At 59.1% G+C, this 227561-nt stretch carries 208 protein-coding genes, 1 tRNA gene, 12 pseudogenes and 1 riboswitch (2 of these 222 cut by a window edge); of the genes and pseudogenes, 121 read left to right on the top strand and 100 right to left on the bottom strand.

Annotated elements, in window-relative coordinates; genetic code table 11:
* The 3 genes from EOK75_RS05100 to EOK75_RS05090 form a co-directional block, all read left to right on the top strand.
* Positions 1-442 carry the final stretch of a YcjF family protein gene (locus tag EOK75_RS05100; protein ID WP_137192895.1) on the top strand. It extends 566 nt beyond the left edge of the window, so 442 of the gene's 1008 nt are visible here — the last part of the coding sequence; the start codon falls outside the window, past its left edge; it ends in the stop codon at positions 440-442.
* 211 nt (positions 443-653) lie between these two features.
* On the top strand, positions 654-3542 hold the full coding sequence (gene ileS, locus EOK75_RS05095; protein ID WP_137192894.1) for an isoleucine--tRNA ligase: 2889 nt from the start codon (positions 654-656) through the stop codon (positions 3540-3542).
* 57 nt (positions 3543-3599) lie between these two features.
* The gene (locus tag EOK75_RS05090; RefSeq protein WP_137192893.1) at positions 3600-4049 is read left to right on the top strand and encodes a methylated-DNA--[protein]-cysteine S-methyltransferase; all 450 of its coding nucleotides are present in this window, start codon (positions 3600-3602) and stop codon (positions 4047-4049) included.
* Here EOK75_RS05090 and EOK75_RS05085 read toward each other — a convergent pair.
* From EOK75_RS05085 to fsa, 4 genes are all read right to left on the bottom strand, one after another.
* Positions 4046-4738: a CDP-alcohol phosphatidyltransferase family protein gene (locus EOK75_RS05085; protein ID WP_137192892.1), complete on the bottom strand. Its 693-nt coding sequence runs from the start codon at positions 4736-4738 to the stop codon at positions 4046-4048. The two genes, EOK75_RS05090 and EOK75_RS05085, sit on opposite strands and share 4 nt — an antisense overlap.
* 29 nt (positions 4739-4767) lie before the next feature.
* Positions 4768-5691 (bottom strand): tyrosine recombinase XerC, encoded by a 924-nt coding sequence (locus tag EOK75_RS05080; RefSeq protein WP_137192891.1) that lies wholly within the window; start codon positions 5689-5691, stop codon positions 4768-4770.
* Positions 5688-6380 carry a DUF484 family protein gene (locus EOK75_RS05075; protein ID WP_137192890.1) on the bottom strand — a complete coding sequence of 231 codons (693 nt, stop codon included), beginning with the start codon at positions 6378-6380 and terminating at the stop codon, positions 5688-5690. The genes EOK75_RS05080 and EOK75_RS05075 overlap by 4 nt, the downstream gene beginning before the upstream one ends.
* 159 nt (positions 6381-6539) lie before the next feature.
* On the bottom strand, positions 6540-7193 hold the full coding sequence (gene fsa / locus EOK75_RS05070) for a fructose-6-phosphate aldolase (RefSeq protein WP_137192889.1): 654 nt from the start codon (positions 7191-7193) through the stop codon (positions 6540-6542).
* Positions 7194-7294: 101 nt separating this feature from the next.
* On the opposite strand from fsa, the gene EOK75_RS05065 reads away from it, so the two are divergent.
* Positions 7295-9466, top strand: a complete 2172-nt coding sequence (locus EOK75_RS05065; protein ID WP_420821925.1) for a primosomal protein N' — start codon at positions 7295-7297, stop codon at positions 9464-9466.
* A 3-nt stretch (positions 9467-9469) separates the two neighbouring features.
* On the opposite strand, the gene EOK75_RS05060 is transcribed toward EOK75_RS05065, so the two are convergent.
* From EOK75_RS05060 to EOK75_RS05050, 3 genes are all read right to left on the bottom strand, one after another.
* On the bottom strand, positions 9470-10396 hold the full coding sequence (locus EOK75_RS05060; RefSeq protein ID WP_168199150.1) for a glycosyltransferase family 8 protein: 927 nt from the start codon (positions 10394-10396) through the stop codon (positions 9470-9472).
* Positions 10393-11649 carry a D-amino acid dehydrogenase gene (locus EOK75_RS05055; RefSeq protein WP_137192887.1) on the bottom strand — a complete coding sequence of 419 codons (1257 nt, stop codon included), beginning with the start codon at positions 11647-11649 and terminating at the stop codon, positions 10393-10395. The genes EOK75_RS05060 and EOK75_RS05055 overlap by 4 nt, the downstream gene beginning before the upstream one ends.
* 71 nt (positions 11650-11720) lie before the next feature.
* On the bottom strand, positions 11721-12782 hold the full coding sequence (locus EOK75_RS05050) for a YeeE/YedE family protein (protein WP_137192886.1): 1062 nt from the start codon (positions 12780-12782) through the stop codon (positions 11721-11723).
* Positions 12783-12907: 125 nt separating this feature from the next.
* Here EOK75_RS05050 and EOK75_RS05045 point away from each other — a divergent pair, with 125 nt between their 5' ends.
* From EOK75_RS05045 to EOK75_RS05035, 3 genes are all read left to right on the top strand, one after another.
* Positions 12908-14155: an MFS transporter gene (locus EOK75_RS05045; protein WP_137192885.1), complete on the top strand. Its 1248-nt coding sequence runs from the start codon at positions 12908-12910 to the stop codon at positions 14153-14155.
* 52 nt (positions 14156-14207) lie between these two features.
* Complete coding sequence (locus EOK75_RS05040; protein ID WP_137192884.1) at positions 14208-15086, top strand: 50S ribosomal protein L11 methyltransferase; 879 nt, start codon at positions 14208-14210, stop codon at positions 15084-15086.
* A 108-nt stretch (positions 15087-15194) separates the two neighbouring features.
* Positions 15195-15539 (top strand): hypothetical protein, encoded by a 345-nt coding sequence (locus EOK75_RS05035; RefSeq protein WP_137192883.1) that lies wholly within the window; start codon positions 15195-15197, stop codon positions 15537-15539.
* 111 nt (positions 15540-15650) lie between these two features.
* On the opposite strand, the gene EOK75_RS05030 is transcribed toward EOK75_RS05035, so the two are convergent.
* Positions 15651-15866, bottom strand: coding sequence for a DUF1127 domain-containing protein (locus tag EOK75_RS05030; RefSeq protein ID WP_137192882.1), 216 nt, complete (start codon positions 15864-15866; stop codon positions 15651-15653).
* Between the two features lie 311 nt (positions 15867-16177).
* Here EOK75_RS05030 and ruvC point away from each other — a divergent pair, with 311 nt between their 5' ends.
* From ruvC to folD, 16 genes are all read left to right on the top strand, one after another.
* On the top strand, positions 16178-16696 hold the full coding sequence (ruvC, locus tag EOK75_RS05025; RefSeq protein ID WP_137192881.1) for a crossover junction endodeoxyribonuclease RuvC: 519 nt from the start codon (positions 16178-16180) through the stop codon (positions 16694-16696).
* On the top strand, positions 16693-17373 hold the full coding sequence (gene ruvA, locus EOK75_RS05020; protein WP_137192880.1) for a Holliday junction branch migration protein RuvA: 681 nt from the start codon (positions 16693-16695) through the stop codon (positions 17371-17373). The genes ruvC and ruvA overlap by 4 nt, the downstream gene beginning before the upstream one ends.
* A gap of 3 nt (positions 17374-17376) precedes the next feature.
* A complete protein-coding gene (gene ruvB / locus EOK75_RS05015) occupies positions 17377-18405 on the top strand; it encodes a Holliday junction branch migration DNA helicase RuvB (RefSeq protein WP_137192879.1) in 1029 nt (342 codons plus the stop codon).
* Positions 18406-18431: 26 nt separating this feature from the next.
* Entirely contained in the window at positions 18432-19067 is a 636-nt protein-coding gene (locus tag EOK75_RS05010) for a hypothetical protein (RefSeq protein ID WP_137194299.1), read from the top strand.
* Positions 19060-19452, top strand: a complete 393-nt coding sequence (gene ybgC / locus EOK75_RS05005) for a tol-pal system-associated acyl-CoA thioesterase (protein ID WP_137192878.1) — start codon at positions 19060-19062, stop codon at positions 19450-19452. The genes EOK75_RS05010 and ybgC overlap by 8 nt, the downstream gene beginning before the upstream one ends.
* A 121-nt stretch (positions 19453-19573) precedes the next feature.
* Positions 19574-20269 carry a protein TolQ gene (gene tolQ / locus EOK75_RS05000; RefSeq protein ID WP_137192877.1) on the top strand — a complete coding sequence of 232 codons (696 nt, stop codon included), beginning with the start codon at positions 19574-19576 and terminating at the stop codon, positions 20267-20269.
* A 3-nt stretch (positions 20270-20272) separates the two neighbouring features.
* Positions 20273-20740 carry a protein TolR gene (tolR, locus tag EOK75_RS04995; RefSeq protein WP_137192876.1) on the top strand — a complete coding sequence of 156 codons (468 nt, stop codon included), beginning with the start codon at positions 20273-20275 and terminating at the stop codon, positions 20738-20740.
* Between the two features lie 9 nt (positions 20741-20749).
* Positions 20750-21787: a cell envelope biogenesis protein TolA gene (locus EOK75_RS04990; protein ID WP_137192875.1), complete on the top strand. Its 1038-nt coding sequence runs from the start codon at positions 20750-20752 to the stop codon at positions 21785-21787.
* On the top strand, positions 21784-23115 hold the full coding sequence (tolB, locus tag EOK75_RS04985) for a Tol-Pal system beta propeller repeat protein TolB (RefSeq protein ID WP_137192874.1): 1332 nt from the start codon (positions 21784-21786) through the stop codon (positions 23113-23115). The genes EOK75_RS04990 and tolB overlap by 4 nt, the downstream gene beginning before the upstream one ends.
* Before the next feature lie 83 nt (positions 23116-23198).
* The gene (gene pal / locus EOK75_RS04980; RefSeq protein ID WP_137192873.1) at positions 23199-23714 is read left to right on the top strand and encodes a peptidoglycan-associated lipoprotein Pal; all 516 of its coding nucleotides are present in this window, start codon (positions 23199-23201) and stop codon (positions 23712-23714) included.
* A gap of 5 nt (positions 23715-23719) precedes the next feature.
* On the top strand, positions 23720-24535 hold the full coding sequence (gene ybgF / locus EOK75_RS04975; RefSeq protein WP_137194298.1) for a tol-pal system protein YbgF: 816 nt from the start codon (positions 23720-23722) through the stop codon (positions 24533-24535).
* A complete protein-coding gene (gene tilS, locus EOK75_RS04970) occupies positions 24526-25764 on the top strand; it encodes a tRNA lysidine(34) synthetase TilS (RefSeq protein WP_137192872.1) in 1239 nt (412 codons plus the stop codon). Before ybgF ends, tilS begins: the two co-directional genes overlap by 10 nt.
* Before the next feature lie 74 nt (positions 25765-25838).
* Complete coding sequence (gene ftsH, locus EOK75_RS04965; RefSeq protein ID WP_137192871.1) at positions 25839-27746, top strand: ATP-dependent zinc metalloprotease FtsH; 1908 nt, start codon at positions 25839-25841, stop codon at positions 27744-27746.
* A gap of 396 nt (positions 27747-28142) precedes the next feature.
* Positions 28143-29819, top strand: a complete 1677-nt coding sequence (locus EOK75_RS04960; RefSeq protein ID WP_137192870.1) for a formate--tetrahydrofolate ligase — start codon at positions 28143-28145, stop codon at positions 29817-29819.
* A 62-nt stretch (positions 29820-29881) separates the two neighbouring features.
* Positions 29882-30196 (top strand): chorismate mutase, encoded by a 315-nt coding sequence (locus EOK75_RS04955; protein ID WP_137194297.1) that lies wholly within the window; start codon positions 29882-29884, stop codon positions 30194-30196.
* A gap of 3 nt (positions 30197-30199) precedes the next feature.
* On the top strand, positions 30200-31090 hold the full coding sequence (gene folD, locus EOK75_RS04950; RefSeq protein WP_137192869.1) for a bifunctional methylenetetrahydrofolate dehydrogenase/methenyltetrahydrofolate cyclohydrolase FolD: 891 nt from the start codon (positions 30200-30202) through the stop codon (positions 31088-31090).
* On the opposite strand, the gene EOK75_RS04945 is transcribed toward folD, so the two are convergent.
* On the bottom strand, positions 31087-31500 hold the full coding sequence (locus EOK75_RS04945) for a PaaI family thioesterase (RefSeq protein ID WP_137192868.1): 414 nt from the start codon (positions 31498-31500) through the stop codon (positions 31087-31089). The genes folD and EOK75_RS04945 overlap by 4 nt on opposite strands.
* Before the next feature lie 114 nt (positions 31501-31614).
* Between EOK75_RS04945 and EOK75_RS04940 the strand changes: the two genes are divergently transcribed.
* From EOK75_RS04940 to EOK75_RS04930, 3 genes are all read left to right on the top strand, one after another.
* A complete protein-coding gene (locus tag EOK75_RS04940) occupies positions 31615-32427 on the top strand; it encodes a TIGR00282 family metallophosphoesterase (protein WP_137194296.1) in 813 nt (270 codons plus the stop codon).
* A gap of 101 nt (positions 32428-32528) precedes the next feature.
* Positions 32529-34307 (top strand): SLC13 family permease, encoded by a 1779-nt coding sequence (locus EOK75_RS04935; protein ID WP_137192867.1) that lies wholly within the window; start codon positions 32529-32531, stop codon positions 34305-34307.
* 142 nt (positions 34308-34449) lie between these two features.
* The gene (locus tag EOK75_RS04930) at positions 34450-35196 is read left to right on the top strand and encodes a YebC/PmpR family DNA-binding transcriptional regulator (RefSeq protein WP_137192866.1); all 747 of its coding nucleotides are present in this window, start codon (positions 34450-34452) and stop codon (positions 35194-35196) included.
* A gap of 22 nt (positions 35197-35218) precedes the next feature.
* Here EOK75_RS04930 and galE read toward each other — a convergent pair whose 3' ends face one another.
* The gene (galE, locus tag EOK75_RS04925) at positions 35219-36205 is read right to left on the bottom strand and encodes a UDP-glucose 4-epimerase GalE (RefSeq protein ID WP_137192865.1); all 987 of its coding nucleotides are present in this window, start codon (positions 36203-36205) and stop codon (positions 35219-35221) included.
* A gap of 165 nt (positions 36206-36370) precedes the next feature.
* On the opposite strand from galE, the gene EOK75_RS04920 reads away from it, so the two are divergent.
* Both EOK75_RS04920 and EOK75_RS04915 read left to right on the top strand, forming a co-directional pair.
* A complete protein-coding gene (locus tag EOK75_RS04920) occupies positions 36371-37327 on the top strand; it encodes a KpsF/GutQ family sugar-phosphate isomerase (protein ID WP_137194295.1) in 957 nt (318 codons plus the stop codon).
* Positions 37328-37339: 12 nt separating this feature from the next.
* On the top strand, positions 37340-38122 hold the full coding sequence (locus tag EOK75_RS04915) for a 3-deoxy-manno-octulosonate cytidylyltransferase (protein ID WP_137192864.1): 783 nt from the start codon (positions 37340-37342) through the stop codon (positions 38120-38122).
* Between the two features lie 2 nt (positions 38123-38124).
* Here the strand turns inward: EOK75_RS04915 and EOK75_RS04910 are convergent, their stop codons facing one another.
* The gene (locus EOK75_RS04910) at positions 38125-39030 is read right to left on the bottom strand and encodes a DMT family transporter (RefSeq protein WP_240794025.1); all 906 of its coding nucleotides are present in this window, start codon (positions 39028-39030) and stop codon (positions 38125-38127) included.
* Positions 39031-39069: 39 nt separating this feature from the next.
* Positions 39070-39672, bottom strand: a complete 603-nt coding sequence (locus tag EOK75_RS04905) for a LysE/ArgO family amino acid transporter (RefSeq protein WP_137192863.1) — start codon at positions 39670-39672, stop codon at positions 39070-39072.
* 87 nt (positions 39673-39759) lie between these two features.
* On the opposite strand from EOK75_RS04905, the gene EOK75_RS04900 reads away from it, so the two are divergent.
* Together EOK75_RS04900 and EOK75_RS04895 are read left to right on the top strand one after the other, a co-directional pair.
* Positions 39760-40632, top strand: coding sequence for a LysR family transcriptional regulator ArgP (locus tag EOK75_RS04900; protein WP_137192862.1), 873 nt, complete (start codon positions 39760-39762; stop codon positions 40630-40632).
* Positions 40633-40854: 222 nt separating this feature from the next.
* Positions 40855-41871 (top strand): polysaccharide biosynthesis/export family protein, encoded by a 1017-nt coding sequence (locus tag EOK75_RS04895; RefSeq protein WP_338053348.1) that lies wholly within the window; start codon positions 40855-40857, stop codon positions 41869-41871.
* A 4-nt stretch (positions 41872-41875) separates the two neighbouring features.
* Here the strand turns inward: EOK75_RS04895 and polA are convergent, their stop codons facing one another.
* The 3 genes from polA to EOK75_RS04880 all read right to left on the bottom strand — a co-directional run bounded on the left by polA (position 41876) and on the right by EOK75_RS04880 (position 45580).
* A complete protein-coding gene (gene polA, locus EOK75_RS04890) occupies positions 41876-44656 on the bottom strand; it encodes a DNA polymerase I (RefSeq protein ID WP_137192860.1) in 2781 nt (926 codons plus the stop codon).
* Positions 44657-44717: 61 nt separating this feature from the next.
* On the bottom strand, positions 44718-44900 hold the full coding sequence (locus tag EOK75_RS04885; protein WP_137192859.1) for a zinc-finger domain-containing protein: 183 nt from the start codon (positions 44898-44900) through the stop codon (positions 44718-44720).
* A 101-nt stretch (positions 44901-45001) separates the two neighbouring features.
* The gene (locus EOK75_RS04880; protein WP_137192858.1) at positions 45002-45580 is read right to left on the bottom strand and encodes a DUF1285 domain-containing protein; all 579 of its coding nucleotides are present in this window, start codon (positions 45578-45580) and stop codon (positions 45002-45004) included.
* 85 nt (positions 45581-45665) lie between these two features.
* On the opposite strand from EOK75_RS04880, the gene EOK75_RS04875 reads away from it, so the two are divergent.
* The 9 genes from EOK75_RS04875 (at position 45666) to EOK75_RS04835 (ending at position 57856) form a co-directional block, all read left to right on the top strand.
* Entirely contained in the window at positions 45666-46688 is a 1023-nt protein-coding gene (locus EOK75_RS04875; RefSeq protein ID WP_137192857.1) for an AAA family ATPase, read from the top strand.
* Positions 46685-47557 carry a DUF58 domain-containing protein gene (locus tag EOK75_RS04870; RefSeq protein ID WP_137192856.1) on the top strand — a complete coding sequence of 291 codons (873 nt, stop codon included), beginning with the start codon at positions 46685-46687 and terminating at the stop codon, positions 47555-47557. Before EOK75_RS04875 ends, EOK75_RS04870 begins: the two co-directional genes overlap by 4 nt.
* Complete coding sequence (locus tag EOK75_RS04865; protein ID WP_137192855.1) at positions 47557-50322, top strand: DUF4159 domain-containing protein; 2766 nt, start codon at positions 47557-47559, stop codon at positions 50320-50322. Before EOK75_RS04870 ends, EOK75_RS04865 begins: the two co-directional genes overlap by 1 nt.
* Positions 50319-52391, top strand: coding sequence for a hypothetical protein (locus tag EOK75_RS04860; RefSeq protein ID WP_137192854.1), 2073 nt, complete (start codon positions 50319-50321; stop codon positions 52389-52391). The genes EOK75_RS04865 and EOK75_RS04860 overlap by 4 nt, the downstream gene beginning before the upstream one ends.
* Positions 52392-52446: 55 nt before the next feature.
* The gene (locus tag EOK75_RS04855) at positions 52447-53877 is read left to right on the top strand and encodes an FAD-linked oxidase C-terminal domain-containing protein (RefSeq protein WP_137192853.1); all 1431 of its coding nucleotides are present in this window, start codon (positions 52447-52449) and stop codon (positions 53875-53877) included.
* A 33-nt stretch (positions 53878-53910) separates the two neighbouring features.
* Entirely contained in the window at positions 53911-55023 is a 1113-nt protein-coding gene (gene glcE / locus EOK75_RS04850; protein WP_137192852.1) for a glycolate oxidase subunit GlcE, read from the top strand.
* A 27-nt stretch (positions 55024-55050) separates the two neighbouring features.
* The gene (glcF, locus tag EOK75_RS04845) at positions 55051-56340 is read left to right on the top strand and encodes a glycolate oxidase subunit GlcF (protein WP_137192851.1); all 1290 of its coding nucleotides are present in this window, start codon (positions 55051-55053) and stop codon (positions 56338-56340) included.
* Positions 56341-56413: 73 nt separating this feature from the next.
* Positions 56414-57238 carry a trypsin-like serine peptidase gene (locus tag EOK75_RS04840; protein WP_137192850.1) on the top strand — a complete coding sequence of 275 codons (825 nt, stop codon included), beginning with the start codon at positions 56414-56416 and terminating at the stop codon, positions 57236-57238.
* 138 nt (positions 57239-57376) lie between these two features.
* A complete protein-coding gene (locus tag EOK75_RS04835) occupies positions 57377-57856 on the top strand; it encodes an Hsp20 family protein (RefSeq protein ID WP_137192849.1) in 480 nt (159 codons plus the stop codon).
* A gap of 48 nt (positions 57857-57904) precedes the next feature.
* Here EOK75_RS04835 and EOK75_RS21805 read toward each other — a convergent pair whose 3' ends face one another.
* From EOK75_RS21805 to EOK75_RS04820, 3 genes are all read right to left on the bottom strand, one after another.
* Positions 57905-58150 (bottom strand): DUF6455 family protein, encoded by a 246-nt coding sequence (locus tag EOK75_RS21805; RefSeq protein ID WP_420821921.1) that lies wholly within the window; start codon positions 58148-58150, stop codon positions 57905-57907.
* A gap of 85 nt (positions 58151-58235) precedes the next feature.
* Positions 58236-59117, bottom strand: coding sequence for a cation diffusion facilitator family transporter (locus EOK75_RS04825; RefSeq protein ID WP_420821920.1), 882 nt, complete (start codon positions 59115-59117; stop codon positions 58236-58238).
* A gap of 41 nt (positions 59118-59158) precedes the next feature.
* The gene (locus EOK75_RS04820) at positions 59159-59617 is read right to left on the bottom strand and encodes an SH3 domain-containing protein (RefSeq protein WP_240794031.1); all 459 of its coding nucleotides are present in this window, start codon (positions 59615-59617) and stop codon (positions 59159-59161) included.
* A gap of 178 nt (positions 59618-59795) precedes the next feature.
* On the opposite strand from EOK75_RS04820, the gene EOK75_RS04815 reads away from it, so the two are divergent.
* Positions 59796-60782, top strand: a complete 987-nt coding sequence (locus tag EOK75_RS04815) for a 2-hydroxyacid dehydrogenase (RefSeq protein ID WP_137192846.1) — start codon at positions 59796-59798, stop codon at positions 60780-60782.
* A 119-nt stretch (positions 60783-60901) separates the two neighbouring features.
* Here the strand turns inward: EOK75_RS04815 and EOK75_RS04810 are convergent, their stop codons facing one another.
* The 9 genes from EOK75_RS04810 to EOK75_RS04770 all read right to left on the bottom strand — a co-directional run bounded on the left by EOK75_RS04810 (position 60902) and on the right by EOK75_RS04770 (position 72385).
* Positions 60902-62137: an NAD(P)/FAD-dependent oxidoreductase gene (locus EOK75_RS04810; protein ID WP_137192845.1), complete on the bottom strand. Its 1236-nt coding sequence runs from the start codon at positions 62135-62137 to the stop codon at positions 60902-60904.
* Between the two features lie 176 nt (positions 62138-62313).
* Positions 62314-63246, bottom strand: coding sequence for a 2-hydroxyacid dehydrogenase (locus EOK75_RS04805; protein WP_137192844.1), 933 nt, complete (start codon positions 63244-63246; stop codon positions 62314-62316).
* An 18-nt stretch (positions 63247-63264) separates the two neighbouring features.
* The gene (gene rodA / locus EOK75_RS04800) at positions 63265-64404 is read right to left on the bottom strand and encodes a rod shape-determining protein RodA (RefSeq protein ID WP_137192843.1); all 1140 of its coding nucleotides are present in this window, start codon (positions 64402-64404) and stop codon (positions 63265-63267) included.
* On the bottom strand, positions 64401-66341 hold the full coding sequence (gene mrdA, locus EOK75_RS04795) for a penicillin-binding protein 2 (protein ID WP_137192842.1): 1941 nt from the start codon (positions 66339-66341) through the stop codon (positions 64401-64403). The genes rodA and mrdA overlap by 4 nt, the downstream gene beginning before the upstream one ends.
* A complete protein-coding gene (locus EOK75_RS04790) occupies positions 66338-66877 on the bottom strand; it encodes a rod shape-determining protein MreD (RefSeq protein ID WP_137192841.1) in 540 nt (179 codons plus the stop codon). Before EOK75_RS04790 ends, mrdA begins: the two co-directional genes overlap by 4 nt.
* Before the next feature lies 1 nt (position 66878).
* A complete protein-coding gene (mreC, locus tag EOK75_RS04785; protein WP_137192840.1) occupies positions 66879-67790 on the bottom strand; it encodes a rod shape-determining protein MreC in 912 nt (303 codons plus the stop codon).
* Between the two features lie 43 nt (positions 67791-67833).
* Positions 67834-68871 carry a rod shape-determining protein gene (locus EOK75_RS04780; protein WP_137192839.1) on the bottom strand — a complete coding sequence of 346 codons (1038 nt, stop codon included), beginning with the start codon at positions 68869-68871 and terminating at the stop codon, positions 67834-67836.
* A gap of 257 nt (positions 68872-69128) precedes the next feature.
* Positions 69129-70706, bottom strand: coding sequence for a 2-isopropylmalate synthase (locus tag EOK75_RS04775; protein ID WP_137192838.1), 1578 nt, complete (start codon positions 70704-70706; stop codon positions 69129-69131).
* 227 nt (positions 70707-70933) lie between these two features.
* Complete coding sequence (locus tag EOK75_RS04770) at positions 70934-72385, bottom strand: MORN repeat-containing protein (protein WP_168199149.1); 1452 nt, start codon at positions 72383-72385, stop codon at positions 70934-70936.
* Between the two features lie 156 nt (positions 72386-72541).
* On the opposite strand from EOK75_RS04770, the gene EOK75_RS04765 reads away from it, so the two are divergent.
* Positions 72542-74200 (top strand): NAD+ synthase, encoded by a 1659-nt coding sequence (locus tag EOK75_RS04765; RefSeq protein ID WP_137194292.1) that lies wholly within the window; start codon positions 72542-72544, stop codon positions 74198-74200.
* Between the two features lie 75 nt (positions 74201-74275).
* Here the strand turns inward: EOK75_RS04765 and EOK75_RS21255 are convergent, their stop codons facing one another.
* The gene (locus tag EOK75_RS21255; RefSeq protein ID WP_137192836.1) at positions 74276-75343 is read right to left on the bottom strand and encodes a glycerophosphodiester phosphodiesterase family protein; all 1068 of its coding nucleotides are present in this window, start codon (positions 75341-75343) and stop codon (positions 74276-74278) included.
* Positions 75344-75641: 298 nt separating this feature from the next.
* Positions 75642-76601 (bottom strand): zinc ABC transporter substrate-binding protein, encoded by a 960-nt coding sequence (locus EOK75_RS04755; protein WP_137192835.1) that lies wholly within the window; start codon positions 76599-76601, stop codon positions 75642-75644.
* 55 nt (positions 76602-76656) lie between these two features.
* On the opposite strand from EOK75_RS04755, the gene EOK75_RS04750 reads away from it, so the two are divergent.
* Genes EOK75_RS04750 through EOK75_RS04740 form a run of 3 tightly spaced genes read left to right on the top strand, consistent with a single transcriptional unit; the run spans position 76657 to position 78715 of the window.
* The gene (locus tag EOK75_RS04750) at positions 76657-77169 is read left to right on the top strand and encodes a transcriptional repressor (protein ID WP_137192834.1); all 513 of its coding nucleotides are present in this window, start codon (positions 76657-76659) and stop codon (positions 77167-77169) included.
* Positions 77166-77918 carry an ATP-binding cassette domain-containing protein gene (locus tag EOK75_RS04745; RefSeq protein WP_137192833.1) on the top strand — a complete coding sequence of 251 codons (753 nt, stop codon included), beginning with the start codon at positions 77166-77168 and terminating at the stop codon, positions 77916-77918. Before EOK75_RS04750 ends, EOK75_RS04745 begins: the two co-directional genes overlap by 4 nt.
* Positions 77918-78715 carry a metal ABC transporter permease gene (locus EOK75_RS04740; RefSeq protein ID WP_137192832.1) on the top strand — a complete coding sequence of 266 codons (798 nt, stop codon included), beginning with the start codon at positions 77918-77920 and terminating at the stop codon, positions 78713-78715. Before EOK75_RS04745 ends, EOK75_RS04740 begins: the two co-directional genes overlap by 1 nt.
* Before the next feature lie 148 nt (positions 78716-78863).
* On the opposite strand, the gene EOK75_RS04735 is transcribed toward EOK75_RS04740, so the two are convergent.
* The gene (locus EOK75_RS04735) at positions 78864-80864 is read right to left on the bottom strand and encodes a hypothetical protein (protein ID WP_137192831.1); all 2001 of its coding nucleotides are present in this window, start codon (positions 80862-80864) and stop codon (positions 78864-78866) included.
* 222 nt (positions 80865-81086) lie between these two features.
* Here EOK75_RS04735 and EOK75_RS04730 point away from each other — a divergent pair, with 222 nt between their 5' ends.
* The gene (locus tag EOK75_RS04730; protein WP_240794023.1) at positions 81087-81773 is read left to right on the top strand and encodes a thiamine diphosphokinase; all 687 of its coding nucleotides are present in this window, start codon (positions 81087-81089) and stop codon (positions 81771-81773) included.
* A complete protein-coding gene (locus EOK75_RS04725) occupies positions 81767-82420 on the top strand; it encodes a sulfotransferase family protein (protein WP_137192830.1) in 654 nt (217 codons plus the stop codon). Before EOK75_RS04730 ends, EOK75_RS04725 begins: the two co-directional genes overlap by 7 nt.
* On the opposite strand, the gene EOK75_RS04720 is transcribed toward EOK75_RS04725, so the two are convergent.
* Complete coding sequence (locus tag EOK75_RS04720) at positions 82401-83780, bottom strand: L-serine ammonia-lyase (RefSeq protein WP_137192829.1); 1380 nt, start codon at positions 83778-83780, stop codon at positions 82401-82403. The two genes, EOK75_RS04725 and EOK75_RS04720, sit on opposite strands and share 20 nt — an antisense overlap.
* 283 nt (positions 83781-84063) lie before the next feature.
* Between EOK75_RS04720 and rpiA the strand changes: the two genes are divergently transcribed.
* The 5 genes from rpiA (at position 84064) to EOK75_RS04695 (ending at position 90104) form a co-directional block, all read left to right on the top strand.
* Positions 84064-84852, top strand: a complete 789-nt coding sequence (gene rpiA / locus EOK75_RS04715; RefSeq protein ID WP_137194290.1) for a ribose-5-phosphate isomerase RpiA — start codon at positions 84064-84066, stop codon at positions 84850-84852.
* 46 nt (positions 84853-84898) lie between these two features.
* Positions 84899-86257: a glutathione-disulfide reductase gene (gor, locus tag EOK75_RS04710; RefSeq protein WP_137192828.1), complete on the top strand. Its 1359-nt coding sequence runs from the start codon at positions 84899-84901 to the stop codon at positions 86255-86257.
* A 60-nt stretch (positions 86258-86317) separates the two neighbouring features.
* A complete protein-coding gene (gene hflK, locus EOK75_RS04705; protein WP_137192827.1) occupies positions 86318-87481 on the top strand; it encodes an FtsH protease activity modulator HflK in 1164 nt (387 codons plus the stop codon).
* Positions 87481-88362 (top strand): protease modulator HflC, encoded by an 882-nt coding sequence (hflC, locus tag EOK75_RS04700; protein WP_137192826.1) that lies wholly within the window; start codon positions 87481-87483, stop codon positions 88360-88362. The genes hflK and hflC overlap by 1 nt, the downstream gene beginning before the upstream one ends.
* 314 nt (positions 88363-88676) lie before the next feature.
* Complete coding sequence (locus tag EOK75_RS04695; RefSeq protein ID WP_420821924.1) at positions 88677-90104, top strand: Do family serine endopeptidase; 1428 nt, start codon at positions 88677-88679, stop codon at positions 90102-90104.
* A gap of 70 nt (positions 90105-90174) precedes the next feature.
* On the opposite strand, the gene EOK75_RS04690 is transcribed toward EOK75_RS04695, so the two are convergent.
* Positions 90175-90702, bottom strand: a complete 528-nt coding sequence (locus EOK75_RS04690) for a peptidoglycan-binding domain-containing protein (RefSeq protein ID WP_137192825.1) — start codon at positions 90700-90702, stop codon at positions 90175-90177.
* A 183-nt stretch (positions 90703-90885) separates the two neighbouring features.
* Between EOK75_RS04690 and EOK75_RS04685 the strand changes: the two genes are divergently transcribed.
* Positions 90886-91209 (top strand): 2Fe-2S iron-sulfur cluster-binding protein, encoded by a 324-nt coding sequence (locus EOK75_RS04685; protein WP_137192824.1) that lies wholly within the window; start codon positions 90886-90888, stop codon positions 91207-91209.
* Between the two features lie 90 nt (positions 91210-91299).
* Here EOK75_RS04685 and EOK75_RS04680 read toward each other — a convergent pair whose 3' ends face one another.
* The 6 genes from EOK75_RS04680 to EOK75_RS04655 form a co-directional block, all read right to left on the bottom strand.
* Entirely contained in the window at positions 91300-92325 is a 1026-nt protein-coding gene (locus EOK75_RS04680) for an extracellular solute-binding protein (protein WP_137192823.1), read from the bottom strand.
* Positions 92326-92343: 18 nt separating this feature from the next.
* The gene (locus tag EOK75_RS04675) at positions 92344-93150 is read right to left on the bottom strand and encodes an ABC transporter permease (protein ID WP_137192822.1); all 807 of its coding nucleotides are present in this window, start codon (positions 93148-93150) and stop codon (positions 92344-92346) included.
* On the bottom strand, positions 93143-94051 hold the full coding sequence (locus tag EOK75_RS04670) for an ABC transporter permease (RefSeq protein ID WP_137192821.1): 909 nt from the start codon (positions 94049-94051) through the stop codon (positions 93143-93145). Before EOK75_RS04670 ends, EOK75_RS04675 begins: the two co-directional genes overlap by 8 nt.
* A 1-nt stretch (position 94052) precedes the next feature.
* Positions 94053-95117: an ABC transporter ATP-binding protein gene (locus tag EOK75_RS04665; protein ID WP_137192820.1), complete on the bottom strand. Its 1065-nt coding sequence runs from the start codon at positions 95115-95117 to the stop codon at positions 94053-94055.
* Positions 95118-95235: 118 nt separating this feature from the next.
* Positions 95236-96984 carry a response regulator gene (locus EOK75_RS04660; RefSeq protein ID WP_137192819.1) on the bottom strand — a complete coding sequence of 583 codons (1749 nt, stop codon included), beginning with the start codon at positions 96982-96984 and terminating at the stop codon, positions 95236-95238.
* Positions 96985-97036: 52 nt separating this feature from the next.
* Positions 97037-97357 carry a DUF6476 family protein gene (locus EOK75_RS04655; protein WP_137192818.1) on the bottom strand — a complete coding sequence of 107 codons (321 nt, stop codon included), beginning with the start codon at positions 97355-97357 and terminating at the stop codon, positions 97037-97039.
* On the opposite strand from EOK75_RS04655, the gene EOK75_RS04650 reads away from it, so the two are divergent.
* Together EOK75_RS04650 and rpoH are read left to right on the top strand one after the other, a co-directional pair.
* The gene (locus tag EOK75_RS04650; protein WP_137192817.1) at positions 97356-98399 is read left to right on the top strand and encodes an RluA family pseudouridine synthase; all 1044 of its coding nucleotides are present in this window, start codon (positions 97356-97358) and stop codon (positions 98397-98399) included. The genes EOK75_RS04655 and EOK75_RS04650 overlap by 2 nt on opposite strands.
* A 155-nt stretch (positions 98400-98554) precedes the next feature.
* Positions 98555-99451, top strand: a complete 897-nt coding sequence (gene rpoH / locus EOK75_RS04645; RefSeq protein ID WP_137192816.1) for an RNA polymerase sigma factor RpoH — start codon at positions 98555-98557, stop codon at positions 99449-99451.
* On the opposite strand, the gene EOK75_RS04640 is transcribed toward rpoH, so the two are convergent.
* The 8 genes from EOK75_RS04640 to EOK75_RS04605 form a co-directional block, all read right to left on the bottom strand.
* Positions 99448-99792, bottom strand: a complete 345-nt coding sequence (locus EOK75_RS04640; RefSeq protein WP_137192815.1) for an MmcQ/YjbR family DNA-binding protein — start codon at positions 99790-99792, stop codon at positions 99448-99450. The two genes, rpoH and EOK75_RS04640, sit on opposite strands and share 4 nt — an antisense overlap.
* Before the next feature lie 76 nt (positions 99793-99868).
* Complete coding sequence (gene nrdF / locus EOK75_RS04635; RefSeq protein WP_137194288.1) at positions 99869-100834, bottom strand: class 1b ribonucleoside-diphosphate reductase subunit beta; 966 nt, start codon at positions 100832-100834, stop codon at positions 99869-99871.
* Positions 100835-100852: 18 nt separating this feature from the next.
* Positions 100853-102976 (bottom strand): class 1b ribonucleoside-diphosphate reductase subunit alpha, encoded by a 2124-nt coding sequence (gene nrdE / locus EOK75_RS04630; RefSeq protein ID WP_137192814.1) that lies wholly within the window; start codon positions 102974-102976, stop codon positions 100853-100855.
* A complete protein-coding gene (nrdI, locus tag EOK75_RS04625) occupies positions 102961-103374 on the bottom strand; it encodes a class Ib ribonucleoside-diphosphate reductase assembly flavoprotein NrdI (RefSeq protein WP_137192813.1) in 414 nt (137 codons plus the stop codon). Before nrdI ends, nrdE begins: the two co-directional genes overlap by 16 nt.
* A gap of 4 nt (positions 103375-103378) precedes the next feature.
* Positions 103379-103600 (bottom strand): glutaredoxin-like protein NrdH, encoded by a 222-nt coding sequence (gene nrdH / locus EOK75_RS04620; RefSeq protein ID WP_050528554.1) that lies wholly within the window; start codon positions 103598-103600, stop codon positions 103379-103381.
* Positions 103601-103703: 103 nt separating this feature from the next.
* Positions 103704-103903: riboswitch (cobalamin riboswitch) on the bottom strand.
* Positions 103904-104006: 103 nt separating this feature from the next.
* Positions 104007-104906 carry a NaeI family type II restriction endonuclease gene (locus tag EOK75_RS04615; RefSeq protein ID WP_137192812.1) on the bottom strand — a complete coding sequence of 300 codons (900 nt, stop codon included), beginning with the start codon at positions 104904-104906 and terminating at the stop codon, positions 104007-104009.
* A gap of 11 nt (positions 104907-104917) precedes the next feature.
* Positions 104918-105877, bottom strand: coding sequence for a DNA cytosine methyltransferase (locus tag EOK75_RS04610; protein ID WP_137192811.1), 960 nt, complete (start codon positions 105875-105877; stop codon positions 104918-104920).
* Positions 105878-106089: 212 nt separating this feature from the next.
* Positions 106090-106164: transfer RNA gene (locus tag EOK75_RS04605), tRNA-Gly, on the bottom strand.
* 219 nt (positions 106165-106383) lie between these two features.
* On the opposite strand from EOK75_RS04605, the gene EOK75_RS04600 reads away from it, so the two are divergent.
* Both EOK75_RS04600 and EOK75_RS04595 read left to right on the top strand, forming a co-directional pair.
* Positions 106384-106905: an alkylphosphonate utilization protein gene (locus EOK75_RS04600; protein WP_137192810.1), complete on the top strand. Its 522-nt coding sequence runs from the start codon at positions 106384-106386 to the stop codon at positions 106903-106905.
* A 118-nt stretch (positions 106906-107023) separates the two neighbouring features.
* A complete protein-coding gene (locus EOK75_RS04595) occupies positions 107024-107260 on the top strand; it encodes an EF-hand domain-containing protein (RefSeq protein WP_137192809.1) in 237 nt (78 codons plus the stop codon).
* A gap of 47 nt (positions 107261-107307) precedes the next feature.
* Here the strand turns inward: EOK75_RS04595 and EOK75_RS04590 are convergent, their stop codons facing one another.
* Entirely contained in the window at positions 107308-110769 is a 3462-nt protein-coding gene (locus EOK75_RS04590) for a pyruvate carboxylase (protein WP_137192808.1), read from the bottom strand.
* A gap of 217 nt (positions 110770-110986) precedes the next feature.
* On the opposite strand from EOK75_RS04590, the gene EOK75_RS04585 reads away from it, so the two are divergent.
* Positions 110987-113359, top strand: a complete 2373-nt coding sequence (locus tag EOK75_RS04585; protein WP_137192807.1) for an ATP-dependent helicase — start codon at positions 110987-110989, stop codon at positions 113357-113359.
* Positions 113360-113884: 525 nt separating this feature from the next.
* Here EOK75_RS04585 and EOK75_RS04580 read toward each other — a convergent pair.
* Positions 113885-114100 (bottom strand): DUF1127 domain-containing protein, encoded by a 216-nt coding sequence (locus EOK75_RS04580; RefSeq protein ID WP_205965483.1) that lies wholly within the window; start codon positions 114098-114100, stop codon positions 113885-113887.
* A gap of 256 nt (positions 114101-114356) precedes the next feature.
* Between EOK75_RS04580 and EOK75_RS04575 the strand changes: the two genes are divergently transcribed.
* The 21 genes from EOK75_RS04575 to recN all read left to right on the top strand — a co-directional run bounded on the left by EOK75_RS04575 (position 114357) and on the right by recN (position 139313).
* Positions 114357-115424, top strand: a complete 1068-nt coding sequence (locus EOK75_RS04575; RefSeq protein WP_137192805.1) for an Mrp/NBP35 family ATP-binding protein — start codon at positions 114357-114359, stop codon at positions 115422-115424.
* A 722-nt stretch (positions 115425-116146) separates the two neighbouring features.
* Positions 116147-116656 carry a division/cell wall cluster transcriptional repressor MraZ gene (locus EOK75_RS04570; protein WP_137192803.1) on the top strand — a complete coding sequence of 170 codons (510 nt, stop codon included), beginning with the start codon at positions 116147-116149 and terminating at the stop codon, positions 116654-116656.
* Between the two features lie 3 nt (positions 116657-116659).
* The gene (gene rsmH / locus EOK75_RS04565; RefSeq protein WP_137192801.1) at positions 116660-117694 is read left to right on the top strand and encodes a 16S rRNA (cytosine(1402)-N(4))-methyltransferase RsmH; all 1035 of its coding nucleotides are present in this window, start codon (positions 116660-116662) and stop codon (positions 117692-117694) included.
* Positions 117694-118059, top strand: a complete 366-nt coding sequence (ftsL, locus tag EOK75_RS04560) for a cell division protein FtsL (RefSeq protein WP_137192799.1) — start codon at positions 117694-117696, stop codon at positions 118057-118059. The genes rsmH and ftsL overlap by 1 nt, the downstream gene beginning before the upstream one ends.
* A complete protein-coding gene (locus EOK75_RS04555; protein WP_137192798.1) occupies positions 118056-119843 on the top strand; it encodes a peptidoglycan D,D-transpeptidase FtsI family protein in 1788 nt (595 codons plus the stop codon). Before ftsL ends, EOK75_RS04555 begins: the two co-directional genes overlap by 4 nt.
* 20 nt (positions 119844-119863) lie before the next feature.
* Positions 119864-121336: a UDP-N-acetylmuramoyl-L-alanyl-D-glutamate--2,6-diaminopimelate ligase gene (locus EOK75_RS04550; protein WP_137192796.1), complete on the top strand. Its 1473-nt coding sequence runs from the start codon at positions 119864-119866 to the stop codon at positions 121334-121336.
* Between the two features lie 67 nt (positions 121337-121403).
* Positions 121404-122846, top strand: coding sequence for a UDP-N-acetylmuramoyl-tripeptide--D-alanyl-D-alanine ligase (locus EOK75_RS04545; RefSeq protein ID WP_137192795.1), 1443 nt, complete (start codon positions 121404-121406; stop codon positions 122844-122846).
* Positions 122847-123929 carry a phospho-N-acetylmuramoyl-pentapeptide-transferase gene (gene mraY, locus EOK75_RS04540; protein ID WP_137192793.1) on the top strand — a complete coding sequence of 361 codons (1083 nt, stop codon included), beginning with the start codon at positions 122847-122849 and terminating at the stop codon, positions 123927-123929.
* 76 nt (positions 123930-124005) lie between these two features.
* Positions 124006-125409: a UDP-N-acetylmuramoyl-L-alanine--D-glutamate ligase gene (gene murD, locus EOK75_RS04535; protein WP_137192791.1), complete on the top strand. Its 1404-nt coding sequence runs from the start codon at positions 124006-124008 to the stop codon at positions 125407-125409.
* 195 nt (positions 125410-125604) lie between these two features.
* Positions 125605-126771: a peptidoglycan glycosyltransferase FtsW gene (locus EOK75_RS04530; RefSeq protein WP_137192790.1), complete on the top strand. Its 1167-nt coding sequence runs from the start codon at positions 125605-125607 to the stop codon at positions 126769-126771.
* Between the two features lie 13 nt (positions 126772-126784).
* Positions 126785-127879, top strand: a complete 1095-nt coding sequence (locus tag EOK75_RS04525; protein WP_137192788.1) for a UDP-N-acetylglucosamine--N-acetylmuramyl-(pentapeptide) pyrophosphoryl-undecaprenol N-acetylglucosamine transferase — start codon at positions 126785-126787, stop codon at positions 127877-127879.
* Positions 127876-129300, top strand: coding sequence for a UDP-N-acetylmuramate--L-alanine ligase (murC, locus tag EOK75_RS04520; RefSeq protein ID WP_137192787.1), 1425 nt, complete (start codon positions 127876-127878; stop codon positions 129298-129300). Before EOK75_RS04525 ends, murC begins: the two co-directional genes overlap by 4 nt.
* A 2-nt stretch (positions 129301-129302) precedes the next feature.
* Complete coding sequence (locus EOK75_RS04515; RefSeq protein ID WP_420821919.1) at positions 129303-129554, top strand: DUF2484 family protein; 252 nt, start codon at positions 129303-129305, stop codon at positions 129552-129554.
* A 36-nt stretch (positions 129555-129590) separates the two neighbouring features.
* The gene (gene murB / locus EOK75_RS04510; RefSeq protein WP_137194285.1) at positions 129591-130517 is read left to right on the top strand and encodes a UDP-N-acetylmuramate dehydrogenase; all 927 of its coding nucleotides are present in this window, start codon (positions 129591-129593) and stop codon (positions 130515-130517) included.
* Positions 130518-130597: 80 nt separating this feature from the next.
* On the top strand, positions 130598-131476 hold the full coding sequence (locus tag EOK75_RS04505; RefSeq protein ID WP_240794022.1) for a D-alanine--D-alanine ligase: 879 nt from the start codon (positions 130598-130600) through the stop codon (positions 131474-131476).
* Complete coding sequence (locus EOK75_RS04500; RefSeq protein ID WP_137192786.1) at positions 131464-132357, top strand: cell division protein FtsQ/DivIB; 894 nt, start codon at positions 131464-131466, stop codon at positions 132355-132357. Before EOK75_RS04505 ends, EOK75_RS04500 begins: the two co-directional genes overlap by 13 nt.
* On the top strand, positions 132354-133688 hold the full coding sequence (gene ftsA / locus EOK75_RS04495) for a cell division protein FtsA (protein ID WP_137192785.1): 1335 nt from the start codon (positions 132354-132356) through the stop codon (positions 133686-133688). Before EOK75_RS04500 ends, ftsA begins: the two co-directional genes overlap by 4 nt.
* Before the next feature lie 181 nt (positions 133689-133869).
* The gene (ftsZ, locus tag EOK75_RS04490; RefSeq protein ID WP_137192784.1) at positions 133870-135507 is read left to right on the top strand and encodes a cell division protein FtsZ; all 1638 of its coding nucleotides are present in this window, start codon (positions 133870-133872) and stop codon (positions 135505-135507) included.
* Positions 135508-135765: 258 nt separating this feature from the next.
* Positions 135766-136686: a UDP-3-O-acyl-N-acetylglucosamine deacetylase gene (lpxC, locus tag EOK75_RS04485; RefSeq protein ID WP_137192783.1), complete on the top strand. Its 921-nt coding sequence runs from the start codon at positions 135766-135768 to the stop codon at positions 136684-136686.
* Positions 136687-136796: 110 nt separating this feature from the next.
* Positions 136797-137639, top strand: coding sequence for an outer membrane protein assembly factor BamD (locus EOK75_RS04480; RefSeq protein WP_137192782.1), 843 nt, complete (start codon positions 136797-136799; stop codon positions 137637-137639).
* A 33-nt stretch (positions 137640-137672) separates the two neighbouring features.
* The gene (recN, locus tag EOK75_RS04475) at positions 137673-139313 is read left to right on the top strand and encodes a DNA repair protein RecN (protein ID WP_137192781.1); all 1641 of its coding nucleotides are present in this window, start codon (positions 137673-137675) and stop codon (positions 139311-139313) included.
* On the opposite strand, the gene EOK75_RS04470 is transcribed toward recN, so the two are convergent.
* The gene (locus EOK75_RS04470; RefSeq protein WP_240794021.1) at positions 139310-139738 is read right to left on the bottom strand and encodes a YybH family protein; all 429 of its coding nucleotides are present in this window, start codon (positions 139736-139738) and stop codon (positions 139310-139312) included. The two genes, recN and EOK75_RS04470, sit on opposite strands and share 4 nt — an antisense overlap.
* 165 nt (positions 139739-139903) lie before the next feature.
* Between EOK75_RS04470 and EOK75_RS20750 the strand changes: the two genes are divergently transcribed.
* Positions 139904-140044 (top strand): hypothetical protein, encoded by a 141-nt coding sequence (locus tag EOK75_RS20750; RefSeq protein ID WP_168199094.1) that lies wholly within the window; start codon positions 139904-139906, stop codon positions 140042-140044.
* Positions 140045-140446: 402 nt separating this feature from the next.
* Here EOK75_RS20750 and EOK75_RS21800 read toward each other — a convergent pair.
* Positions 140447-141330 (bottom strand): annotated as a pseudogene (locus EOK75_RS21800) (IS110 family RNA-guided transposase).
* 209 nt (positions 141331-141539) lie between these two features.
* On the opposite strand from EOK75_RS21800, the pseudogene EOK75_RS04460 reads away from it, so the two are divergent.
* Both EOK75_RS04460 and EOK75_RS04455 read left to right on the top strand, forming a co-directional pair.
* Positions 141540-141942 (top strand): annotated as a pseudogene (locus EOK75_RS04460) (transposase); the annotation flags it as partial.
* Between the two features lie 113 nt (positions 141943-142055).
* Positions 142056-143087, top strand: coding sequence for an IS110 family RNA-guided transposase (locus EOK75_RS04455; protein WP_137192047.1), 1032 nt, complete (start codon positions 142056-142058; stop codon positions 143085-143087).
* Positions 143088-143421: 334 nt separating this feature from the next.
* Here the strand turns inward: EOK75_RS04455 and EOK75_RS04450 are convergent, their stop codons facing one another.
* The 5 genes from EOK75_RS04450 to EOK75_RS04435 form a co-directional block, all read right to left on the bottom strand.
* Positions 143422-144066 carry a DUF1638 domain-containing protein gene (locus EOK75_RS04450; protein ID WP_137192780.1) on the bottom strand — a complete coding sequence of 215 codons (645 nt, stop codon included), beginning with the start codon at positions 144064-144066 and terminating at the stop codon, positions 143422-143424.
* Positions 144066-144209 carry a hypothetical protein gene (locus EOK75_RS20745; protein WP_168199147.1) on the bottom strand — a complete coding sequence of 48 codons (144 nt, stop codon included), beginning with the start codon at positions 144207-144209 and terminating at the stop codon, positions 144066-144068. The genes EOK75_RS04450 and EOK75_RS20745 overlap by 1 nt, the downstream gene beginning before the upstream one ends.
* Positions 144210-144281: 72 nt before the next feature.
* Positions 144282-144971, bottom strand: a complete 690-nt coding sequence (phoB, locus tag EOK75_RS04445) for a phosphate regulon transcriptional regulator PhoB (protein ID WP_137192779.1) — start codon at positions 144969-144971, stop codon at positions 144282-144284.
* A gap of 3 nt (positions 144972-144974) precedes the next feature.
* Entirely contained in the window at positions 144975-145682 is a 708-nt protein-coding gene (phoU, locus tag EOK75_RS04440; RefSeq protein ID WP_137192778.1) for a phosphate signaling complex protein PhoU, read from the bottom strand.
* A 147-nt stretch (positions 145683-145829) separates the two neighbouring features.
* Positions 145830-146894 carry a sensor histidine kinase gene (locus EOK75_RS04435; protein ID WP_240794020.1) on the bottom strand — a complete coding sequence of 355 codons (1065 nt, stop codon included), beginning with the start codon at positions 146892-146894 and terminating at the stop codon, positions 145830-145832.
* 227 nt (positions 146895-147121) lie between these two features.
* On the opposite strand from EOK75_RS04435, the gene EOK75_RS04430 reads away from it, so the two are divergent.
* The 10 genes from EOK75_RS04430 to EOK75_RS04385 all read left to right on the top strand — a co-directional run bounded on the left by EOK75_RS04430 (position 147122) and on the right by EOK75_RS04385 (position 156209).
* Positions 147122-148099 carry a PstS family phosphate ABC transporter substrate-binding protein gene (locus tag EOK75_RS04430; RefSeq protein ID WP_137192776.1) on the top strand — a complete coding sequence of 326 codons (978 nt, stop codon included), beginning with the start codon at positions 147122-147124 and terminating at the stop codon, positions 148097-148099.
* Between the two features lie 126 nt (positions 148100-148225).
* Positions 148226-149092 carry a phosphate ABC transporter permease subunit PstC gene (gene pstC / locus EOK75_RS04425; RefSeq protein ID WP_137192774.1) on the top strand — a complete coding sequence of 289 codons (867 nt, stop codon included), beginning with the start codon at positions 148226-148228 and terminating at the stop codon, positions 149090-149092.
* A gap of 1 nt (position 149093) precedes the next feature.
* Positions 149094-150047: a phosphate ABC transporter permease PstA gene (gene pstA, locus EOK75_RS04420; protein WP_137192772.1), complete on the top strand. Its 954-nt coding sequence runs from the start codon at positions 149094-149096 to the stop codon at positions 150045-150047.
* 3 nt (positions 150048-150050) lie between these two features.
* The gene (pstB, locus tag EOK75_RS04415; RefSeq protein ID WP_276612520.1) at positions 150051-150908 is read left to right on the top strand and encodes a phosphate ABC transporter ATP-binding protein PstB; all 858 of its coding nucleotides are present in this window, start codon (positions 150051-150053) and stop codon (positions 150906-150908) included.
* A gap of 300 nt (positions 150909-151208) precedes the next feature.
* Entirely contained in the window at positions 151209-152219 is a 1011-nt protein-coding gene (dctP, locus tag EOK75_RS04410) for a TRAP transporter substrate-binding protein DctP (protein WP_137192770.1), read from the top strand.
* 9 nt (positions 152220-152228) lie between these two features.
* A complete protein-coding gene (locus EOK75_RS04405) occupies positions 152229-152756 on the top strand; it encodes a TRAP transporter small permease (RefSeq protein ID WP_240794019.1) in 528 nt (175 codons plus the stop codon).
* Complete coding sequence (locus tag EOK75_RS04400; RefSeq protein WP_137192768.1) at positions 152753-154045, top strand: TRAP transporter large permease; 1293 nt, start codon at positions 152753-152755, stop codon at positions 154043-154045. The genes EOK75_RS04405 and EOK75_RS04400 overlap by 4 nt, the downstream gene beginning before the upstream one ends.
* Before the next feature lie 15 nt (positions 154046-154060).
* Positions 154061-154474, top strand: coding sequence for an OsmC family protein (locus tag EOK75_RS04395; protein ID WP_137192766.1), 414 nt, complete (start codon positions 154061-154063; stop codon positions 154472-154474).
* Positions 154467-155687 carry a cytochrome P450 gene (locus tag EOK75_RS04390; protein ID WP_137192764.1) on the top strand — a complete coding sequence of 407 codons (1221 nt, stop codon included), beginning with the start codon at positions 154467-154469 and terminating at the stop codon, positions 155685-155687. The genes EOK75_RS04395 and EOK75_RS04390 overlap by 8 nt, the downstream gene beginning before the upstream one ends.
* A gap of 75 nt (positions 155688-155762) precedes the next feature.
* The gene (locus tag EOK75_RS04385; protein ID WP_137192762.1) at positions 155763-156209 is read left to right on the top strand and encodes a DUF302 domain-containing protein; all 447 of its coding nucleotides are present in this window, start codon (positions 155763-155765) and stop codon (positions 156207-156209) included.
* Positions 156210-156241: 32 nt separating this feature from the next.
* Here the strand turns inward: EOK75_RS04385 and EOK75_RS04380 are convergent, their stop codons facing one another.
* The 6 genes and pseudogenes from EOK75_RS04380 to EOK75_RS04360 form a co-directional block, all read right to left on the bottom strand.
* Positions 156242-157333 (bottom strand): alpha/beta hydrolase, encoded by a 1092-nt coding sequence (locus EOK75_RS04380; RefSeq protein ID WP_137192760.1) that lies wholly within the window; start codon positions 157331-157333, stop codon positions 156242-156244.
* 336 nt (positions 157334-157669) lie between these two features.
* A complete protein-coding gene (locus tag EOK75_RS04375; RefSeq protein ID WP_338053347.1) occupies positions 157670-157801 on the bottom strand; it encodes a chlorhexidine efflux transporter in 132 nt (43 codons plus the stop codon).
* 39 nt (positions 157802-157840) lie between these two features.
* Positions 157841-157981 (bottom strand): annotated as a pseudogene (locus EOK75_RS21795) (IS5/IS1182 family transposase); the annotation flags it as partial.
* Between the two features lie 42 nt (positions 157982-158023).
* A pseudogene (locus tag EOK75_RS21790) lies at positions 158024-158245 on the bottom strand (hypothetical protein); the annotation flags it as partial.
* 601 nt (positions 158246-158846) lie between these two features.
* Positions 158847-160088 (bottom strand): cytochrome P450, encoded by a 1242-nt coding sequence (locus tag EOK75_RS04365; protein WP_137192756.1) that lies wholly within the window; start codon positions 160086-160088, stop codon positions 158847-158849.
* The gene (locus tag EOK75_RS04360) at positions 160085-161203 is read right to left on the bottom strand and encodes a sulfotransferase family protein (RefSeq protein WP_137192754.1); all 1119 of its coding nucleotides are present in this window, start codon (positions 161201-161203) and stop codon (positions 160085-160087) included. The genes EOK75_RS04365 and EOK75_RS04360 overlap by 4 nt, the downstream gene beginning before the upstream one ends.
* Before the next feature lie 79 nt (positions 161204-161282).
* Between EOK75_RS04360 and EOK75_RS04355 the strand changes: the two genes are divergently transcribed.
* The 7 genes from EOK75_RS04355 to EOK75_RS04325 are packed head-to-tail and all read left to right on the top strand — an operon-like array spanning position 161283 to position 170526.
* The gene (locus EOK75_RS04355; protein WP_137192752.1) at positions 161283-162548 is read left to right on the top strand and encodes a hydroxymethylglutaryl-CoA reductase; all 1266 of its coding nucleotides are present in this window, start codon (positions 161283-161285) and stop codon (positions 162546-162548) included.
* Positions 162545-163450: a UbiA family prenyltransferase gene (locus tag EOK75_RS04350; RefSeq protein WP_137192750.1), complete on the top strand. Its 906-nt coding sequence runs from the start codon at positions 162545-162547 to the stop codon at positions 163448-163450. Before EOK75_RS04355 ends, EOK75_RS04350 begins: the two co-directional genes overlap by 4 nt.
* Positions 163447-165873: a PEP/pyruvate-binding domain-containing protein gene (locus EOK75_RS04345; RefSeq protein WP_168199146.1), complete on the top strand. Its 2427-nt coding sequence runs from the start codon at positions 163447-163449 to the stop codon at positions 165871-165873. The genes EOK75_RS04350 and EOK75_RS04345 overlap by 4 nt, the downstream gene beginning before the upstream one ends.
* Positions 165860-166960: a BtaA family protein gene (locus tag EOK75_RS04340; RefSeq protein ID WP_137192747.1), complete on the top strand. Its 1101-nt coding sequence runs from the start codon at positions 165860-165862 to the stop codon at positions 166958-166960. Before EOK75_RS04345 ends, EOK75_RS04340 begins: the two co-directional genes overlap by 14 nt.
* On the top strand, positions 166957-168267 hold the full coding sequence (locus EOK75_RS04335) for a hypothetical protein (protein WP_137192746.1): 1311 nt from the start codon (positions 166957-166959) through the stop codon (positions 168265-168267). The genes EOK75_RS04340 and EOK75_RS04335 overlap by 4 nt, the downstream gene beginning before the upstream one ends.
* Positions 168264-169109 (top strand): hypothetical protein, encoded by an 846-nt coding sequence (locus tag EOK75_RS04330; protein WP_137192745.1) that lies wholly within the window; start codon positions 168264-168266, stop codon positions 169107-169109. Before EOK75_RS04335 ends, EOK75_RS04330 begins: the two co-directional genes overlap by 4 nt.
* Complete coding sequence (locus EOK75_RS04325; RefSeq protein WP_168199145.1) at positions 169102-170526, top strand: AMP-binding protein; 1425 nt, start codon at positions 169102-169104, stop codon at positions 170524-170526. Before EOK75_RS04330 ends, EOK75_RS04325 begins: the two co-directional genes overlap by 8 nt.
* On the opposite strand, the gene EOK75_RS04320 is transcribed toward EOK75_RS04325, so the two are convergent.
* The 8 genes and pseudogenes from EOK75_RS04320 to EOK75_RS21785 form a co-directional block, all read right to left on the bottom strand.
* The gene (locus EOK75_RS04320) at positions 170515-172167 is read right to left on the bottom strand and encodes a flavin monoamine oxidase family protein (RefSeq protein WP_240794018.1); all 1653 of its coding nucleotides are present in this window, start codon (positions 172165-172167) and stop codon (positions 170515-170517) included. The two genes, EOK75_RS04325 and EOK75_RS04320, sit on opposite strands and share 12 nt — an antisense overlap.
* Entirely contained in the window at positions 172157-172963 is an 807-nt protein-coding gene (locus EOK75_RS04315; RefSeq protein ID WP_137192741.1) for a carbon-nitrogen hydrolase family protein, read from the bottom strand. Before EOK75_RS04315 ends, EOK75_RS04320 begins: the two co-directional genes overlap by 11 nt.
* Before the next feature lie 78 nt (positions 172964-173041).
* Complete coding sequence (locus EOK75_RS04310) at positions 173042-173275, bottom strand: ribbon-helix-helix domain-containing protein (protein WP_137192740.1); 234 nt, start codon at positions 173273-173275, stop codon at positions 173042-173044.
* The gene (locus EOK75_RS04305; protein WP_137192739.1) at positions 173272-173463 is read right to left on the bottom strand and encodes a DUF4169 family protein; all 192 of its coding nucleotides are present in this window, start codon (positions 173461-173463) and stop codon (positions 173272-173274) included. Before EOK75_RS04305 ends, EOK75_RS04310 begins: the two co-directional genes overlap by 4 nt.
* 1 nt (position 173464) lies before the next feature.
* Positions 173465-174859, bottom strand: a complete 1395-nt coding sequence (gene fumC, locus EOK75_RS04300) for a class II fumarate hydratase (RefSeq protein ID WP_137192738.1) — start codon at positions 174857-174859, stop codon at positions 173465-173467.
* A gap of 75 nt (positions 174860-174934) precedes the next feature.
* Positions 174935-175399: a class I SAM-dependent methyltransferase gene (locus tag EOK75_RS04295; RefSeq protein ID WP_168199144.1), complete on the bottom strand. Its 465-nt coding sequence runs from the start codon at positions 175397-175399 to the stop codon at positions 174935-174937.
* Positions 175400-175516: 117 nt separating this feature from the next.
* Positions 175517-175969 (bottom strand): SspB family protein, encoded by a 453-nt coding sequence (locus EOK75_RS04290; protein ID WP_137192735.1) that lies wholly within the window; start codon positions 175967-175969, stop codon positions 175517-175519.
* Between the two features lie 282 nt (positions 175970-176251).
* Positions 176252-176401: pseudogene (locus tag EOK75_RS21785) on the bottom strand (IS5/IS1182 family transposase); the annotation flags it as partial.
* A gap of 270 nt (positions 176402-176671) precedes the next feature.
* Here EOK75_RS21785 and EOK75_RS04280 point away from each other — a divergent pair.
* The 3 genes from EOK75_RS04280 to EOK75_RS04270 are packed head-to-tail and all read left to right on the top strand — an operon-like array spanning position 176672 to position 180971.
* Positions 176672-177961 carry a helix-turn-helix domain-containing protein gene (locus EOK75_RS04280; protein WP_137192732.1) on the top strand — a complete coding sequence of 430 codons (1290 nt, stop codon included), beginning with the start codon at positions 176672-176674 and terminating at the stop codon, positions 177959-177961.
* Positions 177962-178021: 60 nt separating this feature from the next.
* Positions 178022-178279, top strand: a complete 258-nt coding sequence (locus EOK75_RS04275) for a hypothetical protein (RefSeq protein WP_137192730.1) — start codon at positions 178022-178024, stop codon at positions 178277-178279.
* Between the two features lies 1 nt (position 178280).
* A complete protein-coding gene (locus EOK75_RS04270) occupies positions 178281-180971 on the top strand; it encodes an ATP-binding protein (RefSeq protein ID WP_137192728.1) in 2691 nt (896 codons plus the stop codon).
* 33 nt (positions 180972-181004) lie between these two features.
* Here EOK75_RS04270 and EOK75_RS04265 read toward each other — a convergent pair whose 3' ends face one another.
* Complete coding sequence (locus tag EOK75_RS04265; protein WP_137192727.1) at positions 181005-181457, bottom strand: hypothetical protein; 453 nt, start codon at positions 181455-181457, stop codon at positions 181005-181007.
* Positions 181458-181592: 135 nt separating this feature from the next.
* On the opposite strand from EOK75_RS04265, the gene EOK75_RS04260 reads away from it, so the two are divergent.
* Positions 181593-182015: a SufE family protein gene (locus EOK75_RS04260; protein ID WP_137192725.1), complete on the top strand. Its 423-nt coding sequence runs from the start codon at positions 181593-181595 to the stop codon at positions 182013-182015.
* Here the strand turns inward: EOK75_RS04260 and EOK75_RS04255 are convergent.
* The 6 genes from EOK75_RS04255 to modA form a co-directional block, all read right to left on the bottom strand.
* Complete coding sequence (locus EOK75_RS04255) at positions 182012-183799, bottom strand: aminopeptidase P family protein (protein ID WP_137192724.1); 1788 nt, start codon at positions 183797-183799, stop codon at positions 182012-182014. The genes EOK75_RS04260 and EOK75_RS04255 overlap by 4 nt on opposite strands.
* Entirely contained in the window at positions 183796-185667 is a 1872-nt protein-coding gene (gene cobT, locus EOK75_RS04250; protein ID WP_137192722.1) for a cobaltochelatase subunit CobT, read from the bottom strand. Before cobT ends, EOK75_RS04255 begins: the two co-directional genes overlap by 4 nt.
* A gap of 70 nt (positions 185668-185737) precedes the next feature.
* A complete protein-coding gene (gene cobS / locus EOK75_RS04245) occupies positions 185738-186712 on the bottom strand; it encodes a cobaltochelatase subunit CobS (protein ID WP_137194278.1) in 975 nt (324 codons plus the stop codon).
* 116 nt (positions 186713-186828) lie between these two features.
* Positions 186829-187926, bottom strand: a complete 1098-nt coding sequence (gene modC / locus EOK75_RS04240; protein WP_137192721.1) for a molybdenum ABC transporter ATP-binding protein — start codon at positions 187924-187926, stop codon at positions 186829-186831.
* The gene (gene modB / locus EOK75_RS04235; protein ID WP_137192720.1) at positions 187926-188606 is read right to left on the bottom strand and encodes a molybdate ABC transporter permease subunit; all 681 of its coding nucleotides are present in this window, start codon (positions 188604-188606) and stop codon (positions 187926-187928) included. Before modB ends, modC begins: the two co-directional genes overlap by 1 nt.
* Positions 188603-189322: a molybdate ABC transporter substrate-binding protein gene (modA, locus tag EOK75_RS04230; protein WP_137192719.1), complete on the bottom strand. Its 720-nt coding sequence runs from the start codon at positions 189320-189322 to the stop codon at positions 188603-188605. Before modA ends, modB begins: the two co-directional genes overlap by 4 nt.
* A gap of 122 nt (positions 189323-189444) precedes the next feature.
* Between modA and tgt the strand changes: the two genes are divergently transcribed.
* From tgt to iolC, 8 genes and pseudogenes are all read left to right on the top strand, one after another.
* Positions 189445-190575 carry a tRNA guanosine(34) transglycosylase Tgt gene (tgt, locus tag EOK75_RS04225; RefSeq protein WP_137192718.1) on the top strand — a complete coding sequence of 377 codons (1131 nt, stop codon included), beginning with the start codon at positions 189445-189447 and terminating at the stop codon, positions 190573-190575.
* A gap of 15 nt (positions 190576-190590) precedes the next feature.
* Entirely contained in the window at positions 190591-191223 is a 633-nt protein-coding gene (ccmA, locus tag EOK75_RS04220) for a heme ABC exporter ATP-binding protein CcmA (protein ID WP_137192717.1), read from the top strand.
* Complete coding sequence (gene ccmB, locus EOK75_RS04215) at positions 191220-191876, top strand: heme exporter protein CcmB (protein ID WP_137192716.1); 657 nt, start codon at positions 191220-191222, stop codon at positions 191874-191876. Before ccmA ends, ccmB begins: the two co-directional genes overlap by 4 nt.
* Before the next feature lie 50 nt (positions 191877-191926).
* On the top strand, positions 191927-192655 hold the full coding sequence (locus EOK75_RS04210; RefSeq protein WP_168199143.1) for a heme ABC transporter permease: 729 nt from the start codon (positions 191927-191929) through the stop codon (positions 192653-192655).
* Positions 192652-192828 carry a heme exporter protein CcmD gene (ccmD, locus tag EOK75_RS04205; RefSeq protein ID WP_137192714.1) on the top strand — a complete coding sequence of 59 codons (177 nt, stop codon included), beginning with the start codon at positions 192652-192654 and terminating at the stop codon, positions 192826-192828. The genes EOK75_RS04210 and ccmD overlap by 4 nt, the downstream gene beginning before the upstream one ends.
* Complete coding sequence (locus EOK75_RS04200) at positions 192821-193348, top strand: DsbE family thiol:disulfide interchange protein (RefSeq protein WP_137192713.1); 528 nt, start codon at positions 192821-192823, stop codon at positions 193346-193348. Before ccmD ends, EOK75_RS04200 begins: the two co-directional genes overlap by 8 nt.
* Positions 193349-193857: 509 nt before the next feature.
* Complete coding sequence (locus EOK75_RS04195; RefSeq protein WP_338053346.1) at positions 193858-194133, top strand: Gfo/Idh/MocA family oxidoreductase; 276 nt, start codon at positions 193858-193860, stop codon at positions 194131-194133.
* A pseudogene (iolC, locus tag EOK75_RS04190) lies at positions 194115-195891 on the top strand (5-dehydro-2-deoxygluconokinase); the annotation flags it as partial. The gene EOK75_RS04195 and the pseudogene iolC, both read left to right, overlap by 19 nt.
* Here the strand turns inward: iolC and EOK75_RS04185 are convergent.
* The 10 genes and pseudogenes from EOK75_RS04185 to ugpB form a co-directional block, all read right to left on the bottom strand.
* Entirely contained in the window at positions 195800-196834 is a 1035-nt protein-coding gene (locus tag EOK75_RS04185) for a metallophosphoesterase family protein (RefSeq protein ID WP_168199142.1), read from the bottom strand. The pseudogene iolC and the gene EOK75_RS04185 sit on opposite strands and share 92 nt — an antisense overlap.
* A 36-nt stretch (positions 196835-196870) precedes the next feature.
* Positions 196871-197482, bottom strand: coding sequence for a dual specificity protein phosphatase family protein (locus tag EOK75_RS04180; protein ID WP_137192711.1), 612 nt, complete (start codon positions 197480-197482; stop codon positions 196871-196873).
* A 17-nt stretch (positions 197483-197499) separates the two neighbouring features.
* A complete protein-coding gene (locus EOK75_RS04175; protein WP_137192710.1) occupies positions 197500-198351 on the bottom strand; it encodes an inositol monophosphatase family protein in 852 nt (283 codons plus the stop codon).
* Positions 198352-198457: 106 nt separating this feature from the next.
* Positions 198458-199045: pseudogene (locus EOK75_RS04170) on the bottom strand (inositol monophosphatase family protein); the annotation flags it as partial.
* A 578-nt stretch (positions 199046-199623) separates the two neighbouring features.
* Positions 199624-200385, bottom strand: a complete 762-nt coding sequence (locus EOK75_RS04165) for a pseudouridine synthase (protein WP_137192708.1) — start codon at positions 200383-200385, stop codon at positions 199624-199626.
* Between the two features lie 743 nt (positions 200386-201128).
* The gene (locus EOK75_RS04160) at positions 201129-201314 is read right to left on the bottom strand and encodes a hypothetical protein (protein ID WP_137192707.1); all 186 of its coding nucleotides are present in this window, start codon (positions 201312-201314) and stop codon (positions 201129-201131) included.
* A gap of 28 nt (positions 201315-201342) precedes the next feature.
* Positions 201343-202383: a sn-glycerol-3-phosphate ABC transporter ATP-binding protein UgpC gene (ugpC, locus tag EOK75_RS04155; protein ID WP_137192706.1), complete on the bottom strand. Its 1041-nt coding sequence runs from the start codon at positions 202381-202383 to the stop codon at positions 201343-201345.
* A 1-nt stretch (position 202384) separates the two neighbouring features.
* Positions 202385-203221 (bottom strand): sn-glycerol-3-phosphate ABC transporter permease UgpE, encoded by an 837-nt coding sequence (gene ugpE / locus EOK75_RS04150; RefSeq protein WP_137194277.1) that lies wholly within the window; start codon positions 203219-203221, stop codon positions 202385-202387.
* Positions 203222-203241: 20 nt separating this feature from the next.
* Positions 203242-204123: a sn-glycerol-3-phosphate ABC transporter permease UgpA gene (ugpA, locus tag EOK75_RS04145; RefSeq protein WP_137192705.1), complete on the bottom strand. Its 882-nt coding sequence runs from the start codon at positions 204121-204123 to the stop codon at positions 203242-203244.
* A 57-nt stretch (positions 204124-204180) separates the two neighbouring features.
* Positions 204181-205494, bottom strand: coding sequence for a sn-glycerol-3-phosphate ABC transporter substrate-binding protein UgpB (ugpB, locus tag EOK75_RS04140; RefSeq protein ID WP_137192704.1), 1314 nt, complete (start codon positions 205492-205494; stop codon positions 204181-204183).
* Positions 205495-205685: 191 nt separating this feature from the next.
* On the opposite strand from ugpB, the gene EOK75_RS04135 reads away from it, so the two are divergent.
* Complete coding sequence (locus EOK75_RS04135) at positions 205686-206588, top strand: LysR substrate-binding domain-containing protein (RefSeq protein ID WP_137192703.1); 903 nt, start codon at positions 205686-205688, stop codon at positions 206586-206588.
* Between the two features lie 70 nt (positions 206589-206658).
* On the opposite strand, the gene EOK75_RS04130 is transcribed toward EOK75_RS04135, so the two are convergent.
* Both EOK75_RS04130 and EOK75_RS04125 read right to left on the bottom strand, forming a co-directional pair.
* Entirely contained in the window at positions 206659-207321 is a 663-nt protein-coding gene (locus tag EOK75_RS04130; RefSeq protein WP_240794016.1) for a glutathione S-transferase family protein, read from the bottom strand.
* 28 nt (positions 207322-207349) lie between these two features.
* A complete protein-coding gene (locus EOK75_RS04125; protein WP_137192702.1) occupies positions 207350-208126 on the bottom strand; it encodes a transporter substrate-binding domain-containing protein in 777 nt (258 codons plus the stop codon).
* A 126-nt stretch (positions 208127-208252) separates the two neighbouring features.
* Between EOK75_RS04125 and EOK75_RS04120 the strand changes: the two genes are divergently transcribed.
* The 3 genes from EOK75_RS04120 (at position 208253) to EOK75_RS21780 (ending at position 210000) form a co-directional block, all read left to right on the top strand.
* Positions 208253-208999 (top strand): amino acid ABC transporter ATP-binding protein, encoded by a 747-nt coding sequence (locus EOK75_RS04120; RefSeq protein WP_137192701.1) that lies wholly within the window; start codon positions 208253-208255, stop codon positions 208997-208999.
* 6 nt (positions 209000-209005) lie between these two features.
* On the top strand, positions 209006-209746 hold the full coding sequence (locus EOK75_RS04115) for an amino acid ABC transporter permease (protein ID WP_137192700.1): 741 nt from the start codon (positions 209006-209008) through the stop codon (positions 209744-209746).
* Between the two features lie 152 nt (positions 209747-209898).
* On the top strand, positions 209899-210000 hold the full coding sequence (locus tag EOK75_RS21780) for a hypothetical protein (protein ID WP_205965481.1): 102 nt from the start codon (positions 209899-209901) through the stop codon (positions 209998-210000).
* A gap of 371 nt (positions 210001-210371) precedes the next feature.
* Here the strand turns inward: EOK75_RS21780 and EOK75_RS04105 are convergent.
* The 7 genes and pseudogenes from EOK75_RS04105 to EOK75_RS04080 form a co-directional block, all read right to left on the bottom strand.
* Positions 210372-211459 (bottom strand): IS3 family transposase gene (locus EOK75_RS04105; protein WP_137192138.1). Its coding sequence is split into 2 segments (ribosomal slippage): positions 210372-211198 and positions 211198-211459, totalling 1089 coding nucleotides; the frame shifts between segments, so codons are not numbered across the junction.
* A 323-nt stretch (positions 211460-211782) separates the two neighbouring features.
* Positions 211783-212986: pseudogene (locus tag EOK75_RS04100) on the bottom strand (IS256 family transposase).
* Between the two features lie 36 nt (positions 212987-213022).
* Positions 213023-214152 (bottom strand): IS3 family transposase gene (locus tag EOK75_RS04095; RefSeq protein WP_420821918.1). Its coding sequence is split into 2 segments (ribosomal slippage): positions 213023-213879 and positions 213879-214152, totalling 1131 coding nucleotides; the frame shifts between segments, so codons are not numbered across the junction.
* 215 nt (positions 214153-214367) lie between these two features.
* Positions 214368-214705 (bottom strand): annotated as a pseudogene (locus tag EOK75_RS04090) (transposase); the annotation flags it as partial.
* 295 nt (positions 214706-215000) lie between these two features.
* Positions 215001-215141 carry a hypothetical protein gene (locus tag EOK75_RS20740; RefSeq protein WP_168199141.1) on the bottom strand — a complete coding sequence of 47 codons (141 nt, stop codon included), beginning with the start codon at positions 215139-215141 and terminating at the stop codon, positions 215001-215003.
* Between the two features lie 30 nt (positions 215142-215171).
* Positions 215172-216437, bottom strand: a complete 1266-nt coding sequence (locus EOK75_RS04085) for a type II toxin-antitoxin system HipA family toxin (RefSeq protein WP_137192698.1) — start codon at positions 216435-216437, stop codon at positions 215172-215174.
* An 80-nt stretch (positions 216438-216517) separates the two neighbouring features.
* Positions 216518-217252 (bottom strand): hypothetical protein, encoded by a 735-nt coding sequence (locus tag EOK75_RS04080; protein WP_137192697.1) that lies wholly within the window; start codon positions 217250-217252, stop codon positions 216518-216520.
* Positions 217253-217320: 68 nt separating this feature from the next.
* On the opposite strand from EOK75_RS04080, the gene EOK75_RS04075 reads away from it, so the two are divergent.
* Both EOK75_RS04075 and map read left to right on the top strand, forming a co-directional pair.
* Entirely contained in the window at positions 217321-217623 is a 303-nt protein-coding gene (locus tag EOK75_RS04075) for a helix-turn-helix domain-containing protein (protein WP_137192696.1), read from the top strand.
* 285 nt (positions 217624-217908) lie between these two features.
* The gene (gene map / locus EOK75_RS04070) at positions 217909-218658 is read left to right on the top strand and encodes a type I methionyl aminopeptidase (protein ID WP_137192695.1); all 750 of its coding nucleotides are present in this window, start codon (positions 217909-217911) and stop codon (positions 218656-218658) included.
* A 224-nt stretch (positions 218659-218882) separates the two neighbouring features.
* Here map and EOK75_RS04065 read toward each other — a convergent pair whose 3' ends face one another.
* On the bottom strand, positions 218883-219773 hold the full coding sequence (locus EOK75_RS04065; RefSeq protein WP_137192694.1) for a LysR family transcriptional regulator: 891 nt from the start codon (positions 219771-219773) through the stop codon (positions 218883-218885).
* A gap of 98 nt (positions 219774-219871) precedes the next feature.
* On the opposite strand from EOK75_RS04065, the gene EOK75_RS04060 reads away from it, so the two are divergent.
* The 3 genes and pseudogenes from EOK75_RS04060 to EOK75_RS21240 all read left to right on the top strand — a co-directional run.
* Positions 219872-220369: a lactoylglutathione lyase family protein gene (locus EOK75_RS04060; RefSeq protein ID WP_137192693.1), complete on the top strand. Its 498-nt coding sequence runs from the start codon at positions 219872-219874 to the stop codon at positions 220367-220369.
* Positions 220370-220856: 487 nt separating this feature from the next.
* A complete protein-coding gene (locus tag EOK75_RS04055) occupies positions 220857-221474 on the top strand; it encodes a VPLPA-CTERM sorting domain-containing protein (protein WP_137192692.1) in 618 nt (205 codons plus the stop codon).
* Positions 221475-221808: 334 nt separating this feature from the next.
* Positions 221809-222186, top strand: a pseudogene (locus EOK75_RS21240) (site-specific integrase); the annotation flags it as partial.
* A 319-nt stretch (positions 222187-222505) separates the two neighbouring features.
* Here EOK75_RS21240 and EOK75_RS21645 read toward each other — a convergent pair.
* The 3 genes and pseudogenes from EOK75_RS21645 to EOK75_RS04035 form a co-directional block, all read right to left on the bottom strand.
* Positions 222506-222673 (bottom strand): annotated as a pseudogene (locus tag EOK75_RS21645) (DUF6538 domain-containing protein); the annotation flags it as partial.
* A 481-nt stretch (positions 222674-223154) separates the two neighbouring features.
* Complete coding sequence (locus EOK75_RS04040; protein ID WP_137192690.1) at positions 223155-223511, bottom strand: hypothetical protein; 357 nt, start codon at positions 223509-223511, stop codon at positions 223155-223157.
* Between the two features lie 292 nt (positions 223512-223803).
* Positions 223804-224763, bottom strand: coding sequence for an IS481 family transposase (locus EOK75_RS04035; protein WP_137192689.1), 960 nt, complete (start codon positions 224761-224763; stop codon positions 223804-223806).
* Positions 224764-224819: 56 nt separating this feature from the next.
* On the opposite strand from EOK75_RS04035, the pseudogene EOK75_RS04030 reads away from it, so the two are divergent.
* Together EOK75_RS04030 and EOK75_RS04025 are read left to right on the top strand one after the other, a co-directional pair.
* Positions 224820-225295, top strand: a pseudogene (locus tag EOK75_RS04030) (IS5 family transposase); the annotation flags it as partial.
* Between the two features lie 103 nt (positions 225296-225398).
* Entirely contained in the window at positions 225399-226430 is a 1032-nt protein-coding gene (locus tag EOK75_RS04025) for an IS110 family RNA-guided transposase (RefSeq protein WP_137192688.1), read from the top strand.
* A gap of 427 nt (positions 226431-226857) precedes the next feature.
* Here EOK75_RS04025 and EOK75_RS04020 read toward each other — a convergent pair whose 3' ends face one another.
* Positions 226858-227561, bottom strand: the 3' portion of a protein-coding gene (locus EOK75_RS04020; RefSeq protein WP_168199140.1) for a formylglycine-generating enzyme family protein. The gene runs 304 nt beyond the window's last position; 704 of the gene's 1008 nt are visible here — the last part of the coding sequence; its start codon lies off the right edge, out of view — the gene reads right to left on this strand; it ends in the stop codon at positions 226858-226860.

The raw sequence follows: 227561 nt of genomic DNA, 5'->3' as shown, positions 1-227561 counted from the left end.
GATAGAGGCCGCCGCCCGCCGTGTGGCGACCGTGACGGCGCTGGTGCCCTTGGCGCTTGCGGATGTGGCGGTGGCGCTTTTTGCGAACCTGTCGATGATCCGCAAGATCGCGGTGATCTATGGCGGGCGCTCGGGTACTTTGGGCAGTTTCAAGCTGTTGCGCCGCGTGTTCTCGCACCTGCTGGCCACGGGCGCGTTGGCGCTTGGGGATGACCTGATTGGATCGGTCGCGGGGGGCGGGGTGCTAAGCAAACTCTCGCGCCGCTTTGGCGAGGGCGTGGTGAACGGCGCATTGACCGCCCGTGTCGGCGTCGCCGCGATGGAGCTGTGCCGCCCGATGGCCTTCCACGCCCTGCCGCGCCCCAAGGTCTCTAACCTGATGAGCCGCGCCTTGAGCGGTGTGTTTGACGGTGTTTCATCGGCCATGACCAAGCCCCGCTAGGGGCTGGGGCAAAATCCTTGCATTGCATGGCTGGACCAAGCGCTCAACCGGGCGTATAACCTCGGATATGCGACAGCTATATGTGAAAACAATACGAATTAGCGGCCCGGCGATCTGATCCGTTCAGCCGCCGGGATGCCCTTTGCCGCCAGCCTTTGCGCGGTCTCGTTTTCGCCTGTCCCCCATCATTTTGATCCGTAAGGAAACGCCCATGTGCGCCGCCACGCCTGACTATAAAGACAGTGTTTTTCTGCCCGAAACCGAATTCCCCATGCGCGCAGGCCTGCCCATGCGAGAGCCGGAATGGCTTGCCCATTGGGAGAAAATCGGCATCTATGACCGCCTGCGCGAAAAGACCGGCCGCAAGCCCTTTACGCTGCATGATGGCCCTCCCTATGCCAACGGGCATCTGCATATCGGCCACGCGCTGAACAAGACCATCAAGGATATGATCGTGCGTTCGCATCAGATGATGGGCTTTGATGCGCGCTATGTGCCGGGCTGGGATTGTCACGGCCTGCCGATCGAATGGAAGATCGAGGAGCAGTACCGCGAAAAGGGTCTTGACAAGGATGACGTTGATACCGTCGCCTTCCGTCAGGAATGCCGCAATTTTGCCGCCGGTTGGGTGGACATCCAACGCGAGGAATTCAAGCGTTTGGGCGTTGCTGGCAATTGGGCCGACCCCTATTTGACCATGGATTTCCACGCCGAACGGGTGATCGCCGAGGAGTTTATGAAATTCCTGATGAACGGCTCGCTTTACCAAGGCTCCAAACCCGTCATGTGGTCGCCGGTTGAGAAAACCGCACTGGCCGAGGCAGAGGTGGAATATCACGATCACACCAGCCACACGATCTGGGTGCGGTTCAAGGTGGTCGGTGAAGATAGCCTGACAGTGGTGATCTGGACCACGACCCCTTGGACCATTCCGCAAAACCGTGCGGTCTGCTTTGGCCCCGGCATCGCTTATGGGCTATATGAGGTAACGGACGCACCGGAGAATTCTCAGGCAAAGGTCGGGGAGAAGATCATCCTTGGCGATGCGCTTGCCGCTTCGGTCTTTGCTGCCGCCAAGCTGGAAGAGGGCATGGTCACGCGCCTGCGCGATGTGTCGCCGGACGAGTTGAAGGGGATGACCCTTGCCCACCCGTTCCGCGGTGTCGAAGGTGCCGAGGGCGAGTGGGATTACAATGTGCCCATATTGCCGGGCGATCACGTGACCGATGATGCGGGTACGGGCTTTGTGCATACCGCGCCCAGCCACGGGGATGACGACTATCAGGTCGGGCTGAAATTCGGCCTGCCGATGACCTATAATGTTGAACCGGACGGCTCTTACCGCAAGGATCTGCCGATCTTTGGCGGTCAATCCATCATCAACTCCGATGGCAAAGACGGCCCCGCCAATGTTGAGGTGATCAAGCAACTGGCCTATGCGGGCGGCTTGCTGGCCAAGGGCAAGGTGAAACACTCTTATCCGCATTCGTGGCGCTCCAAAGCGCCGGTGATTTATCGCAACACGCCGCAGTGGTTTGTCGCGATCGACAAGACGTTGGACGATGGCATGGGGCAGAACGGCGATACCATCCGTAGCCGCGCGTTGACCTCTATCGACAAGCTGGTGAAATGGACGCCGCAAACCGGGCGCAACCGGCTGTATTCGATGATCGAGGCGCGGCCTGATTGGGTGCTGTCGCGGCAACGTGCTTGGGGTGTGCCGCTGACGTGTTTCATCAAACGCGGGGCGAAACCGACCGATACGGACTTCTTGCTGCGTGATGATGCGGTGAACCAGCGGATCTTGGCGGCGTTTGAGGCCGACGGCGCGGATGTTTGGTATGTGCAAGGGTTCAAGGAAAAAATCCTTGATGGCCTGCATGATCCCGAGGCCTATGATCAGATTTTTGATGTTTTGGATGTGTGGTTTGACAGTGGCTCCACCCATGCTTTTGTGCTGCGCGACCGCGCGGATGGTACAGAAGACGGGATTGCCGATGTTTACATGGAGGGCACTGACCAGCACCGCGGCTGGTTCCATTCCTCCTTGCTTCAGGCTTGCGGCACACTTGGCCGCGCGCCGTACCGCAACGTGGTAACACACGGCTTTACGCTGGATGAAAAGGGCATGAAGATGTCCAAATCCGTCGGCAATACCGTGGTACCAGAGGAAATCATCAAGCAATACGGCGCGGATATTTTGCGGCTGTGGGTGGCGCAGGCCGATTACACCGTGGATCAGCGCATCGGCAAGGAAATCCTGAAAGGCACGGCTGACAGCTATCGCCGTTTGCGCAATACGATGCGCTTTATGCTGGGCAATCTGGCGGGCTTTACCGATGCCGAACGGGTTGATGTCAAGGACATGCCAGAGCTGGAGCAATGGGTGCTGCACCGTTTGGCAGAACTGGATGTCGAGGTGCGCAAGGGCTATGGTGCGTTTGATTTCCAAGGCGTGTTCCAAAAGCTGTTCACCTTTGCCACGACAGACCTTTCGGCGGTGTTCTTTGACGTGCGCAAGGATGCACTTTATTGCGATGCGGCTGACAGTTTGCGCCGCCGGTCCGCACGCACAGTGCTGGATTTGCTGTTCCACCGTTTGACCACTTGGCTTGCGCCGATCCTGGTCTTCACGATGGAAGATGTCTGGCTCTCGCGCTTTCCGGGTGAAGGTAGCTCTGTCCATTTGCAGGACATGCCCGAGACGCCGAGTGATTGGCTCAACCCCGAGCTGGCGGCGAAATGGGTCGGACTGCGTGCGGCGCGCCGTGCCACGATTGCCGCCCTTGAGGTGCAGCGCAGCGCCAAGGTGATCGGTGCCAGCCTTGAGGCGGCCCCCGTGGTGCATGTTGAGGATGCTGATCTGCTTGCGGCGATGAAATCGGTCAATTTTGCGGAACTGAGCATCACCTCGGGCGTAAGCCTGACCGGCGATCCTGCACCTGCCGAGGCGTTCCGCCTGCCCGAAGTGCCGGGCGTGGCCGTGGTGTTTGAGATGGCACCGGGTGAAAAATGTGTGCGCTGTTGGCAGATCTTGCCTGATGTTGGCACCCATAAGCACCCCGGTACGTGCGCGCGTTGCAACGCGGCACTGGGCTGATTTCGGGGGGCGTTCGCGCCCCCTTTTCGCATATTGGCTGCAGCGCAAGGACCAAAGATGAAACAAGCGGTGTACCATTCCCCCTACGGCCCCTTTGCCTTGGTCGAGGAGGGCGGGCTTATCACCCGCATCGACTGGACTGCGCGGCGATCAGATCCGACGGCCATGTTGCGCGAGGCTTGCCGCCAGCTGGACCAGTATTTCGCCAAAGAGCGGCAGAGCTTTGATCTGCCACTGGATTTCGGCAGTGGCTTTCAAGAGGCGATGCGGCGGGCTTTAGCTGCGATCCCTTACGGTGAAACCCGCACTTACGGCGATTTGGCCAAGGCTTTGGGCCGTCCGGCGCAGGCGATCGGGCAGGCGTGCGGCGCCAATCCGATCCCGATTTTAATCCCCTGCCACCGGGTGCTTGGCGCAGGCGGGCTTGGCGGCTTTTCCGCGCCGGGGGGCGTGGAAACCAAGATCGCCCTGCTGAAACTCGAAGGGGCTGGCGGTTTCCTGATCTAGCGCCGCTCGGGGATGATCTGTTGCGCGATGCCCGCAAATGTCAGGTAAAGCGAGGTGATGATCAAGCCCCAGATCGCCCAGCTTTCGGGATGGAAATCCACCCAAGTTGCCCAACCGGCAAAGAAGGTCCAGCCCAAGGCCATCGACAGTGAAAGCGCGAACCAGCGCTGTGTCCGTGTCGGGTGGATGAACTTGAGGTTGGTGAACATCGCAACCGTCAGCGCAATCACAAAGGCCAGAATAATCCAATACCCCGGTTGTAGCGCAAACATCACCAAGACAAACATATTCCAGCAACCCGGAAAGCCTGCAAAGGAGTTATCCTTTGTTTTCATGCGGCTATCAACGAAATAGATCACCGAACCATAGGTGATAACGATGATGATAAGCCAGCCTGTCCAATCGGGCAGCAACCCCGACCGAAAGAGCGCAAAGGCGGGAATAAACACATAAGTCAGATAGTCGATAATCAGGTCCAGCAACACCCCGTCATAGGTGGGGTAATTGGTTTTTACATCATAGCGCCGCGCCAAAGGCCCGTCGATCCCGTCCACCACCAAGGCAACCACTAGCCACCAGAACATCAGGCTCCAGTTTTCATCCACCGCCGCCAGCATCGCCAACATTGCCAGAACGGCACCGGTTGCAGTGAACAGGTGCACGAAAAGAGCTTTAATTTTCAGAGACATATATATAATTTTTCCGGTGTTTTCTTGTGTCAGGCGCGGGGGTGTGCTTTTGCGTATACTTCCATCAGGCGGGCAGTATCAACCGCAGTATAGGCTTGGGTCGTGGAAAGTGATGCGTGGCCAAGCAATTCCTGAATGGTGCGCAAATCCCCGCCAGCACTGAGCAGATGTGTCGCAAAAGAGTGGCGCAGCGCATGCGGTGTTGCCGTGGCGGGCAGGCCAAGCCTTGCGCGCACCCGCTCCATCGCGCCGGAAATCAGCCGCGGGTTCAAGGCCCCGCCGCGTGCGCCCCTGAACAGCGGCGCATTGGGTGTAAGGTCATAGGGGCAAAGGGCGGCATAGGCTGCAACGGCCTTTTGCGCGGCGGGCAGAACGGGCACAAGGCGTTCCTTGCCGCCCTTACCGGTAATGCGCAACACACCCGGCAGCGGGGAGGCGGCCCCCGTCAGGCCCAAAGCCTCGGATATCCGCAGCCCGCAGCCGTAAAGCAGGGTTACAACGGCGGTATCGCGCGCGGCGATCCACTCCTCACGTGCGTCGTTGCCGACGGTTGCCAGCACATCCATGGCCGCGGTTTCCGCCAAGGGGCGCGGCAGCTTGCGCCGGAATTTCGGCGCGCGGGTGGACAGGGCGGCGGTTGCGTCAAGGTTCTCACGATCCGCAACCCAAGCGGTAAACCCTTTGACCGAGGATAGCGCACGCGCCAAGGACCGCGCCCCAACGCCGCGCCCTCGCTCATGTGCCATCCAGGCGCGCATATCGGATTGGGGCAGGGTGACAAGACCGGCCAACCCTTCGGTCCCGCCGCGATGCTGCGCCATGAAGGCCAGAAAGCCGCTCACATCTGCCGCATAGGCCGTGATCGTGTTTTCCGCAGCCCCGTTAAGCGCGCGCAGATGGGCCAGCCACTCCGCCATGGCCGCGCGGGCGGCGGGCGAAATGGCAAGGCTCATGACAGCCAGCGCCGCATTGTCCGCTCAAACACCCCGGCGAAAAATGCCAGAAGGTCGGTGCCTTGTGTGGGTTTGAACTGATGCGGGTCCTCGGCGCCCAGCACCAACATCCCCGGCAAACGCCCCGCGCCAAAATCCAGCCGCATCAGCGCCTCGGAGCGGATGCTCTCGGCCTGTTCGCCGTAAAGCGTGTCGGAGGCAATCAGGACCGGGCGCAAGGTCACGGGCCGCAGCGAGACATTGCGCCCGCCCGAGATATATTCCGCGATAAAGCCCGGCTCGGCGACATAAAGCACCTCGCCCAGCTTACGCAGTGCCGGATCATCCTTGCCCTGCACCGATTCCAGTACCAAACGCACGCTATCGACCCGCAGGGTTTGCATGACATCGGTGCCAAGGCTTTGCAAAAACTCTTCAAACCCCAAGGGGTCCAGCATTTGCAGAATGGCGCGATGCACCTGATTGGTGCCGGCAAGGTTTTCATAGGCGGCGGCAATCACCGAACGGTGGGTGTCTTCCAGCCGGTCCAGCCGACCCTCCAAGCGTTCCATCGCAATGCCGCGCAGGTCCACGATGTTCGATCCCATCGCGCGCTCATTCGCGGCAATCAGGGCGCGCATCACATCCTGATCGTCTAATAGCGTTTCCGGCGCCGCGAGGATGCGGTCGCGCATGTCCTGTTCAATCATACTGCTGCCTTATTGTTTTGGCGCATGTTATCAGCGCTTGCGCGCGATTTCGCGTGTTTTTTTAACCGCAGGGGAATTCAACGGGCGATTGGGGCAAATCTGCAATGCAAAAAGGCCGTGCGCCTGATGCACCCGGCCTTTGTCTGCAATTGCGTTGGTTCAGATGATCTTCTGGCCGGTCTTGGCCCAGTCTTTCATGAACTGGTCCAAGCCCTTTTCGGTCAGCACATGGTTTGCCAGCGATTTGATCACGCTTGGCGGGGCGGTCATCACATCGGCACCGACCAGCGCGCATTGCGTCACGTGGTTGGCCGTACGGATAGAGGCCGCAAGGATCTGCGTCTCAAACCCGTAGTTGTCATAGATCGCGCGGATGTCGGAAATCAGGTCCATCCCGTCAAGGTTGATATCGTCCAGACGCCCGATAAAGGGGCTGATAAAGGTCGCGCCTGCTTTGGCCGCCAGCAGCGCTTGGTTGGCCGAGAAGCACAGGGTCACATTGACCATATGGCCTTCATCCGAAAGCACCTTACAGGTTTTCAGCCCGTCCCATGTCAGCGGAACCTTGACCGCGATATTGGGCGCGATTTCGGCCAGTTTGCGGCCCTCGGCGATCATCTCGTCGGCTTTGAGCGCAACAACCTCGGCCGAGACGGGGCCAGAGACAAAGCTGCAAATCTCTTTGGTGACTTCCAGAATGTCGCGGCCTGATTTGAGGATCAGCGAGGGGTTGGTGGTCACACCATCCACCATGCCCAGATCATTGAGTTCGCGGATTGCATCCACATCGGCGGTATCGACAAAGAATTTCATGGCAGGTGTCCTTTGGGTGTTACAGCTTGGCTTGTGGGTGTATTAGCGCAAAGCAAGAGCCGAAGAAAGGGCAAGGCGTGGAGTGGCAAGCAGGCGAAGTGATCGGCGTTGCCGTGACCGAGAATTTCGGTCGCGGTCTTGGCCCAGTGCTGGATTACCGCGCGCCCGAGGGCGGTTGCGCTTTGGGTGATTTTCTGGAGCTGCCGCTGGGCCCGCGCAAGATTTTGGGCGTGGTCTGGGGGGCGGGCATGGGGGGGATTGACCCCGCGAAATTGCGCGCCGCCTACCGCGTGCTGGATGTGCCGCCGATGCGCGATGAGATGCGCGCCTTTCTGACCCGCGCCGCCGATTACACGCTGACGCCCTTGTCGGCGATGCTGCGCCTTGCCACCCGCGCGCCGGGGCTGGACAGCCCGCCGTCCACCCACCGCGTCTACCGATTGGGTGTGGGCGAACCCGCCCGCGCCACCGATGCCCGCACCAAGGTGCTGGAGGTGCTGCGCGACTATGGCGGGCTGGCGTTCACGCTGAAGGAGTTGGCCGATCAGGCGGGGGTGACGCCTTCGGTCATCAAGGGTTTGGTGAAATCGGGGGTGGTGCTGGAAGAGGACGCCCCCCGCGATCTGCCCTATCCCCGCCTTGATCCCGACGCGATGGTGGTACGGCTGGCAGGTGATCAGATCACGGCGGGGGATGCTTTGGTCGCATCAGTGGCGATGGGGGGCTATTCCGCGACATTGCTTAAGGGCGTGACGGGATCGGGCAAGACAGAGGTCTATCTTGAGGCGGTTGCCGAATGTCTGCGCCAAGGGCGGCAGGCCTTGGTGTTGCTGCCGGAAATCGCGCTGACGTCGGAATTCATCAATCGGGTTGAGACCCGCTTTGGCGCGCGCCCTGCGGAATGGCATTCCGGCGTGACGATGACCGAACGGCGGCGGCTGTGGCGGATGACGGCCAATGGCGGGGCGCAATTTGTGGCGGGGGCGCGCTCGGCACTGTTCCTGCCGTTTCAGGATCTGGGCCTGATCGTGGTGGATGAGGAACACGACAGTTCCTACAAGCAAGAGGAGGGCGTGTTGTATAACGCCCGCGATATGGCCGTTTTGCGCGCGGCGATTGCGGGGGCTGCGATTGTGCTGGCCTCGGCCACGCCCTCGCTGGAATCATGGGTCAATGCGAAAACGGGCAAGTATGGACGGCTTGATCTGGGGGCGCGCTTTGGCGTGGCGGAGATGCCGGATATGCGGGCGATTGATATGCGCGCCGAAAAGCTGCCCTCGAACCGCTGGATTTCCCCGACGTTGGAGCGGGCGGTCAAAGCGCGGGTGGCGGCGGGGGAACAATCGCTGATTTTCCTCAACCGGCGCGGCTATGCCCCCGTGACCCTGTGCAGGGCATGTGGTGAGCAGGTCGGCTGCACCGATTGCGATGCGCGAATGGTAGAGCACCGGTTCCAGAACCGCTTGATGTGCCACCAATGCGGCGCGACACGCCCGATGCCTGATGTTTGCCCCTCCTGCCAAGTTGCCGGCAAGATGGCGCCGGTGGGGCCGGGGGTGGAACGTCTGGCCGAAGAGGTTATCGGCCTATTCCCCGAGGCGCGCGTGGCGGTGCTGTCATCTGATTTGTTCGGTTCCGCCCGCGCGCTGAAGGAGCAGATTGAGGCGATTGCCGCAGGGGCTGCCGATATCATCATCGGCACACAGATCGTGGCCAAGGGGCATAACTTTCCGCTGCTGACGCTGGTGGGGGTGATCGATGCCGATCTTGGGCTGACCGGATCGGATTTGCGCGCGGCAGAACGCACGTTCCAATTGATGCGGCAGGTCGCGGGGCGGGCAGGGCGTGCGGATAAACCCGGCGTTGCGATGATGCAGACCTTTCAGCCCGAACACCCCGTGATCCGCGCTATTCTGGGCGGCGATGAAGAGGCCTTCTGGGAGGCAGAGGCCGAAGAGCGCCGCGTGGCTGGTGTGCCCCCCTATGGGCGTATGGCGGGGATTATCCTGTCGGGGCCAGAGGTAGGGCCGGTGTTTGATGTCGGCGCGGATCTGGCACGCCGCGACGTGCCGTTGCGCAAGATCGGCGCGCAGGTGTTCGGCCCTGCGCCTGCGCCCATCGCCCGCGTGCGCGGACGGCATCGGGTGCGCTTGTTGGTCAAGGCTGAGAAAAACGCCCCCCTACAGGCCGCCATATCGGAGTGGATCGCGCAGGTACGCTTGCCCAATAACGTGCGGCTTGCGGTGGATATCGACCCGCAGAGCTTCCTATAGGGCCTATACCGGAATGCTGTGCTGCGGGCCGTCGAAACGCGCGTGATAGGCGTGGATCCGGCGCATGATCAGCAAATGTTCCAGCGTGTTGCGCAAGAACGATCCCCGCGTTGCGTTGTTTGGCGGGGCGATGGTGCCCAGCAGCCCGCAATCGGGGAAATACCGGTCAAGATAGGGGCGCAGCATTTCCAGATAGCGCGGCGGGCAAATGCCGTCGGGGTCAACCCAAGGCTTGGCCGCCCCCGCAAAATGGGAAATGCGCAGCGGGATCGTCAGCCCGAACAAAGGCCGCTTGCCCACCCATTGCCAGTTCCAGACGGGGCTTAACTCTGTCCACTTGCCATGAAGCGCGATGTTGAGCAGGGATTGGTCGTGGTGCACCACGGCGTCCGGCTGCGTTTCGGCAAGCTGCAGGCAGGTCTCCAACAGCTTGTCATCGCGGAATTTTGCCGTATTGAGCATCAACACCCCGCTGTTGAAATAGGGGGCGGGGGCAAGCCCTGCGCGCCGGAAATCGCGGATGTGTTTTGTGGGGCGCAGCCATTGTTGCATATCACGCACGGCGGCCACCGCACGGCCATGCATATCGACCGTAAAGAGATCGGTCAGATCGCCCCCCTCCAGCATCATATCGGAATCGAGATAGAGGATTTTGGCATAGGTATCGCCCAAAAGATCGGGCAACCACAGCCGCAAATAGGCACTGACAGGCAGGTGCCCAGATTTTTGCTTGGCAAGCGCCGGCCCCGTGTCCAGATGCAGGAACTTCACGCCCTTTGCCGCCAGATCGGCCGGTATCTCCAGCTCTTCCGAGGAACAGATGCAGATATCAAACGGCGCATGCGGGTTCTGGTTGGCAATCTGGTCCGCCAGAAAGCAACTGATCGGCAGGTAGTTCCTGTCACAGCACAGGGCGATGGCATTCCTCACGCGTAACGCTCCGCCGTCAGCCCGTCGAGCGAGATTTCGGGCGTTTTGCCCATGACCACATCGGCTACGGCGCGGCTTGATCCGCAGGCCATCGTCCAGCCCAAAGTCCCGTGCCCGGTATTGAGGAACAGATTGTCATATTTGCTTGCCCCCATCACAGGCGGGCCGTCGGGGGTCATGGGGCGCAGACCTGTCCAGCCTTCGGCCTTGGCCAAATCCCCGCCGTGCGGGAACAGGTCACTGATGACATGGCGCACGGTGTCGGTGGCATGGGGACCAAGACGGTTGGAATAGCCCGCGATCTCGGCGGTGCCTGCAACGCGGATACGGTCGCCCAAGCGGGTGATGGCGACCTTGTGGGTCTCGTCCATGATGGTCGATTGCGGGGCAAAGGCATCATCGGTGACGGGCAATGTGACGGAATACCCTTTGACCGGATAGACTGGCAGCTTGATGCCGATAGGGTTGAGAACCCCGGGGCCGTAGCTGCCAAGGGTGCAGACATAGGCATCCCCCGTAATCCGCCCCGCCAGCTCGACATCCACCCCCGCAACGCGCCCGTTCTCGATGGCGATGCCGCGGATATGCTGGCCATATTGGAAATCGACCCCCATCTCGACACATTTTTGCGCCAGCGCCGAGGTGAACATCTGGCAATCGCCGGTCCGGTCGGCCTTCAACTGCAAGCCGCCAACGAATTTTTGGCGCACCTCGGCCAGTGCCGGTTCCGCCTTAATGCAGGCATCGGGATCAAGCACCTCGAAGGGGCTGTCATATTCGGCAAGGATATCCTGATCGGCCTTGGAGTCCTTGAGCTGTTTTGCGGTACGAAAAAGCTGCAATGTGCCCTGTGCGCGGCCGTCGTACTGGATGCCGGTCTCGGCGATCAGATCGGGCATCACATCGCGCGAGTAGCTGGAGACGCGCACCATGCGGCTTTTGTTGATGCGGTAGCTTTCCTCGTTGCAGTTGCGCAGCATCGAGTAGCACCATTTCCACATCGTCGGGCTGATCAGCGGCCAGATGAACAGGGGGCGGCGCTTCATGAACAGCCATTTCACGGCTTTTACGGGGATGCCGGGCGCGGCCCAAGGGGAGCTCATGCCATAAGAAAGCTGACCTGCGTTGGCGAAACTTGTTTCCAGTGCCGGTCCGGTCTGGCGGTCCAGAATTGTGACCTCAGCGCCTTGTTTCGCAAGATAATACGCGGTGGTGACGCCGATTACGCCCGCACCCATCACGACGACTTTCATTTTGTTTTTCCCTGCTTACCCGATTCATTCAGGAAACCATGCACGCTTGCGCAGGGCAACTCAAGCGCCTCTCACGCCAAAGCGTGCCGACCTGACTGATCGATTACGAAATCGGTAAGCATCGCCCCGATCCACATGCAAAAAAGCGCGAGCCAGGCCGTTCCGGCCAGAATGGAGGTGCCGGTAACGCCCGCGCCAATCGCACAGCCCCCTGCAAGCATCGCGCCAAAGCCCATCAAGACCGCACCGATCATCGCACGGCGCATATTGCCTGCGGTGTCGAAGCCCTCGAATTTAAGCTCCCGCCCCCAAAGGGCGGCCAGAAAGGCCCCGATGAAAACGCCGGGGATGAGGCCGATGTCGAATTCCAGCACCGGATTCGGCATCAGGAAAAACATCAGCGTATTGGCCGACGGCCCCGAGAATGTGGCGGAGTTGATGGAGACCGGCTCAAACGCGACCTGCGCCAGCGAGAAAGTCAGCACCCAGCCAACCGCCACCGCAAACCCCACGCCCGAGGCAAAGACCAGCGTGCGGTAGGATATTTTGTTGCGCAAGGACACGACAAGCGCGAGGATCGCAAGGGCGATGCCCACGACCAGCCCGGCCTCATCGGGCAGGCGCAGCATCGCCGCAAGGTCCACATTGCGCCCGCCGGGTGTCACCCAAAGCCGCGCAAGGTAATCACGCAAAGGCGCAAGCCAGCCATGCAGGCTCATCTGCGCGACGACGGCAAAGATCAGGCCCGACACGATGGACCGCAGGTTGCCCGTGGCCGCCAACACCAAAAGCCGCCCCGAACAGCCGCGCGCCAGCACCATGCCCACGCCAAACAAAAGCCCGCCGATAATCGCCCCTGACCAAGTGCCGGGAACCGCCATCATCCGTGCATCGGCACTGTTGAACAGGCCCAGCCATTGCGCGCCTTGCACCCAGACCAGCGCCGTTGAAAACGTCAGCAACCAAACCGCCACACGGTCGCCCATCCGGCCGCGTGCAAATTCCACCGTTGCGGCGCGCAGGCAAAACCTGCTGCGCTGGGCCGCGACACCGAAAATCAGACCTGTAATCAGGCCAAAAAGCGCGGCGGTCGGCGCTTCTCCGATATGGTCGATCAGGGGGATGAGATCCATTCCACTCTCCATAGTGATGGGATCATATCGTGGTATCTGAATGCTTATACATTGATTCAGATCACATTGGTAGATTTTCGCAGTGGCTTTCAGCAATGGATTGTGGCTAATGCTGCGATATGTCGATGCGAATGATGCCCCTTGCCGATACCCTTGGCCTGCCATTCTGGCGGAGGCCTGTGTTTTTGCTCTGCCTGATGGCGGCGGCGATGCCGATTTCCTTTGCCACATGGTCCGCGCTGTTGAACAACTTTGTGATCGAGGCGGCTGGATTTACCGGGGTAGAGATCGGCTGGCTCCATACCGTGCGCGAAATCCCGGGGTTCTTGGCCGTGGGCGTGATCGCCGTGCTTTTGGTGATGCGCGAACAGGTTTTGGCGCTGGTGGCCTTGCTGCTTTTGGGGGTGGCGACGGCGATTACGGCATGGTTTCCCAGCTTTGGCGGCTTGCTGTTTGTCACCTTGCTGTCGTCAATCGGGTTTCACTATTTTGAGACGGTGAACCAAAGCCTGCAATTGCAATGGATTGACAAAAAACGCGCGCCGCAGGTTATCGGCTGGATTGTCGCGGTGGGGTCGGGGGCGTCATTGGTTGCCTACGGGCTGATCGTGTTGACGTGGAAGCTTTTTGACCTGTCTTATGATACGGTGTTCATGACCGCAGGCTTGGTGACAATCGCGATTGCGTTTTACGCGATCCTTGCCTTCCCGCAGTTTGAGGCACCGCACCCGCAAAACAAACGTATGGTGCTGCGCAGGCGCTATTGGCTGTATTATCTAATGCAGTTCATGTCGGGCGCGCGGCGGCAGATTTTCGTGGTTTTTGCCGCCTTCATGATGGTTGAACGTTTCGGCATGGATGTGCAGGCGCTGACGGCGCTGTTCTTGATCAATTACATGGCGAATATGGTGATCGCACCGCTGATCGGTCGCTGGATTGGCCGCTTTGGTGAGCGGCGGATGCTGATATTGGAATATGCGGGGCTGACGGCGGTATTCGTGGCCTACGGCTGCCTTTATGTCTTTGAGTGGGATTGGCATGTGGCCGCAACGCTTTATGTGATCAATCACCTGTTTTTCTCGATGGCCTTTGCGATCAAGACCTACTTCCAGAAAATCGCGGATCCGGCCGATATTGCGCCCACGGCGGCGGTCGCCTTTACCATCAACCATATCGCTGCGGTGTTCTTGCCGGCGGGGCTGGGGTACCTTTGGGTGATCTCGCCAAAGTCGGTCTTTGTGCTGGCGGCGGCGATGGCGCTTCTGTCGCTGTTGTTGTCATTACTGATCCCGCGCCACCCTGAGCCGGGGAATGAGACGATTTTTGCCGCGCGCCGCGTGGTTCCGGGGTCTGCGGGCAAGCTCTCGGCTTGACGCGGCGCGGTGCGGGGGCTAGGCCGCATCCATCAAAACATGAGGTTCCAGCATGCCCACCTATACCGCTTTGACTACCCTCGAAGGCCAGGATGCCGCCGAAGCGCTTGCCGAAGCGATGGAGCGGATGGAGCCGGAACCAACGGGCGTTGGCGTTTTCGAGATCGAAGACGACAGCGGGCTGTGGGAAGTGGGCGCCTATTTCCTTGAGGCCCCGAATGAGGTCACGCTGGAACTGCTTTCCGTGGCCTTTGACGCCAAGCCTTTCGCGCTTTCGGAACTGCCGGAAATTGACTGGGTCGCCCATGTCCGTCGCGAATTGGCCCCTGTTGAGGCTGGCCGGTTCTTTGTTTACGGCAGCCATGATGCGGATAAGGTCCCAACCGGGGCAAATCGCATTCCCCTGCAGATCGAGGCGACAGTGGCCTTTGGCACCGGCCACCACGGCACCACGCTGGGCTGTTTGCGCGCCTTTGACCGGCTGCTGGATCAGGGCTTTGCCCCTGCGCGTGTGGCGGATATCGGCTGTGGTACCGCCGTGCTGGCGCTGGCGGCGGCACGGGTTTTGCCTGATGCGCTGATCATCGCCTCTGATATTGATCAGGTTGCCGTGGATGTTGCCCGCGCCAATATGGAGATTAACGGGCTGGAAGGCCGCGTGGAGTGCTTTGAGGCCGCCGGTTTCGACCACCCCCGCCTGCGAGAGGCTGCTCCCTTCGATCTGGTTTTCGCCAATATCCTGAAGGGTCCGCTGGTGGAATTGGCGCCCGATATGGCCAAAAATATCGCGCAAGACGGGCTTTGCATCCTGTCGGGCTTGCTGGTGGTACAAGCCGAGTCGATTGAGGCGGCCTATCACGCGCAGGGCTTTGTTTCCGTTGCCCGCGAGGATCTTGGAGAATGGTCCGCATTGGTTCTGCGGCGTAGTTAATGCGCCGTTAAAAATACAGTTTAGGTTCAATTTTCTCTAAATTCGTCCCAGTTTTGCCTCAATATTCCGATTAACTGTCGGGATAGTAGGTTTAACTCGGGGTATGGTATGTATGATCCGAATATTCAGGATTTTTATGAGCGTGTTGGCCGCTTGAACAAGGCCCATGCGCGGGGTCTGGGCTTTGAAGCCGAAGGCCTGCGCGGGCGGTCGTATTACCGCCGGCCCAAACGCATCTCGGTTCTGCGGCCGCTCTTGTTGCTGGTGTTTCTGGCCGCTGTCGGGTTTGGCCTCAAAGGCACGGCCTATCACGTTCTGGGCCCGCATGCCTTTGCAGAACGGGTGGCAAGCCTGCAAGTGGATGAGGCGGTTTCCGGGAGGTTCCTATCGGCCGACCCTGTAACGCAATGGGTGGCAAGAGCCATTGAGCGGGCAATGACGCTGCGCGGATAAGGCCTGCGTTTTTCACGTTTCGCAATTAAAAAGGCCGCTCTCCAATTTGGGAGGCGGCCTTTTTGGTCTTATATGGTGTTGAGGTTGGGGGGCTTGCCCTCTCTCTCAAAATCAAAAGCTCGTCTGACGGGCGATTCCAGCAATATCGCCACGGGTCAGGCCGATATCGTCAAGTTCACGGTCCGAAAGCTTGTTCAACGAGTTGCGTGTGACGCGGGCGTCGTTCCAAGCGATGACGTTGGCAGAGATATTGCTGATGAAGCGAATAAAGCTGTAGGTCGAGATGGCGCCGAATGGGGCAGTGCGGGTCGTCTGATAAGCGGACATTGTTCAATTCCTTATTTATATTCTGCTGAATAAATCAGCGTGTGTTCCGATACGCTTCAAATAGGGGTGCTGCAGGCGCAAAGCAATGCGTCGAATTGGCATGGCCGTGATGCAATCCCTGCATGGCTGATTACCGCAGTTTTACCTTATTTATAAGGATCAAACCGAAATTGGTGTGTTCGGCCTGAAAAATGACTGCATACCGTGCACTTGCAGCATCCCTGCGGCAGATGTTTCGTCGTGGCGCAAAGCGCTTGGCGGGTGTTCCCTTTTCGTGCTATCCGCGTTTTAACGATAAAAGAGGGGCGTTTATGCGGGTAATGGGCATTGATCCGGGGTTGCGTAACCTTGGCTGGGGCGTGATCGACGTTGCGGGCTCACGGTTGAGCCATGTCGCAAACGGTATTTGTCACTCGGCGCCGGGCGAAGGGGTGGGCGATCTGGCCGCAAGGCTGCTGAGTTTGCACAGCCAGTTGACGGAGGTGATACGCCAATATGCGCCCGATGCGGCAGCGGTGGAAAATACCTTTGTGAACAAAGATGCGGTTGCCACGCTCAAGTTGGGGCAGGCGCGGGGGATTGCCCTTTTGGTGCCGGCGCAATTCGGGTTGGTGGTTGGCGAATACGCCCCCAATGCGGTAAAGAAGACCGTGGTCGGCGTGGGTCATGCCGCCAAGGCGCAGATCGACCATATGGTGCGCATCCATCTGCCGGGGGTAGAGATCAACGGGCCGGATGCTGCCGATGCTTTGGCGATTGCGATTTGTCATTCGCATCATGTGCAATCGGCGGGGCGGTTGAATGCGGCATTGAAAAGGGCAGCGGGATGATTGGCAAAATTGCAGGACGGCTGGAGTATCGCGGAACGGATCACGTTTTGGTCGATGTGCGCGGTGTTGGCTATATCGTCCATGTCTCGGACCGCACTTTGGCGTCGATGCCTGCGGTCGGGGGCGCTGTGGCGCTGTTCACAGAATTGCTGGTGCGCGAGGATCTGCTGCAACTGTTCGGCTTTCCGACCATGCTGGAAAAGGAATGGCATCGCCTTTTGGTGACGGTGCAAGGGGTGGGCGCCAAGGCGGCGATGGCGATCTTGGGCACCTTGGGACCAGAGGGCGTTGCCCGCGCGATTGCCTTGGGCGATGCCAAGGCCATTCAGGCCGCCCCCGGTGTCGGGCCAAAGATCGCGCAACGCGTGGTATTAGAGCTGAAATCCAAAGCGCCCGCAGTAATGGCGATGGGCGCGAACCCTGCAAGCACGGCCGGCGCGGTTGAAGATGATGTGATAGAGCCGACATCCGCCCCTAAAAAAGCCGCCAAGCCGGATAATTCCGCAGCTGCTGGCCGTGCGGCAGCGAATGCCGAGGCGCTTTCGGCCTTGATTAATCTGGGCTATGCACATGGCGATGCGGCGCAAGCGGTGGCGCAGGCGGCGGGTGAAAATCCCGATGCTGTGACGGGCACGTTGATCCGGGCCGCGCTCAAGCTGCTGGCCCCGAAAGGATAAGCGATGCAACCGGACCCGACCCTGCGCCCCGAGGGCTTGCCTGATGATGCCGACCGCGCGCTGCGTCCGCAGGTGCTGGAGGAATTCGTGGGCCAAGCCGAGGCCCGCGCCAACCTGCGTGTCTTTATTGAAAGCGCCAAGATCCGCGCCGAGGCGATGGACCACACGCTGTTCTACGGTCCCCCCGGCTTGGGTAAAACCACGCTGGCACAGATCATGGCGCGGGAATTGGGCGTGGGTTTTCGCATGACCTCGGGGCCGGTTTTGGCCAAGGCTGGCGATCTGGCGGCGATCCTGACCAATCTTGAACCCAATGATGTGCTGTTTATCGATGAGATTCATCGTCTCTCGCCTGTGGTCGAAGAGGTGCTCTACCCCGCGATGGAGGATTTCGCGCTTGATCTGGTGATCGGTGAAGGGCCTGCCGCGCGCACGGTGCGGATTGATCTGCAACCCTTCACGCTGGTGGGCGCGACCACGCGGCTTGGGCTGTTGACGACCCCTTTGCGCGATCGTTTCGGCATCCCGACGCGGCTGGTGTTTTATACCGAGGATGAGCTGGACCTGATCGTGACACGCGGTGCGCGCTTGATGGGTATCCCGTCAGACCCCGAGGGCACGCGCGAGATTGCCAAACGCGCGCGCGGCACGCCGCGTATTGCGGGGCGTTTGCTGCGCCGTGTGGTCGATTTTGTGCTGGTCGAGGGCGACGGCCGCCTGACGCGGGCTATTGCCGACCGTGCATTGACGCGGCTGGGGGTTGATCATATTGGCCTCGATGGCGCCGACCGCCGCTATATGATGCTGTTGGCCGAACATTACAGTGGCGGGCCGGTTGGGGTGGAAACCATCGCCGCCGCGCTATCGGAGGCGCGCGACGCGCTAGAAGAGGTGATCGAGCCGTTCTTGTTGCAACAGGGCCTTTTGCAGCGCACCCCGCGCGGGCGGATGCTGGCCCCGCGCGCATGGCGGCATCTGGGGTTGGAGGCCCCCCGCCCACCGGGGCAGGCCGATATGTTTGAGGAAAAGTAGCGGTGCAGGAAACACAAGGGCAAACCATGCAGGCCAGCGAGATCGAGGCAATGTTCACCCGAGGCACGGGCGATTATGTCTTTGCGCGCTGGGAACGGCCAATTGTGCCGGTGGTCTTTGGCGTCGATGATGCAACCCTGACCGTGGTCAAAGGCGCGGTAGAGGCGGTCGTGGCCCTTGCCGACCATAAGATGGCCGAGACCGACCCCGAGCTGGGCGCCAATCTGATGTTCTTCTTCTTTAGCGACTGGGCAGAGTTGCGCGCGGTGCCGCGCTTGGGGGAGATGATCCCCGATCTTGATGCCCTGACCCATCGGCTGGAGGCGGCGGGTGCGAACCAATACCGCGCCTTCCGGTTTGAGGCGAATGGCGCGATCAAGGCTGCCTTTGTTTTCCTGCGCATGGACGATGAGCTTTCCGCGCTGCCTGCCGAGGTGCTTGCGCTGAACCAGGCGGTTCAGGTGGTTTTGCTTTGGTCGGATAAGGCCTTTACGGCGCGCTCTCCCCTAGCGCGGGCGGGGGAGGCAGTGGTGCTGCGCCCGGATGTCGGGGATCTGATCCGCGCGGGCTATGATCGGGTGATGCCTGTTGCGGCAGGTGATCCCAGCCACGCCTTGCGTTTGGCCGCCCGGCTGGCGGTGAACGGGGGCGCGGGTGCATAGGTTTGATCTGCGTGTCTATTATGAGGATACCGACCTTGCGGGCATCGTCTATTATGCGAATTACCTGAAGTTCATCGAGCGGGCGCGTAGCGAATGGGTGCGCAGCCTCGGGGTGGATCAGGCCGCTTTACGCGCTAATGAGGGCATCGTCTTTGCCGTGCGCCATCTGACGGCGGAATACCTGCGCCCGGCGGTTTATGATGATCTGCTGGAGGTGCACACGACCATGACCGAGATCACCGGCGCGCGCATCCGCCTTGCGCAATCTGTCTGGCGCGGGGATGCGCTGTTGTTCGAGGCCGGGGTGACATTGGTCTGCCTGACGCTTGCAGGGCGGGCTGCGCGGATCCCGGCGGCGGCGCGGGAGGCGTTAACGGGAACGTGACGTAATACTGGCGGGATATTGCGCGGTTTTGCGATGATCTATTGGCATCTGTCGTCAAAGTCGGCTAGAATCAAAAAACATCAAGGGTCGGCAAACGGCCCATAAATAAAGAGCAGGCGATATGGAAACGGAAACCCTTGCGGCGGCGCAGGAGATCGACTTCTCGTTGATCGCGCTGTTTGCGCGCGCGACCCTCACAGTTAAACTTGTTATGATGATGCTGTTGTTCATGTCCTTTTGGTCATGGGCGATTGCCATTCGCAAACATATCGCCTTTCGCCTTGCGCGGCGCGAGGCCGGCATCTTTGATCAGGCGTTCTGGTCGGGTGAGCCTTTGGACGATCTGTTTGAAAAAGTCGGGCCAGAGCCTCAGGGCGCATCGGAGAAAATCTTTGCCGCGGGTATGCTGGAATGGCGGCGCAGCCACCGTGATGATGGCGGCTTGATTGCCGGCGCGCAGGCGCGGATCGATCGTAGCATGGATGTGGCGATTGCCAAGCAAAGTGAGCGGCTTAACCGTGGGTTGTCATTTTTGGCAACCACTGGCTCTACCGCGCCGTTTATCGGGCTGTTCGGCACGGTTTGGGGCATCAAGCACGCGTTTGAACAAATCGCAATCAGCCAGAACACCAACCTTGCTGTTGTGGCCCCCGGTATTGCCGAGGCGCTTTTGGCCACGGGGATCGGGCTTTTTGCCGCTATTCCGGCGGTGGTGTTTTACAACAAGCTGAATGCTGATAGCGAACATATCATTGGCGGCTATGAAGCTTTTGCGGATGAATTCGCCACCATCCTGTCGCGCCAGTTGGACGCCTGAACCATGGGTGCCGGCGTGCAGCAAAAAACCGGAGGGCGACGCGGGCGTCGGCGGGGCAAATCCGCCGCGATGTCCGAGATCAACGTCACTCCTTTCGTGGATGTGATGTTGGTGCTGCTAATCATCTTTATGGTGGCGGCACCCATGCTGACCGTGGGTGTGCCGATTGAGCTGCCGAAAACTGCAGCCAGCGCCTTGCCGACCGAGCAAGAGGAACCCTTGGCCGTGACGCTGACCGCCGATGGCCGCATTCTGATCCAGTCGCAAGAGGTCGCGGACGGTGAGCTGATCCCGAAACTGCGGGCTGTCGCGTCAGAGCGGACCAGCGACAAGATCTTTTTGCGGGCCGACGGCTCTATTCCTTATTCGCGCGTGGCGCAGGTGATGGGCGCGCTTAATTCCGGCGGCTTTCGCAATATCGGGCTGGTCACAGATACCGATGGTCCCTCCTTTGGCGCAAGCGGCGGCTAGGCTGACGTGATGGACAGAGGTGTTCTTTTTTCAGGTCTGGGGCATGTGGGCCTGATCGCGTGGGTGTTCATCGGCGGGTTCTTTATCCGGCATGACAACGCGCAAGAGGTCGCGATGACCGAAGTGTCGCTGATCACCAGCGCGGAATTTGATGCGATGCAGGCCGCGGCGCCGCAGGCCCCCGAACCTGCGGCACCAGCGCCCGACCCAATCCCGGAGCCCGAGGTGGAAGAGGTCGCCCCCGAGGCCGTGCCGCAATTGCCCGATGAGCAAACGCCCGGCCCGATTGATCTTGAGGAGCCGCCCGTTCTGGCGCCCACCATCAACGACCGTCCGCGCCCCAAGCCCGCACCGCGTGTGGCCCCCGTCCCAACTGAGGCGCCGGCCCCCGATGCGATCCCCGATCCGGTGGCAACCCCGGCGGTAACGCCCGAAGCTGCCCCCGAGGCGCAGGTGGTCGAAGAGGACGTGCCCGAAGCCGCCCCCGAAGAGGCCGGAACCGAGCTTGCAACCGAGGCCAATAAGGCCGAACCGCTTGCGCCTTCCCGCTCCTCCCGTCCGCGGCCAAAACCTGCGCGGCGCGCCGAAACCACGCCCGAGGAGGTGCCGGACGCCGCCCCGCAAACAACCCAAGCCACGCGTGATGCCATCGCCGAGGCGCTCGCCGCCGCGACGGCTGCAACCAGCACCGCTGGCGCATCCGATACCGCAGCGCCAAGCGGCCCGCCGATGACCTCGGGTGAAAAGGATGCGCTGCGGGTGGCCGTGCAAGCGTGTTGGAACGTCGGCTCTTTGTCGTCCGAGGCGTTGATGGTCACGGTGACGGTTGCCGTTAGTCTCGGTCCGGACGGCAAGCCGGATGCAGGCTCTGTCGCGATGACTGAATATGAAGGCGGATCGCAAACTGCTGCGCGTCAGGCCTTTGAGGCGGCGCGGCGCGCGGTAATCCGCTGCGGGGCCAATGGTTTTAACCTTCCCGCTGACAAATATGAAGAATGGCGTAATCTGGAACTGGTATTCAACCCGGAGAGAATGAGGATCAAATGACCTATCACCGCCCCTTCGGCCTGATCTTTGCGCTTGCCCTATGCGTGGGCTTTGCCGCCCCCGCCGTGGCGCAAAACGGCCCGCTTCGTCTTGAAATCACCGAGGGCGTGATTGAGCCTTTGCCTTTCGCCGTGCCTGACTTTGTCGCCGAAAACGGCGCGGCCGCTGATCACGCGAAAAACATCGCGCGGGTGGTTGCCTCTGATCTGGCGGGCACCGGTTTGTTCCGGGAAATTCCGGCCAGCGCGCATGTGGGTCGTGTCGACAGCTTTGATGCGCCGGTATCGTATCCTGATTGGAAGGCGATCAATGCGCAGGCCCTGATCACCGGGGCTATCAGCGCCAGCGGCGACCGGATTGTGGTGAAGTTCCGCCTGTTTGATATTTATTCCGGCCAGAAAATGGGCGAGGGTCTGCAATTTGCCGGCACCCCGCAAAGCTGGCGGCGGATGGCGCATAAGGTGGCCGATGCGGTTTACAGCCGGATTACGGGCGAAGGCGGCTACTTCGACAGCCGCGTTGTTTATGTCGCTGAATCCGGCCCCAAGAACGAGCGTGCCAAGCGATTGGCAGTGATGGATTATGATGGCGCGAATGTGCAATTCCTGACCGACAGTCGCTCTTTGGTGATTGCACCGCGCTTTAGCCCGACGGGTGACCGGATTTTGTACACTTCCTATCTCTCGGGTTTTCCAAAGATTTATCTGATGGATGTGGCATCGGTGCAGGCGCGTGTCTTGGGCGATCAACCCGGCACCATGACCTTTGCGCCGCGCTTTGCCCCTGACGGGCGGACGGTGGTTTATAGTCTGGAACAGGGCGGCAATAGCGACCTTTACACCGTGGATACGGCATCCGGTGCCTCCACGCGGTTGACCAATGCGCCTTCTATTGAAACGGCACCCGATTACAGCCCTGATGGCAGCCGCATTGTGTTTGAAAGCGACCGTTCCGGCACACAGCAGATCTATTTGATGCCTGCGGGCGGCGGCGAGGCACGGCGGATCTCTAACGGGCCGGGCCGCTATTCCACCCCGGTATGGAGCCCGCGCGGCGATATGATCGCCTTTACCAAACAGCATCAGGGCCGTTTCCATATTGGGGTGATGCGGGTGGACGGTTCCGAGGAACGCTTGCTGACGGCCTCTTTCCTGGACGAGGGTCCGACATGGTCGCCCAATGGCCGCGTGATCATGTTTTCGCGCGAAACCTCGGGGGCGGCGGGGCAATCGTCGCTTTATTCGGTGGATATTACGGGGCGGAACCTGCGGCCGGTGCCAATTAACGGCGCTGCATCGGACCCGTCATGGTCGCCCCTGCTGCCATAAAAATTTGAAGATTGCCCGATTCACAGGGCGGTTGAAACCTGTTACTCTGGCCCCAATCGGGCCAATAAACAAAGGACGAACAGATGTCTTATCTAACAAAAGCGGCACTTGTGGTCGCAGTTCTGGGCCTCGCGGCTTGTAACAATCCTGACCGTTTCGGGGCAGGTGCTGGCGGTATGGGCGGTGCAGGTGGCATCGACAGCCAAGGGCTTGGCGGGGTGAATGATCCAGCATCGGTTGCCTATTTCCAGCAAACACTGGGCGACCGGGTCTTCTTTGGCCTTGACCAAAACACCCTCTCGGATGAGGCGCGCACGACACTTGCCGGACAAGCGCAATGGTTGCAGTCCAACACCGATTACGCGGTTATCATTGAAGGTCACGCGGATGAGCTGGGCACGCGGCAGTACAACCTTGCCTTGGGCGCGCGCCGTGCCTCGGCTGCGCAGAATTTCCTGATCTCGCAGGGCATTTCCCCCAGCCGTTTGCGCACCGTCTCCTACGGCAAAGAGCGTCCGGTCGAAGTCTGTTCTACCGAAGATTGCTATAGCCGCAACCGCCGGGCCGTGACGGTTCTGTCGATGGGCGCAGGTAGCTGATTATGATGCGCGCGGGCTTTATGGCAATCGTTCTGGCGGTGGTGCCGCTGGCAGGGTTTGCGCAAGACCGCGCGCAAACCTTGGCCGATATCCGGCAGGAATTGACAGTTTTGAACACCACCGTTCTGGGATTGCGGCGAGAGCTTTCGACGACGGGCGGCGCGGCGGCCAGCGGTTTTGGCGGCTCTTTGCTGGAGCGGGTGGATACGATCGAGGCGGCCTTGGCACAGCTTACGGCCAAGACCGAATCACTGGAGTTCCGGATCAATCAGGTGGTCGCCGACGGAACCAACCGCATTGGCGATCTTGAGTTTCGTTTGGTAGAGCTGGAGGGCGGCGACCTTGGTGCGATCGGCCAAACCCCGCCTTTGGGTGGGGACACGGGCGCTGTTGTTGCCCCGACGCTGACGCCGCCTGTAACGGGCAGCACCTCTCTTGCGACCAATGAACAGGCGGATTTTGACCGGGCCAAGGGGGTGCTCGGTCAAGGTGACTTTCGCACCGCCGCGGACCTCTTTGCGACCTTTGCCCAGACCTATACGGGTGGGCCCCTGACCGCCGAGGCGCATTATTATCGCGGTGAGGCGCTCTCTAACCTTGGGGAAACATCTGATGCGGCGCGTGCTTGGCTGGAGGCATTCTCGGGCGATATGACGGGCGCGCGGGCGGCGGAATCGCTGCTGAAAGTCGGGCAGGCGTTGGCCGAACTGGGGCAGGGGCCCGAGGCGTGCGTGACCTTGCAAGAGGTGGGCGTGCGTTTTCCCGGTGATCCTGCTGCCGTGCAGGCATCAACGGCTGCTTTGGGGCTGGGGTGCCAGTAAAAGACTGGGCCGAATCTGATCTTATCGCGGAGGCATCGGCCGCTGTTGCGGCGGCACCCGATGCCCGTGTGGCCGTTGCCGTTTCGGGCGGCTCCGATTCGATGGCGAGCTTGCATCTGGCATGGCAGGCCTTTGGCGCGGTGCAGGCGGTAACGGTTGATCATGCCTTGCGCGCAGGCTCGGCCGAGGAAGCGCACGAGGTTTCACGTTTTTGTGAGGATCTTGGCGTTGGGCATCAAACCCTTGTCTGGCAGCATGGCACGGTGACGGGCAACCTGATGGAAGCGGCCCGTCAGGCGCGCTATGGCTTGATGGCAGATTGGGCTGAAAGCGCGGGGATAACCCATATTTTTCTAGGCCATACCGCAGATGATCAGGCCGAGACCTTTCTGATGGGCCTTGCGCGGGGCGCCGGAATTGACGGGCTTTCGGGCATGCGCGCCGAGTGGCAGCACGGCGCGGTCCGGTTTGTGCGCCCGTTTCTGGCGGTGCCGCGTGCCACGCTTCGCAGTTATCTGACGACCAAAGGCATTGCGTGGGTCGATGATCCGAGCAACGAGAATGAGCGGTTTACGCGGGTCAAAACGCGCAAGCTGCTGCCGCAATTGCAGCCTTTGGGGATTACGGTGGAACGGTTGGCGGGCGTGATATCCAACCTTGCGGCGACGCAAAGCGTGGTGCGCCAAGCCGTTGCCGATGCGGCGGTGGTAGTTTGCCATGAGGTGGCCGGAAGTCTGGAGTTTGATTTAACGGCTTGGTCGGAATGCAGTCCTGAAATACAGCGTCGCCTGTTGCTGGCCGGTATTTTATGGGTGTCTGGGGCGGAACATGCCCCGCGCGCCGCTGCAACCGCGCGGGTTTTGCAGGCCATTGCCGCACGCCGGGATGCCACGCTTTGGGGGGTGCGCCTGCGCATGGGGCCGCAAAGCTTTCGCCTCATGCGAGAGGCGCGGGCCGTAGGGGGCGCCTGTGGGCCGAATGCGCTATGGGATGGGCGTTGGCAGGTGACCGGGCCGTTTGCGGCAGGGCAGCAGCTGCAGGGCTTGGGCGCTGATGGTTTGCGGCAAGTGGAAGGCTGGCGCGAAACCGGCATCGCGCGTGATGTGCTGTTGGTTAGCCCCTCGGTATGGCAAGATGATGTGCTGGTTGCGGCCCCGCTGGCGGGGTTTTCACCCGATTTTCATGCGCGTATCGCCGCAGCTTTCAACCAATTTGTAGTATCGCATTGAACAGTTGAAACTTATGTCTATTTTAAGCGCAAAGCCGTTGTCTCTTTTTGGCCGGCACGTGAAGGAGAATCTTCGTGGGAAATGCACGAAATATCGCATTCTGGGTCGTCCTGTTGGTCTTGATCCTTGCTTTGTTTAACCTGTTCAGTGGCGGGCAGTCGGCGATGTCGTCGCGCAGCATGTCATATTCTGAATTTATTCAGCAGGTTGATTCAGGCGCAATCGACAGTGTAACGCTGGATGGCGAGGTCATTCAGGCCCGTGGCAAGGATGGCAAGGATTTTTCCGTCATCAAGCCGCAGGGTGAGGATGTGACCGACCGGCTTATGGCCAAAGAGATCGACGTGGTCGCCAAACCGCAGGAACAATCGGGATTCTTCAGCCTGTTGTCGCTGTGGTTGCCGTTCCTCGTGCTGATCGGCATCTGGATCTTCTTCATGAACCGCATGCAGGGCGGCGGTAAGGGCGGTGCCATGGGATTCGGTAAATCCAAGGCCAAGCTTTTGACCGAAAAGAACGGCCGCGTGACCTTTGACGATGTGGCCGGCATCGATGAGGCCAAGGAAGAGCTGGAAGAGATCGTTGAATTCCTGCGCAACCCGCAAAAATACAGCCGTTTGGGCGGCAAGATCCCCAAGGGCGCGTTGCTTGTTGGCCCCCCCGGTACGGGTAAAACACTGCTAGCGCGGGCGATTGCCGGCGAGGCGGGTGTGCCGTTCTTTACGATTTCGGGTTCTGACTTTGTGGAAATGTTTGTCGGTGTCGGCGCAAGCCGGGTCCGCGATATGTTCGAGCAGGCGAAAAAGAATGCGCCTTGTATCGTCTTTATCGATGAGATCGACGCAGTTGGCCGCGCCCGTGGCGTTGGCATGGGCGGCGGCAATGATGAGCGTGAGCAGACCTTGAACCAGCTTTTGGTGGAGATGGACGGCTTTGAGGCCAATGAAGGTGTGATCATCGTGGCGGCGACAAACCGCAAAGATGTGCTTGACCCCGCCTTGCTGCGCCCCGGTCGCTTTGACCGTCAGGTTCATGTGCCCAACCCCGACATCAGGGGCCGTGAAAAGATTTTGACCGTTCACGCCCGTAAGGTGCCGGTTGGCCCGGATGTGGATTTGCGGATCATTGCGCGCGGGACCCCCGGTTTCTCGGGTGCAGATCTTGCGAACCTTGTGAATGAGGCGGCCCTTATGGCGGCCCGTGTCGGTCGCCGCTTTGTGACCATGCATGACTTTGAACAAGCCAAGGACAAGGTCATGATGGGGGCAGAGCGCCGCTCTATGGTGCTGACCGCCGAGCAAAAAGAGCATACTGCCTATCATGAGGCGGGCCACGCGATTGTGGGCATGGCCCTGCCAAAATGCGATCCGGTCTATAAGGCGACGATCATCCCGCGCGGTGGTGCCTTGGGCATGGTGATGAGCTTGCCGGAAATGGACCAGCTGAACATGCACAAGGACCAGTGCAAGCAGCGAATCGCCATGACGATGGCCGGTAAAGCCGCCGAGATCATCAAATGGGGTGAAGAAGGCGTATCGAACGGGCCTTCCGGCGATATCATGCAGGCCAGCAGCTTGGCCCGTGCGATGGTCATGCGCTGGGGTATGTCTGACAAGATCGGCAATATCGATTATGCCGAGGCGCATCAGGGCTATCAGGGGCAAACGGGTGGTTTCTCGGTATCGGCTGAAACCAAGAACCTGATCGAGGAAGAGGTCAAAGGCCTTATCGACGAAGGTTACGATCTTGCCCGCAAGATCTTGCTGGAACAGTCCGATGAGTTTGAGCGTCTTGCGCAGGGTTTGTTGGAGTATGAAACCCTGACGGGCGACGAGATCAAGAAAGTTATCACGGGTGAAAAGCTTGGCGGTGATGATGATGAGGATAAGCCATCGGGTGGGGAGACATCCTCGGTGGTGGCGATCCCTAAGACCAAACCACGCGGGCCAAAGGGTGGGATGGAACCTGAACCCTCTGCCTGATATCGGCTAGAATGATAAAGCGCCGCGGGGGGATCTTCCGCGGCGCTTTGCTGTGCGGGGCTTCTCGGCTGGCCGCTAGAGCCAGGCTAACACCCCGGCAGAGATGGCCATGCCAATGCCAAGCGCCGCATTGAAGAGAATAGCAAAAGCAGCTTTCGGCATTTTGTTTTCCTTTTTAGGATATTTTTCCATTAACACCCCCAACTGGTTTACGCGCACTTAATTGTGCCCGTAAAATGTGGCATTTGTTGCGCAAAGCCCGTCCGTACCGATACAAAGCGAAGGACTGGTTAATTTGTCCCGAAATATGTCGTAAATGATCTTTCTTGCGGCGGGGGGCTTCGCTAGACCAAAGGAAGGCCGGATACGGACTATCCAAGCAGGGAGAGGGAAAAGATGGCGTATAAAACCGATATTGAGATTGCCCGCGAGGCGAAGAAACGTCCGATCATGGAGATCGGCGCAAAACTGGGCATCCCGTCGGAGCATCTTTTGCCTTACGGGCACGACAAGGCAAAGGTCAGCCAGCCGTTTATCGCGTCCCTTGCGGACCGCAAGAATGGCAAGCTGGTGCTTGTGACCGCCATCAACCCCACCCCTGCGGGCGAGGGTAAGACCACAACGACGGTGGGGCTGGGTGACGGGTTGAACCGTATCGGCAAGAATGCAGTGATCTGTATCCGCGAGGCATCTTTGGGGCCGAATTTCGGGATGAAGGGCGGGGCAGCGGGGGGCGGCTATGCGCAAGTGGTCCCGATGGAGGAGATGAACCTGCATTTCACCGGCGATTTCCATGCGATCACATCGGCGCACAACCTGCTGTCGGCGATGATCGACAACCATATCTATTGGGGTAATGAGCTGGATATCGACGCGCGCCGTGTGGTGTGGCGGCGGGTGATGGATATGAACGACCGCGCGCTGCGCGATGTGGTGGTCAACCTTGGCGGCGTTGCCAACGGCTTCCCGCGCCAAACCGGCTTTGACATCACGGTCGCATCCGAGGTGATGGCGATCTTGTGCCTGTCGAATGATCTGGAGGATTTGCAAAAACGGCTTGGCGATATTGTGGTGGCCTACCGGCGCGACAAATCCCCGATCTATTGTCGTGATATCAAGGCCGATGGCGCGATGACGGTGCTGCTCAAGGATGCGATGCAGCCGAATTTGGTGCAGACGCTGGAAAACAACCCCGCCTTTGTGCATGGCGGCCCCTTTGCCAATATCGCGCATGGCTGCAACTCGGTCATCGCCACGAAAACCGCGCTGAAGCTGGCGGATTATGTGGTGACCGAGGCGGGCTTTGGTGCCGATCTTGGTGCCGAGAAGTTTATGAACATCAAATGCCGTAAGGCCGGTCTTGCGCCGGATGCGGTGGTTTTGGTGGCCACGGTGCGCGCGATGAAGATGAATGGCGGCGTGGCCAAGGCCGATCTGGGCGCCGAAAACGTCGAGGCCGTGCAAAAAGGCTGTCCCAACCTTGGTCGTCATATCGGGAATGTCAAAAGTTTCGGCGTGCCGGTGGTTGTGGCGATCAACCATTTTGTCACCGACACCGATGCCGAGGTGCAGGCCGTCAAGGACTACGTGGCGTCCCAAGGCTCCGAGGCGATTTTGTGCAAGCATTGGGCGCATGGCTCGGCGGGGGTTGAGGAGCTTTCGCATAAGGTGGTGGAACTGGCCGAAAGCGGTGCGGCCAATTTCACACCAAGCTATCCTGATGACATGCCCTTGATGAAAAAGATCGAAACGATTGCCGCGAAGATCTATCATGCCGACGGGGTGATTGCCGATAATGCGGTGCATGCGCAGTTGCAGGCGTGGGAAGAGGCGGGCTATGGCCATCTGCCGGTCTGTATGGCGAAAACGCAATATTCCTTTAGCACGGACCCGAACCTGCGCGGCGCGCCGACAGGATTTTCGGTGCCCGTGCGTGAGGTGCGGCTTTCGGCGGGGGCGGGGTTCATCGTTGCGATCTGCGGTGAGATTATGACCATGCCGGGCCTGCCGCGGATGCCCTCGGCCGAGGTGATCCGCCTGAATGCCGATGGCGATGTCGAGGGGCTGTTCTAAAACATCGCCTTGACCCGCGCGTGGCTTCGGTCCATTCCGTTGCGCAACCGGAGGAGGCAATGATGAAACGCCCAGAGGATTGCGAAACCATGCCAGAAGTCCGCGCCGGAATTGACCGGCTGGATGTGGCCTTGGTGCGATTGCTGGTCCAGCGGGCGGGTTATATCGATGCGGCGGCGCGGGTGAAGGCGCGCGCTGGCCTGCCTGCCCTGATCGTTGACCGCGTAGAGCAGGTCGTACAAAACGTGCGTCAAACGTCAATGGCCGAAGGGTTGGACCCTGATTTGGCCGAGGCGCTTTGGCGGCAGTTGATTGATTGGTCTATCGCGCGTGAAGAGGCAGTTTTGGGCAAGTCCGACACGGCAAAAGGAGAGTGACGAATGACGGCGACAATCATCGACGGTAAGGCCTTTGCGGCCCGTGTACGCGGGCAGGTCGCCGAGCATGTCAGCCGCTTGGCCGAGGAAAACGGCATCCAGCCGGGGCTTGCCGTGGTTCTGGTCGGCGCGGACCCTGCATCGGAAGTCTATGTGAAATCCAAGGGCAAGATGACCGTTGAGGTCGGCATGCATTCGGTCGAACACCGGTTGGCGGATGATACCGCCGAGGGTGATTTGCTGGCATTGATCGCGACATTGAACGCCGACCCCAAGATCCACGGGATTTTGGTCCAGTTGCCATTGCCCGCGCATCTCAATTCGGAACTGGTGATCAACAGCATTGATCCGGCCAAGGATGTGGACGGGTTCCATATCTCTAATGTCGGGCTGCTGGGCACAGGGCAGAAAAGCATGGTGCCCTGCACGCCTTTGGGCTGCTTGATGATGCTGCGCGATCATCATGGCGATTTGTCGGGGATGAATGCGGTTGTGGTCGGGCGCAGCAATATCGTCGGCAAACCGATGGCGCAGCTTTTGCTGGGCGATAGCTGTACGGTCACGATTGCGCACAGCCGGACCAAAGACCTGAAGGCCGTGTGCCAAGGTGCGGATATTTTGGTGGCCGCCGTTGGCCGGGCTGAGATGATCACCGGCGATTACGTCAAGCCGGGCGCCACGGTGATTGACGTGGGTATCAACCGGATTGAGCGGGACGGCAAGAAAAAGCTGGTCGGCGATGCGGAATTTGCAAGCTGTGCCGCCGTGGCGGGTGCGATCACGCCGGTGCCGGGCGGTGTGGGGCCGATGACGATTGCTTGTCTGCTGGCCAACACCTTGACGGCCTGTTGCCGCGCGAATGGCTTGGCTGAGCCGCAGGGCCTGACGGTTTAGGCCGGATCAACCGGAATCATCGTGCCTTGGAGGATGGCGATGCAGGTTTCTGTGTCGCCTTTGATCGCGAAAACCTCTGCCTGAACCACAGTCAGGCGGCGGCCTGCGCGGATAACCTTGCCGCGCGCGATCAGAACCTCGCCGATCGCGGGGGCCATCAGGTTGATCTTGGCCTCGACCGTCATCACCTCGCGCCCCGCCTCCATCAATGTCAGCGCGGCATAGCCCGCGGCGGTATCGGCCAGCGCAAAGGTAAGCCCCGCATGGCCCGCGCCGTGTTGTTGGCTGGTGGCGGCTTGCAAGGGGGCGGATATATGGACCTCTCCGGCAGCGACGTGGCTTAGGGTTGCGCCCAATGTGGTCATCAGGCCCTGATTGGCAAAGCTGTCGCGGATGCGTTGGTCGGTCATATGCAGGGTCCTGTCACAAAGGGGCGGGTGGTGCCAAAGCTAGCGCACGACCGATCCTTGGTAAACGCCCTGTTTTTGCTTGCCCTTTCTTGCGCCGCCGCCTATTCAAATGGTATGAAATTACTCTTTTTAGGCGATGTGATGGGCCGGGCCGGGCGCGCTGCGATTACGCAGCGGTTGCCGGGATTGCGGACGGAATGGGGCTTGGATTTCGTCGTGGTGAACGGCGAAAATGCGAGCGGTGGTATGGGGCTGACAGGCGCGCATGCCAAGGGCATCTTGGACGCGGGGGCCGATTGCGTCACGCTGGGTGATCATTCCTTTGATCAAAAAGACATGCTCCAATATATCGAGACCGAGCCGCGGATCATCCGCCCACTGAATTATGCCAAGGGTGCGCCGGGCAAGGGCGCGCGGGTGTTTTCCGCGCAAAACGGGCGCAAGGTTTTGGTGGTTCAGGCCTTGGGTCAGGTGTTTATGAAACGCCCCTTTGATGATCCGTTCTCGGCCGTGGAGTCGGTGCTGAACGCGCATCCTTTGGGCGGTATGGTCAGCGCGGCCATCGTCGATATGCATTGTGAGGCCACATCCGAAAAAATGGCGATGGGGCATTGGTGCGACGGGCGCGCCTCGCTTTGTGTGGGTACACATACCCATGTGCCGACGGCGGATGCGCAGATATTGGCCAAGGGCTGTGCCTTTCAAACCGATGCAGGCATGTGTGGCGATTATGACAGCGTGATCGGCATGGAAAAGCTGGAGCCGATGCGCCGTTTCATCACCGGCATGCCCAAGGCGCGGTTCCAACCTGCCGCGGGTCCGGCCACCCTGTCAGGGGTTTATGTGGAAACCGATGATGCCACGGGGCGCGCCACCCGCGTGGCCATGATCCGTATCGGCGGAAGATTGCAAGAAGCGCACCCGTGATTTCGGCGGGTTAATGGCTGACGCCCGTATTTTGCGGGCGGGGCTTGCCCTTGCTTGGCGGCTCTATAAGAATGGCTAAGGCCGCATAAGGGGATACATCCGTGTTCGGAATTGATCTGAGCCAGACAATGCAGGCCTACTGCGCACTTGCGATTGTGGTGGGCATGTTGGCGCTATTTGTGCGCGAGGTCTTTCCGGTAGAGGTGACCGCGCTGGCTGGTGCCTCCTTGATGTTGATCCTTGGAATTTTGCCGCAAGATGATGCGATGGCCGTGCTGTCCAACCACGCCCCTTGGACGATTGCGGCGATGTTTGTGATCGTGGGGGCCTTGGTGCGCACAGGCGCGCTTGACTGGGTGACGGGGCTTGCGGTGCGCAACGTTGAGGCGCGGCCTGTGGTGACGCTTGCCGCGCTGACGGTGGCGATTATCGTGATGTCGGCGATTATGAACAACACGCCGATTGTGGTTGTGATGATTCCGGTGTTCATGCGCCTTGCCAAGCAGTTGAAGATGTCAGCCTCCAAGGTAATGATCCCGCTGTCTTATCTGGCAATTTTTGGCGGAACGATCACCTTGATCGGCACCTCGACCAACCTGTTGGTGGACGGTGTGGCGCGGCAAATGGGGATGGCACCTTTTGGAATTTTCGACATCACGCCCTTGGGGATTGTGATGTCGCTTATCGGGGTGACCTATCTGTTCTTGTTTGCCCGCAAGGCCTTGCCCGACCGTGACAGCATGGGAATGCTTTTGGGTGACCGCGCCAAGATGAAGTTTTTCACCGAGGTCGCCGTGCCAGAGGACTCGGGCCTGATTGGCCAGACGGTACTGGATGTTGATCTGTTCAAGCGCGATTCCATGCGTGTGGTCGATGTGCTGCGCGGGGATGCAAGTTTGCGCCGCGCGCTGGCAGGGGTGGAACTGGCCGCCGGTGACCGTGTGATTTTGCGCACGCCTATGTCCGAGGTGCTTGCCCTTAAGGACAGCAAGGATTTGCGTCAGGTGGACAAGCTGTCCTCGGTGCAGACCGAAACGGTTGAGGCGCTGATCACGCCGGGCTGTCAGATGGTTGGCCGCTCGCTTGGCTCTTTGCGACTGCGCAGGCGCTACGGGGTTTATACGATTGCGATGCACCGGCGGAACCAGAATATCGGGCGGCAGCTTGATGATGTTGTGGTTCAAGTGGGCGATACATTGCTGTTGGAGGGGGGCGCGGCCGATATCCAGCGGCTTGCCAAGGATATGGAACTGGTCGATATCGCCCAACCGTCAGAACGCGCCTTTCGTCGCCGCCATGCGCCGATTGTCATCGGGACACTGGTTGCGATTGTCGGGCTGGCGGCGATCAATGCCGCCCCGATTGTGATCCTTGCGTTGATCGGTGTGGCCGTGGTGCTGGTGACCCGCTGCATTGATGCCGATGAGGCCTTTGCCTTTATCGAGGGTCGCTTGCTTGCGTTGATCTTTGCGATGCTGGCGGTGGGTCTGGGGCTGGATCATTCGGGTGCCGTCACGCTGATCGTGGATGCGATTGCGCCCTACATGCTTGATTTGCCGCCCTATATGCTGGTGTTTGCGGTCTATGCGCTGGCGTCGATCCTGACCGAGATGGTCTCCAATAATGCGGTGGCGGTGATCCTGACGCCGATTGCCATCGGCCTTGGCACGACCATGGGCGTGGACCCGCGGCCCTTGGTGGTGGCGGTTATGTTTGGTGCCTCGGCCAGTTTTTCAACTCCGATCGGCTATCAGACCAACACGCTGGTCTACGGGCCGGGGGGGTATCGTTTCACCGATTTCCTGCGCATCGGCGTGCCCTTGAACCTGCTGATGATGGTGGTGATGAGCGCGCTTATCCCGTTTTTCTTTCCGTTCTGAGGTGGCGGCGGGTTTGCCGGGCTTTTTGTTGCTGGTATTGATGCATGGCACGAGTGGATGAGCGCACGGGGTTGCAAAAAAGCCCTGCGCGTGTGTATAGGGCAAGCAATAGATAAATTTTCAAACAGCGGAGACAGGGCTTATGGCAGGCCATTCAAAATGGGCGAATATCCAGCACCGTAAGGGGAAACAGGACAAGCTACGCTCCAAGATGTTTTCCAAGCTGTCCAAGGAAATCACCGTGGCAGCCAAAATGGGCGAGCCGGATGTGGACAAAAATCCGCGTTTGCGCCTTGCAGTAAAGGCGGCGAAATCGCTGTCGATGCCCAAGGATGTGATCGATCGCGCGATCAAGAAGTCGCAGACGGGCGATGCGGCGGATTATACCGAAATCCGCTATGAGGGTTACGGCCCCGGCGGGATTGCGATTATCGTTGAGGCGATGACCGATAACCTCAACCGCACCGCATCCAATGTGCGCAGCTATTTTTCCAAATGCGGCGGCAACATGGGGCAGACCGGATCGGTTAGCCACGGGTTTGACCGCGTGGGGGAGATTTCTTATCCGGTTGAGGCGGGCGACGGCGACACCGTGATGATGGCCGCGTTGGAGGCTGGTGCCGACGATGTGGAAAGCAATGAGGACGGCCACTGGATCTATTGCGCGATGGACGCGTTGAACGAGGTGTCCGAGGCTTTGGAAAAAGATCTGGGTGAGTCGAGTGAATCCAAGCTGATCTGGAAACCGCAGGTTGTCACCGAGGTTGATCTGGAAACCGCGCAAAAGCTGATGCGTCTGATCGACACTCTGGAAGAGGATGACGACGTGCAAGACGTCACCCATAACTTCGACATCCCCGAGGATGTGGCCGCACAGCTGGAAGAATGAAATGGGGGGCTTTGCGGCCCCCTTATTTATTGTAGTGGCCGGTTTCGTGCCAGCGCCACGCATCCGCGATCATCTGTTTCAAGGATGAGCGTTCGGGTGTCCAGCCCAATTCCTGCACCGCCCGTGCCGAACCTGATACAAGCTGGATCGCATCGCCGGGCCTGCGCGGGCCTTCGTTCATCGGCACGTCCTGGTTGGTGACGACGCGGGCCTCATTCACCACCTCACGCACCGAAAATCCGGTCCCGGTCCCAAGGCAGAACACGCGGCTGTCGCGCTGATCCTCCAGCCATTTCAACCCCAACACATGCGCATCCACAAGGTCCGAGACATGGACATAATCGCGGATGCAGGTGCCGTCCGGTGTCGGGTAATCGGTGCCATGCAGGGTCAGGGCGGCGCGCTTGCCGCTGACCACATCCAGCATAAGCGGGATCAAATGGGTTTCGGGCTGGTGGAATTCACCGACCTCGCCTTCGGGGTCCGCGCCTGCCACGTTGAAATAGCGGTAGATCACATGGCGCAACCCGTGGGCGACCTCGAAATCACGTAAAATCTCTTCGATCGCGCGTTTCGATGATCCGTAGGGGTTGCTCGGGCGCTGCTGCGTTGTTTCATCCAGAACCACACCGTCCTGGTCGCCGTAAGTCGCGCAGGTCGAGGAAAAGACGAAGTTCTGACAGCCGGCCGCCACCGCCGCCTCGATCAGGTTCAATGATCCACCGACATTGACGCGCCAGTAATGGCCGGGTTTGGCCACGGCCTCGCCCACCTGCGAGAGGGCTGCGAAATGCATCACCGCCACGGGGGACCATTTGGCAAAGACCTCATCCAGCCGCGCACGGTCCAGCAAATCACCCTGCTCAAACGGCCCGAATTTCACCGCCTCTTGCCAGCCGGTCGCCAGATTGTCGAAGGTGACCGGCACATAGCCCGCCGCTTTCAGCGCCTTACACGCATGCGATCCGATATAGCCCGCGCCGCCGGTGACCAAGATGTGTTTTTGCATTGAACCGCTTTCACTATTACTTCCACTGCTGGACTTATCTTCAATTCCCCCGAAGCGGCGGTCAAAGTCAAGGTAGGGCGGGGATTTACGGCGGCGCGCCGCTTGTGGCTTTTGATCGCAGGCATTCCGCTGTATGACGGGGGCAATGATACATCCGAGGTGCCCATGACCGATGCCCCCAACCCGCTTGATGCCGCCGCCCGCGTTTTGCGCATTGAAGGTGAGGCGCTTTTGACAATGGCCGCCGCCCTGCCGGATGATTTCGGCGCGGCGGTAGAGGCGATGCTGGCCTGCAAGGGGCGGGTGATCCTGTCGGGGATCGGCAAGTCGGGTCATATCGCGCGCAAGATCGCGGCCACGCTTTCGTCAACCGGGACGCCCGCCTATTTCGTGCATCCCGCCGAGGCGTCGCATGGCGATCTGGGTACCATCACCCCCGCCGATATTGTCCTTGCCCTGTCCAATTCAGGTGAGACGACCGAGCTGGGCGATATGATCGCCCACACCCGCCGTTTCTCGATCCCGTTGATTGCGCTGTGTTCCAAGGCGGGCAGCACCTTGTCACTGGCCGCTGATCTGCGCCTGATCTTGCCTCCCGCGCCCGAGGCCTGTCCTTTGGGCATGGCGCCGACGACCTCCACGACCATGGCGCTTGCCCTGGGGGATGCGCTGGCCGTGGCCTTGATGGAGCGCCGCGGGTTTGAGCCGGAACATTTCCGTACCTTCCACCCCGGTGGCCGCCTTGGGGCGCGACTGGCGCGTGTGGGGCAGTTGATGCGCTCTGATGACCTGCCGCTGGTGCCGATGGAGATGCCGATGGCCGAGACCTTGCTGGTGATGACGCAAAAGGGCTTTGGCACCGCAGGGGTGATGGACGGGCCGCATTTGGCCGGTGTGATCACCGATGGCGATTTGCGGCGCAATATGGTTGGCTTGATGGACAAGCAGGCGATTGATGTCGCCACGCGTAACCCTCTGACCGCGCCACCCGATATGCTTGCCGCCGAGGCCGTGGCCTTGATGAATGAACGCAAGATCACCATGCTCTTTGTCATTGACGCCGAGGCACACCCCCTTGGCATCCTCCATATCCATGACTGCCTGCGCGCGGGCGTACAATAAGGTTTGATGCTCATGAAAACGGTTATTATTATTCCCGCCCGCTATGCCTCTTCGCGTTATCCCGGCAAGCCTTTGGTTGGCTTGCGCGGGGCGGATGGTGTGACCAAACCCCTGATCCAGCGCAGCTGGGAGGCGGCAAAGGCGGCGCGCGGCATTGCCGAGGTCTATGTCGCCACCGATGATGACCGGATTGCCGATGCCGCGCGGGCGTTTGGGGCCGAGGTGATCATGACCTCCTCTGATGCGGAAAACGGCACCATGCGCTGTGCCGAGGCGGTGGCCAATGCGGGTCTTCAGGCGGATCTGTTCATCAACTTGCAAGGCGATGCGCCCCTGACCCCGCCGTGGTTTGTCGAGGCCTTGGCCAAGGCGATGGAGACATCATCCGCCGCCTGTGCGACCCCTGTGGTGCGCTGTGATGCGCAGACCGTCAGCCATTTCCGTGAGGACCGCCGCCATGGCCGCGTTGGCGGCACCACGGCGGTGTTCGATACCAATATGCGCGCGCTCTATTTCTCCAAGGAGGTGATCCCCTACACCCCCGAGGGCGACCATGACCCGATCCCGGTTTTTCACCATGTCGGCATCTATGCCTACCGGCCGGCGGCGCTTGCGGCCTATCAGGGCTGGAAAATGGGCACGTTGGAACGGATGGAGGGGCTGGAACAGCTTCGCTTTTTGGAAAACGGGATGGAGATGGCTTGCGTCGAGGTGGACGGCAGGGGCCGCGTGTTCTGGGAGCTGAACAACCCCGTTGACGTGGAACGGATCGAAAGTGTGCTGGCCAAGGGGTAACCCTAGTATTTCGCAGCCCCTATTCCCGGCGTGACCGCGCGGCGCTTTAGCTGTGCCTCGCGCCATGTGATATAGCTGACCGCCCCGATAATCACCGCGCCGCCAAGCAAGACGAAGGGATCTACGGTTTCGCCAAAGGCAAAATACCCCAACAGCGCCGCCCAGACGAGTTGCAGAAAAATCACCGGCTGCGTCACCGATAGCGGCGCCGTGGCAAAGGCCCGCGCCATGCAGTAATGCCCCGCCGTTGCCGCCAGCGCCACCACGGCCAGCCAGCCAAGCTGTTCCGTGCTGACCGGCACCCATACCAAAAATGCCACGGGTGCCAGCGCCAGCGTGACGGTGAGGGACATAAGCCCGACAATCGCGCCGGCAGGCATCTTGCCGCTTAGGCTTTTGGCAAAAAGATAGGAGACAGCAAAGCTGATGGCAGCGCCCAGCTGTGACCAATGGCCCGGCTCCACCTCTCGGATGCCGGGGCGCAGGACGATCAATGCACCAACAAGGGCGATGCCAATAGCGATCAATCGCCGCGCCGCCAGCTTCTCGCCAAAGATCAAGGCCGCCCCGATGGTCACGCAAACGGGGTTGAGATAGCCAATCGCCGTTACCTCGGCCACAGGGATCCGCGCCATGGCGTAAAACCACAAGACCACCCCGATGGTGTGGAACCCGCCGCGAAAAAGGATCGTTTTCCCCAGCCCTTGCGGAATGCCCGCGCGCATAAGCGACAGCAGCGACGGGGTCAGTATCAAAACCCCCCAGCCAAACCGCAAAAACGCCGATTGGGCAGCAGGCAGGTCGGTGCCCAAGTAGCGCACAATGCCTGTCACCAAGACAAAGAGCAGGCTTGATGCCAGCATCCAAGCAACACCGGCAACCGGGTTTATGGCAGGGGATTCGGTCATACGCCTACAAGGCCAGACTTCTGGCGGTATAACAAGTGTCTAGCCAAAGGCGAGTGCCGCCGCGATTGCCCACATGGTGGCACCCACCAGCACCTCCAGCACCACCCAGGCGCGGGGTCGCGCCATTACGGGGGCCAGCAGCCGTGCCCCAAACCCGAGGGCGGTGAAAAAGCTGACAGAGGCGGAAATCGCGCCGATCCCGAAGGCCAGCCCGTAAGGCGCATATTGGGCGGAGATGGCCCCGATTAGCACCACCGTATCAAGGTAAACATGCGGGTTTGCCCATGTCAGCAACAGACAGGTCACCAAAACCCGCTTTAGGGCCACAGGGGCATTGCCCGAAGGGATCAAAGCCTCGCCACCCTGCCAAGCGGCGCGAAACCGCAGCGCACCGTAAACCAGCAAGAACGCGATCCCTGCCCAAAGTGCGGCGGCATTAAGCCATGGCACCTGCTCTGACACCGCGCCAAAGCCTGCGATCCCCGCAGTCATCAAAACCGCATCCGAGGCGGCACAGACAAACACAACCCAGCCCACATGCTCTCGGCGGATGCCTTGGCGCAGCACAAAAGCGTTTTGCGCGCCGATGGCCGCAATCAAACTTAGCGATACCAGATACCCCGCGATCAATGCCTCTAACATCTTTGCCCTTCCTCTGTTCTGGTCTTGACTAAAGGGCTGCACAGCTTCAATCAAATTAAAGATTTTGCGGTAAGATTAGGAATGCTAATGCTGGACTATGCCCAACTTGCCGCCCTTGCGGCGGTGCATCGGCGCGGGTCGTTTGATCTGGCGGCGGCGGCGCTGTCGCTGACACCCTCGGCAATTTCGCAACGCCTCAAGGGGTTAGAGGAGCGGATGGGAACCCTGTTGATCCGGCGTGGCCAGCCTTGCGTGGCAACCGTGGCGGGGCTGCGTCTGATCCAGCATTTTGAGGGTGTGATGCTGCTTGAGGCGGCTTTGACAGAGGGGCTTCCGACGCAAAGCCCTGCAACGATCCGGATCGCGGTCAATGCAGACAGTCTGGCGACATGGGTGCTGCCTGCACTGGCCGAGGTGGAGGGGATGCTGTTCGACCTGGTGATTGACGATCAAGACCACAGTCAGGATCTTTTGCGTGCCGGAGAGGTCTCGGCGGCGATCACCAGCCAGCCCGGCCCGTTACAGGGATGTGATACGGTGCCACTGGGCGCGCTGCGGTATCGGGCCACGGCCTCCCCGAATTATATGGCGCGCTGGATGGCAGGGGGGGCAGGGCGGGACGCATTGGCCCGCGCCCCTGCGCTGACGTTCTCGGATAAGGACGGGCTGCAACGCGACTGGATTGCGGCGCAATTTGGCACGGGCGCTGGCTTTGCTTTTCCGACGCACCGGATCGCCTCCTCGCAAGGGTTTGTCGAGGCGGCCTTGCTGGGGCTGGGTTGGGGGATGAACCCTGAACCCTTGGTGGCCGCGCACCTAAGGGCGGGGCGGTTGCTGGAAGTGGTGCCCGATACCGCGCTGGATGTGCCGCTGTATTGGCAATTCACGCGGTTGACCGGCCCCGCCATAGCACCACTGACCGCCGCGATCACACGTGCTGCGGCACGGGCATTACTGTAGTTGCCCTGTGGCAGATTTGACCGGATTTGACCCCTGCTGTGATCCGTTAACCAAAAATATCGCCAAACTTGTGGAATGACCGCAATTGATGTGACATGTTGCGGGCAAAACAGCTTGGTTTATTTCGTCTTATTGGGGTCAAGTTTTGCGCTTTAAGTTCCTCTGCGTCATAGCAATTTCTGGGGTTGCTCTGTTCCGCGTGGGGCCGCGCTTTCTGCCGAAGTGTTGCGCGAAAAAGACGCCAAAGAGCCGACATTTACCGTGGTGCCGGTAAACCGTGCCAATGTTGACCGTCTTGCCGGTTGGCCGGTAACGGGATGGCGGGGGGGCTATAACTGGATTTCTGCCAAACGCGGGCCGAGCAGCGCGGTCATCAATACGGGTGACACGGTGAATTTGGTCATCTGGGACAGTCAGGACAACTCTTTGCTGGCGGATGTTTCCAGTAAAACGGCGCTATTGCCACCGGCAGAAGTATCCTCGGCGGGGACGATCTTTGTGCCCTATCTGGGGGATGTGGTGGTCAACGGTCAAACCGCCGAGGCCGCCCGCGCCCAGATCCAAAGCGCGATGGAGCCGATCGCCCCGTCAGCACAGGTGCAGCTTTCGGTGACGGCAGGCGTGCGCAACTCGGTTGATCTGGTCAGTGGCGTGGGCAATCCCGGCAGCTATCCGCTGCCCGATCGCAACTATTCCATCCTAAGCCTGCTGGCGGCGGGGGGCGGTATTTCCCCGACCTTCAAAAATCCGCTGGTGCGTTGGATCCGTGCGGGCAAAACCTATGAGATCCGCGCCGACCGATTGCTGGCCGAGGCAAGCAAGAACACCACCCTGCGCGGCGGTGACAAGGTGATCGTGGCCGAGGATGACCGCTATTTCACCGCCCTTGGGGCGACGGGCACCGAAAGCCTGATCCGCTTTGAGAAGGATAACATCTCGGCGTTGGAGGCGATGTCTTTGGTCGGTGGCATCAGCGATGCGCGCGCCAATCCCAAAGGCGTTCTGGTCTTGCGCGAATATCCCGCCAAGGCGGTGCGCGCCGATGGCATCAAAGGCCCCGAGATGCGCCATGTCGTCTTTACCTTTGATCTGACCAGCGCAGACGGATTGTTTGCCGCGCGCAACTTCCAGATCAATCCGAAAGACAGCGTTCTGGCAACGGAGTCGTCGCTGACGGCGGCCAATACGATCTTTGGCCTGATCGGCTCCTTGGTCGGGTTGAACAATTCGGTGAAATAGCGCCTCAGTGCGCCTCGGCCCAATTTGCGCCTTGGCCTGCATCCACGGTGATCGGCACCGACAGATGCACGGCGGGCAGGGCCGCACCTTCCATGATCTCGCGCGCGATTTTGATCAGCGGATCAACGGCATCCTCGGCCACCTCAAAGATTAATTCATCGTGGACTTGCAGCAGCATTTTTGCATCCAGATCGCGGGTGGCATCGGGCATGCGCACCATGGCGCGGCGGATGATATCGGCGGCCGTGCCTTGGATCGGCGCGTTGATGGCGGCGCGTTTGGCAAAGCCTGCGGCGGGACCTTTGGCGTTGATTTCAGGCGTGTGGATACGGCGACCGAACAGCGTTTGGACATAGCCGTTATCCTTGGCGAATTGGGTCGTCGCGTCCATATATTCGCGAATGCCGGGGAAACGCTCGAAATAGCGGTCGATGAATCCCTGCGCCTCGCCCCGCGGAATACGCAGATTGCGCGCCAGACCAAAGCCGGAAATGCCATAGATCACGCCAAAATTGATCGCCTTGGCCTGTCGGCGCACCATGGGGTCCATCCCCTCAACAGGGACGCCGAACATTTCCGATGCGGTCATGGCGTGAATGTCGATACCGTCCTTAAAGGCCTGTTTCAAAGCAGGAATTTCAGCGATATGGGCAAGAATGCGCAGCTCGATCTGGCTATAGTCGAGGCTGACCATCACGCGGCCTTTAGGCGCTACGAAAGCCTCGCGGATGCGGCGGCCTTCCTCGCTGCGCACGGGGATGTTTTGCAGGTTCGGATCGGTTGACGAAAGCCGCCCCGTGACCGCCCCCACCAGCGAATAAGACGTATGCACGCGACCCGTTTCGGGGTTGATGTGGTCCTGCAGCGCATCGGTATAGGTGGATTTCAGCTTGGCAAGCTGGCGCCAATCGAGGACTTTTCCCGGCAATTCATGCTCGGTCGCCAAGTCTTCCAACACATCGGCGCCGGTGGCATAGGCGCCGGTTTTGCCCTTTTTCCCGCCCTGCAGGCCCATCTCGTCAAACAAAATCTCACCCAGCTGTTTGGGCGACCCGACGTTGAATGACCGCCCCGCAAGGGTCTGGATCTCGGCCTCCAGCGCGCCCATTTTCTGCGCGAAGGTGTTGGACATGCGCGACAGCGTATCGCGGTCCACCTGAATGCCCGTCATTTCCATCTTGGCTAGAACCGGCACCAGCGGGCGTTCCAGCGTTTCATAGACGGTGGTGACGGATTTGCGGTGAAGCTGTGGCTTGAACAATTGCCACAGACGCAGGGTGATATCGGCATCCTCGGCGGCGTATTTCACCGCCTCATCGACCGGCACCAAATCAAAGGTGATCTGGGATTTGCCAGAGCCAAGCAAGGATTTGATCGGGATTGGTGTGTGGCCCAGATATTTATCGGCCAGCGTATCCATGCCGTGATTGTGGAGCCCCGCGTTGAGCGCCGAACTCATCAGCATGGTGTCATCAATCGGCGTAACCTCAACCCCTTGGCAGGCAAAGATCTTCGCGTCATATTTCATGTTCTGGCCGATTTTCAGGATGCTTGCATCACACAGCATCGGGCGCAGCATTTCCAGCGCCTCACCCATCGGCATCTGCCCATCACTCAGCTCCGACGAGCCGAACAGATCACCGCCGCCTTGCTTGTGGCCCAGCGGGATATAGCAGGCCTGTCCCGCCTCGACACAAAGCGAAATACCGACCAGATCGGCGCGCATCTCGTCAAGGCTGGTGGTCTCGGTATCCACCGCGACATAGCCGCGCGCATAGATCCGGTCGATCCATTTTCCCAAGGCATCCGCCGTGCTGACGTTTTCATATTTGGCATGGTCAAAGGGCAGATCGGGCTTGTCCTCAACCACAGCTGGCGGGGTGGGGGCCTCGACTTTCAGGCTGTCGGCCACGCGTTTGGTCAGGGTGCGGAATTCCATTTCGGTAAGGAACTTTAGCAGCTCCTCTGCCTCGGGCGGATTGACGGCCATGCTGTCAAAGCTGTCCTCCAGCGGGGTGTCGCAATCAAGCTGAACCAGTCGCTTGGAGATGCGGATCAGGTCGGCATTGTTGATCAGGCTTTCGCGGCGTTTGGGTTGTTTGATTTCCCCCGCACGCTCCAAAAGGCTTTCCAGATCGCCGTATTCTTGAATAAGCAGGGCGGCGGTCTTGATGCCAATCCCCGGCGCGCCTGGCACGTTATCGACCGAATCACCGGCCAGCGATTGCACATCAACCACGCGGTTCGGGGCCACGCCGAATTTCTCGAACACCTCATCCGGCCCGATCAGCTTGTTCTTCATCGGGTCGAGCATGCCAACCCCGTCACCGACCAACTGCATCAAATCCTTATCCGAGGAAATAATCGTCACCCGCCCGCCCGCATCGCGCGCACGGCAGGAAAGTGTGGCGATGATGTCATCGGCCTCATAGCCTTCGGTCTCGATGCAGGCGATGTTGAAGGCGCGGGTCGCGTCGCGGGTCAGCGGGAACTGCGGGCGCAGATCTTCGGGCAGTTCGGGGCGGTTGGCCTTGTATTCAGGGTAAATGTCGTTGCGGAAGGTTTTTGAGGAATGGTCAAAGATCACCGCCACATGGGTCGGCGCATCGGCCCCTTTATTGCCATTGAGATAGCGGAACAGGATGTTGCAAAACCCCGCAACCGCGCCCACCGGCAGCCCATCCGATTTCCGCGTCAGCGGCGGCAGCGCGTGATAGGCACGGAAAATATAGGCCGATCCGTCGATCAGATGCAGGTGGTGGCCCTTGCCGAAAGTGTCGCTCATCCTGTCCGCTCCGCTGTTTTGGGCTTCATCGCATGGACGGGGGCGCGGGTCCAGTGGCGCGTTATTCTACCGTGTCGGCAAAGCTTTTATGGACATAGCGACGGTCACAATAGCCACATTCGACATAGCCCTTATCCTCGGGGATGGACAGCCAGACGCGCGGATGGCCCAAGCTAGGCCCGTCACCGTCACAAGCGACTTTCCATTGGGAGACGATTTTGATTTCCGGCACAGGTGCGGTCATGGCGGGTCTTTCTAGCTAAAGCAGCGCGATTGCGGTTGAGGCGCATGATAGCGATCCAGCGCGGCGCGGCAAGACCTGCGGGCAAATTAGGCGTGCGCCTGTTACCCTAATTCCGCGGATGGGATCAGCGGGAAAAACACGCCCCCCGACCAAAGCCCGAACCAGCTTTCGCCTGCATCTTCGCGGTGGCTGCCCAATTCGGCCAGACGGTAAAAGGATTTGCGGTCAATCAGCGCCTCCAGCCCCGCGCGCACCATGACATAGGGCGAAGGCTCGGCTGTTTGCGGATCGCGGGCCATGCGGATGGGGTGGTCGGGGCCTGCGGTCACAAAGTCACCCACTTGGGTTTCAAAGCGCAGGGATTGCGCATCCCCCGCGCCCGAAGCCGTGAAATCCACCGCGACAAAGGGCGCATCATCCACGGTGATTCCCACCTTTTCAACTGGCGTGACAAGGTAATACTTCCCGTCCTCCAGCTTCAAAATGTTGGAAAACAACTTCACCAGCGCCGGTCGTCCGATCGGTGTGCCAAGATAGAACCACGTCCCGTCCCGCGCGATGCGGATATCCAGATCGCCACAAAAATCGGGGTTCCACAGGTGTACCGGCGCGGGGCCAGCCCCTTTTCCGGCGGCTTGTACCGAGGCCATCAGGCCTTCTGCTGTCGGTTTCACGCTCAATTGACCAAATCCCGCTTTTGCCATTTGTACCCGGCGACATAAATCGCTCTAATAGGCCCAATATAACCCGTCCCTGAGGAATGTCATGCCCCATCCCGTTGATACGACCCAAAACGCCGATGAACTGGTCGCGCAGATTGAAATGCTTGGCGAAAAGCTGACGGCGGCGAAGGCGTCGATCAACAGGCGTTTCATCGGGCAGGGGCAGGTGGTGGATCTGGTTCTGACCTCTTTGCTCTGTGGGGGGCATGCGTTGCTGGTGGGGTTGCCGGGCTTGGGCAAAACGCGATTGGTCGACACGCTTTCAACCGTGATGGGGTTGCAGGGCAGCCGCATCCAGTTCACGCCCGACCTGATGCCTGCCGATATTCTGGGGTCCGAGGTGCTGGACGGTGCCGATGGTGCGCGGTCGTTCCGGTTTATCGAGGGGCCGATCTTTTGCCAGCTTTTGCTGGCCGATGAGATCAACCGCGCCTCGCCGCGTACGCAATCGGCGTTGTTGCAGGCGATGCAGGAACATGAGGTGACGATCGCGGGGCAGCACCGGCCATTGGGCGCGCCCTTCCATGTGCTGGCCACCCAGAACCCGATCGAACAAGAGGGCACCTATCCCTTGCCCGAGGCGCAGCTGGACCGCTTTTTGGTGCAGGTCGATGTGGCCTATCCTGATCGTGCGACCGAACGCGATATCCTGCTGGCAACCACAGGGGCCGAGGATGCGCAGGTGCACGGCGTCTTTACGGCGCAGGAGTTGCTGAATGCGCAGGCCGTTCTGCGCCGGATGCCAGTGGGTGAGCAGGTGGTGGAGGCGATCCTCGATCTGGTCCGCGCCTGCCGTCCCGAAGAGGAAGAGGGTATGGCCCTGCGTGGGTTGCTGTCATGGGGGCCTGGTCCGCGTGCGGCACAGGCGTTGATGATGACGGTGCGGGCGCGGGCGTTGCTGGATGGTCGTTTGGCGCCTTCGGTGGCGGATGTGGCCGCCCTTGCGCGCCCCGTTTTGATCCACCGTATGGCGCTGTCATTTGCGGCGCGGGCGCGGGGCGAAAGCCTTGCAGGGTTGATCGATGCCACTGTGACCCGCACCTTGGGGCTTGAGGCCGCAGCGTGACCCAAAGCCTTGATCTGCGCGCAAGGTCCGAGGCGCTTGGCGGTGCCTTGCCCGCGCTTTTGGCGCAGGCCGAACATCTGGCCGCAACCGTGGTTTTGGGCGAACATGGCCGTCGCCGCGCCGGTATGGGCGATGAATTCTGGCAATACCGCCTCGCCACGGCAGGCGATCCGGCGGGGCAGGTGGATTGGCGGCGCTCGGCCAAATCCGAGGGGCAGTTTGTGCGTGAACGCGAATGGCAGGCCGCGCAGACCGTCTCGCTTTGGGTGGATGCATCGCGGTCCATGCAGTTTTCCGGCGATGCGGCGCGTCCGCCCAAGGCAGATCGCGCACAGCTTTTGGCGCTGGCGTTGGCGGTGCTTTTGTTGCGCGGCGGCGAACGTGTCGGCCTGACTGGCGACGGCGCGCGTCCGCGCGGTGGCCGTGGCCAGATCATGCACCTGCTTGCGGGGATGACCGGCGGGGACGGCGCGGATTACGGCGCGCCCGATGTTGCCAACCTAAGCGGTCACAGCCGCGCGGTGTTTTTCTCCGATTTTCTCGGTGATCCCGAAGAGGTGGAAACCGCCCTTGCCATCGCCTCTGATCGCGGGGTGCGCGGCGCCTTGGTGCAAGTGCTTGATCCGGTGGAGGAAAGCTTCCCCTTTGATGGGCGCACGATTTTCGAATCCATGGGCGGCAGCCTGCGCCATGAGACCCTGCGCGCCGGCGATCTGCGCGCCCGTTATCTTGACCGTCTGGCCGATCGTAAGGGCCGGATAGAGGGGCTTGCCCGTGCCTCTGGCTGGCACTACCTGTGCCACCACAGCGGCCAGCCGGCGCAATCGGCGCTGCTGTGGCTTTATGCGGCACTGGAACGGGGGCGCTGATGTTTATGATCGGGCCATTGGGCTTTACGACGCCGCTGTTGCTGTTGGGGCTGGCTCTGTTGCCGGTGCTGTGGCTGTTGTTGCGCGCTGTTCCGCCCGCCCCTTTGCGCCGCCGCTTTCCGGGTGTGGTGCTGCTGCTGGGCCTGAAGGATGACAAGCCCGAGGCCGATAAAACCCCCTGGTGGCTGTTGATGCTGCGCATGGCGGCAATTGCGGCGGCGATCATCGGCTTTGCCGGTCCGGTCCTGAACCCTGAACAGCGCGAAGAGGGGGCAAACGGTCCGCTTTTGGTGCTGATGGACGGCTCTTGGGCTGATGCGCGCGACTGGCCGCGCAGGCTTGATCGCGCCGCGGCACTGGTGGCGGATGCGGGCCGTGCGGGTCGCCCGGTGGCGTTGATCCGGCTGACGGATACGCCCGGCGACACAGTTTTCCAAACGGCCAATGCGTTGGCCGAAACCATGACAGGCACCGTGCCGCAGCCTTGGGGGCCCGCGTTTTCGGCTTGGGCGGACGCCTTGCCGGATGGGAGTTTTTCCAGCTTCTGGCTTTCGGACGGGGTGGAGCATCCGGGGCGCAATACGCTGCTTGAGGTGCTGCAATCGCGCGGGCCGGTCACCGTTTTTGAAAGCGCGCGCCCCGTGGTCGCCCTGCGCCCCGCACGTTTCAAGGATGGCGTGATCGGGCTTGCCGCCACCCGTCTGCCCAACCCCGATGCGACCGAGGTGGAGGTGTCTGCCCGCGGGCTTGACCCTGCCGGGGTGGAGCGAGAGCTTGCCCGCGTGACCATGCGTTTCGCGGCAGGCGAAACCGAGGCCGAAACCGCGCTGTCGCTGCCGCCCGAATTGCGCAACCGCGTCACGAGGTTTGAAGTGGCGGGCATTCGTTCCGCCGGTGCCGTCAGCCTGACCGATGACAGCCTGAAACGGCGCAAGGTCGCGCTGATTTCCGGTGCGGGCGGGGCCGAAAGCCTGCAATTGCTGTCCCCGACCCATTACCTGCGCCAAGCGCTGGAACCGGTGGCGGAGCTGATCGACGGCAGCCTTGCCGATGTCGTGCTGGCCAATCCCGATGTGATTGTTTTGGCCGATGTTGCCACGCTTTCACCGGATGAGGAAACCGCGATCTGGGACTGGCTGGATGCGGGCGGCTTGCTCTTGCGGTTTGCCGGTCCGCGGCTTGCGGCCTCCGATATCAGCCGCGACGCCGAGGATGACCTGATGCCCGTCCGCCTGCGCATTGGCGGGCGCAATGTTGGCGGCGCGATGAGCTGGGGGGAGCCGAAAGCACTGGCACCTTTTGCCGATAGCTCGCCCTTTTACGGGTTGCAGATCGCGGATGATGTGACGGTCTCGGCGCAGGTTCTGGCCCAGCCGGACCCTGAACTGGCCGCGCGTACGATTGCGGCGCTGGCCGATGGCACGCCCTTGGTGACGCGCAAGGCGGTCGGGCAGGGGCAGGTGGTTCTGTTCCATGTGACCGCCAATGCGGAATGGTCTAACCTGCCGCTTTCGGGGCTTTTCATGCAGATGTTGGAGCGGCTGGCCGTCTCTACCCGCCCGACAGCGCCGGATGCGGCCGATCTGGAGGGGCAGATTTGGGTGCCGCAGGTGGCGCTTGACGGTTTCGGCCGTCTTGGTGACGCGGGCGAAATGGCAGGGATTGAAGGCTCCGCCCTTGCGCAGGCGCTTGCCACCGGCCCTTCGGCGATATTTCCGCCGGGGCTTTATGCTGGGGATGATCGCCGCGTGGCGCTGAATGTGATCGGCGCCGAAACCGCGCTGGCGGCGGCCACATGGCCTGCCTCGGTCACGCGAGAGGGGTTGGACATGCAAGGCGAGCGCTCTTTGAAAGGCATGGCGCTGGCGGTTGCCTTGTCGCTGCTGTTGGTGGATGTGATGGCGGCATTGGCGCTTTCGGGGCGGTTGTTGGGGGCAATGCGCAACGTGGCCATGCTGCTGGCGGGGCTGTGTGTGCTGGCCTTGCCCGATGCCTCCCGTGCGCAAACCCCTGATGATCTGCGCGCGATAGAGGCGACAACCGCCGTGCGGCTTGGCTATATCGTAACCGGTGATCGCCGTGTTGATGAGGTTTCCGAGGCGGGGCTGCGCGGTCTTGGCCAACGCTTGTCCGAGCGCACCACGATTGAACCCGAAGCCCCGCTATCCGTTGATCTTGAAACCGATGAGCTGTTGTTTTTCCCCTTCCTATACTGGCCGGTGACCGTTGATCAGCCTGCGCCATCAGCTGCGGCCTATGCCAAGCTGAACCGCTATTTGCGCACGGGCGGGATGATCCTGTTCGACACTCGCGACGGCGATATGGCAGGCGGCCAAACCGCTGAGGCGCGTCGGTTGCAACTGCTTGCCGCCCCCTTGGATATCCCACCGTTGGAGATTTTGCCCGGCGACCATGTGCTGACCCGCAGCTTTTACCTGCTGCAAGATTTCCCCGGCCGCCACGCCAACCGTGAGGTTTGGGTAGAGGCAAGCCCCCCCGACGCCGAGCTGGCCGAGGGCATGCCGTTTCGCAACCTGAATGACGGGGTGACGCCCGTGGTGATCGGCGGCAATGATTGGGCCGCCGCTTGGGCGCTGGATGCGCGCGGCGCGGCGATGTTTCCGGTCGGGCGCGGTTATACCGGTGAGCGCCAGCGCGAGGTGGCGACACGTTTTGGTATTAACCTGATCATGCATGTGCTGACCGGAAATTATAAATCCGATCAGGTCCATGTGCCTGCATTGCTTGAAAGACTGGGCGAATGACCGCAAACCTGATCCTCGATCCGCTGATCCCGATGCTGGCGCTCTATGCGCTTGGCGTGGCGGCGCTGTTGGTTGTCGGCTTCGGGCTGTGGCGCGGGCTTGCCGGTTGGGCCTTGCGCGGGCTTGCGGCGGCAGCGCTTTTGGCGGCCCTCGCCAACCCGTCATTGCAGCGCGAGGACCGCGCCCCCCTGTCCGATATCGTGATCGCCATTGTCGATGAAAGCGCCAGCCAGCGTATCGGGGTGCGCCCCGATCAATCCGCCGCGGCCCTCGCAAATGTCGAGGCCGAGATCGCCGCCCTGCCCAATACCGAATTGCGGATCATCCGCCTTGGCGACGGCGACGGCGACAGCGGCACGCAGCTGATGCTCGCCTTATCCGAGGCGATGGCAGAAGAGCCCCGCGCCCGCATCGCAGGGGCCATTCTGATCACCGATGGCCAAACCCATGATCTTGATCTTGCGCCTGATCTGCCCGCCCCCTTGCATGTGTTGTTGACAGGGCAATCGCAAGATTGGGACCGCCGCTTGGTCATCAAAAACGCCCCCGGCTTTGCCATTCTGGGTGAGGCGGTCACCCTGACCCTGCGCATTGACGACCAAGGCGCCGTCCCCGCCGATGTGGCTGGTAGCGCAAATATCACCATCGCCGTTGACGGTGGTGAGCCGCAATCCTACCGCGTGCCGGTGGGTGAGGATCTGGAGCTTCCCGTCGTCTTGCCGCATGGCGGGATGAACGTGCTGCAATTTCAGGTCGAGGTGAATGAGGGTGAGTTAACCGACCGCAATAACGCCGCCGTGGTGCAGATCAACGGTGTGCGCGACCGCTTGCGCGTGCTGCTGGTATCGGGTGAACCCCATGCTGGCGAACGCGTCTGGCGCAACCTTTTGAAGTCCGATCCATCGGTGGATCTGGTGCATTTCACCATCCTGCGCCCGCCGGAAAAACAAGACGGCATTCCCGCATCCGAGCTGTCGCTGATCGCCTTTCCAACGCGTGAGTTGTTTGTGGAAAAGATCGACGAGTTCGATCTGATTATCTTTGACCGCTACCGCTTGCGGGGGATCTTGCCGAATGCCTATCTCGATAGCGTGCGTGATTACGTCAAACGCGGCGGCACTGTGCTGATCGCTGCGGGGCCAGAGTTCGGCTCTGCCGATAGTCTGTGGCGGTCGTCGTTAGGGGAGATTATGCCCGTTACCACCACCAGTCGGGTGTTTGAGCAAGGCTTTACCCCTGCGCTGACCGATCTGGGTAAACGTCATCCGGTGACCGAAGGGCTTGAAAAGCTGGCGCCGGAAGGGGGCTGGGGGCGCTGGTTCCGCCAGATCGGGCTGGAGCAAATCTCAGGCCAATTGGTGATGACTGGCATCGACGGCGCGCCATTGCTGGTGCTGGATCGGGTAGAGGAAGGTCGGATTGCGGTGCTGGGGTCGGACCACATGTGGCTTTGGGGCCGCGGGTTTGAGGGCGGCGGGCCACAGCTGGAATTGCTGCGCCGTCTTGCCCATTGGATGATGAAAGAGCCGGACCTAGAGGAAGAAGCCCTTGTCGCCGCCGCCAACGGCCAGCGTTTGACGGTGACGCGCCGCACCATCCTTGATGCGCCGCCGCCCGTGACCATCACCGCCCCCGATGGCACAACGTCGGAGCTAATCCTGCCCGAGGTTGCCCCCGGCCGTTATTCCGCAGGGTGGGACGCGCCGGAGATGGGGCTTTACAAACTGACGCAGGGGGATCTTTCAACGGTTATGGCGCTTGGCCCCTCGGCCCCCAAAGAGTTTGAGGAAACCATCGCAAGCGGTGACAAGCTGCAACCCGTTGTTACCCCCATGCGCGGTGGCGTGCTGCGCATTGAGGACGGCACCCCCGATATCCGCGCCGTAGGCATGGGCCGTGTGGCCGCCGGGCGTGGCTGGATCGGCGTCACCCCGCGTGAGGCCTATGTCACCCAAGATATCCGTATCGCGGCTCTGTTGCCCGCATGGCTATGGCTGCTTATGGCGGCGGGCTTGACGCTGGCGGCCTGGTTGGTTGAGGGGCGGCGGGCGCGCACAGCAAATCCTTGATTGAGGGCGGAATTGGTTATATAACTTTACCAAATGAGGCAATAAGGGGCGCGCTATGGAAATGCCAAAGAGTAATGCCGCCATCGTGGCGCGCAAACCCGCGATTGTGGCCGCCTTGCAAGAGGTGCTGCCTGCCGATGCTGTGATCTTTGATGATGTCGAGGTACGCGCCTATGAATGTGACGCGCTGACGGCCTATCGCTGCCCGCCGCTTGCCGCCGTTCTGCCGCGCTCCACTGCCGAAGTCGCGGCTGTTTTGCGCATTTGCCACCAGATGGGGGTGCCTGTGGTGCCACGCGGAGCTGGCACCAGCCTTGCGGGCGGGGCGCTGCCCACGGGCGATTGCGTGATCGTCGGCGTGGCCCGCATGACCGAGGTGCTGGAAACCGATTACGCCAACCGCTTTATCCGCGTGCAAACGGGGCGGACCAACCTTTCGGTGACCGGCGCGGTTGAGGAGGACGGGTTTTTCTATGCCCCCGACCCCTCCAGCCAGCTTGCCTGCGCGATTGCGGGCAATATCGCGATGAATTCCGGCGGGGCGCATTGTCTGAAATACGGGGTGACGACGAACAACCTGTTGGGCGTGACGATGGTGCAGATGGACGGCACCGTGCTGAACATCGGCGGCGCACATCTGGATGCGGGCGGGCTGGACCTGTTGGGGGTGATCTGCGGGTCCGAGGGCCAGCTTGGCGTTGTGACCGAGGCCACTTTGCGCATCCTGCCCAAGCCCGAAGGCGCGCTTCCGGTCTTGATCGGGTTCGATAACAACGAGGTCGCAGGGGAATGTGTTTCCGACATCATCAAGGCCGGTGTCTTGCCGGTGGCGATCGAATTCATGGACCGCCCCTGCATCGAGGCGACCGAGGCCTTTGCCAAGGCGGGCTATCCGATGTGCGAGGCGCTGCTGATCATCGAGGTCGAGGGATCAAAGCAAGAGATCGACGAGCAGCTTGCCCTGATCATCGAGATCGCCAATCGCCATAACCCCGTGGAATTGCGCCGCGCCGCCGATGAGGATCAAGCCAAGCGCATCTGGCTGGGCCGCAAATCTGCCTTTGGCGCGATGGGGCAGATCAATGATTACATGTGCCTTGATGGCACCATCCCCGTTTCAAGCCTGCCCTACGTGCTGCGCCGGATTGGCGAGATGAGCAAGGAATACGGGCTGGGTGTGGGCAATGTTTTCCATGCGGGCGACGGGAATATGCATCCGCTGATCCTCTATAACGCCAATAAACCCGGTGAGCTGGAAAAATGCGAGGCCTTTGGCGCCGATATCCTAAAGCTTTGCGTCGAAGTTGGCGGTTGCCTGACGGGCGAGCATGGCGTGGGGATTGAAAAACGCGATTTGATGAAGGTGCAATTCGCCCCCGAGGATATGGAGGCGCAGCTTTGGGTCAAGGATGTGTTTGATCCGAAATGGCTTTTGAATGCCGCCAAGGTGTTTCCGCTTGATGTCACGGCGTCCCGGCGTGGATGATTTTGGGTTCCCCATTATGAAAGGTGCAAGGCCATGAAACCTGCTGATGAGTTGGAACTGGCGCAGATGATCCGCGCGACGACAGGCCCTTTGCGCATTCTCGGGGGCGGCACGCGCGCGCTTGGGCCACAGCGCAAAGGTGAGTTGCTGGAAACCGGCGGGCTGTCGGGGATTTCACTGTATGAGCCGGGGGCCTTGACCATTGTCGCGGGTGCGGGCACCCCGCTGGCCGAGGTTGAATCGGCCTTGGCCGCTGAGGGGCAACGCCTGCCCTTTGAGGTGCCGGATCTGCGCGGGCTTTTGGGGCGTCAGGGGGCTTCGACGATTGGCGGTGTGGTTGCGGCCAACGCCTCTGGTCCGCGGCGCATTCAGGCGGGGGCTTGCCGCGACAGCTTGATCGGCGTGCGCTTTGTCGATGGGGCCGGTACGGTGTTGAAAAACGGCGGGCGGGTGATGAAAAATGTCACCGGCTATGATCTGGTCAAGCTGATGGCGGGGGCGCATGGCACGCTTGGGGTTTTGACCGAAGTCGCCTTCAAGGTACTGCCGCGCCCCGAGGTGGAGGCCACGCTGGTCAAATCAGACCTGACGCCGGAGCAGGCCGTGCAGGCGATGGCCGCGGCGCTGGGATCGCCCTTTGAGGTGACGGGTGCGGGCTATGTCGCGGGGCAGCTACGTTTGCGGATCGAAGGGATGGCAGGCTCGGTCGCCTATCGGACCTCGGCCTTGGCCAAGCTGCTTGGTGCGGGCTGGGATGTCGCAGAGGCGGCGCAGAGTGCCGCGCTTTGGGCCGAATTGCGGGATGTAAAGCCCTTGGCCGGGCCGGCGGGGGCGGTGTGGCGTATCTCGGTTAAGCCGTCAGATATACCAAAGGTGCTGGCACTGGTCGGCACGGATACGGTTTGTGATTGGGGCGGTGGATTGATCTGGGCGCTGGTCTCCGAAGAGGGCGATGTGATGGCAGGCCAATTGCGCGGGCTTGTGGCGCAGATCGGCGGGCATGCAACCTTGGTGCGCGCATCGGATGAAACCTATGCCCAGGTGCCGGCCTTTCAGCCGGAACCACCCGAGCTTGCCGTTCTGGCGGCCGGATTGCGCGCCCGATTTGATCCGCGCGGCCTGTTGAACCCCGGCTTGATGGGCTGATCCCAAAGCGCAATTGCGGAGAAGAAGATGCAAACCAGTTTCACGCCAGAACAGCTCAAAGATCCCGCAATCGCGCGCAGCAACGAGATTTTGCGCGCCTGTGTGCATTGCGGTTTTTGCACCGCGACCTGTCCCACCTATCAGGTGTTGGGCGATGAGGCCGACAGCCCGCGCGGCCGGATTTACCTGATCAAGGACATGCTGGAAAACGGGCGGCCTGCAGATGAAAAGACCGTCAAGCACATTGATCGCTGCCTGTCCTGCCTTGCCTGTATGACCACCTGCCCAAGCGGTGTGCATTACATGCATTTGGTGGATAACGCGCGGGAATACATTGAAAAAACCTATAAACGCCCGCTGATGGACCGGATGCTGCGCTGGACGCTGGCGCAAATTATCCCGTATCCAAAGCGGTTCCGGCTGGCGCTTTTGGGCGCGAAAATCGGGCGGCCTTTTGCGTTTTTGATGCCCGATGCCCGGCTGCGCGCGATGCTGGAGATGGCGCCCAAAACCATCCCTCCGGTCAGCCGTAATGATGATCCGCAAAGCTTTGCCCCGATGGGAGAGCGCAAGTACCGTGTGGCCTTGATGACCGGCTGTGCGCAAAAGGCGCTGAATACCGATATCAATGACGCCACGATCCGCATTTTGCGGCGTTTGGGCTGTGAGGTGGTGGTGGCCAAGGGGATGGGCTGTTGCGGGGCGCTGACGCATCATATGGGCAAGGCCGATCAATCCCATGCCTCGGCTGCGGCCAATATCAAGGCGTGGATGGCCGAGAAACGGGCAGGGGGGCTTGATGCGGTGGTCATCAACACCTCGGGCTGCGGGACGACCGTCAAGGATTACGGCCATATGTTTCGCAATGACCCGCTGGCGGCAGATGCGGCCGAGGTCTCAGGCCTTACGATGGATATTTCCGAACTTTTGGTCAAGATCGGCCTGCCCGAAGGGGCGGATAAGGGTATCAAGGTGGCCTATCATGCGGCCTGCAGCCTGCAACATGGCCAGCAGATCAAGACCTATCCCAAAGACCTGCTCAAACGGGTAGGATTTGAGGTGGTGGAACCTGCCGACAGCCATCTATGTTGCGGCTCGGCGGGGACCTATAATCTGCTTCAACCCGAGATCAGCCAACAGCTCAAGGCGCGCAAGGTGAAGACGTTGGAGGCGAAAACCCCCGATATCATCGCGGCGGGGAACATCGGCTGCATGATGCAGATCGGCTCGGGGACGGAGATCCCGATGGTGCATACGGTAGAGCTGCTCGATTGGGCGACGGGGGGGCCGAAACCGGCTTCTGTTAACAAAAGTTAATAGTGCTGGCGCAATGCCATAAAGCTGCCTAAAATCACCTGTATCGCAATCGCAGCGATACCCGGGAGGTCTCATGCCTGTTCTACCCATCCTTTTGCGCGCCGCCCTCGGGCTGACGCTTGCCTTGGGCGTATGCAGCGGGGCCATGGCCGAGGAATCGGACCTGCGTCGACTTGATACCGGCGATGAAAGCCGGGGCTGGGATGCTGTGGGCCGCTTGAACATGGGGCAAAGCAGCTTTTGCACCGGCGCCCTGATCGGGCCGAACCTTGTGCTGACGGCGGCGCATTGCCTGTTTGACAGCACAACCGGTGCGCGGATTGATGCGGATGAGATCGAGTTTCTGGCGGGATGGCGCAATGGTCGCGCCGCGGCCTATCGCCGGATCAAGCGGACGGTGACCCACCCGCAATATATCTATGGCGGCGGCGACAAGCTGACCCGCGTGTCCTTTGACCTTGCGTTGCTGGAGCTGGATCGCCCGATCCGCCTGCCCTCTATCCACCCGTTTGAAACCGATTTCCTGCCTGTTGAGGGCGCAGAGGTTGGCGTGGTGTCCTATGCCAAAGACCGTGCCGAGGCGCCCAGCCTGCAAGAGCTGTGCCATGTGCTTAACCGCGAGGCCGCGCTTCTGGTCCTGTCCTGCTCGGTTGATTTTGGTTCTTCGGGCGCGCCGATCTTTTCGATTCGCGAAGGGGTGGCGCGGGTTGTTTCGGTGGTGTCGTCCAAGGCCGATTTTGGTGGGCAAGACGTGGCGCTCGGCACGATATTGCAAGGGCCGCTGCAAACCCTGCGGGCCTCACTTGCCGCCGAGGACACCCATTTCCAAAAGGCGGACCCCGCCCTGCGCACGATAGAGGCGGGTGCCGGCAATTCGGCAAAATTCATCAAGCCGTAAGCGGGCCTGCGCAGTCTTGAAATCCTGCAAGAGGCTTCCCAGATTTAATGGGTCGGGTGCCACAACGGGCCTGACTTGTTGAAACTGCGGCCCGGCCCGACCGGAGGGCCGATCAAACATCGCTTTACGGAGGATGATATGCGAACTTTTGACCTAGCACCGCTTTACCGTGCAACTGTCGGCTTTGACCGGATCGCCGATATGATGGACCGGGTGTTGACCACTGATGTCAACCAGCCCAGCTATCCACCCTATAACATTGAAAAAACGGATGAAAATGCCTATCGCATTTCTGTGGCCGTGGCGGGTTTCACCCCCGAAGAGCTGACGGTGGAAGTGAAAGAAGCCACGCTGGTGATCGCCGCGCGCCGTGCCGATGATGAGACGCAGCGCCACTTCTTGCACCGCGGCATCGCCACCCGCGCCTTTGAGCGCCGCTTTGCGCTGGCCGATCACATGCGCGTGACGGCGGCGCTGCATGAGCACGGTATGCTGCACATTGAATTGGTGCGCGAAGTGCCGGAGGCGCTAAAACCCCGCCGGATCGAGATTGAGCGTGGAACCGCCCGTCCGGGCAATCCGCTAATCTCCAACCACCCCGAAACGGTTGAAGCCTAAGACCTGACTGGCGCATCCCGAAAAGGGGTGCGCCCCCAGCCAAATGGGTTATTTCTTCTGGGGCAACGCTCTTTTCAGGAAACTCAGAATTTGGTTGTTGGGGCAATAGGTGGGGGGCGCATCGAGATGATCTTTGTTTGCATCCAGCATTCTTTGGCACATTTCGCGCCCAAGGCAGCTTTGGCATTTTGCCTGCATTTGCAGGTTGGTTTTTTTAGGCACAAGGCCACGTTTTGCAAGTAGGTCAAAGTCAAACCCCATGCGGTGCGCAAGTTGAAAAAGCTGCGACGTCATGTCCATCGATCCCTGTTATTCAGATTAATTATCACAGGGCAGGGTTAACACTTTGTAAGTACCGAGCGGGCAAGTATTGAAGGTTTTATCGATCCGCGACATCCTTATGGATGATTACATCCGTTTGCGGATAGGCCAACAGGATCGTTCGGCGCAGACCGGCCCCGATCTCATGTGCCGCGCGCAAAGAAAGATCGCCGTCCAGCTCGATATGAAGGTGGACGAAGACCTTGCTGCCCGACATGCGGGTTTTCAGGTCGTGAAAGCCCTCCACGCCCGGCCAGTTGCGCGCAAGGGTGGCGATGCCCTCAACCACCTCGGGATCGGCGGTGCGGTCCATCAGCGCATCCCAAGCCGCCCGCCCAATTTTCAGCGCACCTAAGGCCAGCATGCCCGCCGCCGCCAGCGCCATGATGCTGTCGATCTGGATCAACCCGAACCGGCTGGAGGCCCAGAGAGAGGCGATGGCCCCGAGGTTGGGCAGCAAATCCCCCAGATAATGCAACCGGTCCGCCTTGATGACTTTATTGCCGGTGATCCGCGCCACACGCGTTTGCCAGCCAATCAGCGCCAATGTCAGCAAGACGGATATCACCATCGCGATGATGCCCGAACCTTCGGCCGTCAAGCGTTCAGGCTGGGCAAGGATAATGCGGCGCAGGGCGGCCCATGTGATCGCCCCCGCCGAGATCAGGATAAACAGTGACTGCCCAAGGGCTGCCAGATCCTCGGCAGAGCTGTGGCCGAAAACATGGTCCTCATCCGGGGGGCGGGCAGCATAGAAGATGGCGGCGATCGCGCCAAGGCTGACCATCAGATCCATCGCACTATCGGCCAAAGAGGCCGCAACCGAAAGCGCGCCGGTTTCCCCCAAGGCCCAAAGCTTGAGCACAACCAAAAGCCCCGCCACGATGACCGAGGCCACCCCCGCCGAAAGGTTCATTCTGGTGGCTTCCGGCATGGTCATCTTCGCGTCTTCCCTTTGCGTGGGGCTAGCCTAATGGCCGCTTAATCAAAGCTCTCGGCAGGGTCTACCCCCCAAAGGGCGGTTTTCATTGCCCAGCCGGACGTGCCATCAATGCTTAGGCGGCACCAGTCCGGACGACATTCCTGCAAGCGCGCAATCACGCCTGCCTCGGCGCGTAGCACCACGGTAGCATCTAGGCGAGGGGTGGCGCGCAAGTCCAGCAGCGGCTCTGTGATCAACGCCGTGCGGGTGCCAGAGATCAAGGCATAGTGTACCCAGCCACCGACGCCCTCTGCATCCTCGACCCGACGCCAGTTTTCGTATTCCGCCGTAACTCGCAGCGGCATGCCGGCCCGGCTGAACACCCAATCGATCCGATGAGTCAATCCGGGGCCGCGCCGCGCATTCCCCTCGTTGGTTTTAAGAGAGACATAGCGCGGCAGCGGCAGATTTGTCACCGCACCGCGCCCTTGTTCCTGTGCAATGCCCACAGGCGCCATAAGGGCAATGCCCAAAGCTGTTGCCAAAATTCTAGCTATAACCCGCATTTTCATCCGCCTGTCTTGCCCGTCGCTGTCTTTGTTGCCTCAAGTTGCCGATCGGGGGCTTGTGCCTCGCCCCGCTTGGCGTCACTTTGACAGGAACAGAGATGATTTGAAAGTGAATCGGGGGTTTTTCATGACTGCACCACGCTTGAGTGTCGTTGTAACACGTCGTTTGCCGGAAACGGTCGAGACCCGTATGAAGGAGCTCTTTGATGTGGAACTGCGTGATCCCGATACCCGGATGACCCGCGAGGAGTTGGGGGCTGCAATGCGGCGTGCCGATGTGCTTGTGCCCTGTGTGACGGATCAGATCGACGCCAACCTGTTGGCGCAAGCCGGTGAGAAGCTGAAGCTGATCGCAAATTACGGTGCGGGGATTGACCATATCGATGTGACCAGCGCCCGTCAGCGCGGGATTTTGGTTTCCAACACCCCGGGTGTTGTCACCGATGATACCGCCGATATGACACTGGCGCTTATTCTGTCCGTGACCCGTAAGATCCCCGAAGGCCTGGCCGAAATGCAGGCCGGTCGGTGGGAGGGCTGGTCCCCGATGGCGCATCTGGGCGGGCGTATTGGCGGGCGGCGCCTCGGGATTTTGGGGATGGGGCGGATCGGGCAGGCGGTTGCACGGCGTGCTTCGGCCTTTGGTATGCAGATCCATTATCACAACCGCAAACGCCTGCGCCCCGAGATCGAGGCTGATCTGGATGCGACCTATTGGGAAAGCCTGGACCAGATGGTCAGCCGGATGGATATTATTTCTATTAACTGCCCGCATACGCCCTCGACCTTTCATTTGATGAATGCGCGGCGTTTGAAACTGCTGAAACCTACCGCGGTGATCGTAAACACCTCACGCGGGGAGGTGATTGACGAAAATGCGCTGACGCGCGGCCTTCGTGCGGGTGAGATTGCCGGCGCGGGCCTTGATGTGTTCGAGCATGGGCATGAGATTAACCCCCGCCTGCGAGAGCTGACCAATGTGGTGATGCTGCCGCATATGGGGTCGGCCACGGTTGAGGGCCGCGCCGAGATGGGCGAGAAAGTTATCATCAACATCAAGACCTTTGCCGATGGGCACCGCCCACCGGATCAGGTCGTGCCCGGAATGCTATAGGGGATCTCCCGCCATTCGTTGACGCTGCCGCGTCGCCTCAATGTTGGGCCGGGCCGCGAAATACGCCCTAACGGGCTGTTTCGCGGTGGGCGCTTTGGCTGATGGCGGGCCGTTTTGGGTTAGAATCGGGTTGGTAGGCAGGCGGCAATCTCGGGGCCGGGCGTGCGTCCGGCGATCAGATCCGCGACAAGCTCTGCTGTGCCGGGGGCCAGTGTCAGGCCGACATGGCCGTGGCCGTAGGCGTGGATGATCTCTGGCCCGCTGCGGCTTGGGCCGATCACGGGCAGGCTGTCGGGCATGGAGGGGCGAAACCCCATCCATTCCCTGTCCGGCGGCCCGAGGTCGGGAAAGAAGGCGCGCGCGCCCTCAACCAGTTTTGCGATCCGGTGGGGGGATGGCGGGGCGGTCAGGCCGCCCAGCTCTACCGTGCCGGTGACGCGCAAACGACCGGACATCGGGCAAAGGTAGAACCCGCGAGAGGCCGGGCAGCTTGGGCGCGACAGGCGGGGTTGTGCCATGTCCCATTCGACATGGTAGCCACGCTCGGTATCCAGCGGCACCTGATCGCCAGCGGCGCGGGCCAAGGCGCGGGAATGTGCGCCCGCAGCGATCACGACGCGCCGGGCCTGTAGGGCTAGCCCCGGCCCGGTGATTTGAACGCCGCCGTTTTCGCGTTTGAGCGCATCTGCCCGCGCCGATAGGAAGGTCACCCCGACGGATTTCGCGGCGCGGTACAGGCGTTGGACCATTTCACCCGGATCGGCCATAAATACCGCATTAGGGAAATAGGCAGCACCGCCGGGCATCATGGGCAAGCCCGGCTCCATCACCGATAATTCCTCGGGGCTGAGCATTTCAACCGACACGCCCAATGTCTTGCGAAAGGCCAGATCGTTTTGCGCGCCCTGAAAGCCGGATTTGGTTTCGTAGATGTAAAGGCAGCCGCGGCGTTGCATCAGATCTTCACCGCCGATTTGCGCCGAGAGGGCATCCCACTGCGGCAGGGCCTTTGCCATCAGCGCAGCGATCGCGGTTGCATTGCGCTTCGCAGCGGCAGGCAGGGATTGGCGGGCAAACCGCAAGAGCCACGGCGCGAGGCTGGGCAGGGCGGCATGGCGGATGGATAGCGGCGAGTTGCGATCAAACAACAACGAGGGTAGCGAGCGCAGCACATCGGGCGTGCCAACCGGCTGGATCGCGTAATCGGCAATCGTTCCGGCATTGCCATAAGAGGCCCCGGAGCCGGGCGCGGCGGGGTCGATCACCACAACTTCATGCCCGTCTTGGGCAAGGCGATGGGCAATGGCAAGGCCGATGACGCCCGCCCCGACAATGGCGATTTCAGTATTCTGCATAGGGCCCCCAAGCGTGCGGTGCCTCGATGGGCGCGCTTGTACCCATCGAGGCCAGTTTTTTGAAGATGTCAAGCATTTCGCACGCCTTAGTGTGGTTTGATGGATTTATTTTGATTATTTAACAAGATCTTGCCATTAGTTTTTAAACAAATACATTAACTCGAATCGCATCGCCTTTAATAGCCGTGGGTCGGGTCCACCAGATGCAGGAAGGGCATTCCCGCTTGGCCGCGGCGGATGTTTTCCACAACCACTTTTGCTGCGGATTTTGGGCGGGTCTCTGCGGCGATATGGGGGGTGACGGTGACTTGGGGGTGGGCCCAGAAGGGGTGATCTTGCGGGAGGGGTTCGACCCGAAACACATCCAGCGTCGCATGGCCGACCGTGCCGCTGTCCAATGCCGCCAAGAGGGCTGTATCATCGATCAGATGTCCGCGACCGGGGTTGAGGAGGGCGGCGCCGGGGGCAAGAAGCGCCAGCGTTTCAGCGTTGAGAATATTCTCGGTGGCGGCCGTTTTGGGCAGCAGGAGCACCACAATCTCTGCCCCTGTCAGTGCAGCTTTCAAGCCTTCGTCGCCGTGGTGGCTGGCAATGTCGGGCAGGTCCTTTTGGGTTCTGCTCCAGCCCTTGACGGGGAAACCCACGCCTTGAAGGGCCCGCGCGCAGGCCTGTCCCAAAGCACCAAGGCCCAGAATGGTCACGGGACGCTCTGCCGCCAGCGGAGGGGGGGTCGGATCCCAGGCGCGGTCCGGGTTCTGGATGTGCCGGTCCATCCCCAGATGGTGGCGCAGGGCATGGCCCAGCACCCATTCCTCCATTCCTGCCGTCAGGGAAGGGTCCACCATTCGGCACAGCGGCTGGGTCAGGGTGGGGTTGCCAACGATCCTTTCCACGCCTGCCCAAAGGTTCAAGACAGCCTTGCAGCGGGTGAAGGGGGTGAAATCCTGAACCTCGCTATCGGGGGCGTAGATGATGTAATCCACCAGCGAAGGATCGGCGCATTGGGGTGACAGATCGGCCTCGATCCCGGCATCTTGCAGGGCGCTGCGCAAGGGGGCCTCAAAACGTGTCCAACGCGGCGCACCTGCGGCAAAATAGATGGTGGTCATAGAAGTTCCTTTGCGAGGTTAACGGGGGCGATGAATATGCGCGCTTTGCACCAGCCCGAAGGCGGCCAGCAGCACCAGCATCGACGATCCGCCATAAGATACAAGCGGCAAAGGCACACCCACAACAGGTGCCAGCCCCATCACCATCAACATATTGACAGAAAAGTAGAAAAAGAAGGTCGCGGCGATGCCAAGCGTGACCAGACTGGCGAAACGGTCCTTGTTTTGCAGCGCACTGGAAATACAAAATGCCAGCACCAGCGTATAAAGGACCAGCAGGGAAAACGCGCCGACAAAGCCGAATTCCTCGGCCAAGGTGGTAAAGATGAAATCGGTGTGCTTTTCGGGCAGGAAGTTCAACCGGCTTTGTGTGCCTTGCATAAAGCCGCGACCGGCCCAACCGCCCGATCCCAGCGCAATCTTGGCTTGGGTGATGTGATATCCCGCGCCCAAGGGGTCGCTTGACGGGTCAAGGAAGGTGTCGATCCGCCGATATTGGTAATTCTTCAGCAATTGCCATTCCGTCCCCCGCGAATAGAAAACCGCAGCGATTGCCCCGCCAAGCAAGCTTGCAACTGCGCCGAAGTAATAAAGGCTGACACCGGCGCAAAACATCACCACCGCGCCGCCGGTCATTAGCAAAAGCGCCGTGCCAAGATCGGGCTGCCCCAAGACCAGAACCGTCGGCAGTATAATAAGCGCCACGGGGATCAGCACCCAAATCGGGCGTGAGGTTTTGCGGATATCGAGCCAGTCGTAATAGGCTGCAAGCAACATCACCAAGGTCACTTTGGCCAGTTCCGAGGGTTGCAACCGCAGTGGACCCAGCTCGATCCAGCGCTGCGCCCCCATCCCGACAGAGCCGAAAAACTCCACCGCCAAGAGCAAGACAATCGAGAGCGCATAGGCCAGCCCCGCCATGTTGCGCCAGAACCAGATCGGCACGAAGCCCACGGCAAACATCACCGCCATCCCCAGAACGAAGCGTTTCATCTGCGGCTCTGCCCAGACTTCCATCCGGCCGCCAGCGACGGAATAAAGCATCAAGAACCCGGCAGAGGCGACGGCGATTAACAAGACCACCAGCGCCCAGTTCACATGCAGTATCTTGGAGGCGCCTGTTGGGACGGTCTTTAACTGGTATTCGAGAAAGCTCATGCGCGGCTGCTTTCGGGTAGGGTGCCGTCGGGATCGCGCAGCAACAGCTTGCGGTGCATCGTATCAATGCGGTTGCGCTGTGACGCGGGATAGGCCGAGGCCGGCGGGATGCCATCGCTTAGGGCGCGCAACAGAAGGTCACGCCCGATCGGGGCCGCCACACTGGAACCGCCGCCGCCATGTTCAACCACCACCGAGACCGCATAGCGCGGCGCATCATAGGGGGCAAAGCCGACAAACAGCGCATGGTCGCGGCGATCCCACGGCAGGTCAGCGTTGTTGATCACGCCGCGTGCACGCTCTGCCACACTGATATTGCGGACCTGGCTGGTGCCGGTTTTGCCGGCCATCCGAAGCGCCTTGTCATCCACGCGTGAAGAATATGCCGTACCACGCCGCGTGTTGCTCACCAAATACATCCCGTTTTGGACCGCCGCCAAAAAGGCCGGGTTCAACCCGAGGCTCTCGGCGGGGGTGCTTGGCACGGGAAGGCCCCCCACGCTTTGGATCAGGCGCGGCGAGACAGAGGTTCCGGTAGCGATCCGTGCGGTCATCACTGCCAGTTGCAAAGGCGACGTCAGCACATAGCCCTGCCCGATAGAGGCGTTGACCGTATCGCCGATCACCCACTCTTTGCCGTAACGCTCTCGTTTCCAGGCCTTGTTTGGCATCAAGCCTTCGGTGATGGCCGACATCGGAATGTCATGGCGGATGCCAAGGCCCAGCTTGCGGCCCATTTCGGCCATCTTGTCGATTCCGACCTTCATCGCCACTTCATAGAAATAGACGTCACAGCTTTGCGTGAGCGCCTGCTCCAAGTTTACATGCCCGTGGCCACCGCGCCGCCAGCAGTGAAAGCGGCGGCCCCCGACCTCATAATGGCCGGGGCAATAGACAGTGGTGGCCGCGGTGGCGGTGCCTGCCTCCAGCGCTGCGAGGGCCGTGACCATCTTGAAGGTTGATGCGGGGGGATAGGCGCCCTGAACCGATTTATTCGCCAAGGGGCGGTGATCATTTCCGGTCAGTGAATTGTAATCATTATGCGAAATACCGCGCACAAACAGGTTCGGGTTGAACGAGGGCGAAGAGACAACCGCCACAAGGTCACCGTTTTGCACATCCATCACCACGGCTGCCGCAGATTCGTCGCCCAAGCGGGCCTGCACATAGTTTTGCACATCGGCATTGATGGTCAGCTGGATATCAGATCCGGCAACGCCTTCTTGGCGGCCAAGCTCTCGCATCACGCGGCCCACGGCATTTACCTCGACGCGGCGGTTGCCGGCCTTGCCGCGCAGATTATCCTCCATCCAGGTTTCGACACCGATCTTGCCGATCTGGAATTTCGGAGTTTGCAGCAAAGGGTCCGGTTCTTCCAGCTTGGCCAAATCATTTTCGCTGACGGGGCCGACATAGCCGACAACATGGGCGAAATCGGTGTCCCGCGGGTAAATGCGGCTGAGGCCGAATTCGGGCGTGACGCCGGGCAGGGCAGGCGCGTTGATGGCCACCTTGGAGACGTCTTCCCATTTTAGCCGGTCGGCGACGATAATGGGCAGGGGGCTGCGGCGGCGGGCCTCTTTCAACGCGCGCTCAAAATCTTCGGGGGCGATGGGCAGGATGCCGGACAGGCGGTTCAGGACATCTTCGACATTACCCGCATCATCGCGGCTGATCACGACGCGGTAGTTTTGCTCATTGCCGGCGATCAGCTTGCCGTTGCGGTCATGGATCAGCCCGCGCGCAGGCGGGATCAGCCGGATAGAGATACGGTTATCCTCGGCCAGCAGGCGGAACTCATCAGCTTGGTCCACCTGCATATGCCGCATCCGTGCGCCCAAAACGGCGACAATCGCCACCATAGAGCCGCCCAAAAACAGGCCACGGCGCGTGATTTTGCGCGCACTTTCTTCGGTATCGCGGGCAGAGCGTCTCATATCCGGCGTCCCTTTGCATCGACCTCTCCGGCCAGCGGTTTGCGCAGGTGTATCACCACCCGCAACAACCACACGACCACAGGGTACATTAAAATAGAGCCGACGGTTTGCGCAAAGGCAAATCCGAATCCCGGCTGCGTCATGAAGGCCACGGCAAACACGGTGCGGTAAGCCAAAAGCATCGCGATCATTACAAGGCTGATCAGTAACCATTCCGCGACAAAGCCCAGATCCCGTGTCAGGGCAGCGCGGGCGCGCAGAAATTCGGTCGCCAAAACCACCAATACCGTCCACAGGCCGGGGGGGCGCATTAGGATCATATCCTCGGCCAGCACCACCAGCGCGATCAAGATGGTGGGCAAATGGTCGGGGCGTTGCGTTACCCATGCCAGCATCAGGCAAAGCAACAAATCCGGCCCCGGCCAGTTGCCCGCCACGCTACCCAAAGGCAAAAGCCGGAAAAACAGCAGCGCCAGCGCGATCAGCACAAAGCAAGCGCGATAGATCCACACGTTGTGCTTCTGGCTCTCGCGCATTTTATTGCCCCACTGCAGGGGGGGCTTCGGTTTGCACCTCAGGGGCCTCGGATACGGGAATGGCGATCAGATTGCCGGGATCGGTGATCCGCTCTTGCGGGTGGCTGCGCAGGACGCGCAGAAACTCCAGCCGCTCATAATCCGCCGAAAGCGCCACGCGCAAGCGACGGTCAGCCCCTTGCACTACGCTGCCCACCAACAGCCCCGCCGGAAACACGCCGCCGTCGCCCGAGGTGACAACCTGATCGCCGGGGCGCACCAGATCAGGTTTTTCCACAAATTCCAAAGGCGGGCGCACGGTGTTATCGCCTGACAAAAGCCCCCGTTGCCCCGAAGGTTGCGCGGTCACGGGAATACGGCTGTTGCTGTCGGTCAGCAATATCACCCGCGCGGTGCGCTGCCCCACGCCCGAAATCCGCCCGACAAGCCCGATGCCATCCATCGTTGCCCAGCCGTCCTGCACCCCGTCACGCGCGCCGACATTCAGCAGCACGGATTGGCGAAACGGGCTGCCGCTATCGGCCATCACAACGCCGGTAACATGGGTCAGCTTGGGGTCCATGCGCACTTGGTTAAGGTCCATCAGCCGTGCGTTTTTTTGTTCCAGCTGCAAGGCGGCCTCTTTCCACGCTTTCATCTGCTGCAATTCGCGGCGCAGCTCTTGGTTCTGGTCATAAAGGCTGGCGTAGGATTGAAAACTGTCAACCATATCAAAGGTCTTGGTCACCGGCACCAAAGCCCATTCAAAGCTGGGCACCATCCGGTCCACCAGTGCTGTGCGAAAGCGTTCAACCCGCGGGCTGTCGATGCGCCAGATCGTGAACAATGCCACCAGCGCAACCACCAGCAACCCCACCAAAATCCGGCGCAGGGGGCGTGTGTATTCATCCGGTGAGCTGCGTTTTTTTGCCACCAAAGCCTCGTCTCAAAGGGCGGGCCGCGCCTTGGCCCGAAGATCAGCTATCGTAGTCGATCACGTGCTGAAGTTGTTTTTCATATTCCAGCGCCTTGCCAGTGCCAAGGGCCACACAGTTCAAGGGTTCGTTAGCGACCGAAACCGAAAGCCCAGTTTGTTCGCGCAGCGCCAGATCCAGATCGCCCAGCAGTGCGCCGCCACCCGTCAGCATCACGCCACGGTCAACGATATCGGCGGCAAGGTCGGGCGGTGTGGTTTCCAACGCCTGCATCACGGCATCGCAAATTTGCTGGACCGGTTCGGCCAATGCCTCGGCCACTTGGGCTTGGTTGATCTCGGCCTCTTTTGGCACACCGTTCAGCAGATCGCGCCCACGGATGGTCATTGACGAGCCGCGCCCGTCGTCAGGCATCCGCGCGGTGCCGATGCTGGTCTTGATGCGTTCGGCCGTGGATTCGCCGATCAGCAGGTTTTGATGGCGGCGCAAATAGTTGATGATCGCATCATCCATCCTGTCGCCCCCAACACGGACAGAGCGCGCATAGACAATGTCACCCAAGGACAGCACCGCAACTTCGGTTGTGCCGCCGCCGATATCAACCACCATATTGCCGGTGGGATCGGTGATTGGCATGCCCGCACCAATGGCTGCGGCGATGGGTTCGGCGATCAGGCCCGCGCGGCGTGCACCGGCCGAAAGAACCGACTGGCGGATCGCGCGTTTTTCCACCGGCGTGGCACCATGCGGCACGCAGACGATGATCTTGGGCTTGGAGAATGTTGTGCGTTTGTGCACCTTGCGGATGAAATGTTTGATCATTTCCTCGGCGGAATCGAAATCGGCAATAACACCGTCGCGCATCGGGCGGATCGCCTCGATGCTGCCGGGGGTCCGGCCCAGCATCAGCTTGGCATCTTCGCCCACCGCCAGAACCTGCTTCTTGCCGTCCTTGACGTGGTAAGCCACGACCGAGGGTTCATTCAGCACGATACCTTTGCCGCGCACGTAAACAAGCGTGTTCGCGGTGCCAAGGTCAATCGCCATGTCGGATGAGAAAAGACCCGAGAGTAACCACATGCTGAAGCAATCCTTATTCGTAAAATCCTCGCGACTCAGATGTCTGAGGCAGGCGTTTTCTTATAGGGAGGGGGGCGGATAAGGGAAAGGGCTATGCTTTACGCAATGGGCGTCTTCCTGCCAGTCCGGGTCGCTGCGGGCTGGGGATGATCCTGTGGATAGGTTCGATTATTGAAGATTTTGGGCAAATCGGCGGCACGAATGCGCCGCCGATATTCGATTTATGCTAAGTTTTCACCCCGGCAAAAAATCTGGAATCAGGACTGATCCTTGTAGCTGACACCCTTGGTGTCATAGCCCATGTCAGTCTTTTCACGCCGCAAGATCAGGCGGTTCAGGGCGGTCACATAGGCCCGTACCGAGGCAACAATCGTATCGGTATCGGCCGATTGACCGGTTGCGATCATGCCATCTTCTTCCAGCCGGACAAAGACTGTGGCCTGCGCGTCGGTGCCTTCGGTCACGGCCTGCACCTGATAAAGCTGCAAGCGCGCCTTATGCGGATAGAGCATCTTGACCGCGTTGAAGGCCGCATCCACGGGGCCGTCGCCGGTGGCATCGATGCTGTGATCCTTGCCGTCAATTGTCAGCGTCAGTTCTGCCTCTTGCGGGCCATCGGTGCCGCAAACCACGCGCAGGCGTTTGACCTGAAGGCTTTCATTGGCGGCTGTGGCGGCGCTGTCTTGGACCAATGCGATCAGGTCATCGTCAAAGACTTCCTTCTTGCGGTCTGCCAGCGCCTTGAACCGGACGAAGGTATCCTTCAACTGGTTGTCGGCCATATCAAAACCAAGATCATTCAGCTTGGCCCGCAAGGCCGCCCGCCCCGAATGCTTTCCCAAAGGCAGCGAGGTGCCCGACAGGCCCACATCCTCGGGGCGCATCACCTCGAATGTCTCGCGGTTTTTCAGCATGCCATCCTGGTGGATACCGGACTCGTGGGCAAAGGCGTTTTTGCCAACGATGGCCTTGTTGAACTGCACGGCAAAGCCGGAAACAGTGGCGACGCGGCGGCTGATTGCCATGATCTTGGTGGTGTCGATCGCGGTCTGGTAAGGCATGATGTCGTTGCGCACTTTCAGCGCCATCACGACCTCTTCCAGCGCGGTATTGCCGGCACGTTCGCCCAGCCCGTTGATGGTGCATTCCACCTGACGCGCGCCCGCCTCAACCGCAGCCAAGGAGTTGGCGGTCGCCATGCCAAGGTCATTGTGGCAATGGGTTGCGAAAATCACATTCGCAGCGCCCGGCACCCGTTCCAAGAGCATGCGGATCAGATCAGCACTTTCGCGCGGCGCGGTATAGCCCACGGTATCGGGGATGTTGATCGTGGTCGCCCCAGCCTTGATCGCGATTTCCACCACGCGGCACAGATAATCATGCTCGGTGCGGGTGGCATCCATTGGCGACCATTGCACGTTGTCGCACAGGTTGCGGGCGTGGCTGACGGTCTCGAAAATTCGCTCGGCCATCTCATCCATGGTCAGGTTGGGGATGGCGCGGTGCAAGGGCGAGGTGCCGATGAACGTGTGGATACGCGGTGCGCGCGCATGTTTTACCGCCTCCCAGCAGCGGTCGATATCCTTGTAGTTGGCGCGTGCCAGCCCGCAAATCTGCGAGGTTTGCGCCAGTTTGGCAATCTCGGATACTGCGGCGAAATCCCCCTCGGAGGCGATGGGAAAGCCTGCTTCGATAATATCGACGCCCATTTCATCCAGCGCCGCCGCAATCTCCAGCTTTTCGTCATGGGTCATGGTTGCGCCGGGGCTTTGTTCGCCATCGCGCAATGTGGTGTCAAAAATCAATACGCGGGGTTGCGAGCTTGTATCGTTCATCAGAAATCTCTCAAATTTGTTCCGTTAGCCTAGGTGTTCGGGTGCTGTTCCAACTGAGCGGTCGCACCCGAGGGCACGCTCAGCAGAGGCTAAGGAGAAGCAGCGCATGGGGAAGGGCAGCGCGGCGCGCTGCGGTGTCATGTGATATGATGGGTCCCATTGCCATAGGGTGACTATAGCCAAGCTTTTCCGAATGAAAACCCTAAAAATGCCGGACCCAAGCGCGCTTAGTTCGCGGCCGCCCCTTCAGCCGCCTCGCCTTCGGGTTCTGCCACTGCGGGGGCGGTCAGGATGCCATTGGTCCATTCGCCTGCAACCTCTTCACCATTGGCATAGCGCAAGACCCCCTGGCCTTGGCGCGTGCCATCGACAAAGGCGCCCTCATAGACATCACCGCTGGCATAGGTGGCGATGCCTTGGCCTTCGATTTCACCGGCATTCCAATCCCCGGCGTAGGTAAAGCCGTCGGCCATTTCCACCGTACCTTTGCCATGCCGTTCACCTGCAACGAAACTGCCAGTATAGGTGGAGCCATCTGCATAGGTGGCGACGCCTTCGCCCTCGCGCTGGCCCATCACCCAATCGCCCTCATAGCGGTAGCCGCTGGGATAGGTGACCACGCCTTTGCCGTGATGCTGCCCCTTTACAAAGGCGCCCTCATAGATTTGGCCATTGGCATAGGTCGCGCGGCCATTGCCCTCAATCACGCCGCCAACCCATGCGCCGTTATAGGTGGCACCATCGGCATAGGTGATCTTGCCCACGCCCTCGGGTTTGTCATCCTTGAAGGTGCCGGTATAGGTCGAGCCGTTTGGATAGGTGACGGTGCCGCTCCCCTCGATCCGGCCCTCAACCCATTCGCCCTCATAGACGTAATTGTCGGGGCCGTGAAAGATGCCCTTGCCGTGGCGCATGTCGGCCAGAAACGCGCCCTCATAGGTATCATTATTGGCATAGGTCACGCGGCCCTTGCCAAGGCGCTGGCCGTCGCTGAGGTCGCCTTCATAGATGTCGCCATTGGGTTGCGTCAGCTTGCCGGTGCCATTGATCTGCCCACCGGACCATTCGCCCTCATAGATCAGACCGTCGGGCATGGTCAGCGTGCCCACGCCCTCGCGCTGGCCCATGACCAGCTCGCCCTCATAGACAGTGCCATCGGGATAGGTGATCTTGGCGCGGCCCTGCTTTTCGCCCTTCACCCAATCGCCGTCATAGCGGTAGCCCTCCGGGTCCTCCAGCACGCCTTTGCCGTCATGGACCGCATTGACAAAATGTCCGGTATAGACGGATCCGTCGGCATAGGTGGCAACGCCTTCGCCCGACATCTTGCCTGCCAGCCATTCGCCTTCATAGGTGCCGCCATCGGGATAGGTGATCTTGCCGCGCCCTTCGGGTTTGCCGGCCCAAAAGCTGCCCTCATAGACCGAGCCATTGGGAAAGCGTGCAACGCCTTCGCCCCTGATCTCGCCGTTTTCCCAGTTTCCGGTGTAGGTATAGCCGTTGGGCAGGGTGTAGGTGCCGGTGCCATGCTGGCGACCGTCCTTGAACGTCCCTTCATAGAGTGAGCCATCGTCATATTGTTTGGCAATCACGCCATCCTGCGCCCAAGCGGGGCATGCCAGCAGGCCTGCGGTTAGTGTTGCGGCCTTGGCCCATCCCGAAACTGCTTTGCTCAACATCATAATCCTTTGTCGCTGCGCTGGCCTGAACAGCCCGCCGCTTTTTGCAAATCCTACCCGCCGATACCTGCCATGACAAGTTTGCAAAACGCACAGGCCTTTCCCTTGCGCGCCAGTCTGCTAATGCTGGGCACGAACAAGGAAAGGATGCCGCATATGGCCAACCGCTTTCGCCTGACTTTGGCACAGCTGAACCCGACCGTCGGTGCGATCGCCGCCAATGCCGGTGCCGCCCGCGAAGCGTGGGCCGCAGGCAAGGCTGCCGGTGCCGATATGGTCGCCCTGCCGGAAATGTTCATCACCGGCTATCAGGTGCAGGACCTTGTGCAGCGCCCCCGTTTTATCGAGGATGCAAATAACGCGATTGAGGCTTTGGCCCACGATGTGGCCGACGGTCCGGCGCTGGGCATCGGGGGGCCGTGGTTTCAGGCGGGGCGGCTTTACAACGCTTATTTCATCTTGCAGGGCGGCAAAATCGCGACGCGGGTGCTAAAGCATCACCTGCCCAATGTCAGTGTTTTCGACGAAAAACGCCTGTATTCCTCGGCCGAGGTCAGCGGGCCCTATGTCGTTGGCCCTTTGCGTATCGGCAGCCCGATTTGCGAAGATGCCTGGTTCCACGATGTCGCGGAAACCCATGCCGAGACCGGTGCCGAGATTTTGCTGGTGCCCAACGGCTCGCCCTATTTCCGTGAAAAGCTGGCCGAGCGGCAAAACATCATGGTTTCCCGCGTCGTGGAAACGGGGTTGCCGCTGGTCTATCTGAATATGGTGGGCGGGCAGGATGATCAGGTGTTTGACGGCGCGTCTTTCGTGTTGAACCCCGGTGGCAAGCTGGCGGTGCAGATGCCCGCGTTCGAGACCGCGATCACCCATGTCGATTTCGTGGAAACGCCGGAGGGCTGGCGCGCCGAGCGGGGCCCCTTGGCCAAGCAACCCGACACATGGGAGGCGGATTATCATGCGATGGTCCTGTCTTTGCGCGATTATCTGGGCAAGTCGGGGTTCAAGCGGGTGCTTCTGGGGATGTCGGGCGGGATTGATTCGGCCATCGTCGCCACGATTGCCGCCGATGCGATCGGCCCGCAGAATGTGCGCTGTGTGATGCTGCCCTCGGAATACACCAGTGCCGAAAGCCTTGAGGACGCCAAGGACTGCGCCACCCGCTTGGGCTGCCATTATGACTTTGTGCCGATCACTCAGGGGCGCGATGCGATTACCGATACATTGGCCCCGCTGTTTGAGGGGCGGCCTGCCGATCTGACCGAGGAAAACATCCAGTCGCGCCTGCGCGGGGTTTTGTTGATGGCGCTGTCGAATAAATTTGGCGAGATGCTGCTGACAACGGGCAATAAATCCGAGGTCGCCGTGGGCTATTCCACGATCTACGGCGATATGGCGGGGGGCTATAACCCGATCAAGGATATGTACAAGACCCGCGTGTTTGAAACCTGCCGCTGGCGCAATGCCAATCACCGCGACTGGATGATGGGCAAGGCCGGAGAGGTGATCCCGCCGCGTATAATTGACAAGCCCCCTTCGGCGGAACTGCGCCCTGATCAGCGGGACGACGACAGCCTGCCGCCCTATCCGGTACTGGATGCAATCCTAGAGGGGCTGGTGGATAATGACGTCTCGATTGATGAGCTGGTCGCCGCCGGTTTTGATCGTGCGGTGGTCGAGAAGGTCGAGGGTCTGGTCTATCTGTCAGAGTATAAGCGCTTCCAATCCGCCCCCGGCACCCGCCTGACCCGCCGCGCCTTCTGGCTTGATCGGCGTTATCCGATCGTGAACCGCTGGCGCGACCGAAGCTGATCGGCACGCAGGGCAGGGCGCAATAGAAAACGGGGGCAACGCTTGGTTGCCCCCGTTTGTTTTTGGCGCCAAGGATCAGGCCGCTTTGCGGCGACGCAGCATGGCCAGACCACCCAAACCGGCAAACAGCAGCGGCAAACCTGCTGGCAGCGGCACAGCAGACGGGGCATTTGCATCCACGACCGTGCGGCTGAAATCGGTGTAATCGGTAAAGAAGCCATCAAGACCCCAGTCGAGCATCGGCTGGATCATCGCAAAGGCTGCTTCCTCGCTAAGCGGGCGGAAGGTATAGGCGTGCACAATCAAGCCCAGATCATGGGCGGAGGTGATGAACTCTTCGGTGATGCCGCCTGCGCTGACACCCACGCCATCGGCGATATCGGCAATTTCAGCCAAGCTAAAGAACCCGTCTGAACCGCTTACACCGTAAACGCCGTCAACAAGGCGCACACCGCCAAGCTGTGCGAGGCTTGCGCTGACACCTTGATCGATCAGGGCTTCGCCCATCTCGATGATGGATTCGCGGACGAAGGACTGCAAGATGACCTTGTCGGACGGCTCGTCATAGCCTTTATCTTTCAGGGTCGCGACGATGGCCTGGTTTTGCGGCGAGTTGTAGGGTGTTTTGGATTCAGGGTAGATGCCGATTTCGGTGCCGTTTGCCGTATTGTATTCGGTCAGCAGATCAAGCACTTCGCTCAATGTTGGCACCTTATAGGGGTCTGCCATGCTTGGGGTGAACCCTGCATAGGTGGAATCGGGGGCAGACAGCGCGCCGGTCGGCTTTACGGTCAGGGACTTGATTTCTTCCAAAGTGAAGTCGGAAACCTTGTAGCTGCCGTCGCGCGCGGCGAACAGATCCGCGACATTGGTCGTGCGGGTCAGGGTGCTGTCGTGCATTGCAACCAACTGACCGTCAGCGGTCATCTGGACGTCTGGCTCAATGTAGTCAGCGCCCATTTTCATGGCCAGCTCGTAGCCGCCAAGGGTTTCCTCGGGCAAATAGCCGCTGGCACCACGGTGGGCAACGACGACAGGGGCCTCACCGGTTAGGGTGTTATACGCGGTAGCAGCCTCTAGCATCGGGGCCGAAAATGTTGTTGCCATGACAGCCGCAACGGCCAGCTTCATCTTTGGTTTCATCGGTGGGTTTCCTTCGGTTTACGTCACAACCCGCAATATCGGGTGGATCACGGTTAATTTAGGCAACGAAGGTAACAATGAGGCAACGGCTTTGTGACAGTTTGGTAATTATGTGAGGGGTTTGATCGGACAACTGGCATGGCGATGACATGCGATAAGAGACTTTACGCAAAGCGTGCCACGCTTTGCCGTCGTCGGTCAAGCTGTTGTGACCGAGGGAGAGTTTGCTTGTGAAACGCTGGGAATATTGGGAGTTTCCCCGCCAAAATCATTTGGCAAATTGGCGGGGGAATGCGGATTACAGGCAGCCTGCAAGGTTTGATGCGAGGTTGCGGATCATTTGAGGATAAAGCGCAGGCCCGATCTCCAGATCAGAACCCAAGGGGTCGATCACCGCTGTTTTTGCATCTGACCCTTCCAGAACCGTCGCAACCAAGCCGGGATTAAATTGCGGCTCGGCGAGGACACAGTCGATGCCTTCCGTGGTAATCCGCTCGCGGATTTCTGCGATGCGGGAGGGGCTGGGGTCCGAGGCATCGCTGACAGAGATGGCGCCTGATGCAGGGAAATTGAAGTCGTTCTCAAAATACTGATAGGCATCATGGAAGACGATGAATCGGCCACTGCGGACGGGTTCAAGCATGGCATTGACATCAGAGGTCAGGGTGGCAAGCTCTGTGCGCCCTGCGGCGGCATTGGCAAAATAGGTGCCGGCATTGTCTGGATCGGCGGCGGAAAGCTGTGCCGCGATCACGTTAAGCCAGTTAGACGCGTTTTGTGGCGAAAGCCATGCGTGGGAATCCTGTTTGCCATGGTCATGATCGTCATGCCCCCCGTGATCATCGTGATCGTGATGCTCGGCATCGTCATGTGTTTCTGCGCCATGTGCGTGCTTTTCGAACAGTGCGCCGACCCGGGCCTCTAAAATGGTGGTTCCGTTGGTTTCCGAAAGCTCGGTCACCGAGGCATCAACGGCCAATGTGGTCATGGCAGTTTCCAGCCAAGGGGATAGGCCCGCACCGACCCAAAAGACCAGATCAGCTTCTTGCAGTGCGCTTGCTTCGGAGGGACGCAATGCATATTCATGCGGGCTGGCGCCGGGTTGAACAATCAGGTCGGGGGTCCCTACACCGTCCATCACGCGGGCGACCAGCGAATGGATGGGTGCAATATCTGTGGCGACGCGCGGTGCTTGGGCAAGGGCGGTGCTGCCGATCAGGGCAAAGGCGAGCGAAACGGGCAGGAGTGATCTGGACATAATGGATCTCGTGTGATTATATAACATTACGGATCACTAAGGGAAATGTAATAACATGACAAGTGGCGCGCTGAACATTTCTGCCGAACTGCCGTTGGGTTTCGCAAAGCACGACCATGCCTCCTGTGTGGAAGGCGGCCTGTCGACGGCGGAAACACGCTGTTTGGATGATGGCCTAAGGCTTACGCCCGTGCGCCGCAAAGTGCTGGAAATCCTGTTGCAGGAACATAGGGCGCTTGGGGCCTATGCTGTCCTCGACCGGTTGCGCGATGACGGGTTCGGATCGCAGCCGCCGGTGGCGTATCGCGCGCTTGATTTCTTGGTAAGCCACGGGTTCGCCCATAAGATCGAGCGGCTCAATGCGTTTATCGCCTGTGCGCACCCTGATGAAACCCACGCACCGGCCTTTATGATCTGCCGTCTGTGCGACTCCGTTGCCGAAGCGCAATCAGAACCGGCCCGGAGCGCCTTGGCCGAGGCCGCAAAAGCCACCGGTTTCAAGATTGAACGCACCGTTGTCGAGGCTGAGGGCGTTTGCCCCGGCTGTGCCGAAAAGGCCGATGCATGAGCCTTGTCGATGTTGAAAATCTAAGTATCCGCTACGGCGCGAACACGGTGCTGTCGAATGTATCGCTTCGCATTGATGCGGGGGAAATCCTGACCATTGTTGGTCCGAACGGGTCGGGTAAAACCAGCCTGTTGCGTGCGATTATCGGGGCAGTAAAGCCGACCAAAGGAACGGTTACACGCAGCGCCGATGTTCGATTGGGCTATGTTCCGCAAAAACTGCATATTGATCCGACCCTGCCGATGACCGTCGCGCGCTTTCTATCGTTGCCGCGCGCTGTGGCCCCTGCTGCGATAGCGGCCGCCCTGAGCCAAGCGGGCGTGCCGGATCTGGCCTCGGCGCAGATGTCGCGGTTGTCGGGCGGGCAGTTTCAACGGGTCCTGCTGGCGCGGGCGTTGATCGGCAAACCGCAGCTTTTGCTGTTGGATGAGGCGACGCAAGGCCTTGACCAGCCGGGGTCCGCCGCCTTTTACCGCCAGATCGAAGCCGTGCGCCAAGAGACAGGCTGCGCGGTTTTGATGATCAGCCATGAGCTGCATGTCGTGATGAGCGCCTCGGATCGGGTGATCTGCCTGAACGGCCATGTGTGCTGTGAAGGCACGCCAGAGGTTGTCGCCTCTGCCCCCGAATACCGTGCGCTTTTCGGGTCCGGTACGATGGGGGCCTTGGCGCTTTACCGTCATGACCATGACCACGAACACCATTCACATGACGGATGTGACCATAGCCAAACAGAGGCCGCCGAATAATGCTGGATGATTTTATGATGCGCGCCACCCTTGCGGGGATCGGCGTGGCCTTTGCTGCGGCCCCTTTGGGATGTTTTGTGGTTTGGCGGCGCATGGCCTATTTCGGCGATGCAACGGCACATGCCGCGATTTTGGGGGTCGCCCTTTCGTTGGCACTGTCGATCTCGGTCTTTACCGGCGCGTTGGTGGTTGCGCTGATCATGGCCCTGACGGTGAACCTGCTAAGCGGGCGCGGCTATGCGATGGATACGCTTTTGGGCGTTTTGGCCCATTCGGCGCTTGCCTTCGGGCTGGTCGCGGTGTCGTTCCTGTCGGGGATACGGATTGACCTGATGGCCTATCTTTTCGGGGATATTCTGGCGGTTTCACGTGTCGATCTTGCGGTGATCTGGGGCGGGGCGGCACTGGTGGTGGTACTGATTTGGTGGCGCTGGTCGGCGCTTTTGACCGCAACGCTGAACGAAGACCTTGCCTATGCCTGCGGGATTGATCCCAAACGTGAGCAATTGGTCCTGACGCTGGCGTTGGCGGTTACGGTTGCGGTTGCGATCAAGGTGGTTGGCGTGTTGTTGATTGCCGCTTTGCTGATTATTCCGGCGGCGGCGGCCAGATCGCTTAGCCGCACGCCCGAGGGTATGGCCGTGGTCGCCGCATGTATTGGCGGTGCCTCAACCATTGTCGGATTGCGTTCGGCCTATGTTCTGGACACACCTGCGGGGCCGTCGATCGTCTGCGTTGCGGCCTTGATCTTTGCTTTTCTGAGTGTGCTGGCAGGGTTGCGCAAGCCCGCCCGGTGACCGGATGTCTTGACTGGCCTCGTAGCTATGTCTGGTGCTGACGGGCAATCTCAAAGCGAAAATGGCCGCGCCCTTGGGGTCGCGGCCATTTTTATGGGGCAATTTACCCGCCGGAAATGATCTTTCCCGGCCATTTCGGTGCAGTGCCTTAGCTGCGGGTCGCGTTGCGCGCCTCGGCATAGATGGGCGAGTTGGCCGAGAGAGTGTAGCGCCCACGGCGTGTTTTCTCAATCCGGCCTTCACGAAGCAAGGTGCCAAAGCTGCGCAGGATTGCCTCGCGATCGCCTTCCAGCTCTGGCTGCAGGACCAACACATGGCCGACCATTTGCAGGCGGGACACATCGGGGTGTTCCTCGACATGGGTGGCATAGGCTGCCGCCGCTTCCAGCAAGGCGGGCAAGGATTGCGCGCCCAGGCGATCGACGTAGACTGCAAAGCCAACGACATCGCCAAAGATATTCCGGGCGTCAGTGCTTTCCAGTGCGGGGTCGAATGCGGGGTCGTCTATCTCAAGCGATGCTGCCAGATGGCTGCCTGTCGCGGTGACAGAGGAAAGTTGGCTTTGCTCTATCGTGGGGCGTACTCGCGGCGTATCGATACGCTGTTCAGACACGAGCATGAGGGGCGCAGGCCGTTTTGCAGGTTTTGCGGGTGCCGCAGGCGCGTTCGGATCGCGCGGGCGGACGACACGCTCCAGGTCACTGCGGTAGGGGTTCTTGCGCATCTCTTCTGTGGGGCCGGTTTTGCCACCGGACTGACGATCCGCAACCGTGGCTGCCACGGCAGCTTTGAGGTGGGAAATCGCGGACAGGCGGCGGCGGTTGTCGGGGCCGTCCAGCTCGGAGTTGGTTTGGTCCAGCAGGCGTTTGACCGATGCATCATCGTCCGAGCCTGTCAGTTCGCTGCTGCGCCGACGGTTTGAAACGGGACGCTGTGGCCGCACAGGGATTACGGTGGCCTCTGCCGTGTCCGAAGCGGGCTCCGGTGTCGTTTCGGCCTCTTCGCGCAGCGCTTCCAGTTCGCGCATGAGGTCGGCTTCGGCCTCGGGGCTTAGGGTCGGTTCGCTTGCCGTTTCCGGTTCTGCCGTCGTGCCTTCGGGGTTTTCCGCGTTACGGCGGATTTTGATGACGCGGGCACGGGCGCGTTGCAAGGTGGGGTTAACCTCGGCCTCGGCTTTGACTTCTGCCTCTACCAGCGGTTCTTCGGAGGCTACGACTTCCGGCTCTGCAAGGGCGTCAACCTCAGGCTCAACTTCTGGCAAGGTTTCGACACTTTCCTCGGCCAGAGCTTCGGTTTCCGAGGGCAGTTCGTCAAGTACGCCTGCATCGGTCGCAAAGTTTTCTCCGAAGGATGTTGGCACAGTCCTTTCAGCCGTCACGTCGGTAGGGGCCTCTTCCGGATCGGCGGTCGGAAAATCGGCGGACGACGCATCCGTCAGGGGGGCCTCCTCTGCCGAAGCCACTTCGGCGGGCAGATCTTCAGGGGCATCGGTTTCTGCCAGTGCCGCGTTGAGAGAGGCCAGCACGCTATCATCATCGGACTCGGCAGTCGCAGGGGTGTCGGTGGCGGTCTCCGGCGTATCGGTCGCCGCTTCGGGATTGTCCTGAACCTCGGGCGCTTCGACGGGTGGGTCCTGCGTGGCGACCTCTGTTTCAGGCTCCGGGGCGCGGGCGGCTGTCGTCGGGGGCGCTACATCTTCCTTTTGCACAGCGGCCTTGGGCTGGGCGACCGCGGGCTCTGCAACAGGGGGCTCTGCCTTGACCGGCGGGCGGGTCGTTTCGCCCGAGGCGCGGCCCTCGGCCATCGCACTGCGGATGCGGGACAGTTTCTCAACAACGCTGTTCGAGATGATGCCGTTTGCAGGGGCGCTGTCGGCTGCTTCTTTCAGCATTGTGTCAGGCTTGGCAGGTGTCGGGGTCGGTTCCGACATTAAGGCAGGGGCGACATAATCTGGCTGGGGCTGCTCATCGGCATGCGAATCGGCTGCGCGCAGGACGACACCGTTGTCCTGAACCCGGGTTTCCACACGCCGCTGCATCTCGCGTTCCGCGATTCGATGAAGCATTGCGGTGTCCGGTGTGGGCGGTTCGGCCCCGAAATAACGGTCATCTGCCGCCAAATCACGGAAATATTCCGCAATCGCTTTCATTGTGTTGAAAGGCTCGTCGAAGCCCTCCAATGTGCAAGAGAATGTTCCGTAAGAAACCGTAAGTATTTTGCTCGCCCCGACCATTGGATGCTCGCCCTTTGTTGCCAATTCTCAGTATAGTTAACAGCAAGGACCGTTCAATTTCGTGAATTAATTGGGGTAACATTATGGAATAAATGTGTTCATGGAACAAGATTTTGCCTTATTTGGGGAAACAGTGTTGTGACAAAAGAAGCTATTATCGACTCTGGAACAGGGGTCACCTTGGCCGCTGGCGGGCCGATAAGACCGCAGGATTTCGAGGAATCTCAAGAGCTTGCACCGTATTTGGTTGCGGCGGACGGTGGCGCGGACCGGGCCTTGGAGCTGGGGGCACGGCCTGCGGCGGTGATCGGGGACCTGGACAGCATAACACAATCGGCACGGACAGAATTGGGCACAGCGGTTCACCATATTGCCGAACAAGACAGCACCGATTTCGACAAAGCCTTGCGCAATATCAACGCGCCCTTCGTGCTGGGCCTTGGGTTGCTTGGCGGGCGTGTCGATCATGAGCTGTCGGCCCTTGCCGTTCTGGCGCGCAGGGCGGCGATGCCTTGTTTGCTTATCGGGCCCGAGGATGTGATTTTTGCTGCCCCGCCGTTGCTGGATATTGCGATGCGCGCGGGCGACCGGTTTAGCTTGTTCCCCTTTGCGCCGGTTGCGGGGCGCAGTGTCGGGTTGAAGTGGCCGATTGATGGCATCGAGTTTGCGCCAATCGGGCGGGGCGGTACATCCAATATGGCGCTTGGTCCGGTGCGGTTGGAAATGGATGCGCCGGGGATGCTGGTGATTGTGCCGCGCGAACGGTTGCGCGAGGCGCTGGCGGCGCGGCTGGCAGCGGGGGCTTGGGGGGCAAAGGCTTGCTGATACTTCCTGTGCAAGAGGTGGTGGTGCTGGAAACGCCCAAGACCGGATCTTTGGCCCTACGTGCGATGCTTGGCCCCTATACCGTGCCGCAATCGGACAAGGCGCCGCGCCACATTGGCCATGACGCGTTTCGCCGTAAATTCGCGCCCGATTTGGTTATGGGGCTTGGCAGGCTGCCCCGGACCGTGGCCGTGGTGCGCGCGCCGCTGGAACGGATGCAAAGCTGGTATCGCTACCGCCGCCGTCCGCAGCTAAAGGGCCTGCCTGCCAGCACCCATGGTGTCAGCTTTGATGAGTTCATGCTGGCCTATCTGGAGGGTACGCATCCGGACATGGCCAATGTTGGTCGTCAGGACCGCTTTGTCGGTTGGGACGGGGGTCACGCGCGGGTGGACCACCTGTTCGACTATGCGCAGCTTGCCCTGTTGGAGCGGTTCTTTTCCGGGCTGACCGGCGATATTTTGACCCTGCCAGAGAAAAACAAAACCCCGAAGAAGGTTAACGCTGATTACGCCCTTAGCCCCGAAGTTTTGGCGCGGTTCGAGGCAGAAAATAACGAAGAACTGGCGATGTATAGGGCCGTTGCGGCGGCGGGCCATCTGATGCGCCCCGGTGTAGGGGCGAAACTCAGCAGTTCGGCACATTGACGGCCAGCCCGCCCAGCGAGGTTTCCTTGTATTTCTCATGCATGTCTTGGCCGGTCTGACGCATGGTTTCGATGCAGGCATCCAGACTCACCAGATGCACCCCGTCACCGCGCAGCGCCAATGAGGCGGCTGACACCGCCTTGATTGCGCCCAAGCCGTTGCGCTCAATGCAAGGCACCTGCACGAGGCCCTTTACCGGATCGCAGGTCATGCCGAGGTGATGCTCCAGTGCGATTTCGGCGGCGTTCTCAACCTGCTCGGGGCTGCCACCCAGAACGGCGCACAGCCCGGCGGCCCCCATGGCCGCTGCACTGCCAACCTCGGCCTGACAGCCCGATTCCGCGCCCGAGATGCTGGCGTTATGTTTGCACAGCCCGCCAATCGCCGCCGCCGTCAGCAATATATCAGGCACCTTAGAGGCGCTCGCCCCCGGTACATGATCAAGATAATAGCGGATCACCGCAGGCACCACGCCCGCAGCGCCGTTGGTTGGCGCGGTCACAACCTGCCCACCGGCGGCGTTCTCCTCATTCACCGCCATGGCATAAAGTGACATCCAGTCGTTGATCACATGCGGCGCGGTCATGTTCAGGCCGCGCTCTGCCAGCAGCGCCTCATGTATGGCCTTGGCGCGGCGACGCACCTTGAGGCCACCGGGCAGAATGCCCGTGCCCTCCATTCCGCGGTTGATGCAGTCATTCATCACCTCCCATACCCGTGCGATGCCATCGTCCAGCTCTTGCGGTGTGCGAAAGCGCAGCTCGTTCTTGCGTTTCATCTGGGCGATGGTCAGCTTTGAGGATTGCGCCATTTCCAGCATCTCGGCGGCATTTTGAAAGGGGTAGGGCACATCGGATCGGGCATCGGCCTTGACGGTGCCTGCGGCGGCATGTTCATCGGCCGTCAACACAAAGCCCCCCCCGATGGAGTAATAGGTCTCGGACAGGATCACGTCGCCCTGCGCATCCGTGGCCTGGATCACCATGCCGTTGGCATGGCCGGGCAGGCTTGGGCCGTAATCAAACAGCAGGTCCTTGGTCGGGTCAAACTGCAACACGCCAAGGCCCGGCGCGTCAATGGTCTTGGTGTCCTTTATCGCGGTAAGGGCAGCCTCGGCGCGGGTCGCGTCGTAATGCTGCGGCTCAAACCCTGCCAGTCCAAGGATGGTGGCGCGGTCGGTCGCATGTCCGACGCCGGTAAAGGCTAGGCTGCCATGCAACGTGGTCTTTAACCCGTGGGCGGCGAAGGGGCTGTGGCGCAATGTGTTCAAAAACCGCCCCGCCGCGACCATCGGCCCCATGGTATGAGACGATGATGGGCCGATGCCCAGTTTGAACATATCAAGGACGGAAAGAAACATGGGCACCCTTCATTTCATCTGCACGGGGGGCAGAGACCAACCTCTAACCCGCCTGCGTTTCAACCTATATCTTGAAAGCGACATTTCCAATGGGTTCGCGGCAAGTGGCCCCGGGACCGGATGAATTTCCCGTTGCTGCCTCCAGTTGCTTTGGGGGCAGACCCCTCAATTACCTCAATTTTCAGTTATCCTGTCCTTTTGGACCGGCAAAAGGCGCAATTGCCCCCTCGCACCACGCGGCTGCCTCGCCTATAAGCAGCATATAACAGTGAGCGAGGACATTATGGCGGTGGAGCTTTCCCCGATCGACAAGGCCAAATTCGTCGCCGCCAAACGGGCGGTAGACTGTATCGAAGACGGTATGAAGCTGGGGCTTGGTACCGGTTCAACCGCGGCGTGGATGGTGCGCTGTCTGGCCGAACGTATCCGCGAAGAGGGGCTACAGGTGCAGGGCGTTCCCACCTCCAGCCGCACGGCGGAACTGGCGCGCAGTCTTGGCGTGCCGATTACCACGCTGGATGAGGCGCGCTGGCTGGACCTAACGATCGACGGCGCGGATGAATTTGACCCCGAGTTGAATCTGATCAAAGGCGGCGGTGCCGCGCTCTTGCAAGAGAAAATCGTGGCAAGCGCCAGCGACCAGATGATCGTGATTACCGATGCCGCCAAGGAAGTGCGCCAGCTGGGCGCTTTCCCTCTGCCGGTCGAGGTTATTCCCTTTGGCTGGAAATCCACCAAAACCCTGATCGAAGAGCTGCTGGGCAGCATGAACGTGCTGTCGTGCGAATGCGCTTTGCGGATGAAGGATGGCGCGCCGCTGTTGACCGATGAGGCAAATTACATCGTTGACCTGCATCTGAAGCGGATCAACGAGCCGCGTCAGCTGTCGATGGCGTTGAACCAAATTCCGGGCGTGGTGGAAAACGGGCTGTTTATTGATATCTGTGACATGGTGATTATCGGCCACGGGGATGGTAGCGTGGTCGTGCGCGATGCCAACTCGCGCGAGATCAAGGGCGAGCGGGTGGAGTTTGAGCCGAGCGACAACGTCTTTGCCAACCCTGAGGATTGAACCGAAAATCCCTGAACCCTTGCGTTTAATTGAGGAGCCATAAGACATGAGCTTTGATTACGATCTTTTCGTCATTGGCGGTGGCTCTGGCGGTGTGCGGGCCGCGCGGATTGCCGCCGGAACCCATGGTGCCAAAGTTGCGCTGGCCGAGGAATTCCGCATGGGGGGCACCTGTGTCATTCGCGGCTGCGTGCCCAAAAAGCTGATGGTCTATGCCTCCAGCTATCCGGGGATGGTGGCTGAGGCGCAGGCTTACGGCTGGGATGCAAACATTGGCGGTTTTGACTGGTCTGCCTTTCGCGACAAGCTGGAGGCAGAGCTGACACGGTTGGAGGCGGCTTATCGTTCGGGCCTCTCGAACGCAGGGGTGACGGTATTTGACAGCCGTGCTGTGCTGGTTGATGCGCATATGGTCAAGCTTGCAGACGGAAAAACTATAAGCGCCAAACATATTCTGGTGGCCACGGGGGGTACGCCTTTCGTGCCGGATATCCCGGGCAGCGAATTGGCCATCACCTCCAATGAGATTTTCAATGTGGAGGCTTTGCCCAAACGGGTTTTGATCGTCGGTGGCGGTTACATTGCGTCTGAATTCGCCTGTATCCTCAATGGTTTGGGCTGTGAGGTTGCGCAATTTTATCGCGGTGCGCAAATTCTGCGCGGCTTTGACGATGAGGCGCGCGGCCATGTGGCCGAAGCCATGCGCGACAACGGTGTAAACATTCATTGCGGCACCGATGTAATGCGGTTGGAAAAAGCCGAGGATGGTATTCGCGCCGTGGCGACAGACGGATCCGAGAAGGTCTTTGATGCGGTGCTTTATGCGACAGGCCGTATCCCCAACTCCAAAGGGCTGGGCCTTGAGGATCTGGGCGTCAAGCTGGGCCGTGGCGGGCAGATCGAGGTTGATGACTATAGCCAGACGGCCGTGCCTTCGATCTTTGCCGTGGGCGATGTGACAGACCGCATCAACCTGACGCCGGTCGCCATTCGTGAAGGCCACGCCTTTGCCGATACCATTTTCGGCGGCCAGCGGCGCTGCGTTGACCACAGCCTCTTTGCCTCGGCCATTTTTACCCAGCCTGAAATGGGCACCATCGGCATGACCGAAGAGGCGGCCCGCGCACAAGAACCGATTGAGGTTTATGCGACCGCCTTCCGCCCCATGCAGTCAGCCTTTGCGGGCGCGCCGGACCGCGTGTTGATGAAACTGATCGTATCACAGGAAAACCGCAAGATTTTGGGCTGTCATATCGTCGCACCCGGCGCGGGTGAAATGATCCAGCTGGTGGGCATTGCCATGACAATGGGTGCCACCAAAGAACAATTTGATGCTACAATCGCAGTTCACCCGACAATGTCCGAGGAACTGGTAACGATGCGCAGTCCGGTTCGGACCGGCTAGGCTTGAATTTCTGGTAATAATCACCAGTTTAAACAGAACGTAAGAAGATAGGGAAATACAATGGCAGGAAGCGGAGGACCTTGGGGCGGCAGTGGCGGCAACCGAGGCGATGATGGCAAGGACGAGGGCACACGCCCGAATGGCGGGCGGCGCCCCGGAAATGACGGGCCGCAAATTCCTGAAATTGACGAGATCATGAAGAAGGGGCAAGAGCACCTCCGCGTCCTGATGGGCGGTCGCGGCGGCAATCGCGGCGGCTCTGGCGGCAGCGGCGGCGGGGCAGGGCCTTTGTTTTCCAAACAAGGGCTGGCGCTTGGCGGGGTTGTGGCGCTTGGCCTTTGGGCTTTTGCGTCTTTCTATACCGTGAAGCCGGAAGAACGCTCGGTTGAGTTGTTGTTGGGGGAATTTTCTACCATCGGCAATCCGGGCCTGAACTTTGCGCCTTGGCCCTTTGTGACGGCTGAAATCGTGCAGGTGACGGGCGAACGTCAAACAGACGTTGGCACGGGCCGTACTGGCGTGCTTGACAGCGGCTTGATGCTGACGCGCGATCAGAACATCGTTGATATTGAATTCCAGATCGTCTGGAATGTGTCCAATCCGGCGGATTACCTGTTTAATCTGGGCGATCCGGCTGACACGCTGCGGGCTGTTTCCGAATCCGCGATGCGCGATATTATCGCCCGGTCAGAGTTGGCTCCGGTCTTGAACCGTGACCGTGGTGTGATCGCCTCGGATCTTCAGGCGGCCGTACAAGGTACGCTGGACAGCTATGAGGCAGGCATCAATGTGGTGCGTGTGAACTTTGACAAGGCAGACCCGCCGCGCGAAGTTATCGACAGCTTCCGCGAAGTGCAGGCCGCCCAACAGCAGCGCGACCGTCTGGAAAAAGAGGCTGATGCCTATGCAAACCGCGTTACCGCGGCTGCGCGTGGTGCCTCTGCCCAGTTGACAGAAGAGGCCGAAGGTTACCGCGCCCGCGTGGTCAATGATGCGGAAGGGGAGGCAAGCCGCTTCCTGTCCGTCTATGCCGAATATGTCAAAGCGCCGGAAGTGACCCGTCGCCGGATGTATCTGGAAACCATGGAAGGTGTGCTTGGCGGTATGAACAAGGTCATCCTTGACGGTGTTTCGGGCGAAGGGGCAGCACAGGGTGTTGTGCCATATCTGCCGCTTAACAATCTGACACCTGCCACCAACTCTACCGGCGGAGGGAGCAACTGATGAATAAATCTGCAATGATCCTACCCGCCTTGGTGCTTATCGTCGCGGGTATCCTGTCCTCGGTGTTTATCGTGGATGAACGGGAAAAAGTATTGGTCCTGCAATTCGGTCAGGTTAAGGCCGTCAAAGAAGAGCCGGGGCTTGGTTTCAAAGTGCCGCTTATTCAGGATGTTGTGCGTTATGACGGCCGGATTTTGGGCCTGTTGACCCAACCGCTCGAAGTGACGCCGCTGGATGACCGCCGCCTTGTGGTCGATGCATTCGCCCGCTGGCGCATCGTCGATCTGGTGAACTTCCGGGAATCGGTGGGCACCGAGGGCGTACGCGCCGCACAGGTCCGGATCGAACGGATCCTGAACGCCGCCATTCGTGAAGTCTTGGGTGCCGTGCCATCGCAGCGCGTGCTGTCTGAGGACCGGACGAGCCTGATGAACCTGATCCGCGATCAGGCCCGCCGTCAGGCGCTTAGCCTTGGGGTGGATGTGGTTGACGTGCGTTTGACCCGCACTGATTTGCCAGAGCAAAACCTTGCCGCAACCTTCGCACGGATGCGTGCCGAACGTGAACGCGAAGCCGCCGATGAAATCGCCCGTGGTAACGAGGCCGCGCAGCGGGTTCGTGCCTCGGCTGACCGGACCGTGGTGGAACTGACATCGCAGGCGCGCAAGGAATCGGAAGTGATCCGCGGTGAGGCAGACGGTGCCCGCAACGCGATCTATGCCGAAGCCTTTGGTCGTGATCCGGAATTCTTCGCCTTTACCCGCTCCCTCACCAGTTATGAGCGGGCGTTGAAGGGGGAAAACTCCTCTATCGTGATGCAACCGGATAGCCAGTTCTTCAACTATCTGCGCAGTGACACGGGTGCCGATGCCGCCCAATAAGGCAACGGAATGACAGTTAAGCGCGGCTTTTGGTCGGGGTTTCGGGTTTTATCTAAAACCTGCCCCTTTCCGGAAGCCGCGCTTTTTTTATTGCAGTGCCTTAGATTACAGGGCGTTCACATCCTGTTGACGGCTTTGGGACGTGGTTTGAATTGCGCCGCGCCGTGACTAGGTAGATGATAGTCTTGCAATGGTCGCCATGCTGCTTAACTTGGCATGGTGCAGGACTGATAACCGCGAAAAAGGAGTATCGAGTGCAATCGAGAAGCATTTCAACCGTCCGGTCGGCGGAACAGCCGCACCAATCCGGTATGATGCGCGGGTTGACCGCGTTGGTTTTGGGCGCCGCACTTGTGTTGGCGCAAGCGACTTTCACCGAGGCGCGGGGCGCCCCTGAGGGTTTTGCAGATCTTGCGCAAAGCGTTAGCCCGGCGGTCGTCAATATCACGACCTCTACCACCGTCGCTGCGCGCGCTGATGGTGTTCCGCAAGTGCCGCCCGGTTCACCGTTTCAGGACTTCTTTCAGGACTTTCTGGATCGCAATGGCAACGGTAACGGCCGCAATGCCCCACGCAGGTCAGAGGCGCTTGGCTCGGGGTTTGTGATTTCCGAGGACGGCTATATCGTCACCAACAACCATGTGATCGATAAGGCGGATGAGATCGAGATCGAGTTCTTTTCGGGCAAGCGTCTGGAAGCTAAGCTGATCGGCACCGATCCGAAAACCGATATTGCGCTGTTGAAAGTGGAAAGCGACACACCGCTGCCGTTCGTGCCTTTCGGCAATTCTGATCTGTCGCGTGTCGGCGATTGGGTGATGGCGATGGGCAACCCCTTGGGGCAGGGCTTTTCTGTTTCTGCGGGGATCATCTCGGCCCGTGGTCGTGCGCTTTCCGGCACCTATGATGATTACCTGCAAACCGATGCTGCGATCAACCGGGGCAACTCGGGCGGGCCTTTGTTCAATATGGACGGGCAGGTTGTGGGCGTGAATACTGCCATTCTGTCCCCGACGGGCGGCTCTATCGGGATCGGTTTTTCGATGGCGTCCAATGTTGTGCAAAAGGTTGTCAAACAGCTGAAAGAGTTTGGCGAGACCCGGCGCGGCTGGCTTGGCGTGCGAATTCAGGACGTGACGCCGGATGTGGCCGAGGCGATGGGCCTTAAAGAGGCCAAAGGTGCGCTGATTACTGATGTACCCGAAGGTCCGGCACGTGAGGCTGGCGTGCTTGCGGGCGATATCATCACCTCCTTTGATGGTGCCAATGTCGCCGATACGCGTGAGCTGGTGCGCCGTGTCGCCGACGCCCCTGTGGGGGAGGCCGTGCGCGTGATCGTCTTGCGGGATGGCAAAACCCAAACGCTTTCCGTCACCTTGGGACGTCGTGAAACGGCCGAAGCCACACCTGTGGCGACTGGGCCGGATGCCGAGGCGCCAAGCAGCGCGGATGTTATGGGGCTGACGGTAAGCCCGTTGACCTCTGATGTCGCGGATGAGCTAGGCCTGCCTGCGGATGCTGCGGGCTTGGCCGTGGTCGCGGTGGATGAGCTGTCGGAAGCCTACACCAAAGGCTTGCGCGTCGGCGATGTGATCACCGAGGCTGGTCAGCAAAAGGTCGTGCGGGTTCAGGATTTGCAAGACCGGGTGACAGAGGCGCGCGATGCGGGCCGCAAGTCCTTGTTGTTGCTGGTGCGCCGTGCGGGTGATCCGCGCTTTGTAGCGATCGGCATTGAGGAATAGCCACAGGCTTTTGTTTCTGGCGCGAAGGGCTCGGGGTAATCCTGGGCCCTTTTTTTATTCGGCAGGCCTGCTACCACTCAAACTCCCCCGCGGCGATGCCAAGGCGGCGGGCAGCGGCAAGCGACAGCTTGTCAGAGCCGAGGCCCAACGGTTCTTGATAAAGCCGGATCGCGCGGCGGGTTTGGGCATCAAGCTGCCCCGTCAGGCCGCCCTTGTAATACCCGCGTGCCTTGAACGCGCGTTGCAGACTGGACAGGAAATCCACGGTCATCTCTTCCTGGCAAGGGATGCGGAACCAAACTTCGCGGCGGTCTTGCACGATATGCTGCGCGGTTTTGGTTTCAAAAACCGCCGTTTGGGCCAGATTGCCCTCTGCATCCAGCGTCTGGGGCCGGACCTGAATCTGTTCGGTCACGGTCTCGATAATCGCGGGGGTCACGTCATCGGCCCAGCAAATATTGGCGCCCTTACTTGGGGGGGTGGTGTTGGTCTTGGGGAACAGCTCCGCCGTTAGATCATGGGCGCGGACAGGAGCCTGTACGGGCTGGCAGCCCATCAGAACAAGCGCCAGAAATGCGAAGGTGGCGGTGGGTTGCATGAGGGTGCTTTTGATTGTTGACCTTTACCATAGCATAGAGGGAAACGTCGCGATGTGAAGCGCAGCTCTGCACAGGTTGCGCGGCATTTTGTGCCTTTTGACTGTCTGGCAAATCCCTGCGTATTGCCGTAAACCTGCACAAGAGGGCCTTGAGCAGGCCGCATTAAGGGATAAGGGACCAGCATGGCAAAGATTACCTATGTGGAATTCGGTGGCAAAGAGCATGTGGTTGAGGTCAAAACCGGCCTGACCGTTATGGAAGGTGCGCGCGACAATGGCATTCCCGGGATCGAGGCGGATTGCGGCGGGGCTTGTGCCTGTTCGACCTGCCACGTTTATGTCGATCCGGCTTGGGTTGATAAGCTTCCGCCCAAGGATGGCATGGAAGAGGATATGCTCGACTTCGCGTTTGAGCCGGACACAACGCGTTCCCGTCTGACGTGCCAGATCAAGGTAACGGATGCATTGGACGGTTTGCGCGTCCAGATGCCTGAAAAACAAATCTGATACGGGGACCGGCAGCCGTTTCAAAGCTGTCGGTCACCGCCGTCACCCACGGTTTGGCAGGGGCTCGATGTCCCTGCCAAACCGATCTTCTTACTTCTGCAGTTCGGTCCAGATCGCGGTCAGATATTCTTGCGATTTCGCGCCGCAGGTTGGCAGAAACCGCCCCGCTTTGGCGTGTTCTGCAGGGGCCACCACTTCTGGCGCGGTTTTCATATCTTCGGGCATATATTCGTCAGACCCTGCAATCCCGTTGGCATAACGTGCAAAGGCCGAAATCATGGCCGCGTGTTCCGGCTCCATGATGTAGTTGATGAATGTATAGGCATTGTCCACGTTCTTGGCATCCGACAGCAACGCCACCGAATCCATGAACAACGGATAGCCCTCTTTAGGGTATCCGAACGCCACATCAGGGTTGGCAACCCGCGCCCGCATGCTCGACCCGCTCCAGTTGACCGAGGCCGCCCAGTCATTATTGGACAGTTTTTCGGTCGCGCCATAATCCATCGACAGCCAATCCTCTTTGGCCGCAAGCAGCAGATCGCGCACTTTCTTCAGCACCTCGACATCTTCGGTACAGGCCTCACCGCCGACATTGAAGATCGCCATATTCAGCACATCGGTCATTTCCGGCACGACGTTGATCTTGCCTTTCAGCTCATCGGGGACGCGCAAAAAGATGTCTGATGTATTGATGTCACCGCTATAGACCGAGGTATTGACCGCAACGCCAACCGACCCCCACTGCCACGGAACCGAATATTTGCGCCCCTCGTCCCAAGGGACATTCACCCATTCGGCGGCAATATTGCCTTTGTTCGGCAGCTTGCTGTCGTCCAGCTCTTGCACAAGGCCCTTGCTGACCCAGATTTGGACGTAATTGGCCGAGGGCACAACAAGGTCAAACCCTGATCCGCCTGCCTCTACCTTGGCGAGGGCGGCAGTGTTGCTGTCGTAATCGGTCACGGTGACCTTGATGCCGGTATCGGCCTCGAATTTCTTGATCAACTCGGGAGAGGTATAATTCCCCCAATTATAAAGCTGCAACTCGCCTTCGGCTGCGGCAAGCGATGTGCTTGCCAGTAAAACTGCGGTTGCCGTTATGATATTTTTCATGGCTCTCTCCGTTGGTTATTATTTTTCATTTTTGCGCGTCAGTAGGAAAAATGCGGTCAGCAGCACCACCGTTAGCGCCAGCAGCACCGTCGAGATCGCGTTGACCTCTGGCGTGATGGCGCGGCGCATTTGGCCCAGCATATAGGTAGGCAAGGTGTCTTGCCCGCCGGATTTGACAAACTCGGTGATCACTACATCATCAAGGCTGATGACAAAGGCCAGCATCGCACCCGCAATGATCCCCGGCAGCATCAGGGGCAGGGTCACATAGCGAAACGTCTGCCAATGGCTGGCATAAAGATCGCCGGCGGCAGTTTCCAATGTCAGGTCCATCCCCTCTAGGCGCGCGCGGATCGGCAGATAGGCAAAGGGGACGCAAAAGGCGGCATGGGCAATAATCAGATACCAAAGCCCAGTATAGCCGGTCAGCACTTTGATCGAGGCAAAGAAGATCAAAAGCGCCACGGCGGTGACGATCTCGGGGACCATAAGCGGCTGGTTGATCATCACATAAATCACGGTTTGGCCCTTGAATGCCTTGCGCCGCGTGGTGCCAAGTGCGGCCATTGTCGCCACCGTCGTTGCAATTCCCGATGCCGCCGCCGCGATAATCAGGGACCGGTAGGTCGCCCCTTTCACCGCTTCATTCTGCCACGCCTTGGCGTACCAATCGAGCGAGAACCCCTCCCAGACCGCGACCGATTGCCCTGCGTTGAAGCTGTAAACCACAAGCGTGATGATCGGCAGGTAAAGCAGCACAAAGCCCGTCAATGCGATGGTACGAAAGCCGGGCAGGCGGGCCACTTCAAAGGCACGATTAGCCATGTTGATTGTCCCCCTTATTTGCCGCGCGCACATAGATCAGCAGCGCCACCATCACCACACAAAGCAATGTCATCGAGAGCGCCGCCCCCAAGGGCCAGTTGCGCCCCTGTCCGAATTGCAATTCAATAAAGTTGCCGATCATCATGTTCTTGCCGCCGCCCAAGACGCGCGGCGTAACGTACGCCCCCAGCGAAGGTACGAACACAAGGATCGACCCCGCCACGATCCCCGGTTTCACAATAGGCAGGATCACCCGGCGCAGCACTTGGCCCCGACTGGCATAAAGATCATATCCCGCCTCCAACAGCCGCATATCAAAGCGGTCAATGGCGGCGAAAAGCGGCAAGACCATCAAGGGCAAATAGACATAAGCCATGCCGATCAGCACGGCGGTATCGGTATAGATGATGCGGATCGGCTCTGCGATCACGCCCAGCCAGATCAGGAAGGTGTTGAACAGCCCCTCATTGCGGATCACCTCATTGATTGCCACCGTGCGGATCAAGAGGTTGGTCCAGAACGGAATGGTGATCAGGAACAGCCAAAATGCGCGTTGTGCAGGCGAGCGTGTGGCGATGAACCAAGCCGTCGGAAAGCCCACCGCGAAGGTGATGGCCGTGGTCATCAAGGACAGTTTGACCGATCGCCAGAAGATCGACAGATGCGCGTCGGCCAGATGATAGGTCCCGTCAAAGATATCCTTTGTATAAAGGATAGAGATCCAGCCGCGCAGGTCAAGATCCCAGATCACATTGCCATATTCCCCTGGCGCAAGGAAGGAATAGGTCAGCACAATCAGCAGCGGCCCAGAGGCGGCAAACAGCAACAGCACCAGCGCAGGTGTGGACAACAGCCATGCGTTGCGGGTCTTGCGGGTTTCGGCGTCGGTTTCGGCTGACATATTAATCCTCCAACGCTTGCAGGGCACCTTCGGCAAGGATGACGCCGACATCTTCGCCTTTTTCCATCGCCGCACCGCCCTGTGCCGGGCTTTGCTGGCGGGCGATGATATCTATTCCACCCTCCAGATGCAGATGGAGGTGGGTGTCGGTGCCGAAATACACGGTCGAGGCAACGCGGGCAGGCATCGCCCCATCGGTTCCCGGCGGGACCACGCGCACCTGTTCCGGGCGGATCGCAAGGTTGATGCGGCCTTGGGGCGCGATGAGGGGCATTATTGCGCCATTGGCGAGAGTGACAGTGGTGCCATCGCTTTGTCCGCTCAGGAAATTGGTTTCCCCGATGAAGCTGGCGACAAAACGGTTGGCGGGACGGGTATAGATATCACGCGGGGCGCCGATTTGCTGGATATGGCCCGCGCTCATCACGGCGATGCGGTCCGACATGGTCAGCGCTTCTTCCTGGTCATGGGTGACAAAGACAAAAGTGATGCCGGTTTCCATTTGCAAACGCTTCAGCTCGATCTGCATTTCCTTGCGCAGCTTCAAATCCAGTGCGGACAGCGGTTCATCCAGCAGCAGAACCTTGGGGCTGGGGGCCAATGCACGGGCAAGCGCTACGCGCTGTTGCTGGCCGCCCGAAAGCTGGCTGGTCTTGCGCTTGGCCATTGGTTCCAACTGAACGAGGGCCAGCATGCGGGCCACGCTCTCGGTCACCTCGGCCTTGGGGCGGCCCTGCATCTGCAATCCAAAAGCGATGTTTTCGGCAACGGTCAGATGCGGAAACAGCGCATAGCTTTGAAACACCGTGTTCACAGGGCGCTTGTTTGGCGGCAGATGGGTGATATCGGTGCCATCCAGCAAAATCTGACCAGAGGTGGGGGTATCAAACCCCGCAATCAGGCGCAAAAGTGTGGTTTTGCCGCATCCAGAGGGGCCGAGCAGGGTGAAAAACTCCCCCTGTTTGATCTGTACTGAAACGTTATCCAATGCCTTGATCGCCACAGCACCTTGCCCGAAGGCTTTGACAATGCTGTTGGCTTCGACGGCAGTTCGGGTGGCGGTCATGGGCTGCTCCGACTAATATGATCTCACCACCCTATGCCGCAGGTTTCCCGTATGGCAAGAAGGATTGTTAGCGGCAACATCCAAGACAGGCGGTTGTGGCGGCGACGGTCTTGCGTGGTCAGAAGGGGGTGGCTTCGCCTAAAACAGCAGCAACTTCTGCCTCGATCCGCGACGGGGTGATTGGTTTCGCCAAATAGCCGTCAAGGCCGCTGCCCAGATAGAAAGAGCGATGCTCTGCCATCGCGTCGGCCGTCATGGCAATAACGGGCAATGAGGCGATGTCACCGGGCAAAGCGCGTATCCTTGCAAGTGTTTCCAGCCCGTTCATATCCGGCATGTTCATATCCAGCAGCACAAGGTCAGGGTGGTTGCGTTCAAGGATCGTCAAAGCCTCGGCGCCGCTGGTCGCCTCTAGCATATTGGCCCCGAGCATCCGCAGGTAAGTGGCGGCAACCAACCGGTTTGTGGCGACGTCATCAACCACCAGAATGGTCATCCCCGCTATCGTGGTGGGACCGGCGGCAGAGGGCGCGGTGCTGGCGGTGGGGGGCTCTTGCACGGTGTTCATCTGGATCGTCAGAACAAGATGCGCGCCGCTTTGATCGGCTGTGTTGGCAGCGATCACCAAATCCCCGCCCATTTGCCGTGCCAATGTGCGGCTGATCGAAAGCCCAAGCCCGCTGCCCGATGTCCTTGCGCGGCCTGTGCAGAAAGGCTCAAACACCTTGTCGTGCAGATGTGGGGGGATGCCGGGCCCGCTGTCGTATATATCTATGCACAGCAATGGCTTGCCCTCGGCATCGGTTTTGCTGCCCGCGATGATATTAATGCCACCCTGCTTTGTGCTTTTGAGCGCATTGGATAACAGATTGGACAAACACTGGCGCAGCCGCTGCGGATCCAGCACCCAAGTCTTTTCCAGACTTGCATCGATGTTCTGGCACAGTGTCAGCCCCGCCTCGGTAATGGCGGGTTGATAAAGTGCAAGGGTCGCGGCGATCTCTTCGCTGGGGCACACTTGCAGGGGGCGGATGGGCAGGCTACCCGCCTCAATCGCGGACATGTCCAGAATGTCATCAAGCAGGGTCGAAAGCCCCTCGGCCGAGGCGATAAGCACCGACAAGCGGGTTTTGCCAAGCGCGTCACGGTTGCGGCGCAGCTCAGCATGACCCATGCCCAAAATAGCGTTCAAAGGGGTGCGCAACTCATGGCTGACCTGCGCCAGAAACCGGCTTTTGGCGCGATTGCTGTCCAGTGCTGCCTGACGGTCCAATGCAGAATCGCGGTGCAAGCGGTGGCTGGTGTGCATTGCGACCACCGTATAGCCAACGCCGCAGAAAATTCCCAGCGAGGTCAGGAATAGCCCGGAGAAATCGTGCAGCTGGACCCAGTAATAAGTATTGCCACACACAGCTGACAGCACAGCGGCCCACAACCCGATGTAACCGAAGGGCAGATGGATGCTGCGCGCCGAGATAAGCTGCATCAGCGTGGCCATGAGAAGCCCGACAGAAAAGGCCTTGGCGTTATAGAGATTTTGTTGCCAGATCAGGACCGCCGGCAGGCAAAAGCTGAAATGTATGATGAACATACAGCCTATCACGTAGAGATAGCGTTTGGGTTGGCGTGTCGGGTCAAGTCCGCGCATGAAGGTCATGGACAGAAACTCGGCGCCAAGGTTGATGACAATTGCCAGAATGGAAAACCAGATCGGCAAATAGATGATGGTCAATAAAAGCGCGATGACCGGCAGCGCCGTTCTGACCCATCTTTCACGCCACAGATGGTCAAGCTGACGCTTGATCTCATCGGTTGCGGTATAGGCTTGCGGCGCATGTTGCAGGGGGTCGCTCCTTTGAACATTCATCAGCGCGGAGGGGCGTACGTTAAGAAATGTATAAGGGCAGTAAAAACCGCGACTAGCGTGTAAGTAAAGTGACCTCTTGCTGTAAACTGCCCTGAGTGGAGTATATCAGCATGCGATTGTCATCAGTCACAATGGCGATCCAGCCTTCACCGAAGGTCGCGGCTTGCGCTTTGGTACCTTCGGGTAGGGTAATGGCGCTTGGCAATTGTGGCAAGGCGGCCGGTTGGGATACAAAGCTTTGTGGCATGCGGGTGACAATCACCGCGACCACGGTTATGACCGCGACAATCATGGTGATCATCAATGCGATCACCAATCCTTTTAGAAACCTGAGGCTGGGCGGAAGCCCTTCCGGTGCCGGAGCCTGTTCCATGGCCAATTCATCCTTGCCTGTTTTGCATGTCACCATCGGGGAGGCCCCGCCTGACCGCCTTGATAAGGCGCTTGCGCGTGATGTGCCAGAAGAAGCGTCATTGTCACGCTCTCGTTTGATGAAGATGATTGGACAGGGGTTGGTCGCGCTGGACGACACCCCCGTCGTCAACCCCAAAGCGCGGGTAGAGGAGGGGCAGGTCTATGCCCTGACGCTGGAACCGGCGGTGGATGTCGATACGTTGGCCGAGGATATCCCGCTGACTGTGGTCTGGGAAGATGCCGATCTGATCGTGGTCGATAAACCGGCGGGCATGGTGGTGCATCCGGCACCGGGGTCATGGACGGGTACGTTGGTCAATGCGCTGCTTCATCATTTTGGCGGCAATCTGTCGGGTGTGGGTGGCGAAAAACGCCCCGGCATCGTGCACCGCATCGATAAGGAGACCAGTGGCCTGTTGGTCGTGGCGAAATCTGACCGCGCGCATCACGGCTTGGCCGCGCAGTTTGAGGCGCATACCGTCAATCGCCGCTATCTGGCCATTGTGAACGGTGCACCGAGTGCCGCGGATCCGCGTTTGCGGGGCATTAATGGCGCCAGCTTTGAGCTGGGGAATATCTTGCGCATCGCGACCAATCTGGCCCGCCACCGCACCGACCGTCAAAAACAGGCGATCTATTTCGACGGGGTGGGGCGTCATGCGGTCACGCGGGCGCGTACACTTGAAACATTTGGCACGCCGCCTGTGGCCGCCCTTGTGGAGTGTTGGCTGGAAACCGGGCGCACCCATCAGATCCGTGTTCATATGGCCTATGCGGGCCACGGGTTGATCGGGGACCCTACCTATGGTGGCAAGCGTCGTGTTAGCGAAAAGGCGCTGGGGGCCGCTGCCGTTGCCGCAGTTGAAGGTTTTGGCCGCCAAGCCCTGCACGCAGCGACCTTGGGGTTTGCGCATCCGGTCACAGGTGAAATGCTGGAGTTTTCCTCGGAGTTGCCGGAGGATATGAAGAATTTGTTAACGGCAATCGGGCATGCTGGGTGACATATGCGTGATCGGGCAGACATAATTCTGGCAAACCGACGGAACTAGGCACATCTTGGGTTTAACGCAGGTAAGGGCGCAGTTGCCCCCTATGCGATACCTAAATTTGCCAAGCCCGGGCACGGCATAGACCGAATGCGGGACGGAGGATGATGATGAGTACATATGCAAACCTGCCAGCCCCAAGCCCCGAACAGGGCCTGAACCGCTATATGCAGGAAATCCGCAAGTTTCCCCTGTTGGAACCTGAAGAAGAATACATGCTCGCCAAACGCTGGGTGGACCACCAAGACAGCACGGCGGCGCATAAAATGGTCACCTCGCATCTGCGACTGGCGGCGAAAATTGCAATGGGCTACCGTGGTTATGGCTTGCCGCAGGCCGAGGTGATCTCGGAGGCGAACGTGGGCCTGATGCAGGCGGTGAAACGCTTTGATCCCGAAAAGGGGTTCCGTTTGGCGACCTATGCGATGTGGTGGATTCGCGCCAGCATTCAGGAATATATCCTGCGGTCATGGTCTTTGGTAAAACTTGGCACGACCTCGGCGCAAAAGAAGCTGTTTTTCAACCTGCGCAAAGCCAAGTCCAAACTCGGCGCGCTGGAAGAGGGCGATTTGCGCCCTGAAAACGTCGCCCGGATTGCCACTGAATTGAACGTGACAGAGGCAGAGGTGATCTCTATGAACCGGCGTATGTCGGGGGGGGATGCCTCGTTGAACGTGACGGTGGGCTCTGACGGCGAGGGGTCTACGCAATGGCAGGACTGGCTTGAGGATGAAGACAGCGATCAAGCCAATGATTACGCCGAAAAGGATGAGATGGACACCCGCCGCGAGATGATGATCGAGGCGATGTCTGTCTTGAACGACCGCGAAAAGGACATCTTGGTACAGCGCCGTTTGAACGAGGTGCCTGTCACGCTGGAAGAGCTTTCGGAAACCTACAGCGTATCGCGCGAACGTATCCGTCAGATCGAAGTGCGGGCGTTTGAAAAGCTGCAAGACAAAATGCGAGAGCTTGCGCGCGAAAAGGGGATGGCGATCCCCGCCTAAACCCCCAATTCGGCGCGTGTCTTGCGCGGTAAGGCGTCGCGTATCATCTCGTAAGAGGTTTCAAGTGCTTGGCCCAGCTCGGCATCGGGTAATCCGCCGGGCGGGCCATAGTGCTGCAACCATTTGAACCCGCGTGAGGCCAGATAGGGGGCAGGGCGAATGCCCTCTTCGTGGCCCAGCACTTCGAACATAAGTTCCGATGTCTTGAACGATACCCCTTCCGCGCTGACGATGGCAAAGACCTTGCCGCCAACCTTCCACACATCGGAGCCACCCCATTGCACGACATGAGTTGTGGCCGGAAGGGCGCGGCAAAAGGCGTTGATCTGATCGCGTTGCATCGTTTCCCTAATAAAAAGCCCCTACCGCGATTTTACACGCGGTAGGGGCCATAAGATAGCGTTTGATGGCGCAGGCTTAGAAATCCCAGTCGTCGTCCTCGGTCGCAACCGCCTTGCCGATGACATAGGAAGAGCCGGAGCCGGAAAAGAAGTCGTGGTTTTCGCTGTCGGGCGACAGGGCCGCCATGATCGCAGGGTTCACCTCACAGGCGGCAGGCGGGAACAGCGCCTCATAGCCGAGGTTCTGCAGCGCCTTATTGGCGTTGTAATGCAAGAAGGCCTTTACGTCCTCGCTAAGCCCGATACCGTCATAAAGCTCGGCGGTGTATTTTGCCTCGATCTCGTAGAGGTCGAACATCAGGGCGAAGGCGTAATCCTTCAGCTCTTCGCGGCGCGCAGGTGTTTCACGTTCCAGCGCGCGCTGGAATTTATAGCCGATGTAATAGCCATGCACCGCCTCATCGCGGATGATCAGCCGGATCAGGTCGGCGGTATTGGTCAGCTTGCCGCGACTGGACCAATACATCGGCAGGTAAAAGCCCGAATAAAACAGGAAGCTTTCCAGAAACACCGATGCGATCTTGCGCTTCATCGGGTCGGCGCCTGCTGCGTATTTCTCACAGATCATCCGCGCTTTGGCCTGCAAATGCGGGTTATCCTCGGACCAGCGGAAAGCTTCATCCACCTCTTTGGTGGTGCAAAGCGTGCTGAAGATGGACGAGTAGCTGCGCGCGTGAACCGCCTCCATAAAGGCGATATTGGTCAACACCGCCTCTTCATGCGGGGTTTGCGCATCGGGCAGCAACGCGGGCGCGCCAAGGGTGTTCTGCACCGTGTCCAGCAGCGTCAGCCCGGTAAAGACCCGAATCGTCAGCTCGCGCTCTTCGGGGCGCAGGGTGGCCCAGGATTGCACGTCATTGGACAGCGGCACCTTTTCGGGCAGCCAGAAATTGACCGTAAGCCGGTTCCAGACCTCAAGGTCCTTGTCGTCTTCCAGCCTGTTCCAGTTGATGGCGCGCGGCACGACGGTTGTGGTGTTCATATCTTTCACAGACTTTCCTTACAGCGAGCAGGAGACGCAGCCTTCAACCTCTGTCCCTTCAAGGACAGATTGACGCAAGCGAATGTAATAAATGGTTTTAATGCCCTTTTTCCAGGCATAGATCTGGGCGCGGTTGATATCGCGCGTCGTAGCCTCAGCGGGGAAGAACAGGGTCAGGGACAGGCCTTGATCCACATGTTCGGTCGCGGCAGCATAGGTGTCGATGATCGCATCCGGCCCGATTTCATAGGCGTCGCGGTAGTATTCCAGATTGTCATTGTTCATGAAGGCGGCCGGGTAATAGACGCGGCCGATCTTGCCTTCCTTGCGCACTTCGATCTTGGAGACAATCGGATGGATCGAGGAGGTGGAGTTGTTGATATAGCTGATCGAACCGGTCGGTGGCACCGCTTGCAGGTTACGATTGTAAAGCCCGTGGGCCATGACATCGGCCTTGAGCACCTCCCAATCGGCGCGAGTGGGCAGGGTGATGTTGGCAAACACACGGGTGACATCCTCGGATGTGGGGAGCCAGTCACGGGTGGTATATTTGTCAAAGAACGACCCGTCCGCATAGGTTGAATCCTCAAAGCCGACGAAAGTCTTGCCACGCTCTTGCGCCAAAAGATTGGAGGCGCGGATCGCGTGATAGGCAACGGCGGCAAAGTAAACGGAGGTGAATTCGACGCCTTCCGAGCTGCCGTAGTGAATGCGTTCGCGCGCAAGGAAGCCGTGCAGGTTCATCTGGCCAAGGCCGATGGCATGGGCCTCATCATTGCCGTGACGGACCGAGGGCACGGAATCGATCGCCGACATCTCGGACACAGCCGTCAGCGCGCGCACGGCGGCCTCAATCGTGGCGCCGAAACCGGGGCCGTCCATCGTGGCGGCAATATTCAGGCTGCCAAGGTTGCACGAAATATCGGTACCCATTTTGGAATAGCTAAGGTCGTCATTGAATTCCGACGCGCGGTTGACCTGCAAAATTTCCGAACACAGGTTCGACATGCTGATCCGGCCCGCAATCGGGTTGGCGCGGTTCACGGTGTCTTCGAACATCACATAGGGGTAGCCGGATTCGAACTGGATTTCCGCGATGGTCTGGAAAAATTCCCGCGCGTTGATCTTCTTTTTCTTGATCCGCTTGTCATCCACCATCTCGGCGTATTTCTCGGTGACCGAGATTTCCGAGAAGGGAACGCCGTAAACTTTGGCCACGTCATGCGGCGAGAAGAGGTACATATCCTCATTTTTTTTGGCCAATTCAAAGGTGATATCGGGGATCACCACGCCAAGCGACAGGGTTTTGATGCGGATCTTTTCATCGGCATTTTCGCGCTTGGTATCAAGGAACTGGAAAATATCGGGGTGGTGGGCATTGAGGTAAACCGCCCCCGCACCCTGACGCGCGCCCAATTGGTTGGCATAGCTAAAGCTGTCTTCTAGCAGTTTCATCACCGGAATGACGCCCGAGGACTGGTTCTCGATCCCTTTGATCGGTGCACCCGCCTCGCGCAGGTTGGTCAGCATCAAGGCCACACCGCCGCCACGCTTGGACAGTTGCAGCGCGGAGTTGATGCCGCGACCGATGCTTTCCATGTTGTCTTCGAGCCGCAGCAGGAAACACGAAATCAGCTCGCCGCGTGATGCCTTGCCTGCGTTCAAAAACGTCGGCGTGGCGGGCTGGAAGCGGCCTGCGATGATCTCTTCCATAAAGCGCATGGCTTGGGTTTCATCACCGCGGGCCAGCGCAAGGGCGACCATGACCACACGGTCCTCATAGCGTTCCAAATAGCGCTGCCCGTCACGGGTTTTCAGCGTGTAGCTGGTGTAATATTTGAACGCCCCAAGGAAGGTCGGAAAACGGAACTTGGCGCCAAATGCTGCCTCCCAGATCTTGCGCTGAAAGTTCTTGGAATATTGATCCAGCACTTCGCCTTCGTAATAGCCTTCCTCGACCAAATAGCCGAGTTTTTCATCAAGGCTATGAAAGAAAACGGTATTTTGATTGACGTGCTGCAAGAAATACTCTCGTGCAGCCTTGCGGTCAGCATCAAAGCGGATGTTCCCCGCATCATCATAGAGGTTTAGCATGGCATTTAATGCGTGGTAATCCAGCGCAGGCTTTACGACGTCGAGCATTCAGTCCCCCAGAATTCGGCAAGGCCCGTTCGGACACGGGTGATATCGGTTTCGGTTCCCGCCAGCTCAAACCGGTAGAGCACGGGGATATTACATTTTGCGGAGATCACGTCGGCAGCACAAGCATAGGTTGTGCCGAAGTTACGATTTCCGGCGCCAATAACGCCGCGCAAGCCCGCGCGGCGTGATGGATCATTCAAAAAGCGGATCACTTGTTTTGGAACTGCCCCACGCCCCTCGCCATCGGCGAAGGTAGGGCAGATCAACACATAGGGTGTAACAAGATCCGGCATAGGGTCGTTCGGGCGAACAGGGATTCGCGCAGCAGCTAGACCCAATTGTGCAATGAAACGCGCCGTATTTCCAGAGGCCGACGAGTAATAGACAAGCCGGGTCACATCATCAGGCCAATTGGCCAATCATATCAGGGCGAAAGCCCGCCCAATGCGCATCACCGGCGATCACAACGGGGGCTTGGCGGTAGCCCAACGAGGTAACGCGGTCCATCGCGTCTGCGTCTTCGGTCAGGTCTACCACAGTGTAGGTGATCCCTTTTGCATCCAAAGCGCGGGTGGTGGCGGTGCATTGCACGCAAGCGGGTTTGGAGTAAACGGTGATGGTCATGCCTGTGGCCCCTTTATCAGTGTTTTTAATGCGCGGGTGTGGCACATGATTAAAGCAGGTTTCGGTCCTGTTTCCAATCACGTATTCACGCCCGCTGCGCGGTTTCGTCTTTGGTGTCAGGGTCGGTTTTCCGGCTCGGTTCCCATTACGCGGCCAACACCTCAAGGCCTACACCCCAAGCTATATGTTAACGTTGCGAACCACTTACAATTGCGGTGGCAGCGCCCTTTCGGGCAAACTGACCGTACCGGCTTTCCTTTTAACCCCGAGTCGCCCCGAGGCACCATGACACCAGCAGTGGTGGAGTAGAGGGGGTAGTTTGTCAATATCTTGTGGCCGCCATTCTTGCCAATATTGGGACTGTTGCTGGAAAGCGCAGGTCAATGGCTTAGAGCCCCAGCGCCTGCTAGTTGCCCCGGTTCAGGGCAATGCCATGTGTCGCGGCCAGATCCACCTCTGCCTGTGACAAGGGTTTGTAGGATATAAATTCACTGCCCGAACAGGCCGGTAGGCCCAAGGCAGTGATAAGGGGCGCGTCATAGTGCCCCGACAAAAGCAAGACGCCTTCACGCGCCAGATGGTCCCTTGTACCCCTGCCGTTATCGGACCGGATGCGGCGCATGAAATCTTGTTGCTGGGCCACGGCCTCTACCACGTCGCGGGTGATCGGCAGGCCTTGCACCTCGCGGAACAGATTGGCCATGCGCTGGTTGCCCGATTGCCCGGCAAAAATCCGTTCGATCACATCGGCGGGCACCGTGCGCCAGAAGTTTGGTGGATAGGGGTGTTCCTTCAGCAGCCACAGGATATTGGCAAACCCAAGCGCCGACACGCTTTTCTTGCCATCCTTGTTTTTGCCAAACGTTAAGTAATCGGGCCGTGCCACGATCAGGCCAAGATAGCATAAGGCCCGCACCTCATCGGCGGCGACCAGAATGCAGGGGTTGTCCACGGCCTCGGTCGGGATCATCCAATTGCTGCCCATTGTGTTCTTGATATCGACGTCACGCCCCAGAATCACGGTGTCCAGCTTGCCCTTGGGCAGGCGCAGCATGGCGCGCAGCTCTATTTCGACCCGCGTGCCGATATAGGTCTTTTCGGTCTTTTCCAATTCGTCATAGGATCGCCGTCCGGTTTTCGGCGTCATGATCACATCATCAACGCATTGCCGCAGCATCGCCGCGAATCGCGCGGCCAAAGCTAACTCGCCGCCGGCGCGATCCGAAATCTCAGTCGCGATGGCAGTTAGCAGGACGTGATCCGGATGGCCTGCGGTAACGATCGTTTCAGGAAGGGTCTTTTTCAAGGCTGCAAAGCTCAGCCATTGACCGCGCGTAGCACCCGCTTGCGAAGCGCTTTGCTGATCTGCGTTGAGACCGCCTGCGCCACCGGCGGCGGGAAGGCATTGCCGACCTGCCGGTACGCATTGGTTTTACTGCCGGTGAAATGCCAGTCGGAAGGAAAGCCTTGGATGCGGGCGACCATTTCCACCGTCAGCCGCGGCATGCCGCTGTGGAAAGGGTCGGGGGCCTCGGGGGCGATGGTGCGCCCCTCTACGCCCAAAGTGGCCCATGCGGCCCGCGCACGGGTTGGGCCAAGATCGGGGCCGCCGTGTTTCTTAGAGCCGCCGACGATGGTGGGCGCAATCTCATCAGCTTTTGCGGCCCATTCCTCGGCGCCGCGCCAGCCGCCTGCCGCCATAAGGTCGCGCAGGGTTTCGCCAACGGTGGGCGGGTTGTGGGGATTCGGCTCTGGCCAATCAAAGAAATCGGCGCGCTCTTTGGGAATCGCGACGATCACCACGCGAGGCCGAAGCTGGGGCACCCCGTAATCGGATGCATTCAACAGACGCCAATCCGTCTTATACCCCAGTTTATCCAGCTGCGTCTTCAGGCGTTCGCGGTAGTCGTGGAAAACCGCACCCAAAAAGCCGCGCACGTTTTCGATCATCACGGCGCGGGGGCGGGCGGCATCGATAATATCAATAGCGTCGTTAAAGAGGTTACGCTCATCCAATTCGCCAAGCTGTTTGCCGGCAACAGAAAAGGGCGGGCAGGGCAGGCCGCCGGCCAAAAGATCCATCCCCCTGAAATCCGCTGCGCGCTCCTTGAAAATGCGGATGTCTTCTTCCAGCACATTCCATTCGGGGCGGTTGTGACGCAGGGTATTGCAGCAGTGCTTGTCAATCTCGACCAGCGCGGTATGGGCGAATCCGGCCTTTTCCAGCCCGAGGGCTTGGCCGCCAGCGCCAGCGCAAAGTTCTACAGATGTCAGCATGTTGCCCGCTTTCTTTTCGCACATACAACCCGTTGTGATCATATAGGTCAACAGTCGAACCGGTGCCGTGTGAACGTTCTTAATTCGTTCTTACCGATACTGTCGTATCCGGGCAAGCCCGATCATCTGTCAAAGGTGTCTGTACGCCCGAACGCAAAAAAGGCCGCCCGTAGGCGACCTCTTGCATGCCTGCATCTTGGCAGGACCGAAATTGGAGCGGGCGAGGCGATTCGAACGCCCGACCCTAACCTTGGCAAGGTTATGCTCTACCCCTGAGCTACGCCCGCACTCCCTTTCGGTAAGGCAGGGTTTACAAAGAGGGCGCGGCGGCTGCAAGAGGAAAAATGCGCCCTCGGTAACTTTTTTGCATTTTTCTGCAAAACACCTCCTCGGGGACGGGGGGTCGTAAGGCTTTGGCTTGTTTTACAGGGTGTTAGGTAGGGCGCGGGATTGCTATTTCACGCGTCGCTGCCTATGCCAAAGTGAACCAGTAAAGGATCTGTCTGATGACACTTGATGAATTGTTGGCGCGCAGCGGTGGCGTTTGCGAGTTTTGTGGCGATGATACCCGCCTTGCCGGAGTAGAGGTGGAGCCCGTCGGCCCCGTGGTGCTTTGCACTGTCTGTCGGGGGGAAAGCGCGGATACGCCCGGCCATTGGCGTTGTCTTGAAGGGGCTGCATGGTCGGCGGTGCCTGCGGTTCAATATGCGGTCTGGCGCCGTTTGCGCGCGTTGGAAGAGGATTGGGCCGCCGAGTTGCGGGACGGTATGATCTTGTTGCCCGAAGTGCAGACCATCGTTGACGCGCCCGAGGCCGTAGAGCACCGCGATAGCAACGGCACTTTGTTGGCCACGGGCGATACAGTGGTTTTGATCAAGGATCTGCCTGTCAAGGGTGGCGGGTTTACCGCCAAGCGCGGCACAGCAGTGCGGGGGATTTCCCTTGTCGCCGAAAATGCCGCCCATATCGAGGGACGGGTTGATGGTCAGCGCATCGTCATTCTGACCGAATTCGTAAAGAAAAAGTAGGCCTTCGCCCAAACGGGTAGGCGCTATGCCGTTCGGGGGTGAGGAATCATATGGATTTCTGCCCCCGTTCAACTATGTTGTGTTATGGCCCCTTCGGGCTGATTTACGGAGATATTTGATGAAGCGTTTCATTCTGACCCTCAGCGCAATATCGGCCTTTGCGGTGGCACAGGCGAATGCGCAGACCGTCATCGAGGACCTTGACGGCGATGGTGCCTTTTCCATGGCAGAGCTGTCCGCGGCCTATCCCGCGATTACCGCAGTGCAATTTTCCTCGGCTGACCGGAATACCGATGGGCTTGTCGATATGGGTGAACTTGCCAACGCCGTTTCGGCGGGCACCATTTCCGAATAAGAAAACAGGGGCACCGGATGCCCCTGCTAATCCTTGATGGGGCTGGATTACTCCAGCTCTATCAACAAGTCTTTGGCGTCGATTTGTGCACCGGGGGTGATATGGATGGCTTTGACCGTCGCGGCGCGATCGGCGTGCAGGCCGGTTTCCATTTTCATCGCCTCGATCGTCAACAACAGATCACCCGCATTCACCTTCTGACCAACGCTGACCCCAAGGCTCGCGATTGAGCCGGGCATCGGTGCGCCGATATGGTTGGCGTTGCCTTCCTCGGCCTTTGGCTTGGCGGCGGTTTTGGCCTTGGCGGCGCGGTTTGGCACGCGGATCACACGGGGCTGGCCGTTCAGTTCAAAGAACACTTTGACATCGCCGTCATCCCCCGTCTCGCTGACCGCTTGTAGACGAATTTCCAGCGTCTTACCCGCAGCGATCTCGGCAGAGATTTCCTCGCCTGCGTCCATCCCGTAAAAGAAGGTGCGGGTGGGCAGGGTGCGCACCGGCCCATACAGGCGGTGGCGCGTGCGGTAGTCCATAAAGACCTTGGGGTACATCAGATAGCCGTTGAGATCCTCGTCATCGACGGTTTCCTCATCGGGTTCCTCGGCCCCCGCGGCCAGATCAGCGGCAAGCTTGGCGCGCGTCGCGGCCATATCAACGGGCGGCAGGTTCGCGCCGGGACGGTCGGTCGAAGGGGCTTCGCCTTTCAGCACCTTTTGCACGATTGCATCCGGCCAGCCACCATGCGGTTGGCCCAGATTGCCGCGCAGCATATCGACGACGGAATCAGGGAAAACCACCTCTACTACTGGATCCTCGACCTGCGCCCGGTTGAGCCCCTGTGCGACCATCATCAAGGCCATATCGCCAACCACTTTCGACGAAGGCGTGACCTTGACGATATCCCCGAACATCTGGTTCACATCGGCATAGGTCTGCGCCACCTCATGCCAGCGTTCCTCCAGCCCCAATGACCGCGCTTGCGCCTTGAGGTTGGTGAACTGACCACCGGGCATCTCATGCAGGTAAACCTCCGATGCGGGGGCCTGCAGGCCGGATTCGAAGGCCGCGTAATGCGCCCGCACCCCCTCCCAATAGTTCGAAATCTGACGTATCGCGCCGATATCAAGGCCGGTGTCGCGGTCGGTATGGGCCAGCGCCTCCACAATTGTGCCCAAAGTGGCCTGGCTGGTGTTCCCCGATAACGCATCCATCGCGCAATCCACCGCATCGACGCCCGCATCGGCAGCGGCAAGGATGGTCGCACAGGCAATCCCCGCGGTGTCATGGGTGTGGAAATGGATCGGCAGGCCAACCTCTTCCTTCAAAGCCTTGACCAAGACACGGGCGGCGGCGGGTTTCAACAGGCCCGCCATATCCTTCAATCCCAGTACATGCGCGCCGGCGGCTTTCAATTCCTGTCCCATGGTGACGTAATATTTCAGGTCGTACTTGGCCCGATCCGGGTTCAGCATATCGCCGGTATAGCAAATCGTGCCTTCGCAAACCTTATCGGCCGCGACCACCGCATCCATCGCCACGCGCATGTTTTCCACCCAGTTAAGGCTGTCAAACACGCGGAAGACATCAACGCCGGTTTCCGCTGCTTGGGTCACAAAGCCTTGCACCACATTGTCGGGATAGTTGGTATAACCAACCCCGTTCGATGCGCGCAGCAGCATTTGCGTCATCACATTGGGCATCGCGGCGCGAATATCGCGCAGCCGTTGCCACGGGCATTCCTGCAAGAACCGATAGGCCACGTCAAAGGTCGCCCCGCCCCAACATTCCACGCTGAACAACCCGCCCAGATTGGCCGCATAGGTCGGCGCCACGCGGATCATATCAATAGAGCGCATCCGTGTGGCCAAAAGCGATTGGTGCCCGTCGCGCATCGTGGTGTCGGTGATCAGCAGTTTGGTCTGCGCGCGCATCCAGTCGGCGACCGCTTGCGGGCCTTTTTGTTCCAGCAGGTTGCGGGTGCCCATCGGAGGTTCGCTGCGCGGGGCTGGCGGCTTGGGGTCGCGGATCTCGGTCATCGGGACGGGACGGCCCGCCGTTTCGGGATGCCCGTTCACGGTGATATCCGCGATATAGGTCAGGATTTTCGTCGCGCGGTCCCGGCGTTTCTTGAAATCCATCAGCTCTGGCGTGGTGTCGATGAATTTGGTGGTATAGGTATTGTCGAGGAATGTCGGATGTTTCAGCAGGTTCTCGACAAAGGCGATATTGGTCGACACCCCCCTGATCCGAAACTCGCGCAGGGCGCGGTCCATCCGGTTGATCGCGGCCTCGGGGGTTTGGGCCCAAGCGGTGACCTTGACCAAAAGACTGTCGTAATACCGCGTAATCACCCCGCCGGCATAGGCGGTGCCGCCATCCAGACGGATCCCCATGCCGGTGGCCGAACGGTAGGCCGTGATCCGTCCGTAATCGGGGATGAAGTTGTTTTGCGGGTCCTCGGTCGTGACGCGGCATTGCAGCGCATGACCCGAAAGCGTGATTTCGGCTTGGCTTGCAGCGCCCGTCGCCTCGGCGAGGGTCTTGCCTTCGGCGATGCGGATTTGTGCCTGCACGATGTCGATGCCGGTGACCTCTTCGGTCACGGTATGTTCGACCTGAACGCGGGGGTTCACCTCGATGAAATAGAATTTATCGTCATCCATATCCATCAGGAATTCGACGGTGCCCGCACATTCATAGCCGACATGGGCGCAGATTTTGCGGCCCAGATCACAAACCTCGGCACGTTGGGCGTCAGTCAGATAGGGGGCCGGTGCGCGTTCGACCACCTTTTGATTGCGGCGCTGTACGGAACAGTCGCGCTCATACAGATGGTAAATTTCGCCGTGTTTGTCGCCAAGGATCTGCACTTCGACGTGACGTGCGCGCTGGATCATCTTTTCCAGAAAACCCTCGCCATTGCCAAAGGCGGCCTCGGCCTCGCGTCGGCCCTCGTTAACCTTGTCGACCAGCTCGTCCTCGGCCAAGATCGGGCGCATTCCGCGACCGCCGCCGCCCCACGACGCCTTGAGCATCAAGGGATAGCCGACCGCCGCTGCCTCGGCCTTGATCGCGTCGAAATCATCGCCCAAAACTTCGGTGGCGGGGATGACGGGCACACCCGCCTCAATCGCCACGCGGCGCGCAGATGCCTTATCGCCCAAAGCGCGCATTGTCGCGGCCTTGGGCCCGATGAAGGTGATGCCCGCCTTATCGCAAGCCTCGACGAAATCAGGGTTTTCCGACAGCAGACCGTAGCCGGGGTGGATCGCATCGGCACCCGACATTTTCGCCACGCGAATGATCTCGGGGATGCTTAGATATGCGCCGACAGGCGATAGGCCCTCGCCGATCCGGTAGGCCTCATCCGCTTTGAAACGGTGCAGGCCCAGCTTGTCTTCCTCAGCGTAAACCGCCACGGTTTTCTTGCCCATCTCATTGGCGGCCCGCATGATGCGGATGGCAATTTCCCCGCGGTTTGCGATCAGGATTTTGCGAAATTCGGCCATGGCGGGATCCAATATGTTGGTGAATTTGGGCGCAGTTTATGCACGCCGCACCGCAGCGCAATAGACTATTTGCCTTTTTTTGAAACATTTGTGCAATAATTGGTATAATGGATGTGCATAGCCAGTCTTCAAAAGAATGCGCTTTGATCGCGTTGTGTTGCGGAACATTGTAAGAACAGGTCTTTTCGCGGCCTTGTAAACTGGCTAAGCTGGCCGAATGAACGGATTTGATGAAAATGACGCCTTTGAGGCTGCCGCCGCACCCGCCCCGCAGGTGCCCTTGTCGAGGCGTGCGATGGCTGCGCGGCCGGCACCCTATCTGGACGACCTCAACCCCGCGCAACGCGCCGCGGTAGAGGCGCTGGACGGCCCCGTCTTGATGCTTGCGGGCGCGGGAACAGGCAAGACCAAGGCGCTGACCACGCGGATTGTGCATCTGCTCAACACCGGCCGCGCCAACCCGCATGAGATTTTGGCCGTGACCTTTACCAATAAGGCCGCGCGCGAGATGAAGCTGCGCGTGGCACGGCTGATGGGCCAATCGGCGGATGGCATGAAGTGGATGGGCACGTTCCATTCGATCTCGGTGAAAATCCTGCGCCGTCATGCCGAATTGGTGGGGCTGAAGTCGAATTTCACCATTCTGGATACCGATGACCAGCTTCGGCTTTTGAAACAACTTATCGCCGCTAGTGATATTGACGAAAAACGCTGGCCCGCGCGGATGTTGGCAGGTGTAATCGATAGCTGGAAAAACCGCGCCTGGACGCCGCAAAAGGTGCCCGCATCCGAAGCATCTGCCTATAATGGTCGCGGCACCGAGCTTTACCAGCAGTACCAAGACCGGTTGCGCAGCCTCAACGCCACCGATTTCGGTGATTTGCTGCTGCATACCGTTACACTGTTTCAGGCCCATCCCGATATTTTGGCGCAGTACCAGCGCTGGTTCAAATACATCCTCGTGGACGAATACCAAGATACCAACGTCGCCCAATACCTCTGGCTGCGGCTGTTGGCGCAAGCGCATAAAAATATCTGCTGTGTGGGCGATGATGACCAGTCGATCTATGGCTGGCGTGGGGCCGAGGTTGGCAATATCCTTCGGTTTGAAACCGATTTCCCCGGTGCCGAAGTGGTGCGGCTGGAACAAAACTATCGCTCTACCCCGCATATTCTTGCGGCCGCCTCGGCGGTGATTGCGGGCAATTCGGGGCGCTTGGGCAAGACGCTTTGGACCGACCGCGAAGAGGGCGAGAAGCTGCGCCTGATCGGCCATTGGGACGGTGAGGAAGAAGCCCGCTGGATCGGGGATGAGGTCGAAAGCCTGCAACGCGGCACCCGCGCGATGGATGCGCAGAGCCTCGATAATATGGCTATACTGGTCCGCGCCTCGCATCAGATGCGCGCGTTTGAGGATCGTTTCCTGACCATCGGCCTGCCGTACCGCGTGATCGGTGGGCCGCGATTCTATGAGCGGATGGAGATTCGCGATGCGATGGCCTATTTCCGGCTTGCGATCTCACCCGAGGATGATCTGGCCTTTGAGCGGGTCATTAACACCCCAAAACGCGGGCTGGGCGATAAGGCGCGCCAAAATATTCAACGCCGCGCGCGCGCCGAGGGGCTGACACTTTTGGCCGGTGCGCGGGCTTTACTGGCCGAGGGCGGGATTTCGGGTAAAGGGGCAGGGCAGCTGCGCGCCTTTACTGATGGGATGGGGCGCTGGCATGATGCCACGCTTGCCCCGAATTATAATCATATTGAGCTGGCCGAGGCGATTCTGGAGGAATCCGGTTACACCGCCATGTGGCAAAACGACAAAACGCCCGAGGCGCCGGGCCGGTTGGAGAACCTTAAGGAACTGGTCAAGGCACTGGATAACTTTGAGAACCTGCAAGGGTTCTTGGAACATGTCAGCCTTATCATGGAAAACGAGACCGACGAGCAGGGCGCCAAGGTCAGCATCATGACGCTCCACGCAGCCAAAGGCTTGGAGTTTCCGGTGGTGTTCTTGCCGGGGTGGGAGGATGGCCTGTTCCCTTCACAGCGCAGCATGGACGAAAGCGGTGCCAAAGGTTTGGAAGAAGAGCGCCGTCTGGCATATGTCGGCATCACGCGGGCCGAGGTGCTTTGCACCATCTCCTTTACCGCCAACCGCAGGGTTTATGGCCAATGGCAAAGCCAGCTTCCCAGCCGGTTCATTGACGAGCTTCCGGCGGATCATGTCGATATCCTGACGCCGCCGGGTCTTTATGGCGGCGGTTACGGTGCTGCGGCCCCCGCGCCAAAGCTCGAGGAACGCGTAGCCAGCGCCGATGTCTATAACTCTCCGGGGTGGCGGCGGATGCAAGAACGTTCCGCACAGCGGGGTACCGGCCAACCCCGAGAGGCGAAAGGGACCGTGATCGATCTGGCGGCGGTATCTTCCTTTACCCAAGGCGATCGCGTGTTCCACCAGAAATTCGGCTATGGCACCGTCGATGCGATCGAGGGCGATAAGCTGGGCGTGGCCTTTGACAAGGCCGGATCTAAAAAGGTGATCGCAAGCTTTGTTGTGGCTGCCGATCAGGCACATGACCTGCCGTTTTAAGCTGTAAGGTACTTCAAAACCAAAATTGCATTTTGCGTCTGTGAACAGGGTTCACCGGCGCAAAAGTGCTGTGCAAAGCAAATATGAAAATCGGGGAGGGGGAAACAGGCGGCGCGCAGGGAGGAGGAGCGCGCCGCCGTTCCATCTTGTCCGTACCCTCAAGGGAGGAGGAAGGGACGGACAATGGCAGTAGGGTTGTGCAAAGCACGACCCAAAGGTTTCGTAGCGGCCCCCGGGAGGAGGATAGGGACCGCCACGTTTACGACCGGCCAGGGAGGAGGAGAGGCCGGGCATCTGCTTTGGGGAGATCACGAAGACCTGCACCCTGAAACTTTGCGCAGCGACCCCCGGGAGGAGGATAGGGGCCGCTGCATATCCCATCCGGCTCAGGGAGGAGGAGGAACCGGTTGGTATTCATGAAAACCGAAGTTTTCGTATAAGGTCGGCGACACAAGGGAGGAGGAGTGTCGCCGCTGTCACACAAGAGCCTGAGGGAGGAGAAAGGCTCTTGTATGAATTCAGATGTTACTTCCCGTAGGCCGCTTCAAGGGCGATACGGGTGATCATGCCGCGGGCAATGCCCAGATCATTCAGTTCACGCGTCGACAGGCCGCGCAGTTCCGATACGGTCTGGTTATAGACGCGGCGGCGATGCAAGGCTTCTTTGGTGGACTTCACAACGTTTGCGATGCGGTCCATGAGGCCTAGGCTGCCGACGGATGTTGTGCTTGTAAAAGCCATTTTAAGTCTCGCTTCTTTTCATTCAAAGCGCATCTTGTCGCGCTGTTGTTAGTAAGATGGGGCATATGCTGCGATTGCACAACGGCCATTGCTGCATTGCAGCTATGCGTTCAACGAATGGCGGGGTGATTAATTAACCTAAGGTAAACAAAGGGTAATAAGATACCCTTCCTGATTTCCGGTCAAATGGCCCTGTGGCCCTTGCCCTCCGTCTGTAAACTGACATTCTGCAGTCCGAACAGTCGGAGTGGATAGCATGGCTTTGGATAAAGAGACGGTAATGGCGGCGCTGGACAGTGTTGCCTTGCCCGGTGGCGGGACGTTGGTCTCGCGGGATTTGATCAGGGCGCTGACGGTAGAGGCGGGCACAGTCCGCTTTGTGATTGAGGCACCAACGCCTGAAGAGGCCCGCGCGCTCGCCCCGGTGCAGGCCACGGCCGAGGCCGCCGTGCGCGCCTTGGCTGGTGTTGAGGCGGTGCAGGCGGTGACAACGGCCCATGGCCCTGCGGCCAAGGCGCCCAGCTTGAAAATCGGGCAGCATCCCACACCGCAACAGGGCGGCCCCGCGCCGATCAGCGGGATTGACCGGATTGTCGTTGTCGGTTCAGGCAAGGGCGGGGTGGGTAAATCCACCGTGTCGTCCAATCTTGCGGTGGCATTGGCCAAACAGGGCCGCCGTGTGGGGTTGCTGGATGCCGATATATACGGCCCGTCGCAGCCTCGGATGATGGGGGTCTCCAAGCGCCCCGCCTCGCCGGACGGCAAGACCATCATCCCGCTTCAGGCGCATGGGGTGACCGTTATGTCGATCGGCTTGATGCTGAAAGAGGATGAGGCCGTTGTCTGGCGCGGCCCGATGATCATGGGGGCGTTGCAACAGCTGCTCACACAGGTGGAATGGGGCAAGCTGGACATTCTGATTGTGGATCTGCCGCCGGGGACGGGGGACATTCAACTGACGCTTTGTCAGCGCACCAAGCTGACGGGGGCGATTGTCGTCTCTACCCCGCAGGATGTGGCGATGCTGGATGCGCGCCGCGCGCTTGATATGTTCGGCAAACTGAAAACGCCGGTGCTGGGGTTGATTGAGAATATGTCCACCTATGTCTGCCCCAATTGCGGGCATGAGGCGCATCTCTTTGGTCATGGCGGCGTGGCGGCAGAGGCCGCCAAGATCGGCGTGCCTTTCCTGGGTGAGTTGCCACTGGAGCTTGATACCCGCTTGGCGGGTGATGCCGGTGCGCCGATAGCCTTGGGGGATGGTCCGGCAGCCCAGGCCTATGCCGCATTGGCCGCGCGGTTGATCGCAGGCGGTATGGCCTGACACCCACCATTAGGAGATCCGGCAAGGGGCCGTGCGGGAATAGCTCTGCGCGGCCCCTTGTTGTCAGGTCTTGGGATTTTGTGGGACGGACGGCATTTTGGGATGGGATGGTTTGGGATTTCCGTCTTTTCCATCCCACTCCCCGAATCAAATTCGCTTTGCACGGGCAAATTTTGGGCTGATCTCCCGCAAAGAGTGGCCTGTCTTGTTTGAAAACTGCGGGTTTCCGGGAACACTTCAGAAAAAATTGGGATTTTTTGGGAAATAGTTGTCCCGATTGACGGCCCCCATATGTTGTGTGCTTGCCGTGGCTTTGCGGTACAGGTAGCTAGAATTGGTGTTATTTCCGTACCAAATGCTGTTTTTGGGTCCTTGCTGAAACAAGATGTGCTCTGCTCTGCCCAAAATTTTCCATTGCGTCCCATGAAATCCCATGGCAATCATTGTTCACGGAAGCAAGGAACGGGCAAAATAAATAGGGGCGATCAAAAAGACCCCGAAAAGGCAAGAAATAGCAGGCTCATACAGGCAACCGCTTTTTTGCTTCCGACGAAAAACTAATCCGGCGCGCGAGCGAGCAGACATCCCCCCAGGTGGCGCGCGCAGTCGGTTAACCCGCAAGCGGGACAGGGCGGCGGATTGGGCAGTGGCAGCAGCTCAATCCGCCGTTTCCCGTTTTAAGGGGCAATTACTGGGGTGAGGGTGCAAGGGACGAACAAACCGTGTCGGAAGACTTCAGAGGCGAATACTACCAAAAGGTAGATAGCAAGGCGCGGGTATCCATCCCTGCGGCCTTTCGCCGTGTCCTCGATGCAGGTGACCCGCCAAGCGCCGATTACCCCCGCACCCGCATTGTGATCGTCTATGGTGGCAAATCACGCCAGTTCGTTGAATGTTATACCGTGCGCGACGCCGATCTTTTGGCCGCACGCGTGCGCAAGCTGCCGATCGGGTCCAAACAGCGCGAGATCGCAGAGCGTGATCTGATCACCCGCTCTCTCACCGTGGAAATTGATGAAAACGGCCGGATCGTGTTGCCGCAAAAGGTGCGCGACAAGATCGCATTCGATGACGGTGGCGAGACCGCTTTTGCCGGTGCGCTGGACCGCTTCAAAATCTGGAAACGCGATACTTATGACGCCGTAAACGGCAGCCTTGATGACGAAGAGGATGAGCTTCCTGAAGGTGTGGACGTGTTGTCGCTGCTCAGCGGCACTGATCAGGGGGAATAGGCCTTGGAACCCAGCGATCCCACCGGTCGCCCGCATATTCCGGTTCTTATCGGCCCGTTAGTTGATGCGGTTGGCCCGGTTTCGGGCCATTGGCTTGACGGTACATTTGGCGCTGGCGGATATACGCGGGCCTTGCTTGCGGCGGGTGCCGATTGTGTGATTGGCGTGGACCGTGATCCGCTGGCGCTAGAGATGGCTGCCGCTTGGGCTCCTGAATACGGTGACAGGCTGCGGTTGGTGGCAGGCACGTTTTCCCAACTTGATAGCTATTCGGATGATTTGCTGGACGGTATCGTGTTGGATCTTGGTGTGTCATCCATGCAATTGGACCAAGCCGCGCGCGGGTTCTCTTTTGCCAAGGACGGCCCTTTGGATATGCGCATGGCGCAAGACGGCGAAAGTGCGGCCGATCTGGTCAATAGCGCCCCTGAGGCACGGCTTGCCGATATCTTGTACCACTACGGCGAAGAGCGCGCCTCGCGCCGGATTGCGCGTGCGATTGTTGCAGCCCGTGAGGCGCAACCGATCACCACGACATTGAAGCTGGCCTCCATCGTGGCGGGCTGTTTGCCACGCCCCAAGCCCGGCCAGTCGCACCCTGCCACGCGCAGCTTTCAGGCGATCCGCATTGCCGTGAACACCGAATTTAACGAGCTGATCGAAGGGCTTATGGCCGCTGAACGCGCGCTTAAACCCGGTGGTATGTTGGCCGTTGTCACCTTCCACAGCCTTGAGGACCGTATCGTCAAACGGTTTTTCCAGAACCGTGCGGGCAAGGATGCCCAGACCAACCGCTATGCCCCCGAACGCGATGAGGCGACCCCGCGCTTTACCCTTGTGACCAAGGGCGCCGTGGCCCCCGATGCCGATGAGATCGCGGCAAACCCACGGGCGCGGTCCTCCAAGCTGCGCGTGGGCAAGCGTACCGAGGCCCCCGCAGCGGCGGTCGATCCGGCTGCCCTTGGCGTACCGATGCTGCCCGCCTCCTCCGGCACCAAAAGATCCTCAAAAGCCAGGCCGCCGAAAGGACATCGCTGATGCGCCCCTTCCTTTTTATCCTCTCAGCCGTGGTTCTGATGTCGCTTGCCTTTTGGGCATACCGTGAAAACTACGCCACACAGCGCGCGCAAAAAGATGTGACCGCCCTGACCCGCGAGATCGCCTATCTGAGAGAGGCGCTCTCGCAGCAGCGCGCGGAATGGGCCTATCTCAACCGCCCGTCGCGGTTGCGCGATCTTGTGGTGCTGAACTTTGACAGTCTGGGCCTTTTGCCGATGGAGCCAGAGCAATTCGGCCGAGTAGAGCAGGTCGCCTATCCGCTTCCGCCGCTGATGCTGCCAGAGCTGGGAATGCCGGTGGATACCATGGGCACGCTTTCTGATCAGATGGAGGATACGCCATGATCCGCACGCCCCTGCGCCCCCTCGCGCGCATCCTGTCTGCCCGTGTAAAGGGTGAAAACCCCGATCATATCGAACGTGAGAATATCCGCCTGCGGGCAGAAAGCACCCGCGCAAAGGCACAGCACCGCGCCGAGGGGCGTTTGCTTGTGCTTGGCCTTGCGTTTTTCGCGGCCTTTATGGTGGTTGGTGCGCGCATGGGGCTTTTGGCCGCAAGCGAACCGATGGAGCCGCGCTCGGCTGGATTAGGTGCAGAAATCAGCGGCAGGCGGGCCGATATTACCGACCGCAACGGCCGTATTCTGGCGACGAATTTCTCCACCCATGCGCTTTATGCCCATCCCAAGCAGATGATTGATCCGGCCCGTGTCGCGTTGGAGCTTTCGGCCCTGTTCCCCGATATGAAGGCCGAAGATCTGGAGCGCCGCTTTACCGATGGCCGCTCTTTCTTGTGGCTGCGCAAGAAGTTGAGTCCCGAGCAGATGCAGGCCGTGCATGACATCGGCGATCCGGGTCTGTTGTTTGGCCCCCGCGATATGCGGCTCTATCCCAATGGCAAGCTGGCCTCGCATATCCTTGGGGGGGCGTCCTTTGGTGTCGAGGGCGTGCATTCCGCCGAGGTGATCGGCATCGCCGGTGTGGAACGCGCGCTGGATTCGCGGTTGCGCGATCCGGCACAGGCGGCAACCCCGCTGGCGCTGTCTATTGATATGACAGTGCAAACCGCCATGCATGAGGTGCTTGAGACCGGCATGCGGATGATGAATGCCAAGGCGGCGGCGGGCGTGTTGATGGATGTGCATACCGGTGAGGTGCTCTCTATGGTGTCCTTGCCGGATTTTGACCCCAACGACCGGCCCACGCCCTTGCTAAAGGGCGATCCCGCAGACAGCCCTTTGTTCAACCATGCCGTGCAAGGGGTGTATGAGCTGGGCTCTACCTTCAAGATTTTCACCACCTCGCAGGCGATGGAACTGGGGTTGGTTGATGCCCATACGATGGTTGATGCCGATGCGCCTTTGCGCTGGGGCAAGCACCGGATCGGAGAGTACGGAAGCAAGAATTATGGCCCGTTGTTGTCGGTGACGGATGTGATTGTAAAATCCTCCAACGTGGGCACGGCCAATCTGGCGCTTAGAATCGGTGGAGAGCGGCAGCAGGAATTTTTCAAGTCCTTGGGGCTGTTCGATCCGGTGCCGCTGGAGCTGTCAGAGGCAACGGGGGCGGCGCCGATTCTGCCCAAACGTTGGGCTGATATCGTGACGATCACCGCCTCTTACGGGCATGGCATGTCGGCCAGCCCGATGCATCTTGCCTCCGCATATTCCGCAATTGCAAATGGTGGTGTGTTGTTGACCCCCACTTTGTTGCGCCGTGACAAGCCTCCGGCAGGAAAGCGTATTCTGTCGTCCGAGAATGCCCGTGCGGCGGCCTTGATGTTGCGTCAGGTCGTGACCCGCGGCACAGCCAGCTTTGGCGAGGTAGAGGGCTATGAAGTCGCTGGCAAAACTGGCACCGCCGATAAGGTCAAACGTGGCGGTGGCTATGACAAGGGTAAGAACATCAATACCTTTGCGGCCATGTTCCCTGCCTCCGATCCGCAATATGTGCTGGTTGTGACGCTGGATGAGGCGTCGGATAATTCCAGTACCCGCCCGCGTCGCACCGCCGGTTGGACCGCCGTGCCCGTCGCCGCCGAGGTGATCCGCCGCACAGCGCCCTTGTTGGGCCTAAGACCACAGATTGAATATGCCCCCCTGAATGAGGTATCAGCAGTCAGTCAGTAACGATTAGAATGGACAGGGCGATGACACAGGCCACAAAACTTTCCGACCTTGGCCTGACGGCGCGCGCTGGGGCAAATCCCGATATCACAGGGCTATGCGTTGATAGCCGCGCCGTGACCAAAGGCGTGCTATTTGCCGCTTTGCCCGGTTCGGTCATTCACGGTGCGGAATATATTCGTGCGGCCGTGGCACGCGGGGCCGCGGCCATTTTGACCGATGCCGAGGGCGCGGCGATTGCGCGCGATGATCTGGGCGATGCGGCCTTGATCGTGACCGAGGATGCGCGGCAGGCGTTGGCCTATGCCGCAGCTCTTTGGTCGGGCGCTCAGCCTGAAACGATTGTCGCGGTGACGGGGACCAATGGCAAAACCTCGGTCGCGACCTTTACACGTCAGATCTGGATGGCGTTGGATCATGCCGCCATCAACATTGGCACCACGGGGGTTGAGGGGGCATGGCATGCGCCCTGCGCCCATACCACGCCCGAGCCGATCACCCTGCACCGGCTTTTGGCCGATGCCTCGGGGGGCGGGATCACCCACGCCGCGATGGAGGCCTCATCGCATGGGCTGGACCAGCGCCGCCTTGATGGTGTGCGGCTTGATGCAGCGGGCTTTACCAATTTCACCCAAGATCACCTTGATTATCACCACAGCTTTGACGCCTATTTCGATGCCAAGGCGGGGCTTTTCACGCGGATTTTGCCCGAGGATGGCGTTGCCGTTGTCAATATCGATGATCCGCGCGGTGAGGATATGGCCGCCTTGGCCGAGGATCGCGGACAGGATGTTTTGCGCGTGGGCCGCAAAGGCACGGCCGATCTGCGCATTCTGGGCCAGCGTTTCGATGCGACGGGTCAGGATGTTCGCATCGAATGGCTGGGCGAGGCGCATCAAGTCCGCCTTGCGCTGATCGGCGGGTTTCAGGCGGATAATGTTGTGCTGGCCGCAGGGCTTGCGATTGCGGGCGGCGATGATCCGGCACGGGTGTTTGCGGTGCTGCCGCAGCTGACAGGCGTGCGCGGACGGATGGAACTGGCCGCGACCCGCGCAAACGGCGCCAGCGTCTTTGTCGATTACGCCCATACCCCTGATGCGTTGGAAACCGCGCTGAGGGCGCTGCGCCCGCATGTTATGGGGCGTATTGTGGTGGTCTTTGGGGCGGGCGGGGACCGTGATACCACCAAGCGCCCGTTGATGGGCAAGGCCGCAGCCGAACATGCCGATGTGCTAATCGTCACCGATGATAACCCCAGATCCGAAGATCCGGACGCCATTCGCGCCGCAATTATGGCCGCATGCCCCGAAGCCAGCAATGTTGGTGATCGGGCCGAGGCGATCTTGCGCGGGGTCGACAGTCTTGGTCCCGGTGATGCCTTGTTGATTGCGGGCAAGGGCCACGAATCCGGCCAGACGATCAAGGGGCAGGTTTACCCGTTTGATGACGTCGAGCAGGCCTCGATCGCGGTGGCTGCCCTTGACGGCATGATCTGACACAGACCGCTTGATATTTTCGGCACGGCGCATTGAGCCGGCCATTTGATACTAAAAGGATACTACCATGACGTCGCTCTGGACCGCCCAAGATGCAATTGCAGCCACAGGGGGCCGCTCTCCCATCGGCTGGGTTGCAAGCGGCGTTTCCATTGATACGCGCAGCTTGCAAAAGGGCGATCTGTTCGTGGCGCTAAAGGATGTGCGCGACGGGCATGATTTTGTTGCCGCCGCCTTGGCCAAAGGGGCCGCCGCAGCGCTTGTCAGCTATATCCCCGAGGGGGTTGCCGAGGATGCGCCGCTGCTGGTGGTGCCGGATGTGTTGAAGGCGCTGGAGGATCTGGGCCGTGCTGCGCGCGCGCGGACTTCGGCGCGGGTGATCGGGGTTACGGGTTCGGTTGGCAAGACCTCGACCAAGGATATGTTACGTGCGGCTTTTGCGGGGCAAGGGACGGTGCATGCCGCCGAGGCCAGCTATAACAACCATTGGGGTGTGCCGCTGACGCTGGCGCGGATGCCTGCGGATGCCGATATTGCGGTGATCGAGATTGGCATGAACCATCCCGGCGAAATTGCGCCCCTGTCACAAATGGCGCGCCCGCATGTGGCGATTATCACCACCGTCACCTCGGCCCATTTGGAGGCGTTTGAGGATGTCGCGGGCATCGCCCAAGAGAAAGCCGCGATTTTCGACGGGTTGGTGGAGGGGGGGACCGCAATCCTGCCGGCCGATCTGACGGTGACGCCGATCCTGACGGCGCGGGCGTCATTGGCGGGTGTGCGCACGGTGCTGTTTGGCACCCATGCGCAGGCCGATTACCGGCTGACGCATGTGCAGATCACCGAATTTGCCACCATCGCGCGGGCGCGGCAGGCGGGGCAGGATATGCTCTTTAAACTTGCGACACCGGGAAAACATTTTGCGGCCAATGCGCTGGCCGTGCTTGCGGCCTCGGATGCGCTGGATTTTGACCGTGCGATCACCACGACCGACCTTGGCCATTGGGCACCGCCCGCAGGGCGCGGAACACGCGAAGTCATCATGCTGGACGATGTCGAGGGGCTCTCTTTCGGGTTAATCGATGATGCATTCAACGCCAATCCGGCATCGGTTTCGGCCGCGCTCGATTTGCTGGCGGCCTGTCAGCCGACCGACCGCGTTGGCCGTATCAGCAAGGGGCGCCGCATTGCGGTTCTGGGCGATATGCTGGAACTCGGCCCGACCGAAGACACGTTGCATGCCGCCCTCGCGGATCACCCCGCCTTGGCGCATATCACACTTGTCCATTGCGTTGGCCCCCGCATGCGCGCGCTGCACAGCGCCTTGCCCAAATCCAAGCGCGGCCATTGGGTTGAAGCCGCCGAGGAGCTGTTGCCCAAGGCGGCGCAACTGGTCGATGCGGGCGATATTGTGCTGGTCAAAGGGTCCAAGGGCATCAAGGTTAGCAGGGTGGTTGACGCCTTGCGTAAATTGGGGCAACCCAGCGCCCTACATCAAGGAAACGCGTGAATGCTCTATTGGCTTACTGAATTTTCGGACGGCGGCGATGTTTTTAACCTGTTTCGCTACATCACCTTTCGCGCAGGAATGGCGTTTTTTACCGCACTTATCTTCGGGTTTATCTTTGGCAAACCGCTGATCAATATGCTGCGGCGTCGTCAGGGCAAGGGCCAGCCGATCCGCGATGACGGCCCGCAAGGGCACCTCGCCAAGGTGGGCACGCCGACGATGGGCGGCTTGCTGATCCTGTCGGCGCTGTTGTTTTCGACCCTGCTTTGGGCGCGGCTGGACAACCCCTATGTCTGGATCGTGCTGGGTGTGACGTTTTCCTTTGGGTTGATCGGCTTTGCCGATGATTATGCCAAGGTTTCCAAGCAAAATACCAAGGGTGTATCGTCCAGGGTGCGTATTGTCCTTGGGCTGATCATTGCCTTTCTGGCTACGGCCGCGGCGGCGCATTACCACCCTGAGGCGCTTTCCTACAACCTTGCTTTGCCCGTGTTCAAGAATGTGCTGCTTGACCTTGGCTGGTTCTTTGTGCCCTTCGGGATGATTGTGATTGTCGGTTCGGCCAATGCGGTGAACCTGACGGACGGGCTGGACGGGCTTGCGATTATGCCGGTGATGATTGCGGCCTCTACCTTGGGTGTTATTTCTTATATCGTTGGCAACTATAACTATACCGATTATCTGGGGGTCCATTTCATTCCCGGCACGGGTGAACTGTTTATCTTTACTGCGGCCCTCTTCGGCGGGGGATTGGGGTTCTTGTGGTATAACGCCCCGCCAGCGGCGGTGTTCATGGGCGATACCGGATCGCTGGCTTTGGGCGGCGCGCTTGGTGCCATCGCGGTTTGCACCAAGCATGAGATCGTCTTGGCAATCGTCGGCGGCTTGTTCGTGGTGGAGGCGATGTCGGTCATCATCCAAGTGCTTTATTTCAAGCGCACGGGACGGCGGGTGTTTTTGATGGCGCCGATCCATCACCACTTTGAAAAGAAAGGCTGGGCAGAGCCGCAGATCGTCATCCGTTTCTGGATTATCTCGTTGATCCTTGCGCTGATCGGGCTTGCCACGTTGAAACTGCGTTAAGCCGGGCGTAAAGGGGGCTTGAACCCCCCCGCCTTGCCCGCCCATTGTGCGGCCAAACCTGTTTGAAAGGCGCGCCATGATTCCTGTTACCTGTTTTGTTGACCAGAAGGTTGCTGTTCTGGGGCTTGGGCGGTCCGGCCTTGCGACGGCGCGGGCATTGCTGGCGGGCGGTGCCGTGCCGGTCGTCTGGGATGACAGCGCCGAGGCCCGCGAGGCCGCGCAGGCCGAAGGCTTCGAGATTTCCGATCTGGGCCGCAACGGCGCGTTTGATGGGGTCGCGGCCCTTATCACATCACCGGGTATCCCGCATCTTTACCCTGAACCCAACCGCGTGATCGCCGCCGCCCTAAAGGCCGGCGTTCCGGTGGACAATGACATCGGGCTGTTCTTTCGCAGCTTTGCCAATGATGATTGGGACGGGTTTGACACCACGCCCCGCGTGATTGCGGTGACGGGTTCAAACGGCAAATCCACCACGACCGCGCTGATCCATCACATCCTAGAGGTGGCGGGCAGGCCGTGTCAGATGGCGGGCAACATCGGGCGCGGTGTTTTGGATATCGATCCGGGCATCGACGGTGAGGTGATCGTGCTGGAACTGTCGAGCTACCAGACAGAGCTTGCCCGGTCGTTGACCCCCGACATCGCGGTTTTCACCAATCTTTCGCCCGATCATCTGGATCGCCATCACGGCATGGGGGGCTATTTCGCCGCCAAACGCCGCTTGTTCGCCGAGGGTGGGCCTGACCGCGCCGTGATCGGTGTGGATGAGGTGGAGGGGCAGTTTCTTGCCGGACAAATGGCCGAAGGGCCGCAGGATGATCGGGTGATCCGGATTTCTTCGGGGCAAAAGCTGGAGGGGTTCGGCTGGTCGGTCTTTGTACGCAAGGGGTTCCTGAGCGAATGGCGCAAGGGGCGGCAGGTGGCCTCGATTGATTTGCGTGCCATTGCGGGGCTGCCGGGGGCGCATAACCATCAAAACGCTTGTGCGGCCTATGCGGCGGTGCGCAGCCTCGGGATCGGCCCGAAGGTGATAGAGCAGGCGCTGCGCAGCTTTGGCGGCTTGCCGCATCGCAGTCAACTGGTGGGCGAGCGGGACGGTGTGCGCTTTGTCAACGACAGCAAGGCGACCAATGTCGATAGTGCGGCCAAGGCGTTGCAGGCCTTTGCACGCATTCGCTGGATTGCGGGCGGCATGGGCAAAGAGGGCGGCATCAAGGGGTTGGTCCCCTATTTGGGTGCTGTTGCCAAAGCCTATCTGATCGGCCATTCCGCCCGTGATTTCGCGCTGGAGCTGGGCGACACCCCTTATGAGCTGTGCGAAACCATGGCCGTCGCGGTGGAGCGTGCGGCCGCCGAGGCCGAGGCAGGGGATGTGGTGTTGCTCGCCCCGGCGGCGGCCTCTTTTGACCAATATCCGAACTTCGAGAAGCGCGGAGATGATTTTTGCGCCTGCGTGAAAGTGTCGCTTGGCGGGTAACGCCGGCGGCGTTCTTTACCTTAGAGCGATTTTGCCTGCATTCCGTCAAAGCCTCTGCCCTTAAAAATCCGTTTTGAAGGGTCGGGCTTGCGCTTCCCTCTAGCCATGGCGCGCGATCTTCGCTAAACTTTGGGGAAGATCCGGGGACACATCCGGGCATGACGGCAGTATGCAGGCAAAATCAGGCGGTACCCCATGACTGACATGGTCTATGGTTCCTCACCCAGTCGGGTGGTGGACCCCATTCTCCCACGTTGGTGGCGCAGCATTGATCGCTGGTCCCTAACGGCGGTTTTCGCGCTTTTTGGCATCGGGCTTTTGCTTGGGCTTGCAGCTTCGGTACCGCTGGCGCAGCGCAACGGGCTGGACGGGTTTTACTACGTCAAACGGCAAGCGTTTTTCGGCACCATCGGCCTTGCAGTGATGCTGGGCGTTTCGATGATGCCGCCGCTGATGATCCGCCGCTTGGGGGTGCTGGGCTTTTTGGGCGCCTTTGCGGCATTGGCCGTTTTGCCGGTAATCGGGACGGATTTTGGCAAGGGTGCGGTGCGCTGGATCAGCTTTGGCTTTGCCTCGGTGCAACCGTCCGAATTTTTGAAGCCCGGTTTCATCGTGCTGACGGCTTGGCTGATGGCCGCGGCACAAGAGGTGAACGGGCCGCGTGGTAAATCCATGTCCTTTCTCATCACCTTTATCGTGGTTTTGCTGCTGGCTTTGCAGCCCGATTTCGGGCAAGCGGCCCTGATTATCTTTGGCTGGTCGGTGGTTTATTTCATCGCCGGTGCGCCGATGATTTTGATCGGCACTGTTATCGGGATGGTCGGGGCGGGGGCGATGTTTGCCTATGAAAACTCGGAACACTTTGCCCGCCGGATCAACGGTTTTCTGTCGCCCGACATCGATCCACGCACCCAGATCGGCTATGCGACCAATGCCATTCAAGAGGGTGGGTTTTTCGGCGTGGGCGTGGGCGAGGGTCAGGTGAAATGGTCGCTTCCTGATGCGCATACCGATTTTATCATCGCTGTTGCGGCCGAGGAATACGGGCTGTTGTTGGTGCTGTGCATCATCGGGCTTTACGCCACCATTGTTGTGCTGTCGCTGTTCCGGTTGATGCGGGAACGTGATCCCTTTATCCGGCTTGCCGGCTCGGGGTTGGCGTGCATTTTTGCGGTGCAAGCGATGGTGAATATGGGCGTGGCGGTGCGGTTGCTGCCCTCTAAGGGGATGACGTTGCCGTTTGTATCTTATGGCGGGTCGTCCTTGATTGCGGCAGGGATTACCGTTGGGATGTTGCTGGCGCTGACCAGAACGCGACCACAAGGGCAGATCGGGGAAATCCTGTTCCGTCGTGGGCGATAAGGGGGCTGGGCAGATGGCACCACTTTTGTTGATCGCAGCCGGCGGCACCGGCGGGCATATGTTCCCTGCACAGGCTTTGGCCGAGGCGATGGTCGCACGCGGATGGCGCGTGAAGCTTTCCACCGATGCGCGTGGCGCGCGCTATACCGGCGGCTTCCCGAAAGAGGTCGTGGTGCAGCAAGTCGCCTCGGCCACCTTTGCGCGGGGTGGGATTCTGGCCAAGGTGGCCGTGCCGTTCCGCATTGCGGGCGGCGTGTTGGGCGCGCTTTTGGGGATGTCGCGTGACAAGCCTGCCGTTGTGGTGGGCTTTGGTGGTTACCCGTCTATTCCGGCGCTGGCTGCGGCAACCATGCTGCGCCTGCCGCGGATGATTCATGAACAAAACGGCGTTTTGGGCCGTGTGAACCGGATATTTGCGCCCCGCGTTATGGCGGTGGCTTGTGGCACTTGGCCTACGAATTTGCCCGAGGGCGTGACGGGGATCCATACCGGAAACCCTGTGCGCGCCAGCGTGCTGGAACGTGCGGGCGCGGGCTATATTGCGCCTGGCGATTACCCGATGTCGCTGGTGGTGATCGGCGGCAGCCAAGGTGCGCGCATCCTGTCTGATGTGGTGCCCGCTGCGGTGGCGCTTTTGCCCGAGGCGTTGCGCGCCAACCTGCGCGTGGCCCATCAGGCCCGCGCCGAGGATGTGGCCCGCGTTGACGCGGCCTATACGCAGGCCGGTATCCATGCCGATGTGCAGCCGTTTTTCGACGACATCCCACGACGCCTTAGCGAGGCGCAGCTTGTGATCTCGCGTTCGGGGGCGTCATCGGTTGCGGATATTTCCGTGATTGGACGGCCTGCGGTCTTCATCCCCTATGCCGCCGCGACCGGCGATCACCAAACCGCCAATGCGCGCGGGCTTGTCGGTGCGGATGCCGCCATCCTGATCCCGGAATCAGCGCTTGACGCCGAAAGCCTGTCGGCGCAAATGGCGGCTGTATTTGAAAACCCGCAAGCCGCGCAGGCCATGGCGCGAAATGCGCTGGGGCTGGGGCGGGCGGATGCCACGGACCGCCTTGTAGACCTTGTGACAAGCCTGACAGAAAGAGCCCACCCATGATTGCCTCCACCAAACTTCCCGTCGCATTGGGACCGATCCATTTTATCGGTATTGGCGGTATCGGCATGTCGGGCATCGCCGAAGTGTTGATGACGCTTGGCTATTCCGTGCAGGGCTCTGATGCCAAAGCCTCGAAAATCACCGACCGTCTGGTGACGCTTGGCGCGACGGTGTTTGAGGGCCAGCGCGCCGAGAATATCGGTGAGGCGGCCGTGGTTGTGATTTCCACCGCGATCAAAAAGGGCAACCCCGAGCTGGAGGAAGCGCGCCGTTTGGGCCGCCCCGTGGTGCGCCGCGCCGAGATGCTGGCCGAGTTGATGCGTCTGAAATCCAACATCGCGATTGGCGGCACGCATGGCAAAACCACGACCACCACGATGGTTGCGACCTTGATGGATAAGGGCGGGTTTGACCCGACTGTGATCAATGGCGGCGTGATCCATGCATATGGTTCCAACGCGCGGGCGGGCGCTGGCGAATGGATGGTGGTCGAGGCCGATGAGAGCGATGGTTCGTTCAACCGTTTGCCCGCGACCATCGCGATTGTGACCAACATCGACCCCGAGCATATGGAGCATTGGGGCAGCTTTGACGCGCTGCGCCAAGGGTTTTATGACTTTGTGTCCAATATTCCGTTTTACGGTTTGGCGGTTTGCTGCACCGATCACCCCGAGGTGCAAACCCTGGTGGGCAAAATCACCGACCGCCGCGTGGTGACATTCGGCTTTAACCCGCAGGCCGATGTGCGGGCGGTCAACCTGACCTATGAGGATGGCATCGCGCATTTCGATGTGGCCTTGCAGGGCGAATCCCGTGAGGCAGGTCGCCCCATGGTGATTGAGGGCTGCACCTTGCCAATGCCGGGGGATCACAATGTTTCCAACGCCTTGTCCGCGATTGCCGTGTGCCGTTTCCTTGGTATGCGCATGGATGCGATCCGCGAGGCGCTTGCCGCATTTGGCGGGGTCAATCGTCGCTTTACCCGTGTGGGTGTCGTGGACGGCGTGACCATCATTGACGATTACGGTCACCATCCGGTGGAAATTGCCGCCGTGCTGCGTGCCGCGCGTCAGGCCACCAAAGGCCGCGTGATCGCCGTGCATCAGCCGCACCGCTATTCCCGCCTGTCGAGCTTGTTTGAGGATTTCTGCACCTGTTTCAACGAGGCGGATGTGGTCGCCATCGCCGAGGTTTACGGTGCCGGCGAAGACCCGATCCCGGGGGCAGAGCGTGATGATCTGGTTGCAGGGCTTATCGCCCATGGGCACCGTCATGCCCGCGCGATCTTGGATGAAAACGATCTGGCGCGGTTGGTCCGTGAGCAGGCACGGCCTGGTGATATGGTTGTGTGTCTTGGGGCAGGGACAATCTCCACATGGGCGACCGGCCTGCCAGCCCTTTTGCAGGGCGAGGGCGCATAAAGATGGCGCTAGGTGTCGCATTTCTTTGGCTGGTGGCGGCCAATGTGACGGGGTTTTTCCCCAGTCGCGACAATCACTGGCGCGCGGCCTATGCGCTGATCGCGGTGGGCATTCCGATCTTGGGGTGGGTGACGTGGAGCAATGGCCCTGTGGTGGGGTTGATCATATTGGCGATGGGCACTTCGGTGCTGCGCTGGCCGGTGATCTATCTTTGGCGCTGGTTGAAATCCAAATCCGCACATCCCGCGGAATAGGGGCAGGTTCTTGCAATGGCTGAAAACCCCGCATTCCTGATGCCCGCAGCGCGCGGCACCCTGACCCAAAACCGGACGTTGGCCGATCTGACGTGGCTGCGCGTGGGCGGGCCTGCGGATTTTCTGTTCCAGCCTGCGGATGTGGATGATCTGTGCCAGTTTCTGGCCGCACTTGCGCCAAAGGTGCCGGTGTTTCCGATGGGGGTCGGCTCCAACCTGATCGTGCGGGACGGCGGGCTTCGGGCCGTTGTCATTCGGCTTGGGCGCGGGTTCAATTCGATCGTGATTGACGGCGATACCGTCACCGCGGGAGCCGCCTCATTAGACAGTCATGTAGCGCGCAAGGCTGCGGATGCGGGGCTGGACCTGACGTTTTTGCGGACTATTCCGGGCAGCATTGGCGGTGCGGTGCGGATGAACGCGGGCTGCTATGGGCATTACACCGCTAATTTGGTGCAAGAAATCCATGTGGTTACGCGTCAGGGGCATTTGCAAAGCCTTGCCCCGGAGGCATTGGAATTTGCGTATCGCCAATCGCATTTGCCCGAAGGGGCGGTGATCATCGGTGCCACTTTTCGCGCGCCAAAGGGCGATCCGCAGGAATTGCATGCCCGTATGGCCGATCAACTGGCCAAACGTGATGCGACACAGCCGACCAAGGACCGCTCGGCTGGGTCGACCTTTCGCAATCCGGCGGGGTTTTCCTCGACGGGGCGGGCGGATGACAGCCATGAGTTGAAGGCATGGAAGGTGATCGACGATGCCGGAATGCGCGGCGCAAGCATCGGCGGCGCCCAGATGAGCGAGATGCATTCCAACTTTTTGATCAACAAGGGTGGCGCAACCGCCGCAGATCTAGAAGAATTGGGCGAAGAGGTGCGAAATAGGGTTTTCCAACACAGCGGAATACGGCTAGTATGGGAAATCAAGCGGGTCGGCGAAAGGCTTGCTGAAAAACAATAATACGGGCCGCAAAAGGCCTTGAGGCAGTAAATAATATGGTTGGCATGTCGAGCGGGGCAGCCTCCACAGTGGTCGTTTTGATGGGTGGGCCTTCCGCAGAGCGGGAGGTATCCTTGTCATCCGGGCGTGAATGCGCCAATGCCCTGACGGAGGCCGGATTTAAGGTGGTTACGGTTGATGCCGGACCAGACCTTTGCGCACGCCTTTCCGAAATCAAACCTGATGTTGTGTTCAATGCCCTACATGGCCGCTGGGGTGAGGATGGCTGTGTGCAAGGCCTGCTCGAATGGTTGCGCATTCCCTATACCCATTCGGGGGTTTTGGCCTCGGCACTTGCCATGGATAAGGAAAAATCCAAAGCCGCGTTTCGGGCCGCAAACCTGCCGGTTGTCACCAGCACCCTTGCCAGCAAGGCCGATGTTTGTGCGCGCCATGTGATGCCGCCGCCCTATGTGGTCAAACCCAATAATGAAGGGTCCTCGGTCGGGGTTTATATCGTGCATGAGGCGGCAAACGCGCCGCCGCAATTGTCGGATGAAATGCCCGACGTGGTGATGGTCGAAACCTATGCGCCGGGGCGGGAGCTGACGACCTCTGTGTTGGGAGATCGCGCGCTTGGCGTGACCGATATCATTGTTGAGGGCTGGTACGACTATCACGCGAAATATTCGGTGGGCGGGTCGCGTCATGTGATACCGGCCGATGTTCCGGAATATATTTCAAAGGCTTGCAAGGATTACGCGTTGCGGGCGCATCAGGCGTTGGGGTGTCGCGGGCTGTCGCGTACCGATTTTCGCTGGGATGCATCGCGCGGTTTGGACGGGCTGATCATACTGGAGACAAACACCCAGCCCGGCATGACGCCCACCTCGCTTGCACCCGAGCAAGCCGCCGCCGTAGGGATCAGCTTTCCAGCGTTGTGCCGCGCGATTGTCGAGGATGCCTCATGCGACCGATAGCTGGCCAGAAACGAAGCGCCCAGCGTCGCGATCCGGCGCCAAGCCGGATGGCCTACCGGTTGCAACGCCTGTGGTTGACGCCCTCGGTGCGCGCGGCCTTGCGCGTGGGCCTGCCTGCGCTTGTGTTGGCTGTGGCGGTCGGCGGCTATCTGGCGGATGAGGGGCGGCGCGATGCGCTGGCCTCGATCTATACGGATATGCGCGAAAAGATCAAAAACCGGCCCGAGTTTCAGGTGACCCTGCTGTCGGTTGAGGGCGCCTCGCCGGAACTGGCCGAGGCTGTGCGCACTGCGCTGGCGCTGCCCTTGCCGCTTAGCTCGCTTGATCTGGATCTGGAGGCGGCGCGCAGCAAGGTGGCCCAGCTTTATGCGGTCGGTACTGTTGATGTGCGGGTCCAGTCCGGCGGCATTTTGCAAGTGGTGATCAAAGAGCGTGAACCGGCCTTTGTCTGGCGTGATGCGGCGGGTATTTGGTTGGTGGACGAAACCGGCAAGCGCGTGGCCGAGGTCGAGGCGCGCAGTGACCGTCCCGACCTTCCGCTGATCGCGGGCGAGGGGGCGGATAAGGCGATTGCCGAGGCGCGCCAGATATTTGCCTCTGCAGGTCCGCTTTTGCCCCGTCTGCGCGGGCTTGTGCGCATGGGAAACCGGCGCTGGGATATCGTGCTGGACCGCGATCAACGCATCCTTTTGCCTACCGATCAGCCCGTTCTTGCGCTGGAACGTCTTATTGCGCTGGATCAGGCGCAAGAGGTTCTGGCCCGTGACATCTCGGCTGTTGACCTTCGTTTGCAGGCCCGCCCTTCCTTGCGGCTTGCACCTTATTCCTTGGCCGAATTACGCCGTCAGCGCGGCATTATTCCTGCGGAGAATGACCTATGACCGATCTTTACCAAACCCAACGCGCGATGCGTAACATCCGGCGTGCCGCCATGCAGCGCGGCGTGATCGCGATTTTGGACATCGGGTCCAGCAAGGTCGGTTGCCTGATCTTGCGCTTTTCCGATAGTGACGGTTTGCGCGAGATGGACGGTGTTGGCTCCATGGCGGGGCAATCATCATTTCGGGTGATCGGTGCGGCGACAACGCGGTCGCGCGGGGTGCGCTTTGGCGAAATCGCGGTGATGAATGAGACCGAGCGCGCGATCCGCACGGCCGTTCAATCGGCGCAAAAGATGGCGAATGTGCGGGTCGATCATGTGATCGCCTGTTTTTCAGGGGCAGAGCCACGCAGCTACGGCCTTGTCGGAGAGTGGGAGCTGGAAGATTCAGTCGTGTCCGAGCAGGACGTTGCGCGGGTTCTGGCCTCTTGTGATGTGCCGGATGTGGGCGAGGGGCGTGAGGTTTTGCACGCGCAGCCGGTGAACTTTGCACTGGATCACCGCACCGGGTTGGGCGATCCGCGGGGGCAGATCGGCAACCGCCTGTCGTGCGATTTGCACATGATGACGGTGGACGCCAGCGTGGTGCAAAACCTGATCTATTGCCTTAAACGCTGTGATCTGGAGCTGGCAGGCATGGCCTCCTCGGCCTATGTTTCGGGGATTTCCTCCTTGGTGGAGGATGAGCAAGAGCTGGGCGCGGCCTGTATTGACTTAGGCGGCGGATCGACCGGCATTTCGGTGTTTATGAAGAAACACATGATTTATGCGGATTCCGTGCGGATGGGGGGGGATCATGTCACCTCTGATATCTCCAAGGGGTTGCAGGTGCCGTTGACCACGGCCGAACGTATCAAGACCAAATTTGGCGGGGTGCATGCCACCGGCATGGATGACCGCGAGATGATCGAGATTGGTGGTGACAGTGGCGATTGGGAAAAAGACCGTCGTCAGGTAAGCCGCACGGAGCTGATCGGTATCATGCGCCCCAGGGTTGAGGAGATTTTGGAAGAGGCCCGGGCCCGTCTGGATGCCGCAGGCTTTGACCATTTGCCAAGCCAGCAGATCGTGCTGACCGGCGGCGCAAGCCAGATCCCGGGGCTGGACGGGCTGGCCGCGCGGATCTTGGGGCAACGGGTGCGCCTTGGTCGCCCGTTGCGGGTGCAAGGCTTGCCGCAGGCCGCAACCGGCCCTGCGTTTTCATCGGCGGTGGGGTTGTGCCTTTTTGCCGCCCATCCGCAAGACGAGTGGTGGGATTTCGATATTCCGGCAGAGCGTTACCCCGCGCGGTCGCTAAAGCGCGCTTTGAAATGGTTCAAGGACAATTGGTGACCACACTATCGGCCCAACTGCCCCAGATACCGTTAAAAACGGCATAAATTCGCCCATATTTTGTGTCGAGACCATGTTTTCTGCGTGACCTTTGCCTCGCTTATGCGTAATAATGGCGCATATCGGGACTGAAAGCGCCACCTAAAGGCGCAGGGAAATTCATAGGCAGGCGGACTGGCACATGGCACTTAATTTGATGATGACTTCGCAGCGCGAGGAACTTAAGCCGCGGATCACGGTTTTCGGAGTTGGCGGGGCTGGCGGCAATGCTGTCAACAACATGATCGACCAACAACTTGAAGGCGTGGAGTTTGTGGTGGCCAACACCGACGCACAAGCGCTTTCGCAAAGCCGTGCGACGGCGACCATCCAGATGGGTCTGAAAGTGACCGAAGGTCTGGGTGCCGGTGCGCGTCCTTCCGTTGGTGCGGCTGCGGCCGAAGAAACTATCGAAGAAATCGTTGACCATCTTGCCGGTGCGCATATGTGCTTTATCACGGCTGGCATGGGTGGCGGTACCGGAACGGGTGCTGCCCCGATCATCGCGCAAGCCGCGCGGGAGCTGGGCGTTTTGACCGTTGGTGTTGTCACCAAGCCTTTCCAGTTCGAAGGCAACAAGCGCATGAAGCAAGCCGAAGACGGCATTGAGGCGCTGCAAAAAGTTGTCGACACGTTGATCATCATTCCAAACCAGAACCTGTTCCGTTTGGCGAATGAGCGTACGACCTTTACCGAAGCTTTCGCGCTGGCCGATGATGTGCTGTATCAAGGTGTTAAGGGTGTGACAGACCTTATGGTGCGCCCCGGCCTGATCAACCTCGACTTTGCCGACGTGCGTTCGGTGATGGATGAGATGGGCAAGGCGATGATGGGCACCGGCGAGGCCGAGGGCGACGATCGCGCCGTTCAGGCCGCCGAAAAGGCAATCGCTAACCCGCTCTTGGATGAAATCAGCCTGCATGGTGCCAAGGGTGTTTTGATCAACATCACCGGCGGCTATGACCTGACATTGTTCGAGCTGGACGAAGCCGCGAATATCATCCGCGAAAAAGTCGATCCGGATGCGAATATCATCGTCGGCTCCACGCTGGATACCGAAATGGAAGGCCGTTTGCGCGTTTCCGTGGTTGCGACCGGGATTGATGCCAATATCTCGAACGCGGAGCAGCCTGTTGTGCGCCGCTCGATGGCGGCTCCTTTGCCGACACCGACCTTTGTTGCGCCAAACGCGGAACCAGAACCCGCGCCAGTCCGTGCCGCAGAAGTCGCACAGGCCCCGGCCCGCGAAGAGCATCGCCCCGCCGCTGTGCAAGAACGCGCGCCAAGCTTGTTCGACCAAGAGGTCGAAGCCCAGCAATATGAGGCGGAACCGCAGCAGCAAACGGCCCATGCCGATGATTTGCCACCCCCTGCCTATCGCCCGCAGCCACGCCCGGCGACAAATGCCTTTGATGCGAATGCCTCGGAATTCGTAGCGCCGCGCCCACGCCCTGCTGGCTCCCCCTCGCCAGAAGCCTTGGCCCGTCTGCAGGCGGCTGTTTCCAAAGCCCCCGCACGTTCGGCCCCAAGCGCTGCTGCCCCTGCACCCCAGCAGGCAGCCCGTCCCGCCGCGGCTGAGGGCGCGCGCCCGCGCTTTGGCATCGGATCGCTGATCAACCGCATGGCTGGCCACCCCGAAGGTCACGCTGAACGCCCTGCCGGACAGCAGCAAGCTGCCCGGCAACAGCCGCCTGTCACCAGCTATGACGATGATCCGGAAATGAGCGCGGATCAGGAGCGGATTGAAATCCCAGCCTTCCTGCGCCGTCAGGCCAACTAAACCGATCAAATATGATTGGAAAAGGGTCCGCTCTAGCGGGCCCTTTTTTCGTTTAACTTCAAGGGGATGTGGTGGGGTAGGCGGTCTCCTGCGTTTAAATTGCAGTTTTGTAACAGAAGGTCACAAAGAGTGAGTTGTTGCGGCGTGTCTGGCTGTCTATGTAAAATTCACCGAAAACCTGTACAGAGTTTGGCGAAAAAACCAAACGTATCGAGCAGGCGGACGGCAACGAAATAGAAACGGCCAGAAGGTGATATCGTGCAACATACGCTCAAATCCGAAGTGGTTTTTGTCGGCACCGGGCTGCATAGCGGCAAGCCGGTTCGTATGGTGGTAAAGCCCGCCTCTGCTGATTATGGCATTTGGTTCCGTCGGACCGACATTGATACAGGCGACACGCTGATTGCGGCGCGCTGGGATGCTGTCGTGCCGTCGCGCCTGTGCACGCTTGTCGCCAATGCGGCAGGTCATTCCGTGTCGACCATCGAACATATCATGGCCGCCCTTGCCGGTTGCGGTGTCCATAACGCCTTGATCGAAATTGACGGCCCCGAAGTTCCGATCCTTGACGGTTCTGCCGGGCCATTTGTATCGGGCCTGCTGGCCAAGGGCGTGCGCACGCAAAACGTGCCCGTCCGTGCGATCCGCGTTCTGAAAACCATCGAAGTGCGCGAAGGCGATGCCGTTGCACGTCTGGAACCATCCGACATGCTAGAGATCGATTTCAGCATTGATTTCGCCGAGGCCGCGATTGGCCATCAGGAAAAAGCCTTGAACATGTCGAACGGCGCCTTTGTGCGTGAGCTGTGCGACAGCCGCACTTTTTGCCGTCAATCGGATGTGGATACGATGCGGGCCAATGGTCTGGCCTTGGGTGGCAATCTGGACAACGCCGTGGTGTTTGAGGGTGACCGCGTCCTGTCCCCCGGTGGGTTGCGTTACGCGGATGAGCCGGTTCGCCACAAGATGCTGGATGCGCTCGGGGATCTGGCGCTGGCAGGCGGACCGATTCTTGGCCGTTACACCGGTTTGCGTGCCGGTCATGCGATGACCAACCGCCTTTTGCGCGCCCTTTTTGCACAAGCAGGGGCTTGGGAGGTCGTGGAATGTGGCCTTCCGACCGGTAGAAAGCTGCCTGGCGTTGGGGTTTTGCGCTCTGATGTCCCTGTTCATGCATAACCGTCCCTAAAAGGTGAAAGGCGTTTTGCGCAGCGGATTTTTCTGTGCTAGGACGTATCAAACCGGACCCGTTGTGGTCGGTATTGGCAGGATTATGGGGTAGGCGGAAGATGACAAGCGTTAAGTCACGCGCAGGGTTCATTTGGGCGGCTGTGATTGCTGCGGGCCTTTCCGGCTGTGCCGGTGGTGGGCCGAAAGAGGTGCCTCTTGAAAGCCTGACGGCAGAAGAGATCTATAAACGTGGGGAGCTTGCGCTGGAAACCAGCCGCAAGCCCGACAGCGCGATCAGGTATTTCTCAGAGGTAGAGCGGCTTTATCCCTATTCGGAATGGGCCAAACGATCGCTGATCATGCAGGCCTTCTCGCAGCACAAGGCCAAGAATTATGAGGATGCGCGCGCTTCGGCACAGCGCTACCTTGATCTTTATCCAGCCGAGGAAGATGCAGCCTATGCGCAATATCTTCTGGCGCTGTCCTATTATGACCAGATTGACGAAGTTGGCCGTGATCAGGGCCTGACCTTCCAAGCGTTGCAGGGCATGCGCGAGGTGATCGAGCAATATCCCGATAGCGAATATGCGCGTTCCTCGATTCTGAAATTTGATCTGGCGTTTGACCATCTGGCCGCCAAGGAAATGGAAATCGGGCGTTATTACCTGAAAAAAGGGCAATATACGGCGGCGATCAACCGTTTCCGTGTGGTCGTCGAGGATTTCCAGACCACGACCCACACTGCCGAGGCGCTTCACCGCTTGGTCGAATCCTATCTTGCGCTTGGGCTGACCGCCGAGGCGCAAACGGCCGGGGCTATTTTAGGCCACAACTATCAATCCAGCCCCTTCTATGATGACAGTTTCCGTCTTCTCAAAGGTCGCGGATTGTCGATGGAGGCGCAGGGCGAAAGCTGGCTGAGCAATGTGTACCGGCAGGTCATTCAGGGTAAGTGGTTGTAAGAATGGAGCGCGCGCGCGCCTGCGAAGAACTCTATGCTCCGCTCGCTTGAAATTCGCGATTTGTTGATCATTGACCGGCTGGATCTAAACTTCCAGCCGGGTCTCAATGTGTTGACCGGCGAAACCGGCGCGGGCAAGTCGATCCTGCTGGATGCTTTGGGCTTTGTTCTGGGCTGGCGGGGGCGCGCCGAATTGGTGCGCGCCGGTGCCGATCAGGGCGAGGTGACGGCCGTGTTTGATCTGTCGCCCGATCACGCTGCGCGGGGCGTATTGGCCGAGGCCGGAATCGTGGCTGAGGATGAGCTGATCCTGCGCCGGATTAATACCGCCGATGGCCGCAAGACCGCTTGGATCAATGACCGCCGCGCAAGCGGGGAGGTATTGCGCGCCCTTTCGGATACACTGGTGGAACTGCACGGCCAGCATGATGATCGCGGGCTGTTGAATCCGCGCGGGCATCGCCTGATTCTTGATAGTTTTGCGTCAGTTGATGTGGGGCCGGTGCGTTCTGCATGGACGGCCCTTGCCGCCGCCCGCCGCGCAAAATCCCGCGCCGAGGAGACCCTTGCGGCCGCAAAGGTCGAAGAGGAATTTCTGCGCCACGCGGTGGCAGAGCTGGACAAGCTTTCCCCGGAGCCGGGCGAGGAGGCGACCTTGGACGTGCGCCGCCGCTCCATGCAAAGCGCCGAGAAGATCCGCAGTGATATTGCTCGCGCCCAAGCCGCGATGTCCGACCAAGGGGCCGAGGGCGTGTTGGTCGACGCCCTGCGCTGGTTGGAAGGGGTTGCCGATCGTGCCGAGGGCCGTTTGGACGGTGCGCTTTCTGCCTTGGGACGTGTTCTGGTGGAACTGGATGAGGCGCAGACCGGCGTGGAAGATTGCCTTTCGGCGCTGGATTTCAACCCTTATGAGCTGGAACAGTTGGAAGAACGTCTGTTCGCCATTCGCGCGCTTGCCCGCAAGCATAACGTGCTGGCCGATGATTTGGGCGATTTCGCCGAAGGGTTGCGCAAAAGGCTTGCGGTGATCGACGGGGGGGAGGGCAACCTCGCCGCCCTCGATCTGGCCTTGGCCGAGGCCGAAACCACCTACCGCCGCCGCGCGGCCCGTCTGACCGAGGTGCGCCGGTCTTCGGCAAAGCGGCTGGATAAGGCGATGGCGGCAGAGCTTGCCCCGCTGAAGATGGAACGCGCGGTTTTTGCTACGGCGATCACGCAAGTGGAGGCAGGGCCGGACGGGATGGATGAGGTTGCCTTTACTGTGGCAACCAATCCCGGCGCGCCTGCGGGGCCGTTGAACAAAATCGCCTCGGGCGGTGAACTGTCGCGGTTTTTGCTGGCGCTGAAGGTTTGTCTGGCGGGCAATACGCCGGGGCTGACCATGATTTTCGACGAGATCGACCGCGGTGTCGGTGGGGCTACCGCCGATGCTGTTGGTCGGCGTTTGGCGGCGCTTTCCACCACGGCGCAGCTTTTGGTCGTGACGCACTCGCCTCAGGTTGCGGCCCTTGGGGCACATCACTGGCGGGTGGAAAAGAATGTCTCCAAAGGGATGACCACTTCAACCGTCACGCCTCTGTCCCCCGATCAGCGGATCGAGGAGATTGCGCGGATGCTGGCAGGCGATACCATCACAGCGGCGGCCCGAGAGGCGGCGCGCGCCTTGCTTGGCTAAGGGTCCACTGCCGAAAACTGCAGGGTAACGGCTTGCCAACCATCAGGGCCAGCCACCAGAACCGCAATCAGCATCGCGCCGGTGCGTCCGATATCGCGCCCCTCCCCATCCAGCAAACCCGACAGCACAAAGCGTTGCTGCAAAACGACGGTCCCCGGTCCCAGCGTGCGCAGACGGGTCTTGCCGCTAACGAGGCGGGACCGGCCAAAAGCACCGGCAAACTCGCTGGCCAAGAGGGCCTCAATCTCGGCGCGGCCCTCGGCCCAGCCGCCGGTCAGGCTTAGCATCTCGGCGTCCTCGGCCATCAGGGCGGCCAGCCCCGCTACATCGCGTGCGCCCCAAAGCTGCGCAAAGATGCGAGAAAAACTTTCAGCGCGGGCGGTAATTGCGGCCGGTTCCGACGTGCGTCCTATTTGGCCCATCATGCCCCATCCCGAAATTACTCAACTTGTTGTGATGCGATACCATATCTACCTATGGTTGTGCCATCTAATTCCGATGCCAGTTCGACCTTAGGTAGGCTCCAGACCCATTAAATTGGTGAGGACTGGCGGCGCGCGTGATACAATTCCCCCTGAACATGGTGCGCTATGAGCAATCTTTACTGGCTGAACGAAGACCAAACGGCGCGGCTGCGGCCGTTTTTTCCGAAGCGCCATGGCAAGCCGCGCGTGGATGATCCGTTGCCTTTCACGGTTTCTAGACAAACCGTGAAAGGGGGCGCGTTCTGAGCGGAATTATATTCATCAATCGCAATGGTTTGCGGTAGTGTGATGCCCCAAAGGAATATGGCCCAGCTAAGACGCTTTTTGTGGTTGCCGTCCATAATGCAAGAAGTTTTTGACCCTGTTGGGCTGTGATCGAGTGCGAACTTTTGTCAGGCCTCAAGATACGGCATTTTCAAAAACCGCGGGCCGGGATGGTGATCAGCGGATCTGGTCCAAATCTCAACACCGAGCTTTCTTACTTTCAGGGTCTTACTGGTTTTCCCTATCCGGATCTGTTCGATCATTTTGCCCATTCGGGTCTTCTACTTACACTCCCTTGGCGCCATCGCTAGCAGTTTGACATGAACATCATGCCGAGCCCACCAGCGCCGAATCCCTGTAATCTTCGTTCTTCGTCAGCATAGCCTATATTTGGCGGGCCATCTTGTTTGCCAGCACAATCGCAACCAGCATCATGGGTTTGCGCTCCAATATCCGTGACAACCAGCTGCCCTTCAAAATGGTGCGCTGGACAAGCCAACCTAATCGCGACATTGCGCCAATGATCAGAAGGCGTCGGATATCAGCTTGGCCAGCCTTGGTCATCCGCCCTAAACGTTCCTTGCCTCCAGAAGAATGTTGCTTGGGAACAAGACCCAGCCAAGCCGCAAAGTCGCGCCCTGTCTGACTCGGCGGCCAGCGTCTTGAGTTTTGTGGTGCGTTCGATGACACGCGCCGTTTTTTCTGCAATAGGTGCCAGTAGCTCCAAGCACTCCTCGCGGATCAGTGCGTGCAACCCGACGGTTTTATCTTCTTTCTACAAGGGCCGTTATGCGATTGAGGTGGTGCATTCCTACGGGAAACACATGTCCGTGCTCATATAGAAGCGCCCGCAATGCATTTAGATCCGCGGTCCGCTGATGAACCAGTCGTTCACGGCCACGGAATAAGGCTGCGCGAGACTGCTGTTCGAGCGTTTTGGGTTCAACAAAACGCATCTCCGGCTGGCGGGCAGCGATGACGATCGCTTCAGCATCAGCAGCATCATTTTTCTGACGTTTAACGAACGGGCTAACGTACTGTGGCGCGATCAGTTTTACCTCATGGCCAACTGCTTCCATCTCACGCGCCCAGTAATGCGCGCTGCCGCAAGCTTCAAAAATGACCAGGCAGGGCTCCTGCTGAGCCATGAACACAGGAAACTGTGTTCGCGTCAGCTTTTTGCGGAACCGAACCTCCCCCGTTCGAGGGGGACCATGAACCTGAAAAGCATTTTTTGCCAGATCGACCCCAATCATCATATCCTTCATCTCGCCGTCCTCCTCTTCGCGTGGCGTTGAACAACACCACTTTGGCACATCACGATGCCCCCTTGGGAGGGCGGCAACCACTCCATCTCTACAATGGATGGAAGTGGTGGGGTGACATGGGTAGCGGCGCTTTCGGCATGCGCAAAACCGCTTGGCAGGGACGGTTATGATCCCCTCTCGCGGTTTGCACGCAAACCGCGAGAGGGCAGCGGATCAGCGACTGTACTGGCGCGGCGGCATTGCTGAGCAGTCTTCCATCTGCACAATGGCTTCGGGCCGACTGGGGTTATGATGCCGACTGGTTCCGTGAATACTTTGAAAACAAGCGTATAAAGCCGTGCATCCCTGGCCGGAAGTCCCGCACAAAGCCTGTCAAATACGACAAGCGCCGTTACAAACGTCGCAAACGCCTTCTCGCGTATGTAAACATGCGCTGCCAGGTAACACATTGAGATCATGTTCGGGCGCTTGAAGGACTGGCCAATCGTCGGGAAAACGGCCCCCCGGACTGTTTCCTGATCCTCCTCATAGGTGACAACACGCTACGATAGGTGCCCCAAAGTATTCTTCTCCGCCATAGCTCTTGCTGCAGTCGTATTGTTTTGCCATTGACGATTAATGAGATGCCGTAACGGGGCCTGCGTTGCACACTGCCTGTTACCGCTTGCAAGATCAGGGGCAATTTGTCGACCATCCCGTATTGGATCCACATGGAGGGCTACAGGATGAGACTGTTTGTTGGGTTGGATGTATCGCTGGCAAAGACCGCAATTTGCGTGATCAGCGAGCATGGCAAGATCGTGAAAGAAGCGCAGGTCGCCAGTGAACCTGAAGAATTGGTGCGTTGGGCCCGCGAACAGGACGGCACTATTGCCGCCATTGGGCTCGAGGCTGGCCCATTGTCTCAATGGTTACATCGCGCAATGAGCGTTGCAGGGCTTGAAGTCGTCCTGATGGAAACCCGCCAGGTAAAAGGCGCCCTGAAGGCGATGCCAATCAAGACGGACCGGCGGGATGCCGAGGGCATTGCGCGCCTGCTTCACCTTGGCTGGTTCCGGCCCGTTCACTGCAAATCCGTCTCGGCGCAAGAAGTTCGTGCCGTGCTCGGTGCCCGAAAGGCCATCCAGCAAGGTATGATCGCCCTAGAAATGTCTATGCGTGGGCTGTTGCGGAACTTTGGGTTGAAAGTTGGTGCTATCTCTCGGGGCAGGTATGAACACCGAATCCGCGAATTGGCGGACGGTAATTCGATGCTGGAGGCCGCGACAGGCCCTATGCTTCTGGCACGGGCATCCTTGCGAAAGGAGCTGGCGGGATTGGAACGCCTTGTCCGTCAGATGGCTCAGGATGACCCAGTCTGTCGTCGACTTATGTCGATGCCTGGAGTGGGAGCTGTTGTCGCGCTAACCTACAGATCAGCCGTCGATGATCCCACCCGGTTCACATCTTCCAAGAATGTTGGCCCGTGGGTCGGCATGACACCATCACGCAACCAGTCGGGCGAACGCGATGTCTCAGGCGGCATCACCAAGGCAGGTGATGTCAACCTGCGTCGCGCGCTATGTCAGGCTGCGACCGTGATGTTGCACCGCGGGCGTTCGACCTGGCTGAGAACATGGGCAGCGCAAGTCGCCCGCCGCAGAGGTGGTAAGCGCGCCATGGTCGCGTTAGCCCGGCGCATCGGGGTGATCCTGCACCGGATGTGGGTTGATGACACAGACTTTCGATCAGACACTGCCGTGCCCCATGCGGTCTAAAAAATTGCTTTTCCTGCCGTCACGCGCCTGACTGCAGGCCTTCGAGGTCCCCTAGGGACGTGGTTCCGATGATGCCGTGCTCCGGACTGTTGCCGACCAACATCGAGCACGCCTATGAGATGGGCACATCGGAATTGCATTTGAACCAGCATCATGTTGGTAGCCATCGCGCTGACCACGGACCGAAGCATGCACCCGGGGTGATCTCAAAAGAAGGCTGTGGCGAAAGCAGAACGGCTCAGAAAACAACTGTCATCAAATCCGCAACTATGCGGCCGGATGCGTATGTCAAAAAGCACTTGACTGAGACGTCCCCGTTACCGAAGTCTGGAGCCTAGGGTATTTGACGGGCCAGCGCAGGCGCAAGATCGCCGTAGCCGGTAAAGCGGCGAAGATAGACCAGCCCGAGCCGCTTGGCGCAGTCCTCGGCCTTGGCATCCAGTGCGGGGTCATTGGTTTGCGCCTGATAAATCAGCGTGGTGTAATTTCCAAAATACATGTCTCGTAGTTCGGGGTGACGATCAAGCCCCATGGGCCGCCAGACAAAGGCATCAAACTGGCGCACCAGAAAATCGGTAAGGTAGAAGGCGCGGAATTCATCCTCGGCCTTAACGGCAAATGCGGCATTCCCTTCAAAAAACGAATAGCAATGCGGGCCCTCAACCATTTCGACCCCCAGTCTTTTGCAGGTATCGAACAACTGCCCACCGGTGCCGCAATCGGCATAGACCACAAAGATCTTGTCATAATCCGCGCGGTGTTCTGCCACGGCCGCTTCAACTGCGGGGGGAATGCGGTCGGGCCAAAGGTGCAAATTGGCGGGCAGGCAGCGCAGGTCGAGGTGCGCCCAGCCGTTCAACCGTTTCAAGGCAAGGATCTCATGCGCCAGCGCCCCGCAGGCAATCAGCAAGACGCGACCCTCTCCGAGCGGTGCGAGGCCGGTTTCGGTCAGGCTGCGGTCATCGGGCAGCGCTTTCATCACTTTGACATCCAAAACCGCAGCGCAATGGCCCCAAATGCAAGGGCCGCGACGGGCAGGCCAAAGCTAAAGGCGGCGGCGATGGTCAGCCCCGCCGCGAGGGTCACAAGAAGCAGCATTGAAACCAGAATAGGGGCGGGCATGGCGGGCCTCATCAAGAACGTACCTCTTGACCCTAGTCGCGGGGCAGGGCGATGCCAAGCGGGAAAGATCGCCTAGCCGATGGCATAGCCTGAACCGCGAATGGTCCGGATCGGGTTGTCCCCGCCAAAACGTGTCAACTGTTTGCGCAGCCGCGCGACATGGACATCAACCGTGCGCGTATCGACGAATATATCGCGCCCCCAGATCAGGTCGAGCAATTGCTCGCGGCTGAACACCCGGCCCGGGCGTTCCATCAGGCGGGTCAAGAGCCGGAACTCTATCGGTCCCAGTTTCAATTCCTGATCGTTGCGGCACACGCGGTGGCTTTCGACATCAAGGGTGATATCTTCGAATGCCAGCGCGCCGCCTGCCATTGCGACACCGGCGCGGCGCAGCTGTGTACGCACCCGCGCCATCAGCTCCAGCACGGAATAGGGCTTGATCACATAATCATCGGCGCCGGTTTCCAAACCGCGCACGGTATCGACCTCTTCCGACCGCGCCGAGAGCATGATGATCGGGATATTGCGGGTATCAAAGCGGTTCTTGAGTTGGCGACAAACCTCGATCCCGCTCATCAGGGGGATCATCCAGTCGAGGATAACAAGATTGGGCAGGGCTTCGTTGACCATCAAGATGGCCTCTTCGCCGTTTTCTGCGCAACGAACAGAGAATCCCTCTGCCTCCAGATTATATGTCAGAACCTCACGCTGTGCCGGTTCATCCTCGACCAGAAGCACTTGTGGTTGCAGGGCTGCCATCCTTTAGACCCCTGTTGTCGATGAGGTCGAATCTGCCTTGGGGCGGTTCTCATCGGGTTGCTTACCGGTTGCCAGATAAACGACCTGCTCCGCGATGGCGGTGACATGATCGCCCATACGCTCGGTGTTTTTGGCGATAAAGTGCAGATGCAGGCAGGCGGTGATATTGCGCGGATCTTCCATCATGAAGGTCAGAAGTTCGCGGAAAAGCGCGTTATACATCTGGTCGACATCCACGTCGCGCGCGATCACATCGGCGGCCAGTGCCGGGTCATGCTGGATATAGGCGTCCAGCGCATCCTTGAGCATCACCTGAACCGCGCGGGTCATGCGGCGCAGCGTGCCGATGCTGTCCCCGATGGGCGAGACCTGTGACAGAACCTCGGTCCGTTTGGCCATGTTTTTGGCGTAGTCGCCGATGCGCTCAAGATTGCCGCTGATCTTGATCACGCAAAGGATCAGGCGCAGGTCAATGGCGGTGGGGGCGCGCAGGGCGATGATGCGGGCGGCGGCCTCGTTTATCGTTTCTTCAAGTTCGTCAATTGCGGCATCGGCGGCGCGAACCTGTTGCGCCAACTCTTCGTCGCGGGTTTCAAGCGATTGCATGCCAAGGCGGATGGCATCCTCTACCAGCCCGCCCATTTTCATGATCTGGGCCTGAATGACCGCCAGATCGGTGTCAAAAGCTGAAGAAATATGGTCTTTTGTCATGGGTCATCCAATCTTGCGAATGTTTCTTGATCGGCAGCCGCCCTCGTGCGGGGGGCGGCTTTCGACTGTGGTTATCGCTGTGCAACGCTGCGGTTTTGCGACGGTTATGTTACAGATTTATGACACTATCCCCAAGGGGCCGGAAAATCAGCTTTTCTCGGGGGCGGGGGGCAGGATGACGGTGAATTGCGCGCCTTCCCCCAAAGCGCTGGATATTTTCAACCGGCCCCTGTGACGGTTGAGGATATGTTTCACAATCGCCAGCCCAAGGCCGGTTCCGCCCAGCTCGCGGCTGCGGTGGCTGTCGGCGCGGTAGAAACGCTCTGTCAGGCGCGGGATGTGGATGGGGTCGATGCCCGGCCCGTGGTCGGCAATCGTCAGCCCAATCGCGGGGCCGCGCAAAACCGGATCATGTGCGATGATCTGGCTGGTAATCTCGACGGATTGATCCGCGCCGCCGTATTTCATCGCGTTTTCCAAAAGATTGGTAAAGACCTGTAACAATTGGTCCATCTCTCCGATGACAAACAACGGCTCTGCCCCCAGATCGGGCTTCAGGCTGACATTGCTTTTAAGCGCCAGCCTGTCGAGATTGCGCTGGGTGGTTTGCAAGACATTGCGCAGGTCCAGCCGTTCGGTGGGGCGCACGCGTTGCTCTGCCTCTACCCGACTTAGGGATAGGAGGTCATGCACAAGGCGGTTCATCCGCTCGGCCTCTCGCGCCATGGTGCCCAAGAATTTATCCCGCGCGCGCGCATCGTCACGGGCCGAGGTGCGCAGGGTTTCGATAAAGCCGATCATACCGGTCAGGGGGGTGCGCAGCTCATGGCTGACATTGGCGATGAAGTCGCGGCGCATCTGTTCGGCTTGGGCCTGGCCTTCGACATTTTGAAGGCTGACCAGAAGCTGGCCGGTTTTGGCGATCTGTTGCAGGTGGACATCATAATGGATGTCCGCGCCATTCTCTATCCCTTGGTACGCGATGCTTTGGGGTGCGCTGTCCCGCAGCCCCCTCTCAATCGCGCGCACCAGTTTGGGATTGCGCAAAGTAGCGGTGAAATGCCGTCCTGCAGCGTTGGGGCCCAGCATTTTTCCGGCCGCATCGTTCAGGGCGATGATCTGTTCGGCCGTGTCAATAACCAATGTGGGTAAGGGAAAGGCTGCGATCAGAGCCTGAACATTTGGTCGGTTATCCATGTCATGGTCGGTCATGGTTCATTCTCAAATTTTGCTTGGGTGAGGGGGGGCATCCGGTCGGGTTGGCGCCACATTGACGACAAGACAGCTAAAGGACAAGGGGGGTGTTTGCCGCAAAATCCGGCCTGCCGCCCGCCGCTTTACCCTGTCACAAAACCTTCACAAAACCTTTGCATTTCTGTCATGCGCCCGGATTAGGCCTGCACCGAGCTACTTAAACCTGACAGGAGAATATACTGCTCATGCGTAATTTTACCCTCACAGCTGCTGCTGCCCTTGTTTTGCCCGGTTTTGCTATGGCGCAGGACGCCGTTCAGATTGACGGTTCCTCCACTGTATATCCTGTTTCAGAGGCATTTGCCGAGGAATTCCAGATTGCCACTGGCAACCGCGTTGTGGTCGGTGTGTCCGGCACGGGCGGCGGTTTCAAAAAGTTCTGCCGCGGTGAGACCAGCTTTTCCGGTGCGTCGCGTCCGATCAAAACTTCGGAAGCCGAGTTGTGTGCAGAAAACGGTATCGAGTTTATCGAACTGCCCGTTGCAATGGATGCGCTTGCCGTCATTGCGAACCCGGAAAACACCTGGGCAAGCTGCATGACCGTTGAAGAGCTGAAAAAAGCCTATGAGCCAGAAGCACAGGGCAAAATCGACAACTGGAGCCAGTTGAACCCTGAATTCCCCGACCACGGGTTGACGCTTTTCGGTGCTGGCACCGACTCGGGCACTTATGACTACTTCACCTTCGCGATCGTTGGCGAAGAGGGTGCATCGCGCGGCGATTTCACTGCGACCGAAGATGACAACATCACCATTCAGGGTGTGTCGACCGACGTTGACGCGATCGGCTTTTTGGGTCTGGCCTATCTGGAAGAAAACCGGAGCCGCGTAAAAGCGGTCGAAATTTCTTATCAGGGTGGCGATTGTGTGGCCCCGACGGTCGAGGCCGCCGGTGACGGTTCCTATCAGCCGCTGACCCGCCCGCTGTTCATCTATGCCAATAAGGCGCATCTGGACGAAAAGCCCGAAGTTCTGGCCTATGCCAAGTTCATGTTTGATCCAGAGCATGCGCAGGAACTGGTTTCGGAAACCGGCTATCTTGCCCTGCCAAAAGAGGCCTTCGTTCTGGCCGAGGAAAAGATTGACGCACGCAAGACCGGCTCTTTCTTCGATGGTGGTTCCAAGATCGGCGTAAGCGTTGCCGACCTGCTCGCCGCTAACTGATCCTATGTATCCCAGTGGCGGGCCATACCGGCCCGCCATTACCAATGATTGGGGGTTCAATTGACCAACTCTGCCATTCCCACAGGGTCAGAACTGATTAAAAGCGGGTTCGTCAAACGTCGCAAAATGATTGCCAACATCATGCGCGTGTTCCTGTTCCTAAGTGCCGCATTGTCGATTTTCGTGACAACGGCCATCGTTTTCATTCTGGTACGCGATTCCTGGCCTTTCTTCATGCAAATCCCGCTGACCGATTTCTTGTTCGGCACGATGTGGACGCCGGTTTTTGCCAACCCGCAATTTGGTGTGTTGCCACTGTTGTTTGCGACCTTGCAGACGGCGGGACTGGCGATGCTGATTGCCATTCCATTCGGCCTGACCATGGCGATCTACCTTAGCGAATATGCCAGACCGGCTGTCCGCGAGGTGATCAAACCCGCGCTAGAGATGCTTGAGGCGGTGCCAACCGTTGTCTACGGCTATTTCGCGCTTTTGGTTATGACGCCGTTCTTGCAGCAGCTTATTCCCGGCCTGAAGGGGATTAACCTACTGGTGCCGGGGATCATCCTTGGCATCATGATCTTGCCCTATGTCGTCTCGGTATCCGAGGATGCGATGCGCGCCGTGCCCAACGGGTTGCGCGAAGGGGCCTATGCGCTTGGCATGGCCAAGTGGCAAGTGGCGATCAGAGTGGTGATACCGGGGGCATTTTCCGGCATCACGGCGGCCTTTATCCTTGGCATGTCCCGTGCTGTGGGCGAAACTATGGTCTTGGCCATCGCTGCGGGTCAAAACCCCAACCTGACGTGGGACCCCCGAGAGGGCGCAGCCACCATCACCGCATATATCGTTCAGATGAGCTTGGGTGATGTGGCGCATGGCTCTCTTGCCTATCAGACCATCTTTGCGGTCGGTTTGCTGCTGTTCCTGATCACCTTGTTATTCAACGTCGTCGGTTTCTTACTGCGCCGCAAATTCCGCGAGGTTTACTAAGATGTCTGTAACAACCCAAGGCGCACTGGGTGCCGCGGTCAAGACCGATCAGGCCGCCTATGCCGCCATCGCCCGTGCCAAACGCTGTGATATAATCTTCTCGGCAGGCGGGCTTGTCGTTATGGCCATTGCCATGACCTTGCTGCTGACCCTTATCGGCGATCTTGTTGTGCGCGGCCTATGGCGGATTGACTATGACTTTCTGACCAACTTCCCATCGCGCAAGGCCGAGCGGGCCGGTATTCTTTCGGCTTGGGTCGGCTCTTTGTTGATCATGCTGGTGACGGCGCTGCTGGCGATCCCGATCGGGGTGGCTGCGGGTCTTTATCTGGAAGAATATGCCCGCAAGGGTTGGCTTGCCAATCTGATCGAGATCAACGTCGCCAATCTGGCCGGTGTGCCCTCGATCATCTATGGTCTGCTGGCGGTTGGCCTGTTTGTTTACGGGATGAACCTGGGCAAAACGGTCTTGGTGGCGGGGATGACTTTGGCCCTGTTGATCTTGCCGATTGTCATCGTTTCCACCCGTGAGGCGGTGCGTGCCATCCCCAAGATCATCAAGGAAGGTGCTTATGGCCTTGGGGCCGACCAGTGGCAGGTGATGTGGAACTATATCCTTCCGGCTGCGCGTCCCGGCATTCTGACCGGCGCCATCGTGGGCCTGAGCCGTGCCATCGGTGAAACTGCTCCGATCATCACCATCGGCGCGCTGACCTTCATCGCTTTCCTGCCACCGGCACCGATCTCGGGTGAGTTGCCCTTTATCAACTTTGACTGGCTGAACGCGCCGTTTACGGTTCTGCCCATTCAGATGTTCAACTGGGTTTCGCGCCCGCAGGCCGATTTCCACACCAATGCGGCTGCCACCGGCGTGGTGCTGATGGCGCTGACCCTTTCACTTAACGGCGTTGCGATCTGGATCAGATACCGTCTTCGCAAAGGCTCAAGGAATTAACCCATGATGGATATCGGCATGACCCCCAAAGCCACAGAAACCACAGAAACGACCGCAGCGGCACCGCCGCCCCCGATCAAGCCCGCCCCCGAAAGCGAGCCGCTTTGCGCACGGATAGAGAACTTCAGTTTCTTTTATTCCAACGGGATGCAGGCAATCAAAAATGTCGATATGCCGATCCTTGACCGCAAGGTGACGGCGATCATCGGGCCGTCTGGCTGTGGTAAATCCACCTTGTTGCGCAGCCTGAACCGGATGCATGACCTTTATCCCGGCAACCGCTATGAGGGCCGCGTGATCCTGGAACAGGACGGCGAGAACCTTATTGGCCCCGAGGCCGATCCGGTTGTGGTGCGCCTGCGCGTGGGGATGGTGTTTCAAAAGCCGAACCCGTTCCCCAAGTCAATCTTTGAAAACGTGGCCGCCGGTCTGCGCGTGCGCGGCATCAAAAACCGCGCCGTGATCGAAGAGGCGGTTGAGACCGCCCTCAAACGCGCCGCGATCTGGGATGAGGTCAAGGACAAGCTGCACGGTTCGGCCAATGATCTGTCGGGCGGCCAACAGCAACGCTTGTGCATCGCCCGTGCCCTTGCGCCAAACCCCGAGATCCTGCTTCTGGATGAGCCGACGTCGGCGCTTGACCCGATTGCCACCGCCAAGGTCGAGGACCTTGTGCAAGAGCTTGCAGAAACCGTGACCGTGGTGATCGTGACCCATAACATGCAGCAGGCGGCACGGATTTCACACCGGACGGCCTTTATGTATCTGGGTGAGTTGATCGAGTTTGGTGAAACCAGCCAGATCTTCACCAGTCCGAAACATCCAAGCACAGAAAGCTATATCACCGGTCGCTATGGCTGATATCTTGGGGGCTTAGCCCCTTGCCCGTCTGAAGGGCTGCGAGAGGGAAGGTGCGCACGGTGCCTTCCTGTTTCCTTTTCCTGATCGCCCCCTGCATCCGGTTAAGGACCGGCTGAATGGAACGGGGTGGGGGCGGGGCGGAAAAATGATAGTATCCTTGGATCGCTTGCGCCATTGTCAGGCAAGGACAGGGCGACTCGCCTTTTGGAAAATGGCGCGTTCCACAGTGGCGCGGCATGCAAAAACATACTAAGGGTCTGCCCAATATATCAAAAGATAACCCTACAGGGAGCCTTCAGGATGAGCAAAATTCGCACAAGCGTTGCACTGGGCCTTACCGCCCTTGGCATGACCATGACCCCGGCCATGGCCGAGGAATGGCGGTTCAACAACTTCTTGCCCGAAACCCGCCCCGAAACCGCACAGATGGAGCAATTCGTCGAAGAGGTGAACGCAGCGCTGGGCGGTGAGACATCCCTCAAGCTTTATAGCGGTGGCTCGCTGGGCCTGCCCAACACCGACACCTTGCGGTTTTTGCCCAAGGGTGCCGTTGAGATGAGCCTGATGTGGGCGAATTATCTGGGCCGTGATGCCCCCGCCCTTAGCTCGGTCGTGGTTCAGGGGACAATCGGTTCCATTGAGGAATTCGAGCAGGTGATCCCCACCGTGCGCGAGATATATCAAGAAGAGTTCACCGATTGGGGTGTGTCCTCGGTTGGTTATGTTGCGATTCCGATGCTTTCGGTTTCGGTCTTTTGCCGGGATGAGCCTGTGCGCACGCTTGAAGACCTGAAATCCAAGAAGCTGCGGGTTTGGGCGCGTGATCAGGTTGAAACCTTCACTCGTCTGGGCATCGCCGCGCAGATCGTTCCCCAAGAGGAAATGTATGTTGCGATGAAAACCGGCGTCGTGGATTGCGCGCTTTACCCCGCGCTTTACGCCCATACGGTATCGTTGCAAGAGGTCGCTAAATATGCGTCCTACCTCTATCCTATGGCGTCGGGCCCCTATGTGATCGGGGTGGCCACCGACCGTTGGGAGGCAACCGACGAGTCCGTCAAGGCAACCATTACCAAGGCAGCCGATGACCTGTGGGACCGCACCAACCAATATGAAAAAGACCTCCAGCTTGAACTGGACGCGCGCCAGACCCTCGCCGATGGTGGTGTTATCTGGGGGGAGGATTTCTCCGATGAGGATCGCGCGCTGGTTGTGTCTTCGATGACGGAAACCTGGGCACAATTGGCCGAGGAAGCCGGTGGCAATGCGCCCGCGTACCGCGAACGTGTGCTTAAGGCATTGGGTCGCTAAGAGGCGCTTGTGAACACAATTAAAAACATCATCGCGCTGGGGCTGGATCGGCTGGCCCTGGCTTGTGCTGCCCTTGCGGCCTTGGGGATGACGGCGATTGTCGGCATCATCGTGACCAGCGTTATGATGCGCAAATTCGCCAATTCGCCGGTCCATATCACCGAAGAAGTCGTTGGCCTGATGCTAAGTGTTTCCTTGTTTCTGGGCCTGCCCATGGTGACATTGAAGCAAAAGCACGTTCGGGTTTCCCTGATCGCGGATCGGCTGCAAGGCCCCTCGCGCAGGGTGATGAACATTGTCGCATTACTGGTCGGGATCGGGTTTTTCGGCTGGTTGATCGTGGAAACAATCCCCTGGTTCGAATTCGCCTTCAAACGCAACCTCAAGACCGAGACGACGCGCCTTTTGCTGTGGCCTTGGATGGCGCTGATGCCGCTTTCGCTGGCGACCACGGGGGCGATTTTGCTGGCGCGTATGGTCGGGATCATTGAGGATTTCGATAACGCGGCACCCAATTCTGGAAACCCCCTCGAATGACACTTTGGTTCACACTGATTGGCGGTATCGTCTTTAGCGCGGGCACTGGCGTTGCCTTGGGTGCTGCCCTTGGCATCACCGGGCTGGTTATCTTGCAGTTCTACTCCAATGGCGCGACGTCCTTGGCGATTGATGCCATCTGGGGCGTGTTCAATTCCTTCACCCTAAGCGCCGTGCCGATGTTCATCCTGCTGGGCGAAATCCTCTTGCGCAGCGGCATCAGCGAGAAGGCCTATTCCGCCTTTTCGCCACTGTTCCGGCGGGTGCCGGGGGGCTTGTTGCACACCAATATCGCGGTTTGCACCCTCTTTGGCGCCGTCAGCGGGTCAAGCCTGTCAACCGCGGCCGCCGTAGGGTCTGTTGCATACCCCGAGATGGCCAAGCGTGGCTATAACAAGGATATGGTGGTGGGCAGCCTTGCGGGGGGCGGCACGCTTGGCCTGTTGATCCCGCCCAGCCTGTCCTTCCTGATTTACGGCGCGCTGACGGAAACCTCTATCGGGCGGCTGTTTGCGGCGGGGATTGTACCGGGCTTGTTGGTCGGGGCGATGTTCATGGCCTATATCTTGGTCAGATGTATCCGCAACCCGTCGCTTGCCCCGCGTGATCCGCATAGCAGCACCCTTTGGGAAATCATTCTTGGGCTGCGACAGATCTGGCCGCTGTTGGCGTTGATCGCAGGTGTGATCGGCACGATTGTTCTTGGCCTTGCCACCCCGACCGAGGCCGCCGGTGTGGGCGTTGTTCTGGCGGTTATCATTTCGTCGATCTGGGGCGATCTGACGTTTTCCAAGCTGATCGAGGCGATTTATAATTCCGTCCTGCTGTTTTCGGCGGTGGGATTTCTCGTGCTGGGCGCGACCATTCTGGCGCAATCGGTCAGCATTCTGGGCCTGCCGCAAAAGATTTTGGAGGTGGTGGCCGAAAGCGGCCTTGGCACCTATAGCGTCTTGCTGTTGGTGGTGCTGATCTATTTGGTTATGGGCTGTTTCTTTGACGGGCTATCCTTGATGATCATGACCTTGCCGGTGGTCTTTCCATTGCTGACGGGCCTTGGTTTTGATGCAATCTGGATCGGTGTGATCATCACGATTGTGATCGAGATCGGCCAGGTGACGCCGCCGGTGGGCTTGAACCTTTCGGTGCTGACCTCGCTCACAAATAACCAAGTCAGCCTTGGCCGCGTCGCCTATGCCACCGTGCCCTATTGGCTGATCCATCTGTTTGCGATCCTGCTGTTGACGCTGTTTCCGGCGTTGGCGCTTTTCCTTCCGAACCTGCTTTTTTAATACTGGAGTGTCCTTATGGCTCTTAATGCCCGCCCGCGTAAATTCGGCCCCGTTTTTGCGATCTTTGATGGTAGCGATACCATTCAATATGCCTACCGCGATGTGGCAAAGGCATCTGCATATCCGCCCACGCATACGCCAGTTGATACGCTTTTGGCCTCGCTTGCGGCTTGTATCCTGAAATCCGTGCAATGGGCGGCGGGACAGCAGAATGCTGCTTTGCAGCCGTTCTCGGTGCGGGTCGAAGGGGTCAAAGCTTTGGATGATCCAAGCCGCGTTGGCAGTATTGAGATCACCGTTCTGGGCCGTCTGGTCGCGGATGAGGCATTGATCGCACCGATCGTGGAGCAGGCCAAATCGATCTGCACTGTCAGCAATACGTTGAACTGTCCCGTCTCGGTCACCACAGAAGTTAACGCAGATGCCTGATGCGCCCGGCGCGGTGCCAACGGACGAACTGACCACGCTTGCGATGTTGCAAAGCGATCCCGCGCAGGTCTATGCCCGCTTGCGCCACACGATGCCGGTTGCACGGATCGCGGCACTGGGTGGGCGGATCCTGTTCACCAAGGCAGAGGATGTCTTGCGCGTCAAAACCGACGGCGAACATTTCGGGTCCTCTGACACGACCACGCCGATGCAGCGCGCCTTTGGCGGCCATACCTTGATGCGCAAGGACGGCTGCCCGCATCTGCGCGAACGTGCCGCGATGGAGCCGGCCTTGACCGTCGACCACGTTCAAATGTGGCAGCCGGCATTCGCGGCGCTGACGGACCGCGTGTTAGGCTCTATGGCCGGGCAGGGCGTTCTTGACCTGTTGCCTGCCCTCGCCACGCCGATCAGCGCGGGCTATGTCAAGCTTGTGCTTGGGCTGGGTAAGGTTGACGACGCGCAACTGTTTGCATGGGCCGATGCCCTTGTGACCGGTGCGATGAACGCCAGTTTCGACCCTGCGGTTTTCAAGGTCAGCGATCAGGCCAACGCCGAGATGAACGCTTGCTTTGATGCGATGATCGAACGGCACCGTGCGGCCCCTGATGGCTCGGTGCTGTCAGCGATGGCCAATCAACCCGACCCGATCCCGTTGTCGCAGATCAGAACCAATATGAAGATCTGCATCGGCGGCGCGGTGATTGAAACCCGCGATGCGCTGCTCTCAACGCTTTACGGGTTGCTTGCGAACCCCGCGCAGTTGCAAAGCTGCATTGCGACCGGCACCTGGGACGCCGCGGTTGAGGAGGGGCTGCGCTGGGTCGCGCCCATTCAGGCCAGCCCCCGCATTGTCAAGAAATCGCTGATCATGCGCGGCGTGCTTATTCCCGAAGGGGAAACCGTGATGGCGGTTCAGGCCTCGGCCAATCATGACGAGGATATCTGGGCCCACCCCGAGCGCTTTGATATCCACCGCCCTGCCTTGCGCAACCATAGCTTTGGCGACGGGCCGCATCAATGCTTGGGCGGAAACGCCTACCGTCTGTTGGCGGGGGATGTCGTTTTACCCGAAGTTTTTGCGCGCCTTCCGGATATGGCGCTGATGGAGGAGCCCGAGGTAAGGTTTCACGGCTTTGCTTTTCGTGGTCCGACCGGTTTGCCGGTGCGTGTGGCCCAAGATAAATTCCCCGACCGCAGCGCAAGCGGTTGAAAAAACCGATCGGGCTGGCCATTTATTTTATTGGCCACCCCGCTTGATTGGTGGTGATCACAACAGGAGCACGACATGAAGCATTATATCGCCGCGACCATTCTCGCCCTTTCGGCCACGACGGCTTGGGCTGATAATGTCACCAAACCATCGCCCTTGTCGGTCGGTGAAACCATCGACAAGCTGGAAGCCGCAGCGACAGGTGCAGGTGCGACGATTTTTGCGCGCATTGATCATGCCAAAGGGGCCGAGAGCGTTGGAAAATCCATTCCGGATGCGACCTTGCTGGTGTTCGGAAATCCGGCCTTGGGCACCGCCGCGATGGAGGCCGATCTGCGCGCGGGTCTGGAATTGCCGCTGCGTGTGCTTGCCTATCAGGACGCTGATGGCACCACCCAATTGCTCTGGTCACCTGCCGAGGATCTGTTTGCGGGTCTGGATATCCCCGCAGATGCAGAGATCGTGACCAAGGTAAATGGCGCGTTGAAGGCCCTGACCGATAAGGCAACCTCGGCCGAGTAACCATATGCCGGGACCGACAACGGGTCCCGGCATTACTTTTGCGATGCAACCAGTGTGGCGCTTATCGGTTCAAGGATAAAGGCGCCTGCATGCCGCAATGAGGCCAGCGTGCTGCTGGGCGCGCGGGGCAACACGGTCATCAACCCTGCGAACCTGTTGTGGTTGCTCGGGTCCAACGCGTCCACTTTTGAAATATCAATCACCAGCAAGCCATGTGCCGCTGCAAGCGATTGAACCTTGGGGTCGTTGGTATCTGTCGTTCCCAACCGCGCCCGCGATCCCGCAAGCCACTCTGCAAGCCGCAAGGCACGATCATCGGCTGAGACCAGCAGCGTCATGGGCGGGGTCAGCGGCCCGATAGTGCGCAATTGCCGGTGGAACACATCAAGGTCGATGTCGGGTGCGGCCAGAACCACATTCGCCAGCCGGTCAATCACCTTATCCTGTCCGCTCAATCGCAACTGGCGCAGGGCCTCGGCCACCAGCCATCCGCCCATGGAGTGCCCGAAGAGGGTGATCTCTCCGATGTTCGGGTCGGTGGCGACATCCGTCAAAAGCGCCACCAGATCATCGCGCGAATAGGTCGCGGCATCCTTATCGGCAATATAGCCCACCACAGTGGCCGCCGAGGGCCAGGCAAAAAGCACCGGCGTTTCCGTTAACTCCCCGTCGGTGGCAACCTGTGCCAGACGAAACAGCGATTCCGCAAAGGAATAGTTGTAGCCATGCACAAAGATCATGATGTCATGCTTGCCGCCTGCGCGGGTGGAAAGGCCAAGATCGGGCAGTTTCCGCCGCTCGGTCACGGCAAAGCTGGTCAGCGGGTCGGGCGTGGTCGTTGGCAGCTCGATCCGGGTGGCCTTATGCGTGGGCGGAATAGAGACGGTAAAGGACTCGTAGCTGAGGGCGGGCGCGCGAGCATCGGAATAGCTGCCCGTTGCGGGCTCAAACATGCGGGTGGTTGCGACCTTGATGGTCACCTGTCTTAGCGCAGCCTCATTCGCATGAACCGGCGTCAACGCCTCGGGGCCGGGCCGCTGCGCACAGCCGGCGGTGGCGATAAGGGCCAAAAGGGCAAGACCGCGCAGCAAAGAGCCTGCATCATTGAGCTTTGAAAACGTCATGCCACCTTATCATCCCTGCACGCTTTGGGCGTGGCGGGACTGTATGGGGCTTTGTGTGAAAAAGGCAATCCCCGGTCCTGCTGTTGTTATACACACGAAATACTGTCCAAATTAAGTGTTTTTTGTCCATTGTGACACAGATAAAATGACCATCGTCCACCGTGAGGTTGGCGATTTTATGTTATAAACAAGTGATTAGATAGTTTTTACGCTTTACGCTTACGCCGCTGCCGTTTGGCAAGCTACCTTGGCCTGTCTTTCGGTCAATGCGGCGTTGGAGAATGTGATCCTGCCAAGATCCGCAAGCTTGAATAGAGAACAGAATGTCAACGAAGACTACGCTTCTTTGGGCAAAGGAAAGGCTTGGTCATAACCCCAGTTATACACAAAGGCATAAATCAGGTAGAAGACGACGAAGGCCAAATCCATAACAAGCGCTTGCCACAGCCCACTGACTCTGTTGCGCAAATCAGCTGACGAACGGTTCGCGCCTTTCCCCAGACGGATTTACCCCACGGCTTCCGTGACGGGGATGCCGAGGGCGGTGTGGCCGTTCAGGATCGCAACGCGCACTTGAACCTCGGCGACCTGGCGGTCAAAGTCGCGCGCCATCAGGCTCTGGCCCAGCAGTTTCATGCAATGCATCCGTTGCCCGGCAGGGTAGTGCGCAGCAATGCCCTGCCGGGCAGTGGTCAGGCACGTCTGGATGGCAGCGTCACTAAATGTCCGCGACCTGCCCCGCTTGCCGGAAGGTTCGGCATCCCAGTTCATCTCGGGATAGAACCAGCCTTACGGCGATTACACGTAATCGCCTACCGGCCAACGGATCGTCAGTGATCCGCGGCGCTTTAACGCCGCGTTATAATCAGCCCAGTTCGTCGTCTTATAGGTAGGTGATGTCGGTTTGCTTATGCAGGGAAGCTACCACACTGGATTCACGACATGAATCCCTTCTGGATTTGTGCAACATAGCCGTTCAATATCGCAATATTCTGCGGAGCAAAATCGGCAAGGCTATTGACGGTCGCAGCGTTCAGACACCTTTGCGGCGGCTTATCATCGAGTTTCCACTGGTCGATGAAAGTCCAGTTGCTCATGTAGCCCTAGCGAAGGTAGCGGAAAAAAACACGTGTAACTTTGAAAGTTATACTGGAGCTTTTGTTTTCAGGGCACCTTAAGAACGTTGTCAGATTGGCGGGGCAGGGTGGTTTCGCCGCAGTCTTGATCTCCCTGGAAGAGCTTAAAAAAGCACTCGGTTCTCCGCCGCGTGGGGTCTCCGATGATGTGCATTTTCTACTGTAATTGGTGAACTGGTAAGAAATGTCGCCCTTGGTGCGGCATTTTTTTTGACCTTTTTTGATGGCCATTTGATCTGTGTGCAATGGACATTCTGGCCGCCGATACAAAAATGACTTTAAAAAAATCGTTTATAAACAACGGTTTATAAAGGTAATAAAAATCGCATTGGACAGTATTTGGTGTGTCCTACAGATGTGCCAGCCCTGCTTTGGGGTTAGCGACGCTGGCACCGCATTCGAAAGGGGCCATTATGGCGCAGGGTCATGCCGGGTGCGGGTTTGGGTGCCTGACCGGGCAGGGGCTGCAATCTTACCTGCGCCAAGACCCGCTCAATCGCATGATGTGCGATCTTTGCGGCCAGATGCAAACCCACACAACGATGCTGGCCAAGCCCGAAGGGCAGATAGGCCTCACGCGGGCGGGGGGTGCCTTGGGCAAAGCGGGTCGGGTCGAAGGTTTCAGGATCGGGCCAGAAGTCGGGATGGCGGTGCAAAAGATAGGGCGATATCAGCACCGAGCTGCCACGCGGGATATGGTAGCCACCAACCTCATCATCGCGGATCACGCGCCGTTCAATGATCCAGATAGAGGGATACAGGCGGATCGCCTCGGCAAAGAGGTGGGCGGGATTGGCGCCGTGACCCGATGTGGCGTGGATAAAGGCCCAAGACAGCGCATTTGCCGTGGTTTCATGGCCGGCCAGCAGCAAGGTCACCGCCGCATCGCGCAGCTCGGCATCTGAAAGCTGCTGCGCGCCCTCGCCCTCATGTGCGGCAAGCAGGCGCGACAAGACATCATCTGGCCGGTCACGGCTGGCACGGCGGGACTTGATCAGATCAAGGACAATATCATCAATCTCCGCGACCGCCTGTTTGAATGCAGGGCGGTGCAATCGGGATGAGATTAGCGAGGCGTCCAGCGGTGCCTCAATCCGGCGCCAAGTATCGGCCAGAAGGATCTCTAGCGGGGCGTTGATCCGTTGCGGGTCAATATCTGACGAAAACAAAATCCGTACCGCCGCTGCAATCACCAGCTGCATCATCTCATCCACGATATCGATTTCCGTGTCGCGCAGCCATCTTGCCAGCATCGGTGTGATCAACCCGTCAAGAACCGGCCCGATCCCGTCGAAACTGCGGGGTTGAAAGGCGGGTTGGATCAACCGACGATGCCGTTGCCATTTGTCTTGATCGGCTGAAAGCAAGCTGTCGCCAGTGGTGGCGGCAATGCGTTTTGCGCTGCGGGTGGCCTTGTCGTAATTGGCCGCATTGCGGGACAGGATCTGTTCGACATAAGCGGGATGGTTGATCAGATGCGCGGTGATCGGCCCGAAGCGCAGCCGGACAACATCGCCATGATCCTGGGCGGCATCGGCCAGAAAGCCGATCGGATCGGCCTTGAAGGCAGGCAAAGACCCCCAGATAAAGCTGCCCTTTGGTCCCGCTGCGCGCGTCATCTGGGATAGTTCCCTTTGTCAAAGCTGCGCGCCCAGCGATCCGCCACCATTGCCTTGGCCGCGGGGTCCAACCCGTCAAACTGGTTCTTCTCATAGCCCTTGAGCCCGTCGACATAGCGGCGCAGAACCGGCGCGAAACTGTCAAATCCATCCAAGGATAGGGCCTCATAGGTTTTGGCGATTTCACCCACGGGATCGGCCTCTAGCGCGTCAAAGCGGATTTCGTGGAAATTGCCCTGTGGGATCAACGGCAGATCGTCGAAATAGGCGTCATACATGGTTTCATGGCGGCGCAAGATGCCCTCATCAATGGCGGTAAGATCGGGTTTTTGAAGGTAGCTATACCAGCCCGCTGTATCAAAGAAATGCCGTTGCGATTGAAAGACGCGGTAGGGGTCGCGGTGGATGTGGATAAAACGGGCATCGGGGAACATGTCCAGAAGGATGCGAATACGCGCGGTATGGGGTGGGGATTTGATCAGCAGCCTGCGGGTATCCCCAAGCGACAGCTTTTTGCAAAAGGTCAGGAAGGCGGCCTTCCACGCCGCAAGTTCGGCAGGATCGACACCGCGAAAGGTCATGTAGCGGTCGTAATGGGCCATCCGGCGCGGAAAGCTGATGCCCAGATAAAGCGATGTCAGCGTCATCAGCAAAGGCGCAAACTCATCCTCTTGCGGAGAGTCGAATTTCAAGGCCATGTTGTCCATCGGCCGTTTTTCCGGAACCAGCCATGGGAACATGCGGGTGGTGACATTTTCGGTGGTCAGAAAGGTGTAGGGATTCACGACCTGATAGGTGTTGGGATAGTGGAACTGCGCGCTGTCTTGGGCCAACAACTCATGCAGATAGGTTGTGCCGCTGCGCCAATGCCCCAGAATGAAAATCGGGGCTTTTGGGGTGGGCGCTTGCTTGATGGCCGTGCCATAGCGCCATGCCTCCACCCCGGCAAAGACCGAGTTCGAAAGGCTGGCCATGGTAATTGCGGCAAAGCGGTGCAAATAGGCCGGCGAGATTTGGAAACCGTTTTGGGTCAGTAATTTACACCATTTCCCAAAAGTGATACCCGTCAGGTAATTGTGGCCCACACTCCAGCGGTGTTTAAGGTCGTGGCGCATTCGGGGTCCTAACCTGTTCCGGCATTATGCGGTCCGTTTTTGAGAGTTTCATTCGTAAAGTAAAGCCGGAGTTTGCTATATGACAATCCCTTCGCATGTCATTGAGATGCTGCAAAAGATCCGCAGCCGGTTTCAGACGGAACCTTTGAGGGCGCGTTTGTTGCCCAAGGGGGCGGCCTTCGCCACCCTGCGCACGGTGCGGCGGGCAAGCACGGCTTCGGTGGCGAAATACTGGGACCGCTTCGGGGCCACCACCACGCCAGAGGATCACGATGCGATAGCCGATCCCTTGACCATGGCCGATCCTGCTCGTTTCAGCGCGAATATTGAAAACTTCATCGGTACGGTGAAGGTGCCGGTGGGCATCATCGGGCCTTTGCGGATCAACGGGCTGAATGCCCATGGCGATTACCATGTGCCGATGGCTACTACCGAGGCGGCATTGGTCGCCTCTTATGCGCGGGGGGCTTATGCGGCAAGCAAGTCGGGGGGCATCAGCACGGCCTTGCTTTATGAGGGGGTGATCCGCACGCCTGCTTTTGTGTTTGACGGCCTGCTTGACGCAGGCATGTTCGTGGAATGGGTCGTGCAAGAGGTCGCCGCGTTAAAGGCCGCCGCCGAAGGGACCACCGGTCACGGCAAGCTGATCTCGGTCGAGCCGGTGATCGACAACAATGTTGTCTTTTTGATCTGTCGCTACACCACGGGCGATGCTGCGGGGCAGAATATGGTGACCATCGCCACGAACGCGCTGTGCGAGGATATCGCCGCACGCTGCCCGATTGCGATGAAGGCATGGTATATCGAGGGCAATTTTTCAGGCGACAAGAAGGCGTCGTTTCTGGGCTTGGTCACAGGTCGGGGGCGCAAGGTCAGCGCCTCAGTCACCCTGCCTGCCAGTGTTGTGGAAAAAACGTTGGGCACAACGGTGCAGGCGATGCTGGATTATGGTCAGGTGGCCAATCTGGGCGCGCATCTGTCGGGGCAGTTGGGCACGCAGGCACATTTTGCCAACGGGTTGGCCGCGCTGTACATCGCCACCGGGCAAGATGCGGCCTGCGTCGCAGAAAGCGCCATTGGCATTACCCGAATGGAGCCACGCGGCGAGGATTTGTTCTGTTCTGTCACGATGCCGAATATCCTTGTCGGCTCGGTCGGGGGCGGGACATCCCTGCCCAGCCAGTCAGCGGGGCTGAACATATTGGGGCTAAAGGGGGCGGGCAAAGGCGCCGCACTGGCCGAGGTGGCGGCGGCAACTTGTCTGTGCGGTGAGATCTCTATTGTCGCGGCCATCGCGGCGGGCCATTTCACCCGCGCTCACGAACAACTGGCGCGCCAAAGATGAACCTCTCTGCCCTTTGGACCTATCAGGCGGAACGCTTTCCGCTATTCAAGACGGTGCCACTTTTGGCGGTGTTTTCGGCGGCCAGCATTTGTGTCTCGGCAGAGCTGGCGGGGCGGTCACTGCCCGGCGCGGGTGCGTTTCTGGCAGGGTTCACCCTTGCGATGATGTTGTTTTTCCAGATGCGCGTTTGCGACGAATATAAGGACCTTGAGGACGACCGCCGCTTTCGGCCCAACCGTCCCATTCCGCGTGGGTTGGTTTCCCTGCGCTTGATCGTCTGGCTTGGGGTGGCCTCGCTGCCTGTGGCGGCTTTGGCGGCGTTTTTATGGCATCCGCCGGTTTTATGGCTTTTGGCGCTGGTCTGGATATGGCTGGCGGCGATGACCGCGGAATTTGGCGTGGCCGCTTGGCTCAAGGCGCGCCCCTTGCTGTATTTGCTCAGCCATATGGCGATCATGCCGTTGATCGATCTGTTGCTGACGGGGCTTGAATGGATGCCCGGTGGTGGTGCAGCCAGCGGTCTGTGGATGTTTCTGGCGCTGTCCTTTGTGAACGGCTGTGTGCTGGAGGTTGGCCGCAAACTTTGGTCCCCCGAAAACGAAATCACCGGCGTAGAGACATATTCCCGCCTGTGGGGGCCACGGCACGCGGCGCTTGTCTGGGGGGCTTGTGTGCTCTTCTCCTTCGGGTTCTTGCTGGGCGTGGCGGCGGCAACGGGGATGTTTTGGATCAGCTTTGTATTGGGCGGTGCGGGTGTTCTGGTCTGCCTTGGCGCGGCGCGGCATTATGCCCGCGCGCCAACACCAAGCGCGGAAAAGCGTATGGATAAGGTCGCGGGCCTATGGGTTTTTGCCTGCTATGGCATCGCAGGCTTTGTTCCGGTTTTGATGAGGGCGATATGAGTTCATTTGTGATCCCCCAAGAGGCGGCAACGAACGTAGATGTGGTTGGCGGCAAGGCCGCAGCCCTGTCACGGCTGGCCGGTTTCGGGTTCAACCCTCCGGCCTTCTTTGTGATCCGCGCCGAGGCCTTTGAGGCAGGTGCAAAGCCAAACGGGCTGGAGGCTGCCCTTACCGCATTGGGCGCTGGGCCCTATGCCGTTCGCAGCTCGGCCCGTGCCGAGGATGGCGCACAAAACAGCCATGCCGGGCAGTTCGACACGCACCTGAATGTGGCGCGGGGGGATGTCTGGAAGGCGGCGGGGCAAGTCTGGCAATCGGGATTTTCGGAAACCGTCGCAACCTACCGCGCGGTGAAATCGGGCGGCGAGGCCGAGGGGCCTGCCGTGATTGTGCAGCGGATGATTGATGCCATATCCGCAGGGGTCGCCTTTTCCGCCGATCCGGTCAGCGGGCTGCGCAATAAGGTTGTCATCTCGGCTATCGCAGGGCTGGGGGAACGTCTGGTCTCGGGCGAGGAAGACGGTGAGGATTGGACCGTGGGCAGCATCGTGCATGGACCTGCCGTGCCTGAGGTTCTGACCCCGGAGCAAGCGACCCAAGTGGCCGACCTTGCCCGCCGTGCCGAGGCGGCCTTTGGCACGCCGCAAGATATCGAATGGGCCTTTGACGCCGAGGGGCTGCATATCCTGCAATCGCGGCCGATCACGACGGCGCTGCTTGCGCCACCGCAACCGGACACGGCCCTGACAATCTTTGACAATTCCAACATCGTCGAAAGCTATCCCGGCATGGTCAGCCCGCTAACCTATTCTTTTGCGGTGCATATCTATGCGCGGGTGTATCGGGCGTTTGTTACGCTTTTGGGGGTGCCCGAGGCCCGGATTGACGCCAATGCGGCGGTCTTTGGCAATATGCTGGGGCGGGTTGACGGGCGGGTCTATTACAACCTTGTCAACTGGTATCAGGCGCTGGCCCTGTTGCCGGGGTTTTCGCTGAACCGGGCCTATATGGAAACCATGATGGGGGTTGCAACGCCGATGCCCGCTGAGGTTACCGATGCAATCGGCCCGCCTCCGGCACAGGGTGCTGCCCGCGTGTTGGAATATCTGAAGCTGGTCAAGGTGGGCGGCGGTCTGATCTGGCAGGCCGTCCGCTTGCCACGCACGCGGGCGCGCTTTTACGGGCGTTTGAATGCGGCGCTGGGCAGCGGGTTTGATGCCGGCACGGCGGGGCCAACGGCACTTGCCGCCGAATACCGCCGGATCGAGAGCAGCCTACTGGACCGCTGGGATGCCCCCTTGGTCAATGATTTTCTGTGCATGATCGCCTTTGGCGCCTCACGCAATCTGTTGGAGAAATGGCTGGGGCCAGAGGGGTTGCGCCTGCATAATGATGTTATGATCGGGCAGGGCGATATCATTTCCGCCGAGCCTGCACAGCGTATCGCCCGACTGGGGCAAATGGTCGGGGCGGCAGGGCTTGCGGATGCGCTGCGCGAACAGGGACTGGCGGCGCTTGACGAGCACCCCCAGATTGCTGCCGAGGTGCAGGCCTATCTGGATAAATTCGGCGACCGCTGCACCGAAGAGCTGAAGCTGGAGAGCATCCCTTTGACCGATGATCCCTCTAGCCTGCTACAGGCGATTGCGGCCAGTGCCGCGCGCGGCCCCGTGGCGCAACACATCCCGGCAGAGCCGGACTGGAAGGCGCTGTTTTCTAAAAATCCGGTCAAACGGCTGGTTGCAAAATGGCTGATCGGCTGGGCCAAGAACCGTGTGCGGGACCGCGAGAACCTGCGGTTCGAGAGGACGCGCATCTTTGGCTATACCCGCCGCGTTTTCCTTGCTCTTGGACGGGAGTTTGCCGCCCGTGACCTGTTGGCCGCCCCGCGCGATGTGTTCTTTTTGACCAAGGATGAGCTGCTCGGCGCGGTAGAGGGCTATGGGCTGTCGCCGGACCTCAAAGCGCTTGTGGCGCTGCGCAAGGCCGAAGATATGGCCGCCGCCAAACGCCCGGACCCGCCGGAACGGATAGAGCTGCGCGGGCCGGCCATCGCGCCGCTGTGGAACCATATCCCCACCGTGCAGGACAATGCGGCCGCGCGCAGCGGTACGGGCTGTTCGGCGGGGCAGGTGACGGCGCGGGCAAGGGTGATCCGCGACCCGCGGACCGAATCCCTGACCCCCGGTGATATTCTGGTCGCCCGCCATACCGATCCGGGCTGGATTGCGGTGTTTTCCAATGCCGCCGCGATTGTGGTGGAGCGGGGGTCACTGCTCTCGCATTCCGCGATTGTGGCGCGGGAGTTGGGTATCCCTTGTGTGGTGGGCCTCAAGGGGGCGACGCAATGGATCAGGGACGGTGAAACCCTTACCGTTGACGGGGCAACCGGATTGGTGGAGCGTCGTGATGCAGAGATCTGAGATTGAGGCCAAGGCCGCCTTTGACCACATCCGCTATGCCCAGCTTTGGGAGGATGCCGATGTGCTGACCGAAGGCTTGGGGGATTGCGCAGGCGGCACCTTGGTGTCGATATGTTCTGCCGGTGACAATGCGCTTGCAATGCTGACATTGGACCCCAAGAAGGTCGTGGTGGTGGATCTGTCTCCGGCCCAGATTGCATGTCTTCAGCTGCGGATTGGCATGTTTCGCAATCTGGATCATGCGGAGTTTCTGGCACTGATGGGCGCGCGCCCTTCGACCGAGCGCAAGGTGCTTTTGGTCAAGGCGCTGGCGGGGGCCGCCCCTGAGGTGCAGGCGTTCTGGAACACTCTGGCCGATGAGGTCGCCCTGCATGGCGCGGGCGGCGTCGGCAAGTTTGAGCGTTACTTCCGTATTTTCCGAACCCGGCTTTTGCCCTTGGTCCATTCCCGCAAAACGATCGACGCGATTTTTGTGTCGCGCCCCAAGGCGGCTCGTCAGGCGTTCCTTGACAGGTGGTTCAACACATGGCGCTGGCGGCTGTTGCTGAACGTTTTTTTCTCGCGTTTTGTTATGGGGCGGATGGGGCGGGACAAGGCCTTTTTCGACCATGTCGAGGGCAGCCCCGCACAGCATGTCGCGCGTCGTATCCATCATGCGGCTGTTATTGGCGATCCGGCGCAAAACTCCTATCTCCACTGGATCATGAAGGGCACCCATGGCGAGGCCCTGCCGATGACCTGGCGGGCCGAGCATTTCGAGGTGATCAAATCCCGTCTGGACCGGCTCGACATTCGTCCCGGATCGCTGGAGGCTTTCATTTCAACCGGCGAGAAGGCAGACGGTTTCAACCTGTCCGATATTTTCGAATATATGTCGCCCGAGGTCTTTGCACAGGTTTATGGCAGCATCCTGCGCGCCTCGGCCCCCGGTGCGCGCTTGGTCTATTGGAACATGATGGCACCGCGCCGCGTCCCGCAGGCTTTTGCGGATAAGGTGACAACCCGCAGCGATATCGAGGATCGGCTGAAACCGCGCGACAAGGCGTTCTTTTATTCCGATCTGGTCGTGGAAGAGGTCAAAGGGTGAGCGCGTTCTGGCAACTCATGCTGGCGCTGGCCTCGGTCGCGGTTCTGCTGGGGCTGATGGGTGTGGTGCGCCAGCTTGCGGCAAAATGGCAGATCGGCGCCGAGGTGCAGCGCAAGCTGATCCATATCGGCACCGGGCTTTATGCGCTGGTGCTGCCGTGGCTGTTTCCCGAGCGTTGGCCGGTCTATCTTTTGGTGGGGGTGACGCTTGGCGTGATGCTGGTGTTGCGCTTGCCGAATTCGCGCTTGGGAAAGACCTTGCACGGGGTCGGGCGGAGTTCTTACGGGGATCTGCTTTTGGCGATCTCGGTTGGGCTGTGCCTGTTTCTGGCGCAGGACCGGCTCTATCTTTACGTTTTGCCAATCGCGGTTTTGACCCTTGCCGATGCCGCCGCCGCCTTGGCTGGCAGCACCTATGGCACCCGCTTTTTCAAGATCGAGGATGGCATCAAAAGCATCGAGGGCAGCGTTGTCTTTTTCTTTGTCACCCTGCTGATATCTATTCTTTGCCTGATGGTCATGACGGGCCTTGCCCCGCTGAATATCATCGTGCTGTCTGTCATGGTCGCGGGGTTTGGCACCTTGGTCGAGGCCACCAGTTGGCGCGGCTTTGACAACTTTTTTCTCCCGCTTGGCTTGCTGGTGTTTCTGTCGGTTCACGCGACAAGCCCCTTGGCGGAATTGCTGACCCTTGCAGGCATTTTCGCTATTAGCATCATCATATTCAGAACCGTCGCACCACGGATCGGGCTAAGCAAACACGCGGCGCATGTCTATGTTATCACCGTCTTTTTGCTGCTTGCGGTGACGATGGTACAAAATGCACTGCTGCCCATTTTGGTACTTGCTGCGCACGCATGGGCGCGCAGTGCCGCCCCGTGCGGGGCCAAGCTCCCCGATCTTGATGTCGTCGCGGCGCTGGCCCTTGTCAGCTTTGGCTGGCTGACCTTGGGCACGGCAAGCGGATGGAATGCCGTCAGCTTTTACGGGATGACGGCGATGGGAATGACGCTGGGGTTAAGCGCGCTTGCCCTGACACCAAAAAGGCCTGCGCTGCGCATTGCGGGCCTTTTGGCCGAGGCGGGGGCGATCTGTCTGCTTTATGCGGGGGTGATCAGCCTGAACCCGGATGCATCGAACTGGAACGGGGCGATGTGGCCGGTGGTGCTGGGTTGTCTTTTTCTGGCGGCTGCTGTTCCTTCGTTCTGTCCGCAATGGTTTTTGCGGGCGCGTGTGGGCAAGCTGACGCTGCTGGCGCTTGTGATCCCGCTTTCTACTTATTTGATCTCGATTGGTATTTCCGCATGACACAACAGGTTTTCCGTGCCGATGGCGCAAAGATCACCGCCTATCTGGATGCCCCCGAATGGGAGGGTGTGCCCGCCGCGGCGTTGGGGGCGTTCACGTGCAAGACGGCTGCGGCGGGGGCGGATGTATTGGCCCAGGCCCTTGCCTTTATCCGTGAGGCGGGGCTGCGCCGTGTCATCGGCCCGATGGAGGGCGACACATGGCACAGCTACCGTTTCGTGACCCAAAGCGACGGCAGCCCGGAGTTCTTGATGGAGCCTGCGCAAAACCCCGTCGCGCTGAAAGTCATGCAAGACGCGGGCTTTGCCCAGATCAGCAGTTATTTCTCGGCCCGTGTGCCGCTTACGCAAACCGCCCTGACGGCCCCCCCGACGACAGCGGCATTTGAGGTCACACCATGGGACGGCACAAATCCCGAAGCGCTATTTGATCAGGTGTTCACACTGTCGACTGCTGCATTTTCCCGCAACGCCTTTTACAAACCGATTGGGCGGGATGCATTTTTGGCGATGTATATGCCCATGGTGCCGCTGCTAAAGCGTGAGTTGATCTTTTTCGCCCGCCGGCCGGATCAAAGCTTGGCGGGTTTTTTGTTCGGCACCCCGAATTATGCCGAAGGCCCAAAGCCCCGCAGCGCCATTTTAAAAACCTATGCCAGCCTGGAAAAAGGGGCGGGGCAGCATCTGGCCTATGCGTTTCACAAGGCCGCCGTGGCCGAGGGCTATGACACCGCCATCCATGCGCTGATCCATGAAGATAATCTTTCTGCATTGCGCAGCGCGGCCGAAGGGGCAGAAGTCTTTCGTCGTTATGGTTTGTTCGGGCTGGTTCTGGATGACTAGCCTGCTGTCGGATTTCGCCGCCGCTGTTGCGCGCCATCCCGAAAGGATTGCGATTGTGGATGGCAAAGGGCGCGAGGTCAGTTTTGCGCAGCTTAAATCCCGCGCCGATGCGTTGGCAAGCGGCTGGCATCGGCGCGGCATTCGCAAGGGGGATCGGGTCTTGCTTGCCATGCCGCTTGATGCCGACCTTTATGCAGCGCTTGCGGCCCTTTGGTCGCTGGGGGCAACGGTGGTTTTGCCTGAACCGGCAATGGGCCTTGCGGGGCTGCGCCATGCCGCAAAGCTTGGGGGGGTATCGGCCTTTTGCAGCGGGGGCGCTTTTGGGTTGTTGAAGTTTGCGCTGCCGGAACTGTGGCCTTTGCGCCACCTGCGGCCCAAGCAATCGCGCGGCACAAGGCCCGATCTGCCCGCACCTGATGCGGACGATATTGCGCTGATCTCCTTCACCTCTGGCACCAGCGGCCTGCCCAAGGCGATTCCGCGCAGCCACGGCTTTCTTGACGCACAACACCGCGCCATCGCCCCCATGCTGCATAGCGATGCGCCAGAGCGGGATCTTGTCAGCTTTCCGGTGTTCGTGTTGATCAATATCGCCAGTGGCCGGACATCAATCTTGCCCAATTGGAAGATGTCGCGCCTGTCGCGGTTGCAACCCGCCACCCTTGCGCAGTGGCTTGCGCGCCAATCCGTAACGCGCGCCCTTATGCCGCCGTCGCTATGCGAAAAGCTGGTAGAGACGGCGATCCCGGCCACGTTGCATACGATCTTTACCGGTGGGGGGCCGGTTTTCCCCGATCTGATGCGGCGACTGACGGCGGGCAAAAAGGATCTGCGCCTTGTTTGCGTCTATGGCTCTACCGAGGCAGAGCCGATTGCCCATCTGGATGCGGCCGATATCAGTGCCGATGACAATCGCAGGATGACAGAGGGGAAGGGGCTGCTGGTCGGGCAGCCCGTGGCGGGGCTTGATCTGCGGGTGGTTGATGATGAGGTTCAGGTCGCGGGGGCGCATGTCAACTCCGGCTACCTCGATCCGGCGCATGACGTCGAGAACAAGGTCCATGATGGCGGGGTGATTTGGCACCGGACGGGCGATGCGGGTTATGTTGATGCGCAAGGCAGGCTTTGGCTGCTGGGGCGCAGCGGGACAGAGGTGGACCTGCCGCAAGGGCCGAGCTTTCCCTTTCCGATCGAGGTCGCCGCGCGGGGGTGGGAAGGCGTTACCCGATGCGCCTTGATCGAAACCGCAGCGGGGGCCTGTCTGGTGGTGGAGGGCGACGCGCGATGCCTTGCCGATTGGCAGGCGCAGGCTGCGCGTCTGGGTATCCCCAAGGTGATGCAGGTCGCCAATATCCCGATGGACAAGCGGCACGCGTCGAAAATTGACAGCGCCGCCCTTGCCAGATTAGTTGTCTAGAGGCACTGGCCCCCATTCGGGATAATGGTCGCAGGGCGATGGGTTCTCGGGGTAAAAGCCGCCGCCCAAATGCCGGATAATCCCCGCCACCGCATTGAGGGATGTCTGCACCGCGCCCTCAACCCAGGCGGGCGTCCAGCTGATGCCATCGCCGGCCAAAAATATCCCACGCTCTTGCGGGGGTAGGTCATCTTGCATGAAATGGCCGAACATCCGTAGGTTATAGCGGTAGTGCCCCGGCAAAGCCCCTTTGAAAGCGCCCAGAAAATTCGGATCATTTTCCCAACTTACCGTGATCGGATCGCCCACGATATGCGACCTGATATCCAGATCAGGATAGACATGGGCGAGCGAGGACAAGGCCAGATCCACCCGCTTTTCAACCGGCAGCGGCAGAACCTTCAGCGCGTCGGTCATCCATGAATAGCTTAGGCAAATGACCGAAGGCTTGTCCGGCCCGTTGTCAAACAGATAGGTGCCGCGTGTCATCCGGTCGGTCAGGGTCATCGACATCACATCGCGCCCGGTTTCGGGGTCTTGGTCTTTCCAGAACGGGCGGTCCACCATGACGAAGGTCTTGGCCGATTGCATATAGCGGGTGCGGTCCAGCGCCATCCACAGGTCTTGGGCAAAGAGGCTTTCCTCGGTGTCGATGGCGATCGACAAAAGATGGCTCTGGCAGGTGACAAGCACCGCGTCGAATTCCTCCGCGCGCTGCCATTGGTCGGTGATTTGGATTTTGCCGTTCTCCAGCCGCTTGATGCGCACGGCACCGGCGCGTGTGGCCCCGCCGTTCAGCTTGGCCAGCGTCGTGCCTTTGGGCCAATGGGTGATCGCCTCGGGGGCATGCTCCCATAGTTTGCGCGGAACCTGGCCGACGCCGCCGACCATATAGCGTTGATGGTCATCACATTCGGTCACATTGACCCGCAAGATTTCCAACATCGAGTTCGGGAAATCGGAATCCCAGCCGCCGGTGCCGAACCCGACCTGCCCGAAAACCTCACGGTGATGGAAGGACAGCGCCTTGAACGCCTCAGAGGAGGCGACGAAATCGTAAAAGGTACGCTCATCCCATTGTTTGACGATGGGGTTCCAGATCTCTTTGATGCGGGCGTTGTCACGGTCACGGATGGCCTGTTTCAGGGCGGTGAAATTGGCGCCATCCTCCAGCGCCTTGTCATAGGCGCGGGCCACTTCTTGAAACAGCACGGGCAGATCGGCAAGGGTTTTTGCGTAATGCGATGTGCCCAGAAGGTCGATGACGGTGGAGCCTGCCGCTTCTGTCAACGGGTTGGGAAAAGGCCTGCTTTCGATGCCCAGCATTTCCACATAATGGTAAAACCCGGTGGAGGAGACCGGAAACCGCATCCCGCCCAGCTCGGCAATAACACCATCCGCCCCCTCAAATGGTTGAGAGCGCAGCCTGCCGCCGAATTGTCCCGCCTCGAACACAATGGGCCGCGCGCCCAGCTTCATCAGCTCATAGCCCGCGATAATCCCCGCAGCCCCCGATCCGATGATTGCCACTTTGGCACCATGGGCCGACGCAGGCAGATGCCCCAAGCCCTTTGGGTGTGTGATCCAGTCGTCATAGGCAAAGGGGAAATCCGGCCCGAAGACAGAGACCTTATTCATCATGTGATAGTTCCTTTTGGGCGCCGTATAATTCGGGGCGGCGGTCGGTAAGGTGGGTCAGCACTGCGCGGCAGTCCGCCAGTGCAGCACGGTCAAGATCGGCGATCAGCACATCCGTACCTGATGCTGTGCCGCGCGCAAGGTCATTGCCATCGGGGCCGCAAACGCAAGACAATCCGCAATAGGCAAAGCTGCCCTCTTGGCCGACATAGTTGCAATAGGCCAGAAAAACGGCGTTTTCCTCGGCCCGTGCAGGGACAAGCCGTGTGGCGACACTGGTAAAGGGGGCCATATTGGCGGTCGGCACAAGGATCAGATCAGCGCCTTGCAGGGAAATGGACCTTGTCACCTCGGGGAACTCCACGTCATAGCAAATCGCCAAACCGATGCGCCAACCGTGCAGATCAAAGAGGGGAGACAAGGCGTTACCTGCCGTAAACTGCGCACGATCCACATCGCCGTAAAGATGGGTTTTGTGATAGCGGCACAGATCATTGCCGGAACCATCCACCGCGATCGCAGCATTGAAGGGCCGATCAGGTCCGGGCAGGGCAAGGCCTGCGACAAGAGCAATGTCGTGCTGCGTGGCGATATCCTTGATTGCGGCAATCAGCCCATCAGCCTGCGTTGCCAAGTCCGCACATTTATCGGGGCCGATATTATAGCCGCCCAATGCCATTTCCGGCGTGGCCATCAACTGCGCCCCTGCCGCTTTGGCATGCTGTGCCGCCTTGGAAAGCTGTTCGAGCGCGGCTTGCACATCGTGATGCGGGGGCGTCTGCCATAATGCGATCTTCATCGACAGCTCCTTGGCGGGTTGCTTGCATTCCACAGCGGGCAGCCTCGGCTTTTTCAGCCCTTTCCGCAAGAGGCGGGATTAGGATTTGGTTTGACGGTAATGGTTCAGCACAAAAACCCGGATGGCAGAGGCAAGGCCGATATCGGTCTGGCGGGACTCGTCCACCTCAATCGCAAGCGCATTGATGGTCAGGTCGCGTTCACTGGCGATGTCGCGAAAGGCCTGCCAGAACTCTGCCTCCAACGAGACCGATGTCCGGTGGCCCCGCAATGTTAGCGACCGTTTGGCAGGCCGCTCCGAGGCGCGGCTCATGATCCGTCTTCGGGGTCGCGCGCATGACCATCCAAGGCGCGCCCCGATTTCTGCTTTGCGGCCTCATCGGCCTGCTTTTCGCCCTTTGTGCGGCCGAATTTGACGGCATTGGCATCAGCCTGCGCGGCCCGCGCTTTGCGGTCTCGCTGTTTGCGCGCCCGCGCGAGGCTGAGGACCTTGGCCGTCATCTTAGCCCTTTGGGCCGATCATATCTTCGGGACGCACCACACGGTCAAAGGTTTCGCCATCGACGAGGCCAAGGGCGATTGCCTCTTCGCGCAGGGTCGTGCCGTTTTTATGCGCGGTTTTGGCAACCTTGGTCGCATTGTCATAGCCGATGGTCGGGGCCAGCGCCGTGACCAGCATCAGCGATTCCTTCATCAGCTTGTCGATGCGGGCGGTGTTGGCCTGTGTTCCCACAACCATATTATCGGTGAACGAACCCGCCGCATCACCCAAAAGTTGCATGCTCTGCAACAGGTTATAAGACATCATCGGGTTATAGACGTTCAGCTCAAAATGCCCTTGGGAACCGGCAAAGCCGATGGCCGCATCATTGCCCATGACATGGGCGCAAACCATGGTCAGCGCCTCGGCCTGGGTCGGGTTCACCTTGCCCGGCATGATCGAGGATCCCGGCTCATTTTCCGGCAGGATCAATTCGCCAAGACCCGAGCGCGGGCCGGAACCAAGAAAACGCAGGTCATTGGCGATTTTGAACAGGCTTCCCGCCACGGTTTTCAGCGCGCCCGACATCATCACCATGGCGTCATGGGCTGCCAGTGCCTCGAACTTGTTCGGGGCGGTGACGAAAGGCAGGCCGGTGATATTTGCCATTTCAGCGGCTACACGGGCATCCCAACCAACGCGGGTGTTCAAGCCGGTGCCAACGGCGGTGCCGCCCTGTGCCAGCTCATAGATATCGGGCAGGCAGGATTTGACCCGCTCGATCCCCTTGGCAACCTGATGGGCATAGCCGGAGAATTCCTGACCCAGCGTCAGTGGCGTCGCGTCTTGGGTGTGGGTGCGACCGATCTTGATGATATCCTTGAATTCTTCGGATTTGGCGGCCAAGGCGGCATGCAGCTTTTCCAGCCCCGGCAGCAGCACATCACGCGCCATCATCCCCGTGGCGACATGCATCGCGGTGGGGAAGGTGTCATTGGACGATTGGCCCATATTGCAATGGTCATTCGGGTGGACAGGCTTTTTGGAGCCCTTCTCCCCGCCCAGCATCTCAATCGCGCGGTTAGAGATCACCTCATTCGCGTTCATGTTGCTTTGCGTGCCGGACCCTGTTTGCCAGACAACCAGCGGGAAGTTGTCATCAAACTTGCCGTCGATCACCTCTTGGGCGGCCGCCGCAATGGTATCGGCCAGATCGGCGGGCATATCGCCTTGGGCTTTGTTCACCAAAGCGCAGGCCTTTTTGATCACGCCAAGCGCGCGAATGATGGCGACGGGCTGACGTTCCCAGCCGATAGGGAAGTTCTGGATAGAGCGTTGGGTCTGTGCGCCCCAATACTTGTCCGCGGGGACTTCAAGGGGGCCAAAGCTGTCGGTTTCGGTACGCGTTGCGGACATCATGCTCTCCTGCAAAATTTGCGTCTTATTAGGCCGCTAGGGCGCGGAAATCAATCGCCACAGCGCGGCAAAGCCTTAGACATCGGCGCGGCGCAGCAAATAAACCTGCGCCGGCGGCAAGTTGCGCCAGACCTTTTGCGCCTTTGTGGCCTGCAAGCCCAAGGCGTCCAACCCTTCGGCCGAGAGGGGCATTTTCTGACCATAGGTGAACTGAATGAAAACGCCTTCGGGGCGCATGATTTTAAAGGCGGCGGCAACGATGTCGCGGCGCAGCCAGCTTGGCATCGACAAAAGCGGCAATCCTGAAACGACAGCCCCCACGGTTGCGGGCATCAGGTCGGGCGCCTCTTGTGCGCCGGAAACATGGATTTTGACGCCCGCAAAACGGTCATGCAGGTTCGCGGCAAAACTGGGGTTCATCTCAAATAGGGTCAGGTTTTCAGGGGCCACGCCATGCGCAAGGATGGCCTTGGTGATGATGCCCGTGCCGGGGCCAAATTCCACCACAGGCCCCGTATCCGCGCCCACATGCGATGCCATAGCCGCCGCCAAGGCCTTTGAGGATGGCACCAGAGACGAAGTTTGTTTTGGCTGTAAAACCGCCTGTTTCAGAAAGAACGCAAGGTCGGCCAGCATAAGGGGTGGAACTTTCTGGGGCTACTTGCGGAATTTGTCGAGCGAGACAACTTCGGCATTATGCGGCGTATTCTCTTCTTCCTCGACCTCGGCCAGCTCGATGTCATCCTCATCGGTGTCATCGGAGGTTTCAAACCGCAGGCCGAATTCCACTGACGGGTCAACGAAGGTGCGCAGGGCATCAAAGGGGATGATCATCGGCTCGGGGTTGTTGCCGAAGTTGAGGGTGATGGAAAACCCTTTGTCGGTGACCTCGAAGTTGTCAAACCAGTTCTGGATGACGATTGTCATCTCCTCTGGGTAGCGGGCATGCAACCAATCGGCGATTTCAACCTCTGGGTGCGTGGTGTCAAAGGTGATGAAGAAATGATGATCCCCGGGCAAGCCGTTCTTGGAAACATCCGTCAAAACGGTCTGGATAAGTCCGCGCATGGCGTTGTGCATAAGGTTGCCGTATTCGATCGTGCGGGCCATGCGGTGTCCTTTCTGAAGGTTGGGTACAGCATAAGGGATTTCGATCCGAAAGAAAGGGGCGCAGAAGCCAAAAAAGCGTCTGATGCGAAAAGAACTGCCGGAAAACAATCTGGTGCCTTTCCCGTGTCATGGGCAATGATGGGGCCATCTGGTTTGACGAAGCCGTTTTCCTCTTCGATGCGGATCAATCGGAAAGGCGGCGCCAGATCGAATTGCGCGATCTTGCGCCGCTGGACATGCTGGACCCTTTGCTAAGCAAAGCCCGCACCTGCCCAAGTGCAGTCAATGGGTCAAGTGTTTCGAAAATTTCTGAACTTTGTGCTGCACGGCGGCCGTTTGGTCCTTGGCTCCATTCGGCTCTCGAAACCTGAGCCGAATGAGGTTCCGTATATGCCTGAGGTGGGCGAACAGCATTTCGATCTTTTTCCTTTTGTACGGCGAGACCTTGTTGGCCTTGGTCACTTGGCATTCGCGCGCGCAGTTGAGTGTTTGGGCAGGCTAAGGCCGTGCCCCGGCGCAATAGATATTTGGTGATGAGGCCGTCCCCCACCCTTATGATTGCGACTGAGCCCAGAGGAGCCAAGACGTAGTTTGCATCCGTGGCTGGCGAGGAACTTGCTGCGTGGGGACATAAGACTGTCAATGCAAATTGTAAAATTTTGCAAATGGTGTAAATTCAGGCAGAATAGAGGGGGTTAGCCGATGCCATTGACAGGTTTGACAGGCAGTCGCGTGCGGGAACGTCGCTTGGCGGCGGGGATCGGGCAGGCCGATCTGGCGCGGGCTGTGGGGATATCGGCCTCTTACCTCAATCTGATCGAACATAACCGGCGGCGTATTTCCGAGGCGGTTCTGGCCAAGCTGGCCAAGATCTTGGGGGTGGATGCGGCGCATCTGGCCGAAGGCGCCGAGGGTGGGCTGTCGCCGGAGTTGCGCGCGGCGGCGACGGCGGCACAAGGCCCAAAGCCCGAGGTGGAGCGGCTCGATGAATTTCTGGGCCGCTTTCCGGGCTGGGCGGATCTGCTGGCGGGGCAGTACCGTCGTATCGGGCATCTGGAACGCATGGTGGCGGCGTTGAACGACAGGATCGGCCATGACCCGCACCTGTCCCAAGCCCTGCATGAGATGCTCTCGGCGGTAAGCTCTGTCCGGTCAACGGCTGCGATTTTGGCGGAAACCGAAGATATCGACCCCGGCTGGCGCGCGCGATTTCACGCCAACCTTCATGCCGATAGCGAACGCCTTGCCGCAGGGGCGGAGGCACTGGTCGCCTATCTGGATGGGTCCGAGCAAGAGGCCGATACCGGCGTGGCCGCCCCGCAAGAAGAGCTGGAAACATGGCTGGCCGAACATGGGTGGCATTTTTCGGAACTGGAAACGGGCGGTGCGGGGCCTGACGCGTTGAAGGCGCGGATTGCGGATCTCGCATCAGGGGCGGCGCGGTCTTTGGCCCGCGCATGGGTGGCGCAGGCGGCCGAGGATGCGCGCCATTTGCCGCTGGCGCAATTTGAGGCAGCCTTGGCTGACGGGAACGACCCTTTGCTGCTTGCGCAACGCTTTGGCTGCGATGTGCTGCGGGTGTTTCGGCGTTTGGCGTTCCGGCCCGATGCGACCGAAGGCTTGGTTCTTTGCGACGGGTCCGGCGCGCTTATCATGCGCAAACCGGTGGACGGGTTCACCCTGCCGCGCCAAGGGGCGGCCTGCCCGCTGTGGCCGCTTTATGCAGCGTTATCTTGCCCCGCCCACCCTGTCGCCGCCGTGGCCGAGATGCCGGGTCTGAACCCTCAACGCTTTGAATTGCGGGCCTATTGCGCGCTTAGCTATCCGCAGGGGTTTTCGGGGCCGCAGGTGCGCGATGCGGCCATGTTGATCGCGCCCTCTATGGTGGAGCGAACGGGAGCGGCGCTAGCGGTTGGCAGCTCTTGCCGGATTTGTCCGCGTGCGGGCTGTGTTGCGCGGCGCGAACCGTCGATTATTGCCGAGATCGCTTAGACGCATTTTGACAGGCCGCGCCGAACCCGCGATAGTCGGGAAAAGGGGATGGGGGAGGCGATGAACAAACCACTTTATGTTGCGCCGCAAAGCTACCGCCAACGTCGGTTGCGGGATGCGGCACGGCTGTTGCCGATTCTGGCGGTGTTTCTGATCATTTTGCCGATGCTTTGGGGGCAGGCGGGCAGCGATCTGCGCAGCTCCGGGCTGGATGCGATTTATCTGTTCGTGGTCTGGTTGTGCCTGATCATCGCCGCCGCCGTTCTGGCGCGACGCTTGACGCTTGGCGATACCCCCCCTGATGAGGACAAAGGGTAACATGCCATTCAACCTGCTGGTTTTTGCCTCGCTCGCCTATGTCATCATGCTGTTTTGTGTGGCCTTTCTGGCCGAACGTCGGGCCGCCCGCGGGGCGGTGAAATGGCTGCGTTCGCCATTGGTTTATACGTTGTCTCTGTCGGTCTATTGTACGGCATGGACGTTTTACGGCGCCGTTGGTTATGCCGCCCGGTCGGGGCTGGAATATATGACCATCTATCTGGGGCCGACGATTGTCTTTGTCGGCTGGTGGTGGGTGCTGCGCAAGCTGGTGCGGATCGGGCGGCAGTATCGGGTGACCTCTATTGCTGACTTGATCTCCAGCCGGTTCGGGAAGTCCAACCTTTTGGGCGTGATCGTCACCCTTATTTGCGTCACGGCCTCCACGCCCTATATTGCGTTGCAACTTCAGTCGGTTACGCTGTCGTTCGGGGTGTTTGCCAGCGCCACGGCGGATGGTTGGGCCAAGCCGGACGGCGATGTCACCTCGCTTTGGGTGACAATCGGCCTTGCGATTTTTACCATCCTGTTCGGCACCCGCAACCTTGACGCCAATGAGCAGCACACCGGCATCGTCACCGCCATCGCCGTAGAGGCGGTGGTCAAGCTGCTGGCGCTGATCGCGGTAGGGGTCTTCGTGATCTGGGGGCTGGCTGACGGGCCTGCTGATATTCTGGCGCGGATCGATGCCAGCCAGATGGCCGAATGGCATATGAAGCCCTCGCGCTGGACGGGGTTGATTTTCCTCTCGGCGGCGGCGGTGATCTGCTTGCCGCGGATGTTTCAGGTGCTGGTGGTGGAAAACAGCGATGAGCGGCATCTGGCGACCGCAAGCTGGGCCTTTCCGCTTTACGTGTTGTTGATGAGCCTCTTTGTCATCCCGATCGCCGTTATGGGGCTGGAGTTGATGCCAGAAGGCTCCAACCCTGATCTTTTTGTGCTGACGCTGCCGCTAAGTCAAGGGCAGGGCGGGCTTGCGATGCTGGCGTTCTTGGGCGGGTTTTCAAGTGCCACTTCAATGGTGATTGTGGCCTCAATCGCGCTGGCAACGATGGTTTCGAACCATATCGCGATGCCGCTTTGGCTGTCTCTGCGGCCGGCCAAGCCGGTGGCGGGGGATGTGCGGCGGTTGATGCTCTTGTCACGGCGGCTGTCGATTTTGGCGATTCTGGGCTTGGGCTTTGCTTATTATCAAAGCTCGGGCGGGGCCGAGGCGCTTGCCTCTATCGGGTTGATCTCATTCGTGGGGGTGGCGCAGATATTGCCTGCCATGCTGGGCGGCATCTTTTGGCGCGGGGCCACGCGGACGGGTGCCATCTGGGGGCTGTGCCTTGGGTTTGCGGTTTGGGCCTATACGTTGTTCTTGCCCTCTTTCGGGGCGGATGGGGTTTTGTCGGAACAAATACTGGTGCAGGGGCCGCTAGGCCTTGGCTGGTTGCGTCCACAAGCGCTGTTTGGTGTGGCGGGTATGGACCCGCTGATCCATGCGCTGTTTTGGTCCATCGCGCTGAATACATTCACCTTTTGTGTGGGGTCTTTGCTGACGTTCCCCGGCCCTGTCGAACGGTTTCAGGGCGCGGCCTTTGTCAATGTGTTCGAGGTGGACAGCGGCAACGCGCACGGCTGGGCCTCTCATGGTGGGGCGGGGGCCGAGGATTTGCTGGTCATGGCGCAGCGTATTCTGGGCGATGAAGAGGCGCTTGGTTTCTTTGAGGCCGAGGCCCGCGCCCAAGGGCGTGCAGGCTATCTGCCCGATCCGACGTCAGGGTTCATCGACCTGTTGGAACGCAGGCTTGCGGGATCGGTCGGGGCGGCGACGGCCCATGCGATGATCTCGCAGATTGCGGGACGGGCGATTGTCTCGGTCGAGGATCTGATGGCCGTGGCCAATGAGGCCGCCCAGATCAAGGAATACTCGTCGAAGCTGGAAGAACAGCGCGAAGAGATGACCCGCACCGCGCGCCAGCTGCGTGATGCCAATGACAAGCTGACCACGCTTTCGGTGCAAAAAGACGCCTTCCTAAGCCAGATCAGCCATGAGCTGCGTACGCCCATGACCTCTATCCGTGCGTTTTCAGAAATTCTGACCGAGGGTGATTTACCGGGCGTATTGGTCACGAAATACGGCCATGTGATCCATGATGAAACCAAACGGCTGACGCGGCTTTTGGATGATTTGCTGGATCTAAGCGTGCTGGAAAGCGGCACCGTGCAGCTTAATCTGGACCTGAGCAGTCTGCGCGGGATGATTGACCGTGCGATGGCGGCGGCCTGTCATACCCGACCCGAGCGGGAATTTATCATCCATCGCGACCTGCCGACCGAAGAGATTTTTCTGCGCACCGACAGTGACCGGCTGACACAGGTGTTCATCAACCTCATCTCCAATGCGCGCAAATATTGCGATGCGACCAACCCGGAATTGCGCATTTCCGTGCGGCAAAAGGGCGGCAGGGTGACGGTGGACTTCATCGATAACGGTTCGGGTATTCCCAAGGATAAACAAGCGCTTATATTCGAGAAGTTCGCACGGCTGACCGATCAGACCAAGGCGGGCGGGGCGGGGCTTGGTCTTGCGATTTGCCGTGAGGTGATGGCCAATCTGGGCGGCACCATCAGCTATTTGCCGGGGCAATGGGGCGGTGCGTTTCGCGTAACGGTGCCCTTGCGGCTGGAGGTTGCCAAGAAATAGCCCCCCTTGAAAAACAAGGAGGGCGTTTTGGTCTTAACGCCGACTGCTGCGGGCGTTGGTCGCGCCTTGCACGGTAATCTGGCGGATGCCCTCAAGCTTGGTGTTCGACAGATAGCTGGCCACCGTCACCTCCCGCGATTGCGGGGTGGAGGCGGCTTTTGGGGGCACGGGCGGGAAGACATGGAAATCATAGGTGATCTGGCCATCTTCGACCGGACGGGCCACCAGTTCGGCATCCCAGAACCCTTGGCTTGGCGGCAGGCCGGTGGCGCGGATAATTACACCGCCGGGCATGCGCTCCAGCTTCAGATCGGTGATCTGGGTGATCAGCGGGCGCGGATCAACGGGCTTGCCCTCGACCGTCACCACCTGGGTTTCCTCTGATCCGCCGAACCAGTTCATCGGGTTCAGGCGGGATTTCCCCACGGTGGAGCAGGCCCCGAGGGCCAAAGTTGCGCAAAGGGCTGCGACCAGCGGTCTGTTCATAGCGGCTTTCCCTATTATCTGTTGCCTCTTGGGTAGCCCATAGCGCGGCATTTGGAAAGCATTTGCTGCGCGCAAAGCTGGACCTTTGGCGCGTAGGGCGCTACCTCTGCGTGGAAATGGAAACGGAGCAACACTATGGCCACCGCCGCCTTTGAAGAGATCGCCGAGACCTTCGAGTTTCTGGAGGATTGGGAAGACCGTTATCGCCATGTGATCGATCTGGGCAAAGCGATGCCCGCGCTGGATGAGGCCTTCAAGGTGCCAAGCCTGAAGGTTGACGGCTGTGCCAGTCAGGTTTGGTTGCACCCGCAGATTGAAGGGCAGGGGCCGGATGCCATTTTCCGCTTTGACGGCGAAAGCGACGCGATGATCGTGCGCGGGCTGATCGCGGTTTTGCATGGGCTTTATGCGGGGTTGACTGTTACCGATGTACTGCGCGTCGATGCGGGGGCCGAACTGGCACGGCTGGGGCTGGACGAACATCTGTCGGCGCAGCGGTCAAACGGTGTTCGCGCTATGGTCGAACGTATTCGACAAACCGCCGCTGCCACGGTTTAAAGCGGCGCGCAGGCCTTTTTTAGCCATTCCGCTGCAGGGGCCGAGACGAGCGGCATGATCTTGGCCGCGACCTCGGCATGATAGGCATTGAGCCAGTCACGCTCTCCGGGGGCAAGCATTGCCAGATCGATCAAGCGCCGGTCAAAGGGCACAAAGGTTAGTGTTTCAAAGCAAAGCTGGTCACGGTCATCCGCCAGTTTGGCGGCAGGCGTCACCACGATCAGGTTCTCCAGCCGGATGCCAAAGGCGCCTTCGCGGTAATATCCCGGCTCGTTTGACACAATCATGCCGGGCTGCAAGGGCTCTTCGGACATCTTGGAGATACGCTGCGGGCCTTCGTGAACCGACAGAAACGCCCCCACGCCGTGGCCGGTGCCATGGTTGAAATCCATCCCTGCCAGCCAAAGCGGATAGCGCGCAAGCGGATCAAGATCGCGCCCTGCCAGCCCTTTGGGCCAGCGCGCCCGTGACAGGGAAATCATGCCTTGAAGCACGCGGGTATAGGCCTCTGCCCCGCCCTGGGGCAGGGGGCCGATGGCCATTGTGCGGGTGATGTCGGTGGTGCCATCGCGGTATTGTGCACCGCTATCAACCAAGAGCAACTCGCCGGGCGTGACGGGGCGGTTGCTTTCGTCGGTCACGCGGTAATGCATAATCGCGCCATGTTCGCCCGCGCCGCAGATGGTCTCAAAGCTCAGATCATGTAGCTGGTTCGTGGCGCGGCGATAGGCTTCGAGCTGCCTGACAACGTCAATCTCGGTCAGCTTGCCGCTTGGGGCCTGCGCCTCCAGCCAGCACAGGAATTCAACCATCGCGGCACCGTCACGCAGATGGGCCGCGCGGGCGCCTGCGATCTCGGCACCGGTCTTGCAGGCCTTGGGCAGGCGGCAAGGGTCATCGCCCCAGACAGGCTCCTCCAATTCAAGCGAGACCGCCAAGGGGGCTGTTGCGCGGTCAACCCGCACCGGCCCTTGCAAGGAACGAAGTGTGGGCACAAAGGCGGCGGGTGCAGAAATCGTGACCTGATCGCCAAGATGGGCGCGCGTGGCTCCGTCCAGCTTTTCGGGGGCGGTGAACAGGTTGACGTGTCCATCGGCAAACAGGATGGCAAAGCCGTGCAAGACCGGCGTGCGCGGTACATCCGTCCCGCGAATATTGAGCAGCCAGCACAGGCTGTCGGGCAGGGTGATGATGGCGGCGGTTTGGCCTGCTTTTTGCAGTTGTGCACCCAGATCCGCACGTTTCTGCGCGCTGGTTTTGCCCGCCAAAGCATCGGGATGGATGAAGGCGCGGCCCAAGTGGGGGGCGGGCTGATCGGGCCAGATCGCATCCACCATATTGGCGCTGGGGCACAGTGTAACCGCCGGCCCTGCCAGTGTGGCCTCGATTGCCGCAATCTCGTCGGGGGTGTGGAGCCATGGATCAAAGCCGATGCGGCCTTGGGGCAGGTGCTCCGCGATCCACGGGCCGGGCTTGATGTCGGGCCAGGGGACGGGAGTGAAATGTGCCAGATCCACTTGGGTTTTCACCTGTGTGCGATAGCGCCCGTCGATGAACACCCCCGCCACATCCGGCAGCACGATACAAAACCCCGCCGAGCCGGTAAACCCCGTTAGCCACTGCAAACGATCATCGCGGGGCGCAACATTTTCGCCCTGATGCGCATCGGCGCGGGGAATGATGAAACCGTCCAACCCTTCAAGCCGCAGCTTTTCGCGCAAGGCTTGCAGACGGGCGGGGCCTTGGGACGGATCAGCGCTGGCGGTGAAGGTTTGAAAGCTCATTTTACGTTTCTCATTCCCAGTACACGCGCGCGTTTGCGCGGATCGGTGTCGAACAATCCCGCAAGCTGTTCGGTCATCGCGCCGGCAAGTTGTTCCACATCGGTGATCGTGACCGCGCGGTCGTAATAGCGGGTGACGTCATGGCCGATGCCGATGGCAATCAGCTCTATCGCTTTGCGTTTCTCGACCATGCCGATCACATCGCGCAGATGCTTTTCAAGGTAGTTGGCGGGATTGACCGAAAGGGTGGAATCATCGACCGGCGCGCCATCTGAAATCACCATCAGGATCTTGCGCGCCTCGGGGCGGGCCAACATGCGGCGGTGCGCCCATTCAAGCGCCTCTCCGTCGATGTTTTCCTTCAGCAAGCCCTCTTTCATCATCAGGCCCAAATTGGGACGCGCGCGCCGCCAAGGTGCATCGGCGGATTTATAGATGATGTGACGCAAATCATTCAGGCGGCCGGGCTGTTGTTCGCGCCCTGCACCCAGCCAGCGTTCGCGGCTTTGCCCGCCCTTCCAAGCGCGGGTGGTAAAGCCAAGAATTTCCACCTTGACTGAGCAACGCTCTAGCGTGCGGGCCAGAACATCGGCGCAAATCGCGGCAATAGAGATCGGACGCCCCCGCATCGACCCCGAGTTATCCAAAAGCAAAGTTACGCAGGTATCGCGGAACTCAGTGTCTTTTTCCTGTTTGAACGACAGCGGCGTGGTCGGGTTGGCCACGACCCGCGCCAGACGGCCCGCGTCCAGCGTACCCTCCTCCAGATCGAACAGCCAGCTGCGGTTTTGCTGTGCCTGAAGACGGCGTTGCAGCTTGTTGGCAAGCCGCGATACGGCACCCTTTAGAGGCTCTAGCTGCTGGTCAAGATAGGCGCGCAGGCGTTCAAGCTCGGCAATTTCGGCCAGATCTTCGGCACGGATTTCCTCATCGAAATCAGTGGTGTAGACGACATAGCTGGGATCAGCGTCGGAATGGGGCGCGGGGGGTGGCGGTTCCATCGGGGCTTCGCCCTCGGGCATCTCCGCTTCTTCGCCCTGCTCCATATCCGAGGATTCGTCCTCCGATACTTGCGCTTGGGAGGCGTCTTGCTGTTCCTCTTGCGATTGCTCGGCCGAGGCGTCGTTCTCGTCGTCTTGGCTGTCGTCGTCAGAGCCGCTTTCTTCTTGCTGCTCCTGCTCGGCCTCATCGCCGCTGTCTTGGTCTTCTTCCTCGGTATCGGGGTCATCGCCAAGCTGGTCGCCATAGCCAAGATCCGCGATCACCTTACGGGCGAGGCGCGCAAAAGCAGCCTGATCGTCAAGCACGTTGTCGAGGTTGTCCAAAGTCTCCGAGGCGCTTTCCTCGATAAAGCCACGCCACAGTTCCATGACGTTATCGGCCCCCGCTGGCAGGTCGCGCCCGGTGGCCAGATGCCGCACCAAATATCCTGCCGCCGTGGCAAGCGGGGCGTCAGCGGCTTGGGTGATCTCAGCATAGCCTTTTCGCTTGGCCTCATGGCCGATTTTGGCGTCGATATTGCCTGCGGTGCCGGGCATGTCACGCGCACCTACCGCCTCACAGCGGGCGGTTTCCATCGCCTCGTAAATCTCACGCGCGAGACTGCCGGTTGGGGCGTATTTCACCGCCGTGGCATCATCGTGATATTTGTGGCGCATGGCAAAAGCATCGGCCGTGCCGCGGGCAAGCAACACCTCATCGCGGGTCATCCGGCGGCTGACTTGGGGCAGGCGCATGCCTTCCTTGGTCATGCCTGCGGGGTCCACCGAATAGGTGACGTTCAGCTCCGCGTCATTGGCCATGACCTTTGTCGCCTCTGCCAAGGCTTTCTTGAACGGATCGGCGGGATTATCGGTTGGTTTGGACATAAATTTCGGCCCCTATAGGGCGGGGTTTCCCCCGCCATTCCGGTGACGGTGGGGGTTCCCCCGAAGGACGTTACTTCATCGCCTGCGACGCGGCCGATTCCGGCAGTTCCTCGTCAAAGCAGCGCTGATAGAACTCGGCAACCGTCTGGCGCTCCAGCTCGTCACATTTGTTGAGGAAGGTCAGCCGGAAGGCATAGCCAATGTTCTTAAAGATCCGCGCGTTTTCGGCCCATGTGATCACGGTGCGCGGGCTCATCACGGTGGAAAGATCGCCGTTCATGAAGGCCGTGCGCGTTAGATCGGCGACGGTGACCATCTGGCCAATTTCCTTGCGGCCTTTTTCGGTGTTGTAATGCGGGTTCTTGGACAGGACGATATTGGTCTCGGCGTCATGCGACAGGTAGTTCAACGTCGCGACCAGCGACCAGCGGTCCATCTGCGCTTGGTTGATTTGTTGGGTGCCGTGGTAAAGGCCGGTGGTATCGCCCAAGCCCACGGTGTTGGCGGTCGCAAACAGACGGAAGGACGGGTGCGGTGTGATGATCTCATTCTGGTCCAGCAATGTCAGCTTGCCGTCATGTTCCAGCACGCGCTGGATCACAAACATCACATCGGCGCGGCCTGCGTCATATTCATCAAACACGATCGCCACAGGATTGCGCAGCGCCCAAGGCAAGATGCCTTCGTGAAATTCGGTTACTTGCTTGCCGTCTCGCAGCTTGATCGCATCCTTACCGATCAGGTCGATCCGGCTGATGTGGCTGTCGAGGTTGACGCGTACGGTGGGCCAGTTCAGCCGTGCGCCAACCTGTTCGATGTGCGTGGATTTTCCCGTGCCGTGGTACCCTTGCACCATGACGCGGCGGTTATAGCCGTAGCCAGCAAGGATCGCCAAAGTCGTATCGGGATCAAACTTATAGGTCGGATCGATTGCAGGCACACGGTCGGTCGGTTCCGCAAAGCCCTTGACCTTCATATCGGTATCAATGCCGAAAACTTCACGAACAGAGATTTCTTCGGTAGGTTTCATTGTTGCTTCAACCATTGGCGTGCCCGCTTCCTCAAGAATTCCGGGCGTCCGGCCCGTGGTGTCAGATTGGTATGAGTGATGGAACATAACGCACAAGGGTGCAAGGGAAAGCCGTCAATATTTTCTTATGGTCATTGATGGGTGGCGTTATGGTCGGGCCCGATATGGGCGGGTGCGACCGAGACCGATTTGACGATGGCAAAACAGGCCATGCCGGCGCAAAGCCCAAGCGCCGCTGCCGATCGCCGGGTGACGCGGGCAAGGATAAGGTCGTTGCCCGCGCGCAACTGCACCATGACGGCGGCATCTCCGTCACTGCTGATCTGGCTGACGACTGCGGGCAGAATGTTAAGCGCGGAAAGGCCCGTCGGTGCCTCACGCGCCAAAATTACGTCTTGGGCCAGAATGCGAATGCGCTGGCGGCTGCCAAGGGGGGCGTCGATATGCGGCAAGAACAGCGGTGCGGTGGCGGTTTGCAGGCGGCTAAGCCCGTCTGCCTCATGGGCGGTGAGTGTGGCGGTTATTACGGCGCCTGCCTCTTGCGGGCCAAGGGCGGGGGCGGCGGCCGGATCGGCGAGCAGCGCGGATAGCGGGCCGGAATGGGTGATGCGCCCCGCGTCGATCAGCATCAGATGATTGGCCAGCCGCGTCACCTCGGCCATATTGTGACTGACGTACAGGATTGGCGTGCCGATCTGATCGCGAAGGCGTTCCAGATAGGGCAGGATTTCGGCCTTGCGGGTGGCGTCAAGCGCGGCAAGCGGCTCATCCATCAGCAACATGCGCGGGCGCGTCAGCAAAGCGCGGCCAATGGCACAGCGCGATTGTTCCCCGCCCGAAAGGGTGGCGGGATTGCGGGCCATCAGGGGGCCAAGGTCCAGCGCGTCTACGATGTCGTCAAGGCTGGCGCCGGGCAGGCCGCGCGCACGTTTGTCGGCATAGGCAAGATTCCGGGCAACCGTCAGATGAGGGAACAGCCGCGTGTCCTGGAATACAAAACCAATGCCGCGCTTGTGCGGCGGGGTGAAATGGCTGTCGTCCTGCCAGACCTCATCCCCCCAAGCAACACGGCCCTTGGCGCGCGCCTCTAGCCCCGAGATCACCCGGAGCAAGGTGGATTTCCCCGAGCCTGATCGCCCGAAAAGGGCTGTCACGCCAGAAGCTAAGACTGTTTGGCAGGTTTGTAGCATAAAGCCTTGATATTCAATTTTTATATCAATTGAAAGCATTACGTATTCCCCCCGCTTGGAAAGCGCCGGTTGAGGGTATAGACCATCAGCAAGGTCGCAAATGAGAACACCAAAAGAATGGCCGCAAGCACATGGGCATCGGCGTAATTGATCGTCTCGACATGCTCATAGATCGCGATGGAGATGACCTTGGTCTTGCCAGGGATGTTGCCGCCCACCATCAGCACCACGCCAAATTCACCCAGCGTATGGGTGAACGACAGGACCAGCGCCGTCAGGAATCCACGCTTTGCCATCGGCACCGCCACCGTAAAAAAACGATCCAGCGGTCCGGCGCGCAGCATCATTGCAGCCTCCAGCGGGGCGCGGCCCACGGCCTCAAAGGCGGATTGGAGGGGCTGTACCATGAAGGGAAGGGAATAGAGCATCGAGGCGATGACAAGCCCGGTGAAGGAAAAGGTCAAGGTTTCCCCCGTGACCTGCACCCAGAATCCGCCAAATGTTGAATTCGGGCTGAACAGCACCAGCAGGTAGAACCCCAGAACCGTCGGCGGCAAGACCAAAGGCAGGGCGGTTAGCGCCTCGATCAAGGGTTTGAGGCGCGACCGGGTGCGCGCCAACCACCACGCCAAGGGCGCGCCCAAGATCAATAAAAACACCGTGGTGATGGCCGCAAGTTTAAGCGTAAGCCAAAGCGGGCCAAGATCGGGCAGGGTCATGGAAGGTCATAGCCGTAGCGTGCGATCACATCGCGGGCGGCATCGCTGGCAAGATATTCCAGAAACCCTTGGGCGGCGGCGTTATCCTTGCCGTGTGCCAGCAAGATCGCATCCTGACGAATGGTGGGGTAAAGATCGGGCGAAACATCCCACGCATAGCCGGTCACATTTCCCGCAAGGGCGGATCGCGCGATAAAACCGGCCTCGGCTGCGCCGGATTGCACGAGGGCAAAGGTCTGACCGATATTTTGGCCCATCACGATTTTATCGGTAATTGCGTCAAAAAGCCTCATCTTGGTAAGCGCGGATTTGGCAGCAGCACCGTAGGGGGCAAGGTCAGGGTTGGCGATGGCGATATGGCGGATACTGGCATCCAGCAAGGCCCGGGGCGTGCTGTCCTTGGGCATATCCGGCGCCCAAAGTGTCAGCACTCCGATGGCATAGGGGGCGGCGGTGCCGTGGCCCTCGGCCTGCAATCGGGCGGGGGTGGCTGCATCAGCCGAAAGCATCAGATCAAAGGGCGCGCCTGCGGTAATCTGCGCATATAGCTTACCGGTAGAGCCTGTGGTGATCTGCACCTCATGCCCTGTTTGCGCGGTGAATCCGGTTGCCAGCTCGGTTGCGGCGCTTGCGAAATTGGCAGCAACGGCGGCGAGGGCCGTATCAGCATTGGCAGGCGCGGCAAGCAAAAGCAGGGCAAGGGTGGGGCGGTACATGGGGCATCCTGAAGTGGGGCTCTTTGCAAGGTATAGCGAGGGGGGATATTGGCTTGCAAGGGCAAGGCTTGGCTTTTGCTGCGCGGCGCGGCAAAAGGGGGCAAGAGTAACAGGGGCGGCGCATGACACAACGGTTCAGCTTTGAGGTAGAGGCCCGCGACGGGCGCGCGCGCAAGGGGGTTATTTCCACCCCGCGCGGGGAAATTCGCACGCCGGCCTTTATGCCTGTGGGCACGGCGGCCACGGTCAAGGCGATGATGCCGGAATCGGTGTGCGCGACGGGGGCCGATATCTTGCTGGGCAACACCTATCATTTGATGCTGCGCCCGACGGCGGAACGGATTGCGGGTCTGGGCGGGCTGCATAAATTCATGAACTGGGATCGGCCGATCCTGACCGATTCCGGCGGCTTTCAGGTGATGAGCCTTGCCAGCCTGCGCAAGCTGACCGAGGAAGGCGTGCGCTTTGCCAGCCATATCGACGGCTCCAAACATATGCTCAGCCCTGAGCGCAGTATGGAGATCCAGAAGCTGCTTGGGTCGGATATCGTGATGTGTTTCGATGAATGTCCGGCGCTGCCTGCAACGGATGCCGAGGTGGCGAAATCCATGGCGCTTTCGATGCGGTGGGCGCAGAGGTCGCGCGATGCCTTTGGTGACCGTCCGGGGCATGCGCTTTTCGGGATCCAGCAGGGCGGCGTGACAAAGGACTTGCGCGCCGAAAGCGCCGAGGCCCTGCGCGCCATTGAATTTGACGGCTATGCGGTTGGCGGTCTTGCGGTGGGTGAGGGGCAGGAGGCGATGTTTGGCGTGCTGGATTATGCGCCCGATATGCTGCCCGAGGATAAGCCGCGTTACCTGATGGGCGTGGGCAAGCCCGATGATATCGTCGGCGCTGTGGAGCGCGGGATCGATATGATGGACTGCGTTTTGCCCTCACGCTCGGGGCGCACGGGCCAGGGCTGGACGCGCCACGGTCAGGTGAATATGCGCAACGCTCGCCACAAGGATGACCCGCGCCCTCTGGATGAGGCCTGCGGCTGCCCGGCGTGTCGCAACTATTCGCGGGCCTATTTGCATCATGTGATCAAGGCCGATGAGATTATCGGTTCGATGCTGCTGACTTGGCATAACTTACATTACTATCAAGACCTTATGGCGGGTTTGCGAGACGCCATCTCAACTGGGGCATTGGCCGGTTTTGTTGCGGATTTCCATGCTAAGCGGGCCGGGGGCGACATTGAACAGCTCTGACACCGGAGGGGTGGGATGGACCTGCATGTAACCGATCTGGCCGTTGCCCGAGGTGGGCTGACGGTGCTGGAAGGGGTCGGGTTTTCCCTTTTGCCGGGGCGGGCCTTGGTGCTGCGCGGGCCGAATGGTATCGGTAAAACTACGCTGCTGCGCACCGTTGCGGGCTTGCAGCCTGCAGTGGCTGGCACTGTGTCGGTTGGGGGGGAGGCGATTGCCTATGCCGCCCATGCCGATGGGTTGAAAGCCACGCTGACGGTTACCGAAAACCTTGCCTTTTGGGCCGCGATCTATGGCACCGATCAGGTTGGACCTGCCTTGGAGCAGATGAACCTTGTCGATCTGCGTGACCGCCAAGCCGCGAATCTTTCGGCGGGGCAGAAACGGCGGCTGGGGTTGGCGCGGCTTTTGGTGACGGGGCGGCCGGTCTGGGTGTTGGATGAGCCGACTGTCTCGCTTGACGGGGCATCGGTTGCGCTGTTTGGCGATGTAATGCGCGGGCATCTGGCAAAGGGCGGATCGGCGCTGATCGCCACCCATATCGATCTGGGGCTAGAGGCCGATGTGCTGGAGCTTGGCCCCTACCGTGCCCAAATCGGTGCGGGCAACGGTGGTGCGTTCGATGCTGCCTTTGGTGAGGATTTCGCATGATCGCGCTTTTGATCCGGGATATGCGGCTGGCGATGCGGGCGGGGGGCGGCTTTGGCCTTGGGCTGGCGTTTTTCCTGCTGGTTGCGGTGCTGGTGCCGCTTGGCGTCGGGCCTGACAGCGCGACCTTGGCCAAAATCGCACCGGGGATCCTTTGGGTCGGCGCGCTTTTGGCCTGCTTGCTCAGCCTTGACCGGCTGTTCGCGCTGGATTTTGAGGATGGCTCTTTGGACCTTCTGGTTACGGCACCGATCCCGCTGGAGGGGGTGGTGGCGATCAAGGCGCTGGCGCATTGGGCAGTGACGGGCCTGCCGCTGACGCTGGTGGCGCCGGTTTTGGGTGTCTTGCTGAACCTGCCCGATACGGCGTTTGTCTGGCTTGTGGTATCGCTTTTGCTGGGCACGCCGGCGTTGTCGGTGATCGGGGCCTTTGGCGCGGCGCTGACGGTGGGGTTGAAACGTGGCGGGCTTTTGCTGTCGCTTCTGGTGCTGCCGCTTTATGTGCCCACGTTGATTTTCGGTGCCGAGGTTGTCAAACGCGGCGCCGAGGGCATGGCGACATCCACCCCGCTTGCCCTGCTGGCGGCCATTACGGCGGGGGCGGCCGCGCTGTTGCCTTTTGCCGCAGCCGCCGCAATTCGTATCAACCTTCGGTGAAGACTGTGATAAGCCTTGCCGTTGAAATTATGAGAGTCTAGCTAATCGCCATGTCACTTTGGGAATACGCAAATCCGCAGAAATTCATGCTGCTGTCGCGCAGGGTCTTGCCCTTTGTTGCGGTGGCCTCGATCGTATGCCTGATCGGGGGCTTGGGTTGGGGTTTTTTCGGCACGCCGGATGACTACAAGCAAGGCTCCACCGTCAAGATCATCTACCTGCATGTGCCTGCCGCAATGATGGCGATTAATGCGTGGGTGATGATGCTGGTGGCCTCGCTGGTCTGGCTGATCCGGCGGCATCATGTGTCGGCGCTGGCGGCCAAGGCGGCAGCACCCGTGGGGCTGGCCTTCACGCTGATCGCGCTGGCGACCGGCGCGCTTTGGGGGCAGCCGATGTGGGGCACGTGGTGGGCATGGGACCCGCGGCTGACCAGTTTTTTGATCCTCGCGTTGTTCTACCTAGGCTATATGGCGCTTTGGCAGGCCGTGGATGATCCCGATACCGCCGCCGATCTGACCGGTGTTTTATGCATCGTGGGGTCGGTCTTTGCGCTGCTGTCGCGCTATGCGGTGAATTTTTGGAACCAAGGCCTGCATCAGGGCGCGTCCCTGTCGCTGGATGAAAAAGAGAATGTGGCCGATGTGTTCTGGTTCCCGCTGCTGGTTTGCATCGCGGGGTTTGTATTACTGTTTCTGACGCTGGTTTTGTTGCGGACGCGCACCGAAATCCGGTCGCGGCGGTTAAGTGCGCTTTTGGCGCGGGAGCGGATGGGATGATACCGGATCTTGGAAAATATGCCGATGCGGTGCTTGGCTCTTATGCGGCATCCTTTGGTTTGATTGTGGCTTTGGTCGTATGGAGCCTGTGGCGCGGTGCCCGCGTCCGGCGCACACTTGCCGAGGTAGAGGCCCGTGCCGCAAAAGCCGCGGAAGGAAAACGCAATGTCTAGAATTTTGATGTTCTTGCCACCAGTCCTGTTTTTGGGGCTGGCGGCCCTGTTTGTGGTGGGCATGAACCGCGACGATCCCGATAATCTTCCTTCGGCGTTTACGGGCAAAATCGCGCCTGCAGTTACGGTTGCGAGTTTGGCAGATCACCCGCTTTTCACCGACGAAGACTTGCGTGCGCCGGGGGTGAAGCTGGTGAACTTCTGGGCAAGCTGGTGCGCGCCTTGCCGTGCCGAGCACCCGATGCTGGAGAAACTCTCTGATGAGGGGATTGCGATTTACGGCGTGAACTACAAGGACCGTGCCGAGGCCGCCGAGGGGTTTCTGGCTGAAATGGGCAACCCTTACCGCGCAATTGGCACCGATGAGCGTACCATGTCCATCGACTGGGGCATTACCGGTGTGCCTGAAACCTTCGTGATCAACGGTGAGGGGCGGATCATTCTGCGCTTTGCGGGGCCGATTACCGCAGCAGAGCTGGCGCGCAGCATCCGTCCGGCGATTGTCGAAGCCTCGAAGTGATTTGACCTTGGCCACAGATGTCCTGGGGCTGGTTAGGCGGGGCAAGAGGTGGTTCGCGAAAAGCGGCCGTTAAAACAGCCCCTGCATAAGGATCAGCAAGGATAGGCCAAAAATTGCAGGCACCCAAGGAAGGGGCTGGGCCGTTTGGTACCGTGACGGTGCCTTTTTTAAGCATTGGTCGATTTCACTGTGCGGGCTGGGGCCTGTAAAACGCATTTGCATGCCTTTCGTGGTATACATTGCATTTACCATGCCTAAAACTGGTTAAGGCTGCCCTAACGCCTGTGTTGTGTGTTGCAACTTTTTGGCTGAGGGGATTGAAAACTCCGTAAATCATTGGTTGTCGGCAGTTTTCTCGCCAGAAAGAAATACGGGCCTGTAGAAAGCTTCAATTGAACACGTGTGCAGTACCTGGCAGCTTAGCATAAAATTCCGGCTGATGGCCGTTGGTGAAGGATAATTTATGATCAGGGTTGGATTGCTGGGCGCAGGCCGGATAGGCAAGGTTCATGCGCATAACATTCAGGCGCATCCGAGGATGCGCGCTGATGGCTGTTGCCGATGTCAATGCCTCAGCCGCTGAGGAGCTTGCGGCGCAATACGGGGCAACAGTCAAATCTTTGGAGGGGGTCCTCAATGATCCGGCTATCGATGCAGTCTTGATCGCAACATCGACGGATACGCATTCGGATCTTATTGAACTTGCCAGTGCCGCGGGCAAAGCTGTTCTGTGCGAGAAGCCTGTGGATTTGTCATTGGGGCGGGCGTTGGCGACGAAAGCATAGGGCACTTTATCCGCGAACAACTGATCCGTGAGGGCGTCGCCGTGGACGGGGTAAAGACGGACCTGACCGGCTTACGGCCTTGGTTGTTCTTGGTATTCGCGATGAGGATCAGTTCCCGCTGATAATCTACCGCGAAAACTGTGCGGATATGGCGCTTTGCGAAGATGACATTGACGAGGCTTATATTGCAGAGACCCGCGCTGTCGTCGCAACAGGCACGCATCTGTCCAACCCGCGCACTGAGGCGGCCACTCTTAAGGCCCTGGAACTGGCCCGCAAGCATGGCGCGCGCACGGCGCTGGATATCAACTATCGCCCGACCCTTTGGGGGGTGGTCGGCCATGGCGAGGGCGAAAGCCGCTTTGTTGCAAGTGAAAAGGTGACGGCGAAACTCCTGTCGAGGATGCAGTATTTCGACCTGATTGTCGGCACTGAGGAAGAGTTTCATATTGCCGGTAGCAGCACGGATACCTTAACGGCGCTGACCCGCGTGCGTGAGAATACCGCCGCCGTACTGGTGTGCAAGCGTGGTGCTTTGGGCGCTGTGGCCTTTGATGGCGCGATCCCTGCCAGCCTTGATGACGGGCAGACAGGAAAAGGGTTCCCGATTGAGGTGTTTAATGTTCTGGGGGCTGGCGACGGCTTTTTCTCGGGCCTTTTGAAAGGCTGGATGGACGACCATAATTGGCCCACCGCGTTGAAATATGCCAATGCCTGCGGGGCTTTTGCCGTGTCGCGTCATGGCTGCACCCCTGCCTATCCAACCCTTGAGGAGCTGGAGTTTTTTTGGAGCGCGGCGTGGTGCAACCGGACTTGCGCAATGACCCCGCGCTAGAGCAAACCCATTGGTCAACCACACGCCACACCCGCACGGGCGGCGATTGGTCGGCGATGCATGTTTTCGCGTTTGACCACCGGATGCAGCTTGAAGAGATGCAGGGTTATAGCCTCGCCAAGGGCGGTACGTTCAAGGAATTATGCCTGCAAGCGGCGGTGAAAGTTCAAGACGGGCGTTCCGGCTATGGCATCCTGTGTGACAATCGTATCGGGCGGGCTGCATTGCACCGCGCGTCGGGCACAGGTCTGTGGATCGGGCGGCCGTGTGAATGGCCGGGATCACGCCCGCTGACGTTGGAGCCGGAGCTGGGCAGCGATTGCGGCGCTTTGGTTCAGTGGGCGCGTGAGAACGTCATCAAAGTACTTTGCTTTTGCCACCCCGATGATGCGCCGGACCAACGCGCGGCACAAGAAGCGACCGTCAAGCGGCTGTTCGAAGCTGGTCGCCGCAATGGGCTGGAGTTCCTGCTTGAGATCATTCCTTCCAAGGTTGGCACCGTGACGGATGAGACAAACGCCACCCTGATCCGCCAGTTTTATCAAGCTGGCATCTATCCCGATTGGTGGAAACTGGAGCCGATGGCAACCACGCAAGCTTGGGCTAATGCGGTGGCAGCAATTGAGGAACACGACCGCCACACGCGCGGAATCGTCGTGCTGGGGTTGGATGCACCAGAGGCCGAACTGGCGACAAGCTTTGCGATTGCCGCGCAGTTCGATCTGGTCAAAGGCTTTGCCGTAGGGCGCACAATCTTTGGTGAGGTGGCGCGTGGCTGGATGCGGGAGGAGATTGATGATGCGCAGCCTGTGGATGAAATGGCCAACCGCTTTACCCGCCTTTGTGAGATATGGGATAGCCGACAGTGGACGGGGTCGCGATGTTTGTCAGCGCGGGTGTGCCCGACGTGGCGAGGCGGGTAGCGCTGCGGTTCAGGTGCCAATGGCCACTGAAGTGAAGGCCGATCCCTGTTGCGGCGATCCGCGCGGCCATGCCCGCATCAGGCATCATCCGGCGTTTTCCGCCGGCGTCAACCTGGCCACTTGCACCATTCAGGACATCCAGCACCGGATAGTGCGAAAAGGTGATCAAACGTTTCCCAAGCTGCTCTGCCCGCGCGCTCACATCGGACATCCAGTCAAGCAGCCAGCTTTTGCGTTGCAAAACGGCGGCCCAACCTTCGGAGCTGCCATCGCGCCATCCGCTTTTGTTTGATGCCGGATCGGGCCAATAGACCGAGGCATCAATCGACAAAACCCAAAGCCCTGCGACGGGCTCTACAAGGTAGGAAAGGTCAGACACGGGTATCGTTCCCATGTCATCGGTGACGATGGCCCCCATGCGGGCCTCTAACGCCGGATCTGTGCCAAAGGGCGTTTCCCACAGAAGATCATCGAGGTGGGGCGCGAACCCGAAACCGGACGCATGTGGAAGCATCTGCCCATAGCTCAGGCGCTGCATCGCAGGTGTGGGGGCGTTTGCGTTGTCGGACGTGCTTGAAACGGTAAACACCGATCCATCTTTGGCCGAGAATTCCTTGGTTTGTGCAAGATCATCATTCACCCATTGGTCGTGATTTCCTGGTGTCAGGAAAAACCGCATGTCGGCGCGCGCCTCGTAATCACGCAAGATCGTGGCGGCGGCTTCCCAGTTCGGGGTTTGCCCGTCATCCGTCATATCCCCGAGGATCAGCACCAGCGTGATCCCTTTGGCCTGCACCTCATCCAATGCGGCGCGCAGGGCGGGTTCGCTTTCGTTAAAGACGCGTGTCGAATGTAATGTCTCGTTCAGGCTGCGGAGCATGAGTTGACCGGGGCGGCCATAGGCGGCCCCGGCTCTCAAGAGCGTGCAGATGCGGGTCTGCAAGTATCCCGATCCGTCATTCTCATGCGGTGGCAGTAGTCACTTTGTGCCCTCAACCGGGTCTGTTACGCGCATTTGGGGCGCGTCATGGCCAATCATATCAATCCACCTTGAGGCCTGTCGAGCCGCGTCGACCAGAACGGGCTTGGGCGCTTCGAACCATTCATCGGGGCGAAGTTCGCGCTTGATCTGAACATGTTGGATTGCGGCGTCCAGTGTCGGATAGGTTTCCGGCATTGCGCGGTGCAAGAACAACGCGCCAAGCGAGACCGATCTTGACCGCCCGCCACGGCAGTTCAACAGCACATTGCCTTTGGCGCGGTGCGGGTAGCTTGGCCGGTCGGGAAGCTCCTGCACCAAGGCGCTGCGCAGAATGTAATAACCGGCAACAAGGCCGATCTTGTAGTATCGCAAGGAACCTTGGCCAAAGGTCACGGCCCCTTCGGCGGCCCCTGTCAGGTCACGGCCTTCATCCGGCACAAGGTTGAAGTCGAGGTTGACCGCGCAATTGACAACCGTGGTAATGCCGTGTTCGCGCAAAAGGGCCATATCGGACGCGCCATCACGGCCCCCGATATAGAGCGAGACACCATAAGTGGTGACGTCTTTCTCGATCAGGCTGATCGGGGGGCGTTCATATCTGGGGGACATTTGGTCGTCTCCTGTGTTCAGACGGCGCGTTTGCGCAGGGCATCGGCGTTTGCAAGCGGGATATCAGAGATCGCGCTCAATTGGGTCGCAAAGGCAGGGGTGGAGGACAGGACGGGCGCGCCTTCGGAAAGGGCGTTCGCGGCCCCAAGAAAATCGCAGGTGACGCCGCCGGCTTCTTGGACAAGAAGAAGACCCGCAAGGAAATCCCAAGAATTCATGTGCAATTCCAGATAGCCGTCGGACCGCCCATCCGCCACATAGGCCAGCCCTAGCGCACCGGACGCTGCGCGCCGCACATTCGCGCCTGCATCCAGCATTCCCGTCAGCACAGAGAGGTATTGGCTTTGCGGCATACGATTGGACCAACCCAGCTCAATACAAGCTGCCTCAGAATTGTCGGTTGCAGCGGTGCTGATCGGCAAGCCGTTGCGGGTGGCCCCTGCGCCGCGTCGTGCAAAGTAAAGCTCGTCCATCGGGGGTGCGCCGATCACGCCGATTTCGATCACCCCGTCGACGACAAAAGCGATAGAGATACAGAAATGCAGAATGCCACGGGCGAAATTGGCAGTCCCGTCGATTGGATCGACAACCCAGACGTGGCCTGATGTGACCGTTCCTCCGGTTTCTTCGCCCAGAAAGTCATCCTCGGAAAATGCCTCTTTCAGGCGTGCGCGCAGATGCGCCTCTACGGCGCCATCGGTTTCGGTCAGGAAATCCTGCGGGCCTTTGCGGCCAACTTGTGCGCCTTGACGGCATTGGCGCTCATACCCTTCCAAGGCCAGCTTGCCTGCGCTTAGGGCGATCTCTTTGCAAAAATCGGCACGGCGGGCGAGCGCTTCGGGGGTCAGCGGAAGCGGTTGGTTCGACATAGGCTCCGTCCTTCAATAGGGCCTGCGCCATGCGCTATTGCGCACGATTGCAAGGCTTTCAATCCCGCTACAGGGGACAAATTGCGAGGTGTGTAGTTCTTCAGATCTACCGCGGAATGCTGCGTTGGGCGTCTATTTCGGCGCAAACCGCCTCTAGGGTGGGGTAGGCTGCCTGGGCGCCATGTGCACGGTATCCGGGGCAGGTGTAATCGGGTGCATCATCTGGAACACGTCCAAGCCGTAGCGGGTGGTATACCCCGCCTGCACGCCGCAAGATCAAGATTGCTGCTGTGACATCCCAGGCGTTTACGCCGAAACCTGCTGCCGCATCTGTCCAGCCTGCCGCCACATGGCACAGCGTCAGCGCGGCACTTCCCGGGCGGCGCAGCGTGGCAAAGGCCTCGGTTAGAGGGCTGAAACGCTCTAGCGCAACATCCCGCCCATCAAGACGGAAATCCCGCGCAACAGGATGTCCGGTGATCAGAGCTGCGCGGGCCTCATCCACAGCGCTTGTCGCGGTGAGGTGCCGATCGTTGCACCATGCGCCCTCGGCCCAGAACATCTGATCGCTCATCGGGTCGTAAATCGCGCCGGCAATAATTTCACCGTCGATCACGGCCCCGATCGAGACGCACCAGAATGCCAGCCCGACGGCAAAGTTCGAGATGCCGTCAATCGGGTCCACGAACCAAAGCCGAGAGCGACTTCTCCTTGCCGTTCAGCATGACGCCGGTGGCTTTCTCGGTGCCCGCAGTGGCCGCACGTATCGTGTCTGATATTGCCTGTCCCAGGGCCTTGTCGCAAAGCGGGTCAGCGCATGCGGCATCCCGTGCTGTATTGAAAAGAGTATCGGGTTGTCGGCACGGTCCAGCGTCTCACCGTCCATGCTGTAGGTCAGGATTACATCGAACCTCTCGAAATTGCTGGTGGGGATATCCAGCGTATAGTCGTTCAGCGCCTATACCGTAACCAGATCACCGTGGGCGTCGATCCCGGCCAGAAAATCCCGAAGCAGAACCCCCGTGAATATCATGTATCCCGTCGGTTACGATTGTCGATGTTTCGACCGGCGTCGCGGGCAGGGCGTGCAGATCCGCAATATCGAAAGCCACCGGAGCATTTTCCACTTTGCCGATTACATATAGAACATGTGTCTGCTCGCTCGCGGCCAAGGGCTGCGTTAGAAACGCGGGCAATCCGATGTGCGGCTGAATGGGCAGGAAATCCCGTTTACGAAAGCGGCGGCGTGGCGCGCGTTTGGCCGCAGGTCACCTACTCCGTGCGTGCGCTGCCACCGACATGCTGAAAGATCAGGTCGATTTGCGCCTCGCCCAACAATTCCCACTGGCCGGGAGGCATGTTTTCCGCCAGTGAAAGCCCGCCTAGACGTTCGCGGTGCAGGTCCTCAACGTGGTTGCCGGTGGCTGCAAACATGCGCCGCACCTGATGATACCGTCCTTCGGTAACATGAACCAAAACCTCGGTTTCCGAAACAACCTCCAGCTCGGCGGGGGCCAGCGGCTTTGTCTCGTGGTTCAGCATCAACTGACCCGAGGCAAACAGCGCGCCTTCCGTTCCGTCAAGCGGGCGGGCCAGCTTGGCGCGATAGGTTTTCTTGATGCAATGTTTGGGGCTGATGATACGGTGCAAAAGGTCGCCATCATCAGTCAGCAGCAAAAGGCCGGACGTCTGTTTGTCCAACCTGCCGACGGTCGAGATTGCCGGAGTGCGCCGCCGCCAGCGCTCGGGGAGGAGGTCATAGACCAATGCGCCGTCCTCTTTGTGTGAACATGTGATTCCCAAAGGCTTGTTCAAAAGGATAACCATGCCCGCGACGGGATCGAGCGCCTTGCCGTTGATTTCCATTCGACCTGTTAGATCCGACGTTAGGGGGATGCGTTTGGTCACGTCTCGTATTTCGGCAGCATCCAGAGTGATGCCCCCGGCCTTGGCCATTTGCTTGATTTCGTTACGAGAGCCATACCCCATGGATGACAGGAGCTTATCGACGCGGGTGGTTGGTGCCTTGGCCATTGTGTTCTTGTTTCTGCGCGGTTGGGCAAAGAAAAGCGAACCCGCCTGTGTATCCCATGAGGCTGAAAGAGAGTTTTTCTTTGCGTTTTAACTGATGAGGTGGTCGTGGCGACAGTAGACAGAACAATTCTGTAGCATGCTTCCTTGGAATGCCCACTCGGGTGGTTAGGTTTGATTGATAATGCATGGAAGGCCTCTGGTCTATCGGGATCATGCTCTCTGGCGGGGGGGTAACCAAAGCAGAGGGTTCGAATGGGCAAGGGATGTTAGGTATCGGTCTGATGTGATCGCAGGATGATTTTGGCGCGGTCAGGGGATGTGGTTTCGAAAAACAGTGCCCCCTCAAAAGCTTGGGTTATTGTGAACAAGCTTGGCTGCAAGAAACTGGCTGTGGGGCCCGTTTCATCCTCGTCTTGAGCTTGTCGGGCGGCCTTGGGCGGCTGCAGATGTTTCCGCCTCGACATAGATTGGCAATGCCCCCGACATTTTTTGGTTGAGGTTCGGACACCGGCGTATTGGGTTTAGGCCGACGTAGCCGATCCATGGTGACGTTTGCAGGGCCGGCGCAGAGCGAGGCAGTGCTGACCTTTGAGGGAGCGGCGCGCAACCCGCAAGCACGCATCAAACCGGCACCGTCTTGCGCACCCCCGCAAACCGCGCCCCTCGCTCTCGCCATTTGGCGACTTGCTTAACCGGCATGGCTCCGTCGGGTTCGAACGTCCCCGCGCGGTGATAGCGGTGTTTTAGCCGTTCTGTTGGCCCATGTACCAAGGTTCAGACCTGTTAGAACATAGGCCGACGACAATACCCGCAAGCTGGATATTCGTGATCAGACTGTCTGCGGCACCCTTCGAGGTTTCCGGTTCCTTCATCATCTCGATCTCAAAGCCGACAAGAGGGCCCAGAAACTTTAGGTTGTTTACATCCACAACTCAGCCCCATGGATGCTGACGTCAGCTACTCGACCCGCCTGCCATCCGTATCAAATAAGTGCAGGTTGCTTGGGTTAGCGTTTAGGCGCAAAATCTGGCCCCTGCCATCGGTCCGATGCACGCCTGCAATGCTGGCGGTAAAGGCAATATCGGTGCCGTCCAGCTTGCCATGGAGCAAGGTGTTGGCGCCCAAGGGTTCCGCGAGATGCACGGCCAGCGCCAATGGCCCATCGGCATCCGGAACGACATGTTCGGGCCGCAAGCCAAGCTTTACCGGACCATCGGCAGCCTGAACGGCAAACGCCCCGTCCAGCACGCGCTCCGCGCGAACTTCGGTGTCCAGTATGTTCATCGACGGGCTGCCGATGAACTGCGCGGCAAACAGGGTTTGCGGGTGTTCATACACATCCAGCGGCGTGCCAATCTGTTCTGCGACGCCTGCGTTCATAACGATCATTCGGTCGGCCATCGTCATGGCTTCGACCTGATCATGCGTAACATATAGCGCGGTTACGCCCAGCTTCGCCTGCAGCTCTTTGATTTCAAGCCGCATTTGTACCCGCAGCTTGGCATCCAAATTCGACAACGGTTCATCAAACAAGAACACCGCCGGTTCGCGGACAATGGCGCGGCCCATTGCCACGCGCTGGCGTTGCCCGCCCGAAAGCTCGCGCGGGCGGCGTTCCAGCAGTGCCGAAAGCTGCAACAGATCGGCGGCCTCGCGCACTTTGCGGTCAACCTCGGTCTTGGGGAGGCCCGCGATTTTCAGCCCGTATCCCATGTTTTGGGCCACCGACATATGCGGGTAGAGCGCATAATTCTGGAACACCATCGCGATGTCGCGCTCCATCGGTTCCTTTTCATTGGCACGCGTCCCGCCAATCCGCACTTCGCCCTCCGAGATGGTTTCCAGCCCCGCGACCATCCGCAGCAGTGTGGATTTCCCGCAACCCGACGGCCCGACGATCACGATAAACTCGCCGTCCGCGATATCGACGCTGACGCCCTTGATCACCTCGGTCTTGCCAAAGCGTTTCTTCACATTGTCGAGTTCAACAGTTGCCATCTTATTTCTCGCTGTCCACAAGCCCGCGGATAAATAGTTTTTGCATTGATACGACCACAAAAATCGGCGGAAGCATCGCCAGAATCGAGGTCGCCATGATCACCGGCCAATCAGCCAAATCATCACCCGAGGGGAACATTTGCTTGATGCCCATGACGACGGTGTTCATCTCGGGTTTGGTGGTCACCAGCAGGGGCCAAAGATATTGGTTCCAGCCATAGATGAACAAAATCACGAATAGCGCGGCGATGTTTGTCCGGCTCATCGGCAGGATGATATCCCAGAAAAACCGCATAGGGCTGGCGCCATCGACGCGCGCGGCTTCGGCCAATTCATCGGGTACGGTCAAGTAAAACTGCCGGAAGAGAAAGGTCGCCGTGGCGCTGGCGATCAAGGGAAAGATCAGGCCGGAATAGCTGTTCAGCATCCCGAAACTTGCGACCACCTCATAGGTTGGGACGATCCGCACCTCCACCGGCAGCATTAGGGTCAGAAAAATCAGCCAGAAAAACATGTTCCGCCCCGGAAAGCGGAAATAGACAATCGCAAAGGCGGACAGCAAAGATATCACAATCTTGCCGACCGCAATCCCGATTGCCATGATCAAGCTGTTAAACAGCATCGTACCGACCGGCACATTGACGCCTGAAAACAAAGCCTTGCCATAGTTTTCAAGGAAATGGCCACCGGGCAGCAGGGGCAAAGGCGGGGTCACGATATCGGCTTGCGTCACGGTTGACGCAACAAAGGCCAACCAGATCGGAAAAAACACGACCATCACGCCAAAAATCATAAACACATGCGTCAGCCACAATCCAGCGCCGCGCCGCTCTACCATGCCTGTGGGTTCATCGGCCATCAGTAGTGCACCCTTTTTTCCAAGAATTTAAACTGCACCACAGTCAGCGCACCAACCACCACCAACAGGACCACAGATTGCGCGGCCGAGGAGCCGAGGTCCTGGCCAACAAACCCGTCCGAGAACACTTTATAGACCAGAATGGTCGTCGATTGCTGTGGCCCGCCACCGGTGATGGTATGAATGACGCCGAATGTTTCAAAGAATGCATAGACGACATTCACAACCAGCAAGAAAAACGTCGTGGGAGAGATCAGCGGCAAGACCATAGTGAAAAATCGCCGCCAGAAACGCGCACCGTCAATTGCCGCCGCCTCGATCACCGATTTGGGAACGGCCTGCAGTGCAGCAAAAAAGAACAAAAAGTTATAACTGATACGGCCCCAGCTTGACGCAACGACAACCAGCCCCATCGCCTCGGCTCCGTTCAGAACATGGTTCCAGTCATAGCCCAGCTTGCCCAGATACCACGCGACAATCCCGATCCGCGTGTTAAACATGAACAACCACAACACCCCCGCAATCGCCGGTGCAATCGCATATGGCCAGATCAGCAGCGTCCGGTAGGTTCCGGCACCTTTGACCAAACGGTCGGCCATCACAGCCAGGAATAGGGCAGGGACCATGGAGCAGACTGTTACAAGCAGTGAAAATACCGCCGTTGTCACAAAAGATGCGCGGTAATGGCTATTGCCGAATAAATACTCAAAATTACCAAGGCCGACGAAGCGTGTCGAAAGCCCGAACGGATCGGGGATAAACATCGATTGCCAAATGGCCTGGCCTGCGGGGTAAAAGAAAAACACCGCCGATACCAAAACCTGCGGCATGATCAGCAGGAATGGCAGCAGCCAACCCTTGAACGTTACGCGTTTTTCCATGGTTCCCCCAAAAATGATATCAGGCGAGGGCAGCGCACCCCCGCCTGATATTAGGCCTTAGCGGCTTGCAGCTTCAAAGCGGCGCAGCAGCTCATTCCCGCGCGAAACGGCGCTGTCCAATGCGGTTTGTGCATCTTTGTCACCGACCCAAACGGCCTCCAGCTCTTCATCGATAACCGTGCGGATTTGGTCAAAATTGCCCAAACGGATACCTTTGGAATTGGCGGTCGGGGTGTTCTTGGTCATCTGGATCACAGCAATATCTGTGCCCGGATTGGCCTCGTAGAACCCGGCTTCGCGTGTGGCTTCGCCCGCGGCAACCGTGATTGGCAGATAGCCTGTATCTTGGTGCCATTGCGCCTGAACCGGGGTAGAGGACAGGTAGTTCAAGAAATCAGCCACACCTTTGTAATGGGCCTCATCTTTACCTTCCATAACCCACAGCGAGGCCCCACCGATAATGGTGTTCAACGGCGCATCAGCAACCCCTTCCCAATAAGGCAAAGGCCGGACATCAAAAGAAAATTTCGCTTCGGATTTGATACCCGCATAACCAGCCGAGCTTTCTGTGAACAGCGCACATTCGCCAGCACGGAAGTTTGCGCCGCCCTCATTGCGACGGCCGGCATAGATGAATTTACCATCCTTGGCCCAGTCACCCAGCGTCTGGATATGCTTTACCTGCAACGGGCTGTTGAAGGCCAGTTCGGTATCCAAGCCCGCAAAGCCGTTGTCTTGGGTGGCGAACGGGGTGTTGTGATAGGCTGACAGGTTTTCCAGCTGGATCCAGCTTTGCCAAGCGGTCGTCAGCGGACAAGTGCTGCCCGATGCCTTGAGCGTTTCCAGAACAGGCCCGATTTTATCCCATGTGGACAGGTCCGTATCGGCATCAATCCCCGCAGCCGTTAGCGCGTCACGGTTCACCCATAAAACCGGCGTGGAGGAGTTGAACGGCAGCGACAGCATTTGACCGTTTGTATCCGTGTAATAGCCCTTTACCGCGCCGACATAGGCGTCTTGGTCAAAGGTGGCACCTGCATCTGCCATCACTTGGAACACTGGTTTTACCGCACCTTTGGCCGCCATCATCGTGGCTGTACCGACCTCGAACACCATCAAGATATCGGGTTGCTCACCCGCACGGAACGCGGCGATACCGGCGTTCAGCGTTTCGGAATAGTTGCCTTTGTTGGTTGCCACGACGGTATAATCGCTTTGCCCCGCATTAAACGCTGCGACTTGCGCATCTACCAATTCGCCCAGACGGCCCGTAAAGGCATGCCAGAACTGAACTTCGGTTTGCGCGCTCGCGACCAGCGGCGACAAGATCGTGGTTCCGGCGATCATCGCGCCGATTGCAAAAGTTTTCATTGCTTCCCCCATGTATTTTAAACCCCAAGCTTGGGGCCAATGTAGCATGAGCCAATGCCAAGTCATTCGGCATCGCTCCTCCCGATTTCTAACGATACTCTGTGAAAGAAATAAGACAATAGTATTTTTTTTAGAGATGACATAACAAGATATTATGCTTGTTTGGAAAACCACTCCGAAATGGAAGCGCTATGTCGCCACGCCTTCAACTCCGCCAACTCGAAGCTTTGGCCACGGTCGCTGAACACGGCTCTATGACCCGCGCCGCCCATGAGCTGGGGGTGTCGCAACCGGCGGTGAGCAGGCTTATCTCTGACCTCTCTGCCGAAGTGGGCTTTCAGTTGTTTGACCGTCGCGAAGGTCGGCTGGTTCCCACCCAAGAGGCGCGCTTTTTACTGCCCGATATCCGTCGTATGATGGAAATGATGGCCCAGTTGGCAGATGCCAGCCAGAATATAAAAACGCAAAAGGCAGGCCACCTGCGCATCGCTTGTTTGCCGGGGTTCGCAACCAGCCATCTGCCCGAGGTTGTCGCGAATTTTCTGGCCGAACGTCCCGGCGTCACTGTAACAATAGAGCCTGACCGCCCCGAGCGTATTCTGGAATGGATTATCGGGGAGCAATATGATTGCGGTATCACCGACGGGTTTGAGGGGCATCCGGCAGTCGAAAGCGAAACGGTTTTGGTCCGATCGGTCTGTGTGTTCCCGGATGGCCATCCTTTTGCGGCAAAAGCCATCATCACACCCGCCGATCTGGCCGAGGAACGCCTGATCCATACACGCCGTGACAGTGCTTTTTTCCGGGCGCTAAGCGATGCTTTCTTTGCCGAGGGTATCAAGATGAATCCCGTCGTCGAAGTCCGCCAGTTCACCGCCGCCTGCGAGCTGGTTATTCGCGGTGTCGGTCTTTCGGTCATTTCCGAGATTGACGCTGTGGGCTATGCCAAACGCGGCCTAAGCTTTCGCCCTTTTTCACCGGCCCTGCCGCATAAACTCTCGCTCGTGCGGCCAATCCACAAACATCCGTCGATGATTACACTCGAATTCATGTATCTCTTTCGCGAGAGCTTGCGTGTGTTTGAGCAAGATTAGAACATGGTAAGGCAGGCTGATGCGGGGGGCGCGATCAAACTGTGATAAGGGGCGCTTATTTGACGTCGCGCTATGCCCTGCGAAGGGCTTGCTTTTCGGCAACCCATTCGCCCGCATGCCGGGAATAGTCCGCCATTTCTGCCGCAACGGCGGGAACTTCCTGTAGCCGCGCCCGGTACGCGACCACGGGGGCAGGCCAAACCAATGTTTGCCCGGTGTCCTGTGTCAGCAGGTCGATCCACAGAAACGTCGGTGCAAAGCCGCAGTCACCGAGGCCGAAGGGCAGCGGTTGCGTCAGCAAGACCACAAGCTGCTCCAGCCGCTTTGCAATCGCGGCAACTGCCTGTGCGGCGGCTTCCGGGTTTGGCGTGGTGACAAGCGGGAAGAGGGCGCGCACGGCGGGTTCCAACCGTGTGTCGTGAAACCGGGCGCGTTCGCGCATCCTTGCACGCGCGGTGATATCGGCCGACAGCAAGGGCGGTGCGGGGAAGGCCTCATCGATGTATTCGGCGATTGCCTCACTATCACTCAGGGCGAAATCATCCCGTGTGATCGCAGGCAGATTGCCAAAAGGTGAGGCGCTGGCAAAACCATCGGGGTCGTCGGCGGGCGTATGCTCTTGCCAGGTCAACCCCTTGGCGCGCAGCAAGATCCGCGTTTTGGCGCAATAAAGGCTGTGTGGTACGGAATAAAGCGTCAGCATGCGGCCTCCGGTCATGGGAAAAAGGGGCACCTGAGCGCCCCCTATTCGCAGTGCGCGATCAGTTGGAAAGCTGCCACTTCTCGGCCAGCGCGTCGAACAGGCCTGCGTCCTTTTGCAAGGTGATCCAGGTGTTGACGTAGTTGATCCAAACCTGATCATCCTGTTTCATAAGCATGGCAACCGGTGTTTTTGCCCGTGGCGCTGAAACCGGAACGATCATCAACTGGGGATATTGCGCGATCAGCTTGTTCGCTTCGACGTTCGAGGTGATATGCGCGGTCGCACGCCCCGACAGGACCTCTTGGAAATCGCGGGCCGGTGCCTCGACAATTTTGTAGCTGGCGTTTGGGAAGAACTCTTTGACCTGCGTTTCCTGCGTCGTGCCAAGTGTCGCCGCAACGGTCACCTCTGGATTATCAAGATCGGCCCAGTCCTTATACAGATCGGCATCTTTCTTGTTGATCAGCGGCACGGTGGCAAGGCTGAAATAGCTGTCGGAATATCCCGCCGCTTTGGCCCGTGCCGGGCTGATCGAGGCCGAACCCGTGATGTGGTAGGTGCCCGCGGTCACACCGGCCACAAGTGTTTTCCAATCGGTCGGCACAAATTCAACCGTGACGCCCAGATCTGTGGCGAGGGCGGTCATGACGTCGATATCATAGCCGGTATAGGTGTTGGTTGCGATGTCCTTCATTGTCATCGGGTTCCAGTCGCCTGTTGTCCCGACCTTCAACACGCCAGATGACAGGATCTCGTTCAGGGCGGATTGCGCGCTTGCCGCAAGCGGCGCGGTGATGAGCGTTGCTGCCACCAGGACCGTTTTCAGAAAAGTCATAATAATATCCCCAAGGGTTCTTTTGTTGGCATAACAACGAACCTTGCCGTTGTCGGGTTGCAATGTAAGGCTATCTAGGGCTTTTTGCCGCAGATCAAGCGCGAGAGGCGCGAGGAAAGGTATTCTATGGACGATACCGGTGCAATCATTCGGTTTTCGCAGGTTTCGAAGCATTTTGATGCGTTTCAAGTGCTGAAAAACATCAATCTGGATGTGGCCAAGGGCGAACGTTTGGTCATCTGCGGCCCGTCAGGGTCGGGGAAATCGACGTTGATCCGCTGTATCAACGGGCTGGAGCCCTATGGCAGCGGTGATATTTTCGTGAACGGTTTGCGCGTTGGTGCGGGAAAACGCGGCATGTCAGAAGTGCGCGGTCGGGTCGGCATGGTGTTTCAGCAGTTCAACCTCTTTCCGCATTTGACAGTGATGGAGAACCTGATGCTGGGCCCCATGCGCGGACGCGGGATGAGTGCGTCTGCGGCCCGCGAGATCGCCACGCGGTATCTGGCGCGCGTGCGTATTCCTGAACAGGCCGACAAATACCCCCGCCAGCTTTCCGGGGGGCAGCAACAGCGTGTGGCGATTGCGCGCTCGTTATGCATGGAGCCCGAGATCATGCTGTTTGACGAGCCGACCAGCGCGCTTGACCCCGAAATGATTTCCGAGGTGCTTGAGGTGATGGCAGAGTTGGCGACCACAGGGATGACAATGCTGGTGGTGACGCATGAAATGGGCTTTGCCCGCCGCGTCGCCGACCGGATGGTTTTCATGGACCACGGCGAGATTGTCGAAGTGGCCCCGCCCGAAGATTTTTTCTCGGCTCCCAAGAGCATAAGAACCCAGGATTTTCTGCAAAAAATCCTGAACCATTAGGGGCTGATGATGCGTCTTCTTGCTTTGCTATCTACGATGCTGGTGCTTTCGGGCTGCTCAGGCAGCTGGGGTTGGTATGTGGTCAATCCGACGACGACCCAAGGGTATAACAACCTGAAGTTCATGCTGTCGGGACTTGCCTATACGGTGCAGCTGTCGGCCACAGCGATTGCGATTTCTATTGTAGTGGGGCTGTTGGTGGCCTTGCCGGCTTTGTCGTCGAACAAATGGCTGCGGGGTATCAGCCGCAGCTATGTCGAGGTGGTGCGCGCGGTGCCGGTGTTGGTGCTGATCTTGTGGGTTTACTACGGCCTACCGCCTGTGACGGGCATCACGATTGGCGTGTTCTGGGCCGGCGTTCTGGCGCTGGCGCTGTCCGATAGCGCGTTTCAGGCCGAGATTTTCCGCGCCGGCATCCAGAGCATCGCACGCGGACAGTATGAGGCGGCTTATTCCGTCTCGCTTGGGTATAAGGACACAATGCGCTATGTGATCTTGCCCCAGGCGATCCGTCGCATCCTGCCCGCTTTGGGCAATCAGCTGGTTTATATGCTGAAAATGTCTTCACTGGTGTCGGTGATCGGAATGCAGGAATTGACCCGCAAAGCGAATGAGCTTGTCGTCTCGGAATACCGCCCGTTAGAGATTTACTCGATACTGGTGCTGGAGTATCTGGTGCTCATCCTGATCGTCTCGGCTGGCGTGCGCTGGTTCGAGCGGCGGATGCAAGTGGATGAGCGGAGCTAGGGTGGACTTATGATCGTGGTTGGGCGGGATGCGTGATAAGGCCATGAAGCGCAATGCAGCGGTGCAGGCGAACGCACTGGGCAGATAAGGTGTAAGGCATCATTGAACCGCTCAGGGAAGCTGGAAAAAGCCTGCGAAAGATTGTCGCAGAGTTGAATAAGGCTGGCGTAAAGACGGCTAGAGGTGGCGAATGGCAGGCATCACCGATCAAACGGACGATTGAACGCCTAGTTCTTTTTCAAATAGATCGGTAGCGCTAACTATAAATGATAGGTTCGGTCGAATGTGTTGGGGCGTATCAGTAGTTTTCAGTTCACGCGGGAGTATTCTTGCTACCCTTGATGCAAAAGAGCGTTATCAAATAGATGAAATTGTGCCTGAACTATATTTTCTTTTGTCCCAAGTGTTATTCCCCGGAGAACCAGAGGTTGATGCTTTGGAGGCGAGCAAGAATCTAAAATACAATTCTGCTTACCTTGCTTGGGCGTATCGACATAAGCACAAGACTTATCCATCCTACAGGGTATTGGCGAAACTGTTCAATGTAGCGCCGTCTACGATTTCAAGGCTTTTTGAAAGCCGAGTTGGTAATCGCCCCCTTTTTAACGGGGTGCATCTGTAGAACTTACGCGGCCATTTTCAGTTTCATAGCGGGTGTGATGCCGCCGATGCCCATGTTCGGGCGGTCGTTGTTATATGTCCAGAGCCATTGTGTGGCCTGATCCTGAGCCTCCTCGATGCTTTCGATGATGTATTGATCCAGCCATTCATGCCGAACCGTCCGGTTGTAGCGCTCGACATAGGCGTTCTGCTGGGGCTGTCCGGGTTGGATGTGCTGGATCGTAACACTATGTTTCTCAGCCCATTTTCTCAGTGTTTCGCTGATATATTCCGGCCCATTGTCGACCCTGATCGTGCCCGGTTTTCCGCGCCATTCGATAATGCGATCAAGGCTGCGGATGACCCGTTCGGCAGGGAGCGAGAAATCAACCTCGATCCCCAGCCCTTCGCGGTTGAAGTCGTCCAACACATTCAAAAGCCGAAAAGCCCTGCCGTCGCCGAGGCGATCCGCCATGAAGTCCATGGACCAGGTCACATTCGGTCTGTTCGGGACCGCCAGAACGTCAGGCTTCTCCCGTTTCAGCCGCTTGCGCGGCTTGATGCGCAGGTTCAGTTCCAGCTCACAGTAGATCCGGTAGACCCGCTTGTGGTTCCACGGATGCCCCTTCACGTTGCGCAAATGCAGGAAACACAGGCCAAATCCCCAAGTCTTGCGCGCATCCGTCAGCCCTGTCAGCAGATCGGCGATCACCTCGTTCTCGTCTTTCAGCTTCGGGCTGTAACGATAGCAGGTCTCGCTGACCTCGAAGGCCCGGCACGCCAGCGCGATGCTGACGCCCCGTCGCTCTACCGCCGTTTCGGCCATCTCGCGGCGCTGAGATGGCCCCGTTACTTTTTTCCGAGGGCTTCCTTCAATAAGTCCGCCTGCATGCTCAGATCTGCATACATCCGCTTCAGCCTGCGGTTCTCTTCCTCCATGGCTTTCATCTGGCTGACCATGGATGCATCCATGCCACCATACTTCGCACGCCATTTGTAAAACGACGCATTGCTCATGCCATGTTCACGGCAAAGCTCGGCCACCGGCACACCACCTTCGGCTTGGCGCAGGATCGCAAGGATCTGGGGTTCGCTATATCTGGTCATTTTCATTCAAAATCTCCTCGTTCATCTTGCCGAGAAAATTCTACTTCCGCAGCCCCTTACTTTCGGGGGGGATTACCCCATCTCGTCTTAAGGACGGTGAGAGCCGCAAAAGCGTACTCTGTGTTTGTTATGGGAGAGACTGTCGTTGACCCAATCGCCAAACCAAGCGATCTTCGAACGTATCGAGACGCCTCGATACGACAATGACCTGATGCCAAATCAGCCAATCATTCCGCGCATAGGACGTTGTCGCTGACCACCATGCAGGGGCAGGGGGAGTGTCATGAACTCTGTGTATCTGGTCCGGCCCATGCGGGTTTCAGATACGGTCACGCATTGAAGCGTTCATCGAACATGATAGCGAATTGATTGCGGGCGGCAAACCATTCTCGGACATTTCTGCCGTCCTTTTCAAAATTGCGGATGGCTAAGTATATCAGCTTTGTGGCTGTATCGTCCGTCGGGAACGAGCCCCGTGTCTTGATGGATTTGCGGATGACGCGGTTCAGGCTTTCGATGGCGTTCGTGGTGTAGATGATCTTTCGGATTGCGGGATCAAAGGCGAAGAATGGGATCACCTCTTGCCAAGCTCGACGCCAGGCCGGGGCGATGGACGCATATTTCCCTGCCCATTTTTGCTCAAACGCATCGAGTTGTGCAGCGGCCTGATCGGCGGTTGCGGCCCCGTAAATCGCGCGCAGATCGACTGCGACGGCCTTGCGGTCTTTCCAGGCGCAGAAGTTCAGGGAATGACGCACCAGATGCACGATGCAGGTCTGGACAGCGGCTTCCGGGAAGGCTGCTGTGATGGCCTCGGGAAAGCCTTTGAGCCCGTCCACGACGGCGATCAGGACGTCCTGGAGGCCCCGGTTCTTCAGTTCGTTCATCACCGACAACCAGAATTTGGCACCTTCGTGATCAGCGATCCACAACCCCAAAACCTCTCGCAGGCCGTCCCTGTTGACGCCGAGGGCCACATAGACGGCCTTGTTCTTGACCATGCGGCTGTCAGCATCGCGGATCTTGACCCTGAGCGCGTCAAAAATGACGATGGGATACATCCGGTCCAGTGCGCGAGACTGCCATTCGCGCACCTCGTCCAGCACTGCGTCAGTGACGCGACTGATCAGGTCCGGTGACACCTGAAGACCGTAGACGTCCTCGAGATGGGCGCGGATGTCGCGCACCGTCAGACCGGCGGCGTAGAGGCCGATGATCTTGTTCGTCGGGAAAACAGCGCCCCACGCTGTTTTCTGATCCTCCTCACTCCATGCCGTCAATCCGAGTCTGGCCCTTCTTCACCAACTCCGGCTCAAAACTGCCGTCTCTGTCGCGCGGCACCGAAATCGGCACCTCGCCGTCCTGGCCCTTCAGGCGCTTGCTGGTAGTGCCATTGCGTCGGTTCGGTTGGTTCGGTGGGGCGTCTTTGCCGTCCTCATAACCCAGATGCGCGGTCAACTCGGCCCCAAGCATCCGCTCCATCAGCCTGATCTTGAGCTCTTTCATCTGAAGTGGTCCTGCTTTTCTGAACAGGTTTGCGGCTCAGCTAAGGTGCATCGGGGTTAAGTTTCATGCTGCTTGGTTCATCTGTATTGGGTCAAAGTATGCGTCGTCTGGTGTCCGTTTATCAAGCGCGGTGTGCGGCCGCTCGGCGTTGTAGAATTCGAGCCATTCGTCGATGACGCGTTTGGCTTGGAACCCGTCCTGCAATTCGTGCAGGTAGACAGCCTCCTGTTTCAGTGAACGCCACAGCCTTTCGATGAAGATGTTGTCGAGATAACGTCCTCGGCCATCCATTGATATTTTGATCTTGGCGTCGGTCAGGGTGGTGATCCAGGCCGTCCCTGTGAACTGCGATCCTTGGTCGGTATTCATTATCTCGGGTTTGCCGTATTCGGCGATGGCCTCCTTCAAAGCCTCGACACAAAAGCTGGCATCCAACGTATTCGAGAGCCGCCACGCCAGCACCTTACGCGTCGCCCAATCCATGATTGCCACCAGATAAAGGAATCCGCGCCGGACCGGAATATAGGTGATATCGCTGCACCAAACTTGGTTTGGGCGCGTGATTGGCAGTTTCCTCAGCAGGTATGGATAGATCGGGTGCTGGGGATGCTTCTTGCTGGTGTTTGGGCCCTTATAGATCGCCTGCAACCCCATAACGCCCATCAAGCGGCGCACGCGGTGGCGACCAGCATGAAACCCGTTTCGCGGCAGGTAGGCTGCGATCTGGCGGCTGCCAAAGAACGGGTATTTCATGAACACCCGATCGATTTCATTCATCAGCTTCAGGGTCTCGGCATTCACACCGACCGGCGCATAATACAACGATGACCGGCTGATCTTCAGAAGTTTACATTGCTTCGTCAGGCTCAGGTCAGTGCGATCAGCGTTGATCATAGCCTTGCGTTCAGACGGGCTCATCGCTTCAGCCCTTGTGACAAAAAATCGTTCTCCACCGCCAGCTTCCCGATCTTGGCATGAAGCTCTTTGACTTGGGCCTCGTTGTCTTCGACCTTCTTTGCCTTGTCGGAAAACACGCCGGTCAGGCCGTCAATTGCCTGACGCTTCCATGTCGTCACCTGCGTTGGGTGGATCTTGTGCTTGGCTGCAATCTCTTGCGCCGTCTTGTCTCCGCGAAGTGCCTCAAGCGCTACCGTGGCCTTAAACTTGTCCGAAAAACTACGTCTCGTCGTCATTTCTGTATCCTGTCGTCAATGCTGGATACATCTTAGCACGCTGTCTGAATTTGCCGGACCACTTCAATCAGCCCGGCATCGCCAAGCAGATCTTCAGGCCGCTCGCAGCCCTTCAGCAGTTCGTCCAGTAATTCCTTGGAAATTGTCATCGTCCTTGCTCCTCTTAGGAAGCATGGACCAAAGCGCAGTTATACAGAAGATCGGACACTCTCGGGGCAGGCGCGCTTTTGATTGTATTGCTTCTCTGTCATGGCCCAGGTCACTGCCCTTTTGCGTGAACCGGGCCTCAAAAGTTTTTTCCCAACATATCCTTGAGCGTCGACACATCCATCATTTGCTCAGCCAACAGCTTCTTCAGTTTGGCATTCTCAACCTCAAGTGCCTTCAGCCTCTTGGCCTCCGACACTTCCATGCCGCCATATTTGGACCGCCATTTATAAAACGTCGCATCGCTCACGCCATGCTTGCGGCACAGCTCCTTCGCGCCAAGCCCTGCCTGATGCTCCTTCAGTATCCCGATTATCTGTTCTTCGCTGAAACGGCTTCTCTTCATCGCCTGTCTCCTTCTTGGAGAACAGGCTAACTCAAAACACCGGACTTTTCAGGGGAGCAGGTCATCTGCTATCCGAAAGCTGCGGTGCGGCGTAGCAACACTTGGCCAACGGCAACTATGGGCCGTTCGCCTCGGTGTATGTCGACCTAGCGGAGATCCGTATTGTCCGCACAGCACAGCTCAGAGATGCGCCAAAATCGCTGGTTTTTGGCAGGCATGAAATTTCACCTCTCAGGTAAAAGCATTGACCTCGACGCCCGGCGCATGACGTCCAGTTAGTGACAGCGTAAACATCTCATATCCGGTTGCCGTCACCGGCGATGATCCGCGCGTCCGTGTCCTGCCCAGCCTCGTGGATTGCTGTGCCGAGATGGTCCAAATACGCGCGATTTAGGATTTCATCGAGATGAAGGTCGGCAAGCACAAGCATTTTCATGGTCGGAACCGGCGTGTTGGTGGGCAGTGTTTAGGGGAGCGTCGGTGTTGGGCCAAAGCCCTCAAATGCGTAGTCATTGAGAAATTGTCGTCCCGCAAAGGTCTCGCGTTTATTGCGGGACAGCATGGCCTCATCACAAACTGCCGTCCAGTTGTCGATGATTGCCCCGACCTGCCGATCGACAATCTGATGAAATTGACGGGCGGAAATACCGAATTCTGGAGCTACAGCCGCCGCAATGCGGAGCTGCGCCGCACGAGACCCATTTGCCAACACCATCGCTTGGTTTGCCTCACGGGTCGTTCGGCGTTGCGGGGCAATATCATAGGCAGGGGTTAGCGCATGTGTTGCGCCATCCCAAAAAGCGGCGTGGTTGCGCGCATGATCATCGGTATTGCCCACAAGAATGTTGAAAACCAGCCGCTGGAACAGCTCCTCTTGCGCGACGGCGGCATGTTCAAAGCGATCGGTGATGCTTTCCGCAAGTTGCGCGTAGGAAATATGATGTGCTGAGAGCTCGTTTTCATGGGTCCACGTCAGGGCGGAAACCATGGCTTTCCTCGCCCACCCGCCGCTTGCCAGGGCCGTCCTGTCAAAACGCTCGACCAAAAGGGCGTGGCGCCCGCCAAGGGTGGCCATCTCAACGCGCGCCGCGTTGATCCCCGCCAAGCTGGCAAGGCGCATGGCGATGAACTCGCCTTGAACAACAGGGTAGCTGTCATTGGCCGCCGAGAATTTGGCGATATGCTTGCGGCCCGAGGCGTCGGTGAACAACGCCTTTGGCCGCGCGCCGCCAACGGAGGCGCAATGCGGGATCAGATGGTGAAGATCGGCCGGCACGTCGCCACCGTCCTCAACCAGATCAGCCAGCGCCATTAGCTCTTCCAGCGGTGCGGCCATACCCTGTTCATCGGAGATGGGGCGATCTGAGCGACGGAAATCAAGCGCGCCGATGCGGTCAGGCCCTGTGTGAAGCATTGCCGTCGCCTCGTCGATGTCATCTTCCTGCATAGCCTTTCCTGTAGCACCGCGTAGGCCGGCGGCTATGACGCGGCGGCCCCAGCGATCCGGAAGAGCGTCGCGCAGGGACGGAAAAATGACGTTTGCGTCGTCCGTGTATAGGCCGCGCATGTGCATTTTTAGATCATCGCCGTAGATCGAGATCGCCTTCGGGTGGCCGAGGTAAGCACGATCATAGCGAAAAGACACCGAGAACGCCTCGAAGCTCAGCGTTCCTGCAAGCACGGGCGCGGTTTCTGCGTGCGGCCAGATCAGGATGTTGAGGTTTTGTTGCATCGGGTAGGCGACCTTTCTCGGCGAATGATTGGCGCTGAATGTATCCGGCTTCAGTGATTCAACTTTCTATATCCCCGTATTCAGACATCCCCGTATTCAGACTTCATGCATTCAGACTCCGCATGTTCGTTGAATAAAGGCGTCAGGTAGTCGGCGTCATTGCCTGTCCAAGATGGCCGCTCGTATTCAAAACTCGGCACTACGATTTTTGCCGAGCGTCTGCCTTGGAAATTTGGTGACCAGAATTCTTCTGTCGCAAGCCTCGCGTCATCGGTAAAGATACCTTTAGGATCCAATTTCCAGAATGCGTAATCTACTGAAAAGGGTTCCAAAACCCGATTTAGAACGTCCGTATCGTAGTTTTCGATGGCTGACGCGAGATGCTCGCGGCCCAGACAAATGCCATTGCCTGCGTCGCGACAGGCGTAGTCGGTGATCCCATCGGCGAGAGTTTCAAACCAAGGTTTCTCATTGCAGCGATCTTGAAGGCTTTCAAAGAACGACCTTCCCTTCGCGTTCAGATCAATGACGCCATAATCATGCCCACGGCACCAATCTTGTCTGGCTTTATATTCACCGACGTCGGCGAAACCACAGCGCAAGAGGACGCTTGCCCCAAAGTATGTGACGCTGTCGTTAAGGTAGAGTTCCATCAAGTGGCGCAAAAACGGATGCTTTAAGGCCCCAAACAGAAGCTCGGCCTCAAGGGGATCGACAACCGAAGCCTTAACGGACGCGGCCCATGCGTTCTGGGCGATCTCGTCTGCCGTTATCAAGAAACCTGCGGGGGGTGAGGCTGTCATTTCTGTTTCCATTATCTTGCTCATTTTTTTTGAGCAGAATAGTTTTGATGTATCGCCTGTCAAGAGACAAGTGGGCGATCATGGCAAATACGATTAGAACTTCCGGCTTCAAAGCCTTGGTCCAAGCCTTGGTCGATGGGCGTCATGCGCTCGGCATCACCCAGCGTGATCTTGCCGCTAGGTTAGGGTGTTTGCCTGCGACGGTCGCGAATATTGAGAGCGGGCAGCGCCGGATCGACGTGATTGAGCTTATTGCCTTGGCAAGGGCGCTCAACATGGCGCCCGATGAGCTGTTCCAAATCGCGATGCGGGAAGCCGATGAAAGCGAGCTGTTTAACAATTTCAGCCGCTCGCGGCACAAGGCGACCGATCCTGCGGATTGAAGCCCTAAATGCAGAGCATCGACGCGCCGCGATCTAATCGCCCTTGCCGTGATGAGCCTTTCGAGCTTGCGAGTGATTAGGCTGCAAGGTCACGATGGCTTGTCAGATATCACGAACGGCCCTCAACGGACATTCGAAGCAGAGGTCTGCGCTGCAGTGCCGCTACATCAAAGCGGCCACTGGTGCATCGTGCAGCATTATAATGATGGTGATGACCGCAGTGCGAGACATTCTGGAAACTCGTATTTATAATGCTGGATATGTCAATCACTCCAAGGACGCCCCATGACGATCACGCGCGAAGATGAACTGGATGGCCTGAAAGAAATCGGCCGCATCGTCGCGAACACGATGCACATGATGGCCAAGTCGATCGAGCCTGGTATCACCACTAGCGAGCTCGACGAGATTGGCCGCGCGTTGTTGGATCTTGAGGGGGCCGTCTCGGCTCCTCAGTCAGTGTATAACTTTCCGGGCGCGACTTGCATCAGTGTAAACGAAGAAATCGCCCATGGCATTCCCGGCGAGCGGGTCATCAGCGCCGGAGATCTGGTCAATATTGACGTATCGGCGTCGAAGAATGGCTTCTTCGCTGACAACGGCGCGACATTTCGGATTGGAGCGGTGAAACCGTCGCTGGAACGCCTATGCAAGGATGGCAAACGTGCCATGGAAATTGGCATCAACCAGGTCGGCAGCAACAGGCCAATCTCCGGCATTGGCAAAGCTGTTGGCAAGTTCGCGTCGGATCGCGGCTATACTCTGATCCAGAACCTGGCGAGTCATGGTGTGGGCCGATCGCTCCACGAATATCCCGATGAAATCGCAACGTGGCCCACGCGCGGGGACAAGCGGAGAATTGACAAAGGCCTGGTGCTGACTGTCGAGCCATTCCTGTCCAAAGGCGGCCTCTGGGCAACAGATGGTGAGGACGGGTGGACGCTATACAGCGAGCCGACTGCGCCTGTCGTCCAGTTTGAACATACGGTTGTCGCGACGGATCGTGGGGCGATTGTCATTACTCTGCCAGGATGATCGCGGTGTTCGCCGGCGAGTGAAGCGTGCTCGGCCCATTGCTGCCGTTGGCCACCACCTAACTATGCTGCGGTGCGGTCCGTTGAAGGAGACATTCGTGGATCGTGCAGCATTTTGTCGGCCAGAACGTCGGTCTGCGGACAAAACTGCCGTTCAGTTCTGTAATCGGAACGTCAGGTATTTGTTCCTGCTGATGCCAAATGCGTTCAACTTTTCAAGACGCGTTACCTCAAAGCTGCTGCCGCGCTGCTGATGAAAGAGCTTAGCGCAGCAACACGCGCGATTTCGCTTCGTCCCTTGCGGGAAATTACCCACAGATCTTGGTATCGCTGTTTCGGAAGTCGAATGATTGCCAACTCCTGCTTTCTGGCAAAGGCATCCACGCCGGATTTTGGCAATATCGTGTATCCAAGCCCCTCTGCAACTGGAATTGGTATCTGGCCGATCTGGTTGACGAAAGTCCTTACCCTTAAGCGATCAGAGCCTTTGTAGTCTTTTGGAAAGTTCAGAAAAAAAAGATCGTCTGCATATGCATACCCATCTGGGTGCGCGACGAAGCTCAGCTCGTTCAACAGATGGAGATCAAAATTCTGTCCGGCAAAGGATCGCGGAACAATCAAACACAGTTCTTCTCTGGCCAATTCAATTGCATCCAATCGGGGGTGGCTGATTGGTTCAGCGACAACCCCCAGATCAAACTTTCCATTCAGAACGGATGTCACGATGCTCATATGTGGAGCAGCCGTAACACTGATCACAAGCTCTGGCGCGTGATGCATCCGATCAAGAATATGCGGATAGAGCCACATGGCAAAGCTGCCGGAACACCCTATGCTGATTTCACCCACGTCTGGATCATCAAAACTGATGGTATCATGCAGGTCGCGCTCTTGCTGACGTCGCGCAAGGCCGATGGCCAGCACGGCTTCACCAGCGGGGGTGAGCGTGAAGGACTTTCCATCCTTTGATATCAGCGGTTTTCCGACTTGGGACGCCAGTTTGTTCAGATGCTGCGAAACACCAGGCTGGGTCATCCCCGACTGCTCCGCCGTCCGTGTAAAATGTCCGACTTCGCACAGCGTCGTGAAGGTCTCCAACCACGTGGCGTTTAGCATGGGCGCCTCATAAAATTATGAACATCATGCAAAATGATAATTTTTAATTCGGGTTCAGTCCATCTAATTCTCTTTCAACACTCTTGAAAGGAAAGACCATGCAACCGACACCACGCTCATTCTCTCATATCGGTTTGTCTGTTCCAGATTTGGACCAGGCGATAAAATTCTACGGCGACGTTCTTGGCTTTTATGTCATCATGGAACCTACGGTCATTATCGAAGACGACAGCGACATTGGCCAGATGTGTTCAGATGTTTTTGGCAAAGGTTGGGGGCGCATGCGCATCGCGCACTTAGCAACGGCTGATCGTATCGGGTTTGAGCTGTTCGAATTTGAAGGGCATAAGGCACCGGATGATAACCTTAACTTCAGACAACACGGCACGTTTCACTTTGCTATTCAGGATCCGAATCTTGAGGATCTACTGGCAAAAATCGTCGCGGCTGGCGGCAAGCAACGCATGCCCGTTCGCGAATATTTTCCCGATGAGAAACCATATCGCATGGTTTACGTCGAAGACCCCTTTGGGATCGTCTTTGAACTCTACAGTCACAGCTATGAGCTGACATACTCTAACGGTGCATACTCTTGAGCTGGAATCCGACACTCTCGTTGCAAGTGAGTGTCGGCACTTTGGGCTCGTTCTTGCCGTTCGCTGCGCTCGGCCCCCAAATGTCGCCGAGTAGAAGGTAAAGGTCGCGTGTGCGGACAGAGCGCCCATTCGCAACGACTGCGCCAACGGCGGATCTCGTGAAAAATGGTATCAGATCGACCGCAATTTTACCAATTCAAAAACAGCTATTTTTGGAGCGTGTGGTGTAGATACTTAGCTCGATCCGAAATTAGAGTTATGGTTTTGATCTAACGTCGATACTCTTCGCCTCATCGTTGCTATTGAAAATGCACGGGCCTGCTCGATGGCGTTTAGTTGGAATAGCTAAGCGAAGGTGACTCTGCAGAATTATCTATAGAATAAAAATGCACATGAATTTGACAGCACTCACGCTTGAGGCTTGATCGGGTTGTTTTACTGTATTATCTTAGTTTAATTATAGATTAAATTATTACAGGAGATATTTATGAAGCTGACGACATTTATATTGGCCGGGGGCTTGGCAGTAACTGCTTCCGTAGCTTCCGCCGCGACGCTTTCTGACATGACGCTGACGCCTAGCAGCATTAGCGGCAGCACGACGTTCTTTGATAATAACAACGACTTCAATGAATCGTTTGCCTACGGCAGTGGCATTGCTGCTGGTTCTGTCATCGACAGCTTCCGCCTGACACTTAACGTCAGCGGTGCCAGAAACGAGAGCGGATGGGGTGATACCGAAGATTGGGAGATCCGTGTTCAAGGCGGGATGCCTGGTTCCGGAACAGCCAATGCCGTAGACGACTATTTCGCCGCCATCTCCGGTGATGGATTTTTGTCGTTCGACATTGACGCATCCACCGACGGCGGTAGCGTCAATGCATTCGCACAATCCGTTAGCTCGGGAATTTTCACGGTCTGGCTGGCCGAGAATAGCGCTGCTTCTTTCGGTTTCGGCCCTAACAATCCGTCGATCACAATCTCAAGTGCTCGCCTCGAAGTTCTTGGAACCGCGCCTTCACCTGTCCCACTTCCGGCGTCTTCCTTGCTGCTGTTCGCGGGTCTTGGTGGGTTGGCGTTCATGCGCAAACGTAAAGCGGCCTGACTTAGCGATCATGATTCTTGAGAAGACACGGGCGGCTTCGGCTGCCCGTTTTACTTTCGAAGATGAGTGCTGTTGCAGAAACGGTCAACAAACCCTCGTTTTGACACACCCGCAAACCACCCCCAACTCAGGCTGTCAAAAACCCCTTTCAAAACCCAGTCAGTTGTTGAAGGTTTTTTTTGGGGCCCCTGATAGCGGCCGTTAGCGCACAACGCGGCATCGGTGTGTCTGGGCTCGGAGCCGACCTCGGATGCAGCGCAGCATTTCATGATATGATGCAGTGTCAACGTCGGGTTGTCGATGTGGGAGGGCATGGCGGATCGGAGGAACTGTCATGCAAACACCAAATTTACCTGCCATTCGCGCACTTCGCCCCGCTTGGAATAAGGGTCGCATCGTTGGTCAGAAACGACCGTTGAAACCCAAACATGTCTGGGCGATCCGTGTCAGGCTGGAACTGGCCGAGAACCATCGCGATCTGGCTCTTTTCAATATGGCAATCGACAGCAAGCTGCGCGGTTGTGACCTTGTCCGGATGAAAGTCGTCAATGTCATGGCGTCCGGACAGATCAAAGAACGGGCATCAGTGCTGCAAAGTAAAACCCAAAAACCGGTGCGGTTCGAGATTTCCGAAGGCACCCGCGCCTCGGTGGCGAAGTGGATCGAAGATCCGTTGATGGTCGGATCTGAATATCTTTGGCCCGCTCGTTTTGGCGCAGATTGCGGATGTCGGTGATGCCGGTTACTTCGGCAAACAGCTGGAACACCTTGCCCATCTGGGCGATGGTTTGGTCGCTGATCTTCTGCTGGGCCTTGAGCGCCGCGAACCGTTCCACCAGCGCCGACCATGCCGGATCGTAGGCGTTGACAGATGTGCTATCGACCGGAGGCGTGGCGATTGGGCGCTTGGTATCGGCCCGCCTGCGCGGCTCCGGCTGTAAAATGGCGTGATTGCGCGTCTCGCCGGTGATAATGCGTTCCAGACATGCCCGCGCATCCTCGCGCGACAGGCCATGAGCGGTCATATGTTCAAAGACATGATAGCTTTCGGCGGTGACGCTTGCACCGAGCCGACGCGCGAGCAGCGGGTCATTCGTGCGCAGGCTGATTTGCAAGATCGTGCCGCCAAGACGGGCAGGCAGACGCCTGCGCCAGACATAGCTCGCACCGCGGCGGTAAAGATTGGATTGTCGTCCCATGGTAGCCCCTCAAAGGAGGCGGACCGGAACCCGGCTTCGGGTGTTCGGGATGTGATACGTATCACACCCACACAAAAATCACCCCTGAAAGAGTGATTTTACCAATACCATCAAATCGTTGGATGATTTTGGCTCCGGCGGCGGTAGGGGCCGGAGCCTTTGGCGCGTATCTTGTCGAAATATAACAGTTAATTTCGGTCGGAAACTGGGCTTGGTTTGGTCTTGTGTATCACCCACAGAGCATAACGGGACCGACCAGCCGGGCGCAAGGAAAGATTGCCGCACATGGCGTCGAGCGACGTGATCGGCCCTTTGTGTCCGATGCCGCGCATTGCACGAATGTCCGTTATCATGAAAGTTTCCAAAAACCTCCAACAACCACATGGGTTTTGAACGGGGTTTTTGGCAGCGTAGATCGGCGTGGTTTTTGCCTGTGCCAAAAACGAGGGTTTTTGGAACTGGATTTTGGTCTGGCATTCGCCTATTCGTAGCTCTCACCTTCATCGCCTACAATCTGGGCTCCAAGCTGGGAAGCTAACGCACGCATCACTGATCTTTGGTGACTATGAAAAGTATCAAAGTCACGGGAAGCACGGGTCGTAATTCTCCCTTCAAACCACCTAAATGCTGGGAACCAAACTTGACTTCCAACGTCGTATAGCTCTGCAACGCCTTGCAATTGTGGGTTGGATATCTGTTCGCTCGTAGTGGAATTAGTAACAACGATGGAAACAGCATCCCCCAGCCGAACGTTTTCAGAATTATCTACTGCCTTCACCCATTCCTCTAAACTGATAGGCTGATCATTCGTTCGTCTGATATGGATTTCGTAAGCCATTGTTACCCCAGTTGTGGTTCTTTCAGACAGATTAACGTATTCAACTCACGAGTTCTTGCAAGGTATAATCGAGCTTGAAGTGGACCTTCGCCGCCCCACGGCAGACCGTTCAAAAACCACCGTTTGTTGAACGGTTCGCTGAAACCGACATTGGCGCACTTGCGGCGAATGTCAGAAAAGTCCGCACAGCAGACCCTCAAAGGCTTCCCACAAACGGTCCAGACTGTGTGAAAACTATCGAGTGCTTCTCAAAACGCTCAAAAAGGCCAGATTTATGGCCCCTCTCATCGACTTAGGTGTTTAGTCCCGGCATCTGGTGGATCGGATTTAAGATGAATCTTTCTGGCTCGGATGTCCAGATTTTGCAGATGTATTCGTAAGGTGTGAGGCCACCGAGGGTCTTGAGTCTGCGCGCGAAGTTGTAGGCTGCCATGAAGTCCGCCAAATGGGTGCGCAGTTGGTCGTGGTCATCGTAGTGGAAACGCTTGACCGTCGCGTCTTTGATCGTGCGGTTCATGCGCTCCACCTGACCGTTGGTCCACGGATGGTTTGGCTTGGTAAGGCGATGTTCGATACCGTTGGCCTCACAGATCATGTCGAAGCGCATTGGCCTTGAATATGCGGTGTTGCGATTGCGCGGTTGCTCAGCGAACTGGATGCCGTTGTCGGTCAAAATGGTGTGGACGTGATAAGGCACGGCTTCGAGCATGAGCTGTAAGAACTCCCAGGCGGTCTTCCTGTCTGCCTTCTCGACGAGTTGGGTCACGGCAAACTTGCTTGTTCGGTCAATGCCCACAAAGAGATAAAGCTTGCCCTCCGCCGTCTGAACCTCGGCGATGTCTATGTGGAAGAAACCGATAGGATAGCGCTTGAACTTCTGACGCTTTGGCTTGTCACCCTCCACATCAGGCAGCCGAGAGATGCCATGACGCTGGAGGCAGCGATGCAGCGCCGAACGCGTCAGATGCGGGATCGTTGGTTGAAGAGCATAAAGACAATCGTCCAGCGGCAACAAGGTGTGCCGTCTGAATGCGACGATGGTGGCCTCCTCAGCTTCGGTCAAGACCGTTGACCGAGGCTCTTTCGGTCCAGTCTTAAGGTCTTCAACAGTCTGGCGTTTGCGCCACTTCGCTACAGTTTTGGGGTTGATGCCCAGCTCCTTGCTCAGCTCCGCGAGCGAAGCTTGCGATCGCTGTATTGCAGCTCTGACGGCGTGCGTGGTCGTGGCGCTCCCGTGACGAACTTGTCCCATAATGCTTCCTTCCATTCCTGAGAAAGGATCGCACCATCAAACCATGGGATCAAACAACCTACCTCAAAGCACATCGTACGGCCTCCAGCCTGCGGTTGAAAAGGGGGGGCGTGGACGCCTGATCGGCTTGACCAAGGGTGGCATGAATACAAAGTTGCATGCTGTTACAGACACCAGCGGTCGCCCGGTCCGCCTGTTCTTTACCGCAGGCCAAGTGAGCGATTACACTGGCGCTGCGGCCTTGATGAACGGCCTGCCAAAAGCCGAATGGCTTCTCGCTGATCGAGGGTATGATGCCGATTGGTTCCGTGAAACCCTTGTCGATAAAGGCACAAAGCCCTGCATCCCAGGACGCAAGTCGCGCAAGAAGACCGTCAAGTATGACAAGCGCCGATACAAACGCCGCAACCGCATCGAAAGGATGTTCGGCAGGCTCAAAGACTGGCGACGTGTCTCAACCCGGTATGACCGATGCCCAAAGGTCTTCCTGTCAGCAATCGCTCTCGCCGCAACAGTAATATTCTGGTTATGAGATGCCGTAACGGGGCCTGCGTCGCGCACTGCCTGTTACCGCTTGCAAGATCAGGGTCAATTTGTCGACCATCCCGTATTTGATCCATATGGAGGGCTGAGAGATGAGACTGTTTGTTGGCTTAGATGTGTCGTTGACAAAGACTGCGATTTGCGTGGTCAGCGAGCATGGTAAGATCATGAAAGAGGCGCAGGTCGCCAGTGAACCTGAAGAATTGGTGCGTTGGGCCCGAGAACAGGAGGGCACTATTGCCGCCATCGGCCTCGAGGCTGGCCCCTTGTCGCAGTGGTTGCATCGCGGAATGAGCGCAGCGGGGCTGGATGTCGTCCTGATGGAAACGCGCCAGGTGAAGGGCGCCCTGAAGGCGATGCCAATCAAGACGGACCGGCGGGATGCCGAGGGCATTGCGCGCCTGCTTCACCTTGGCTGGTTCCGGCCCGTTCACTGCAAATCCGTCTCGGCGCAAGAAGTTCGTGCCGTGCTCGGTGCCCGAAAGGCCATCCAGCAAGGTATGATCGCCCTAGAAATGTCTATGCGTGGGCTGTTGCGGAACTTTGGGTTGAAAGTTGGTGCTATCTCTCGGGGCAGGTATGAACACCGAATCCGCGAATTGGCGGACGGTAATTCGATGCTGGAGGCCGCGACAGGCCCTATGCTTCTGGCACGGGCATCCTTGCGAAAGGAGCTGGCGGGATTGGAACGCCTTGTCCGTCAGATGGCTCAGGATGACCCAGTCTGTCGTCGACTTATGTCGATGCCTGGAGTGGGAGCTGTTGTCGCGCTAACCTACAGATCAGCCGTCGATGATCCCACCCGGTTCACATCTTCCAAGAATGTTGGCCCGTGGGTCGGCATGACACCATCACGCAACCAGTCGGGCGAACGCGATGTCTCAGGCGGCATCACCAAGGCAGGTGATGTCAACCTGCGTCGCGCGCTATGTCAGGCTGCGACCGTGATGTTGCACCGCGGGCGTTCGACCTGGCTGAGAACATGGGCAGCGCAAGTCGCCCGCCGCAGAGGTGGTAAGCGCGCCATGGTCGCGTTAGCCCGGCGCATCGGGGTGATCCTGCACCGGATGTGGGTTGATGACACAGACTTTCGATCAGACACTGCCGTGCCCCATGCGGTCTAAAAAATTGCTTTTCCTGCCGTCACGCGCCTGACTGCAGGCCTTCGAGGTCCCCTAGGGACGTGGTTCCGATGATGCCGTGCTCCGGACTGTTGCCGACCAACATCGAGCACGCCTATGAGATGGGCACATCGGAATTGCATTTGAACCAGCATCATGTTGGTAGCCATCGCGCTGACCACGGACCGAAGCATGCACCCGGGGTGATCTCAAAAGAAGGCTGTGGCGAAAGCAGAACGGCTCAGAAAACAACTGTCATCAAATCCGCAACTATGCGGCCGGATGCGTATGTCAAAAAGCACTTGACTGAGACGTCCCCGTTACCGAAGTCCTGACCCTAGGCAATAAAGCAGTTAAATCAGAATGTGGAAAGTTATCATACAGGCCAAATGCCCCATTACTCGAATCAAATCTTTGACTTGACATTATTCTACTCTCCAATTTTGAATTGCCTTAGAACACGAAACCCTAAATCATCATCGCGATATGTTTTTTCTGGGCGTGTGCGGGCGGCAAGACGTGCAAGATCCATGCCGCCTCTGAATGACCCCCCCTTGCTTACCTGTCTTTCACAACCAACTTGCGATTGCGCAAGATAGGCGCTGCCTGTCGGTAAGCCCAGGTGCTCGTCTGACCAACAAGATTGGGTCAATTCACTTACGTTCCCAGACATATGCCGCAAGCCCCAGACATTCGCCGCCTCAAGATCATCGACGGGCACAGGAATTCGGCGGTTCTCAAGTTCGGGCATCGGAATGCCGCGTAACTGTTCAGTCCCAGCACGCGAAAAATTCGCCTGCTTTGCAGTCAAATCATCACCCTGTGCGAACCGTGTTTCGGTTCCGGCTCGTGCGGCATATTCCCATTCCGCCTCTGTTGGCAAACGGTAAACTTCGGCACCGACCATGCTATTGAGCCATGCCACATAGTCCAACGCGTCAAGATAGGATACATTGATAACGGGGTGTTTCGGTCCTAACTGTTTCTTCCCGTTTAGCCCCAGAACCCAGTGGTTGGGAACATATGTGCAAGCCTTTGCTTCAATGCAAGCCATCCATTCAGCACTCGTTACCTCATTCCGACCCATTGCAAAGGGAGTGTCCATCGTAACCGAGAGGCGGGGGTGTTCAAAAG

It is taken from the genome of Pseudorhodobacter turbinis, from assembly GCF_005234135.1.
Lineage (GTDB): Bacteria > Pseudomonadota > Alphaproteobacteria > Rhodobacterales > Rhodobacteraceae > Pseudorhodobacter > Pseudorhodobacter turbinis.
This window is presented reverse-complemented; position numbering and strand designations above follow the sequence as displayed.

Excerpts from the sequence above, each read along its gene's own strand:
- ileS (WP_137192894.1), top strand. The coding sequence starts at position 654 with ATGTGCGCCGCCACGCCTGACTATAAAGACAGTGTTTTTCTGCCCGAA.
- EOK75_RS05090 (WP_137192893.1), top strand. The coding sequence starts at position 3,600 with ATGAAACAAGCGGTGTACCATTCCCCCTACGGCCCCTTTGCCTTGGTC.
- EOK75_RS05085 (WP_137192892.1), bottom strand. The coding sequence starts at position 4,738 with ATGTCTCTGAAAATTAAAGCTCTTTTCGTGCACCTGTTCACTGCAACC.
- EOK75_RS05080 (WP_137192891.1), bottom strand. The coding sequence starts at position 5,691 with ATGAGCCTTGCCATTTCGCCCGCCGCCCGCGCGGCCATGGCGGAGTGG.
- EOK75_RS05075 (WP_137192890.1), bottom strand. The coding sequence starts at position 6,380 with ATGATTGAACAGGACATGCGCGACCGCATCCTCGCGGCGCCGGAAACG.
- fsa (WP_137192889.1), bottom strand. The coding sequence starts at position 7,193 with ATGAAATTCTTTGTCGATACCGCCGATGTGGATGCAATCCGCGAACTC.
- EOK75_RS05055 (WP_137192887.1), bottom strand. The coding sequence starts at position 11,649 with ATGAAAGTCGTCGTGATGGGTGCGGGCGTAATCGGCGTCACCACCGCG.
- EOK75_RS05050 (WP_137192886.1), bottom strand. The coding sequence starts at position 12,782 with ATGGATCTCATCCCCCTGATCGACCATATCGGAGAAGCGCCGACCGCC.
- EOK75_RS05045 (WP_137192885.1), top strand. The coding sequence starts at position 12,908 with ATGCGAATGATGCCCCTTGCCGATACCCTTGGCCTGCCATTCTGGCGG.
- EOK75_RS05040 (WP_137192884.1), top strand. The coding sequence starts at position 14,208 with ATGCCCACCTATACCGCTTTGACTACCCTCGAAGGCCAGGATGCCGCC.
- EOK75_RS05035 (WP_137192883.1), top strand. The coding sequence starts at position 15,195 with ATGTATGATCCGAATATTCAGGATTTTTATGAGCGTGTTGGCCGCTTG.
- EOK75_RS05030 (WP_137192882.1), bottom strand. The coding sequence starts at position 15,866 with ATGTCCGCTTATCAGACGACCCGCACTGCCCCATTCGGCGCCATCTCG.
- ruvC (WP_137192881.1), top strand. The coding sequence starts at position 16,178 with ATGCGGGTAATGGGCATTGATCCGGGGTTGCGTAACCTTGGCTGGGGC.
- ruvA (WP_137192880.1), top strand. The coding sequence starts at position 16,693 with ATGATTGGCAAAATTGCAGGACGGCTGGAGTATCGCGGAACGGATCAC.
- ruvB (WP_137192879.1), top strand. The coding sequence starts at position 17,377 with ATGCAACCGGACCCGACCCTGCGCCCCGAGGGCTTGCCTGATGATGCC.
- EOK75_RS05010 (WP_137194299.1), top strand. The coding sequence starts at position 18,432 with ATGCAGGCCAGCGAGATCGAGGCAATGTTCACCCGAGGCACGGGCGAT.
- tolQ (WP_137192877.1), top strand. The coding sequence starts at position 19,574 with ATGGAAACGGAAACCCTTGCGGCGGCGCAGGAGATCGACTTCTCGTTG.
- tolR (WP_137192876.1), top strand. The coding sequence starts at position 20,273 with ATGGGTGCCGGCGTGCAGCAAAAAACCGGAGGGCGACGCGGGCGTCGG.
- EOK75_RS04990 (WP_137192875.1), top strand. The coding sequence starts at position 20,750 with ATGGACAGAGGTGTTCTTTTTTCAGGTCTGGGGCATGTGGGCCTGATC.
- tolB (WP_137192874.1), top strand. The coding sequence starts at position 21,784 with ATGACCTATCACCGCCCCTTCGGCCTGATCTTTGCGCTTGCCCTATGC.
- pal (WP_137192873.1), top strand. The coding sequence starts at position 23,199 with ATGTCTTATCTAACAAAAGCGGCACTTGTGGTCGCAGTTCTGGGCCTC.
- ybgF (WP_137194298.1), top strand. The coding sequence starts at position 23,720 with ATGCGCGCGGGCTTTATGGCAATCGTTCTGGCGGTGGTGCCGCTGGCA.
- EOK75_RS04960 (WP_137192870.1), top strand. The coding sequence starts at position 28,143 with ATGGCGTATAAAACCGATATTGAGATTGCCCGCGAGGCGAAGAAACGT.
- EOK75_RS04955 (WP_137194297.1), top strand. The coding sequence starts at position 29,882 with ATGAAACGCCCAGAGGATTGCGAAACCATGCCAGAAGTCCGCGCCGGA.
- folD (WP_137192869.1), top strand. The coding sequence starts at position 30,200 with ATGACGGCGACAATCATCGACGGTAAGGCCTTTGCGGCCCGTGTACGC.
- EOK75_RS04945 (WP_137192868.1), bottom strand. The coding sequence starts at position 31,500 with ATGACCGACCAACGCATCCGCGACAGCTTTGCCAATCAGGGCCTGATG.
- EOK75_RS04940 (WP_137194296.1), top strand. The coding sequence starts at position 31,615 with ATGAAATTACTCTTTTTAGGCGATGTGATGGGCCGGGCCGGGCGCGCT.
- EOK75_RS04930 (WP_137192866.1), top strand. The coding sequence starts at position 34,450 with ATGGCAGGCCATTCAAAATGGGCGAATATCCAGCACCGTAAGGGGAAA.
- galE (WP_137192865.1), bottom strand. The coding sequence starts at position 36,205 with ATGCAAAAACACATCTTGGTCACCGGCGGCGCGGGCTATATCGGATCG.
- EOK75_RS04920 (WP_137194295.1), top strand. The coding sequence starts at position 36,371 with ATGACCGATGCCCCCAACCCGCTTGATGCCGCCGCCCGCGTTTTGCGC.
- EOK75_RS04915 (WP_137192864.1), top strand. The coding sequence starts at position 37,340 with ATGAAAACGGTTATTATTATTCCCGCCCGCTATGCCTCTTCGCGTTAT.
- EOK75_RS04910 (WP_240794025.1), bottom strand. The coding sequence starts at position 39,030 with ATGACCGAATCCCCTGCCATAAACCCGGTTGCCGGTGTTGCTTGGATG.
- EOK75_RS04905 (WP_137192863.1), bottom strand. The coding sequence starts at position 39,672 with ATGTTAGAGGCATTGATCGCGGGGTATCTGGTATCGCTAAGTTTGATT.
- EOK75_RS04900 (WP_137192862.1), top strand. The coding sequence starts at position 39,760 with ATGCTGGACTATGCCCAACTTGCCGCCCTTGCGGCGGTGCATCGGCGC.
- polA (WP_137192860.1), bottom strand. The coding sequence starts at position 44,656 with ATGAGCGACACTTTCGGCAAGGGCCACCACCTGCATCTGATCGACGGA.
- EOK75_RS04885 (WP_137192859.1), bottom strand. The coding sequence starts at position 44,900 with ATGACCGCACCTGTGCCGGAAATCAAAATCGTCTCCCAATGGAAAGTC.
- EOK75_RS04875 (WP_137192857.1), top strand. The coding sequence starts at position 45,666 with ATGCCCCATCCCGTTGATACGACCCAAAACGCCGATGAACTGGTCGCG.
- EOK75_RS04865 (WP_137192855.1), top strand. The coding sequence starts at position 47,557 with ATGTTTATGATCGGGCCATTGGGCTTTACGACGCCGCTGTTGCTGTTG.
- EOK75_RS04860 (WP_137192854.1), top strand. The coding sequence starts at position 50,319 with ATGACCGCAAACCTGATCCTCGATCCGCTGATCCCGATGCTGGCGCTC.
- EOK75_RS04855 (WP_137192853.1), top strand. The coding sequence starts at position 52,447 with ATGGAAATGCCAAAGAGTAATGCCGCCATCGTGGCGCGCAAACCCGCG.
- glcE (WP_137192852.1), top strand. The coding sequence starts at position 53,911 with ATGAAACCTGCTGATGAGTTGGAACTGGCGCAGATGATCCGCGCGACG.
- glcF (WP_137192851.1), top strand. The coding sequence starts at position 55,051 with ATGCAAACCAGTTTCACGCCAGAACAGCTCAAAGATCCCGCAATCGCG.
- EOK75_RS04840 (WP_137192850.1), top strand. The coding sequence starts at position 56,414 with ATGCCTGTTCTACCCATCCTTTTGCGCGCCGCCCTCGGGCTGACGCTT.
- EOK75_RS04835 (WP_137192849.1), top strand. The coding sequence starts at position 57,377 with ATGCGAACTTTTGACCTAGCACCGCTTTACCGTGCAACTGTCGGCTTT.
- EOK75_RS21805 (WP_420821921.1), bottom strand. The coding sequence starts at position 58,150 with ATGACGTCGCAGCTTTTTCAACTTGCGCACCGCATGGGGTTTGACTTT.
- EOK75_RS04825 (WP_420821920.1), bottom strand. The coding sequence starts at position 59,117 with ATGACCATGCCGGAAGCCACCAGAATGAACCTTTCGGCGGGGGTGGCC.
- EOK75_RS04820 (WP_240794031.1), bottom strand. The coding sequence starts at position 59,617 with ATGGCGCCTGTGGGCATTGCACAGGAACAAGGGCGCGGTGCGGTGACA.
- EOK75_RS04815 (WP_137192846.1), top strand. The coding sequence starts at position 59,796 with ATGACTGCACCACGCTTGAGTGTCGTTGTAACACGTCGTTTGCCGGAA.
- EOK75_RS04810 (WP_137192845.1), bottom strand. The coding sequence starts at position 62,137 with ATGCAGAATACTGAAATCGCCATTGTCGGGGCGGGCGTCATCGGCCTT.
- EOK75_RS04805 (WP_137192844.1), bottom strand. The coding sequence starts at position 63,246 with ATGACCACCATCTATTTTGCCGCAGGTGCGCCGCGTTGGACACGTTTT.
- rodA (WP_137192843.1), bottom strand. The coding sequence starts at position 64,404 with ATGAGCTTTCTCGAATACCAGTTAAAGACCGTCCCAACAGGCGCCTCC.
- mrdA (WP_137192842.1), bottom strand. The coding sequence starts at position 66,341 with ATGAGACGCTCTGCCCGCGATACCGAAGAAAGTGCGCGCAAAATCACG.
- EOK75_RS04790 (WP_137192841.1), bottom strand. The coding sequence starts at position 66,877 with ATGCGCGAGAGCCAGAAGCACAACGTGTGGATCTATCGCGCTTGCTTT.
- EOK75_RS04780 (WP_137192839.1), bottom strand. The coding sequence starts at position 68,871 with ATGTGGTTACTCTCGGGTCTTTTCTCATCCGACATGGCGATTGACCTT.
- EOK75_RS04775 (WP_137192838.1), bottom strand. The coding sequence starts at position 70,706 with ATGAACGATACAAGCTCGCAACCCCGCGTATTGATTTTTGACACCACA.
- EOK75_RS04770 (WP_168199149.1), bottom strand. The coding sequence starts at position 72,385 with ATGTTGAGCAAAGCAGTTTCGGGATGGGCCAAGGCCGCAACACTAACC.
- EOK75_RS04765 (WP_137194292.1), top strand. The coding sequence starts at position 72,542 with ATGGCCAACCGCTTTCGCCTGACTTTGGCACAGCTGAACCCGACCGTC.
- EOK75_RS21255 (WP_137192836.1), bottom strand. The coding sequence starts at position 75,343 with ATGAAACCAAAGATGAAGCTGGCCGTTGCGGCTGTCATGGCAACAACA.
- EOK75_RS04755 (WP_137192835.1), bottom strand. The coding sequence starts at position 76,601 with ATGTCCAGATCACTCCTGCCCGTTTCGCTCGCCTTTGCCCTGATCGGC.
- EOK75_RS04750 (WP_137192834.1), top strand. The coding sequence starts at position 76,657 with ATGACAAGTGGCGCGCTGAACATTTCTGCCGAACTGCCGTTGGGTTTC.
- EOK75_RS04745 (WP_137192833.1), top strand. The coding sequence starts at position 77,166 with ATGAGCCTTGTCGATGTTGAAAATCTAAGTATCCGCTACGGCGCGAAC.
- EOK75_RS04740 (WP_137192832.1), top strand. The coding sequence starts at position 77,918 with ATGCTGGATGATTTTATGATGCGCGCCACCCTTGCGGGGATCGGCGTG.
- EOK75_RS04735 (WP_137192831.1), bottom strand. The coding sequence starts at position 80,864 with ATGAAAGCGATTGCGGAATATTTCCGTGATTTGGCGGCAGATGACCGT.
- EOK75_RS04720 (WP_137192829.1), bottom strand. The coding sequence starts at position 83,780 with ATGTTTCTTTCCGTCCTTGATATGTTCAAACTGGGCATCGGCCCATCA.
- rpiA (WP_137194290.1), top strand. The coding sequence starts at position 84,064 with ATGGCGGTGGAGCTTTCCCCGATCGACAAGGCCAAATTCGTCGCCGCC.
- gor (WP_137192828.1), top strand. The coding sequence starts at position 84,899 with ATGAGCTTTGATTACGATCTTTTCGTCATTGGCGGTGGCTCTGGCGGT.
- hflK (WP_137192827.1), top strand. The coding sequence starts at position 86,318 with ATGGCAGGAAGCGGAGGACCTTGGGGCGGCAGTGGCGGCAACCGAGGC.
- hflC (WP_137192826.1), top strand. The coding sequence starts at position 87,481 with ATGAATAAATCTGCAATGATCCTACCCGCCTTGGTGCTTATCGTCGCG.
- EOK75_RS04695 (WP_420821924.1), top strand. The coding sequence starts at position 88,677 with ATGCGCGGGTTGACCGCGTTGGTTTTGGGCGCCGCACTTGTGTTGGCG.
- EOK75_RS04690 (WP_137192825.1), bottom strand. The coding sequence starts at position 90,702 with ATGCAACCCACCGCCACCTTCGCATTTCTGGCGCTTGTTCTGATGGGC.
- EOK75_RS04685 (WP_137192824.1), top strand. The coding sequence starts at position 90,886 with ATGGCAAAGATTACCTATGTGGAATTCGGTGGCAAAGAGCATGTGGTT.
- EOK75_RS04680 (WP_137192823.1), bottom strand. The coding sequence starts at position 92,325 with ATGAAAAATATCATAACGGCAACCGCAGTTTTACTGGCAAGCACATCG.
- EOK75_RS04675 (WP_137192822.1), bottom strand. The coding sequence starts at position 93,150 with ATGGCTAATCGTGCCTTTGAAGTGGCCCGCCTGCCCGGCTTTCGTACC.
- EOK75_RS04670 (WP_137192821.1), bottom strand. The coding sequence starts at position 94,051 with ATGTCAGCCGAAACCGACGCCGAAACCCGCAAGACCCGCAACGCATGG.
- EOK75_RS04665 (WP_137192820.1), bottom strand. The coding sequence starts at position 95,117 with ATGACCGCCACCCGAACTGCCGTCGAAGCCAACAGCATTGTCAAAGCC.
- EOK75_RS04660 (WP_137192819.1), bottom strand. The coding sequence starts at position 96,984 with ATGAATGTTCAAAGGAGCGACCCCCTGCAACATGCGCCGCAAGCCTAT.
- EOK75_RS04650 (WP_137192817.1), top strand. The coding sequence starts at position 97,356 with ATGGCCAATTCATCCTTGCCTGTTTTGCATGTCACCATCGGGGAGGCC.
- EOK75_RS04655 (WP_137192818.1), bottom strand. The coding sequence starts at position 97,357 with ATGGAACAGGCTCCGGCACCGGAAGGGCTTCCGCCCAGCCTCAGGTTT.
- rpoH (WP_137192816.1), top strand. The coding sequence starts at position 98,555 with ATGAGTACATATGCAAACCTGCCAGCCCCAAGCCCCGAACAGGGCCTG.
- EOK75_RS04640 (WP_137192815.1), bottom strand. The coding sequence starts at position 99,792 with ATGCAACGCGATCAGATCAACGCCTTTTGCCGCGCCCTTCCGGCCACA.
- nrdF (WP_137194288.1), bottom strand. The coding sequence starts at position 100,834 with ATGAACACCACAACCGTCGTGCCGCGCGCCATCAACTGGAACAGGCTG.
- nrdE (WP_137192814.1), bottom strand. The coding sequence starts at position 102,976 with ATGCTCGACGTCGTAAAGCCTGCGCTGGATTACCACGCATTAAATGCC.
- nrdH (WP_050528554.1), bottom strand. The coding sequence starts at position 103,600 with ATGACCATCACCGTTTACTCCAAACCCGCTTGCGTGCAATGCACCGCC.
- EOK75_RS04610 (WP_137192811.1), bottom strand. The coding sequence starts at position 105,877 with ATGCTGACATCTGTAGAACTTTGCGCTGGCGCTGGCGGCCAAGCCCTC.
- EOK75_RS04600 (WP_137192810.1), top strand. The coding sequence starts at position 106,384 with ATGACACTTGATGAATTGTTGGCGCGCAGCGGTGGCGTTTGCGAGTTT.
- EOK75_RS04595 (WP_137192809.1), top strand. The coding sequence starts at position 107,024 with ATGAAGCGTTTCATTCTGACCCTCAGCGCAATATCGGCCTTTGCGGTG.
- EOK75_RS04590 (WP_137192808.1), bottom strand. The coding sequence starts at position 110,769 with ATGGCCGAATTTCGCAAAATCCTGATCGCAAACCGCGGGGAAATTGCC.
- EOK75_RS04585 (WP_137192807.1), top strand. The coding sequence starts at position 110,987 with ATGAACGGATTTGATGAAAATGACGCCTTTGAGGCTGCCGCCGCACCC.
- EOK75_RS04580 (WP_205965483.1), bottom strand. The coding sequence starts at position 114,100 with ATGGCTTTTACAAGCACAACATCCGTCGGCAGCCTAGGCCTCATGGAC.
- EOK75_RS04575 (WP_137192805.1), top strand. The coding sequence starts at position 114,357 with ATGGCTTTGGATAAAGAGACGGTAATGGCGGCGCTGGACAGTGTTGCC.
- ftsL (WP_137192799.1), top strand. The coding sequence starts at position 117,694 with ATGCGCCCCTTCCTTTTTATCCTCTCAGCCGTGGTTCTGATGTCGCTT.
- EOK75_RS04555 (WP_137192798.1), top strand. The coding sequence starts at position 118,056 with ATGATCCGCACGCCCCTGCGCCCCCTCGCGCGCATCCTGTCTGCCCGT.
- EOK75_RS04550 (WP_137192796.1), top strand. The coding sequence starts at position 119,864 with ATGACACAGGCCACAAAACTTTCCGACCTTGGCCTGACGGCGCGCGCT.
- EOK75_RS04545 (WP_137192795.1), top strand. The coding sequence starts at position 121,404 with ATGACGTCGCTCTGGACCGCCCAAGATGCAATTGCAGCCACAGGGGGC.
- mraY (WP_137192793.1), top strand. The coding sequence starts at position 122,847 with ATGCTCTATTGGCTTACTGAATTTTCGGACGGCGGCGATGTTTTTAAC.
- murD (WP_137192791.1), top strand. The coding sequence starts at position 124,006 with ATGATTCCTGTTACCTGTTTTGTTGACCAGAAGGTTGCTGTTCTGGGG.
- EOK75_RS04530 (WP_137192790.1), top strand. The coding sequence starts at position 125,605 with ATGACTGACATGGTCTATGGTTCCTCACCCAGTCGGGTGGTGGACCCC.
- EOK75_RS04525 (WP_137192788.1), top strand. The coding sequence starts at position 126,785 with ATGGCACCACTTTTGTTGATCGCAGCCGGCGGCACCGGCGGGCATATG.
- murC (WP_137192787.1), top strand. The coding sequence starts at position 127,876 with ATGATTGCCTCCACCAAACTTCCCGTCGCATTGGGACCGATCCATTTT.
- EOK75_RS04515 (WP_420821919.1), top strand. The coding sequence starts at position 129,303 with ATGGCGCTAGGTGTCGCATTTCTTTGGCTGGTGGCGGCCAATGTGACG.
- EOK75_RS04505 (WP_240794022.1), top strand. The coding sequence starts at position 130,598 with ATGGGTGGGCCTTCCGCAGAGCGGGAGGTATCCTTGTCATCCGGGCGT.
- EOK75_RS04500 (WP_137192786.1), top strand. The coding sequence starts at position 131,464 with ATGCGACCGATAGCTGGCCAGAAACGAAGCGCCCAGCGTCGCGATCCG.
- ftsA (WP_137192785.1), top strand. The coding sequence starts at position 132,354 with ATGACCGATCTTTACCAAACCCAACGCGCGATGCGTAACATCCGGCGT.
- ftsZ (WP_137192784.1), top strand. The coding sequence starts at position 133,870 with ATGGCACTTAATTTGATGATGACTTCGCAGCGCGAGGAACTTAAGCCG.
- EOK75_RS04480 (WP_137192782.1), top strand. The coding sequence starts at position 136,797 with ATGACAAGCGTTAAGTCACGCGCAGGGTTCATTTGGGCGGCTGTGATT.
- recN (WP_137192781.1), top strand. The coding sequence starts at position 137,673 with ATGCTCCGCTCGCTTGAAATTCGCGATTTGTTGATCATTGACCGGCTG.
- EOK75_RS04470 (WP_240794021.1), bottom strand. The coding sequence starts at position 139,738 with ATGATGGGCCAAATAGGACGCACGTCGGAACCGGCCGCAATTACCGCC.
- EOK75_RS20750 (WP_168199094.1), top strand. The coding sequence starts at position 139,904 with ATGAGCAATCTTTACTGGCTGAACGAAGACCAAACGGCGCGGCTGCGG.
- EOK75_RS04455 (WP_137192047.1), top strand. The coding sequence starts at position 142,056 with ATGAGACTGTTTGTTGGGTTGGATGTATCGCTGGCAAAGACCGCAATT.
- EOK75_RS04450 (WP_137192780.1), bottom strand. The coding sequence starts at position 144,066 with ATGAAAGCGCTGCCCGATGACCGCAGCCTGACCGAAACCGGCCTCGCA.
- EOK75_RS20745 (WP_168199147.1), bottom strand. The coding sequence starts at position 144,209 with ATGCCCGCCCCTATTCTGGTTTCAATGCTGCTTCTTGTGACCCTCGCG.
- phoB (WP_137192779.1), bottom strand. The coding sequence starts at position 144,971 with ATGGCAGCCCTGCAACCACAAGTGCTTCTGGTCGAGGATGAACCGGCA.
- phoU (WP_137192778.1), bottom strand. The coding sequence starts at position 145,682 with ATGACAAAAGACCATATTTCTTCAGCTTTTGACACCGATCTGGCGGTC.
- EOK75_RS04435 (WP_240794020.1), bottom strand. The coding sequence starts at position 146,894 with ATGACCGACCATGACATGGATAACCGACCAAATGTTCAGGCTCTGATC.
- EOK75_RS04430 (WP_137192776.1), top strand. The coding sequence starts at position 147,122 with ATGCGTAATTTTACCCTCACAGCTGCTGCTGCCCTTGTTTTGCCCGGT.
- pstC (WP_137192774.1), top strand. The coding sequence starts at position 148,226 with ATGATTGCCAACATCATGCGCGTGTTCCTGTTCCTAAGTGCCGCATTG.
- pstA (WP_137192772.1), top strand. The coding sequence starts at position 149,094 with ATGTCTGTAACAACCCAAGGCGCACTGGGTGCCGCGGTCAAGACCGAT.
- pstB (WP_276612520.1), top strand. The coding sequence starts at position 150,051 with ATGATGGATATCGGCATGACCCCCAAAGCCACAGAAACCACAGAAACG.
- dctP (WP_137192770.1), top strand. The coding sequence starts at position 151,209 with ATGAGCAAAATTCGCACAAGCGTTGCACTGGGCCTTACCGCCCTTGGC.
- EOK75_RS04400 (WP_137192768.1), top strand. The coding sequence starts at position 152,753 with ATGACACTTTGGTTCACACTGATTGGCGGTATCGTCTTTAGCGCGGGC.
- EOK75_RS04395 (WP_137192766.1), top strand. The coding sequence starts at position 154,061 with ATGGCTCTTAATGCCCGCCCGCGTAAATTCGGCCCCGTTTTTGCGATC.
- EOK75_RS04390 (WP_137192764.1), top strand. The coding sequence starts at position 154,467 with ATGCCTGATGCGCCCGGCGCGGTGCCAACGGACGAACTGACCACGCTT.
- EOK75_RS04385 (WP_137192762.1), top strand. The coding sequence starts at position 155,763 with ATGAAGCATTATATCGCCGCGACCATTCTCGCCCTTTCGGCCACGACG.
- EOK75_RS04380 (WP_137192760.1), bottom strand. The coding sequence starts at position 157,333 with ATGACGTTTTCAAAGCTCAATGATGCAGGCTCTTTGCTGCGCGGTCTT.
- EOK75_RS04365 (WP_137192756.1), bottom strand. The coding sequence starts at position 160,088 with ATGACGCGCGCAGCGGGACCAAAGGGCAGCTTTATCTGGGGGTCTTTG.
- EOK75_RS04360 (WP_137192754.1), bottom strand. The coding sequence starts at position 161,203 with ATGCGCCACGACCTTAAACACCGCTGGAGTGTGGGCCACAATTACCTG.
- EOK75_RS04355 (WP_137192752.1), top strand. The coding sequence starts at position 161,283 with ATGACAATCCCTTCGCATGTCATTGAGATGCTGCAAAAGATCCGCAGC.
- EOK75_RS04350 (WP_137192750.1), top strand. The coding sequence starts at position 162,545 with ATGAACCTCTCTGCCCTTTGGACCTATCAGGCGGAACGCTTTCCGCTA.
- EOK75_RS04345 (WP_168199146.1), top strand. The coding sequence starts at position 163,447 with ATGAGTTCATTTGTGATCCCCCAAGAGGCGGCAACGAACGTAGATGTG.
- EOK75_RS04340 (WP_137192747.1), top strand. The coding sequence starts at position 165,860 with ATGCAGAGATCTGAGATTGAGGCCAAGGCCGCCTTTGACCACATCCGC.
- EOK75_RS04330 (WP_137192745.1), top strand. The coding sequence starts at position 168,264 with ATGACACAACAGGTTTTCCGTGCCGATGGCGCAAAGATCACCGCCTAT.
- EOK75_RS04325 (WP_168199145.1), top strand. The coding sequence starts at position 169,102 with ATGACTAGCCTGCTGTCGGATTTCGCCGCCGCTGTTGCGCGCCATCCC.
- EOK75_RS04320 (WP_240794018.1), bottom strand. The coding sequence starts at position 172,167 with ATGATGAATAAGGTCTCTGTCTTCGGGCCGGATTTCCCCTTTGCCTAT.
- EOK75_RS04315 (WP_137192741.1), bottom strand. The coding sequence starts at position 172,963 with ATGAAGATCGCATTATGGCAGACGCCCCCGCATCACGATGTGCAAGCC.
- EOK75_RS04310 (WP_137192740.1), bottom strand. The coding sequence starts at position 173,275 with ATGAGCCGCGCCTCGGAGCGGCCTGCCAAACGGTCGCTAACATTGCGG.
- EOK75_RS04305 (WP_137192739.1), bottom strand. The coding sequence starts at position 173,463 with ATGACGGCCAAGGTCCTCAGCCTCGCGCGGGCGCGCAAACAGCGAGAC.
- fumC (WP_137192738.1), bottom strand. The coding sequence starts at position 174,859 with ATGTCCGCAACGCGTACCGAAACCGACAGCTTTGGCCCCCTTGAAGTC.
- EOK75_RS04295 (WP_168199144.1), bottom strand. The coding sequence starts at position 175,399 with ATGGCATCGCATGTGGGCGCGGATACGGGGCCTGTGGTGGAATTTGGC.
- EOK75_RS04290 (WP_137192735.1), bottom strand. The coding sequence starts at position 175,969 with ATGGCCCGCACGATCGAATACGGCAACCTTATGCACAACGCCATGCGC.
- EOK75_RS04280 (WP_137192732.1), top strand. The coding sequence starts at position 176,672 with ATGCCATTGACAGGTTTGACAGGCAGTCGCGTGCGGGAACGTCGCTTG.
- EOK75_RS04275 (WP_137192730.1), top strand. The coding sequence starts at position 178,022 with ATGAACAAACCACTTTATGTTGCGCCGCAAAGCTACCGCCAACGTCGG.
- EOK75_RS04270 (WP_137192728.1), top strand. The coding sequence starts at position 178,281 with ATGCCATTCAACCTGCTGGTTTTTGCCTCGCTCGCCTATGTCATCATG.
- EOK75_RS04265 (WP_137192727.1), bottom strand. The coding sequence starts at position 181,457 with ATGAACAGACCGCTGGTCGCAGCCCTTTGCGCAACTTTGGCCCTCGGG.
- EOK75_RS04260 (WP_137192725.1), top strand. The coding sequence starts at position 181,593 with ATGGCCACCGCCGCCTTTGAAGAGATCGCCGAGACCTTCGAGTTTCTG.
- EOK75_RS04255 (WP_137192724.1), bottom strand. The coding sequence starts at position 183,799 with ATGAGCTTTCAAACCTTCACCGCCAGCGCTGATCCGTCCCAAGGCCCC.
- cobT (WP_137192722.1), bottom strand. The coding sequence starts at position 185,667 with ATGTCCAAACCAACCGATAATCCCGCCGATCCGTTCAAGAAAGCCTTG.
- cobS (WP_137194278.1), bottom strand. The coding sequence starts at position 186,712 with ATGGTTGAAGCAACAATGAAACCTACCGAAGAAATCTCTGTTCGTGAA.
- modC (WP_137192721.1), bottom strand. The coding sequence starts at position 187,926 with ATGCTTTCAATTGATATAAAAATTGAATATCAAGGCTTTATGCTACAA.
- modB (WP_137192720.1), bottom strand. The coding sequence starts at position 188,606 with ATGACCCTGCCCGATCTTGGCCCGCTTTGGCTTACGCTTAAACTTGCG.
- modA (WP_137192719.1), bottom strand. The coding sequence starts at position 189,322 with ATGTACCGCCCCACCCTTGCCCTGCTTTTGCTTGCCGCGCCTGCCAAT.
- tgt (WP_137192718.1), top strand. The coding sequence starts at position 189,445 with ATGACACAACGGTTCAGCTTTGAGGTAGAGGCCCGCGACGGGCGCGCG.
- ccmA (WP_137192717.1), top strand. The coding sequence starts at position 190,591 with ATGGACCTGCATGTAACCGATCTGGCCGTTGCCCGAGGTGGGCTGACG.
- ccmB (WP_137192716.1), top strand. The coding sequence starts at position 191,220 with ATGATCGCGCTTTTGATCCGGGATATGCGGCTGGCGATGCGGGCGGGG.
- EOK75_RS04210 (WP_168199143.1), top strand. The coding sequence starts at position 191,927 with ATGTCACTTTGGGAATACGCAAATCCGCAGAAATTCATGCTGCTGTCG.
- ccmD (WP_137192714.1), top strand. The coding sequence starts at position 192,652 with ATGATACCGGATCTTGGAAAATATGCCGATGCGGTGCTTGGCTCTTAT.
- EOK75_RS04200 (WP_137192713.1), top strand. The coding sequence starts at position 192,821 with ATGTCTAGAATTTTGATGTTCTTGCCACCAGTCCTGTTTTTGGGGCTG.
- EOK75_RS04195 (WP_338053346.1), top strand. The coding sequence starts at position 193,858 with ATGCGCATAACATTCAGGCGCATCCGAGGATGCGCGCTGATGGCTGTT.
- EOK75_RS04180 (WP_137192711.1), bottom strand. The coding sequence starts at position 197,482 with ATGTCCCCCAGATATGAACGCCCCCCGATCAGCCTGATCGAGAAAGAC.
- EOK75_RS04175 (WP_137192710.1), bottom strand. The coding sequence starts at position 198,351 with ATGTCGAACCAACCGCTTCCGCTGACCCCCGAAGCGCTCGCCCGCCGT.
- EOK75_RS04165 (WP_137192708.1), bottom strand. The coding sequence starts at position 200,385 with ATGGCCAAGGCACCAACCACCCGCGTCGATAAGCTCCTGTCATCCATG.
- ugpC (WP_137192706.1), bottom strand. The coding sequence starts at position 202,383 with ATGGCAACTGTTGAACTCGACAATGTGAAGAAACGCTTTGGCAAGACC.
- ugpE (WP_137194277.1), bottom strand. The coding sequence starts at position 203,221 with ATGGTAGAGCGGCGCGGCGCTGGATTGTGGCTGACGCATGTGTTTATG.
- ugpA (WP_137192705.1), bottom strand. The coding sequence starts at position 204,123 with ATGGAAAAACGCGTAACGTTCAAGGGTTGGCTGCTGCCATTCCTGCTG.
- ugpB (WP_137192704.1), bottom strand. The coding sequence starts at position 205,494 with ATGAAAACTTTTGCAATCGGCGCGATGATCGCCGGAACCACGATCTTG.
- EOK75_RS04135 (WP_137192703.1), top strand. The coding sequence starts at position 205,686 with ATGTCGCCACGCCTTCAACTCCGCCAACTCGAAGCTTTGGCCACGGTC.
- EOK75_RS04125 (WP_137192702.1), bottom strand. The coding sequence starts at position 208,126 with ATGACTTTTCTGAAAACGGTCCTGGTGGCAGCAACGCTCATCACCGCG.
- EOK75_RS04120 (WP_137192701.1), top strand. The coding sequence starts at position 208,253 with ATGGACGATACCGGTGCAATCATTCGGTTTTCGCAGGTTTCGAAGCAT.
- EOK75_RS04115 (WP_137192700.1), top strand. The coding sequence starts at position 209,006 with ATGATGCGTCTTCTTGCTTTGCTATCTACGATGCTGGTGCTTTCGGGC.
- EOK75_RS20740 (WP_168199141.1), bottom strand. The coding sequence starts at position 215,141 with ATGAAAATGCTTGTGCTTGCCGACCTTCATCTCGATGAAATCCTAAAT.
- EOK75_RS04085 (WP_137192698.1), bottom strand. The coding sequence starts at position 216,437 with ATGCAACAAAACCTCAACATCCTGATCTGGCCGCACGCAGAAACCGCG.
- EOK75_RS04080 (WP_137192697.1), bottom strand. The coding sequence starts at position 217,252 with ATGGAAACAGAAATGACAGCCTCACCCCCCGCAGGTTTCTTGATAACG.
- EOK75_RS04075 (WP_137192696.1), top strand. The coding sequence starts at position 217,321 with ATGGCAAATACGATTAGAACTTCCGGCTTCAAAGCCTTGGTCCAAGCC.
- map (WP_137192695.1), top strand. The coding sequence starts at position 217,909 with ATGACGATCACGCGCGAAGATGAACTGGATGGCCTGAAAGAAATCGGC.
- EOK75_RS04065 (WP_137192694.1), bottom strand. The coding sequence starts at position 219,773 with ATGCTAAACGCCACGTGGTTGGAGACCTTCACGACGCTGTGCGAAGTC.
- EOK75_RS04060 (WP_137192693.1), top strand. The coding sequence starts at position 219,872 with ATGCAACCGACACCACGCTCATTCTCTCATATCGGTTTGTCTGTTCCA.
- EOK75_RS04055 (WP_137192692.1), top strand. The coding sequence starts at position 220,857 with ATGAAGCTGACGACATTTATATTGGCCGGGGGCTTGGCAGTAACTGCT.
- EOK75_RS04040 (WP_137192690.1), bottom strand. The coding sequence starts at position 223,511 with ATGGCTTACGAAATCCATATCAGACGAACGAATGATCAGCCTATCAGT.
- EOK75_RS04035 (WP_137192689.1), bottom strand. The coding sequence starts at position 224,763 with ATGGGACAAGTTCGTCACGGGAGCGCCACGACCACGCACGCCGTCAGA.
- EOK75_RS04025 (WP_137192688.1), top strand. The coding sequence starts at position 225,399 with ATGAGACTGTTTGTTGGCTTAGATGTGTCGTTGACAAAGACTGCGATT.